Genomic DNA, 230,686 nt, shown 5'->3' with positions numbered 1-230,686 from the left:
CCAACTAAAAGTGGTTTTTTTGTTGAATTCTAATTTGACACACTCTTTAATGCTCGATGAGTGATGACAATCCCTGTTTTTCCAATAACGAATTCAAATGCTCCCAGCTATGAAAATCAATCATGAGCTGACCTTTGTTTTTTGCACCGACCTTGAGAACAACTTTGGTACCCAAATGATCAGACAATGCCTCTTCAAGCCGAACCAGATCCCGATCAGGAGCGGATTTGACAACACCGGCTGATTTTTTATTTTCACCTTCAATGGTTTGCTTGACCAGTTTTTCTGTTTCACGAACCGATAAACTTCTTGCAATCACCTGGTTTGCCAGCAGAATCTGTGTCGCCGCATCAACCGCCAGCAAAGCCCGGGCATGTCCCATATCAATGTCTCCGGCCAGCAACATGGTTTGCACCGGTTCAGCCAGATTCAGCAGTCGCAATAAATTGCTGGTCAGGGAACGGGAACGCCCAATTGCCTGTGCGGCCTGTTCATGCGTAAAGCTGAATTCATCAATAAGACGCTTCACACCCTGGGCCTCTTCGAGTGGATTAAGGTCTTCGCGCTGGATGTTTTCAATAAGCGCCATGATGGCCGCATTTTCATCGGCAACTTCACGAACCAGGACAGGAACTTCTTTAAGGCCCGCTAGGATTGCGGCCCGATAACGCCGCTCACCCGCAATAATTTCAAATTTGCCTTCTGGATCATCTTTTAAGGGACGAACCAAAATCGGCTGCATGATTCCCTGGGTTTTGATTGAATCGGCCAACTCCGTCAAGGCACCTTCATCCATCCGGGTTCGTGGTTGATATTTGCCGGCCTGCAATTTGCCTATCTGAATGACTGTAGGCTGCTGGACTGATTTGCCCGGCTCCTCATTTCTGATATCTTCCAGGACATTAATATCATTTCCCAACAATGCAGCAAGGCCACGCCCCAGACCCTTGGTTTTTTTTACCGCTGTCTTGCTGGCTGTTTTACCTGCTGCCTTGGTTGCTGTTTTACTTGCCGTTGGTTTAATTGCCATTTCTATTTCCGTTTTCCTTATCCATCATTTTCACGCGTTTAATGACTTCAGCGCCAAATTGCATATAAGCCTTGGCACCACGTGAAGACTTATCATAAACAATCCCTGGCAAACCATGACTTGGCGCTTCTGCCAGCCTTACATTGCGAGGAACAACTGTTTTGAAAACACGATCACCAAAGTGTGATTCCAGTTGTTCCGAAACCTGTTGCTGCAAAGTCACCCGTGCATCGAACATTACGCGCAACAATCCTATCATCTTCAATTCGGGATTGATGTTTTTATGTACCCGTTTTATGGTATTGACCAGATCCGATAATCCTTCAAGTGCAAAATATTCACATTGCATTGGAATAATTACGCCATTTGCACATGAAAGACCATTTAACGTCAACAGCGACAAGGTGGGTGGACAGTCAATCAGCACATAATCATATTCTTGCGCTACTTTATCAATGGCCTGCTTTAACTGATGTTCACGGTTCTCCATTTGCACCAGATCAATTTCGGCTCCCGATAGTTCACGGTTTCCTGGCAATACATCATAGCCACCACTTTCTGAACGTATCCTGGCCTCATCGATACCCGCTTCTCCAATGAGAACCTGATATATGTTTAAGCTTAAATTATTCTTATCTATACCGCTTCCCATGGTGGCATTACCCTGTGGATCCAAATCTATCAAAAGGACCCTTTTCTTGTGTGATGCCAGACTGGCGGCAAGATTGATTGCCGTGGTTGTTTTACCTACCCCGCCTTTTTGATTGGCGATACAAAAAATCTTAATTGAATTTACAACTTTCCCCATGACCTACCCTTTACGCTGCAGCCAGATTAAACACCGCTTTGCATCCAGTTCCGGAACTTCAAGCGTTTCATGTGACGCCTCTTCCCATTCGGTTCTGGATACCAATTCATTTACTTCATCCTGAATATAATGCCCTTTCATTGCAACCAGATAACCGGATGCATCCACATGCTTGCCAGCCAAAGACGCAAAATCAGCCAAGGATGCAAATGCTCTTGAAATAACCAAGTCCACTTGTGGTTCGGTTCTTTGTTCTATGCGAATATGCTGTGCAGATAGATTGGGTAGTTTCAATACACCCGACATCTGACGCACGAAAGCGGTTTTTTTCTCAACCGCATCTATGCAACAAATGTTCCACGTGGCATTCATTATAGCCAGGACAATGCCAGGCAAACCACCACCCGAACCTACATCCAGTACATTCACTGTTTTTCTGCCTGCCAGTTTTTTTCTTAACGGCATTACCACAGACAGACTGTCAAAAATATGTTGAACAAGCATTTGTTCTTTATTTTTCAATGCCGTCAGATTGTAGGTTTTATTCCAACGCTGCATCTGCTCTATATACATAAGCAATGCTTGCGCCTGTTCCTCACTCATTTCAAGCCCGAGTTGCCTGGCTGCATCAAACAGGCTTTTTTTTGAATCACTCATTACTACGCTTATGCCTTTTTTGAATCGGAATATTGCATTCGTTTTATATGAATCAGCAACAATGCAATGGCTGCCGGTGTGACACCTGAAATCCGCCCTGCCTGGCCAATTGTTTCAGGTCGGCTTTCCCTGAGTTTTTGCCGGACCTCAAAAGACAAATTTCCCACTTCATCATAATTCAAGTCAACGGGAATTTTTTGATCCTCATAAGTGCTTTGACGGCGTACTTCTTCCTGCTGCCTATTTATATAACCGGCATATTTAACCTGGATTTCAATCTGTTCAATTTCCGATTCAGACAGCTCAATATCTGAATGAAGCGTTTCCCCATTGACAGTAATCGCACTGACAAGATCTTTGTAATTAACGTTCGGTCTTTTCAACAAATCGACCAAAGTGTAATCCCGTTCAAGTGACTTACCCAAGAGCGTTTGCGCCTGCTCATCGGTAAACGTTTTAGGATGAACCCTGACGCCACCCAGCCGTTTTATTTCAGCATTCACATTATCTCTTTTTCGGCTAAAGAATTCCCAACGGTCATCTGGTACCACACCCAACTTTCGTCCGATTTCCGTTAACCTGAAATCGGCATTATCTTCACGCAAACTCAAACGGTATTCAGCCCTTGAAGTAAACATTCGATAGGGTTCGGTGACACCTTTGGTAATCAAGTCATCAACAAGAACACCCAAATAAGCTTCATCACGTCGTGGCGTCCAGGGAGCTTCACCTTTCACCTGCAAGGCAGCATTCAGGCCTGCCAGCAAACCTTGCGCTGCGGCTTCTTCATATCCGGTAGTTCCATTAATTTGCCCGGCAAAAAACAAACCATTAATGCTTTTTGTTTCCAGGTTGCTTTTTAATCCACGTGGATCAAAATAATCATACTCAATGGCATAACCAGGGCGAAGAATATGGGCATTTTCAAGACCTGGCAAAGAATGTACCAATTCAAGTTGTACATCATAAGGCAAACTGGTTGAGATTCCATTCGGATAGATTTCATTGGTTGTCAAACCTTCAGGCTCCAGAAACACCTGGTGTGAATTCTTGTCCGCAAAACGATGTACCTTGTCTTCAATTGAAGGACAATAGCGTGGTCCAATACCATCAATCACTCCCGTATACATGGGAGATCTGTCCAGCCCACCCCTGATAATTTCATGGGTTCTCTCATTAGTATAAGTAATCCAGCAAGGCAACTGCCGGGGGTGCATTTGCGCATTCCCCATATATGAAAAAACAGGTATTGGATCCAGATCTCCAGGCTGCTCAATCAAATTGGAAAAATCAATTGTTCTGGCATCTATACGTGGAGGCGTTCCGGTTTTAAGTCGTCCCTGAGGAAGCTTCAACTCTTTTAATCTATGGGCAAGACTGATGGCCGGAGGATCACCGGCACGACCTGCAGAATAATTCTTCAACCCAACATGAACAAGCCCATTCAAAAATGTGCCCGTTGTTAACACCACAGCACGTGATCTGAATTTAAGACCAATTTGCGTTACCGCGCCAACTACCCGATCACCCTCAACAATCAGATCATCAACAGCCTGTTGGAACAACCAGAGGTTCTCCTGATTTTCAAGCCGGGTACGTATGGCTTGTCGATACAGCACCCTGTCTGCCTGCACCCTTGTTGCACGTACGGCAGGTCCTTTTGAGCTGTTTAATATTCTGAATTGAATTCCAGCCTCATCTGCTGCCAGTGCCATTGCACCACCAAGCGCATCAATTTCTTTTACCAGGTGCCCCTTACCAATCCCTCCAATTGAAGGATTGCAAGACATTTGACCTAAGGTTTCAATATTATGTGTCAGTAATAATGTTTTGGCACCAGTGCGGGCAGAAGCTAAAGCAGCCTCTGTTCCAGCATGACCACCACCCACTACTATCACATCAAACTCGTTTGGGTAATCCATTTTATTTCTAATAAAAAAATAGCAATAGTTGATTATAAATCCAGAACAAATGTTCCACGTGGAACATTTGCAAAAATTTCAGTTATTTTGGTTTTTATCTGTTGGAAAGCGAAAAATCTTTAGGCAAGATTGTTTTGAGGCTGTTCCACGTGGAACAAAACAAAGCTCTGTGGATAACTTTGTTAATAATATAATGAAAAAGCATGTACAAGTCTGTATGAAATGTTAATAACATTCTCTACAATAAGGCATAATAAGGATTATAGCCTTGTTGATAAAATTTATATAGCTTCAAATTGTTATACAAAAACTGTGAATAAAATGATTAAATTAAAATTACCTGACGTTGGAACAACCATTTTTACTATCATGAGCCAGTTGGCCAATGAGCATAATGCAATTAATCTGGGACAAGGATTTCCGGATTTCAATCCTGATGAAAAATTGGTTTCATTGGTGAATGAGGCAATGATAAATGGACATAACCAGTATCCACATATGCCTGGCATACCAGCGTTACGAATTGCCATTGCAGATAAAATAAATCAACTTTATTCACATAACTACAATCCCGATACAGAAATAACCGTAACCAATGGAGCCACTGAGGCTTTGATGTCTTCGATACTGAGCATTGTTCATGCTGGTGATGAAGTGATTGTGATCGAACCATGTTACGACTCTTATGTGCCATGCATAAAATTAGCCGGTGGCATCCCGGTATTTGTTTCCCTGACTCCTCCTTCCCAGGATAATCCTGCTTACTCGATTGATTGGCAAAAAGTGAAGGATGCCATTACTGAAAAAACCCGGTTGATTATTCTGAATTTTCCTCACAACCCAACCGGGCTTACATTGAAATCTTCTGATCTGGATGCTATTGAGGATTTAATCAAAGATAAAGAAATATTTTTGATCGGAGATGAGGTTTATGAACATATTGTATTTGGTCATAGACCATTTTTAAGTTTATCTACTCGAGAATTTTTAGCCAGCCGTTCATTTGTGATCTCATCTTTTGGCAAAACTTACCATACCACTGGTTGGAAAGTAGGATATTGCAGCGCACCTAAAGCCTTGACTGCAGAATTCAGGAAAATTCATCAGTTCGTGGTTTTTACTGTCAGCTCACCCATGCAGCATGCTTTTGCCGAATTTATGAAAGATCCCGGCACTTATTTAAATTTGTCCGATTTTTATCAGAAAAAACATGATTACCTTTATAACGGGTTATTAAATACCCGTTTCAAACCGATCAAGAGTGAAGGTACTTTTTTCATGCTGGCTGATTATAGTGAGATCTCATTGATCAATGAATTGGATTTTGCTACAGAATTGACAAAAAAACATGGTGTTACGCTGATTCCGGTTTCTGCATTTTATAAAGATTCTTCAGCTTTGACTTCTAACAATAATTTGGTTCGATTTTGTTTTGCAAAGAAAAATGAAACTTTGGAAAAAGCGTTGCAAGTGCTAAGTACTATTTAGTTATTATTTTTCTTTATATATAACTGATTAAGAACTAGATGCTCTGTGGATAAGTATTGAAACCCTGTTTTTTTCATTGAAAACAGGGTTTTATGCTGTTTTTTGCTTGTTGAGTTCAGCTATTTTTAGCATTGGATAAAGTTGAACAAGATTTAGCGTCAAAATTTGAGATCTTGTTCTTCACTTTTCATACAAAAGTTATTCACATTTCATGCTCATAGTAGTTATCCACAGCTGTTTTTTTGCAAAAACAGGATAAAACCCTGTTTTTTATGATTTCTGAAGGGAAGGGTTGTAAAACGATTCCAAGCCGTTTTTTATTGTCTTAGGAATGAATGCATTTAATCGATTTATCGATGTCGTTTGGCTTAAGATGTTGAAATTACCTTTTGGGATTTATGTTAAAGTAATTATCAAATTGCTTCGGTTTTCAGTGAATTAACTACTTTTATGGATAATTGGAATGGTTTACGATACAAATAATATCTTCGCTAAAATTTTACGGGGTGAGGCACCTTCATTTAAAGTGTATGAAGATGATAAAACTTATGTCATGATGGATATCATGCCGCAAACAGTTGGACATACATTGGTTTTAACCAAAGAACCCGCTGCGAATTTGTTCGATTTGTCGTATGAGGCTGCCCAAGCCTGTGTTTCTACAGCAAAAAAAATTGCGCCTGCGATTATGAAAGCAACCAACGCCGATGGAATTGTTCTTAGCCAGTTTAATGGTGCCGCAGCAGGACAAACTGTCGACCATGTTCATTTTCATTTGGTGCCACGCTATGAAGGACAGAATATTCATGCTCATGCACATGTAAAAGGGGATATGGAAGAAATAAAAGCGTTGGCAGAAAAAATTGTTGCAGCCATTAATGAGTTGAATTAATACTTATACAGGCTGGTTTTACATGACTGAAAAACCGAACCCGGTATTGTACCGGGTTCGGTTTTTTTTATTATGGATTCAAATTTATTAGCATAGAAACCTGTAATACAACGAAAATTGGGACAGATATCAAGGGTCAATTCTGAGTCAGAATGGGTTAATACATGCCTGACCCGGCTGATTTTTCCAGTCGGTAAAACCACAAGGCGGAAAGAATTGAGGCAGCGCCAATAACAATAAAACCTGACTTGATATCCTGGATTGAAGGCGTAGGGGAACCATTCAGGCGCATGCTTAAGTCAATGCTAAGGGTCGCTATCCCCATACCCATACTGATGCCAACTTGTTGTGCAGTTGCTGAAAAACTGCTGGCCTGACTCATTTTTTCAGGTTTGATATTGGCAAAACTCAAGGTATTGACGGATGTAAATTCGAGAGAACGAAAAAAACCGCCAAAGAGCAGGGTCATTGTCATGAGCCAGACGGGGGTTTCAAGGGTAAACAAGGCGCACGCCATAATAAATAAGCCGGTAATAACGGCATTGACGGTTAGCACGCGGCGAAACCCAAATTTTTTCAGGATGGGAATGGCAACAAACTTCATGGCAAGCGCTCCCAGTGCACCGGCAAAAGTAATAAGGCCTGCCGATAAGGGCGAGTAATTAAAGCCAATCTGTAGCAATAAGGCCAGTAAAAATGGTGTTGAACCAATGGCAAAGCGGCATAAATTGCCCGCAATAATGGAAATGGCAAAGCTTTGTATTTTTAAAAGGGACAAATCAATAATGGGATTGGCAACCCGTTTTGCATGAAACCAGTACAGGATCCCACTGACAAAAGAAATGGCCAAAAGAAAATAGGCATTGATAAATCCCTGGTTTTTGGCCAGGGATTCAAAACCATATACACAAGAAGCCATGGCAATGCCACTTAAGATGAAACCGGGCCAGTCCAGACGAGGCGGATTTTCTGTCCTGTATTCCTGAATATATTTAAGTACCATAAAAATACCCAGCATACCCATGGGAATGTTGATCAGGAAAATCCAGTGCCAGGAAGTGACGGTCACAATAAATCCACCCAGCGGTGGACCAAGCATGGGTCCTAATAAGGCAGGAATGGATAAAAAGGCTGTTGCCTTGAGTAATTGCTCACGGGGAACGGTTTTTAACATGATAATGCGTCCTACGGGCACCATCATGGCACCAGCAATGCCTTGCATAAACCTGAAAAAGATAAAAGTCTCAAATGTTGGCGCCATTGAGCAGCCCAGTGAGGTCAGGCAAAATAACAGGATGGCGAGCAAGAATATCCGTTTTGCCCCAAAGTGGTCTGCGGCCCAACCACAAACGGGAACAAAAATGGCAACCGCTATAAGATATGCGGTTATGGCAATATTCATGCGAACTGCCGTGGTGTTGAACGTATCGGCCATCATGGGTAAGGCCATTGCCACGACAGACGAGTCGAGCATTTGCATGAAAAGGGCGCATCCGACGATAAAAGGAATCAGCCTAATGGCAGTGGCGTGTTGTGTTTTGTCCGGTTTCACGTGATGATTCGATTCAGTTGACATGGTAACGTTGGTGTATGAAGTTCTTAACCACCTCAGTTTAAAGGAGATCTCAGTCAGTACGGTGCGTGATGTAAGCGTTGGACTTCAGTTTTTTTTCAAATAAATGATAGAGCGGACTTGTTAAGAGCAATACAAATACCATGCGTGACACGTGAAACGCAGTGACGATCGGTGCGCCAAGTGATAGTACTTTAGCCGTAATCGCCATTTCTGCAATGCCGCCAGGACTATTGCTGAGTACCAGGGTCGGAAAGGGGATATCTGAAACCAGAAATAACAGGTAGCTGAATCCAAATGCCAGTACTATGTTAAGCGTATTGCTGATGGCGACTACGGATAAATAGCGAGGGGCCTTTTTGAAAAAATCAGGGCCGAATTTATCTCCCAGAGACCAGCCAATAAACAATTGGCCAATTTTTGAGAGTTCACTTGGCAGATAGGTGAGGATGGTATCGTTGCCGGTTAATAGAACGCTAACCAGTAAAGGACCCAGGACCCAGGCGTTGGGCAGTGACAGTTTCTTGAAAACCCAACCGGCGATGCTGGTCAGGACGATGAGCTTGATAAAGCCGCTGGTATTAAAAAAATACAGGGTTTCCGTTCCTGGAAAATTACCGGAAATATTCAGGAATTTGAAGGCAAAGGGAACGGAAACCACGACCATGATCATTCGAAGGCTGTGTGCCGAAGCAACCAGATCTGTTCTGGCATGGTTTTTTTCCGCCAGATTGGCCATTTCACTGGCCCCGCCAATCGCACTGGCAAACCAGGCAGTTTTAAAATCCACATCACCCCATTTTCTTAAAATAAGAGATCCATTGATTCCCAATAAAAGGGCAAATATCACTCCGATAAGAATAAAAGGAGAGTAGCCGCCGATGATATCCAAAACTTCGGGTGTGAAATACAAACCCAGGGAGGTGCCAATTACCCATTGACCAATATTCCGGAAAGCCGTGTGGGAAGTGCTGTTGACGCCGGCTGTTTTAGTGATGGCTGTTAATAACAGTGAACCAATCAGCCATGGTAGCGGTATGCTTAACCATACCGCTACCAAAGCGCCAGACAGCGCGACAAGGAATCCGGTTAAATATTTTACAAACATGTCATATCAATTGGCAGGGACATGGATTTCATTTTTCTTGGAAAATTTCCTGAACAATGGCGGTACCACGCCAACCAGAACGGCGGCAATCCACAAGCCGATGGAAATCGGGCTTTCAAACAAGATGGAAATCTCACCATTGGTAATAGAGAGGGCACGACGCAGGTTTTGTTCCATCATATCACCCAATACCACACCCAGGACAAGCGGTGCCATAGGTACATTCATTTTCCGCAGGAAATAACCAATCACGCCAATTCCAACCACCAGCATCAGGTCAAATGTCGTGGCATTAATGGCATATACACCGATAAAACTGATGGATAAAATACCAGGAACCAGTAACCAGGAGGGGATGGATAACATGGCTGCAAATACCCGTACCATGGGAATGTTCATTAAAAGCAGCATGAGGTTGGCAATGAACAGGGAGGCGATCAGCCCCCATACCAGCTGGGGTTGGGTATCAAACAGGACCGGTCCGGGTGTAATATTGTAAAGGGTCAGTGCACCCATCATGACCGCGGTTGTACCGGAACCGGGTACACCCAATGCCAGCATGGGAATAAATGAACCGGTTGCTGCGCTATTGTTGGCGGATTCGGGGGCTGCAAGGCCACGCATGTCTCCTTTGCCGAATTTGGCATCGGGATCTTTGCTTTCAATCAGTTTTTTTTCATTGGCATAGGCAACGGCAGAGGCGACACTGGCACCGGCGCCCGGCAAAATTCCAATGAAGAATCCTAAAAATCCGGCACGAACCGTACTCCACCAGGTAAGTGCCATTTCTTTTAAATTGAATAGCTTGCGTTCGCTTTTGGGAACATCAATGGATACACCGCTAAGCAGGTTTTCAAGCATTTGCAGCATTTCAGAAACTGCAAAAAGGCCTATCACCACCACCACGAAATCAATACCATCGGCCAGATTGGGCAAATCAAAGGTATAACGGTAGACGCCAGAGTTGGCATCCACGCCGACCGTGGCAATCGCCAGGCCAATCATGGCTGCCAGAATTCCTTTGACCGGTTGCTCACCCAATAGGCTGGTAAGTGCACAAAAGGCAAATACCATCAAAACAAAATATTCGGCAGGACCGAAAGCAATGGCCCATTTGGCCAGTAACGGTGCCAACAGCAATATGCCAAAAATGGCAATGGTGGAACCAATGAATGAAGACCAGGCAGACAGCGACAGAGCCACGCTGGCCAGGCCCTGGCGTGCCAGCGGATAGCCATCAAGTGTGGTCATCACGGCTGCGGCCTCACCCGGCACGTTAATCAGGATAGAGGTAATCCGGCCGCCATATTCGGCACCGACATATACGGCCGCCAGCAGGATCAGGGCTGTCTCTGGTGGCAATTGCATGGCAAAGGCAATAGGAACCAGCATGGCAACGCCATTAATGGGGCCCAGTCCGGGCAGTACGCCAACAATGGTGCCAATAAATGAGCCAAGGGCTGCCACAAGCAGGTTGATACCTGAAAAGGCAACCCCGAACCCGATTGATAAATGTTCCATTAATCCGCTCATAGGAGGTCTCCGAGAATGCCGGTGGGCAGTACAACATCAAGGCCTTTGTCAAAAAGGAAAAAGAACAGAAGGCCCATTGCAACACCACCAATAATGCATTTGATCCATGCACCATTGAACAGCCTGCCGACAAAAATGGTCATCAGTGCCGTAGATAGCACAAAGCCGACCCATTGGAATAAAAATGCATAGGCGGCAACATAGGCGACCATGGACATAATCCGGAAATTGGCGCCTTCCGGATTCGCTTCAACCGTATTGCCACCTTTGTAAGCAAGCCGAACACCGCAAATGGCGATGATGAGTGCAAGCATAAGCGGAAATGCTTTGGGCCCAACGGGCTCATAGGTAAACGGTGCTTCAAGATCGTAGCCAAACCAGGTAAGAAATGCGGCAAAGAATAGGGCGGCAATACCCAATACCCTGTCATTGAGTGCCATAAGAGGTACCTTTTAATAAACGTTGAAGTTCCCCTGCCAGACAGGGGAACTGACGGTTTTTTTATTGAATTATTTTTTGATCAGGCCAAAAGAATCGGCCAGTTCGGTATAAAACTGAACGCGCTCTTTTACATAGCTATCCAGTTCAGCACCGGCTTTGTCAAATGGAAACAAACCTTGCTGCTCTTGCATTTGGGCAAACTCAGGGGTTTTCATCAGTTTGTTAAACGCGTCAACCCACCAGTTGTATTCGCCATCTGATACTTTGGGACCCATGTAAAAACCGCGAATGATGGGCCAATTGATATCAAAACCCTGTTCTGCAGCGGTAGGAATATCCGACATTTTTCCAGGCAAACGTTTATCATTGAAAACAGCCAGAATCCGGATGGGGGCACCGCCATCAAGCATGGTACGGGCTTCTGCGGCATCTCCCATATAAGCCTGGATATGCCCGCCTCGCAGGGCAGTTACCGCTTCACCGCCACCTTCAAAGGCAACGAAACGCATTTTTTTGTAATCAACACCGGCCGCTTTGGCAGTCAGGGCCGCTTTCATCCAATCCTGGCTACCCACAGAACCGCCTGCACCCAGGACAATTTTGCTGGGATCCGCCTTGAAAGCTTCCATCAAGGATTTGAGATCGGTATAAGGGGAGTCATTACGGACAATGGCAACGCCATAATCGCTGCCAACCGCTGCCAGCCATTTCACGTCATTAACGTTGTATTTGCCAAACTTGCCCTGAGCCAGATTGAGCAATGAACCGCCTGAAAAGGCAACAATGGCATTGCCATCGGCAGGGCGTTGGGCCACGATATTGTTATACGCCACGGCTCCAATGCCGCCTGGCATGTAAACGGTTCGCATGGGTGCTTCAAGGATTTTGGTTTGGGCAAAACCATTCTGGGCCAGTCGACAGGTCAGGTCAAAACCGCCACCGGGTTGTGCCGGTGCAATACACTCGGGTTTTTTGGGCTGTTCTTGTGCCTGGACAGTGCCCAGGCAAGCAAGGCCAAGCAGGCTTGCGGTCAGGAAAGATAAGGTCTTTTTATACAGTATCATTACAGTCTCCATTGATAGGTAAGGACCTAACGATACAAAACTGAAGCTTTCGATTAGCTTTCAATTTGATGAAAACCGGCTTTTATCAGGGTAATCCATAGGAATTTTATGGAACACCAGCCGGACAATAAGGCCTGTTTCATTGGTTTTGGAAACAATTTCAAGCCTGGCCCGGTTGATTTCGGCAATTGTGCTCACAATGGCCAGTCCTAATCCCGATCCGTATTTTTCCTTGCCCGATGTGCCCCTGCGAAAGCGTTTGCCTGCCAGGGCAATATCTTCCGGACTCATGCCGGGGCCGTTATCTTCAACCTGTAAAATAATATGCTCTTTTTCCTCCAGGACAGAAACGGTAATCTGGGCGCGGACAGGACAATATTTAATGGCATTGCTAATAAGATTGCTTAAGGCCTCCTTAAGCAGCCATTCAATGCCATTAATCATGACGGGATGTTCGGGCAGTTCCTGTCCATAATCCATTCTTTTCTTGCGTGCCGTCGGTAATAAGTTGCTTACCACTTCGGCAGCCAGCTGGCAAATATCAATTGTTTCACGTGAAACATTGGCCGTCAGTTTATCTGCGGCATCACGAACCTTTGCCAATGCCAGTAATTGATTGGTGAGCTGAATCGTATTACCCAGTCTTTGCTGTATGGCGCTTAACACTTCTTCCATTTCGGTGGTTTTGGCCAGTTTCTTTGCATAATCCACCTGCATGGTCAATACGGAAAGTGGTGTGCGCAATTGGTGGGAGGCGTCATCAAGAAACTGTTGCTGGGTAATATTCCGCTTGATGTAACGCGCCAGGTGAAGATTAATGGCCTGGACCAAAGGTTTGATTTCTTTGGGCAACTCTTTTTCATCAATGGGCAGCAAATTGTCAACGGAGCGATTCTTGATTTCTTTGCTGAGTGCTTTTAAGGGACGAAGCGCAATGATAATGCCGCCGGAAAGCAAAAGAATAAAAATGGCAAGTACTACAAAGTCTTTACGGATCGATTGCCAGATGAGCTGGTTGATGAAGGCTTCCCGGCTGGACATGCTTTCGGCAACCTGGATGATGATACGGCTATCAGGGTCATAAAGCAGGCCTTTTTTAGGGTGAATGGCAATGGCGGCAATCCGCATGGGCTGGTCAAGATAATTCCGGTTGTAAAAAACGGCTTTACCGGTTTCCAGCGGGGTCGTTGGCAAGGGCAGGTCAACATAGCCGATTTCTGTCAGCTTGTCTTCGGTGGCGACTCTGAAATAGGCGGTACTGCGCGTGGTCAGTTCAAAGAACTCAAGCATGTAAAAGGGTTGTTCCATGGCCAGGCCACCATCTTCGGTCTTGATGTTGACTTCAATGGAACGGATGGCACCCGCCAGGGAACGGTCGAATGCCGTGTTGACTTGTCCTCTTAATTCAAGGTTTGAGGCCCAGAGCGAAATCAGCATGGTGATGACCAATGCCGGTATCAATAGCCAGAGCAATGTTGATTTCAGGCTTTTAAATTTCATCATCGGGAATGGGTTCAAGGCAATAGCCAATACCCCGCAAAGTGGTGATTTGTACCGTGGAAGGTTGAAGTTTTTTGCGTAACCGGTGAATGATGACCTCAATGGATTCTATGCCGATTTCCTCATCATTATCATGAGCCAATAAGCGTTCAAGTATGAATTTCTTGTTAACGGGCTCTTCACTTTTCCGGATAAGGATGGCCAGGACTTCACTTTCACGGGGGGTAACCTGCAGCATTTGCTGCTTAACCAGGAATTGGTGTTTTCCCACATCGTAGCTCAGGTCACCACAGCTTAAGCGTGGTTTGTCCCTGCCACGGCTTCTGCGTATAAGGGCATTAAGCCTGGCAACCAGTTCTTCAATCATGAAAGGTTTTGGCAGGAAGTCATCCGCTCCTGATTCCAGGGTCTCCACACGATCGGCAAGGGAATCCCGGGCGGTCAGTATAAGGATGGGCGTACGGTCATCTTCGGCTCGCAGCCGGCTTAGAAGGGTATTGCCATCCATGCCAGGGATGCCCAAGTCAAGGATAATGGCATCAAACTCTTCTACCTGCAATCGCTTGTAGGCGACCAAACCGTCATTGGACCATTCAATGGTGAAGCCGGCCTGGTTGCGCAGGCTACGCATTAACCATTGGGCCAGATCGGGTTCGTCTTCGATTAATAAAATACGCATTGGGCAAATGGTGTGTTAATGAAGAAGGATTACTTCCGCTATATTATGCCCTAAAAGGTTCTTGTGTATCGTACCCCTTATAATTCAGGTATCTGGTTATTCGGCATAAAAAAATGATGACTTCAAATAATGTACCCATTGTTGCCATTGCAACAGCACCCGGCCGGGGCGGTATTGGTGTTGTCAGGGTTTCAGCCCCTGATTTAAGCGTGTTTATACGGCAATTTTTCAATCGGGAATTGCAGGTTCGCCACGCCCATTACCTGCCTTTCCCGGACTCGGGCGGACAGGCGATTGATGAAGGGATTGCCCTGTTTTTCAAGGCCCCGCATTCTTATACCGGTGAAGATGTGCTTGAATTGCAAGGGCATGGCGGGCCGGCCGTGCTTAAACGGATCATGCAGCGTTGCCTTGAGGTTGGTCGGGAAATTGGTATTGACCTGCGTCATGCCGAGCCCGGTGAATTTACCCAACGGGCATTTTTGAATAACCGTCTTGATCTGGCCCAGGCCGAAGCCGTGGCCGATTTGATTGATGCCTCTTCAGAGGCGGCTGCACGCAGCGCGATGGCTTCTTTAAGCGGTTCTTTTTCCAACCTGGTTAATGCCTTGGCCGACCGGGTGGTGCATTTGCGCATGCTGGTGGAGGCCACACTGGATTTTCCGGAAGAGGAAATTGAATTCCTTGAAAAATACCAGGCCAGGGAAGAACTGCAAAGCATTCAGGATGATTTGTACCATTTGATCAGGCAGGCCAAACAAGGCATGATTTTGCGTGAAGGCATGCACGTGGTGCTGGCGGGTCAGCCCAATGTGGGCAAGTCCAGTTTGCTCAATGCACTGGCAGGCGATGAAGTGGCGATTGTGACCCCGATTGCCGGTACCACACGCGACAAGGTCAGCCAGCAGATTCATATTCAGGGCGTACCCATTCATATTGTTGACACGGCGGGCTTGCGGGAAACCGACGATACGGTTGAAAGCATTGGTATAGCACGGACCTGGGCCGAGATTGAAAAGGCCAACGTGATTGTGCATTTGCAGGATGCCCGTTCGCCCAATGATGAGCTGGATATTGAGATTACCCGTCGTTTGCCTGCCCGTACCCCCGTGTTGAAAGTGTTCAACAAGATGGATTTATTGGATGAGGCTGCCCTGAAGCGGATGCAGGAACAGGTTGAACAGACAAGCGAAGAGAACGGGCATGAAGCCCTGGCCATCCTGGTTTCAGCTAAACAGGAAACGGGCCTGGATACCTTGCGTCATAAACTGCTGGAGATTGCCGGCTGGAACCCCAGTGCCGAATCTCCCTGGCTGGCCCGTGAACGGCATTTGCACGCCCTGAACAGTGCCAATGAGCATTTGCAGATGGCCCAGGAGCATGCCAGCCATGATGACCGGGTGCTTGACCTGTTTGCCGAGGAACTCAGGCTGGCGCATGATGAGTTGTGCAAGATTACTGGGCAATTCAGCAGTGATGATTTGCTGGGTGAGATCTTTTCTTCGTTTTGTATCGGGAAGTGAGGCGGCGCTGTGGCTTTAGGGGTAGTTTGCGGAGGTAGCAACTACTAAGGATTTCTTAATAGTTCGTCAAGAAGGTTCGAGCCAGGTGCGCAGACGTATCAAGCACTACAACCTGGATGCCATTATTTCCGTAGGCTATCGGGTCAGTTCAAGGAGAGCAACCCAATTTCGTATTTGGGCGACCAACATATTACGTCAATATCTTGTAGATGGTTACACCCTTAACCAGCGTCGCTTACAGGAACGGGGTATTGAGTTTGAACAGGCCGTGAATCTGCTATCCAGAACCCTGGCAAATCAGCAGCTTTTTTCCAATGAAGGACATGCTGTATTTCGTCTTCAAGAACCATCCCTTGGCCGATGGCAATAAACGTACCGGTTCTTTCCTGTTTCTTTGGTATTTACGGCTGAATCAGCATTTTCTGGCAAAGCCGGTAAAACAGTTGATTAATGACAATACATTAGTGGCACTGGCCTTATTGGTGGCGGAAAGTTTGCCGGAACAGAAAGAACTCATGCTGCGGCTGGTTGAACATTTTGTTTTACTTAGAACGGGAGAAGCAGAGCAGGTTTAAGTATTGCCTAGTTACGATTAAAAAACTTTGCTGGGTGAAATGGCAGGTAGCGAATGGACGACCATATCGAGGATATCCGCGATATGGTCAAAATCGGCTCAGGTGTCCATCGTCTACCTGTCCACGCAGGCATAGACGCTGTTCAAGGAACTGAAGCTGCTGGCCAGCAGCAGCGTATGGGTGCTGCCGGGGCGTGGCACCCTGGCTAAGCCCTTCGCCAACAATGCGCTGAACCAAGCGTTGAAGGTTTTATTGCAAGGGCAGGAGATTCCTGCCTTCACCATTCACGACCTGCGGCGCACTGCATCGACTCTGCTGCACAAGCAGGGATGGCCCTCGGATGTGGTGGAGAAGGCGCTGAACCACACTATTGGCGGGGTGCGCTGTGTCTACAACCGGGCCGAGTACGCCGAGCAGCGGCGGGATATGTTGCAGGCGTGGTCGAATTACATCGACGGGTTGGCACCGTCGGCCAGTCTGGTGGTGTAAGTCCGTCTGAGGCGCTGGTGGCCTTTTCCCTTTTTGGGTAGGACCGTTGACCTGTGATTGCCATTCCCTTGCCTCTACCTTTTCCTTTATAGCAGGCATTTATGATCGACGATGATGATCAGATACTGATATAATAGTCGACTTGTCATTGGATTAGCGATCATGAAGCGCTGCATTGTGGGTATCCGACAGCCAGAAGGTTCGCCCCCGAAGGGAAGCGAAACGCCCAGCATTTGGTTTCCGTCTCTGACATCACTGGCAGCGGCGCTGTCGGACGACAATCGTCGCTTGCTGCGCCTGATTCATGACAAACAACCTAAGTCTCTGACCGAACTGGCCGAACTCAGCGGCCGCAATGTGCCAAACCTGTCGCGCACCCTGCGGATGATGTCGGATTACGGCCTGGTTTCGCTGTAACGCAATGTTCGGGATGTTCAGCCAACCGCGCTGGCGACCGAATTTCTTATCGTGCTGGATTGAGTGTCATGGATACATGGTGGATAAGATCGCTGCGAGAGTCGCGAGGTCAAGGATCTAACGACAAGCAAGCGCAAGGGGAAGCCAGCATGGAAGGGGTTATATCCTATGAATAAGCAGACGCTTAGCGAACGCGACATCTGCACCAAGTTCATCACACCGGCTCTGGAAAAGGCCGGATGGGACGTTCTAACGCAGGTGCGAGAAGAGTTCCTGCTGACCAATGGGCGCATCATCGTGCGCGGCAAACTGCACACACGTGGTCAGCACAAGCGCGCCGACTATGTGCTGTTCCACAAGCCCAACCTGCCCATTGCCGTCATCGAAGCTAAGGACAACAAGCATGCCATCGGCTCGGGCATGCAACAGGCCCTCGGCTATGCCGAAATGCTGCAAGTGCCTTTCGTATTCAGTAGCAATGGAGATGGCTTCCTGTTCCACAACAAGATCACCAAGGACGGTGTGATCGAGCGCGAACTGAGCCTGGATGAGTTCCCCAGTGCCGATACGCTGTGGCAATGGTGGGTAGAGCATCAGGGGCTGAGCACGCAGCAACAGGCCTTGGTAGCCCAGGACTACTACAGCGATGGCAGCAACAAGACGCCCCGTTACTACCAATTGCTCGCCATCAACAAGACCATCGAGGCGATAGCCAAAGAGCAGAAGCGCATTCTGCTGGTGATGGCCACGGGTACAGGCAAGACTTATACCGCCTTTCAGATCATCTGGCGGTTGTGGAAGTCGCGTGCCAAGAAACGCATCCTGTTCCTGGCGGACCGCAACATCCTGGTCGATCAGACCATGACCAACGACTTCAAGCCGTTCGGCGCTGCGATGACCAAGATCCAGAAGCGGCAGGTCAACAAGTCCTATGAAATCTACCTGTCGCTTTACCAGGCCGTCACCGGTAACGAAGAAGAACGGAACATCTACAAGCAGTTCAGCCCGGAATTCTTCGATCTGATCGTGATCGACGAATGCCACCGAGGCAGCGCCGCCGAAGATTCAGCCTGGCGCGAGATCCTGACGTATTTCCATTCCGCCACACAGATCGGCCTGACCGCTACGCCCAAGGAAACCAAGGACGTATCCAACATCGACTACTTCGGCGAGCCCATTTACACCTACTCGCTACGCCAGGGCATCGACGATGGCTTTCTCGCACCCTACAAGGTAGTGCGCATTGACCTGGACAAAGACCTGACCGGCTGGCGTCCCGACAAGGGCATGCTCGACAAGCACGGCAACGAGATCGAAGACCGTATCTATAACCAGCGTGATTTTGATAAGACCCTGGTACTGGAACAGCGCACACAGGTGGTGGCGCGCAAGATCAGCGAATACCTGAAAGCCAGCAACCGCTTTGACAAGACCATCGTCTTCTGCGACAACATCGACCATGCCGAACGCATGCGCCAAGCGCTGGTCAACGAAAACGCCGACCTGGTGGCGCAGAACCACCGCTATGTCGTGCGCATCACCGGCGACAATGAAGAAGGCAAGATGGAGTTGGACAACTTTATCTTCCCGGAAAGCAAATACCCCGTCATTGCAACCACCTCCAAGCTGATGACCACGGGCGTCGATGCCCAAACCTGCAAGCTCATCGTGCTGGATCAGCGCATCCAGTCCATGACTGAATTCAAGCAGATCATCGGTCGCGGAACGCGCATCAACGAGGACTTTGACAAGTACTGGTTCACCATCCTCGATTTCAAGAAAGCGACCGAGCTGTTCGCCGATCCGGCTTTCGACGGCGATCCCGTGCAGATCTATGAGCCAGGCCCCGGCGAGCCACCGCTTCCTCCAGATGAAGAGGATGGGGAGGCGTCGCCTGACGATGAATTCACCTATCCCACGCCGGACGACAACCCCACGTCTCCTGGCGGCGTAGCCGAACCGCTGCCAGGCGAGGAAGGCAGCAACGTGCGCCGTTATGTTGTCGCCAATGTCGAGGTCAAGGTGGTGGCCGAACGGGTGCAGTACTTCGACGCCAATGGCAAATTGATCACCGAGTCCCTGAAGGACTACACTCGCAATACCTTGGCCAAGGAGTTCGCATCGCTCGACGATTTCCTGCACCATTGGAGCAAGGCCGAGAAGAAGCAGGCCATCATCGACGAGCTGGCTCATCAAGGCATCTTCTTCGAGGCTTTGGCCGACGAGGTGGACAAGCAAGCCGGCAAGGATTTTGACCCCTTCGATCTGCTATGCCACGTGGCCTGGGACCAACCCCCACTCACGCGCAAGGAGCGGGCCGAGCAGGTCAAAAAGCGCCATTACTTCGCCAAGTACGGCGAGCAGGCGCAGAAGGTGCTCGAAGCCCTGCTCGACAAGTATGCCGACGAAGGCGTGGCCGCCATTGAGGAAACACAAATCCTCGCCATCGCCCCCTTCAACCGCCTGGGCACACCGATCGAACTGGTGCGAGCCTTTGGCGGCAAGACCCAATACCAACAGGCCGTGGGCGAGCTCGAACGAGAGCTCTACCGTGCCTGACCAGAATTAGACCCAGGAAGTATTCATGTCACTTGCAACACTCATTAAAGCCATCCAGGATATCATGCGCAAGGATGTCGGCGTCGATGGCGACGCCCAGCGCATCAGCCAGATTTGCTGGCTGTTGTTCCTGAAGATCTTCGACGACAAGGAACAGGAGTGGGAACTGACCCAGTCCAGCTACCGTTCGCCGCTGCAAAGCCGTTTTCGCTGGAGCAACTGGGCCAAGGATCCGGAAGGCATGACCGGCGAAGAGCTGATCGACTTCGTCAACAACGACCTCTTTCCTTCCTTGAAACAGCTTGCCACCAAGGCGGGTGTGTCCGCGCAAGGCCGGGTGATCGGCTCGGTGTTCGAGGATGCCTACAACTACATGAAGTCCGGCACGCTGCTGCGCCAGGTGATCAATACCATTGAAGAGGACGTGGATTTCAACTCGTCCAGCGACCGGCACCTGTTCAACGATATCTATGAGAAAATCCTCGCCGACCTGCAGTCGGCTGGCAACGCGGGCGAGTACTACACCCCGCGTGCGGTCACGCAGTTCATGGTTGATATCCTCGACCCGAAACTCGGCGAAAGCATCCTCGACCCGGCCTGCGGCACGGGCGGCTTCCTGACCTGCGCCATCGAGCACCTCAGAAAGCAGGTCAAGACGCCAGATGACAACCGGCTGCTGCAAGAAAACATCCACGGCGTCGAGAAGAAGCCCCTGCCGCACATGCTGGCCATGACCAACATGATGCTGCACGGCATCGACGTGCCTACCCGTATCCGCCACGACAATACGCTTTCCCGCCCCTTCAAGGACTATGGCCCACGCGACCGGGTGGACATCATCATCACCAACCCACCATTCGGTGGCATGGAAGAGGATGGTATTGAGAAGAACTTCCTCGCCAAGCATCAGACCCGCGAGACCGCCGATCTGTTCATGGCGCTGATCATGCACCTGCTCAGGCACGACACGGGCCGCGCTGCGGTGGTGTTGCCGGATGGCTTCCTGTTCGGCGAGGGGGTGAAGACTACGCTCAAGCGCGAACTGCTGGAAGAGTTCAACCTGCACACCGTCGTGCGCTTGCCCAAGGGCGTGTTCGCCCCTTACACCAGCATCGCCACCAACATCCTGTTCTTCGAGAAGGGCGGCCCCACAAAGGACGTATGGTTCTTCGAGCATCCCTACCCGGCAGGTTACAAGAGCTATTCGCGTTCCAAGCCGTTGACCATTGAGGAATTCGATCTTGAAAAAACCTGGTGGGGTGGCCCGCAACGCACGGGGCGCAAGACCACCGAGCATGCCTGGAAGGTCTCTGCCAAGGATCTGGCTGCTCGCAACTACAACCTGGACAGCAAGAACCCGCACGAAGTGGCCGTCGAATTCGGTGACCCGGACGAACTGATGGCCGAATACCAGGCCATCACCCGCCAGTTGCAAGCCGCCCAGCAAGCGCTGAAAACCGAACTGCTGGCCGCGCTCAATGCGACCAGCGGGGAGGCGGAATGAGCGACAAGCCCGTTTCCCTCCTTCCAGCGCCGGAAGGCTACGCCAATTGGTTGGGCGAGCTGAAGAACCGCATCCACAGTGCCCAACAGCGGGCCGCGCTGGCCGTCAACCGCGAGCTGGTACTGCTCTACTGGCAGATCGGCCGTGACATCCTGCAACGGCAGGCCGAGCAGGGCTGGGGAGCCAAGGTCATTGAGCGGCTGGCGCACGATCTCAGGACGGCCTTTCCCGAGATGAAGGGCTTTTCCCGCGCCAACCTGATGTACATGCGCTCCTTCGCCGACGCCTGGCCGGACGCGGCAATTGTCCAACAGATTGTTGGACAATTGCCCTGGGGCCACAACCTGGTGTTGCTGGCCAAGCTGAAGCAACCCGAACAACGCCTGGCCTATGCCCAGCGTGCCGTGGAACACGGTTGGTCTCGCGCCACACTGGAAATCCATATCGAATCCCGCTTGCTGGAGCGGGAAGGCCAGGCGATCACCAACTTCGCCGACCGTCTCCCCGCGCCGGGAACTGACCTGGCCCGGCAAGCCCTCAAGGATCCTTACCTGTTCGACTTCCTGGATGTTGGCAAGGAAGCCAACGAGCGGGAAATCGAGTCAGCGCTGGTCAAGCACATCACCCAGTTCCTGCTGGAACTGGGTGCGGGCTTCGCCTTCGTCGGTCGCCAGGTTCATCTGGAAGTGGGCGGTGACGACTTCTACATCGACCTGTTGTTCTACCACCTCAAGCTGCGCTGCTACGTGGTCATCGAGCTGAAAGCCGAGAAATTCAAACCGGAGCACCTCGGCCAGTTGAGCTTCTACCTCACCGCCGTGGATATGCAGGTCAAGGCCGAACAGGACAACCCCACCATCGGCCTGTTGCTCTGCAAGAGCAAGAACACCGTGGTGGCCGAGTACGCATTGCGCGACAAGACCCAGCCCATCGGTGTGGCGGAATACCAATTGATCGAATCCCTGCCTGAAGAACTGCAAACCAGCCTGCCCAGCATCGAACAGATCGAGCGCGAACTGGGAGGCGAGCATGAATAAGCACACCGCCGAACTGCTGGAAAAGCATTTCGATACCGCCTTTGCCGCACCCGATGGCATCAAGAAACTCCGCGAGCTGATCCTGACGCTGGCCATGCAGGGCAAGCTGGTTCCGCAGGATCCGAATGAGCAGCCTGCAAAGGAATTGCTGCAAGAGATCGAAGCCGAGAAACAGCGGCTGGTGAAGGAGGGCAAGATCAAGAATCCCAAGCCCCTACTGCCGGTGATGGAAGAGGAAAAGCCGTATGTATTACCGCAAGGGTGGGAGTGGGTGCGATTGCGTGATATTTGTCATGACTGGGGTCAAAGAGTTCCTAACAGTCGTTTCACATATATAGATGTTAGCGCTATTGATAACAAGTCAGGCAGAATCGCTGAAGCACAAATAATTGGCGCCTCTGATGCACCTTCCCGAGCAAGGAAGATAGTTCATCCAGGGGATGTTGTTTATTCGACAGTACGTCCCTACTTGTTGAACGTTGCCATTATTGAGCGTGAATATGAGCCTGAGCCCATTGCAAGTACTGCATTTGCAGTTCTGCATTCTTATAATGGAGTGCTCAATAGGTTTGTCTTCCGTTACCTGCGTTCGCCAGTTTTTATCGGCTATGTTGAGCGAACTCAAAAGGGTGTTGCATATCCAGCAATAAATGATGGTGACTTCTTCTCGGGACTATTCCCTCTGCCGCCGTCAGACGAGCAACATCGGATCATCGCCAAAATCGACGAACTGATGGCGCGTTGCGATGAACTTGAAAAACTGCGCACTGCACAGCAGGGAGCGCGCCTGACCGTTCATGCCGCAGCCATCAAGCAACTGCTGAACATCGTCGAACCGGATCAGCACCAACGCGCCCAGGCTTTCCTCGCCGAACACTTCGGCGAGCTCTACACCGTCAAGGAAAACGTCACCGAACTGCGCAAGGCCATCCTGCAACTGGCGGTGATGGGCAAGCTCGTCCCGCAAGACCCGGACGACCAGCCTGCCAGCGAACTGTTGAAAGAGATCGAAGCTGAGAAACAACGGCTGGTAAAGGAAGGCAAGATCAAGAAGCCCAAGCCTTTGCCGCCGATCAAACTGGAAGAAGTGCCGTATGCGCTGCCACAGGGGTGGGATTGGGTAAGGTTAGGCAGTGTTGGTTCATTCGAACGTGGGAAATCCAAGCATCGGCCTAGGAATGACAAACGTCTATTTGACGGTGGAACCTATCCATTTGTCCAAACAGGTGATGTCTCGCGTGCGAAGAAAACAAAATACCAGATACTGACTTGCGGAAATTTTTATAACGATTTCGGACTACAGCAAAGTCGGCTGTGGGAAAAGAAAACGCTATGCATAACGATTGCAGCAAATATTGCCGAGACCGGATTCTTGGGAATGGATGCGTGCATACCTGATAGCGTGGTTGCATTTCTTTCTGTAGATCCTGCCCTGTCTAAGCTCGTGAAGGTATTTATTGATGTTGCCAAAGATGATCTGGAGCGCTTTGCGCCATCGACTGCACAGAAAAATATTAACCTTGAAATTATCAATGAACTGGTATTCCCGCTTCCCCCATCTTCCGAGCAGCACCGCATCGTCGCCAAAGTCGATCAACTGATGGATTTATGCGATTCGCTGGATCAACAGATCGACGCCGTAACTAGCAAGCAAGCCGAATTACTGAATGCTCTGATTAATACACAATCGCAAAGCAACACTGCGGAACAGCTACAGTCAGCATCGCGTTCAACAGCCCAAGTCATTGACCTCGCCACCTACCGCGCGAGCATCGGCTGCTATACGTTCAGCAAACTCGCCACTGCCCAATACTTCGGTCGAACTGCCGCCGCCAAGGTGTTGTACCTGGCGCAAGCACACGTCGGCTTGGAATTGGATCTGAAACCCGAGCGTGAAGCTGCCGGGCCACTGGATACCTGGATTTATGATTTCGAGCGGCAAGGTCAAGACAAGCACTGGTTCGAGGTCAATGAAAAGACCTTGGCCAACGGCAGGAAAAAGACGGAGTACCGCTGCTTGCCGGCGTTGTCGGAGCCTGCGGCCAAAGCCGAAGCCCTGATGACACTCGGCCAGAAGGCTGAATTTGATCGCTTAATCCACACCCTGGCAGACAAGAAGACCGAAGAGGTCGAGATCATCGCCACACTTTTTGCGGTATGGAATGATTTCCTGATCGATGGTGTTCAACCGACGGATGCGCAGATCATCTCCGATGTTCGCGAAAACTGGCACGAACGCAAAGCACGCTTCACCCCGGCAGAGCTTGGTCGATGGCTTGATTGGCTACGCAGAGAGAACATGATTCCTCAAGGACTGCCACCGAGAACCGTGCAGCAATCAAGATTAAACCTTGATGGATGATTTCTTTTAAACGGTTGCGAAAATTAGGCAAAGAGTCGAGTAGATAAGGCACCTACAAATACTCAATAAATTGGTAAGGGAGGGACGCGATGATTCTGACGGACAACGAAACCAAAGTCGATCTGCTCAATAACGAGGCTATTGCCTCGACGATCATTGAGTTGCTTCGCGCCAGACCTGACCACCCAGTCACGATTGGCGTTCATGGTGATTGGGGCGCAGGCAAATCCAGTGTGCTCGAAATGATCGAGTCCGGGCTGGACGGCAAGGATGATGTGCTATGCCTCAAATTCAACGGTTGGCGATTCCAGGGCTTCGAGGATGCCAAGATCGCCCTGATCGAAGGAATCGTGACCGCGCTGATCGAGAAGCGCCCTGCGCTGACGAAGGCCGCAGGTGCGGTAAAGAACGTGTTTCGCCGCATCGATTGGTTGAAGGTCGCCAAACGAGCCGGTGGTTTGGCTGTCACCGCTTTCACTGGGATTCCAACACCTGACCAGGTGCGGTCCATTGTCGGTTCTCTTGAAGCCGTATTGGCTGACCCTGCCAAGCTCGCCACGAAAGAGAATCTCTCGGCAGCAGTGGAGGAATTGAAAGGGATATTGAAGCCGAGCGAAGCAACGAATGTCCCCGAGGAGGTAGAGGCATTTCGCAAGGCCTTCGACAAACTGCTCGAAGAGGCTGGCGTCAAGCAGCTTATCGTATTGATCGACGACCTTGATCGCTGCTTGCCGGATACTGCCATCGAGACACTTGAGGCGATTCGGTTGTTCGTCTTCACCGCGCGTACTGCTTTTGTGGTGGCGGCTGACGAGGCCATGATCGAGTATGCGGTGCGCAAGCATTTCCCCGATCTGCCAGATAGTACCGGCCCGAGAGACTATGCACGCAACTACTTGGAAAAGCTTATCCAGGTGCCGTTCCGCATTCCGGCGCTAGGTGAAGCCGAAACGCGAATTTACGTGACCTTGCTGCTGGCAGGGGTCGAATTCGACGAGACGGATGCAGGATATGCAAGGCTCATCCAAGCCGCACGCGAGAAACTCAAACGCCCTTGGATGAGTGGTGGCTTGGACGCGGCGACCTTCAAAGCCGCACTGGGTCAACAGGCTGAAAAAGCCAATAACGCACTCGTATTGAGCGACCAGATTGGTCCTATTCTTGCCAGTGGAACGAAAGGAAACCCAAGGCAGATCAAACGCTTCCTCAATACCCTGTTGCTACGCGAGCGCACAGCAACAGCTCGAGGCTTCGGTGAGGACATCCAACTGCCGACGCTCGCAAAGCTCATGCTCGCAGAACGCTTCCTCCCGAAGCTGTTCGAGCAGATTGCCTATGTGGCCGCAGTTCATCCGCAAGGGCAGTGCGAAGATCTTCGGCTCCTGGAAGAGAACCTGAATACCGCTTTGCCCAGCGATTCGCCTGATGATGAGGAAGGCAAGAAACAGGCGAAAGAATCATCGCCGGCATCAGAAACCGCCATGCTCACAGAATGGAAGGCATCGGATGTGGTGTGCGACTGGGCTCGGCTGACACCTGCGCTCGCGGGTGTCGATTTGAGACCCTACCTATTCGTCACCAAGGATAAGAAGGACTACTTCGGGCCGGTCTCTGTCTTGGGACATTTGGCGGGTGTGGTGGATAAGCTGTTCGGCGGCAAGATGACCGTACAAGGCTATGAGACAGAGTTGAAGCAATTGGCTCAGCCTGAAGCTGACAAGGTATTTGAGGCCGTGCGTAGTCGAATCATGAGCACTGGCGCTTTTGATACCAAGCCGGACGGTATCGACGGGCTTATCGTGCTCGTGAAGGCTCAACCGAGCCTGCAAGGGCCTTTGCTGGATTTTCTGGAAGCACTGCCTCGGGAAAAATGCGGAGCCTGGGTAGTCGGGGGCTGGCAAGGAGTCGTCAAGGATACAGAGTGCAGTGCTCGTTTGCTCAAGCTATTGGGTGAATGGAGCAAGGTGACGAAGAATCCTTTCTTGAAGGCCGCAGCAGAGAACGCACTGAAACCACCGAAGGGAGTCCGATAATGGGGACCTCAACAGCATATGGTGGCCCGGGTGGAGACACGCCATTGGTTCCCTCGTGGTTGGGGGACCCACCAGCATCACCGCCAGCGAATCCCGATGGAGCCCCAGACGGAACGCCACCACCAGATGCAGCCAACCCACCCTCGCCCCCGGAAAAGCCCCCAATACCAAAGGTCGCGGATCCGCAGCGCTTTTCAGGCGCACGCAATAACCTTACGAGATTCGCAGGATCTGGCGGTAGTGATCGAACCAATCTTGGCCGAGCCATCTCGCGGTATGTCTCCACATCCTCTGGCGGCGCTCGCCAAGCAGCACAACGGATGGGCGCATCACGCAGTGCCGGCGCAAGACTGCTTGGATTCCTTACCGATGCGAATGCGCGAGGGATGCGTGAAGCGCTGCGTGAGTTCAATCTCGACTCCATGGCGGGACGACCCGTCTCGGAAGTGTTCATTGCGCTGGCTGATCACATCTGTCCGGGAGCGGGTACCGTCGATGAAGGCATTGCGCGCGAAGCGTATATCGAAACAATCATCGATCTGGCGAACGAAGGATTGGCCAATCTGACGGCCTTCACGCCGGAGCAGATGGATACGGTTTTTGAGTTGTACGCCACCCATGCGATCGAGGCGCGTATTTGCAATGACATTGGCACGAAGGTGGTCACGATGCCATCGGATGCACAGGCTGCACATCGAGTTGAAAAGCAATTGAGGGACTTCATACGTGGAGGCGTGAGCGATGCTTTGGCGCGGGCGCGGGAGAACTCGCCAAATCTTTCTCATGATCGTATTCAGTCATTCGTAGACAGCGTTTACGAGTCCGCATTTGCCATTCTCCAGTCTCTGGGAGAAGTGGAGGCCGACCAATGAAGCGACAACTGTTGGCTGGCCGCTTCGGCCCAGATGACCAATTGGATATTCCAGCAGGCAGGGATGAACAGCGCACCTATCTGCAGCTCGTGGCTGGAGAGAAATCGCTGGATCATGGTATTGCTGGCGCGTTGATCAGTCTGAAAAATCTTGGCATTACGCCATCCGAAATCGGTGTGGATTTGCTGGTGTTGGCAGCCCATGTACATGCCGCAGATACCCGTATTTCTCGTGCCGAACAGTCTCAAGACTCTTGGACACGAGAGATCCGCCTGGTCGTGCCTGTCAGCGATGCGCCTCGATGGATGGCCGCGGCCCCCATACTGGAAAGCCTGCTGAATTTCTTAACGGGAGATCGTTGGGAACTAGGCTTCAGGGCTCGCCCTTCTCGGTTTGAATCAGTCGTCGAGCCAGCAGCTCCCAGCCTGATTGCCCATCCCTTCGACACCCTCAGCCTATTCTCAGGTGGTTTGGATAGTCTTATTGGCGCAATAGATCTCCTGCATAGCGGGAAGACTCCTTTGCTGATCAGCCATTCAGGAGATGGTGCAGCCAGTGATGCCCAGAACAAACTGTTCTCTGGCTTGAAAGCACACTATAAGCAGTCGTCGTTTGAACGGCTGCGTGTGGGGATGACCTTTAAGCAGGATTTGATAAAAGGCGTCGGCCCAGAAGACAGCACGCGGGGAAGATCCTTTCTCTTCTTCGCAATCGGGGTCTTTGCCGGAACCGGGTTGGGACGAAGCTTTACCCTACGCGTACCAGAAAATGGATTGATTGCCTTAAATGTACCGTTGGATCCGTTGCGCCTCGGATCCAACAGCACACGGACAACTCATCCCTACTACATGGCACGTTGGAATGACTTGCTGAGCGCGCTTGGCATAGACGGAAAAGTGTGGAATCCGTTCTGGGACAAGACGAAAGGAGAGATGGCGTCCGGCTGTCTTAATCCCGGCTTGCTGAAGCAATTGGCCGGGGACTCGTTATCTTGTTCATCACCCACCAAAGGTCGCTGGCAAGGCTTGGGTATTGAGCATTGCGGCTACTGCCTACCCTGTCTCATCCGGCGTGCAGCGTTGGAAGCCGCATGGGGAGCAGGGAACGACGACACTCGGTATACGGTTTCCGATCTGCACGCACAGATTCTGGATACTCGCAAAGCGGAAGGCGTTCAGATCAGGTCGTTCCAATATGCAATTGAGCGACTCAAGAAGCAGCCCCAGCTTGCAGCCCTGTTGATCCATAAACCTGGTTCTCTCGCCGATGAGACTGCACATCTCGATCAGCTCGCCGATGTCTATAAACGTGGGCTTGCGGAGGTCGGAAAGTTAGTCGCAGGCGTGCAAACCAAACCGAGTTGATGTGGAGAGATGTGAGCGTGACGGCAGGATTGGTGGACTTCCATTGCCATCTGGATCTTTATCCAGACCACGAAACGGCTGTCCGTGAGGCCGACGAGGCAGGCGTTTTCACACTTGCGGTAACTACAACCCCAAGGGCATGGCCTCGCAATCATGAGTTGGCACAACGCACGAAACATGTGCGCGCGGCACTAGGGCTGCATCCGCAACTGGTGGCAGAGCGTGAGGCAGAAATCGCGCTGTGGGATGACTACCTATCCGAAACCCGCTATGTGGGCGAGGTTGGCCTGGATGCAGGGCCGCGTTATTACAAGTCAATGGAGGCCCAACAGCGCGTTTTTCAGCATGTCCTCCGACGCTGTGCGGGAGCAGGCGACAAGATCATTACGGTTCACAGCGTGAGAGCTGTAAGAGCCGTTCTGGAGCATGTCGAAGCGTTCCTGCCTCGTAGCAGGGGTAAAGTAGTCATGCACTGGTTCACAGGTACAAAAAGCGAAGCTAGGCGAGCCATGGAGTTAGGATGCTACTTTTCCATCAACGCAGCTATGCTGGCCAGTGAGCGGCATCTGACCATGGTTCAGGCGATTCCGTTGGATAGGCTACTGACAGAGACAGACGGGCCATTCACTCGAACAGGGGACAGGCCATCCAAGCCGTCCGATGTAGCGTGGGTCGTGGAGGAACTTGGCCGGCTGCATCGGCTACCTGCAGCACATGTTGCTAAGATCGTTCGCGACAACCTGCGGAACCTTGTCAGCTGAAACGCTGTTCTCAAAATCCCAGGTAAATCGACGTTACCGCCATGCATGTCCAGTAAGAGAGACGCATCGGCGTTGGGTCCAAGAATAGGTCCAAATAAGCCTAGCACACCCAAAAATAATTTTTATAATCAATAAGATACAACTCAATCAATCCTTTTGCATCGGGAAGTGAGACTGCGAATCGTTAGTAAACCATTTTGCGAATAAGCACAAAGAACAGATGGACATTTACAGTCGTACCGGACATGGTGAAAAGTGTCTGGAACAAGTAAACGCAGGATTGGATAATGGATAAACAACAGGTACAGATTTTTATTAAGCGCTGATGGACAGGCACAGTTACATGTTGCTTTGCAGCAGGACACGGTGTGGTTAAGTCAGGCACAGATGGCGGAGTTGTTTGAGACTTCATCTGACAATATAAGTTTACATTTGAAAAATATTTATAAAGAGCAAGAATTGAATGAGTCTTCAACTGCTGAGGATTTCTCGGTAGTTCGTCAGGAAGGTGCTCGTCAGGTTCGAAGAAAACTCAAACACTATAATCTCGATGCCATTATTTCAGTAGGTTATCGTGTCAGTTCGGCACGGCCATCTTTGCCAGCCAGGAACTGACTGCGGAAACAGTTATCCGGAAATTCCGGATAACTGCCAGTGATGGCAAGAACTACCAGACCCAGTTCTACAACCTCGATGCCATCATTTCCGTCGGCTACCGGGTCAACTCCCTACGCGCAACGCAGTTCCGCCAGTGGGCAACTGGCGTCCTGCGTGAATTCGCCATCAAGGGCTACGTGCTGGATCGTCAGCGCATGGAAAACGGCAACTTCCTGGGCGAGCGCGCCCGAAGGCAAGATCCTGAAAACCGACGTGGCCGTGGCCAAGAACTACTTGACCAAGGACGAGTTGGATTCATTGGGTCGTATCGTCAACGCCTATCTGGAGTTGGCCGAGGATCGTGCTCGCCGCAAGATTCCCATGAGCATGGAAGACTGGTCCAAGCGGCTGGACGCCTTCCTCGAATTTGATGAACGGGAAGTGCTACAGAACAGCGGCAAGATTTCTGCAAAACTTGCTCAGACGCATGCGGAAAGTGAATTTGAGAAGTACAGAATTGTGCAGGATCGCCTGTTTGAAAGCGATTTCGACAAAGCAGTGAAAAAACTGGCGGCCAGTGAGCCAAACACCAGAGATGACGGATAAGCCTCAGGTTCCCAGATAGATCGACGTCACTTTCAGCCTTTCATGCCCGAGTTCATGACTGATCTGCTGTCCGGCGTGTTGGTCACTCAATCGCTGGCTGGTATTGAGCTGAACTTTATCAGGGCCACCGACCGCCGACGCCTTACATCCTATCAGCACCTTGTTTCCAATGAACGGTTTGGGTGGGTGTTGTGATGCGCGATGTATTCGTCGATGTTTAACAACTCATTCAAATTTCGTTGTACAAATGAAATAAGTCCAGTTCATTCATACTGAATTTTTCAATACGTCAGATTTTGTCACAAAGCTTTCATTTTAGCCTTTTAGAGTGTTGCTAATTCTAATTTCACACAAAGGCTATTGTTTTGAATTTCAATAATAATTTCAAGTTGCTAACATTAGTGGCAGCCTTGCAGGTCTCATTTATTTCAAGTTCTTACGCAGCCAGTTTTACAGTGGCCAGCGGGGCAACAGAGACAAACAAACAAACTTTATCCAATCTTGACCTTGGTACTGTCGAGGCAGGTGGCACATTGACTACGTCAGGATCCAATGATGCGGTAGAAGTCGGTAATGGAGTATCAACCCTTGTTAATGACGGTATTATCAGCCAGACAGGGACGGGTAATGCCATTGATACTAAATCGGCCACCCCTGTTTTCATATTGGAAAACAGGGGGCTTATTGGTGCCGTGGGTGGGTCAACGATTAAGCTTGATGTTAACGGCTCCTATATCTTGAATAATAGCGGCCACATTACCCAAACGGGTACTTCAGGTTTTGGTATTGATGTTGAGGACAAAGCCCCCCATGTCATTATTAATAATGCCGTAAGCGGCTTGATTGACACCCAAGGAGGAGGGGATTCAGCGGTTATTCGATTTGACCGGAAAGCCGGTAGTTTCACGTTGAACAACCAAGGTACGATTTGGCAAAGAAATGCAGGCGGTGGCACCAGCGATACGACCAGTCGTGCGGTGATTGCCGATAAAAATTATGATACTACAGGTAATACCGTTATTAACGGTTCTGAAACGAATAGATTGGCAGTAATCCGTGCCGATTCCAATGATGCCATTCGCCTGGGTACGAACGTGACGCTAACGAATTACGGTAGCATTTTCTCTACCGGTATGGTCAATACCAGCAGTGCGGGCGATTCCGATCAGTATTTACATGGCATTTCCACGGTTGATTTCAGCGCATCTGATGGTGTAGCGATTCAGGATGAGCGCAGCAATGTAGCGATTCTCAATTATGGAAACATAACCGGTCCTCGCCATGGGATTGACGGAGGAGCACCGGTTGCCGTTTCATCCCATTTGACGGATTTGGCCAACGCCAGTTTGTCGGGCAACCATGAGCAATTGATGACAGCTCCTTTGCTTTCAATAACAGCAACGGGTCCAAACGGTGTGGTTTTTGATAAACACCTTGATGGAGTGAGCACCTCAGACGTTACCATCGCCAATCCCGTCATGATCAACTACGCGGGCAGTACGATTACCGGTAAGAATGGTTCAGGTATCGGTTTGGATGGTTACGGCGTTGTTATTAACCATGGAGACATTAGCGGCAACTATGCCGGTGAAGGGAATGTTTATTCGCATGAGGTTAACAGTCCAACCGTGACGATTAACGGGCAAACCATCACTACAAATACGAATAGCAATGGTGATGGTGACGGCGTGGATATTGACGGTGTTGCCTATATTTATAACGCCGGTAGCATTCGTGGTACGGGTGCAGGTGGGTATGACTCGGGTGGCCGTCCAAATGGTGCGGATGGTATCGCTGCCGGTGGCGGTGTCATTATCAATAAGGCAGGAGCGGAAATTTATGGTCAATCAACGGGTATCTTGCTTGATGACGGCGCGAACGGCACCATAAGTAATAATCCTGCAACCGCGCGTGATACAGGCTCTACAACAGGTGCAACGGCCCGTATCTATAACGAAGGCAGCATTATTGGCGAGCGTAAAACAGCGATTGGTTTGGTGGGTGATTACGCCGACTTGTTGGTTAATTATGCAACTGGTGTCATCGAAGGCGGTCCTGATGCAATGCGTGTGGACGAATTAGGCAGCACAACCCCTGCTGCTGCCGTACAAATGGGTGGCGGAAACGATATTTTAATTAACTATGGGTTCATTACCGGTCACAATGGTAAAGCCATTGATTTGGGTGCAGGTGATGACCTTCTGCGGCTGTTTGGGGGTAAAGTCAATGGTACCATTGACGGAGGTACAGGTAACAATACCCTTGAAACTGCGGGTACACAGTTTTTTGCCCGTGGCGATCTGCAGAATATCCAGAATATCCACATTACCGGCGGTAACACCACGTTTGGTGGAAATCTGGATGTAGAGGGTAACTTAAGCGTGAACGGAACGCTTAAGACATCTGGTGAGCAAGCTGATCGCATTATTAATGTTGGTGGTAACTATACACAAACTGCCAATGGGGTGCTAGAAGTGGGTGTAGCGGGTAAAGACCGTTCAGACCGGATCAATGTCCTGGGTATCGCAACGCTGGCAGATGGTGCAACTATTCAACCTGTCTCACGGGGCTACATTGCAAACGGTGCCAGTTACCGTATTGTTTCCAGCCTGGGTTTGGATGCGAATCCGGAAAATCTGGCCATCTGGAATCCTTCTTCATTAATGTCATATAGCCTGAACCGTTCAGGCAATGATTTGGTGTTGAATGCGATCCGGCCAATCGCGGTAACTAATGCTCTGTCTGGCAACCAGAATACAACGCTTTCAGCTTTAGATCAATTGGCTCTACAAGGAAGCCAGACAGCCGAGCCACTGCTACAGGCTGTTTCTGATTTAAACACAACAGATCAGTTATCGGACGCCTTGCGTCAACTTGCGCCTCAAACCAATGGGGCTGCCGCTAAAGTAACTCAATTAGCCACAAATTCAGTCATGTCCTCATTTTTTGATCGTATGGATGCGGTTAGAGGTAATGACTTGTCAACGGCACCTCGTGGTTTGACAACAGGAGGTAATGACAGTTATCGCTTGTGGGCCATGGGTTTAGGCGCTTGGGGAAAGCAAAAAGAGCATGACCGGCAAGATGGATTTAAATTAAATAGTGGTGGTTTGGCAGCAGGTCTTGAATTTGATCAATCCGCTAATGCAATCTTGGGTGTTTCACTGTCTGCCAATAAAGCCAAGGCCAAAGGAATCTCAAGTGCCACTGGCGATGAAGTTAAACTGGATAACTATAATCTGGGTACTTACTATAGTTACAATACTGACGCCTGGACCTTTGATGCTGCCTTGGCGGTGGGTTATAACGATTATAAAAGCGAGCGGCGAGTACGGTTTAACGGATTCGACAGCACTGTGAAGGGTGATTATTCTGGCTGGAATGTTAGTGGACGTGTAGAGTTTGGGCTTCCCTTTCAAATTGCGCCTAGTTGGAATGGACGCTGGCTGGCAGGCGTTCGTGCTAACCGACTCAGGACAGATAGTTATACGGAAGAGGGTAACAGCGCAATTGCACAGCATATCGACAAATTGACGACGACTTCTGTTCAATCGGTATTGGGTGCAGAACTAAATCATCAGTTTGAGGATCAAGGTAGTTTGCGCTTCCGTGCCCGTTACCTGCATGAGTTCCGTGATTTGCCTGATGTGAGTGCCCGTTTTGTATCGGGTGGAAACACGTTTAACCTGTCGGGTGATGACCTTTCCCGTAACAGTTTTGAGTTAGGGCTTGCTTACCGCGCTTTGGTACGTGAAGGGATGTCTGTAATGGTAGGTTATGATGCCGAGTTAAGTAAACGGACGACGGTGCATAAAATTACTGCCCGTGCAGTCTGGGAATTTTAAGGTTAACTGCCAAGCAATAATGCATGCGTCCATGAGCACTTGGTTTATGAACGCATGCATATGATTGCATCAATCTTTAATATAGCCCAATGAAGTACTCAGCTGCCGTGCTTCTTCCTGCACCTGACGGCATATTATTCCGTTCACGCTGGCATCAAACCCGCCCGTAGCGCCCAGGGCCGTGATAACGGCGCATAACTGGCCGGCATAATTATAAACTGGGGCTGCGACTGCACTGATACCCCTTAAATTGGTGTCTTTCACAATCGCACAGTTGCGTTTTTGTACTTCTTCACGCAGTTGATTGATAAATATTTCGGGGTCATTGATTTTTTCAGTATTTAATGAAGTGGTCGTTTTACTTATCTCTTCCTGTGCCAGTTGCCGAACCAGCCTGTCATTTTGCAGGCCCAGAAACACCCGTCCGGTTGCCGAGGTTAATAAAGGCAGGACAGAACCCACTCGCACGTTCACGGTAACTGGCAGACTGGGTTCTTCAAAGCGCACAATAACCGGCCCTTTATTGCCCATCACGGCAATAAAACTGGTGACTTCAAGTTCTTCCCGCAGACGGATCAGGGCCGGTTCGGCCAGGCGAATAGGGTCTGACTGGCGCATGGCCGAAAGACCGATGAACATGGCTTCAAGGCCAAGACGATATTGCTGGGTTTCGGGATCCTGAATCACCAGTTCCTCTTCGATCAGACTGGCCAGGTAACGGTGCACCTTGGCCGGGTTCTCATTCAGATAGGTGGACAGTGCAGTTAGGCTGGCACTGCCACCTATTCTGGCTAATCCTTTCAAGACGGCAAATCCCGTTTCTGCCGCCTGTACCCGCTGCCTGCGGTCAGGGATGTGTGGTTTTTCGGTTGTTTTCATGGTCAGATTCTGGTCATTATTGATGATCGAGGCCTATAGGCTATAAGGCATTTTACAAAAAAAGTCCTTGATACAGGTTATCCCGAATACAAAAATTACGCAATGCGTATATGATTTACGCAGGAAGGATATTGAACACTAAGGAGACTTTTCATGAATTTCTTAAAAAAGGCCTGTCTGGCCGGACTTTTATCTGTCACGACATTGGGATTAACGGCAGCCAATGCCAGTGCATCCAATTACCCCGAGAAGCAGGTTCGCTGGCTGGTGCCTTATCCGGCCGGTGGTGGTTCGGATTTTTTGGCACGTACCATTGCCCAGCCTTTAGCTGAAAAAACAGGTCAAACCGTATTGGTTGATAACAAGCCGGGGGGCAATACGTCTATTGCAGCCGTGGAAACCGCTCGCTCAACGCCCGATGGCTATACCGTTCTGTCAGCGGATAACGGCACGATGGTTTTTAATTCTGCACTTTATAAAAACTTAAGCTATGACCCGGTCAAAGATCTGGAGCCCGTTACCCTAATGGGCAAGTTTCCCATGATCCTGATCGTTTCTCCAAATTCCGGCATTAACTCGGTTGAGGAATTCGTTCAGAAAACCAGGGAAAATCCCGGTAAATTGAATTACGGCTCAGCCGGTGCTGGCAGTCCGCATCATTTGGCCATGGAACTGCTCAAAGAAGAAGCGGATATTGATATTGTGCATGTTCCTTATCGGGGTGCCGCGCCTTCCCTGTCAGATGTGGCCGGCGGTCAGGTACAGGCAATGATGGTGGATTTGGCCGCAGGTGCCGGCTTTATCAAAAGTGGCAAGGTCAAGGCACTGGCCGTGGCAAATGGATCACGGCTTTCACAATTGCCAGAAGTTCCCACTTTTGCAGAAGCGGGATACAAGGAAGTAGAAGCGGCAGCCTTGGTGGGTATGGTGGCAACAGCAGGAACACCAAAAGATACTATTGCAAGCTTAAATAAAAAAGTGGTTGAAGTTATCAACGAGCCCGTTGTGAATAAAAAGATGATTGATTTCGGGATTGAGCCTGTGGGCAATACACCGGAAGAATATGAAGAACTGTTGAACAATGAACGGGAACGTTGGCATAAGTTGATCAGTGATCTGAAAATCACACTGGATTAATCTGCGTTCATAATTGGTATAAATTTAAAATTTATACCAATTATTCAATATTGAAATAATTAAAGAGGCAAATGAAATGAATCAATTAGCTACTACCGGTATTTCCCGCTGTCCGATTGACCACGGTGCATTCGGTCATGCACAAAGTAATGGCAAGCCCGCATCGGCAAATGGATGTCCGGTTAGTGGCCGGGCAGCGGAATTTGACCCATTCAGTAATGATTATCTGCAAAATCCACCTGAATACGTACGTTGGGCACGCGAAGAAGAACCCGTTTTCTATAGCCCCAAACTGGGTTACTGGATTGTGACCCGTTATGAAGATGTGAAAGCCGTTTTCCGTGACAATAAAACTTTCAGCCCCTCTATTGCCCTGGAAAAAATCACGCCAAACAGCGATGAGGCCAATGCCATTTTGGCTTCTTACGATTATGGCATGGGCCGTACGCTGGTTAACGAGGACGAGCCTGCGCATATGGCGCGCAGACGCCTGCTGATTGAGCCATTCACGCCTGAAGCATTAAAACACCATGAGCCGCTAGTCAGGAAACTGGCCCGGGAATACGTAGACCGTTTCATCAATGATGGCAGGGCCGATCTGGTTAACCAGATGCTTTGGGAAGTGCCATTAACCGTTGCCCTGCATTTTCTGGGCGTTCCGGAAGAGGATATGGATATGCTGCGCAAATATTCCATTGCGCACACGGTCAATACGTGGGGACGGCCAAGTCCTGAGGAACAATTGAAAGTGGCACATGCAGTGGGTAATTTTTGGCAACTGGCGGGGAAAATTCTTGAAAAAATGCGTCAGGATCCTGATGGACCGGGCTGGATGCGTTATGGCATTCGTTTGCAGAAAGACCATCCTGATGTCATAACCGATTCTTACCTGCATTCCATGATGATGGCCGGTATTGTGGCTGCGCATGAAACCACGGCCAATGGTACGGCCAATGCCTTGAAAGTATTGCTGGAGCACCCCGATGCCTGGCAGGAAATTTGTGAAGATCCATCGCTCATTCCCAATGCGGTGGAAGAGTGCTTGCGTTATAACGGTTCTATTGCCGCCTGGCGTCGATTGGTTACCTGTGATACCAGAATAGGTGATGTGGATATCCCTGCCGGCTCAAAATTATTGATGGTTTCTTCATCGGCCAATCATGATGAACGCAAGTTTGAAGATGCGGGTCATTTTGATATCAGACGTGAGAATGCCAGTGAACAGTTAACCTTTGGTTATGGATCACATCAATGCATGGGTAAAAACCTGGCTCGCATGGAGTTGCAGATTTTCCTTGAAGAGTTCACACGTCGTTTGCCACATATGAAACTGGCGGAACAAACTTTTCATTATCTGCCAAATACATCATTCCGCGGTCCCGAGCATTTATGGGTGGAGTGGGATCCGGCCCAAAACCCGGAAAGAAAAAATCCCGGGATACTGGATTTGCAGGCCCCCTTGCGTTTGGGTGAGCCTTCCGCCAGTGCGATCAGCCGTCCGGTAGTTGTACAGGAAGTACAGTGGGTAGCCGAAGATATTTTAAAATTGAAATTAATTTCACCGGATGGAAAACCGTTACCACGCTGGACGCCCGGAGCACATATTGATATTGAATGTGGCGATACCGGTATTTCCAGGCAATATTCATTATGTAGTGATCCGGCAGATACCAGTTGCCTGGAAATCGCCATCCTGAAAGATCCGGAAAGCCGTGGCGGTTCGGCATGGCTGCATGAAAATATAAAACCGGGTGATCGTGTCCGTATTCGTGGTCCGCGCAATCATTTTCGCATGGATTCCAGTGCTGAAAAAATCATATTTATTGCCGGTGGCATTGGTATTACTCCCATCAGTGCGATGGCCCGGGAGGCCAAGCAGCGCGGCATCGATTATGAAATCCATTACAGTGGCCGCTCAAGGTCATCCATGTCTTTTCTGAATGAGCTTGAGGCCCTGCACGGTAACCGCTTGCATGTTTATGCCAAAGATGAAGGAAATCGTAATGATTTTGCCAGGTTGCTGGCTACACCGGATGCAAAAACGCAAATCTATGCCTGTGGTCCTGAAAGAATGTTGGAAGGCCTGGCACAATGTTGTGAAAACTGGCCTGAAGACGCCTTGCATGTTGAACACTTCCATTCTGTGCTGGGTGAACTGGATCCTTCCAAAGAACAGGCTTTTGAGGTTGAATTGAAAGACTCGGGTATTAGCTTGACGGTGGCTGCCGATCAGACGCTCCTGCAGGCTTTGCAAGGTGCCAACATAGACGTGCAGAGCGATTGTGGCGAGGGTTTATGCGGTTCTTGTGAGGTTCGTGTTTTACAGGGAGACATTGACCATCGGGATGTTGTATTGACCCGTTCCGAGAAGGAAGAAAGCAGAAAAATGATGGCTTGCTGTTCACGTTCAGCAAAAGGAGAAAAACTGGTTCTTGAACTTTGAGGCTAGTTTAACAACAAGCTTTTCATTGCCTGCATTACACTATTTTTTGCCCAAGACAAACAGTGTAATGCAGGCATATACCCGACTGATTTAGTCTACTATTGATGCACATCAAGGGAATTCAAAGCGGTTTATGCAAGAATGCTCAGCATATATGCAAGGATATCTCTCAATGAATGACACGCCCACACTTTCAAATGCTGTTCAGCAAGCATCAGTTTCAAAAGATCCCATCACCGCCTATGACCAGATTCGGCAACGTTGCCCTGTTGTGCACGATGAACGCTTGCACTGGACACTTTTCAAACATGAAGATGTGATGAACGTCTTGAATGATCCCCAAACATTCAGCAATGCCGTTTCCCGGCATGTCTCGGTGCCTAATGGACTGGATCAGCCTGAACATACTATTTACAGGGCACTTATTGAGCCGTTTTTCAATGAATCACGTATGGCAGCTTTTGAACCGGTATGTCAGGAAATTGCTGCTGAGCTGGTGCGGCAATCGCATCAAAACCAGGAATTTGAATTTATTTCGGGATTTGCACAAATTTATGCAGTGCGGGCGCAATGCGCCTTTTTAGGCTGGCCGGAATCATTGCATGAACCTCTGAATCAATGGGTTCGTAAAAATCATCAGGCCACCCTGGCCCAGGATCGCCAGGCTTTGTCAGAAATTGCTGTTGAATTTGATGGTTATATCCGCACTTTGCTTGAAGAACGCCGCAAGGCAGGCATTCATGCCCCTGATGACTTAACAACGGCGTTAATGCGTGAAACGGTTAATGGCCAGCCCATCAGCGATGAAGCTATTGTAAGCATTTTGCGTAACTGGACCGTAGGTGAATTGGGCAGTATTGCCGCCTGTCTGGGAATACTGGTTAATTACCTTGCCAAAAACCTGAAGTTGCAGCATCAACTGCGTTACAAGCCCAAATTACTTCCTGCTGCCATTGATGAAATCCTGCGTATTCACCCCCCTTTGATTGCCAGCCGTCGTGTAACCACCCAAGCGGTAACGGTTGCAGGCCATCACATTGAAGCGGGTGAGCGTCTAACCCTGCTGTGGGCATCCGCCAATCGCGATGAAGCGGTATTTGGCAAGCCCGATGAGTTTCGTAACGACCGTGAGCCATCACAAAACCTGCTGTATGGGGCCGGTATTCATGCCTGTCCGGGTGCTCCGTTGGCCAGGCTGGAATTGCGCCTGATTATGCAAGAACTGTTAAAAGGCACCAGCCGCTTTGCCTTGGGAGAAAATACAGAACCGGTGCATGCCATATATCCGGCTGGTGGTTTTGATTCCCTGCCCATCAAGCTGGTAATGGAAACCTGTTGCGGTGCCTGTAGTTAATCGACTTCAGGCTACGCGATATCATGGCCTGTTAAAAATGGCCCAGGAAAACAGGAGCAATATTTTTCTTAATCCACAAGAAAAATATTGCCCTGGATTCAATTTTGATGAATACGCCCTTAAATTTATAAATATTCTAAAAATCAGGGCTTTGGACTACATTAAGTCAAGCAGCTGGAACTATTTCCGGGCATGTATTGAATAAATAATATTAATGGAGATCCAAGTGGGTAAAGCCGAAGTCACAACAAACTTGCAGGTACAAAACAATAAAAAAATGTGGGAAGCCGATTCAATTGCCATCATTGGTGCTTCCAATGATCCTTTGCGCATTGGCGGTCGTCCCATTTCTTATATGCTGCAGCGTAATTATGCTGGCCGGATTTATCCCGTCAATCCCAAACAGGAAACCGTACAGGGCCTGAAAGCCTATCCTGATGTGGACAGCCTGCCTGAAACCCCCGAAATTGCCATTATTGCCGTATCAAGCCGTATGGTCATCAAGGCGGTAGAGGACCTGGGTAAACGTGGTACACGTCTGGCCGTGATTTTGTCTGCCGGTTTTTCCGAAGTGGGTGAAGAAGGCAGGCTCATGCAGGAAGAGCTGATTGCCACAGCAAAAAAACACGGTATTCGCGTGTTGGGACCCAATACCCTGGGTTTTTATGATGACCGTCAGGGCCTGTTCTCAACTTTTTCCTCCGCCTTTGAACTGTACTGGCCTTTACCCGGCTCCATTGCAATCGCCAGCCAGTCGGGAGCTTTCGCGCTGCATATTTTCTGCTCTGCCCGAAACCGCGGCATCGGTATTCCGCTTTGTGTCACCACCGGCAATGAAGCCGATATCAATGTGGCCGATGCGATGATTGATATGGTGCTTGATCCCCAGATTCAGGTCATTGGTGTGTACCTGGAAGGCTTGTCGAATGCGGATAAATTCATTGAAGCATTACGGTTGGCCAAGCAGCATCGCAAGCCGGTGGTGGTCATGAAAGCCGGTCGCAGTGAAATTGGTCAAATGGCGGCACAATCCCATACCGCCTCGATTGCCGGTGATGACGCTGTCTTCAATGCTGTTCTTGAAGAATATGCGGCCGTTAGGGCATACAGTCCCGATGAGTTTCTGGATATTGCCTATATGGCCACAAAAAAGATTTATCCGGAAAACAATGCAATGGGCGTGATCACAGTTAGCGGTGGCGCTGGCATCCTGATCAGTGATGCCGCCGAAGATCTTAATTTGCCCATGCCTGAACTGGAAGAAAGCGCCCAGGCATCACTTAAAGAAGCCTTGTCCTTTGCCGCCGTCAAGAATCCGGTGGATTGCACCGCCCAGGTCATTAATCAGCCTGAACTGGCTGACCAGTTCCTTTCAACCATGCTGGATACCCAACAGTATTCCTCCATTCTGGCTTTTTTTGCCCATGCAGCGGGAACCGCTTCCATCGAGGCCAAACTGCGTCCGGAACTTAAAAAGGCGGTTGATAAACATCCCGATCATTTGTTTGTCCTGTCTATTATTGCCGAGAAAGATACGATTGCCCGTTATGAAGCGGATGGGTTTGCGGTGTTTGAAGACCCAATCCGTGCCACCAAGGCCATTCATCATATGGGCGTTTTGGGTACGGCCTTTGCCAGGCCAGATGCCCTCATTCCCTTTGAAAAGAAAACCGTTGCCGCGCTTGCCAGCACACCTGACGAAGCCCAGGCCAAGCTTATCCTGGAAGAGGCGGGTTTGCAGGTCATTCCGGAAGGAATTGCCCATGATGCGGCAGAAGCGGCACACCTGGCGGATAAATTCGGCTTTCCCGTTGTCATGAAAATCCTGTCACCCGATATCAAGCATAAATCTGAAATAGGTGGCGTTATTCTTAATGTGTCCAGTATTGCCGAGGTGCATGAAAGTTATGCCTTGCTCTTGCAAAGAGCCGCTGAAAAAGCGCCTTCCGCCAATATTACCGGTGTCCTGGTTGCCAAGCAGGTAAACAATGCCGTTGAATGCATTATGGGTGTCAAAAACGATCCGGTATTTGGTCCCGTGGCCATGTTCGGTCTGGGTGGCATTCATGTGGAAGTATTAAAAGATGTGGTTTTGCATCGCTGTCCATTCAGCCCTGAAACAGCCCGGAACCTGATTCTCAGTATCCGCAGTGCGGCCATTTTGCAAGGCGTGCGTGGCAAGCCGGCGGTTGATATTGACGGGCTTGCCGGGCAGCTGTCACGCCTGTCTGTTTTTGCCGCCCAGGCACAGGACCAGATCAAATCGGTGGAAGTCAATCCGATTCTGGCGGTTCCTGGTGAAAAGGGCTGCTACGTTGCCGATGCACTCATAGAGGTTTAATAAAAGTACTGGTTCCCACGCAGGAGCGTGGGAACCAGGTAAGCTCGTAATATGCAACTATCAGGCGATCTTCAGCGCTTTCAGAATGGCAAGACGCTTTGTCATGAATTCACTGGCCTGGATCTTCAATTCGGCGATGTTGGCATCGACCGTTTCCAGTGTTTTTCCATCTTTAATCAGACGTTGGCCTTGCATCGCTAATAAATCCCAAACAAACCGGGCCTGTTCGTGTGGCTGTTTATGATTGTTTTGCAGGGCCAGCAAGAACAGTTGTTGAAAGCGGGATACGCCAATGCCACCGCCTGTGACCGGACTGGCCAGATAATTCAAGTCGTTGCTGCCACGCGCCTTGGTCATTAAATAGTTATTCAGGCGCTTGGTCCTTTCATGAGCAATGTTTATGGTCGCTTCATCCTGGACAGCCATCAGGGTATTGTTACTGGCAAGAACCATCACGGCTTGTATGATCTGGGCGAAGGTGATACTGCTTGACTTAAGAGCTTGCTCCAGCTGACCCAGTGATTGGGGTTGGTGGTTTGCCAGCTGATCCAGGATGGGGTTATAGATGGCTTCTTGCAGTGTGGCCTCACCCAGGTTACTGTTAATCTTGAGACTGACCTCATTTCTTGGCAATACCAGGATAATCTGTTGCGAACGCAATGCCTCAATTTGTTCCAGTGGGCTGAGACGGCGTGCCCCCTTGACCCAATAGTCTTTGCGGAATTGTTGATTGACACAAAAATCACGTGTGGTTTGGCGAAACATGGGGTCGGGGATGCTGGCCAGCAGTTGTTGTTGTTCGGTAGTCAGGTTGACCGCATCAATCGCATCCAGGTAGTTGGCTGAACAGGCCCATTGCAGTTTTGCCGGTTCCAGCCATTGCGCCATTTTGGCAAAAGCCATGGGTTCCCAGTCACGGTTGAAATACTCGTGGGCCACATAATGACGATCCTGTTCTTTGATTCTTTTTATGCGTTCGGCGATTTGCGGATTGGCGCGAGCATAAGAAGGGTTGGCTGCCAGTAATTGTTCGGCAAAAGTCAGGGCACTATCAATACGGCTGATGATACCCGCACCGTCGGAACCCAATACCTCGGCGTGCTCGGTGAGCAGATCCCGCATGGGTACCATGGCGGCCCAGCCAGGTTGCGTGTTGTAGCTAATGTAAAGTACGCCGCCCACTTTCAGCTTACGGCGCACAAAATCAACGATGACATTACGGTTTTCATCACTAATCCAGCTCCAGATTCCATGAAGACCAATGTAATCAAACTCTGGCAAGTCGGATCGGTTGCAAAACCGGGTAAATGACTCATCAAAAAGCTGTGCCTTTGACTGGGCGATGCCTGCCAGTTCCTGGGCAAAACTGGCTTGTGCCGGGTTGAAGTCGGTACCTGCCCACTGAACGACACTGGCCGAGGCATGCATATTTGTGCTCATGCCTTGGCCAAAACCAAGCTCGCACGCGGTTCCCACTTGTGGTGGCACCAGGCCTGCATTTAAAAAAGCCAAACGTACACGCAGTGGGTTGAGTTCGCTGTAATAGCCATAGGTATAGCCAATGTCGGCAACATAACCAGCAGTCCAGTCAGACATAAAAAAGAGCCTCTCGAATGTAATTATTGATAATAGAGATTTCATTTTTACATACTTTTCATTTGGCTGAAAGCATTAAAATGACAACTATTCTTAGGATGGATAGCCACTTGGAACAAGTCATAAAAAAACCGCATCCGAAGATGCGGTTTCCTGTTTTCATTCCGGTTTGTCAGCGAAAGACAAACCGGAAAATGACTGCACTGGGATTACTTGTGCGTCAGAATGGCGTCATTGGCCGCTTTGTTCATGTTGCGGGTAATGTACCATTGCTGGGCAATCGACAGGATGTTGTTCACAACCCAGTAAAGCACCAGACCGGCCGGGAACATGAACATCATGGCACCAAATACCAGCGGCATGAGCATCATGATTCTGGCTTGCATTGGATCAGGCGGTGTTGGGTTCAGCTTGATCTGCAGGAACATGGTGGCCATCATGATGGCTGGCAGGATGAAATACGGGTCACGTGCCGACAGGTCGGTAATCCAGCCGATCCAGCCGGCATCACGCATTTCCACACTGGACAGCAAAACACGATACAGGGTCAGGAAGACCGGGATTTGGATCAGGATCGGGAAGCAGCCGCCCAAGGGGTTGATTTTCTCGGTACGGTACATTTCCATCATGGCTGTGTTCAGCTTCTGGCGATCATCTCCGTATTTTTCCTTCAGGGCCTGCATGCGCGGGGCCACATTTTTCATTTTGGCCATGGAGCGGTAGCTGGAGGCCGACAATGGGTAAAGGATCAATTTGATAATGACGGTCAGCAAAACGATCGTCCAGCCCCAGTTGCCCACCAGTGAATGCAACCAGGTCATGAAGGTGAACATGGGCTTGGCAAGAATGGTTAGCCAGCCATAATCAACCACCAGATCCAGGGAAGGAGAAATGGCCGCCAGGGCCTTCTGGTCTTGCGGGCCTATCCACAGGGTGGATTGGGTGGCAACCGTACTGTTGGGTGCAATGTTACCCAATGGCTCTACCGCACTGATGGCATACAGGGAATTGGAAACCTTGCGCATGTCGATATAACGCTCTTTGCCTTCCTCGGGTACCCAGGCAGTCACAAAGAAGTGTTGAATGACACTGATCCAGCCATCATCTGCCGATTTGACGTAATCGGCATTTTTCTTGTCGATTTCAGAAAAGGACACTTTCTGGAAGCGTTCTTCATCGGAATACACGGCCATACCCGTAAAGGTGGGGTAGAAGCTGGAGCTGCCGGCCGGATCCTGGCTGTCACGGGCAATTTGCAGGTACAGAGAAGGTGACTGAGACTCGGTGGCAGTGTTGGTGACTTCGTCCTTGACGTCGATCCGGTAGGAATTGCGATGGAACGTATAGGTACGGGTAACCTTGATGCCGTCGGACTCGGACTCAAACACCACGGGCAGGGTATCACCGGTCATGGTGGTTTCAGTGGAAACCATTCTGAAGGGGGTATTCTGGTCGGGGTAACGCTTGTTAATTCCCTGTGGTGCAACCAGACCGCTTTGTACAATATATTCTGCGGTTGGAGAGTTATCCAGCAATACGATTGGCTGGTCACGGTTTTCTGTGGAAGGATACTTCAACAATTCCGCATACACAATCTGTGCACCAATTGAATCAAAATTCAATTTGAAAACATCGGTGGTGATGGTGATTTTTTCCGAGGCAACGGCAGGGGCTGCGGTTGATGGAGTGCTTGCAGTACCGGCAGGCGTGGCCGCATTGGGAACGCCAGGGGTACCTGAGGCCGGATTGGAAGTGGTTTCGGATTGGGGAGCCTGGCCAAACAGGGATGGCTGACCATTATAGGTTTGCCAATTATTCCAGATGGCGAAGACCGAAAATACAAAAATCATCCAGAGGATGGTGCGTCTAATATCCATTTAACCTGATCATTATTAAGCGGTTAGTAAAGCTCGTCAGTTTAACCCAGCTAGGGGTATAACACCTGAATTTAAAACAAATCTTTGGGAAAAAGACTCTTCTCAGGCGAGGAGCGGCCAGAAACAGGAGGAACAGGATCATGCCCACCCCGGCACCATGGGTTACAGCGACAGATCCGGTGCGTACCCAGATACAGCCCTTTGGCGGCACCGTGGGTTTCAATGGCTTCAATCATGTATTCGGAGCAGGTGGGCGTGAAACGGCAGGAACGTCCGATCCAGGGACTTAAAAAATATCGGTAGAACCGGATAGGTGCTATGAGTATTTTCTTGATCATGCCGATTTGGCCTTTGCAAAATGAGTGTCGATTTCTTTCCGTATGGTTATCTTGAGTTCGGTAAGGGTACAGGGAGTAACCTTGCCATGCAGGCGAATAACGTAATCGCAGGCAGGTAACTCATGGCGGCAGTGCCTGAAAGATTCACGGGCAACCCTTTTAATGGCATTGCGGGTAGTGGCTTTGGCGGCAAACCGTTTGGCGATAACAAGCCCCAATCGGGCGATTGGTTCGGGAAGGGGAGAGACGGGTTTGGCTTTGCTAAGCGTAAACAAAGCCCCTCGAGATACACGTTTGCCTTTCAGGGCATTGGTGAACTCTAAGGGGCGGTGCAGTCGCGCCGCTTTGGGATAGGTGGCGCTTGGCATGCTTAGGAACCGGGACGATCAGAAAATACAACCATGTGTTTAACGAGTAAACACACTTTCTGTTCAACCTGATTATTAAATTGTAATCAGCTGGGATTAAACAGCTAAACGCTTGCGGCCTTTTGCACGACGTGCGTTAATAACTGCGCGGCCGCCACGTGTTTTCATGCGAACGCGAAAGCCGTGTGTGCGTTTACGGCGTGTGACTGATGGTTGGTATGTACGTTTCATGGAAATTCCAAATATAAAGAGCTAAGAGCTTGTTCAGGACCCTTTTCAGTATTTGAAACTATCAAAGATACCCAAAAATGACCCAAACGGTGTAAAGAATTTTGTAAAGCCTTTTATTTCATCAAATAATTGGTGATTAGTCAATGATTTAGGCTGAATTCCCGTAATTAAAACATAAAATCTGTTCTTTTTCTGAAAAGAATGCACTTTGTGGAAAATTTCCCGTGAATTAATCAAGTTGTGGATAACTTTTTGCTTGTCAGGGTAAAATAGAATGTTTTTATCGTAGATCGTATATGAAAGAGTTTTGGCAATCCTGTATCCAGGCATTGGCGCAGGAACTTCCTCCCGAGCAAATGAAAGCGTGGGTGCTTCCGCTGGCTCCTCTTGGTTTTGATGAAGAACTGGGAGAGCTGCGTATTTCTGCGCCTACGCCAATCAAGCAGAACTGGGCCAAAACCAATTACACGGCGCGAATTCAGGAATTGGCATCCCAGTGGTTCAACCGCCCTGATGTCAGGGTCATGTTCCAGCTGGTGCGTGCCAACCAGGTGCCACCTGTCATGTCTGCCGCAGCACCTGCGGTAACACTGGCACCCGCACCGGCTACACCAGTCCCGGCAGCGCCCGTTACGGGTACCCAACCGTTTGGTACAAGCCCCGAAGTCATTATAGAGTCCGCTTCGCCCAATACGCCGACCCCGGCTTCATTTGGCAATACTGAAACCGAAGACTTCATTTACAAGCGTTCGCATATCAACCCCAACCTGACTTTCGAAAGTTTGGTGGTGGGCCGCTCGAACCAGCTGGCCAATGCCGCGTCGGCACAAATTGTCGATAAACCGGGCGTCTCAGCCTATAACCCGTTTTTTATTTACGGCAGTACAGGTTTGGGTAAAACCCACCTGATGCATGCCATTGGCAATGCCCTGATCAAGGCGGGCAAGGTCAACCGGGTAAGGTATATCCACGCCGATCAATATTACTCGGATCTGGTCAAGTCATTCCGCACCAGTACCTTTGATGAGTTCAAGCGCTATTACCATTCGCTCGACCTGTTGCTGATTGACGATATCCAGTTTTTCCGCAAGAAAGACCGTACCCAGGAAGAGTTTTTCTACCTGTACGAAACCATGGTGGCGCAAAACAAGCAAATTATCATCACATCCGATACCTATCCGCGTGAATTACAGGATATCAGCAACCGCCTGACATCGCGTTTTGATTCGGGCTTAACCGTTCATATCGAACCCCCCGAGCTGGAAATGCGGGTGGCCATTTTACTTCGCAAGGCCGAAGAAAAGCCGGGCATTATCCTGAAAGAGGAAGCCGCGTTCTTTATTGCCAAGCATTTGCGCAGCAACGTTCGTGAACTGGAAGGAGCACTCAGTAAAGTGTCTGCCTATGCCGGTTTTCATGGGCTGAAAACCTTTACGGTTGAAGTTTGCAAGGAAGCGCTTAAAGATCTTTTATCTGTCTCCAATGGTCAGATTACGGTTGAGAATATCCAGAAAACCGTGGCGGATTTTTATAAAATCAAAGTTCAGGAAATGTATTCAAAACGGCGTCCTGCCAATATCGCAATGCCAAGGCAAATTGCCATGTATCTGGCCAAAGAGCTGACCCAGAAAAGCCTGCCTGAAATTGGCGATCTGTTTGGTGGACGGGATCACACAACTGTTTTGCATGCCGTACGTAAAATAACCGAAGCACGTGTGAAAAATGCAGAGTTGAATCACCAATTACACGTGTTAGAACAAACCTTAAAAGGATAATCATGCAATTGCTACAAGCTACCCGAGATGCTGTACTCAAGCCGCTGTCGACAGTGGCCGGTATTGTTGAACGCAGGCATACCATGCCCATTCTGGCAAATATCCTGTTGCGAAAAGAAGGTAACCGTGTTGCATTCATTGCAACCGATCTTGAGGTCCAAATCACTACACATGCCGACTTTGGCGTAGGTGATGATGTGGAATCCACGACGGTTGCCGCACGTAAATTGCTGGATATCTTGCGGGCTCTGCCCAACACCGGAGAAGTCAAGCTGGGCCTGAACGATGGAAAAATGACCGTCAATGCCGGCAAAAGCCGCTTTGCCCTGCAAACACTGGACGGTGCCGAATACCCAACGGTTGCACAGCCCGAAAGCTGGAACCTGAGCCTGTCCATGCCACAAAGAACCTTGCGCAAGCTGTTTAATATGGTGCACTTTGCCATGGCCCAGCAGGACATCCGCTATTATCTGAATGGCATGCTCATGGTGTTTGAGGAGGGTATGGTTCGCACCGTCGCCACCGATGGTCACCGCCTGGCCCATGCGGCCGAAGCGGTTGAAAGCATTGGCGAGCGTCACGAGGTTATTGTCCCACGTAAAACCGTTCTTGAAATGCAGCGTCTGCTGGATGAAAGCGATGAGCCCGTTACCATAGACCTGGCGGCTGGCCAGATCCGTTTCACTTTTGGTGATGTGGAACTCATTTCCAAGCTGGTGGAGGGTAAATTTCCCGATTTCAAACGGGTCATTCCAACCGACTATACCCGTAGTTTCAATATCAATCGTGAAGCCTTGCAAAGCAGTCTGCAACGTGCAGCCATTCTAACGACTGACAAGCTCAAGGGTGTCAAGCTGCATCTTGAAAACAATCTGCTGCAAATCTCATCCTCCAATGCCGAGCAGGAAGAGGCAAGGGAAGAAATTGAAGTAAATTATGAATTTGAACCCATTGATGTTGGTTTCAACGTGAGCTATTTGCTGGATGTCCTGGCCATGGCAAAAACCGAAGAAATCACCTGGTCTGTCAAGCCGGATGTCAATGCATCCGCACTTATCAGCCTGCCCGAGGAAACAGAGTTCAAATACGTTGTTATGCCAATGCGCATTTAATCAGGCCATTATCAAAGTTCCGGCCTTGTCATGGCCGGATATTTTCCTGTTCCCAGCAGTCGATCAAGATTTTTAAAAGCGTTATTCCATTATGTCTGAAAATACTCCGAACACCCCGAATCAAGGTTACGGTGCCGAATCCATCAAAATGCTCAAGGGCCTTGAGGCTGTCCGCAAACGTCCCGGCATGTATATTGGAGACACATCCGATGGCACAGGTCTTCACCACATGGTGTTCGAAGTTGTCGATAATGCCATTGACGAAGCCCTGGCTGGCTATTGTGATGATATCGTTGTCACCATTCATACCGACAACTCGATTTCCGTTACCGATAATGGTCGCGGCATTCCCACCGACATTCACAAAGAAGACGAGTTCCATCGCAGTGCCGCTGAAATCGTGATGACCGAATTGCATGCCGGTGGTAAATTTGACCAGAACTCCTACAAGGTGTCCGGTGGTTTGCATGGTGTGGGGGTCTCATGCGTGAACGCCCTGTCAGAATGGTTGCGCCTGACCATTCGTCGTAATGGCCAGGTTCACCAGATTGAATTCAATCGTGGTGAACGGGTTGAGCCCCTGAAAGTGGTTGGTACCACCGACAAAACCGGTACCAAAGTACACTATCTGGCAGACAGCACCATTTTTGACAATGTCGAATACCACTACGAAATCCTCTCCAAGCGCCTGCGTGAACTGTCGTTCCTGAATAATGGCGTCAAGATTCGTCTGGTTGACGAGCGCCAGGGCAAAGAAGAGGATTTTGCGTTTTCAGGTGGGGTAAAGGGTTTTGTTGAATACATCAACCGTACAAAAACCGTCTTGCACAGCAATGTCTTCAATGTATCTACCGAATCAGATGCCGGTGGCACCCCCATTACGGTTGACGTTGCCATGCAATGGAACGACAGCTACGGTGAAAGCGTCCTTTGCTTTACCAACAACATCCCCCAACGTGATGGCGGTACCCATTTAACCGGTTTGCGCGCTGCCATGACCCGCAGCCTGAACAAATACATTGCCGATAATGAAATGGCCAAAAAAGCCAAGGTTGACACCACCGGTGATGACATGCGTGAAGGCCTGACCTGTGTGTTATCGGTCAAGGTGCCCGAACCCAAGTTCAGCAGCCAGACCAAAGACAAGCTGGTCTCCAGTGAAGTGCGTCCGGCCGTCGAAGAAGCGGTTTCACGTACGCTTGAAACCTGGCTGCTGGAAAATCCCAATGATGCCAAGGCCATTTGCGCCAAGATTGTGGAAGCGGCCCGCGCCCGGGAAGCGGCCCGTAAAGCACGTGAAATGACACGCCGTAAAAGTGTGCTGGAAGGTGCCGGCCTGCCCGGTAAGCTGGCCGACTGCCAGGAAAAAGACCCGGCAAAATCTGAACTGTATATTGTCGAGGGTGATTCTGCGGGCGGTTCAGCCAAACAGGGTCGTGACCGTAAGTTCCAGGCCATTCTTCCCCTACGCGGTAAGGTGCTGAACGTGGAAAAGGCCCGTTTCGACAAATTAATCGCCAGCGAGGCCATTACCACCCTCATTACGGCACTGGGTACCAGCATTGGCCCCGATTTCAATATCGACAAACTGCGTTATCACCGCATCATCATCATGACCGACGCGGACGTTGACGGCGCGCACATCCGTACCTTGCTGTTAACGCTGCTGTATCGTCAAATGCCCGAACTGGTTGAAGGCGGTTATGTATATATTGCCCAGCCACCATTATACAAGGTCAAATTTGGACGCGAAGAACGCTATCTGAAAGATGCAGCCGAAGAAGCCGAATTCATGCAGCGGGTTGCCCTTAAAGATGCCGGCCTGATTCCACATCAAGGCGCAGAGCCCATTACCGGCGAGGATCTTGAAACACAGGTTCAGCTTTATGTCTCGGTCGACCAAGTGATCGAGCGCCTGTCCCGCATCATGGACGCTGCTGCCCTGTCAGCCATTGCTGAAGGGGTCCAGATTAATCTGGATAACGCGGAAAACGCTGCGAAATCGGCCCGTGACCTGCAAGAGGCCCTGTTTGACCCGGCCATGCCACATGCTGTTACCGTAGAAGCGGAATATGATGCTGAGCTGGATAAACACCGTTTGGTTCTCAAACGCATTCATCATGGTAACGTTCGTGTGTGTGTGTTTAACCAGGAATTCATGGGTAGCAAGGATTATGCCGTCTTGTCCCGTTCAGCCGAGACCCTGTCAGGGCTGGTTGGCGAAGGTGCGCTTGTGTATCGTGGAGAAGGTGAGCGCCGCAAAGAGCAGTATGTGAACGATTTCCGTGAGGCCGTTCAATGGCTGCGCAGCGAGGCCGAACGCGTGGTAACCAAACAGCGCTATAAAGGTCTGGGTGAAATGAATCCCGAGCAGTTGTGGGAAACCACCATGGATCCTTCGGCACGTCGTCTGCTGCGCGTCAAGATTGAAGATGCGATTGCGGCTGACAATGTGTTTACAACCCTTATGGGCGACCAGGTGGAACCGCGCAGGGAGTTCATTGAAACCAATGCGCTGATGGCGGCTAACCTGGATATTTAATATTTGTTAGTTTCGGGAATAGTTGGCCAGGTTTTATAAATAAGTTGGCTAACGAGGTTTTGGGACATTAAGCGGCTGCCTGAAAAGGTAGCCGTTTTTTATATGAATACGTGGGTCGACCGTTAATCAACGGTCTTGAATCGTCAATATTTGACATTGCTTTATTAAAAATAATGACTACTGATAGTCATATGGTTTAACCTAACAAATTAATCCAGCAAAAAGGAGTGAAATATGGCTTCCCATCACGTAATTACCAAGGACTACCCTGAGAATCTTAGCGGCGGTATTATGGTTTGTGGCATTAATTTTGGGTATTCGGCTGAAGAAGAGGCTTTGGATGCGCAAGGTAAAACAAAAGCGCCAGAGCCCTTATCTTTTTTTTCTGATGAAACGATCAATAACACCCGCTTTCGCACTCGTGTATTGAATTGGTTGTCCGGTTGGGGAATTCAGCTGGAAACGCAGCCTGGTAAAGAAGGCCCTCGTGAGCGCGCTTTTTGGCAAACCAACTGGTCGGACACACAGACACGAAGTGTTGATAGCCACGAAAAAATCAATTTTGAAACCTTGGTTAACGATGCTGACGGTATTTTGGAGCTCATCGAACAGCGGCGCCCATCGGTGATTATTTTTGTAGGTAGTCAATTAATTGAAGCATTGAACGATATCCGGTTACGTAAGCGTGTTGAGACAATTCTTGGGCCAAGGCCTGGTAATGCCCAAATTGTACGTTCTAAACCAGGTAGTAATGGCAGCACTTTCAAGATGCTTCTCCAGACTTTTGGTGACACATCAATAGTGTCTTTGCCGCACCCGCAGACAATTGGGTTAACAAATGAACAGGTCGCTTCTTTTTCGCTTCCCGAAGAAGTTAGGGCAAAAATATTACGTTGATATCTTGCGATTGATTTTCGGAAAGTATATTTATATTACGCACTAAAATTTGTAAAATTAATATGCGCAATATAATCTGTATTTTTAAATATTTATGGTCGAAAGCCGTTGCCGCAGCTCAGTCTTTAAAACCTTGCCATAACTGTTTTTGGGCAAGGCAGAAATTATATGATAATGTTTGGGCCGTTTAAAACGAGCCAGATTATCCAGGCACAACCGGTCCAGCTCGCTTTCTTCAACGGTGCAGCCTTTGCGTGTCACCACAAAAGCCACAGGCACTTCCCCCCATTCGGCATCTAATTGGCCCACGACCGCAACCTCTGATACATTCGCATGCGTTAGCAACACCTCTTCCACTTCACGAGGGTAAATATTGGAACCACCAGAAATAATCAGGTCTTTGGAGCGGTCGTGCAGGGTAAGGAAACCGTTTCTGTCCAGAAAACCGGTATCACCGGTCAGTAACCAACCATCGCGCAGTGTTTTCTGTGTGGCCGCTTCATTACGCCAGTAACCCTGCATGACTGGTGCTCCCCGTACGGCCACTTCACCAATTTCTCCTGCATCCAAGGGCGCGCCCTTAGCATTGATGACCCGGACGTCCACCATGGATTGTGGCAGACCCACTGAAGCAATGCGTTCTTTCCAGTTGGGATGTGTCGCATCTGCCAGGTGATGACGGGCCAGTGCCGTGATGGCCATGGGACATTCCCCCTGTCCGTAAATCTGTACAAAACGTGGACCAAAAACCGGTAAGGCTTGCTGGATGTCTTCAACATACATGGGGCCACCACCATACACAATGGTTTTGAAACCCGAAACATCAGCACCGCTGTCAATCACATAATCCAGCAAGCGCTTGACCATGGTGGGCGCGGCAAAGAATGTCAGCCGTCCCATTGATGCAGCCAGTTCTGCCAGCTCTGCCGGTTCAAAACCACCGGATAACGGTACCAAATGGCGGGCACCGCTAAGCATATGAACATAGTTGTACAAACCGGCACCATGGGACATGGGTGCGGCATAAACCATGACATCGGCAGGGTCTGAGGTATCCACATCGGTCAGATAGGAGACGGTCATGGCCTGCAGGTTGCCATGGCTTTGCATAACGCCTTTGGGGCGACCGGTTGTGCCCGAGGTGTAGAACAGGGAGGCCAGCTCGTCAGGCCCGCAATCATACATGGGGGCACCGGCATGTTGCAGGGCTTGTCCGTATTCAGGGCTGCCCGGAATCAGAATATGTGCCGGCGGGTTTGCCAGATTGTCAGTGCAGGCAGACAAGGCTTGCGACACGATTAATACCCGCGCTTCACAATCAGCCAGTACATAGTCCAGCTCTTTGTTGTGAAGCTTATAATTGACAGGCACGGATACCGCACCGATCCATAAAATAGCATGCAGGATTTCAAGATACTCAACGCAGTTGGCGGCATAAATGGCAACCCTGTCTCCGGGTTTCACACCAAACGCATGCTTCAAATAACCGGCCAGAGCAGTGGTTCTTTGCAACAGTTCACCATAATTCAATTGCAACTGTGTGCCCGAGTAAACTGCTGGCGCATTGGGATTGGCTGTGGCCGTGCGTTGAAGATACAGTGCAAGATTCATCGTACCCGCTCCAGAATAAGTTTTTCAAGGCCGAGATTGTCAAGACGGCCAAATGGGAGATGGGACCAGCCCACGATAGATACAGTCACGTTATGCCTCCTTATGCTTTTTTATCTTTATCAGGTTATGGTTATAATGCCCGATACTTACTCATACTGATAGTTGCTTGATTACGCAAGGGTTTACCCGATAAAGGATGCTTAATGATGGAGACAAAACCCCTTTTATCTCCCGCTACCCAGGATGATTTGTTACTGGCTTTTGATATGGCGCCGGTTGGTTTGCTGGTATCCCGCAATCGCTATGTGCAGTCATGCAACCGGGCATTTTCCAACATGTTCGGTTATGCATCCGAAGCACTGAAAGGAAAATCTCTGATCACTTTGTATCCCTCTGCCACCGAATTTGAGCATATCGGTGACCGTGCTCTGATGGTTATGCGAAGTGAAGGGCGTTATTCCGATGATCGCATCATGAAACGCAATAACGGACAGTTATTCTGGTGTCATGTAAGCGGGCAGGCCATTAACAGGAACGATCCGTTTTCTGCAGCAGTATGGGTGTTTGAGGATATTTCAGAAAAAAGGCAGATTACGACTGAATTGACAGCCCGTGAACGTGAAATAGCCCAGTTTCTTGTGGCAGGAAAAAGCAGCAAGGAAATTGGCAAGCTGCTTGGTATTGGTTACCGTACCGTTGATGCCCATCGGGCAAGACTTATGCGCAAATTTAAAGTGACTTCTTCGAATGAACTTGTTGCAAAGCTGATCGGTTAAATGCAAAACTGGCTTCAGGCCAATAAGAACTGGTCCCTGATAATTTTTAAATTCAGATTTTAGATGGAGAATAAGAGTGGTAACCTCAAATCTTTCGGCAAATATAGATTTTCCACTGGATGATATACGCGTACTGGACCTTTCCCGGGTTTTTGCAGGGCCACTTTGCGGTCAGGTACTGGCCGATTTTGGCGCCGAAGTAGTCAAGGTGGAACATCCAGCCCGTGGCGATGATACACGCGATTGGGGGATGCGTATTGGTAAAACCGAAACGACCTATTACAACAGCATGAACCGCAACAAGCGTTCAATCACCATAGACCTGCAAAGCCAGGAAGGAATACAACTTATTTACAAGCTGCTGCCTTCGTTTGATGTTGTCATTCATAACTTTAAAACAGGTGGCGCTGAAAAACTGGGACTTGGCTATGAACAGCTTAAAGCCATTAAACCCGACCTGATTTATTGCGCCATTGCCGGTTATGATACCCGCGGTCCAGAGGCAAAAAGACCCGGCTACGATCTTGTGATCCAGGGAGAGAGCGGTTTAATGGCCCTGAACGGAGAAGCCACCCAGCCTCCACTCAAGTTCGGGGTGGCGGTTGTGGACATGATGACTGGCATGTACGCGGCCCAGGCCGTGTTAGCCGCCCTGTATAAGCGTGGCAAAACCGGCCTGGGCCGGCTTATTGAACTTGCTTTATATGATTGCGGCATCATGGTTACCGGTTATTACGGATTGGATGCCCTGTTGATGGAGAAAGATCCGCCACGCTATGGTAATGAGCACCCCTCCATCATGCCTTATGGCATGTTTGAAGCCGCTGACGGTCCCTTGATCATTGCGGTCGGTAACAATGCACAATTTTTCAAATTCTGTAACCAGGTTATTGAATGCCCGGCACTGGCTGAAGACCCCCGCTTTATTTCCAATGTGGAACGGGCCAAGTACAGAGAGGAGCTGCAACCGCTTTTGGTTGAAGCCATCAAGAAATACCCGCGTAAACAGTTACTGGACCGCATGACCGACTGTGGTATTCCATGCGGCGAAGTGGCCGGTTTGTATGAAGCACTAACCAGTGAACGATCCAGACAGGGTGGCCTGATTGAGAAAATGCCTCATCCGGATGCCGGCAGCACTCATGTTTTTGCTCCTCCTTACCGCTTGAACGGACAACGCCTTCCCGTCCGTCATGCACCACCACAATTGGGTGAAGGAACACGTGAAGTTCTTACCCGGCTGCTTGCACTAAGCGATGAAGAACTCGCTGATTTGCACAGTAAGGGAGTACTGACATTGCCATAATAAATGATGCATAAAAAAAGACAATCACAGGCGCACGCCAGCTACTTAAGGCGTGCGCCAAGCGCTGGAATACATTTATTTTTTGATTAATTTGTAATTCAGCTTGGTAGACATGGGCTGGCCGGTTTGCCTGTCTCTTGCTTCAATATAGCCTTCCCCGACAAAATAAACGCTGTTGTCAGCCTTGTCATCCAAACGGATTAACGAAGGGTTGTTTTGGTCGAATTCAAATTTGCCATTGGTTTCAAAAACCCTGTTACCGGGACGATTGGTGACGTATTCCTGCCTTAGTTTATAGGTTTTATTGGGAAGCAATTCCAGTTGTACCTGGATCTGCTCACAGTCGGCACAAGGGAAAACACCGCCATAAGTACCGCTCCAATCCAGCGCGATTTCAGCAGTATGCCTATCAGGAGCCTGGGTGTCCCGGGCAGGGTTACTGGCACAGCCAACAGCAAAAAAAGAAGCAAGCAAAATAGTCAATCCTGTTTTTGTCATTTCAAATTTCCCTTTCAACACAAACGATAAGAATAATGTCCAGTTTAAGCCAGTATGGACGACAAATGTTACAGCGATACCTGTTGAAATAGTTAAGCATGGTAAAAACTGATCTGCTTATGGGTAATGGTGACCGATAGTGCAACCCGCTGATACAATAAAATCAAAATGATATGGAAAACCAAGGATGATGGATGGCGGGTTACATTTAGCTAATTAAGATTCATATACCCGTAAAATAAATTTTTTATATTAAATAAAAGGATAGATATATTATACCTATAATAGCAATAAATTATTGCAACTTCATTTTTGATAAATATGTGCTATATTTGAATCATCAAACGTTTCCGAAACTCCGGAAACCCCCCCTTACCATTGGAGAAATGCAATGAGCCAAGATATCAAAAAATGCCCTGTTACTCACCTGACGACTGATTTTGGTGCACCGGTACCCGATAACCAGAACAGCTTAACCGCCGGCCCACGTGGCCCCCTGTTGTCCCAAGACGTTTGGTTGCATGAAAAACTGGGCAATTTTGTCCGTGAAGTGATTCCTGAGCGTCGCATGCATGCCAAAGGTTCTGGTGCATTTGGTACTTTCACCGTTACCAATGATATTACCAAATATACACGTGCCAAGATTTTCTCTGAAGTCGGTAAAAAAACCGAAATGTTTGCCCGTTTCACAACGGTTGCCGGTGAGCGCGGCGCCGCTGATGCTGAACGCGATATCCGTGGTTTTGCCCTGAAGTTTTATACCGAAGAAGGTAACTGGGATATGGTGGGTAACAACACACCTGTGTTTTTCTTCCGTGATCCTCGTAATTTCCCCGATCTGAACAAAGCCGTAAAACGCGACCCGCGCACCAATTTGCGTAATGCCACCTATAACTGGGACTTCTGGACCCTGCTGCCCGAATCTTTGCACCAGGTAACCATTGTGATGTCTGACCGCGGTATCCCCAAATCTTACCGTCACATGCACGGCTTTGGCAGCCATACCTACAGCTTCATCAATGCGCAAAACGAACGTTTCTGGGTAAAATTCCATTTCCTTACACAACAGGGCATTCAAAACCTGACCGATGCCGAAGCCGAAGCCCTGATTGGCAAAGACCGCGAAAGCAGCCAGCGTGACCTGTTCTACGCCATCGAAAATGGTGATTTTCCGAAATGGAAAATGTGTGTTCAGATCATGCCCGAAACCGATGCCGAGAAAGTACCCTATCATCCGTTTGATCTGACCAAAGTCTGGCCACATGGTGATTACCCGTTGATTGAAGTGGGCGAATTTGAACTTAACCGCAACCCCGACAACTTCTTCATGGATGTTGAACAATCTGCCTTTGCACCTAGCAACCTGGTACCCGGTATTGGTGTTTCACCCGATAAAATGCTGCAGGCACGTCTGTTCAACTATGCCGATGCACAGCGTTACCGTTTGGGCACCAACTATCAGCAAATCCCAGTCAACCAGGCCCGTTGCCCGGTCCACTCCAACCACCGTGACGGTATTGGCCGCGTTGATGGCAACTATGGTGATTTGCCACACTACGAGCCCAACAGCTTCCATCAATGGCAAGCCCAGCCCGAGTACAAAGAACCACCACTGAAAATCAACGGTGATGCCGATTATTGGAATTACCGCGAGGATGATGCTGATTACTTCAGCCAGCCACGTGCCCTGTTCAATTTAATGAACGATACACAAAAACAGGCCCTGTTCAACAACACGGCAGCAGCCATGGGTGATGCGCTTGATTTCATCAAATACCGCCACATCCGTAACTGCTATGCCTGTGACCCGGCGTATGGTGAGGGTGTGGCCAAAGCATTAGGAATGACCGTGGCCGATGCCCAGGCCGCCCGTGAAACAGACCCGGCCAAAGGACAACCCGGTTTTCTGTGATCACACATCTGAATGGTTGGCAATATCCTATAAAATACAGCTCTTGAACTGAATAACTCCCCAAACCTTTTTCAGGTTCGGGGGGTTTCTTTTTTGCGAAAAACATCTTGGGGCATCTATTCACAAAACAACTATTTTCCCAATTGAAACGCAATGAAACCAGTAAATATGGCAATAACATTGACCCTTGATTTCTATCACTCACATTTTAGAAATCAGCGCTAAATTAAAAACAACAATGAATACTGATTCAGTTAGTATTAACATAAAGTTACACTGATGTAATCGAAATATTTTCACTCCTATTTCCTGTGTCGGCAAATGCAAGGGTCAAACCATGAAGAAGATCAAAATTTCATTTTTCGCCATTCTGGTAATACTGACATTACTCTGGCTGATGGCTGACACCATTCTTTCGCAAAGCAAGCAATTTTTTGCCATTCGGTCGTCTTTGTTGAGTCACACCGGCATTATTGGCATAGGTACCATGAGCATTGCCATGATCCTGGCTTTGCGTCCCGTTTTTCTGGAGCCTTTAACCGGCGGTCTGGATAAAACCTATCGCCTGCATAAATGGCTTGGCATTACAGGGCTTGTTATATCCATTATGCACTGGCTTCTGGTGAACGTACCCAAATGGCTGGTAGGTTGGGGCATGCTTGCACGTCCCGTCCGTGGACCAAGAGCCGAACCGGCAAATGCCATTTTCAGCTATTTCCAATCGCAGCGTGGCCTGGCTGAAAGCATTGGGGAATGGGCATTTTATGCCGTTGTCATATTGATTTCTCTGGCTCTGATTAAAAAATTTCCCTATAAGCATTTTTTCAAAACACATCGATTGCTGCCTATTGTTTACCTGTTTCTTGTATTTCACTCTGTGGTGCTGATGCCTTTTTATTACTGGCGGGAACCCATCGGGCCTGTCATGCTGCTTCTCATGCTCGGGGGTACTGGTGCCGCCATCATTTCCCTATCCAGAAAAGTAGGCCATCACCGTAAAGCGGTCGGCGAAATCAGCCACCTGGAATACTTTAAGGATAACCGGGTACTCAAAATAGACATCAACTTATTAAGTTATTGGCCAGGCCACCACACCGGTCAATTTGCTTTTGTCACATTTGATAAAGATGAAGGCGCGCATCCGTTTACATTATCTTCTGCCTGGAACAATGACGGCCGTATCAGCTTTATGGTAAAGGGGTTGGGCGACTACACCAACCTCATGCCAACAACCCTTAAACAAGGAGATTTGGCCAGTGTGGAAGGCCCTTATGGTTTATTCAAGTTCAAAGGTGACAAACCCAACCAGATTTGGGTAGGGGGCGGCATTGGCATTACCCCATTTATTGCCCACATGCAAAAATTGGGCGCTGAAAATCATAGCCGGACGATCCATTTGTTTTACAGTACCAGCGCACCACAGGAAGATTTTATTGAAAGACTAAGGCAACTCGCGGAAAAGGCAAAAGTGACCTTGCATGTCATTGTCTCGGGCAAAGATGCACGACTTAATGCCGACCGGCTTTGCAACATCATACCAAACTGGCAAACCGCCGACATCTGGTTTTGTGGCCCCGCAGGTTTTGGAAAATCGCTAAAAGAAGGTATGCTGGAAAAAGGTCTGTCTGAAGACGATTTCCATCAAGAGCTGTTTGATATGAGGTAAAGTCATTTTATAAAGTGCTTTCAAGGAGAAAACTGTTATGACACTACCTGATACCCTGCCACCAGGGCTGGAATGCTACAGCCAATCACCCGTTTTCACACCGGATACCTTGCCGGAAAAATTAAAAACCAGTCATTCCGTCAAAACGGGTACCTATGGATTATTACGGGTGATTAGCGGAACATTGCGTTTTACCTATGAAACAGAACCGTCCACAGACGTTGTCCTGAATGCCGGTGAGGAAATCGTGATTGCCCCCGACTCTGCCCATCACGTCGGGTTTGAACAACCTGGCAGTTTCCAGATTGATTTTTACCGGTCAAAGGACCATGTCAAAAGACCCGATAACACATAACTCACCAAGGCCATTTTTTTAAACCAGAAGCCACCACATCAAAAAACGGGTACGATGCCAGGCAAAAATCACACCATCTTGCATGCCATAACCAACACTGGCTATAGCATACAAGATTTTTTCATCACGGAATCGTGGGATATTCAGGCATGTGCTCGGGCCATTGGGTCAGTACTTCAAAACCATCTTCAGTCACCACCACCATATGTTCCCACTGGGCCGACAGGGAGCGGTCTTTGGTAATAACCGTCCAGCCATCCGCCAGTTGCTTGCAATGTCTTTTACCGGCATTAATCATGGGTTCGATGGTAAACATCATGCCCGGTTCAAGTTTCAGGCCCTGACCAGGACTGCCATAATGAAGCACCTGTGGTTCATCGTGGTAAATTTTGCCAATACCATGTCCGCAATACTCACGTACCACACTAAAACCTTCCCGGTGGGCAACGGTCTGGATGGCATGGCCAATATCACCAAGGGTAGCACCGGGACGAACCTGCATGATACCGGCGCGCATGGCTTCATACGTTGTGTAAACCAGACGACGGGCCAAGGTACTGGGCGGACCCACAAAATACATGCGACTGGTATCACCATACCAGCCATCTTTAATCACGGCAACGTCAATATTGATGATGTCACCGTTCTTGAGTACCTTGCCTGGTGAGGGAATGCCATGACAAATGACGTGATTGACCGATGCGCAAATGGTTTTGGTAAACCCGCAATACCCCACGTTGGCTGGAATGGCCTTCTGTACATCAACAATATAATCGTGACAAATCCGGTCCAGTTCTTCGGTGGTAATACCTGCCTGAACGTAAGGTGCAATCATGTGCAGGACATCTGCAGCCAACCTTGCGGCTTCTCGGGCTTTGGCGATATCTTCCTGCGTATTGATGGGGACTTTTTTCCTGCTCATTATCGGATACTCTTAATAGTCGAAATTTATTGTTATGAGTATAACATTTCAGTTTTTTTTATTTTGCTGACGTTCCATGCCTGGCTTTCTGCTAGCATATTCCGTAGCATATCTAAAGGTAAAGTCATGAAATTGCACAAGTCATTCGTATTCATTCTGGGTCTATGCTGTTCGGGTATTGCTATTGGGCAAACCCCGACTCCTGTTTCAAACGCCAATGAACTGACTATTCTGCATATCAATGACCACCACTCCAATCTGGATGACTATCCTGGCAGCCTGTTATTAAAGACAGGTAAACAACCTCAACGTGAACCGGTTTCAGTCAGCATGGGTGGATTCGCAAGAGTAACCGCTGCTTTTGAATCACTGGCCCAAAACAAGGAAAATGTTCTGAAGCTGCATGCCGGTGATGCCACAACCGGCACGCTTTACCATAGCCTGTCAGCGGGGCAGGCCGATGCCGACCTGATGAATACCGTCTGTTTTGATGCAATGACCGTTGGTAATCACGAACTGGACCTGGGTGATCTGGCATTATTCAACTTTATCGAAATGCTCGGGAGTCATCCAAACTGCCAGACACCACTGCTTTCCAGCAATCTTAAGCCTGGTCCCAATTCGCCACTGGGCGGCAACGTCATCAAACCATCCATTGTGCTGGAACGTGGCGGCCATAAAATCGGTATCGTGGGTGTAACCACTGCCTATAAAACTCAAAACGCCTCACGTCCTGATGCGGGCACGATCCTGAGTGATGAACTTGAAGCGGTGCAAAATGAAATTAACCGGCTGACTGAGCAAGGCATTAACCGGATTATCGTGCTGGCCCACCTGGGTTATGCTGCCGAACAAAAACTGGCACAGCAATTATCGGGGGTCGATGTGATTATAGGTGGCGATTCCCATACCTTACTGGGCAGCAAAGCATTGGATGATTATGGTCTGGAACCCAAGGGACCTTACCCCACACGACTTGTCAATGCCGATCATCAGCCGGTTTGTCTGGTGCAGGCCTGGCAGTACAGTTCAGTAGTCGGTGAACTCAATGTTCGTTTTGATGCAGATGGTAACGTCAGTGATTGCCAGGGACAAGCACATGTACTCATCGGTACCGATTTCAATCGCAAGGGAAATCCCGTCAACGTCCAGGAACAACAAGCCATTCTGGCCGATTTGGCTGCACAAACAGAAATCATGCCCATTGAACCGGCTGCCAGCGCACAGTCAGTGCTTGAACCGCATCGTGAAAAACTGCTGGCATTTGCCAGCCAACCGGTTGGCACAGCCCCTTACGATATTTGCAGTCGCCGATTCCCTGGCCTGGCCGGGGCTGGCAACTCAAAACTGGCTGGCTGTGATGTCAGGCAACATCCCAATCCTCATGGCGGAGATATGCAGCAATTGGTCGCCCATGCCTTTCTAATGCAGGGGAAACATTTTGGTGGAGCCGATATCGCGATTCAAAATGGCGGTGGCGTCCGCACGGATATTGCGGCAGGACCGATAACGGTTGGAGATATTTACACTGTTCTGCCATTCAGAAACATGCTGGTCAGACTAACCATGAAAGGCCATGATCTCAAAAAAGTGCTGGAAGATGCCATTGACTCGGTGCTTGCCGGCAATACCGGTTCATACCCTTATGCAGCTGGCTTGCGTTGGGATCTTGACCTGATGGCACCAAAGCAGAATCGGCTGACTAATTTGCAAACCCGGCAGGAAGACGGTTCCTGGGTGGCCCTGAATCCGGAAAGCACTTACAAAGTGATAACCATTGATTTTCTGGCAGATGGCAAGGATGGCTATCAGCACTTTGCCACGGCACCAGAGATTGCCCGTGAAGATACTTTTCTGCCCTATGCAGACAGTTTCCTCAAATACGTGCAATCTCACCCGACGCTTGAGCGTTTGCCCGACCCGGAATACAGTACGCAAACCATAAAGGGCATGCCATCCCTGGATAAATGGCTTGGTTTTCTCAAAAAATAAGGGTGGAATCGCAGCAACATTTGATTTCGAACAATATATTGTTTCAGCTCCATTACAAAATTTGATATGGCTCAAAACAAATAGTTACCTTTTGCATCAATCTAGAGCCTAATGTAATTTTTATCTGTTTGTGGAGAAATCTGATGCAGTTCACACCTAAAGTAGTAACCGGTTGTTTAGTGGCCATGGGTATTTTTGCCGCTACACCTGCCCTGGCTCACGAAGCCGGCGACTGGCTTGTCAAGGCAGGCGTTACCGGTGTCATGCCAAAGTCCAATAACGGCACCGTAGGCAAGGCCCTGGTTCCAAATGGTATAGATTTAAACGTTAGCAACAACATGCAACCCAGCATTAGCCTGACTTACATGGCCACGAAAAATGTCGGTATAGAATTACTGGCAGCAACGCCGTTCAGCCACAAAATTTATGGTGATGCCCCAGACCTGGGAGGCGATATCGGAAAAATTGGCAAAACAAAACATCTGCCTCCAACCCTTAGCGTCCAATGGCACTTTCTCCCTGACTCAGATATCCAGCCCTACGTTGGTTTAGGCTTGAATTATACAAAATTCTTCGATACAAAACCCCAGGGTGCACTCAAAGACCTGGGTTTCAAAAAGCTTAAGCTTGAAGATTCATGGGGTCTTGCCGCACAGGTGGGTGTCGATATCCGCTTAAGCGAACGCTGGTTCATGAATGCCGATTTGCGTTATATCGATATAGACTCCAAAGTCAAACTTGACGGACAACGCATTGGAACTGCCAAAATTGATCCATGGGTAGCTACCGTGGGTGTTGGCTACCGATTCTAATCCAACAAAAAAACCCGGACTTGATACCATCCGGGTTTTTTTAAATACTTTAAAACATTTAAGCTTTAACTGGAATTTCCAGTCCGCGCTGTACAGCCGGTCTGGCCAGGCCACGCTCCAACCATTTGGCCACATTGCCAAAACTGTCAAAATCAACCAGTTCCCTGGCTTCATAAAAACCAATCAGGTTACGCACCCAACCCAGCAAGGCAATATCGGCAATCGTATACTCATTGCCCATGACCCAATCCCGGCCTTCAAGGCGCGTATTCAGCACACCCAGCAAACGCTTGGATTCGGCACGATATCGTTCCAAAGGACGTTTGTCTTCATATTCCTTGCCCGCAAATTTGTAAAAGAAGCCCAGTTGCCCAAACATGGGACCTACACCGCCCATCTGCCAATGCACCCACTGGATAGTTTCGTAACGCAGGGCAGGCTCTGTGGGCAGCAATTTACCCGATTTTTCAGCCAGGTATTGCAAAATCGCACCTGACTCAAACAGGGGGAGGGGTTTACCACCAGGACCATTCGGATCCAGAATGGCCGGAATCTTGCCGTTGGGATTCAATGACAAAAATTCAGGTGTATGGCTTTCGTTTTCTCCAAAATCCACGTAATGAGCCTCATAAGGCAAACCGATTTCTTCCAGCATGATTGACACCTTGACCCCGTTGGGAGTGGCCAATGAATACAGTTGCAAACGGTCAGGATGCTGGGCGGGCCAACGTTTGGTAATGGGGAAATCCGATAAATCCGACATGTAAAACTCCTGTGGAAAAAATAAACAGCCATCAATCCGAATACATCCTGGCAAATATACGGGCCCAGTTAAAGAGCCCGCTTGTTATGTGTGCCAGCAAGGAATGATTTGCAACGACCCGATATGAAAATCATATCGGGCATGATTCAAATAATCCGATTATTGCTTGACGGCTTCCAATGCGATATCCAGTGTAACTTCATCACCCACGCCGGGTGCAAACTTACCGGCATTGAATTCGGTCCGCTTGATGACGGCGGTGGCGTTGGCACCAATGGCATCTTTATTCAACATGGGATGAGGCATATTGACAAAAGAAGTGATGGTAAGGGTTACCGGTTTGGTAATGCCCTTGATGGTCAGGTCACCGTCGATGCTGACCGGCTTATCACCTTCAAAGACCACATTGGTGGATTTGAACGTGGCGGTTGGAAATTTACCTGTATCCAGAAAATCTTCACCCTGGATATGTTCATCAAACAGTTCAAAACCGGTATCAATGGATTTCATGTCTACCGTGATATCAACGGCAGCGGTTTTGGCTTCCTTGTCCAGCTGTACAGTGCCTGAGGTTTTGTTAAAACGCAGAATCTGCTTGGACATGCCCATATGGTCATAAGAAAAGCGCGGGAATGTATGGCTTGGGTCAATGTTATAAGTTTCGGTGGCCGCAAAGGCAGGTGAAGCGATAAGCGTTGCAAACGCGGCTGCAATAAGATGTTTTTTCATGATAAATCCTTTCATTTAATAAAAAATAACTCAAATATATTGTTGGGTATAAACCGACAGGATTATTGTCCTGCCACCACACTGAATGTAATCCGGATGTCATTGGCTACAATGCCAAAATCTCCCCACATGCCTTCACCCACTTTAAAATCGGCCCGTTTGAAAGCAAATTCACCTTCAAAAATACCCTGACCGTCTTTTTCAGAAAACGTGAATGGAATGGATACGTCACGGGTATTGCCCTTGATGTCAAGCTTGCCATCCACCTGGAAACGGTTGTCACCCAAGGCCTGGACCTTGACAGACTCAAATTTGGCAACCGGATAAGTGGATATATCCAGCCATTCGGTTTTTTTCAATTCTTCATTGGCTTCACCATAACCGGCATCAATATCCGCAAGCGGTATTTCAATGATCACACGAGCCTGTTCCGGCACGGCAGGATCAAAACTGAATTGTGATGCATTGACTTGCTTGAAGTGCCCATCCATATTGACGTTCATCTGGCTATAGGTAAATGACAATTTGCTGGCCGATGGATCAATGGTTTTATATTCAACCGCACTGACAGTACCCGTCATGGCAAGCAACAAGGCTGTAGCGGTAAAAAAATGACGCAAATGCTGTTTCAACATGTGTTTCTCCTGATAATTCGTTTATTTCTGTTTGTCCAGAACCGGAATCATGCGTGTCAGAATATCGTCCCTGTCCACAATATGATGCTTAAGCGCCGCAACAATGTGTAAGCCCACAAAAACCAGTAAAGCGTAATTCAAGACCCAGTGCACCGTATTCAGCAATTCACCCAGCACCGCATCCTTGCCCACCAAATCAGGTAAAGGCCAAATGCCAAACCAGACCACCTGGAATCCCTGTGCCGAACTCATCAACCAGCCACTTAAAGGAATCGCCATCATCAGTGCATACAGCACCCAATGAGCGGCATGCGCCATAAATCGCATGAATCCGGACATGGTGCCCGGTAATGGAGGAGAAGCATGGGTTATGCGCCAGGCCAGCCGGACAAATACCAGGATCAGCATGGCCATGCCCGCCCATTTATGCCAGGCGTAAAACTGCAGCTTTGACGGAGACAAAGGCAGGTCCTGCATATAAAAACCCAAGGCAAAGGTACCACTTAGGCCCAATGCCATTAACCAATGAATGGCAATTGCGGTAGTGGTATATCGTTGGCTCATGGGACCGCCTCCTTCCATAAAATTAATGAATACATCAATAACAATGAATTTATTTTAAATATTCTATTCAATCCTGCCTGAAAGCAGAAGGTCTTAATTTGGATATACTTGTCCCATCAGTGGAATAATAAGGGATAAAAACCATGACTTTGAATCCAAATGACCTGATTTTGTTTGCCCATATTATGGAATATGGCAGTTTTTCTGCCGCTTCCGATCACACAGGTCTGCCAAAATCCACCCTGTCACGGCGTATCAGTGAACTGGAAACCCTGTTGGGCGAAAAGCTGATTACCCGCAGTACCCGTAAACTGGCAATTACCGATTTTGGCGAAGGAATACTGGAGCATGCCAAACGACTGCTGGAAGAAACCGAGGCAGCCAGCGCATTTGCCCAGAATCGGCAAACCACACCACAAGGAAAATTACGGGTTTCCATGCCCACTGAGTTCAAGGAATTTGCCCTGGTGTCGTTCCTCGAGAAATTTACCCGTCAGTATCCTCAGGTTTGCATTGAGTTGGATTTGTCGGCAAGACGGGTGGACTTGATTGTGGAGCGTTTTGATATTGCCATTCGTATCGCTCCTGCTTTGCCCGATGACAGTACATTGGTTGCTCGCAAAATAGCGGTACTGAATAATGGCCTTTATGCCAACCCGTTTTATCTGAAAAAACACGGCACGCCTTCATCACCCGAAGATTTACTCAAGCACCAGGGAATGGTATTGATTAACAGCCGGGGAGATTTTCTCCCCTGGAAACTGAATAACGGTAAAGAAGAATGGGTGGGCTTGCCCCTGCACAGGATTTCATCGAACTCGCTAGGCCTGCACCAGGATCTGGCCGCTCAGGGCATGGGTATTGTAGGGCTGTCAGAAATGTTTGCACGTACCTATGAAAAAGAAGGCCGTCTGCTGCGCGTCTTGCCAGAGTGGTCGATGCCTGCCGATACGGTCTGGTGCGTCACCCCCGGAAGACGGCTGTTACCTACCCGAACACAGGCATTTATTGATTTGTTCAAGCAGGAAATGCAAGACTCATAATTGAAATCATCCCCTGACTTGAATTCACGCACATAACCGGGCAGCAGAAAACCACCACCTGAACGCATAGCGTTTAGTGGCGGTCGTTCATTTTTATTTAAACGCATTCACCGGTAATTTTAAATAAACAAGCCCGTTGTCTTCGGGTTCTGGCATATTGCCCGCCCTTATGTTTACTTGCAGGGAGGGCAAAATAAGGCGTGGCATGCCAAGGGTTTTGTCACGAGCCCGGCGCATTGACACAAACTCTTCCAGACTGATGCCTTCCTTCACATGAATATTATGCTTTAACTGGTCTGCCACCGTGGTTTCACACGCATACTCCCGATCGTTAGGGGCGTAATCGTGACATACAAAGATACGGTAATTACCTGGCAGACTTAATATTTTATGAATGGAACGATAGAGTTCGGCAGCATCACCACCCGGAAAATCGGCACGGGCAGTACCACCATCGGGCATGAAAATAGTATCACCAACAAAAATGGCATCACCAATAATATGACTCATGCAGGCAGGCGTATGACCAGGCGTATATAAGGCGGTAGCTGTCAGATGACCAATTTTATAGGTCTCGTTTTCTTTGAACAAATAATCGAACTGACTTCCATCACGCGCAAAACCCGGACCGTCATTAAACAATTTTCCAAAGGTTTTCTGAACCGTGGTTATTTTTTCACCAATGGCGATTTTCCCACCCAGGGCCTGTTTGATATAGGGAGCGGCGGACAAGTGATCGGCATGGGCATGCGTTTCAATAATCCACTCGGTTTGCAAACCCTGTTGCTTAACCGCCGCAATAATGGCGTCTGCCCCCTCATAACTGGTTGTTCCCGATGGATAATCAAAATTCAAAACAGGATCCACAATGGCACAGGCCTTGGACAACGGGTCTTGCACAATATAGGAATAAGTATTGGTTTGTTCATCAAAAAAAGCAGTCACCAGCGGTTTGATTAATTGATCGGTTTGCGGGATGTTTGAATCATTCATGGACGGAGCACTCCTGTTATAGGGAAATAATAGTCTTGTCGCTATTATATCAATAAATCATGAAATTTAAATATATTGATATTTATTGATTGTTACTATCGCAATGCCTATAATTACAGCATTCTTCAATTATACGGATCCATTATGCAAGACATGGCTGCCAGTGCCGAGAAAGCGGCCCGCTTTTTAAAACTTATCGCACATCCTCACCGTTTGCTGATTTTATGCGCGCTTCTTGAAAGCGAGCGTAACGTTACCGAATTGACCAAAATCGTTGGCATCAGCCAAACGTCCATGTCCAATCACCTGGCCAAATTGCGTAGCGAAAATGTGGTTGATTTCACGCGCGATCAGCGTACTTTGACCTATCGTTTAAGTACGGCAAACGCCGAGCCCATTATTGCCGCCCTGTACAAAATTTACTGTTCCGGCTCTGGGGCTGAAACAAACCAATAAATAGCCTTATAACGCCAGTGGCAATATATTTAAACCCTCCAAAAAAACCGGATCCGATAAAATCAGCAGACCCGTTTTTTTATTTTCAAAATGACAAGTTGATCGAACAGGCGGAAATAATCATCCTTCAGAAAGATCAACAGGCCATATTTGTCATGTTACGCTCTGGCTTTTCGTATGATGCCAAACAAAGGCCACACCAGCAAGGCTCCATAAACACCAATGCCAATGGCCATTGATATATTCAACAACCAGTCGGGAAGATAGTTTAGTTCAGTTACCGAAGAATCCACCCACCATGGGACGCCAAAAAACGCGGCAACTGCCACCAATAACCCCACCTTCCAGCTAAGTGGCCAGCTGCCTTTCCAGTTAAGCGGTTTCCTGGCCATCGCCCACACATAAGCGGCTATTAACAACACCGCCATTACTGTTGGCAAAACAGGACTTAACAAAAACCATTCATACAAAATATTCAGGCCCAGTAACAATTCAGTCATTATGTTCTCCTAAACTAAGCCTTGCCTTTAAGGACAGCCATATAAGCAGGTTTTAACAATTCGTCTTCCAGGAACCAGGCCAGGTAACTGTCCTTTAAAGGATCGATAAGCGGCATGGTGGGAGTCAGCTCCCCGGCATAGTTGAATTCAACCAACCAGGCCGAGCCACGGCGAATGAGCATGGGGCACGAAGTATAACCATCAAATATCTGGTCTGCCGGCTTGCCTTGCATTTGTTGCAGCAGGTTATGCACCATAATAGGTGCACTTTTCTTGACGGTGGCCGCTGTTTTACCGCGTGGCGTACCATTTACATCACCCAATCCGAACACATTCGGGTAACGGGTATGCTGCAGGGTTCCCTTATCCACATCAAGCCAGCCTTTTTGTACGCCATCTGCAACCACCAGACTGCTTTGCCTTACCGCATCAGGGGCATACATGGGAGGTACCACATGCAGAAAATCATAATCTTCTTTATGGACAGCACCATCCTGATCGGTAAAGTAAGCGGTTTTCGCTGAAGGATCAACCCCGGTCAGTTGCCGGTGAAAATGAACTTTGGTGCTAACCGGCAAGGCTTCCCAGCGCTTTAACACCAGATCATTAACTGTTTTCACACTGAAAATAGAGGTGGATGGCGCAAAAAAATCAACCTGTGAATTGTTTTTAACGCCTGACTCATTAAGCCAATCTGCCACCATAAAGGTCATTTTCAGAGGCGCACCGGCACACTTCATGAAGGTGGGTGCCAGTGTCATGACGGCACGGCCACCTTTCTGACGAAATGCATCAATGGCTCTCCAGGTATTGGCGGCGGCATCGGGACTATGGTAGACACTGCCCACACCATTTTGGCCAATAAGAGAAGGGTCCATACCCTCGATTTCATCATATTTTAAAATCAGCCCCGTGGCGACAATCAGGTAATCATAATCAAATTTTTTGCCAGAAACGGTTTGCACCTGGTTCAGTTCCGGCTCAAAACTGGCAACCGCTTCTTGCACCCAATCAACCCCGGGTGGCATTAAGCGTTCATTGCGATCACGGACACTTTGGGTGGAATGCCAAATACCGGTTGCCAACAAGGTATATCCCGGCTGGTAATTATGTTCTTTCTTGGCATCAATAATGGTAATTTTGGCGTTCGGAAGCTGCTTGCGCAAACGATGAGCAGCCGCTAAACCGGCCAGGCCACTACCTGCGATCACAATACTGACATTTGCATCCAATACTGTTTGAGCAGAAGCAGTTTGAGTGACAGGAATCAGGCCAGACATGCCAAGACCTGAAGCCCCCATGATTTTGATAAGTTTTCTTCTGGCTGTAGATAACTCCGGCTTGGTATTAACCATATTCTCTCCTTGGTGAGATTTATGTAAAAACATAAAGTTCTTATATCACAACCATTATAGTTTGTAACAAAAAATATATCAATATATTTAAATGTATAGATATAAATTATCGCGCTACCAAATCTTCATCTTCAGATACAGAACCTATTTTATAGATGAATTCATTGGTTTGATCAAAAAATGCTCAAAAAAACGGGGTAAAATAAAATTCCAGCCTGTGGATAACTGCTAAGAAAATGATTTGTGGATAACTTTTGTATGAAAAGTTCATAAGCAGATCTTCAAATTTTTGTGGATAACTTGTTCAACTTTATCCAATTTCAAAAAGAGCATGAGTAAACAGCAGAATTTTGCTGTAATTTATTGAAAATAAAGAAAATTATAGGGTAAACAGACTTATCCACAGAGCATCTGTCTATTCATCATTTATATATGAATAAGTTTAACAACATAAAAGAAAACCCAAAAACAGCATAAACACCTGTTTTTGGTAATTTTCAAAATTGTCCTGAAAATATAAATTTTGGCCAATAAAAAACTGCATTTATCAGAGGATTCAATATCCAGTAATAAATGCAGTATTAAAAAATCTTGCCGTAAAACCGGCTTTAATAACTGAAAAACCGGTTTTTACAATTTTGCCGGTTCAACACCTGCTGCTTTGGCCGCTTTCCCCCAATTTTCAATTTCTTTTTCAATAAATGCCTGGCTTTCTTGCGGACTGGCAATAAAAACTTCATTGCCAATCGTCGCCAGTTTTGCTTTAAGCTCAGGATCCTGCAAAATTTTGTTCATGGTTTTATTTAATGTCTGGATGGCTTCATCAGGGGTGCCGGTAGGGGCAATCAATGCAATCCAGGCAGTGGCATCAAAATCGGGGACACCCAGTTTATCCAGTGGCTGTACGCCTTCAAAAGCCTGGGCACCACTTTTATTGGCAACGGCAAATACTTTCAGGCGCCCGTCCTGGACCAATGGTTTGATCGCTGGAGCCGCTTCAAACATAACACTGGTATCACCACCCACCAAACCTGCTACCGCGGCAGTGGCACCCCGGTAGGGAACGTGCAGCAAGCTAAGGTCGGTAGCCTGTTTGAACATTTCCATGGTTAAGTGATTGGTTAAGCCAATGCCACCTGAACCATAATTGATTTTGCCCGGATTCTTTTTAATATGGTCAATCAGTTCCGGGACTGTGTTTGCCGGGAAATCGTTGCGGGTCACCAGAAACAGGGGCACCATGGAAACCATGCCAACGGCCGTGAAGTCTTTGGCTGGATCATAAGGCAGGTTGGTATAAAGTGATGGGTTAATGCCCAGTGGACCCGATGCGGCAATAAGCAAATTATAACCATCGGGTTTGTCCCTTTTGGCGGCTTCCACGCCAATAATGCCACCCGCACCACCTTTGTTTTCAACCACAAAAGGCTGCCCCAGTTCTTTCGAAAACTGTTCTGCCAGCAAACGGGCAATCACATCGGTGGTTTGACCGCTGGGATAGGGTACGGTAATACGAACGCTTTTTTCAGGATAAGCGGCCAAGGCTGCAGTAGTAACAAGTGTGCAACCCAGTAAAACTGAAGCGATAAATTTCTTCATATATTGTCTCCATAAGGAAGGATGAATGAGTTCTTTATTGAATAACATTACTTAATTAAACTTTTGGTTTGCTCATTGTCTTTCTGCCATGTGGTAATCAGGCGGAAGTTGTTTTCAATATAGAAGTTGTCTGAAGCCGCCAGCAAGCGGTTTGATTTGTCAAAATAAACTCGGGTAATGCGTAAAGCCAGGCAATCTGGTTTAAGTTGCAGCGCCTGTATGCCTTGATGGGGCATAAGGCATGCACCTACTTCCTGATGAACTTTTTCGATTTCCTGATTGAATTCCGTTTTTAAAAGCTCGAAAACACTGGGGTGGTTACCTTTAAGGTGGTTTTTAATGTTTTTGAAAGCAGGATTCAGATAAATGTGTGAATAGGAAATCAGCAAATCATTCTTGACCAGTTTGCGATAAGCATGTAAACGAACCAGTTTTTCGTTAAGCGGTACAAGCAGTTGCTGCGCTATGTCCTGATCGGCATGAATGGTTTCATGGGCAAATGGCTCAATGCGGGTTTGTGCGGTATACAGCATTAAGTCATCCATGGAACCAAAGGTGGACACATAGACCGATTGGTTTTGTATGGGGGTTGCCGAATTGACAACCGTTCCGGTACTGGGAGAGCGGGTAATCATTCCTTTTTCAGCCAAACGACGGGTTGCTTCACGAACCGTATGCCGGCTGACGCCATAAATAGTGCTCAATTGTTCTTCGGTTGGCAAATGGCTGCCAACCGGATATTTGCCTGATTCAATATCCGTGAGCAAGGTTTGATGCAACCATGCATAACGGGGTATCCGCTTGTTACCGGATTCCCTGGGTAGGGATTTTTTCAGGGGAACAGATTTTTGTTGCATGGCCGGGTTTGTGAATGTCTGGATGGAAGATCATAATTCATATTTAATATACGTACAATTATAAATTATAAAAGTATTTGATTTAATTGAATTTAATAGATTAATATTTATAATGTACGTACAAAAGAAAGTAAATATATTAATACTTGTGCAAGTAAATTTATATAGGGACAAACATGGTTTTTGAATTAACCGGATATGAAACAATAACAACCGAATTGCGTCATGAGCATATCCTGGTCGTTACGCTTAACAGGCCTTCTGCTGGCAACTCGCTAAATACGCAAATGGGTCATGATTTACTGGATTTATGGAATCGTCTGACGGCCGATGCCGGTCCGGTTCGCTGCGTTATTCTGACGGGGGCACAAGATAAAATATTCTGTGCCGGAGGTGATCTGAAAGAACGCAATGGCATGACCCGGGAACAATGGCAAAAGCAGCATGAACTGTTTGAGCGCATGTACTGGACGCTAGTTGATTTGCCCGTTCCCGTGATTGCGGCCGTTAACGGGCATGCTTACGGGGGCGGTTTTGAAATGGCGTTAAGTTGCGATTTTATTTATGTTGGCAGCCATGTCCGGTTTGCCTTGCCCGAAGTTGGCCTGGGTATCATGCCAGGTGCCGGTGGAACACAAAACCTGCCACGCGCGATTGGAGAGCGGCGGGCCAAGGAAATTCTCATGACGGGTAAACCGTTTACGGCAGAGCAGGCCCTGGAATGGGGCCTGGTGAATAAAGTTTGCGAACCCGCTGCTGTTCTTGACGCCGCATTGGAAACGGCAACGGTGATTGCCGGTAATGCCCCGCTTTCGGTCAAACAAATCAAGAAATCCGTGCGTTATGGCAGCCAAATGGAATTGCGTACCGCTTACCGTTTTGAAGTGGAAGCCTATAATCATTTGGTTGAAACCGAGGATCGCTATGAGGGTGTGCTTGCCTTCAATGAAAAGCGCAAACCGGTCTTCAAAGGCAAATAAGCAAAATTTAATTCAGGATAAGAAAAATGAATAGTCTGACGCAGGATATTGTCCATTTTATTAGCCAGTTTGATCAATATCCGGTTGATCCGGAGGCATATCGCCTGGCCAAAATTGGCATGATGGACAGCATGGCTTGCATGTTTGCCGGCAGTGAAGAGCCGGTGGTGCAAATTCTGGCCGGGCATTTTGGCCAGCGGGCAGGAAATGGCCAAACTGACGTGGCAGTGCCTTTTCTGGCACAAAAACACCTGCCGCTGGAACAGGCGGCTTGCCTGTGGGCAACCGCAGCGCATGCCCTTGATTATGACGATGTGGCCATGTCGGCGCATCCCAGCACGGTACTGATGCCGGTTGTGATGACGGGAGGTATTCATTTGTCGGCATCTGGGCAAGCGGTGTTAAATGCCTATATTTTGGGGTATGAGGTGTGGGCCGAGCTGTTTGCCCGTGAAAAAGACCCCTACCATATCAAGGGATGGCACCCGACTGCCATTTTCGGCACCGTGGCAGGGGCCGCCGCCTATGCGTATTTAAGCCGATTGCCCCAGGCCTTGATTGCCAATGCACTGGGAATTGCTGCCAGCATGGCCAGTGGGCTGGTGGCCAATTTCGGTACGATGACCAAACCCCTACATGCAGGACGGGCAGCCAGTATGGCCATAGAGGCCGTGGAACTGGCCCGTGCAGGCATTACCGCCTGTCCGGATATTTTCGAGCATCGGGCCGGTTTCCTGAAAGCCACTTCGCCGGCAGGCAATGTGGATACCCAGACACCCGCCACATTGGGTCAAACCTGGCGGCTGGTGCAGCAGGGATTGAATATCAAGCAATATCCGGTTTGTTATTCCGGTCACCGGGTGATAGATGGCACCTTGGCCATTATCAATAAAGAAAATTTTAATCTTGAAGATATTGAATCTATTGTCGCCACTATTGGCCAGCCGCAGGCATCCATGCTAAGGAACCCATGCCCTGCAACGGGCCTTGAAGCCAAGTTCAGTCTTGAGTTTGATATTGGCTGTGCATTGCTGGTTCGCAAAGTGGGGTTGGCGGAGTTGAGTGATGATTTTGTCAAAAGGACTGATTTGCAAGCGATATATCCGAAGATACGCATCACGATTACCGATGAGCTTGATCCGGCAGATACCGCTTTCGCCTTGCATGACCGGGTTGTTATTGCATTGAAGGATGGCCGTGTATTTGATTCGGGTAATATCCGTTACCCGATCGGGCATGCCAATTTGCCACTGGATGCCGAAACACTGAAAGCCAAATTCATGGATTGCCTGCAGATCTGGCACAACCATACGGGTATCACCGGCAAGGCCCAGCCATTGTTTGACGCATTGTCCGGGCTGGCGCAACAGGATAATATCCGCGTTACCCTGGACGGGATTTTTGCCTGAATATGACACGACCTTCTGTCCGTTATGTCCGGATAGTTTGTTAATGATGAAGAGAATATGACTATGCTTGCTTCAGAACCCTGCGGTCCGCTTAAAGGTATCCGTATTATTGATTTGACATCGGTGGTGATGGGGCCATTTGCCACGCAGATTCTGGCTGATCTGGGGGCCGATGTGATCAAGGTTGAGTCACCCGCCGGGGATACCACCCGGAATATGGGCTATCGGCAGCATAAAGGTATGGGAGCCAATTTTCTGCATTTGAATCGTAACAAGCGTTCGGTTGTACTGGATCTTAAAACGACGGAAGGTCGTGAAGCCTGTCTGGCCCTGGCTAAAACCGCGGATGTTTTTTTATACAATGTGCGCCCGCAGGCAATGGCGCGTCTGGGACTGTCTTATGAGGCGGTAAAGGCTGTCAATCCGCAGATTGTATATGCGGGTGCCTACGGATTCAGTGATAACGGTCCTTATGCCGGCAGACCGGCCTACGATGATCTTATCCAGGGCATGACGGGCATTCCGGCCCTGTACAGCCAGCATACGGGCTTGCCACCCCGTTATGTACCCCTGACTATGGCAGACCGCATTGTGGGCCTGCAGGCGGGTATTGCCTGCCTGGCAGGCGTACTGGAAAGCCGGCAATCCGGGCAGGGGCAATCGATTGAAATTCCCATGTTCGAAACCATGGCGCAGTTTGTCCTGAATGACCATCTTGGCGGTGCCACGTTTGAACCCCCCAAAGGCGAAATGGGTTATTCCCGTCTGTTGGTGGAACCACGTAAACCGTATCAGGCGGCAGATGGTTATGTTTGCGTGATTGTGCACACCGATGGGCATTGGCAGCGCTTTCTGGATCTGGTGGGACGATCCGATTTGCTGGAGCCCGGTTCGGTGTTCGAATCAGTTGAATCCCGGGGTCGTCATGTGAACCAGGTATATGGTTTTCTGGCTGACATGATTTTGGGCAATACCGTTGCCTATTGGGTTGAAACCCTGTCGGCGGCAGATATTCCGGTTGCCCCCTTGAATCAGGTGGAAGATTTGCTGGAAGATCCTCATTTGCAGGCGATGGGACAGATTGTGAAAATGGTGCATCCCACCGAGGGTCATTTACGTACGGTGGCACCAGTGGGTAATTATTCACGCACCCCGCCCGGTATTTACCGGCATGCCCCCAATTTGGGCGAACATACTGAAGAAATTTTGCGTGAAGCGGGTTTTTTGCCTGAATCCGGCCTGCCTTGCGAAAAGTGAAATCCAGTGGTGGTGACCTGAATGTGCATGTGGAGGAGCCATTAACATGGCTGGTGATCTGTCATGCCTGAAATTCGGGTGCAATTGCGGTTAAAATCGTTGTCTTTAAACGGAGAACGATTGCATGAGTCAGAAAATCAGAGTGGGTATTGCCGGTTACGGCAATTTAGGTCGTGGTACGGAACTTGCCATTGCAAAAACACCCGATATGGAATTGGTAGCGGTATTTACACGTCGTGATCCAGCCGATGTTGCACTGGTCAATAAAAACGTACCTGTGTACAAGCTGGACGATATTGCCCAATTTCAGGACAAAATAGATGTACTGGTATTGTGTGGTGGTTCGAAAAGCGATTTGCCCGAGCAGGGACCGGCTCTTTCTGCCTTGTTCAACACGGTTGACAGTTTTGACACGCATGCCAAAATTCCCGAGTATTTTGAAGCAGTGAACAATTCGGCCGAACTGGCTGGCAAGACATCCCTGATCGCCATTGGCTGGGATCCGGGTCTGTTTTCAATTAACCGTCTGTTTGGCGAAGCCATTTTGCCAGAAGGCGCTACTTATACGTTCTGGGGCAAGGGCTTAAGCCAGGGGCACTCTGATGCGATTCGCCGCCTGCCGGGCGTTAAGGCCGGTGTGCAATACACCATTCCGGTGGAAGAAGCCATGAACAAGGTACGCAGTGGTACCATGCCTGTACTAAGTACCCGTGAAAAACACAAGCGTGATTGCTATGTGGTGTTGGCCGAAGGCGCCAGTGCCAGTGAAGTGGAACGGTCGATCGTGACCATGCCCGATTATTTTGCCGATTACGACACCACGGTTACTTTTATTACCGAAGAAGAACTCAAACGTGATCACACTGCCATGCCGCATGGTGGCTTTGTGATTCGCAGTGGCAAAACCGGTGCGGGCACCAACCAGGTTATGGAATATTCACTGGCCCTGGACAGCAATCCTGAGTTTACCTCCAGCGTGCTGGTTGCCTATGCCCGTGCCGCTTACAGATTGAACCAGATGGGTCAAACCGGCGCGAAAACAGCGTTTGATGTGCCACCAGGCCTGTTGTCGCCCAAGAGCGCGGCTGAATTGCGTAAAGAGTTGCTGTGATTTCTTCCCACGCAGGAGCGTGGGAACCAGTTAAGGCCTGTTGCAACGCCTGGCCGGGGGTGTTATTCAACCAATCGGTTTCCGCTTGTTTTTTCCATGCAGTCAGTACCTTGCACAGCCCGGCATAACCCAGTTTCTTTTCTCCCGCTTTATACCGTTCCTGCTGCAAGTGCAATGCCTGGTTATACACATACCGACAGGAACCGGCAAAGCTGCGCATGGCGCGCTGCTGTTGGTCATTGGGCATCAGTTCGAATCGGTAGGCTTGAAGGCGTTGCATAGGGTTAGTATAACCCCGTGCTATCCATCCCCACCATGAATGATGGGGCTTTCCGCACTTAGTGGTAAATATTCGTTACCACGCAGGAGCGTGGGGACCACTAAGTTCTAAAAAAACAGGCTGTATATACTGCATCCTGTTTAAAGCCGCTGTCGCAAACCGTATGTGACAGCGGCTTTTTTATGCGTGTTCTATCAATACAGATTGGCCCTTGGAACAATCACCATTGAGCCATTGCCAGCTTTCAATGAGTTTTAGTTTGCCATTCTGTTCTGTGAGTATAGTGCTATGGCATTGGCCTGCACGTATGTCATCATTCAGGTTTACATGATGATAGAACATGGTAAATGTATTGTCGCCCGTCATTACGCCAATCAGGTGTCCTTTTTTAATGGCACCTCCTGAATAAACGGCTTCTATTTGCTTGCCATCCTGTTTATAGTTAAAAACGGTTTCGCCAGATACCTCTCCATTTGCTGTATTTTCTGCATTTATAAATTTTTTATTATTTAAAATATTTGCCATTATCTATTCTGATTTAATTTGAAATTAATTTCAGTTTATACGATTTTTTTTGAATTAAGCCTGGACGGTAATCAGGTTGCGCACCTGACGCGCGGCTTCAAGCACTTCACCGGCCGTCATGCCGACAGGGCCAATGCCCTGTGATACCAGATAATCGGCTGCGGCGCCATGCAACCATACCGCTCCGGCAATGGCCTGTTCAGGCGTGATACCCTGTGCCAGACAGGCGCCAATCATGCCTGCCAGCACGTCACCGGTGCCTGCTGTGGACAGGCCCGGGTTGCCGGTGTGATTAACCGTGATCTCACTTTTTGGGCTGCAGATAACGGTTTGATAGCCTTTCAGGACCGTCCAGGCGGTATATTTTCCTGAAATTTGTCGTGCTGCCTGATTCCGGTCTTTCTGGATATCGGCAGTGGTGCAACCCAGCAGCCGGGCCGCTTCACTGGGGTGAGGTGTCAAGACCAGTGAACCCTTTTCATGGGAAAGCGCAAAGGCGTGTTCAGACAAGAGGGTCAGGGCATCGGCATCCAGCACAATGGCGGTATGCGGATAACGGTTGAAGAGGGTTGCCAGGCAATTTTGCGCCAGTGGTGTCAGGCCCATGCCGCAACCGGCCACCCATGCGCCAATATCTTCTTTGCCCAGCAGTTTGCCTGCCGTATTGAGCATGAGTTCGGGCTGCACGGTATCGACTTCCAGTGGTTGGCTGTCCTGGGTAAAACCGACATGAACCCGTCCTGTACCCTGTTTCAGGGCCGCGCGCGCTGCCAGCAGGGCCGCACCCACCATGTTTTTGCCACCGGCCAGAATGCCCAGGGTACCAAAAGTACCCTTGTGGCTGTCCAGGGGGCGGGGCTGGCACAGTTCCGGAAAATGCTGTCGGGCGAAGCGGGTATATTCAATAATCATTTAAAGTTTCAACTTTTTATGATGGTGTGTTTATACGGAAGGCGCGGCAGAAAAAACCACATGGCTCCAGTGAACCTCATTGCGACCCAGCGTGTCACCCTTGTGAACACTGTGATGCAGCAGGTGCAGGCCATGTGCCTTGCCCAGTTCAATTACTTCCTCATCGGGAATATCAAACATATGGCGGTCGACAGGTACCGGACCATGACGCAGGGACAGGGACATGACGCCATTGGGCAGGAGCAGGCCTTTGCAAACGTGCATGGCGGTTTCCCTTTCTTTTGGTGTCAGGTGCATCCATACCGCGGTTAACAGTAGCAGGTCATACTTTTTTTTGCTGGCGGTAATGGTGTGCAAATGGGGCAGGTTATCGTCAATCCAGTTGATTTGTTCCTGGGCATGCAGTTGCTGGCCATGTTCACGCATACCGGCAGTGGGTTCAACGGCATCCACAAAGTGGCCAGCCCGAGCCAATGCGGCGGCATCGCGACCGGTACCGGCACCAATATCCAGAATGCTGGCCAGTTTGTCGTGAATGGGGTAATAGTGCATGACGGCCTTGTGGACTTTTTCAAACGTGACGCTTTCATAGTCTTTGGCGAATTTTTCGGGCTTTTGAGCGTAACCTCGTGTTCCTGGAACAGATGACATCATGATTATGTAATATGAAGAATGTTAAAAAGATGGAATAATCATAGCGCAATCAGGGACTGCTGGAAACGTTGGTATTTATTCCGCAGTCAGGCAAGCAAGTCAATCATCAGGAAACAGGCATGGAGAATGCAGACACGATTGTGTCCATCAGGGAACTGGACAAAACATATAAAAACGGTTTTAGTGCGCTTAAAAAGGTCAGTCTTGATATTCGGCGCGGGGAAATCCTGGCCTTGCTGGGGCCCAATGGTGCCGGTAAAACCACCTTGATTGGCATCGTGACCGGTTTGCTGAATGCGACCGGTGGCAGCGTAACTGTTGATGGCATGGATATTGTCCGGGATGCCAGGAAAATACGCCCCAAGATTGGTCTGGTGCCCCAGGAGCTGTATACCGATGCTTTTGAAACCGTCTGGGCCACTGTCAGCTTCAGTCGGGGACTGTTTGGCAAGCCGTCCAATCCGGCTTATATCGAAAAGGTATTGCGTGATCTGTCATTATGGGACAAACGCAAGAACAGGCTTTTGAGCCTTTCCGGAGGTATGAAGCGGCGAGTGTTAATTGCCAAGGCCCTGGCCCACGAACCGGACATTTTGTTTCTGGATGAGCCCACTGCAGGGGTGGATGTGGAACTTCGTCATGATATGTGGCGTATGGTGCGTCGTTTACGGGAAAACGGGGTAACCATTATTTTGACCACCCATTACATTGAGGAAGCTGAAGATATGGCAGACCGGATTGCGGTGATCAATCATGGTGAAATTGTGCTGGTGGAAGAAAAAGCAACTCTGATGCGTCAGTTGGGCAAAAAAGAGCTGCATGTGCAGCTCAATACTCCGCTGATGTTTATTCCGCCCGAGTTGGCAGCATTTCGGTTGAGTCTTGCCGATGGGGGTAAAACACTGGTTTATAGCTATGATACCCAGCAGGAGCAGGGCGGTTCCGGTAATATCGCTTTATTTCTGAAACGGCTGGGCCAATCGCAGATTGAATTCTCCGATCTGAAATCAAAGGAAAGTTCACTGGAGGAAATTTTTGTCAATCTGGTCAAGGAGCGGTCATGAATTGGTATGCCATTAAAGCCATTTACCTGTTTGAAATGAACCGGGCTTTCCGGACCCTGACGCAAAGCATTGCTTCGCCGGTATTGTCCACTTCCCTGTACTTTGTGGTGTTTGGTGCGGCCATCGGTTCGCGCATGGGGCAGGTGGACGGGGTCAGTTACGGGGCGTTCATCATACCTGGCCTGATCATGCTTTCCCTGCTTAGCGAGAGTATTTCCAATGCCTCGTTTGGCATTTACATGCCACGCTGGTCGGGAACCATTTACGAAATACTGTCGGCGCCGGTCTCTTTTGTGGAAGTGGTTGTTGGTTATGTGGGGGCGGCAACCACCAAATCGGTTATGGTGGGTGCGTTGATATTATTAACAGCACGGCTGTTTGTGGATTATGAAATACAGCACCCGGTCTGGATGCTGCTGTTCCTGTTTCTGACAGCGGTCACGTTCAGCATGTTCGGTTTTATTATTGGCTTGTGGGCGGAAGGCTTTGAAAAACTGCAAATCATTCCGTTAATGGTGATCACACCGCTTACTTTTCTGGGTGGCGCGTTTTATTCCATCAATATGTTGCCCGAGTTCTGGCAGAAAATTGCTTTGCTGAACCCGGTGGTCTATTTGATTAGCGGTTTTCGCTGGAGTTTTTACGGTGTATCCGATGTTAATCACCATATCAGCCTGGGCATGATCGTGGTGTTCCTGTTTGTTTGCCTTGGCTTTATTGCCTGGCTGTTCAGGACCGGTTACAAGCTTAAGCAATAACTGTGATTGTCGGTCACAAAAAAACAGCCCCTTGAGCATTACATTCAAGGGGCTGTTTGCCATTATGTGCCATATAGGGACCGTATCAGGCGCTTTTATCCTGATCGTCCGCATGACTGTTGGTATCTGAAGTGCCGTCAGTGTCGCTGTTGCTGTCTGGATTTTCAGGGGTGCTGCCAGCATCATTGCCGTTCTCGGTATTGGCGTTGTCCGTAGTGACCAGTTCCACGACCTTGGTGCGTGACATCATGCCTATGAATTCATCATTTTCATCGGTAACGGCCAGCGGCTGATCAGACTGCAGCATATGGGTCAGGACGGCATCCAGGCCGGTGCTGGCCGGCACACTGATAATATCCTTGACCAGACTGGAAATATCACGCAGCCCGCTTCTGACCGCCTGTTCGGCATCGCTAAAATGCAGGATGCCGGCAATCAGATTACCATCAAGCACGGGGGCAAATTGGTAATCGTACTGTTTCATTCTTTCCAGTGCCAGTGTTGGACGGGTCCGCATGGACAGGGTCAAACGGGTTTGGTTGACGGCATGGCCCGCATTCAGGATCTTGCTGCGGTTGACATCCTGCAGGAATGCCTCGACATACTCATTGTTGGGTGAGAGCAGGATATCTTCGGGTGTGCCCTCCTGGATCAGTTCTCCGTCCTTTAGGATGGCAATCCGGTTGCCCAGCCGCAGCGCCTCATCCAGGTCGTGGGTAATGAACACGATGGTTTTGTTCAGGCGCGATTGCAGCTCCAGCAGCTGGTTTTGCATTTCCCGGCGAATGAGAGGGTCAAGCGCTGAAAAAGCTTCATCCATGAGCAATATTTCAGCATCGGTGGCCAAGGCCCGTGCCAGGCCAACCCGCTGTTGCATGCCGCCGGACAGCTGGCTGGGGTATTGGTTTTCAAAACCGGCCAGGCCAACCTGTTCAAGCCAGTAACGGGCGGTTTCCTGTGCCTTGTCTTTGTCAACTCCCTGGATAATCAGTCCGTAGGCGGCGTTTTCCAGGGTGGTTTTATGGGGCAGCAGGCCAAAGCGCTGGAACACCATACTCATGGTTTTCTGGCGGAATTTTTCCAGTTCTTTTTTGCCCAGTTTCATCACATCGGTGCCATCAACCAGGATCTGGCCGGCGGTGGGTTCGATAAGCCGGTTGAAGTGGCGGATTAACGTGGATTTTCCCGAACCGGACAGGCCCATAATGACATAAATGCTGCCTTCTTCAATATTCAGGGAAATATCTTTCAGGCCCAGGGTATGCTGGCTTTGGGTTAGCAACTCTTCTTTGCTCATGCCCCGTTTGACGGCATCCAGCCATTTTTCCGGCTGTTTGCCGAATATTTTGTAGATATTCCTGACTTCTATTTTGCTCATTGTGTACCCCTGATCTGTTTGCGTTTTCCATAAGACTGGGTAATGCGGTCAAATAGCACGGCAAGAATGACAATCCCCAATCCTGCCAGCAGGCCGCGGCCCACTTCCAGGCGGTTAATGCCCAGCAAGACCTCATAACCCAGCCCGCGGGCACCAATCATGGAGGCAATCACCACCATGGAAAGCGCCATCATGGTGGTTTGGTTAATACCGGCCATGATGTTGGGCAGGGCCAGGGGAATTTGCACACCAAACAACTGTTGTGTGCCAGAGGCACCAAAGGCCTTGGAGGCTTCCAGCACTTCGGCGTCAACCAGACGGATGCCAAGGTCGGTTAAGCGGATAACCGGTGGTACGGCATAAATGACGGTGGCGATAATAGCCGGAATTTTACCCAAGCCGAACAGCATCACGACAGGGATCAGGTAAACAAAGCTGGGCATGGTTTGCATGATGTCCAGCACGGGGAGCATGATGGCGCGGAACCGGTCGAATTTAGCCATGAGAATGCCCAAGGGAATACCGATAAGGATGGAAAGTCCGGTGGCCATGATCATGAGCGAGAGCGTTTGCATGCCGGCGTCCCACAGGCCAAGTGCACCCAGCAGGAATAGCAGCACACCCATACCCAGGCTGAAACTGAGGCGGCGGCTCATGCCATAGGCAATTAGCATGGTGGCAATAATGACGCTCCACCAGGGCGCATTCCGTAATAATTGTTCAAGCCAGACCAGGGCGGTCAGGAAGGGTTCTGCCAGGCTGTTAAGGGTATCGGCATAGTTCATGACCAGGGTATCGACAAAGTTGTCAATACCGTCACGTATGCCACGAGGGGAAATGAGTTCTGGAAACATAAGTTATCCGTTTTTTAGATGGAAGAGCAACCGCGACCAGCCCGGTTCCCGTGGAAGGGAAACGGGCCGGAAGCCGTTGTTTTTTATTGTGACGGTAATTCTTACAGGGAGGATTGGACGCGTTGTGCCACGTCTTCGGGAACCCATTGTGTCCATGTGTCGGCATGGTTTTTCAGGAACCACAGCGCAATATCGCGTGGATCATCCCCGGTTTCTTCCATGCGTGCCATGGCGGCATCCAGGACGGGAAGAGGGAGTTTTACTTTAGAGAAAAATTCGGCCAGTTTGGGCGCCTGATTGGCAAACTCCACGTTAATGCCGGTGAAGACCGGGTTTTCAGGATAGGCTGCCGGTTGTGGATTTTCACAGTTCAGGGAAGTCAGGCAGCGGTTTTTTTCTTCATCGTATGGCGGCATTTCAAGCTGAACCAGTTCCAGGGAACTGACCAGCGGTGTCGGGAACCAGTAGTAGAAAACAAAGTCCTGTTTGCGTTTGTAGGCAGAGGTCAGGGCCGCTTTTTGTGCCGCACCGGTGCCGGGTGAGTACATATTGAAGCTGTCTTCAAGATTGAAGGCTTTATGCAGGTTGTTGGTAACGACTTCACAGCCCCAACCGGCCGGGCAACCGTAAATGCGGCCTTTGGAGGGGTCTTCGGGATCTTTGAATTTGTCTTTGTATTTGACCAGATCGGCAGCGGTTTTCAGGTCGGGGTATTTTTCCGCCGTGTATTTGGGAATGAACCAGGCTTCACCACCGGTGAAAATATCGCCGGTTTTTTTGACTTTGCCTGACTGGACGGCCTTTTCCCATGGGTCACGCACACTATTGAGCCAGACTTCGGGCTTGACATCCAGGTTGCCGCGCTCAAGGGCGGCAATGGCGGGCAGGGTTTCGGTGGGCAGGATATCGGTTTTGCAGCCATAGCCTTTTTGCAGGATATAGCTTTCGATATCCGCCAGGATAAGATTGGATTCCCAATTCATGCCACCAATATTGATGGGGCGGTTAACTTCACATTGAGGGGTGTCAGCAGCCTGGGCAGATTGGGCCAGGCCCAGGATAGCCATTGAAAAAATGGTTGCTGAGAGGAGTTTATTAGGTTTAAGCATGGCGCTAAGCCTCCTTAAGTTTCGCAGGTTACTGAAGAATAACTGTGCTTGCCAAAGAGGGTGTGCGGAAAACGGCGCTGCCGTCGATACATACCAACATTAATTGAAGGGTGAAATAAATTTACCCATTGACAGGTTAAATCATGTGAGTGACATGATGAACACAATTTGAATATATAAATTTTATAGACCGTCAGTTTAACAAAAATAATCATATTTATCAAATATTTCCATTTAATTTATTTTGTTTAATATGTAATTAAATAATTATTTAATATTTAAAGTTATTTGTTTTTGAAATTTTGACAGGTAAAAAATAGAATTATTTTTTTTCCGTGAATATTTATTTTCTGGTTTTTTCATCATGCTTTTTTGGGTGGCCCGTGTGGGTTGCACTGTGATTTCAGCCAAAGGAAATGACTGCCTGGAACACGTCTGGCAATTTGTGGCGGGATTGCCCTTAATGAAAGGCCAAATTAAGCTATGATTAGGGGCAGGAGGATGGGAGCGGTCAGATTCATGGTCTTCTCAACGAAACAGACGCCAAATGAATGTTTATGGATACAAACAATAAAATTCTTTTCTTTGGAGATACGCATGGCGGATTTGATCATTGCACTGAGATTGTCAGGCAAATCAAACCCCAGGCCATTGTGTTTCTGGGAGATATACAAACACCGTATCCGTTTCATGAACAACTGGCCGATATCATCAATCTGACTGAGGTCTGGTGGATTCACGGCAATCACGATACCGACACCGAACAGCAATACGACAATCTGTTCCTTTCCGAATTGAAACACCGTAATTTAAGCGGCCGGGTGTGTGAGGTGGCGGGAGTGCGGATTGCCGGCCTGGGAGGGGTCTTTCGCGGAAAAATCTGGGATCCGGCCAAGCCTGGCTGGAATTTTTATTCTCCTGAGGCGTTTATTGCCGGGGGCGGTTTCCGTGCCAGCTGGCGCAATGGCGTGAATCTGCGGCATCGCAGCACGATTTTTCCTTCCGAGTACGAGGCCCTGTTAAAAGAGAAAGCCGATGTACTGGTGACGCATGAGGCGCCCTCGTGTAACCGTTTCGGCTTTCAGGTGCTCGATGAGCTGGCCCGTCATTTGGGCGTGCATACGCATTTTCATGGCCATCATCATGATAATTACGATTACAGCGCTCATTATGCACGTATGGGCTTTCGTACCTTTGCGGTGGGTTATCGGGGGGTTACGGCCCTGGATGGCCGCATCATCTTGCCCGGTGAAATGGATGGCCAGCATGAAAACCGGGTGGCCAGGATATTGCACGGCGGTTAATGGCAGATAACGGCGTTGATGCCTTGTAAATGGGCGGCAGACGGGAAGGGGTCTGTCTTGACATTACCCTTGTGGGAAGGTTTAAGATAGGCGTGTATTTTCAATCTTGTTTAAGCAATAGGAAACCATCATGGAAAAGGAATTGGAATTTAAGGTGGATGGCATGAGCTGCGGCAATTGTGTTGCCCATGTCAAGAAAGCCCTGGAGGAAATAAAGGGTGTAGAAGCTGCCCAGGTCAGTCTTGAAGAAAAAACGGTGAAAGTCAGCACCAATGGCCAGGTCAGCATGGCACAAATCCGGCAAGCCATCGAAGACGCCGGCTATGATGTGATTTGAATGCCATTGACCTATCAGCATGATATGAAAACGCCCTGGTACCTGGAATGTCTTCCTGCCAGGGCGTTTTCAGCCAATAACAGGCTGGCTGGCCTTAGTGTGGAACGGGAAAATCATTCCCAATATCGGCGGTCCCGGTATTGACGATTGTTCTGGTAGCGGCGGTTGTTATCGTACGTGCGTCGGTAGTACCGGTTATCACGATCGCGGCTACGGCGGTATGAACGGTCATCATCCCGGTAAAGCTGATTGCCGATCAGGCCTCCAAGGGCTGCACCACCTACAGTCACCAAAGGGTCACCTTCGGAAACCACGGCACCCGCCAAACCACCCAGTGCGGCACCACCTACGGTGGCGGTTGTACGTTGGTTGCTGTTGTAGCCATACCGGTCATATCCGGCACATCCGGTAATAGCCAGGCTGAACAGCCCAATCAGAATAATGCGACTTTGGCTTTTGAGGTTCATCATCAACTCCTTGCAATGTCAAACGCTGTCAAGCTCATCATCTCAAATGTAAGGAGAACGGATTGTTATTGTCCGCAACAGATGTTTCCAGATTTGGCTATGACGCTTTTTGGAAACCTATTGAAAAAAACAGTAGAATCAGTCAGTTGTCGCTCGTTCTGTTTCCATGGGAAATTGCATGAACAGTGCTTTTCCCAGGGCAGGGTTGATGTGGCTGTCCAGGAATCCCTCTTCTTCGTAGAGCTGACGTGCCGCCGTATTGCCTTCAAGGACTTTAAGGGTGATTTTGCAGCAACCCAGGTTTTTGGCCAGTTGTTTGACCCGGCCAAGCATGAGCTTGCCAATACCCTGGCCACGATAGGGCCTTAACACCGCAAAGTCCTGGATATTAAGCAGGGGTTTGCAGGTAAAAGTGGAGAAGCCTTCCATGCATAAGGCTATTCCAGCAGGCTGTTGTTGGCGGAAAGCGAGAATCGTGTAGATATTGCTGCGTTTTTTCAGGGAGGAAATCAGGTTTTTCTGTACATGGGCTGATAACTCCTGCCCACCGCCGGAGGGGTCGGAAGCGTAATCATTCAAGACAGTTAATATTGCCGCAGCGTGAGCCGGGTTTTCCAAATCGGCAATAATGAGGTCAATCATGAGTATTCCTTACTTTTATTTAATTTGGGTGTATTTCAAGTCGATATAGCCAACGGGATGACGCAGTATTCCACTGATATTTTCTTTTTGCAGATAAATTTGATTATAGAAAAAAAGCGGAAAAATGGGCATTTCGTCAAACAGGATCTTTTCAGCCTGTAAAAGCAGATCCCAGCGTTTTTGGGCATCCGGCTCGGTGTTCGCCTGGTTAACCAGACTGTCGTATTCAGGGTTGACCCAACCGGTGCGGTTCATGGACGAGTTGCCCAGGAAACTTTCCAGTGAGTTGTAAGGGTCGGCATAATCATTGACGAAAGAACTGCGTGAGAATTGCAGTTCAAGCCCGCGTTGCTTGGCATAAAAAACCTTGCTTTCAATGCTTTGCAGCTGGATATCCACACCCAGGGTTTCCCGGTACATGTTTTGTATGGCCTCGGCAATTTTCCGGTCGCTGGGGTTGTTGATATAGCTAAGGGTGACAGGGGGCAGGGTTTGGTAATTTTCATCGGCCATACCCTTGGCAAGGTGTTGTTTGGCGGCTTCCGGGTTGGTGCTTAGCAGATGGCCGCTTTCTTCACGGAAATCTTTGCCATTGGGGCCGGTAAAACCCGGTGCCACAAAACCGTAGGCGGCCTGGCGTCCCTGTTTGGTGACATATTTCACAATGTCTTCCTGGTTGACGGCCAAGGCAAATGCCTTGCGGATATCCGCATTCTGGAAAGGGGGCATTTGGGTATTGAAGCGGAAGAAATAACCGCCGGCCTGCGGTACATTCCTGAAGTCTTTATGGTCTTTGACTTTATCATACAGGGCGGATGGCAGGGGCGAGGGTGTCATGTCCAGTTCGCCGGTGCGATACATCTGATACGAGGTGTTCGGGTCATTGACCATGGCAAAATCCACGGCATCAATTTGTACACTGGCGGCATCCCAGTAATGCGGGTTTTTTTCAAAGCGCATGTTTTGCGCATGTTTCCAGTCTTTTAGCAAAAAAGGCCCGTTACTTACATAGGTCTTGGCTTCGGTATGCCATGTTGGGTTGGCCTGGGCCACTTTCCGGTTAAGGGGTGCGAAGTTCGGATTGGTTATGACATTAAGGAAAGAGACATTGGGTGCTTCCAGTGTGATTTCCAGGGTGTGATCATCCAGTGCCCTGATGCCCGGATCCTGGCCTTTGCCCTCGTTGAAGGCTTTGGCACCGGCAATGGGGTAAGCCAGAAAAGCGGCTGGTGAAGCGGTTTCAGGAGCCAGCATGTGGGTCCAGCCGTAAACGAAATCATGGGCTGTTACCGGGTCGCCATTGGACCACCTGGCGTTGGCACGCAACTTGAAGGTATAGGTTTTTCCATCATCGGAAACCTGCCAGCTTTCGGCGGTGGCCGGGGCTGCCAGATGCTGCTCATCGAGCCTGACCAGGCCCTCAACCAGGTTGTTGAGCGGTTCCCAGGAAATCAGGTTGAAACCGGCGGCCGGATGCAATGAGGTCGGTTCCTCGGTGTTGTTCAGGCGCAGCACCTTTTCAGCTAAAGCGGGACCAGACAGGGTGGTCGTCAAAACGCTTACAAGACAGGCAGCCAACAGTTTTTGTTTCATGGGGAATATCCTTCGTTAAGCAGTTGCGTGATTGCCTGTTTTGTTTTACAGGCAGGCGGATAAATTACTACGGGTGCGTAAGTCTTGCAACCAGCACAGGCTTTGTTGAGTGTGACTGATTGTAGTGAGTTTGGGCGGGACTTTGTCGCAAATAACCAGGGCCTTGGGACATCGCTGGTAAAAACTGCAGGCCGGTGGCGGTGAAAACAGGTCAGGCGGCTGACCGGGAATGGGCTGCAGGCTTTCGCGCGCCATATCCAGTCTCGGGACAGATTGCAGCAAACCCTGGGTGTAAGGGTGTTGCGGATGATAGAAAATATCCCGTTGGGAGCCCGATTCCACACACTGCCCGGCATACATGACGGCTACCTGGCTGGCAATTTGTGCCACCACCCCCAGATCATGGGTGATCAGGATGATGGAAATGCCGGTGGCGGCCTGGATATGGCTGAACAGGTCCAGGATTTGTGCCTGTATGGTTACATCCAGGGCCGTGGTAGGTTCATCGGCAATCAGCAGTTCCGGTTCACACATCAGGGCAATGGCAATGACCACGCGCTGGCGCATGCCTCCCGACAATTGGTGCGGATACTGGCCCAACCTTTCCTGTGGATTGGCAATACCGACCAGGGAAAGCATTTTTTCGGCTTTTTGTCTGGCAATATCAGGCGTCAGGTTTTGATGCCTGATAACGCCTTCGGTTAATTGTTCCCCAATGGTCAGGGTGGGGTTCAGTGCTGTCATCGGGTCCTGGAAAATCATGGCAATCCGGTTGCCCTGCAGCTGGCGCATGGCCTTTGCATCCAGATCCAGCAGGTTTTGTCCCTTAAACAGGATTTCACCCTGGGTAATCCTGGCGGAGTGCTTTGGCAACAGCCCCATGATGGCATTGCAGGTAACCGATTTGCCGCAGCCCGACTCACCTACAATGGCCAGGGTTTCACCGGGTCGCACGGTGAGCGACAGGTCACGTACGGCATGAATCTGTCCGCCATGGGTGCGGAACTGGATTGAAAGATGTCGAATTTCAAGCAAGGCAGGTGTATTCATCGCTATTTCTTCAGTTTTGGGTCCAGGGCATCCTGCAGGCCATCTCCCAGCACATTGAAGGCAAACATGGTCAGGGAAATGAACAGGGCCGGGAAAAACAATTGCCACCAGTCACCGGACAAGATAACGGGTAAGGCATCATTGGTCATGACACCCCAGCTGGCATGGGGGGCCTGTATGCCCAATCCCAGGAAGCTCAGGAAAGCTTCCGCAAAAATCGCGCTGGGTACGGTCAGTGTCATTTGTACAATAATGGGGCCCATGGTGTTGGGCAGCAGGTTTTTACGGATAATGCGGCCGGTGCTGGCACCGAAGGTTTGTGAGGCCGTGACAAACTCGAGGTTTTTGAGTTGCAGGACCTGGCCGCGCACGATCCTTGCCATGCTGATCCAGCCGGTGATGGTCAGGGCAATGATAATGGTTAACAGGCTGGGTTTCATGACTACCATTAGCAGGATCACCATGAGCAAATAGGGCAGGCCATACAGGATTTCGACAATACGCATCATGACGGTATCGGTTTTGCCGCCTTTCAGGCCGCTGTATCCACCGTATGCCACTCCAATCACAAAATCAATCAGGGCCGCCATGAATCCGACAAACAGTGAGATCCGGGCACCTTGCCAGGTCCGGGTGAAGACGTCTCGACCCAGGTCATCGGTGCCAAACCAATGCAGGGCTGAAGGTGGCAGGTTTTGGTTTCTGAGGTCCTGGGCGGTGGCGGAATAAGGGGAGAACAGGGGGGCAAACAGGGCCATACCGATCAGCGCCAGCAAAAATACCAGCCCGAGCATGGCCAGTTTATTGCGGCGCAGTCGTTGCCAGGCATCCTGCCAGTAGGAAACATAAGGCCTTTGCATGGCCTGATGGCTATCTTCCGGGTTTTTAACGGCCGGTTGCAGCCATTCGGGCGGAAAATGCTCTTGCTCGTGTCCGCTCATGCCTGCGCCTCTTTATGGTGAAGTCGTATGCGGGGATCCAGCAGGCAATATGCCATATCGACCAGAAACAGCATGAAAACCAGAATGGTACTGTAGAAAACGGTGGTGCCCATGATAACGGGATAGTCGCGGGTGCTGATGGAGTCGATGAAATAGCGACCCATACCTGGAATGGCAAAAATCTTTTCGATCACGAAAGTACCGGTCAGGATGGAGGCCATCAGGGTGCCCAGCAGGGTCACGACCGGCATGAGCGCATTGCGCAGGGCATGCCGGATAACCACCCGCATGGGTGACAGGCCTTTGGCACGGGCCATTTTGATGTAGTCCTGCGTGAGGGTTTCAAGCATGCTGGCGCGAATCAGTCGGGCAATGATGGCCATGGGGGCGGTCGCCAGGGCGGTTACCGGCAACACCATATGCATGGGCGTACGCCATGTGGCGGCCGGAAACCAGCCCAGATTGACGGCAAATTCCTGGATCAGCAGGGTGGACAGCACGAAATTGGGGATGGAAATGCCCAGTACGGCAATGCCCATGCACAGGTGGTCAATCAAGCCATTATGGTGTAGGGCGGCCATGACGCCCAGCACCAGGCCCGAAACCAGGGCAATGCCAATGGCCCACATGCCCAGTTCGAATGAAACCGGAAAACCGCGGCCAATCAATTCATTGACGGTGGTATCGGGACTGGCAATGGACGGTCCGAAGTTGAAGGTGGCAATGGATTTCAGGTAGCTGAAGTACTGGATGTACAGGGGTTGGTCAAGTTGGTGGAAGGCGCGCAGGTTCTCTTGCACGGCAACACTGGTTTGCCGGTCCTGTTCAAAAGGAGAGCCCGGAATCAGGTGCATCAGGATAAAAGTGAGCGAGGCGATCGTGAGGATCGTGCCGATCATGAGCAGGAATCGTTTGATGAGGTAGTTTTTCAAGTTAGCGGTTTCCTTCGGCAATGAGGTGGCAGGCGGCAAAATGGCCCGGTGCATGCTCTTTCCAGACAGGAGCCTGTTGCCGGCAAATGGCCTGTGCCTGCGGACAGCGGGTATGAAATACACATCCGGCCGGTGGATTGATGGCACTGGGCAGTTCGCCCTTGAGCAAAATACGTTGCCGCTGTTTTTCCAGATCGGGGTCGGGCACCGGGATTGCGGAAAGCAATGCCTGGGTATAAGGGTGCAGGGGATTGGCATATAACTCATCGCTGGCAGCCACTTCGGCCATCTGGCCCAGATACATGACACCCACCCGGTCTGACAAGTATTTCACCATGGCCAGATCATGGGCAATAAACAGGTAAGTGAGGCCTTTTTCTTGCTGCAGGCGTTGCAAAAGCAGCACAATCTGGGCCTGGATGGAGACGTCAAGGGCCGAAATCGGTTCATCGGCAATGATGATATCCGGCTCGAGAGCCAGTGCACGGGCAATGCCTACGCGCTGGCGCTGGCCACCCGAGAATTCATGCGGGTAGCGGTGTGCCTGGGTGGGACTTAACCCCACTTCTTCAAGGAGTCTGTAAACATGTTGGCGCAGGGCGTTTTTGTCTTTATGAACCTGATGGATTTCCAGCGGTTCGGCAATAATTTCAAAAATGGTGGCGCGTGGGTTAAGCGAGGCGTAAGGGTCCTGGAAGATCATCTGGACCTGGCGGCACCTTGTTCTGTTGTCTTGTTCGCTTGCCTGGTGGATATCTTTGCCATGAATGTATACCTGGCCTGCCGTGGGCGGGTACAGGCCCATAATGGTGCGTCCCACCGTGGACTTGCCGCAGCCGGATTCTCCCACCAGGCCGAATGTTTCACCTTGATGGATATCGAATGAAATACCGTTCAGGGCCTTGACGGTCTGGTGTTTGTCGATGGAGAAATGTTTTTTCAGTGCCCGGACGGATACCAGCGGCAGGTTATTGTTCTTATGGATGGCCATGACAATGGAATGTAAAAAAGTCTTGTTGGGACGATTTTAACAGCAATGATGGTGTAAACCCATGGTCTGGCGCAGGGATAAGGGTTAGGCCGGATCGTTTTTTTGCATGGCCAGGCGCATGACCGGAAAGGTCAGCCAGGCATAGATGCCAGCCAGAGCCGCGCAGGCGATGCAGAGCCAGGGCAAATGGGTGCTGACATAAAGCCATTTGAAGGTTTCAATACTGAGGGCGGACATGAACATCATGATCAGGCTCATGGCACCGGCCACCACGCCTTTGGGAGCCGTTGAGGAAAGCAGGGTCAGGCGGTACAGGACGGCAAAACTCAAGCCTTGGGCAAAGGACAGCAGGCTCATGCCCACAATCAGCCCGGCCAGGGTAAAGGCGGGCAGCAGACCGGCCAGCAACAGGCTGAGTCCACCCAGAAAAACCAGTGGCAGTGCATAGTAGACGGTTTGGCCAAGCGGCACTTTGCCTGAGATGCGGGCCAGGGTCAGGTTGCCCAGGATCAGGCAGGCAAAAATGGGAATCTGGGATTTGGCATAGCCCAGATTGTCCAGGCCAAGGTCTTTGACCAGAAAAACCGGAGACAGTCCGATCCAGACCAGCATGGGTAGTCCGATAATCGGACTGAACAGGGCCAACTGCATGAACGTCCGGTTGCGCAGAATGGTTTTGTAGTGGGCCAGGACGCTGCGGATGGGCTCTTTGGGGGCATGCAGGTCAACGGTTTCGGGCATGTGGCGAAACAGGCCAATCAGGCTCAGGCAGCAAATGCCGGCAATCAGGATGAACCCCCAGTGCCAGGACGCATAACTGATGAGGGCGGCACCGGCCAGCGGGCCCAGCAGGGGAGCAATAAGCGCAATATTGGCCATCAAAGCCATGACTTTAATGGCGGTGCTTTCCCGAAAGGCTTCCTGAATACTGACATAACCTACCGCGCCGATAAAGCAGTGTGAAACACCCTGCAGCAGACGCATCAGCATGAAGCTTTCAATATTGACCGTGAACAGGATCAGGATATTGGTAATGGCGTAATACAGTGTGCCAGCCAGCATGACCCGGCGCCGGCCGTAGCGGTCTGACAGGGGGCCGATCAGCCACATGAGGAGGGCACCACCCAGAATGTACAGCGACATTGAAGAGGCAACCCAGCTGTCATCCACCTTGAATTCATGCGTAATGGTGAGCATGGCCGGCTGCACCAGGTCGTTGCCAATATAAACCGCAAATTCAAACAGAACCAGTGCCACTGGAAACCAGATGAGGTCACGTTGATGTTTTTTAGTGTGGGTGGGTGTCATGAATTGGAAAACAGCTAAGATATTGGTACAACGATAGTGAGTCTGGCTGAAAGATGGAAAGTGGTGATTTTTGTACCGGGCATTTGCGTTGGTATTGCGTATTTCGGTAAGGAGTATAGCAGCTTGAATAAAGTGAGCTGTATTTTTTTGTCTATATTAATGCATGAGCAGATTATTAAACAGTCAGGTTGGAAAATCTATATATGATTAAACGTTAGTATGTTACGTTAGAAAAAAATCAATAACAAAAATAAACATAAATTATTGATTGAGACCGTTTTTTTATTTAAAAGCTATAGGGAGGTAAGTTGTGCGTATAGGTATACCCAAAGAAAGTTTGCAGGCAGAGACCAGGGTGGCGGCAACGCCAGCAACGGTTGAACAGCTGCAAAAACTGGGCTTTGATATCATGATTGAACATTCGGCAGGCCAGTTGGCCAGTTTTGATGATCAGGCTTATATCAATGCAGGAGCACAAACAGGCACACGACAGGAAGTATGGCAATCAGACCTGGTTTACAAGGTTAATGCTCCTACTGATGAAGAAATTGCCTTGCTCAGGGAAGGCAGTACGCTAGTGAGTTTTATCTGGCCGGCCCAGAATCCCGAGCTGGTGCAAAAGCTGGCTGGCAAGCAGATCAACGTGCTGGCCATGGACATGGTACCGCGCATTTCGCGGGCCCAGTCGCTGGATGCGCTGTCGTCCATGGCCAATATTGGCGGTTATCGTGCCGTTATTGAAGCGGCTCACGAGTTCGGCCGTTTCTTTACCGGCCAGATCACGGCCGCCGGCAAGGTGCCGCCTGCCAAGGTGCTGGTGATAGGTGCCGGTGTAGCTGGCCTGGCAGCCATTGGCACGGCAGGTTCTTTAGGGGCCATTGTACGGGCTTTTGATACCCGTCTTGAAGTGGCCGAGCAGATTGAATCCATGGGTGGCCAATTCCTGAAACTGGATTTTGGTGATGAAAACGGTTCGTCGTCAGACGGTTATGCCAAGACCATGTCCGAAGAGTTCATCCGTGCCGAAATGGCCCTGTTTGCCGAACAGGCCAAGGAAGTGGATATCATTATTACCACTGCCCTTATTCCGGGTAAACCGGCCCCCAAGCTGATTACCCGTGATATGGTGGACAGCATGAAACCGGGCTCGGTTATTGTGGATATGGCCGCTGCCGCCGGTGGCAACTGCGAATATACCCGTGCCGGTGAAGTCTTCATGACCGATAATGGCGTCAAAATCGTGGGGTACACCGATTTGCCCGGTCGTTTGCCGGCCCAGTCTTCGCAGCTGTATGCCACCAATCTGGTGAATTTAAGCAAATTGCTGTGCAAGGATAAAGACGGCCAGATTGATATCAATCAGGAAGATGTGGTGTTGCGCAATATGAGCGTGATTACCCAGGGTGCCGTTACTTTCCCGCCCCCGCCCATCAGTGTGTCGGCAGCGCCTGCCGCCGCTGCCAAGCCGGTTGCCGCGGTTAAAAAAACCGAGCCGAAATCGGTCCGCTTCAAGTTGGGGGTATTGGCCGTACTGCTCGTGCTGTTTGGCATGGCCGGTGCCTGGTCGCCCCCCGAGTTCCTGTCTCACTTTACGGTTTTTGTGCTGGCTTGCGTAGTGGGTTACTACGTGGTCTGGAACGTGACCCATTCCCTGCATACCCCGCTTATGTCGGTCACCAATGCGATTTCCGGCATTATTGTGGTGGGTGCCTTGCTGCAAATCGGGCATGGCAACGGGTTGGTCAGTGTGCTGGCATTTATTGCCATTCTGATTGCCAGCATCAATATTGCAGGGGGCTTCCTGGTTACGCAGCGCATGCTGAAAATGTTCAGAAAAGACAAGGGTGAATAATATGTCTCAAGGTTTGGTTATGGCGGCATATATTATTGCCGCATTGTTGTTCATTGCCAGTCTGGCGGGCTTGTCAAAACAGGAAACCGCCCGCAATGGCAATACATTCGGGATTGCCGGCATGGCGATTGCCCTGCTGGCCACCATTTTCAGCCAGAATGTGGAAGGCCTGGTCTGGATTATCATTGCCATGATCATTGGTGGTGCCATCGGCATGCGTCTGGCACAAAAAGTGGAAATGACGCAAATGCCCGAGCTGATTGCCATGTTGCACTGCTTTGTGGGTCTGGCGGCGGTTTTTGTAGGCTACAACAGCTATATCACGGCCGACAGCCATGGCACTTTGTCAGGCGCCATGCAGAACATTCACCTGGGTGAAGTTTTCCTGGGCGTGTTCATTGGTGCGGTAACCTTTACAGGCTCCATCGTCGCTTTTGGCAAACTGCGCGGTTCCATCAGTTCCAAGGCCTTAATGCTGCCACATCGTCACAAGCTTAATGCGCTGGCATTGCTGGTGTCATTCCTGCTGATGTGGCAATTTATTGCTTCTGGCGGTTCAACCTTTGCGCTCATTCTCATGACCCTCATTGCCCTGGCATTTGGCTGGCATTTGGTGGCTTCCATCGGGGGCGCCGATATGCCGGTCGTGGTGTCCATGCTCAACTCCTATTCGGGCTGGGCGGCGGCCGCGGCGGGTTTCATGCTGTCCAATGACCTGTTGATCGTGACGGGGGCCCTGGTGGGTTCATCGGGGGCGATTCTTTCTTACATCATGTGCAAGGCCATGAACCGGTCTTTCATTTCGGTGATTGCCGGGGGTTTTGGCAATGATGCCGTTGCCAGTGGCAGTGATGAGGAAATGGGTGAATATCGTGAAATGGTACCCGAGGAAGTGGCCGAAATCCTGAAGAATGCCAGTTCGGTCATTATTACTCCCGGCTATGGCATGGCCGTGGCCCAGGCCCAGTATCCGGTGGCTGAAATTACCCAGCACTTGCGCAATAAAGGGATTAACGTGCGCTTTGGCATCCATCCGGTGGCGGGCCGCTTGCCCGGTCATATGAACGTGCTCTTGGCCGAAGCCAAGGTGCCTTACGATATCGTGCTTGAAATGGATGAAATCAACGAGGACTTTGCCGATACCGATGTGGTGTTGGTCATTGGTGCCAACGATACCGTGAATCCGGCCGCCAGCGAAGACCCGACCAGCCCGATTGCCGGCATGCCGGTTCTTGAGGTCTGGAAGGCGCAGCAGGTGATTGTATTTAAACGCTCCATGAGCACGGGTTATGCCGGTGTGCAAAATCCGCTGTTCTTCAAAGACAACAGCTTTATGTGTTTTGGTGATGCGAAAGGAACAGTAGAGTCCATATTACGCGCTTTGTAATGTAGGCATCCACAGGGCTATAATCGTTTTTTTACGGTTTAGCCCTGTTTCTGTTTTCATGTCTCAATCTTTTCCCTTGCCCGTTCGCGATGGTATTGTACCTAGCCGCCTGTATTTGCCACGGGAGCAGCAATGGCCCGATTTGTTCAGTTTTCTGCTGGTGAAATTTCCGCATATGTCTCCGGACATACTGCGTGAGCGGCTGGCTCGTGGAGATATGGTGGATGCCACCGGTGTACCCATGCGGCTGGACAGTCCTTTTATCGCGGACAGCTGGTTGTGGTATTACCGCGAGGTACCGGCCGAAGTGAATGTCCCTTTTGAGATAGCGGTGCTGTACCAGGATGAATGTCTGGTGGTGGCTGACAAACCCCATTTTCTGGCCAGTATCCCGGGGGGGCGTTATTTGCAGGAAACCGCCCTGATCCGTTTACGCAAACAGCTCAATAACTTTGAGTTGAGCCCGATTCACCGTCTTGACCGGGATACGGCGGGTTTGCTGCTTTTCTGTGCCAATAAACGCCATCGGGGTGCCTACCAGACCTTGTTCCAGACACGTGATGTGTACAAAACCTATGAGGCCATCGCTCCCTTCAAGACCAGTCTGGAATTCCCCCTGATACGCGAGAGCCATATCCGTAAAAGTGCGCAGTATTTCACCATGGAAGAAGTGGCCGAGGCGCCCAACAGTCGTACCCGCATCAGCCTGTTGGCGCATAACGGGAAATGGGGCCATTATTTGCTGGAACCGCTGACCGGTAAAAAGCACCAGCTGCGGGTGCATATGAATGGTCTGGGCATACCGATTTGCAATGATGAGTTCTATCCGGCTTTATTGCCTGCCCGTGAAGAGGACCACTTTGACAGACCTCTGCAACTATTGGCCCGTTCAATTGGTTTTACCGATCCGGTGACCGGTCAGGCGCGGTTTTTTGAAAGCCGCAGAACGTTGGAAATGCTGTCTGATATGACCGAAACCTTGTCGCGTTAATCCGTTGCAGCTTGGTGCATGACACGTGATGTTAATGCGGCGTGGTATCGATAATGCCAAGGTGATTGGCGACATTGCGTTCCAGAAAGAACTGGCGCGAGGGCAGTTCATTGACGCGGGTGCGATTGATAATCATGGTGCTGCTGCCGCCGCCATCCAGGTTCAGGGCATTGTTCACATTCATTTTTTTAAACAGGCGTGCCAGCTGGTTCAGGGTATATCCCTTGAAATTGGCCTGGCGGCCTTCCACCACGACCAGGTATAGGTAGCGCTTATTGTTGCTAAGGCCCAGGGCTGTGCGGGGATGTTGGCCACGGGCGTTTGAATGACATATTTTCGAGCTGCCATTCGGGCAGATATAACGGCCATTTTTAAGGGTTTGCCAGCCTGAGATAACCGTATGCCAGGCGGGGTTATAAGCCGTTTTTCGGTTGGGGGCCTCGATGAAACAGCGATTGTTAATGGTACAGGCCAGAAAAGCGTGGTGGGGGGTATCGTAGCTGCCCGGCCAGAGGATGCCATTGCTGACATTCAAACCTTGTGGCTTGTTGTTTTCATCAAAGAAAGCACCGTTGATGGCGACGGTTGTTTGATTGGGGAAAGCAAAGTTGGATGTGGTTTGATAGGCTTGTTTGATGGGGGTGCCAATGATTTGAATGCCGGGGCAGTGAAGGTCGATTTTGGCAATATGAACCCGGTTCTGATCTGTTGTTTCATATTGTATGCATGGACTGACCTGTTCTTGGGCATGTACCAGGGGGGACAGCAGAAGACCCAGTACCGGCAAGAGACGAAGCAGGAGAAAATGAAGCATGCTCAGGAGGATCGGTGACGTTCAATCCTGAGCGCGCACCATAATGCCAGCCAGCATGTCAGTAACAGGACCAGCCAGTAAGCAACGGTGCCCACCCAGAACCGGGTATTGGCGTGCTGGCCATCGAGGACGCCCAGTACCTCACCGGTATAAGGGTTCAGGAAAATGCTCTGGTTATATAGTCCGTTTACCTTGAACTTGAACTGGGCACTGCTATCGGGGGACTGATCAATTTTTGCGCTAACCAGAATGGCATTGGCAGGAAGGTATTTACGGGCTTCCTCGTAAAGGATTTGTGACGGTATGGGGTCCTGGTTTTGTTCTTGAACATAAAACCGGTCATGGTAGGCCCAGGAGTCGATATGAGTATTGTAGAAATTGGTAATCGCGTTGCAAGCCAGAATGGTGATGACCGGAATGAGGAGCAGGGCCAGATAAAAATACCAGCGATAGCGCATGCCGTGAGCAGCGTATTCCTTCTGCCCTGAATAGGAGGTGTTCGGGGTTTGCATGTCAGTTTCTGAATTGACTTTTTCCATCGTCCTGATCTTGGGTGACGTGGTGTGTCTGGTAGGGAATCCCATGCGGAAAAAACGGCAGATGGGGCCCTGCAACCTTTCAGCCTTGTGTGATTTTGATGATCCTATGTGCTTGAGTTTACTACCATTTAAAAAGGTAAGGCAAGCAATAGCTTTTATTTTAAGGGTTTTTCGCTTAAATTCTGTTAATTCCGTTGAAAATGAAATTGACTTTACTGCTTAATCATGGTTAAACCCCATGCCTTGGGGGAAGGTGCATGGGGTTTATGAATAAGCGGCTTATGAACGATATTGTGCCTTGGCAACCTGACGCCAGTGATGCAATAGCGGCTCGGTATAGCCATTAGGCTGAGTCAGGCCCTTGAAGATCAGGTCACTGGCGGCCTGGAAGGCGGGAGAGGTATCAAAATTGCCAACCATGGGGCGGTAAGCCGGATCGCCTTCATTTTGCTTGTCAACTACGGCAGCCATGCGTTCCAGGGTTTTGCGAACCTGCTCTTCACTGACAATGCCATGGCGCAGCCAGTTGGCAATGTGCTGGCTGGAAATGCGCAGGGTGGCCCGGTCTTCCATTAGACCGATGTCGTGGATATCGGGCACTTTGGAGCAGCCAATACCCTGATCCACCCAGCGCACCACATAACCCAGGATACCCTGGGCATTGTTGTCCAGCTCCTGCTGTTTCTCTTCTTCGCTCCAGTTGGTGTTTTCTGCCACGGGGATGGTCAGGATGCGGTCAAGGTAATCGCTGGTGTCACCTTCCAGGCTTTTCTGGACTTCCTTCACATTAACCTGATGGTAATGCAGGGCATGCAGGGTTGCCGCGGTAGGTGAAGGCACCCAGGCGGTATTGGCACCGGCTTTCAAATGGCCGATTTTCTGCTCAATCATGGCAGCCATCAGGTCTGGCATGGCCCACATGCCCTTACCGATTTGTGCCTTGCCCACCAGGCCGCAGGCCAGGCCGGTTTGTACGTTATTGCGTTCGTAGGCATCAATCCAGGCGGTTTGCTTGATATCGGCCTTGCGGATGACCGGGCCGGCTTCCATGGACGTGTGGATTTCGTCACCGGTGCGGTCAAGAAAACCGGTGTTAATGAAGGCGATGCGCTCTTTGGCTTCAAATACGCAGGCTTTCAGGTTGACGCTGGTACGACGCTCTTCATCCATGACGCCCATTTTCAGGGTATTGGGGGCCAGGCCCAGCAGTTGTTCGGTGCGACTGAACAGTTGGGTGGCAAAGGCAACTTCGTCGGGGCCATGCATTTTGGGTTTGACAATATAGATGGAGCCGGTATGTGAGTTGCGTTCGCTGCCTTCACGTTTCAGGTCATGAATGGCGATCAGGCTGGTAATGACGGCGTCCATGATGCCTTCAGGGACCTCATTGCCGTTTTCGTCAAGGATGGCCGGATTGCTCATTAAGTGACCGACGTTACGGATAAACATGAGCGAGCGGCCCTGCAGGGTTGCTGTTTCACCGGTTTTGGTGGTGTACTGGCGATCGGGGTTCAGGGTACGGGTCATGGTCTTGCCGTTTTTGACGAAGGTATCACTCAGGGTACCGTTCATCAGGCCCAGCCAGTTACTGTAGGCCAGGACTTTGTCTTCGGCATCGACAGCGGCGATCGAGTCTTCACAGTCCATGATCGTACTGAGAGCGGATTCGAGTAACAGGTCTTTGACACCGGCCAGGTCCTGTTTGCCAATGGGGTGGTTGCGGTCGATCTGGATTTCAAAATGCAGGCCATTGTGGCGAATCACAAGTGCTTCAGGGGTGTTGGGATTGCCACGGTAACCCAGGAAGCAGGCGGGATCGGCCAGCGTGGTTTGGCTGCCGTCTGTGAGGGTGGCACAAAACCCGCCCTGATTGACGCTGTATTGGCTGACATCTTTGTGTGAGCCCTGGGCCAGCGGAATGCTTTGGTCAAGGAATTCGCGGCCATAGGCAATGACTTTTTCACCGCGCACAGGGTTATAGCCTCCGGTGCTGGTTGCGCCATCGTCTTCGCTGATGGCATCGGTACCATACAGGGCATCGTACAGGCTGCCCCAGCGCGCATTGGCGGCATTCAGGGCATAACGCGCATTGGTAATGGGTACTACCAGTTGCGGGCCACCCTGGTCGGAAATGGCGTAATCAATGTTGGCGGTACTGACCTTGAAGTCGGTCGGTACGTCTTTCAGGTAGCCGATTTTTTTCAGGAAATCCTTATAGGCAGGCATGTTTTGGATGGGGCCCGGGTTGGCGCGGTACCAGTTGTCCATTTCGGCCTGGATGCGGTCACGCTCGGCCAGCAATGCCTTGTTTTCAGGGGCCAGGTCATGGATAAGCTGGTCGAACCCTTGCCAGAAAGCGGCAGGATCGACACCGGTACCCGGCAGGGCGCGGGTATCGATGAAGTCTTTCAGTACGGTGGCTACCTGCAAACGGTGGCATTGGGTTCTTTCAGTCATGTCGTGCTCCTGTCATGGAAATTTTTTTTGCGTATATTTGAAGAATGATGATGCTATTATGACGCGATGCACACTAAGCCTCAAGGTGCCTGGGGTAAACACAGTTTTTACTTTTAGTAAAAAGCGATATTTATTTTGAGTTTATAAATGGAAGCATTGGTTCATGCAAAACCTGTTCAATCATTATCCTGAAAAGGCCTTGCTGGTCGAGGGCGTGGCCGGTAGCGGGAAATCCACCCTGATTGCGGAAGAGGCCCGGCATTGCGTGCCTGGTGCACCGACTTTGCTAATGACATTCAGCCGTGCCGGGCGTGATGTATTAAGTGGCTATATGCAAAAACGGGGGCTGGTTTCGGCCGAGCAACCGAATCTGACCATCAGTACGATTGACGGTCTGGCGCATCAGCTGTTGCGTCGCCTGGGGGATGAACGTTATGTGCTGGAACGTACCGCTGTCGTGCGGGAATTGTTGCCACAACTGGTGGAAGAAGCCTGTGAAGAAGGTTTTGACTGGGAATTCACGGCACCGCAGATTAATGAAGAACACATGAATGCGCTGATGGCCGACATGGATTTTTTTCGTGCCTCCAGGGCCTGGGAGGCCGAGTCGGCTGAAGATTGTGAGTTCATCTGCGAAGGCAAGCTAAATTTTGATTACCGTTTTGTGCGCCGCGTTTTTTATGCGTATGACTCGTACCGTGCCCATTGGCCCGGGCCCGAGGCAGGTACGGAAAGCCTTTTGCTGGATCCTTATGTGGCGCCTGCCCAAAGAGCCGGGTTGTTTGGGTTCCGGCTGATATCCGAGGCGGTGTTTGACCTGCTGGAGCGGCTCGAGTCAGAAACCCTGGATGAGCGCTTTATGGGCGGGTACCGTTTTGTGTTTATTGATGAGTTTCATGACACGACCCCTTTGCAGCTGGCCTTCCTGTTTAAGGTATTAAGTCCGCAGGCACGTATTATGGCGGTTGGTGACCGGATGCAGAATATTTTTGCCTGGCGGGGTACCGATACCGATGCGGTGTTTGATACCTATGTGCAGCACTATTCGGCCCGTACCATCCATTCCTTGCACACTTACCGTTTTGGCAATGCCCTGGCTGAATTGGCTGGCAAGCTGACGGGCCGGCAATTGCAGTCAATGGCCAAACATAAAACCGGCATTACGGCCGTAAAGGGTACGATGGCCGATTTGCTGCCCCATCTCAAACCGGCCCGTTTGCCGCATTTGGCGGTGGTTTGCCGCAATGGGGCAGATAAGGTTCGTGCGGCTTTTGATCTGTTCAATAGTGGCGATAGCGGCCCGGCCCTGGCTTATCCGTTGGTGAATACGTTTGCCGTCAGCATGCTGCTTTACTTGTATTCGGTACGCTTTCCCCGGTTTGCCCCCATGGTAAAAAAAATGGACGAGGCCGTGCTGCAGTTTTTAAGCTTGCCGCATTGCCTGCTGGACGAACAGGCCAAGCATGAAATTGCCCATAAGGCAACACCAGGCAGTTTGCGCATGTATCTGGATCTGCATTTGCGGGGTGGCTCGGTCAAAGGAGAAGCCTTTACCGATGAGATGAAAGGCGCCCTGCAATGGTGGCTTGATCATAAAAGCACAAAAGCCGGACTGGTGGCAGAACTGGAAACCTTTGCACGCATGTCAGGGGTGTTCAGTCTGGGGACTGCTCAGCATCGGGTGCTGGAACAGACCGCCTGGTCTTCGTGGCTGGGTCTGTTGCAATTTTTGGCTGACCGGCAGGCAAGTCTTGAGCAATGGCCTGCCCTGTATGATCGGCTTTTGGCCAGCTGGAAAACCCGGGGCGGGATCCGCTTTTATACCGTGAGTGAAGCCAAGGGACGTGAATTTGATGAAGTGCTGGTGTATAACGCAAGCCTGGCAGGATTCAGTACCCGGGGCAGTGATGATGCGATAGAACGCAACCGTTTTTACGTGGCCATTACCCGGACAAAAAAATCGCTGTTTCTGTTAGCGGGTTAGCTAAGTTCAACAGCGATTGATGGGGCAATATGTGCTTGATAAGGGTGTTTATTGGTCAACGAAAGCGCGTTCAACCACATAAGCGCCCGGTTTGGAGGTGCTGCCCTCGTTAAAACCGCGTTTTTCCAGAATGGGTTTCAGGTCGCGCAGCAGGCCAGGGCTGCCACAGATCATGACGCGATCTTCTTCGGGGTTGAGTTCAGGGACATTCAGGTCGGTGAACAGTTTGCCGTTTTCGATAAGATCGGTAATGCGACCCTGGTTTTCAAAGGGTTCGCGGGTAACCGTGGGGTAATATTTGAGTTGATTGGTGACCATTTCACCCAGGAATTCATTTTTGGGCAATTCATTGATGAAATAATCGCGATAACACAATTCGTTAACGAAACGTACGCCATGCACCAGAATGACCTCTTCAAAACGCTCATAGGTCTCGGGGTCGCGCATGATGCTCAGGAACGGTGCCAGACCCGTACCCGTTGACAGCATATAGAGCCGTTTGCCGGGCAAGAGATAATCGATGAGCAGGGTTCCGGTAGGCTTGCGGCCAATAATGATATTGTCGCCAACCTTGATATGTTGCAGGCGCGAGGTAAGCGGGCCGTCGGGAACCTTGATGCTAAGGAATTCGAGATGCTCTTCGTAATTGGGGCTGGCAATACTGTAGGCGCGTAGCAATGGTTTGCCATTAACCGGCAAGCCGATCATGGTGAAATGGCCGTTACTGAAACGAAGGGCCTGGTCGCGGGTAGTAGTAAAACTGAAAAGGCGATCTGTCCAGTGGTGGACACTTAATACTTTGCCTTCAAGAAAAGCTGCAGCCATAAACGATTGACCTGTTGGAGTTATTAAAAATAAAAAAGAATTTGTTATTCTACAAAAGAAAGCAAAATATTTTCTTGAATATAATCAAACTATCTTCTTTTAATTAATCAAAAAGCAGTAAATTACTATTAATTTCCTTTTTTTCGGGTTAATTCCCGCGTTTTCCAATTATTCAGTAATAAGTTTATAAACAGCTTGTCTATGGCTTGTGGCAGGGAGTCTACAAATATGGTTATGAAAGCATTTTCCAGAACAATCTGGCAATGGGGTGTTGCTCCGCTGCTTGCCGTGTCGGTGTCCGTAACGGCATACGCACAAGACGTGATCCGCATTGGTGAAATCAACAGTTATAAAACCATTCCGGCTTTTTTGGAGCCGTATAAAAAAGGGATTGATCTGGCGGTTGAGCAAATCAACCAGGCGGGTGGCCTGAATGGCAAAAAAGTGGAAGTCCTGATTCGTGATGATGCGGGCAACCAGGGCAATGCCATCCGTGAAGCCCAGCAACTTATTACCCGTGACAAGGTTGATGTATTAACAGGCAGTTTCCTGTCGAATATCGGTCTGGCACTGGCCGACTTCGCCAAACAGAAAAAAGTATTCTTCCTGGCCGGTGAACCCCTGACTGACAAAATCGTTTGGGAAAACGGTAACCGGTATACCTATCGCCTGCGCGATTCCACTTATATGAAAGTGGCCATGCTGATTCCCGAAGCGGTCAAAATGAACAAAAAGCGCTGGGCCCTGGTGTATCCCAATTATGAATACGGGCAATCGGCTATTGAGTCATTCAAGAAACTGCTGAAAGCGCAACAGCCCGATGTGGAGTTCGTGGCCGAGCAGGCCGTTACCCTGAACAAGATTGACGCGGGTAACGTGGTGCAGGCCCTGGCCGATGCCAAACCCGATGCGCTGTTTAACGTATTGTTCAGCACCGATCTGACCAAATTCGTGCGGGCTGGCAAAACCCGCCAGTTTTTTGACGACCTGCCGGTGGTTAGCCTGTTAACGGGTGAACCCGAGTATCTGGACCCTTTGGGTGAAGACACCCCCAAAGGCTGGTTTGTGACCGGTTACCCCTGGTATGCGATTGACACGCCCGAACATAATGCCTTCCTGAAGGCTTACCAGGACAAGTTCAACGACTATCCGCGTGCCGGTTCGATTGTGGGTTATGCCATGATCATGTCACTGGCCGAAGGAATCAAAGCGGCAGGCTCCACCGATACCGAAGCCCTGATTGAAGCCTTCAAGGGACTGAAAGTGCCCACTCCGTTTGGTGAAATTGAATACCGTGACATTGACAACCAGTCCACCATGGGCGCTTATGTGGGCAGGCTGGATGTCAAGGACGGCAAGGGTATCATGACTGATATCCGCTATGTGGACGGTAAAGATGTACAGCCTTCCGATGAGGAAGTGAAAAAACTGCGTCCTGCCGAATAAGTCACAATGGAAGTCTCGGGTTTAATTGTTCAGCTGCTGAACGGTCTGGCGGGAACCTCATCCCTGTTTATGGTGGCTGCCGGGCTGTCATTGATTTTCGGGGTCACCCGGATTATCAATTTCGCCCATGGTTCCCTGTATATGCTGGGCATTTATATTGCCTATTCGCTCACCTCATGGCTGGGTGGCACAGCACTGGGATTCTGGGGGGGGCTGCTGGCGGCCGGCCTGCTGGTGGCCGTACTGGGTGTACTCATTGAAGTTTTTCTGCTCAGGTGCATCTACCGTGCCCCCGAACTGTTCCAGTTGCTGGCCACTTTTGCGCTGGTGCTGATTGCCAGCGATGCGGCCCATTGGTTATGGGGGCCTGAAGACTTGCTGGGCATGCAGGCCCCGGGGCTGGAAGGCGCCATACCGGTGTTGGGACGCATGTTTCCCACCTATAACATTTTCCTGATGATTATCGGCCCCCTGGTATTGCTGCTATTGTGGTGGCTGCTGAACCGTACCCGCTGGGGCACGTTTGTGCGTGCGGCAACCCAGGACAAGGAAATGCTGGGGGCCCTGGGCGTTAACCAGGCATGGCTGTTTACCAGTGTGTTTGCACTGGGTTCTTTTCTGGCGGGTCTGGGTGGCGCGCTGGAGCTGCCCAATGAGCCTGCCAGCCTGGGGCTGGACATGCGTATTATTGGCGATGCCTTTGCTGTGGTGGTTGTGGGGGGCATGGGTTCCATTACCGGTGCTTTTCTGGCGGCGCTGTTGATTACCGAAATGAAGGCTATTTGTATCTGGCTGGGAACAGTACAGCTGGCGGGCCTGCAGATTGAGTTTTCCCAACTGACCATGGTGGTTGAGTTCCTGATTATGGCACTGGTGCTGGTGTTCAGGCCATGGGGTTTGCTGGGCAGGGAGCAGGCCGCTTCACGCAATTCGGCACCGGTTGAGGCACCCATTCGCCCGGCTGGCCGCTTCCTTCAAATAGCCGCGTGCCTGACCTTGCTGTTACTGGCGGGGGTGCCGCTGCTGGAAGACAGGTTTCCCTATCTGATGATCCTGACGCAGGATGCCCTGATTGCCGTGTTGTTTGCCACCAGCCTGCATTTTATTGCCGGGCCGGCGGGCATGCATACCTTTGGCCATGCCGCTTATTTTGGTCTGGGGGCCTATGCCGCCGCTTTGCTGATGCAAAAAGCGGGTTTGCCTCTGGTGGCGACCCTGTTTATCGCCCCCCTGTTTGCGGCCCTGGGTGCCTTGGTATATGGCTGGTTCTGTGTGCGGCTTAGCGGTATTTACCTGGCCATGCTGACCCTGGCGTTTGCCCAGATTACATGGTCGGTCGTGTTTCAGTGGGACAGTTTTACGGGTGGCTCCAATGGCCTGATCGGGATCTGGCCGCCTGATTGGTTAAACAGTCCACAAGCCTATTACTACTTTACGCTTATCATTGTGGCAGGCAGTGTGCTGGCGTTGCGTCGCCTGCTGTTTTCGCCGTTTGGTTATGCCATGCGGGCCGGGCGTGACTCGGTATTGCGCAGTGATGCGATTGGCATTAACGTGAAACATACCCAATGGCTGGCCTTTGTAATCGCCGGTCTGTTTGCCGGTCTGGCAGGGGTGCTGTATGTGTATTCCAAAGGCAGTGTTTCTCCTGAAGAATTGCATATCAGCAAGTCTGTTGACGGTTTGGTCATGGTGTTGCTGGGGGGCGTGCAGTCTTTGCTGGGGCCCATTGTTGGTGCATTTTCCTATACCGTGCTGCATGATTACGTAGTGGGTATGACCGATTATTGGAAAGCCCTGTTTGGTCTGGTTATTCTGGTACTGGTTTTATTGTTTCCTCAGGGTATTGCCGGATTCTTTGCCCAGCTGGGCAGGCGTTTTCAGGCCCGTCAGGCCATGACTTCCAAAGGACAGCCATGAGTTTGTTGCAGGTGAATGATCTTCATAAGTCCTATGGCGATTTCATGGCGGTCCGGGGGGTGAGTTTCAGCCTGGAGCCCGGTGAAATGCTGGCCCTGATCGGCCCCAACGGGGCAGGCAAGTCAACCACTTTCAACATGATTGGTGGTCAGGCCAGGGCCAATCAGGGAACGGTTCTGCTGAACGGTCAACCCATCCTGGGTCTGCACGCACGTGATATCTGGCAGCTGGGCGTGGGTCGCACTTTCCAGATTGCCGCCACTTTTGCCTCGCTCACCGTGGTTGAAAACGTGCAAATGACCCTGCTGTCTTTTCACCGGAAAATGTTTTCGTTTTTCAGGTCGGCCGCTGCACAATACCGGGAACAGGCCTTGGCTTTGTTGGCACAGGTGGGTATGGAAGACCAGGCCGACCGGCCCTGCAGCGAACTGGCCTATGGTGATGTGAAACGGGTGGAGCTGGCCATGGCCCTTGCCAATGATCCGGTTTTATTACTCATGGATGAGCCCACGGCAGGCATGGCCCCCCAGGAACGCAATGCATTGATGGCCCTGACGCATAAACTGGCCAGGCAGCGCAATATGGGTGTCCTGTTTACCGAACATAGTATGGATGTGGTGTTTGCCTATGCCGACCGTATTATTGTGCTGGCCGCCGGCTGGCTGATTGCCGAAGGCTCTCCCGATGAAATCCGCAACCATCCGCAGGTCAGGGAAGTGTACCTGGGCTCGGGAATCGGATTGGAAAAACTGAAAGAAGGGTTGACAACATGAGTGCCATCTTGCCGGAAAAATCAATGCCGGGGGCGGGTGAAACAGATTTGTTAACGGTTGCAGGCCTGAATGCCTGGTATGGCGGGGCACATATCCTGTTTGATGTGAATCTGACGGTGGGCCGCGGTGAAGTGGTGGCGTTAATGGGCCGTAATGGCGCGGGAAAATCAACCACCCTCAAATCCATCATGGGCCTGCTGGATCGCACCAGTGGCAAGGTGATTTTCATGGGCCAGGATATTTCACGCTGGCCACCCTACCGGATTGCCAGGTTGGGTCTGGGTTATGTGCCTGAAGACCGGCGGGTGTTTTCCGACCTGAGCGTGACCGAGAATCTGGATGTGGGACGCCAGCCCGTGCGACATTGGCCTGATGGCCGTGAGGCTGTTGTCTGGACCCGTGAGTCCCTGTTTTCCCTGTTTCCCAATTTGGGCAAAATGCTGGACCGGCCCGGTGGCAAGATGAGCGGGGGCGAGCAGCAAATGCTGAGCGTGGCCCGGACCTTAATGGGTAACCCTTTCATGGTGCTGCTCGATGAGCCCTCGGAAGGGGTGGCACCGGTGGTGGTGGAGCAAATGGCCCGCATGATACTGGCCCTTAAAGAAAAAGGGCTTGGTATTTTGTTGTCAGAACAGAACCTGCCCTTTGCTGAGTTGGTGTCGGACCGGGCTTATGTGCTCGAAAAGGGACAAATCAAATATAGTGGTTCCATCCAGTCACTGATGGAAAATGAAGCGGTCAAACGGGCTTACCTGACGGTTTGAGTTTGAAGCGTGGATGGTATGTAACCAAAGGGATAAACATTAATGCCAAATAACCATGCAACACAAGCGCTTGCCGAACCCGCCCCTGTCACTGCGGCCCTGGTCTGGTTTCGCCGTGACTTGCGCTGTGAGGATCATGCCGCGCTTTATCATGCTTTGCGGGTCGCACAAAAAGTGTATTGTGTGTTTGTTTTTGATACCGATATTCTAAATGCCCTGCCCAGCCGTAAAGACCGCCGGGTTGAATTTATTCATCAAAGCGTTCTGGCCCTGGATGCCGGCTTGCATGCCCTGTCATTGCGTGCGGGCGGGCAGGGCAGTGGCCTGATTGTCAGGTATGGGGCGGCCCGGGATTGTATTCCCGAATTGGCCCGGCAGCTGGGCGTGCAGAAAGTATTCACCAATCGCGATTATGAACCGTTGGCCATCGCGCGTGACCAAAGGGTGGCGGCCAGCCTTGATGTCATGGGTATCGGGTTTGCCGATTTCAAGGATCAGGTGGTTTTTGAAACCCATGAGGTTCTGACGCAGGCGGGCAAGCCATATAGTGTTTTCACCCCCTACAAGAATGCCTGGCTGAAGAAAGTCGATGATTTCCAGCTTAAAGCCTATCCGGTTGAAAAATATGCCGCCCGGCTGGCCAGCAAACCACGGGGGGAAAGTATTCCTTCATTGGAACAGATGGGTTTTGAGTCCGGTACCTGGGCATCATTGTCCATGCCAGCCGGCAGCAGTGGTGCGCAAACCCTGTTTGAAGACTTCAGCACCCGGATGGCGCGCTATAAAGAGGCGCGTGACTTTCCGGCGGTCAAGGGGGTGTCGTACCTGTCGGTACATATCCGTTTTGGTACGGTGTCTGTGCGCAAGCTGGCCCGTTTTGCCCTGCAACACAACAATGACGGCGCGGCAACCTGGCTGTCCGAGCTGATCTGGCGAGAGTTCTATCAGGCCATTCTGTATCATTTTCCACATGTCGTGAACCGGTCTTTCCAGCGCGCCTGCGACCGCATCGTGTGGGATAGCAATCCCGGGTATTTTGCGGCCTGGTGTGAAGGCAGAACAGGTTATCCGATTGTGGATGCCGCCATGCGCCAGCTGAACCAGACCGGTTACATGCATAACCGGCTGCGCATGATCACCGCTTCATTTTTGTGCAAGGATCTGGGTATTGACTGGCGTGAAGGTGAAAAATATTTTGCCGATAAACTGAATGATTATGACCTGGCCTCGAATAATGGCGGCTGGCAATGGGCCGCTTCTACCGGGTGTGATGCCCAGCCCTGGTTTCGCATCTTTAATCCGGTGACTCAGTCAAGAAAATTTGATCCTGAAGGTAAATTCATCCGGCGTTATGTGCCCGAGCTGAAGCAGGTGCCTGATAAGGCCATTCATGAGCCCTGGCTGATGGCAGGCGTGTACTTGCCACCTATTGTGGATCATGCCCGGGCACGAGAACGCACCCTGTTGCGATACGGGGTGCTGAAAGCGGGCGATTAAGCCCAGGAAGCGGGTTGCCACGCCGGCAGGCAGCATGCTTGCCGGCACATGACACCGCTGGTCAGGTGTTGGTGTTGTCGATAACTGTGGCGCTTGCCGCGGTTTTGCATTCGGCGATGGCATAGTGCCGCGTTGCTTCATCGGCAAACATGGGGCTGGTACCAATAATTTGACCATTACCGGCTTTCAGGTTGAAGAAAAATTTGCCATTTGAGGACGTCCCGGCCACATAATGGTCGTCTTCGGTACAGTTTTTTTGTACGGAAGCCAGGCCATTTTTGGCGGCGGCAACGGTGGTGTATTGTTCGCTGCTCAGGATGGTGGAACCATTTTCAGCTTTCAGTGAAAAATGAAACTGGCCATTGCTTGATTTTTTTAGCTCGAAAGACGCAGACATGTTGGACTCCTTGAAAGAGGGACAAATCGGTGTTGGGAACAGAAAAATCCTATACAAGCTATCATAATGACCTTCAGGATAAAAAGAAATCTTTTCAGAATGTATTCTTAAGATTTTAATTTTCCGGTTGGTGATGGTTACTCTCTTGCCGTTGGAAAAGGTGGTTTAAATGAAGAAGATTTATCTGGCCGGGCCCGATGTATTCCGGCACGATGCCGTTGAATATGGCCAGCAGCTTAAGGCCCTTTGTGAGTCATTCGGTTTTGCGGGCTTGTATCCGCTGGATAATCATGCCCCGGCGGGGCTGGATAAGCCGTTGCTGGCGCACTGGATTTACCAGTCCAATATCGGGCTGATCCGCCAGGCAGATGCCGTCATGGCCAATGTCAATGCTTTTCGGGGGCATGAGCCCGATTCGGGCACGGTGTTTGAAGTGGGGTTCGCCATTGCCTTGGGCAAGCCGGTTTGGGTGTATACCCATGATGGCCGGTCGCTGGTGGAGCAGGTTTCGCTTGGCCATGAACAGGGGCGTGATATTGATGCACACGGTTTTACGGTTGAGGATTTTGGCCTGAACCTGAATCTGATGATTGCCTGCAGCACCAGGGTGGTGGTGGGCGATGCCCGGGATTGCCTTGAAAAAATGGTGGCCGAACTGACCTGATGCTGTTGATGTTAATGGGGTCCCCGGTGCATAAGGCCGGGTTTTGGGCAATGACTGGCGTTAAGCCGGATCAGCCGGTTTCTTTTTTGCAGTCGCCTTTTTGGCGGCTTTTTTCTTTTCAGGCAGGGCCAGCATGGTGCCGCGGCAGTTTTCCGCACCACACAGGCATTGGTATTGCTTTTTCAGTTTGGCGGTCAGTTTATCGTCAATCACCAGGCCATAATCGTAAAACAGTTCTTCGCCGGCTTTGATATCCCTTTTGGCAAATACATACACCCGTTTTCCGTGGCGTCCTTCCTGGGTTTCACAGTTGGGGTCGCAGCTGTGGTTGATCCAGCGTGCATCGTTGCCACGCTGGCCGCCATCAATGATTTTTCCCGAGCTTAATGAAAAGAAAAAGGTATGAAACGGATCGTCGGGGTTGACCGGAAACATGGCATCAGCCTGTTCGGGCGTAATGCGTTTGCCGGTGTATTCAATGATTTTGGTACCTGCGGGAATATCCCGCAGGGCAAATACCCCGTTGCCATGCAGTGTGGACTGGCGTACTTCATGCCACGGGGCACCACTAACCCGTTTTTCCGGTTTAGCCATTTTTGGCCACACCGAAACAGTGGTTCAGGGTGGGGAATGAGCCATCACGGACCTGGCTGGAATAGGCTTCGACACCCTGGCGAATGGCGGCCTGTACGTCAGAAAACTGCTGGGCAAATTTCGGAATACGTGATCCGCTTAAATTGAAGATGTCTTCAGCCACCAGAACCTGGCCATCACATTCAGGTGAGGCGCCAATGCCAATGGTGGGGATTTTTACGCTTTGTGTAATGCGGCGGGCCAGCGGTTCGGCCGTGCCTTCAATCACAATGCCCCATGCCCCGGCCTGTTCCTGGGCAATCGCGTCATTGAAGATGCGGTTGGCGGCTTCTTCGCTTAAGCCCTGCGCCTTGAAGCCGCCCATGGTGTTGACATATTGGGGCATCAAGCCGATATGGGCCAGCACCGGAATGCCACGGTCCACCAGAAAACGGGTGGTCTCGGCCAGGTATTCACCGCCTTCAAATTTCACGGCATCGGCGCCACTGGCCGACAGCATTTTGGCGGCATTGCGAAATGCCTGTTCGGGGGATTCCTGGTAACTGCCAAACGGCATGTCCACCACGATGCAGGCCCGTTGTGTGGAACTGACCACGGCCTTGGCGTGGGCAGCAAGCTGGTCCACCGTAATGGACAGCGTGTCATCCATGTTGTAGCCCACCATGGCGGTTGAGTCGCCAATCAGGATCATGTCTACGTATTCATCAATAATACGGGCAAAGGGTGCAATATAAGAGGTTAGGGATACAATTTTTTTCTGGCCCTTGTAGGCCATCAGCTGAGGAACTGTGATGCGTTTGATGTCAGCGTGAACACTCATTTCAAGATTCCTTGAAGGTAAAAACAGCAGGAAGAATGCGGATAGTTTAACGTGTATTGCGAGTGAGTTCAGACAGGAAAGAAGAAAATATTGATATTATCGAAGAATCATTAATCTGTTTATAAATCACCATGACTTCCCTGCCTACACAGAATACCGCCATGAATGGCGCCCAGGTTCTTCTGGAAACGTTGATTGCCAACGGCGTTGATACGATTTTTGGCTATCCGGGCGGTGCCGTGCTGCCGCTTTATGATGCCCTCTATGCCGAACCGCGCATCCGTCACATTCTGGTTCGCCACGAACAGGCGGCCATGCATGCGGCCGAAGGTTATGCCCGCTCCACCGGTCGAACCGGTGTGGTGCTGGTAACCTCCGGGCCCGGCATGGCCAATACCACTTCCGGCCTGCTCGATGCCATGTGTGATTCGATTCCGGTGCTGTGCATCAGTGGCCAGGTAGCGACCGGTGCGATTGGTACTGATGCGTTCCAGGAATGCGATGCCGTGGGGATTTCCCGTCCGGTCACCAAATGGAATGCGCAAATCAGGCGTGTTGAGGATGTGACCGCTTTGGTGGCCAAAGCGTATAACCTGACGGCCTCCGGTCGTCCCGGTCCTGTATTGATTGATTTTCCCAAGGATATTCAGATGGCCACGGTACCGGCATCTGATGCCGATGTGAATGGTGAGGTACCGCTCAACGCGGTGTCACAGGTCGCCCCATCTGTATTGCAGGCGGCCACCAAGCGGGCGGCGGCCTTAATCGTGAATGCCCGGCGGCCGGTATTTTATGGCGGTGGCGGCCTGATCAACTCCGGTCCCGATGCCTGTGAAGTGTTCAGCAATATGGTGAATTATCTGGGGGCCCCCTGCACCCTGACCCTGATGGGATTGGGCGCTTTTCCGGGTACCGACAAACAGTTCCTGGGCATGCTGGGCATGCATGGCACGCTTGAGGCCAACCTGGCCATGCACCATGCCGACCTGATTGTTTGCGTGGGTGCGCGTTTTGATGACCGGATTACCGGGCGTCTGTCTGATTTTTGTCCGCATGCCACCAAGATTCACCTGGATATCGACCCGGCTTCCATCGACAAGGTGGTGCGTGCCGATGTGGCGCTGGTGGGCGATTGTTATCCTTTGCTGAAAGGGCTGTTTACTGAAATCAAGGCACTGGAACGCGATAATACCCTGCTGGATGACTGGTGGGCACGTATTGGCAAATGGCGTGAAAAAGACTGTCTTGGCTTCACGCCGTCCGAGACCTGTATTTTGCCGCAATACTTGCTCAGTACGGTGAATGCCTTAATTGAAAACCGTGATGCCATTGTCAGTACCGACGTGGGGCAGCACCAGATGTGGGCGGCCCAATACCTGAAATTCAACCAGCCCAACCGCTGGCTGACTTCGGGTGGTGCCGGTACCATGGGTTATGGCGTGCCGGCCGCCATTGGTGCGCAAATCGGCAATCCCGATTCACTGGTGGTCTGTATCAGTGGGGATGCCTCGGTCCTGATGAATATCCAGGAGCTGGCCACGGCCACCCAGCACCGGGCTCCGGTCAAGGTTATTTTGTGCAATAACCAGCACATGGGCATGGTACGACAGTGGCAGGAACTGATTCATGACGGGCGATACAGCCATAGTTACAATGATTCCATCCCCGACTTTGTGGCGCTGGCCCGGGCATTTGGCTGGGAGGCAGCCACAGTGTCAGACCCCAATGAGCTGGAAGCTGTGCTGCAAGAGTGCCTGGATTCCGAAGGCCCGTATTTCCTGGATGTGCGGGTTCAGGCACTGGAAAACTGTTTCCCCATGATGCCAGCCGGTTACGGTCACCAGCAGGTTATGCTGTCTGAAGATAACTGGTATGTGGAGGAATAATCAATCAACAGTAATAGATTGCTCATTAAAATGGCCAGGATTAAAGGTCTTGTATCGCGCCACAAGCTGAACAAGACGGATTGTGATAGGCTTGAATGGTTCTTTTAACCTATCGGGAGTTCTTATGAAAACCAAAGCAGCGGTTACTTTTGGTCTTGGTCAACCTTTTGAAATTCACGAAATTGATGTAGCCCCCGTTAAAGCTGACGAAATTCGTTTGAAAATGGTTGCTTCGGGGGTGTGCCACACAGACGCCGTAGCGCGTGACCTGGAAGGTGTTTTCCCATTACCGGGTATTTTGGGGCACGAAGGGTCTGGCATTGTCGAAGAGGTGGGGGCGGATGTCAGCACTGTGCAGGTGGGTGATCATGTGGTACTTAGCTTTGCCAGTTGCCGTCGTTGTAATCACTGCCTAAGCGGTCATCCAACCGTATGTAGTGAATTCAATCCATTGAATTTTGGTGGTGTGCTGGCTGGCGGGCAGACACCTTATTCTTTAAATGATCAGCCGCTTTCCATTTTTTTTGGCCAGTCATCATTTAGTCAAACCGTGGTTACCAAAGCAGATAATGCGGTGGTGGTTGATAAAGACGTGGATTTGGCACTTTTAGGACCTTTGGGTTGTGGCCTTCAAACGGGTGCCGGTACAGTTTTGAACCGTTTGCGTCCCAAAGCCAGTGAAGGCATTGTGGTGTTTGGTACAGGGGCTGTGGGCCTTAGCGCCATTATGGCGGCCCGTGTCATTGGTTGCTACCCTATTATTGCAGTAGATGTTCATGAGCATCGTCTTGAACTGGCCAAAGAACTGGGCGCTACCCATGTGATTAATGGCAGCACCACAGATACGGTGGCAGCGGTACACCGTATTTCAGGTATTGGTGTGCCTTATGCCGTTGAAACCACGGGTGTGGCTGCGGTGGTCAAGCAGTCTCTGGCGGCGCTTAAACCGTTGGGCGTAGTGGCGATTGTTGGTTTTACCGGCGAGGTCAGTTTAAACATTCAAAATGAGCTCATGGCCGAGGGAAAATCCATGATTGGCGTGATTGAGGGCGACAGCATTCCCAAGATTTTTATTCCGCAATTGATTGCTTTGTATAAGCAGGGCAAATTTCCTTTTGACCGTTTGGTACAGTTTTATGAGCTGGATCAAATTAATCAGGCGTTCGCGGATTCGGCCAGTGGGGCTGTGATCAAGCCCGTTTTGCGTCTGAATGGTTAATTGACCAAGAGCTGGGGATTAATATTACCTGGCTTTTTTATAAGGTCCGCGTTTGACATCTTCCCCGTCCTAACCCTGTAACGGACTCAGGGTACTAAAAATTGTGCTTGCTGAAAAATATTATGACATGCACAGCGCAGTTTCTGCCTCGGGGTTCTTGAACCTGGATGGCTTCTTGGTTGATGCAGGGTGTGAACCCCGCTGCCTTGGAGTTCATCGTGCTGGGGGCTATGCCGACTATATCATCGTACCGGATGCCCGGTATCTTATTGATATTGGCGATCTTGATCCTGCACAAATTGCCCCTTATGCCTGCTCTGGCCTGACAACCTATTCTGCCCTGCAAAAAATAGGGGCCTCCGTGTATACCAAACATCCGATTTTGATTATGGGGGCGGGGGGCTTGGGCCTGATGTGCATTCAGCTATTGCATGCCTTGGGTGGGGTCGGTGCCATTGTGATTGATCTTGATCCGACCAAGCGACAGGCTGCCCTGAATTCCGGTGCGCTGGCCGCTATTGATGGTGCCGCTCCCGATGCAGTACAGCAAATCCTGGCCGCAGCAGGTGGCAAGCCTGTTCAGGCAGCGATTGACCTAGTGGGTGCGCCTTCCACTACTTCTATTGCATTTGATAGTTTGGTTAAAGGTGGCAAGCTGATTATGATCGGTCTGTTTGGAGGTAGCTCTACCTGGTCATTGGCAATGATCCCAATGAAAGCCGTCAGTATTATCGGCAGTTATGTGGGTAATCTTCAGGAACTTCGAGAGCTGATTGAGCTGGTAAAAACCGGGCGGGTAGAACCCATCCCGATTCAGCGGTTTGGGCTTGACCAGGCAGACGCCACGCTTGCTGCCTTGCGTAACGGTAAAGTTACTGGCAGGGCTGTATTAACTGCCTGATTAACAGTCCACTCAAGGACTGGACCTGATATTGAAACGGATTCAGTCTTTTTGCCTTGGGTTTTTTCGATTATGCTTTTTGGCCTGGACTGGTTTTTTTCGTAGCAGGATAGCATGCGCCTGGTTAACCTGTTGCTGAAAACAGGGCATCTCCACCTTGATGATTTGCCAAAGATCCATAGAGTTTAGGGTTTCCTGACTTGCCAGCAACTGACTAAACCCGGCCATTGCCTGGAAAGGGATTTGCGGGTTGGCCTTGGCATACAGTTCGTAAAACTGACAAAGTTCACGGCACGACTGGCTGATGTTGGCCAGTTCGTGCAGGCTTAAATCCTGGGCTGGTATATTGGACAGGAAGTTGATTTCACTGATATCGCCGGTGTGGGCTTGAAGGCGTTTGATGGCTTCCAGGATTTGAGCTAAATAGTGTTGCAAGGGCTGCCGGTTGGGATTCATTGTGGGGATCTTGTTTTCATACACGTATGAATTCTAAGCCGTGATTAAAAAAATCAATTTGATCCAGATTAACAAGTCCTTGGATTCTGCGTTCAATTTCCAGCGACAACAGGTAATAACCGTCTGGTTCCCACGCAGGAGCATGGGAACCAGAAAACAGTTGACATCTCCCCCCGTCTGGTTCCCACGCTCCCGCGTGGTAACCAGACCAGAAGCCGTTCAGGAGCATGGGAATCTCTCGTCCCCACGCTCCTGCGTGGGGATGCAGATGGATGAAACAATAGGCAGATGCCGAGGCTTGTACACGTTACCACGCGGGAGCGTGGGAACGAGAAACAGGCAATAACTCTCTAGTTACCACGCGGGAGCGTGGGAACTAGAACGCCTTGCCCAAGGCAACATCAGCTAGTACGCAAACCGGTCGGCCAGTCCCTCAAGGTGGCATTCTTTCAGGATTTGCAACTGGCGCTCACGAGCGCTTTTTTTGAAGCCGCCAATTTTCTTGGCGATGATCAGCTCGTTTTTCATGGAATGTTCCCAACCCACCAGTTCGGTGACGGTTAGCTGGTAGCCACGGGCCTCCAGCTGCAGGCAGCGCAGGACATTGGTGAGCTGGCTGCCAAATTCACGGGTATGAATCGGGTGACGCCACAGTTCCGACAAGGGGGTTTTGCCCAGCGTGCTGCCTTTGTTGGCACGCAGGGTAGCCGCCACTTCGGCCTGGCAACAGGGCACCAGCACAATGTATTGGGCATCCCGGTTCAGGGCAAAGCGGATGGCGTCATCAGTGGCGGTGTTGCAGGCATGCAGTGCCGTCACGATATCGATTTTTTCGGGCAGCTGCGTTGAGGTCTACGGTCATGGCCAGAAATGACATGCCTTCAAACCCCAGTCGCTGCGCCAGCGCTTCCGATTTGGTCACCAGCTCGGCACGGGTTTCGATGCCGTACACATGGGCACCGGGTTTGTCTTTCAGGAACAGGTCATACAAAATGAAGCCCAGGTAAGACTTGCCTGCCCCATGATCCACCAGGCTCAGACTGTCTTTTTGCTTAAGTACATCCGCCATTAATGGTTCAATGAACTGGTACAGGTGATACACCTGTTTAAGCTTGCGACGCGTGTCCTGGTTGATTTTTCCGTCTCGGGTCAGGATATGGAGCTCTTTGAGCAATTCAATGGATTGCTGGGGCTTTATTTCGGGTATCAGGCTCATTCGCTTATACGGTCATTGAAAAAATACGGGTGCCGGGCTGCTCGCGCAGCATGCGCAGGTCAAAGGCCATGCAAATATTGCGTGAAAACGTGCGGCCTGCCTCGGTAATATCAATCCCGTTGGGCAAAATTTTGATCAGGCCGTCGGTTTCCATTTCACGCAGGCGTTCAACCACCTGGGGCAGTTCTGGAAATTGCTGTTCGGGCTGGTCCCAGCGGGTGGATTGCAGGCACATCAGGTTTAGGATATGCTGGCGGATAATCAGGTCTTCCTGATCCAGGATATGACCACGGTAAAGGGGCAGCTCGTTCTTTTCAAGACGGGCATAATAATCTTCAATCACTTTTTCGTTCTGGGCAAAGGCATACCAGGAATCGCTAATGGCCGAAACGCCCAGGCCAATCATGAGCTGGGTGGACGAAGAGGTATAGCCCATGAAGTTGCGATGCAGTTTTTTATTCAGCATGGACTGGTAAAGCTCGTCGGTCGGCAGGGCAAAGTGGTCCATGCCAATCTCGACATAACCCAGTTCTTCCAGCAGCTTTTTGCCGTTTTCATACAGGGCGCGTTTTTCTTCTCCGCTGGGTAAATCATTTTCATCAAAACCGCGCTGACCAACCCCCTTGAGCCAGGGGACATGGGCATAAGAATAAAACGCCAGGCGATCGGGTTTCAGGGAGATGGTGCGCTTGATGGTGGCTTCCATGGATTTCCAGGTCTGGAACGGCAGGCCGAAAATCAGGTCATGGCTAATGCTGTGGTAGCCGATTTTGCGTGAGGCATCGGTCACATTGAAGACGTTTTCGTAGGGCTGGATCCGGTGGATGGCTTTTTGCACGACCGGATCGTAATCCTGGACCCCGAAACTGACACGCCTGAAACCCAGTTCATACAGGGTTTCCAGGTGTTCACGACGGGTATTGTTGGGATGGCCCTCAAAACTGAATTCGTGATCGGGCGCAATCTCGGAGGTATCAAAAATCGCCCGCAGCAAACGGGTCAGGTTTTCGGTGCTGAAAAAAGTGGGCGTGCCGCCACCCAGGTGGATTTCCCGGATCCGGGGCTTGCTGCCCAACAGTTCCAGGTACATGTTCCATTCCTTGATCACGGCATCAATGTAGGGGCCTTCAACGGCATGCTTTTTGGTAATGCGTTTATGGCAGGCGCAAAAAGTACACAGGCTTTCACAGAAAGGCAGGTGAATGTACAGGCTGATACCCTCGGAAGCATTGGATTCATTGAAACTGCGAATCAGGGTTTCTTTATATGAATCCACCGTAAAACAGGCCTCGTCCCAGTAAGGAACGGTTGGGTAGCTGGTATAGCGGGGGCCTGGGATATTGTACTTTTGGATAAAATTGCTCATGCGCTTCAATGCCGGTTACGCCCTGCAGTAGAGGTCTGCAGGGCTTGGTCTGGAACGGGATCAGAAAGCCGGATCGTCATCGTCCGGGATATCTGAAGCCAGCTTCTTTGTTGTTGATTTTACCGCTGTTTTGGTGACGGTCTTTTTGGCAGCTGTCTTTGTTGCCTTTTTGGCAGCGCTCTTGGTTGCTGTTTTCGTGGCGGTTTTCGTGGCTTTTTTGGCCGCGGTTTTTTTGGCTGCCGGCTTGTCATCGGTATCAGCCGTTGCTTTCAGCGTTTTTTTAGCCGCTGTTTTTGACGCTGCCTTGGCCGGACGAGGCTCAAATTCGAAGCCGATTTTACCGTTTTCCTGCAAGGTCAAAAAGGCCTTGAATTTACGATTGGTACGATTGGAAACAAATCCGTCTAATAAATCGGTTTTGCCCGATGCCAGCAGCTTGGTCATTTGTTCATTGGAAATTTCCTGCTGCAAAATCACTTTGCCCGATTTGAAATCGCAGGTTTTTTCCTGTGCCACGGCTTTTTCACAGACATAGTTCATGCCATTGTCAAAAACACTGGCACCGCATTTGGGGCACTTGCCCAGCGCTGTTTGGCCCGAGAAATCAACGGGTTCGGCATCGTCCTCATCATTCTGGCCAAAATCAAATTCCAGCTTGTTTTCATCGGTAATGCGCAAAATGGCGGAAAACGGCCGGCCCATTTTGCTGATGAAGCCACTAAGCGGGCCCAAGGTTCTTTTCTCAAGCAGTTCTTCAACCTCGGGAATTTCAAACGTGCGTCCGCCCGGATGCTTGGTAATGGAAAAATCACAGTTGGTGCAGGCGTAGCGGCGGTAGTTTTCCTTGACCACCGAACCACATTGCGGGCAGGGGGTTTGCAAGGTAGCGTAATCACCGGGAATGGTGGCCTGTTCATATTCTTTGGCGCGTTTGACAATGACCTGGGTGGTCTGCGCAATCTCGCGCATGAAGGACTCGCGGTCAAGCTTGCCCTGTTCCATTTGCTTGAGCTTGTGTTCCCATTCTCCGGTCAGCTCAGGGGAAGTCAACTCTTTGACATTCAGGCCGGTCAGCAGTGTCATCAGCTGGCGTGCCTTGGCAGAAGGCACCAGCTCGCGTCCCTCACGGCGCAGGTAATGCTCATTGAGCAAACCTTCAATAATGGTTGCCCGCGTGGCTGGCGTGCCCAGGCCACGTTCAGACATGGCTTCGCGCAGTTCATCGTCATCCACCAGTTTGCCGGCCCCTTCCATGGCACTTAGCAAGGTTGCCTCGGTAAAGCGTGCAGGTGGTTTGGTTTGCAGTGCCTTGGGGGCAATATCTTCGGTGCGTACCGATTCGTTATCGGCCACCGGAACCAGGTTGGCATCGTCACCCTGGCCTTCCTTGCCGTAAATTTCCAGCCAGCCCGGCTTGACCAGTACCTTGCCCTCGGTTTTGAAGCGATATTGCGATACTTCAGTAATCCGGGTGGTAATGCGGTACTCGGCGGGCGGAAAGAAAACCGCCATGAAACGTTTGGTCACCAGGTCGTAAATTTTGGCTTCGGCTTCGCTTAACTCTTTGGGTACCTGTTGGGTCGGGATAATCGCAAAGTGATCGGATACCTTTTTGTTGTCGAAGATACGACGGTTGGGTTTGACCCAACCATTGGCCAGAATTTTTCCGGCAAACGCTTTGTGACCCCGGTTCAGGTGGGATTCACTGCCTGAAATGGCGTCAAAGGTTTGCTGGACGGTACCCAGATAATCTTCGGGCAGGTAACGAGAGTCGGTACGCGGATAGGTCAGGGCTTTATGACGTTCGTACAGGGTTTGTGCCAGGGCCAGAGTGGTTTTGGCGGTAAAACCGAATTTGGAGTTGGCCTCGCGCTGCAACGAGGTCAAATCAAACAGGGCGGGCGACATCTGGGTGGATGGTTTGGACTCTTCGGTTACCGTACCGGTTTTGTCACGACAGGCCGCCACGATGGATTGCGCACTGGCCAAAGACCAGAGGCGGCTGTCTTTTTTCTCGGGGTCGTGTTCGTCTTTTTTGAAGTTGGGGTCAAACCAGCGGCCTTCATACAGCCCGGCTGCCGCCACAAACGTGGCATGCACTTCCCAGTAGTCGCGTGACTGGAAGGCGCGGATTTTTTCTTCGCGCTCGCACACAATGGCCAGCGTGGGGGTTTGCACCCGTCCGATCGGGGTCTTGAAAAAACCGCCTTCCTTGCTGTTGAACGCGGTCATGGCGCGGGTGCCGTTAATGCCAATCAGCCAGTCAGCTTCGGCACGGGAACGTGCAGCCGCTTCAAGTGGCTTCATGGTTTCATCATCGCGCAGGTTGTTAAACGCTTCAACAATGGCGGTTTTGGTCATGGATTGCAGCCACAGGCGCTTGATGGGTTTTTTAACCCCTGAATATTGCACAATGTAGCGGAAAATCAATTCACCTTCACGGCCTGCGTCACAGGCATTGATAATGGCAGTGATATCTTTGCGCTTCAGTAGTTTTACCAATAATTTGAGGCGCTCGGTTGATTTTTTATCGGCTGGTTTAAGATCAAACTCTTTGGCCGGAATGGCGGGTAAATGGGCGAATGACCACTTGCCCCGGACGACATCGTCGGGATTGGTCAGCGTCAATAAATGGCCCACGCTGGAGGAAAGGACGTATTCGTCGCTTTCAAAATAATCACCTTCACGGGAGAATCCTCCCAAGGCCCTTGAAATGTCGAGGGCGACTGATGGTTTTTCGGCAATAATCAGTGTTTTAGTCATATGCTTCCGAGTATCCAAACCGTGGACTTTAGGAGTATCTTATAAAATATCGCGTTACGATACTGCCTGTTTGACCAAAATGGTGAAACCCGATCCGGTTTTAATAAGTGTATGGCGTGGATAATACGAGAGGAAAATCAGTTCATGCAAGTGCAAGATGACAATTTGAAATATTTATTTTTAAATAAATGGCAGGGATTCCTGGTTTTTTTGTCTCTCGTGGCAGGTGTTTCGTTTGCTTCAAGTGGCGTCATTACATGGGTTGCGGCAAATTGGGACTACTTTTCAAGCTTGCAGAAACTGTATGGAATCCAGTTGCTGTTTATACTTGCCTGCCTGATCGCGTTTTGGGCTTATTGGCGCCATACCCGAAAAAACGGTGCGCTAAAAACGGGGCTGGGCAGCCAGGGGGCCCTGTTTCTGGCTGCGGTCATTACCGGTGCCCTGCTGGCACTGATTGGCCAGGTTTATCAAACCGGGGCCGACCCCTGGACTTTGTTTGCCATTTGGAGCGCCTTGATTCCATTTTTTCTGCTGGCTGCACCCAATGCTGCCATTGCCCTGCTGTGGTGTGTGGTTATGAATCTGGCCTGGCAGTTATATCGGGAAGACTTTTGGGGCATGCTAAGCCGTGAGTATTATTACCAGGCATTGATGTATGCCGGGTTTAACCTGCTTTTGCTGGTGCTGGCCGAATGCAATATTGTGCGTTTGGGTGATCGCTTCAGACTGGTGCCGCGTTTTCTGGGCTTTTTTTGTCTTTGGCCTTTGTTGGGCATGGATGATGGCAATATATATGACACGGCTACAAGCGGTTTGACAGGCTTGTTGGTATGGGTCATTCCGGTATTGGTGTTTGCGGCCGGTTTCAGGTATTACAGCCGCAAACGGGTGGATTATTTCATGCTGGCCAACCTGGTCGGGTTTTTGTCTGCCGTGGTATTGGTCCGTTCCATCAGTTTTTTAGGTTTATGGCGTATGCTGGACGGGTCTCTCTTCATGATTGCCAGCCTGGTACTGTTAACGGCGGGGATGGGGGTCGCTGCCATTAATCGTCTTTATCGTAAAAATAATCCCGACCGCGGTCACAAGAGCCTTTGGCCTGTTCACTTGTTAATGGTGTGTGTGGTCATGGTGGTGTCCCTGTTGTTTGTTCTGTTTCTGGCTATCATGAACGTATCGTTCCTGGGCAGCGGTATTTCGCTGCTGGTGATCGCCAGCGTGATCTGCTTTTCAGGTAAAGATCCCGGTCAGGAGGGCGTGGTATCCGGCTCACTGGCGCTGATCGGCCTTGGCATGATGGCGGTCTCGTTGCTGGAAATTCATAATGATTTCTTCAGGCCTGACAAAGTGGCCGTGTTACGCCTGCAAGCCAGTGCCATTGCCGCGGTCAGTATGGCGGTTTACGTTATGTTCAGACAGGTGTGGGTGCGCTTTTTGTCTGCCACGCAGACGATTGGGCTGATATTGCTGGTGCTGTATACCTTTATGGGGGGGGATGACAGTTATGGGGCGGCTGAAGCGGCATTTTTCACGTTGTCTTTGCACGCGGTTCCCTGGCTGGCGCTGGCTTCGGTGGTGATGTTTGTGGGTGCGCATCAGTATGAACATAATGCGTTGCGACCGCTGGCATGGGCGCTTGCCGTGAATGCTCTGGTGCTGACGGTGTTGAATACCCTGGAATTGAGCGGGCAGTCAGGCGTTGAGCAAGCGTTTGGTCCGGTTGACATGTTCAGGGCTGTTTTGGCCGGTCTCAATCCTTTGAAGGCAGGAAACTGGGGTAATCTTGTTTTTCAGTGCTTGCCTGCCGTATTGGTGTTTTGGGGCATGCGCAAGCAGGAAGGTGTAGGCCGGTGGTTTACATGGCTGGTGGCAGCACTGGTGTTTGTGTTGTGCCTGTATTGGGGTAATGACAATGGGGTGGTGTATGGCCTGATACTGGTGCTGCTGGCTTACCAATGCCGTGACTGGGTCCTTGGGGGTACCGGTGCGATTGCCATGATCGGCTTTCTTTGGATGTTTTATTACCAAATGGTGTTAAGCCTGCTGCAAAAATCTTTCCTGCTTTTGGGTACCGGACTGGTCTTATTGACGGTAACCGTTACCTGTCGCCATTGGCTGCGCAAGGGTCGGGAAGAGCATGACATGGAAACTGCCCAGGCGACAGAGACCCCGCCCCAGCCCGCTTCTGTGGCGGCTGCCAAAGCACGAGGCTTGCTGCCGCTCATGACGGTTTTGGGTATGGTGTCGGTATTAACGGTGGCCAACTGGGGTATCTGGACCCATGAAGCCATTTTGCGAACCGGCCAGCGTGTGGTGCTGGCGCTGGCTCCGGTTGATCCGCGCTCGCTGATGCAAGGTGATTATATGTCGTTGAATTTTGAACTGGTGAATCATTTGCGCACGGCAGCACAGGCGACACAATCCGCCAATAAAGATAAAGATGCAAACAGGCAAAAACCACGGCAAGGTTTCGCTATTTTGTCGATTGATGACAAAGGGGTGGCATCCCTGGCCGGTGTCTCCCAAACTTATCCCAGCATGATTCTGGCTGATGGCAAAACCGTCATCATGCGTTATAAAACAGGTCCTTTCGGAACCGTATCTCTGGCCTCACATGAGTATTTCTTCCCAGAGGGGCAGGGATCGCATTTTGCACAGGCCAAATATGGCGAGTTCCGGGTTCGCAAAGATGGCAAGGCCCTGCTTAGTGGTTTGCTGGATGAAAACCTGAATCGCCTGTAAGCGGATTGGGCAAGGCCCTGCACTAGCCAAAGCGCCGGTGCCACACCGGCACGGCCTGTTGCCAGAATTGCGTTACGTTGCCCGCTGGCAAGGGGTCAAACCCCAGAGCCAGCCAGGCTTTACCCAGGCTGGTCAGCGGGTTTTGTATATCAATCGCGGTGGCATGGTTCTGTTTGGACAGTTTGCGTCCGTTTTCATCCAGAACCAGGGGAACATGCATCATGCGGGGAGTGGGATAACCCAGCATGCGGGCAATGCAATGCTGGCGGGCGGTTGAGCTTAGCAGGTCATTGCCCCGCACAATGTCGGTCACACCCTGGTCATGATCATCAATGACCACCACCAGCTGGTAGGCAAACAGGCCATCGGCACGTTTAACAATAATGTCCCCCACCTCATTGGCAACATCCTGGCTTTGTTCTCCCTGCCAGCGGTCAACAAAACGGACGATGCCTTCGGGCATGACAAGGCGCCAGGCCCGGGCAGGGCGGTTGCCGGCAATACCATGGCGACAGGTGCCGGCATAAGGGCGTTCGCCATGCAGACCGAGCCTGTCGTTTTCAATGGCGTTACTGACAATTTCCTTGCGGGTGCAGGCGCAGCCGTAGATAAGCCCGCGCTCTTTCAGTTGATTGAATACTTCCTGATAACGGTTCAGGCGTGATGACTGCCAGATGACCGGGCCGTCCCAGTGCATGCCAAGGGCCTGCAATTGTTGCATGATGGTGTGATCGGCCCCGGCCACCACACGCGGGGTATCAATGTCTTCGATGCGCAGCAGCCACTGGCCGTGGTGGGCACGGGCATCAAGATAGCTGGCCATAGCCGCCACCAGCGAGCCGTTGTGTAACGGCCCGCTGGGGCTGGGTGCAAAACGGCCAATGTAATTAGTGCAGGAGTTTGGCTCCATCATCGGTGAGCAGTTCTTCCAGGACCAGGTGATCCACGTCGGCTTCCTGGCTCCAGAGTACCATTAGGGTAATGATTTTAAAATGCTCAAGAGATACCGGAGCCTCAGCGTCAGGGGTGGCCATGGCGCGGTCGATCACGATTTCACGCAGTGCAGGTGTGATGGCGCCGGAGTTTTCAAGAAAGCAGAGAAAACCAATGGCTTCAGGACCCAGATGCCGTTGTTCAAAGTTTGCATAAACACGTGTGCTGGTGGCAGACATGTCCGACAACTCACCGCTTTGTTCGGTGGTTTCGGCAAGACCATACAGCCAGCCAATGGCATCGCTAATGTCTTCATGTTCGAAGCCAGCGGCCACTAAACGCTTGGTCAGCACGTCGGTAGACGGGCAAGCATCGGGTGTATAGTAGTTTTCAAAGAGATAAACCAGGACATCGAACATAGTGGTAACTTCCGAAAAAGGTTTATTCAAAGGCAGGCTTCATGATAACTGAAAAAGGCAAAAAGGATCATTAAATATAAGGGTAAGTGCGCTTTTGGGAAGCGATCGTTGTTTCAGCAAGATACGGGTGTGTAACTTTGCCTACAGAATCGGTTTTTAATCGCACAGGCACGGGTATTTTGACTAAAATGCGGTGTCTGTTTTGTTTAGTTCATTGCCCCTGAAAGGAATTGTCATGGCATTTAATCCTGCTGACGTAAAGTCGTTAATGGAAATCACCTCCCGCCCCGAACTGATTTTTGTCAAAGGGGAAGGTTCCTGGCTGGAAGACCAGGAGGGCCGACGATACCTGGATATCATGCAGGGTTGGGCCGTTAACTGTCTGGGGCATTGTCCGCCAGAAGTGGTGCAGGCCATCGAAAACCAGGCCAAGGTGCTGATCAATCCGTCGCCCGGGTTTTACAACCAGCCATCCATTGACCTGGCCAATCGCCTTACCACCGCCTCTTGCTTTGATCGCGTGTTTTTTGCCAACAGTGGTGCCGAAGCCAACGAGGGTGCCATCAAGCTGGCCCGTAAATGGGGGCAAATCCACCGCAATGGTGCTTACAAAATCATTACTTTCGACCACAGTTTTCATGGTCGTACCCTGGCCACCATGTCGGCCTCGGGCAAGGCCGGCTGGGACAGAAAATTTGCGCCCCAGGTTGACGGCTTTCCAAAAGCCATCATGAACTATCTGGATTCGGTACGTGAACTTATTGATGACCAGACCGTTGCCGTCATGCTGGAGCCGGTGCAGGGTGAAGGCGGGGTGATTCCTGCCGATATGCAGTTCATGCAGGAGCTGCGTGCCTTAACCCGTGAAAAAGGCATTTTGCTGATTGTGGACGAAGTGCAAACCGGCATGGGCCGTTGCGGTACCATGTTTGCCTATCAGCACTATGGCATTGAGCCCGATATCATGACGCTGGGCAAGGGTATTGGTGGTGGCGTGCCATTATCTGCACTGTTGTGCCGTGAGGAAGTGGCCTGCTTTGAGCATGGCGACCAGGGAGGTACTTACAACGGCAACCCGCTGATGACCGCTGCAGGCGTAGCCGTGTTTGATGTGCTGAATGCACCGGGCTTTATGGACAGTGTGAATGAGCGTGCCCAATACCTGTCTGATGGCTTGAACAAGCTGTCTGCCAAATGGGGCATGAAAGGCGAGCGCGGCCTGGGCCTGTTGCGTGCCCTGATGCTAGACCGTGAAGAAGGCAATGCCATTGTTGAAGCCGCCCGTAACCGTGCACCGGAAGGCCTGTTATTGAATGCACCACGAACCAATTTGTTGCGCTTCATGCCCGCGCTGAACATTAGCAAGGAAGAAATCGATTTGATGTTAAGCTGGCTGGATGAATTAATTGCGCAAGTGCGCCAATAAGCCAATGGGAAGGCACTGTTTATGAGTAATGAAATTGATGAGTTGAAGGCACTGGTGGTAGAGCTTTCCGATAATCTGAACCATTGCATGGCCCAGCAGGCCGCTTTGCAGCATGGCCTGTATGCGCTCATGGTAAACGTGACTGACAGGCAGGCTGTTGCCAATGCGCTTACGATTTGTGCCGAAAACTTTATGACGCATAGCCTGGAGGCCGACCTGCCGGTAGAAATGATGGAAACTTACCAGGATGAAATAGCCGAGTTGATGGACAGCCTGGAAGACCTGGAAGAGTAATAGGGTGTCTTAATGCAGCAGGCCAATAAAGTGTTCTTTGGCCTGCAAGGTCAGTTTTTTCAGCAGGCGTTCGGCCTGTTCCTGGCTAACGCCTTCATTCTTAACGTTTTCAATGAAAACCAGTAATGAAGATTGAACCAGTTTCATGCCACCAGCCTGGTCGGGTTCAAACTGGAGGCCTGAAACATGCTCAAGGATACCGTTGCTGTGACGGCGCCAGCCATTTGGGGCAAATTTGGGCAGTGATGTCATGGGTATGTTTATATAAATACTAAAGTGTCAGTGTAGCGGTTTTTTTAAAAGGTGTCGGGTTCATTTGCACGATTGGTAATTCAAATGATAGAATTACTGGCTTAACTAACAATAATAACAAGCCGCTTTAGCTCAGTCGGTAGAGCAGTTCATTCGTAATGAAAAGGTCGCCAGTTCGATTCCGGCAAGCGGCACCAATAAAATCAAGCACTTACGCCAATCTTAACGGGTTGGCGTTTTTGTTTTGTGATCTGTGTAGCCCCTGTGTAGCCTTTTATCTTTTCAGCATTTTAACCAGTGCCAGGGCCACTTTTTCTGAAGAAGCCGGGTTCTGTCCGGTAATCAGCCTGCCATCAATCACCACGTGCGCTTCCCAATTTCCCGCCTTGCTGAATTGGGCGCCTTTATTAATCAATTCGGTTTCAAGCAAATAGGGAACAATACTCTCACAGGCAACCGCTATTTCCTCTTCATTGCTGAAGCCGGTCAGTTTTTTGTCCTTGACAAGCGCAGTGCCATCCTGGTTGATGACGTCCAGCAAAACGCATCCGGCATGACAAACGGCCGCAACAATTTTGTCGTTATTCCAGAAATCCTGAATGAGTTTTTTTGAGTGCTCATCGTAACGAAGATCCCATAAAGGGCCATGCCCACCAGGATAGAAAATGGCATCGTGGCCGGTCGCGAAGGTTTTTTTCAGCACGACGGTGTTTTGCAGCAACTGCTGCAGCTTGGTGTCATTCTTGTAACGCTTGTACAAAGCGGATTCTTCAAGGGCGGCAACCGAAGCTGGGTCAATCGGCACCGCTCCGCCTTTGGGGCTTGCCAGCTCTACAGAAATTCCCCTGTCGTTAAAAACATAATAGGGGGCCAGGAATTCTTCCAGCCACACCCCGGTTGCTTTACCCGAATCACCCATTTTGTCGTTAGACGTTAGTACGATCAGTATGGACATTATTGTCCCCCATTGGCAAGATTGTTTCTTTGATTGTATATGATCGTGGTGCTGGTAGTCGATGAGCTAGATACTAGTTTGCATCCTGTGCTGGTGCATCATTAGGTCAAAGGAAAAAAATCAGTGGGAGATCAGGTTGTTTCAAAGTTAAAAACCAAACCTGGATTTGCTAAGTATGCAAAAGGTGGAAGAGGTGTTTATAGTCAGCTGAAAAATAAATTGAATACCGCGCTTGAAAATGCAGATAGATTACGTAGACATAATGAAGCAATGAATAGCAGTAATCCTGCAACAGATGTCGATAAATTAATTCTTGCATTAAGAGAGTTGGAAATGAACAAATAAAGATTGAACTGCAGTATGATCCGAAAAGATATTTCCCGTTAACAAACAAAACAGGATGTCCCCCATGCAAATCGTTCAAGATGTTCTTCACTTCTGGTTCGTTGAAAGCACACCACAAATGTGGTTTCAGGGTGGTAAATCATACGACCAGACCATTCGTGAACGCTTTGGCCCTGTTTGCGAAGCGGCGGCGCGTGGCGAGTGTGATGAATGGCGTGCCACCATGCAAGGGCGTCTGGCTGAAATTATTGTGCTGGACCAGTTTTCGCGCAATATATGGCGTGATACCCCGCAGGCCTTCAGCCAGGATGGCATAGCGCTGGTTCTGGCCCAGGAGGCCATCAAACTGCCCGAATACCAAACGCTGTCCACCATGGAAAAAAAATTCGTCATCATGCCGTTCATGCATTCGGAGTCACGGCTTATTCATGAAAAAGCGCTGGTCCTGTTTACCGAGCTGGGTGATGCGGCAACGCTGGAACATGAAATTCAGCATAAAGGCATGATAGATAAATTTGGCCGTTACCCAACCCGCAATAAAATCCTGGGCCGCGCCTCCAGTGAAGAAGAAATTGCCTTTTGTAAAGATTTGCACCAGATGCTGGAAGAGTTTGTTCGCCAGGCGCAGGTATCACCTAACTAAAAGCGACCTTCCAAAGGTGTCCAATAAATTGTTCACCCCTTTATTTGCCTGAAACCGCCGCGCTTACTGTCTGGCGGTTTTTTTTCATTCAAACAAAGCAGCATCACCATTTGTGGCATAAAAAAATCAATTAATAAACTTTTTTTAAAAAATTCAAATATGTACTTGAATCCATATGTGCTTTGAAGCATAATATGGCTTCTGATCCATATCGAGAAAATTTTACATGTCAAAAAAGCGTGATAACTCAACCATTGCCCAGGCGTCTGAAAGCAGCGCTAAAAGCGATGTTTACGCTATGCAGCGCGCCACGCTAAAGCAGCTGCGAAAAATGGCCAAACTAACGCAGGCAGACTTGTCGGAAACCATGGGCGTAGGGCAAGACACCATTTCCCGTCTTGAAAAACGCCATGACATGTTGCTCTCTACCATCAGTCACTATGTAGAACATCTGGGGGGCAAACTTGAAGTGGTGGCCAAGTTTCCCAACCGTGCGGCTATCGTCATTGATTGCCTTGAAGACACACATTCTGCCAGCAAGAAAAACCGTCCACCCGACTAATAAAAGGTAAAAAAAATATCAATGATCCAAACCCCGTATTATCTGATTGACCAATCAGCCCTCTTGAAAAACCTGCAAGTTATCGACTACGTCAGGAAAAATTCCGGCGCCAAATTGCTGCTGGCTTTAAAATGCTTTGCCACCTGGTCGGTATTTGATTTCATGAAACCGTACATGGATGGCACCACCTCTTCCTCATTGTACGAAGTCAAGCTGGGTTACCAGAAATTTGGCGGTGAAACCCACGCTTACAGCGTTGCCTTTGCCGACCACGAAATAGACGAAGTGCTGGCCAACAGCGACAAAATCATTTTCAACTCTATCAGCCAGCTTGAGCGCTTCGAAGCGAAGGCAGGCAACAAACCCAAAGGCCTGCGCCTGAATCCTGGCATCAGCAGCTCCAGCTTTGATCTGGCTGATCCGGCACGCCAGTTCAGCCGTTTGGGCGAAGGCAATCCGGAACGTATTCTGGCCATCATCGACCGCCTTGATGGCGTCATGATTCACAACAACTGCGAAAACGCAGACTTTGCCCGTTTTGACGATCTCCTGACACAGGTTGAAGCGCGTTATGGCGCCATTTTGCATCGGCTGAAGTGGGTCAGTTTAGGGGGCGGTATCAGCTTTACCAAACCCGGTTATGAGCTGGACAAATTCTGTGAACGCCTGCGCCAATTTGCGCAAACCTATGGTGTCCAGGTTTACCTGGAGCCCGGTGAGGCAACCGTGCGTTACACCACTACGCTGGAAGTCAGCGTGCTGGATACGGCCTTTAATGGTAAACATCTGGCTATTGTGGACAGCTCTACCGAAGCCCATATGCTTGACCTGCTGATTTATCGCGAAACAGCACCCATCGGTAATGAAACCGGGGAGCACCGTTACCAGATATGCGGCAAGACCTGTCTGGCCGGAGATATCTTCGGTGAAGGTAATTTTGATGTGCCTTTGCAGGTGGGTGACCGCCTTTCCATTGGAGATGCAGGCGGTTACACCATGGTTAAAAAGAACTGGTTCAACGGCGTTAACATGCCGGCTATTGCCATTAAGGAGCCTGATGGCAGCATTCGTGCCGTGCGTGAGTTTGGTTATGACGACTACGTCAGCAGTCTGTCTTAATAAATTATTTAAATTTAAATAAAAGGGGTACACCAATGAAACGAAATGTACTTATTATCGGTGCAGGTGGCGTTGCTCATGTAACTGCACACAAATGTGCACAAAATAACAAACTGCTGGGTGATATCAATATTGCCTCACGTACATTAAGCAAATGCGAAGCCATTATTGACTCCATCAAGGAAAAGGGCAATCTGCAAAGCCCGGGCGTATTGCGTGCACACCAGCTTGATGCCATGGATATTGAAGCGACCAAAGCGCTGATTCGCGCCACCAACAGCCAGATTGTGATTAACGTGGGCTCACCGTTTTTGAACATGTCCGTGTTGGAAGCCTGTATTGGTACCGGTGCCGCCTATCTGGATACCGCCATTCACGAAGACCCCAGCAAAGTCTGTGAAACGCCACCCTGGTATGCCAACTATGAATGGAAACGCAGCCAGGCCTGTAAAGAGGCGGGCGTGACGGCCGTATTGGGGGTTGGGTTTGATCCGGGCGTGGTAAATGCCTATGCCCGCTTTGCTTACGATAATTATTTCGACAAGGTTGATTCCATTGATATTATTGATATCAATGCGGGCAACCATGGCCGTTACTTTGCCACCAACTTTGATCCGGAAATCAATTTCCGCGAGTTCACCTCTACGGTATGGTCATGGGAAAACGCGCAATGGAAAGCCAACAAAATGTTTGAGCACCGCAAGGAGTGGGATATGCCGGTAACCGGCAAGAGCGTGGCCTATCTGACCGGGCATGATGAACTGCATTCGCTATCCCGTTTCCTGGACGTGCCGAATATCCGTTTCTGGATGGGTTTTGGCGATCATTATATTAATGTGTTTAACGTCCTGAACAACCTGGGCCTGCTTTCAGAAAAACCCGTTCGCACCGCACGCGGTCAGGAAATCGTGCCGCTTGAGGTGGTGAAGGCCGTGTTGCCAGATCCGGCTTCCCTGGCTGGCGGTTACACCGGTAAAACCTGCATTGGTGACCTGGTTAAAGGAACCAAAGACGGTCAGGCCAAAGAAGTCATGATTTACAACACCTGCGACCATGAAGAATGCTATGCCGAGGTAGGCAGCCAGGCCATTTCATATACCGCGGGCGTGCCAGCGGTTGCCGCTGCCATGTTAATTGCCAATGGTACCTGGGACGCCAAACGCATGGTGAACGTGGAGGAGCAGGACCCCGCACCGTTTATCTCGCTCATGAATACGATGGGTCTGGTGACCCGTATTCAGGATGAGCAGGGTGACCGTATTTTGGACCCCGTGCAGGAATTGGCTGGCAGCGAGCCCGAGAAAGTGTTCGCCACTGCATAAAAAGCAGACGGGTGGCATGTGGGCGACAAGCCTTGCCCCTGATGGCCATTTAAGGGCCCTTTCCGTTAATTTGCCACCCTGTTGCGTTTGCCAGGGTGGCAAATTGTTGTGTGCTCATGTATTCTTTCAGAATAAGTGAAGTCAACACTTCCCGGAGCACAGGCCATGCAAAAACAAACGCATTCAGCAATGTCATGGAGCCTTGACCAGGTGCCCTACCATGATATTAATATCCAGGCCGTAAGGCTGCGAGAAGACCTGCTTTATCTGGTGGCTGGCGCTTCGTTTATAGAAATTGCCGCCGACCTGTATACCGATAACCTGATTGAATACTTCAATGATCAGGCTGTGATCATGCAGTGGCTGGTGGATCACTGGAAGTTTGAAGAAACCCGTCATGGTTATGTGCTGCGCGATTACGTCAAGCATGTCTGGCCGGAATTTGACTGGGAGCGGGCGTATCAGTCTTTCTTTGCCGACTACTCGGCACAGTGTACCCAGGAAGCCCTTGAACCTACCCGTTGCCTGGAAATGGCCGCCCGTTGTGTGGTGGAAACCGGCACCGCCACCTTCTACCAGGCGTTGTCAGGGCAGGCCAATGAGCCCGTTCTGGCCCGGATGGCCAGTCTGATCCGTGCCGATGAAATCAGCCATTACAAGCATTTTTACCAATATTTCAAACTGTACCGGGAGCTGGATCCCACCAGTCGCCTGAAAATATTCCGTGCCATTGGACGTCGCGTGATGGAAGCCCGTAACAGCGATGCGGAAACTGCTTTGTGGCATGTTTACATGGTGCACCGCAATGCAGGTAATAACAGCGATAAAACCGGGTTTAAAAAAATGTGTGCGCAATTCAGCCGGCAATTCCGCCAACATTACCCCCTGGACATGGCGGCCAAAATGCTGTTGCGTCCATTGGACCTGCCCAAGCCGCTTACCCGGGTTGTGGAAGGCCCGATTGTAAAAATAGCCGGACGGTTTATTTCTGACAGGCGAGGAACAAAATGAAAGTTACCGTTTATTTAAATGAAGCCAATGCACAGGCGGTTGACCGTGCCGATTTTGAGCGTATTTGTGAAAGGGTGGAAAATGTGGTGCGTGAACATGGCTATGACGTGGAAATCATTGAGGCCGATGATCCGCTGATTGCGATAAAACGCAAACAAGGCCTGATGGCCGACTGGCAGCGTTTTGGTATTTATTTTTCTGAAGACCTGGGGCGTGGGCTTGATCAGGGGTTGGTTAATGCCATAGAAGCCATCATTAACCCCGAGTATTGATGGCTATGTAATTGATTTATTTAAGATAAATACGCTATTTTATTTTTTTCCAGTTGTGAACCGGTAGAAATCATCTTATTATTGTCTCGTATGGATAAAAAACAAAACAATCGACTGGCAAACAGCATGAATCGGTTACGACCTGAAAAGTAGTATTGGCTGCTTGCTGTGCATTCTCAAGTTCAAACAAACTGATGAGCGAGCAAGTCATGATGAAAGATTTACAGGGTAATAGCATTTCTGAAGCAAGTGCAGAAGCCGTTGATTACTACAACCAGGCGGTGAGTGCTTTCAATATTTATACGGGCGACCCCTTCAGCCTGGTTAACAATGCCATCGAAGTTTCACCCCACTTTGCCATGGCGCATATTTTCAAGGCTTACTTGTTAGGCTTGGCCACCGAGCCTGTCCTGAACGGCTACGCCAAAGATACGGTGCGGCACCTGAAAACCATGCATTTAAGCGATCGGGAAGCGTCGCACCTGGGGGCGCTGGATCTGATGTTGCACGGAGAGTGGACGGCTGCCGCCCTGGTGCTGGATATCCACAACTGCAATTACCCGATGGATATTGTGGCCCTGCAGGCCGGTCATTTGATGGATTTTTATCGTGCCAATGCGCGTAATTTGCGTGACCGCCTGGCCCGGATATTACCTTACTGGTCGGAGGATGTGCCGGGATATTCCATTTTGCTTGGTATGTATGCCTTTGGCTTGGAAGAAACCGGTGATTACGCCAGGGCCGAAGAAACCGGCCGCCAAGCCACGGAACTGCAACCCTTTGACTGCTGGGCCCATCATGCGGTGGCGCATGTATTGGAAATGCAGGGGCGGGTTACCGAAGGCGTTACATGGATGGCAACGCGTGAACCATACTGGTCTGATGAGGGCAATTTTTTCAAGGTGCATAACTGGTGGCATCGGGCACTGTATTATCAGGAGCTGGGGCAGGAAGACGTGGTGCTGGGCATTTACGATAACCATATCCGCAATGGCGACAGCACTGTGGTACTGGAGCTGGTGGATGCCTCGGCCATGTTGTGGCGCCTGAACCTGGAAGGCGTGGAGGTGGGTGATCGTTGGGATGAGCTGGCCGACTGCTGGCAGGTCCATGCCGATGGGCATTCTTATACCTTTAATGACTGGCATGCCGTTATGGCCTACCTTGGCGCGGGACGGGATATTGATGCCGGGCAAGTCCTGAAAGATTGCAAGAACATCAAACCGGGCATTGAATCGGAAATGCAGCAATGGACCCGGCAAACCACCTTGCCCCTGATTGAAGGATTTATTGCATTCTGGCGCAAGGATTATCAAACCGCCATTGAACGACTGTACGGGGCCAGGTTTATAGCCAACAGCTTTGGGGGCAGCCATGCCCAGCGCGATATTATTGACCTGACCCTGATAGAAGCGGCCATTCGTGCCGGACAGCCCGAACTGGCTCGGGCCCTGGCCAACGAGCGCCTGGCCCTGAAGCCAAACAGCCGGCTTAACCAGGGATTTCTGGCACGAAGCAAAGGCCGGGCGGTTTCGGGCTGATGGGGGCTTTCCGCACTTAATGGTAAAAAACTACCTCATTCCCACGCTCCGCGTGGGAATGCATAGAGACAATGCCCGGTATTTATTGCAGCAGTCTGCCTCCATCCACCACAATACCGGTGCCATTAATCATTCTGGCATCTTCGGAGGCCAGGAATGCTACGGTAGCCGCTACATCTTCAACGCTCACGATCTGGTTCATCGGGTTCATGGCACGCACCGCTTCCAGTGCCTTTTCTTCTGAACCAAACTGTTTGCTGAGTGTGGCATCAACCAGTTGCGTCCAGACATAGCCTGGATGCACGGCATTGATACGCACTTTCTGGCCCGAGCGGGCGGCACTGAGTGCTGCCTGCTGTGTCATATTGATAATGGTACTTTTGCTGGAACCGTAAGAGCCGCCTCCTACCGAACCCACGAACCCGGCAATGGAGCCCATGTTGACAATGGCACCGCCATTTTCATTGTTTTTCATGGCCTGGATACCGGCCTGAATACCCAGAAACGTGCCATCGACGTTAATGGAAAACAGGCGTTTCCATTCCTGAAAATCAATATCGCTGAATGGTACGCTTTGGTTGGAAATAACCCCGGCATTATTGACCAGGATATCGCAGCGACCATGGCGCGCCACGACCTGTTCAAAGGCGTTTTTCCAGCTGTCCGCCAGTGTGACGTTCAGTTGTACGCAGTCGGGAACCGTCATGCCCTGAAAGCGGGAGGCCAGCAGGGCGTCATCCTTTTCTTTCAGATCGCCCAGCACAACCGTGGCACCTTCCTGGATTAAACGGGTGGCAATGGCCATGCCAATATCACCCATACCGCCAGAAATTAACGCGACTTTATTTTCAAGACCTCTCATTATTTATTACCTGTATGATTAATTCACTTGCATGTTTGCATCGGCCATCACTTTACTCCACTTCTCAATTTCTTCATTGATATAAGTGGTAAATGCTTCTGGCGAGGTAGTGTTGATCAGCACACCCTGGTTGGTAAATTTTTTGGAAATTTCCGGATCCTGCATGGCTTCAGTCATTGATTGGTTCAGCAACGCAACGATCTCGGCCGGTGTACCCTTCTTGACAGCAGCGCCCCACCAGAAAGTGGGCACAATGTCACCGTAGCCCAGTTCTTCCAGAGTAGGGACATTTGGCAGCAGAGGCGAACGTTCTTTGGAGCCGATCGCCAGGGCACGCAGCTTGTCACCCAGCACAAAAGGACCACTGGTGGGAATGGCGTCATACATGAAATCAACCTGGCCGCTGATGGTGTCTTGCAAACCTGGAATAGAACCCTTATAGGCTACATGGGTCATTTCCTTGTTCAGCTTGTTTTGCAGCAAGGTACCAAACAGGTGGGCACCTGTACCAACGCCCTGGGAAGCGTAAGTCAGGCCCTGGGGTTTTTCTGAGGCACCTTTAACCAGATCTTCAAAAGTCTGGTAGGGGCTGTTCATGGGAACCACGACCAAAGCCGGTGACACAATCAACTCGCCAACAGGTTGCAGGTCTGTGCGCGGATCATAAGAAAGATTCTTGAACAGACCCACATTGGTGGCCAAAGAGGGCACATCGCCAATAAACACGGTGTATCCATCGGCAGGGGCTTTTTTCAGCACATTCATGCCAACCTGTGCGGCACCGCCCGGTTTATTGTCCACCACCACGGGCTGCCCCAGTTTTTTGGACATATGGGCACCCACTTCACGGGCCAACACGTCGGTCAAACCGCCGGCAGCGTAAGGCACCAGGAAGGTAATGGGTTTTTCGGGGTAATTTTGGGCCTGTGCAACACCGGCTGTCAGACTCATGGCCAGGCAAACGGGGGCGAAAGATTTCAACCATTTTTTCATTTATGTCTCCAGATACGAATGTTTATGCTTCGGCGGCAATGGTATTTCTCAGAATACCGACTGCATCCACTTCAATTTCAACAATATCACCTTCTTTCATGAATACGGGTGGATTACGTTTGGCACCCACGCCACCCGGTGTTCCGGTCACGATCACATCACCTGGATTCAGGGGCAGGAAAGAGGAAATATAGGCAATTTGCCGTGGAATGCTGTGAATCAGCATATCGGTGGTGGCACGTTGCATTTCTTCCCCGTTCAGGCGGGTAACCAGCGTTAATTTCTGGTTGGGCTCAATTTCATCAGCGGTGACCATCCAGGGTCCGAAACCACCGGTTTTCCAGAAGTTTTTACCGGGAATCCACTGCGAAGTGGCGGTTTGCCAATCGCGGATACTGCCGTCGTTGTAGCAGGCATAACCGGCAATGTGATCCCAGGAATCTTCTTCTGAAATACGGCGGCCGCCTTTACCAATCACAATCGCAATCTCACCTTCGTAATCCAGTTTGACAGACTCGGGGGGCAGCACAATACTGTCGTTGTGGGCAACCTGGGACTCGGCCACGCGCAGGAAAATTACCGGTGACTCGGTTTTTTCCTTGTTGGTTTCTTTCACGTGCTCATCATAATTCAGGCCGATACAGAAAATCTTGCCGGGTTCGGGAATTACGGGCAGCAATTCAAGATCGGCAAACTTCAGGGTCGCCGTGGCATTGGCAGCCAGTTGCCCGGCCTTGGCCAGCAGGTCTTTTTCAAGCACCTCTTTCAGCGTGTTGGCTTCGCCTTTAAACAAAGGCTTCAGGTTGACCACTTCGTCGCCTTTTACCGCGCCGAATGTTTCTTCATTGTTCAAGTTAAAACTGATTAATTTCATTTGTTTTCCTGCTTACTTTATTTATTTAATATCAAAAATTCAATAGGGGTATTTGTTGGGTTCAGGCTTGGGCATTCATGAGGTCATGCATTTGCTTTACCCATTCGGAGCGGGGCATGAACTTGGGGGATGCCTGGGCAATTTCCTTGACCCGGGCCATGATTTCGTCATCGTTCAGGCTAAAGTCGATGGTTTCCTTAAGCGGTTGGTCGCAATACCATTCGGTATCCATAAAGACTTCTATGCGGTTGCCTTCAGGATCAAAGCTATAGATGGAAAGGGCATTGCCATGGGTGCTGGGGTCGATCCGTTCGGCACCGGCGGCTTTCAGGCTGGTGTGATAATGGCGCAGGGTGGGTAAATCCTTCACGCGCAGTGAAATCTGGTTGATCACGCTAAACGTCACGTCTTCGGGGCGGCCGCTTACCAGTGCCAGTTGATGATGCTCTTCCGGATTCTGGCTAAGAAACACGATGTCTTTGCCGCCAATCACGCCCTTGTCGGTAATGAACAGTTGCAGTGCCTGCTGGTAAAACTGCGTCATGCGTGCAATGTCTTTGACAAAAATTCCTACATGGCTAAAAGAAAACGAAGAATCTTGCCCGTTTTTATGGTTAAAGCTCATTATTTATCACTATTTAATAAAATCAATGAAAATAATTATATGTAATTATTTAATATAAATCAATTATCAAATAAATAAAAAATTCAATAAATTTGTAAATTGATATAATATGAGGTTTTTTCCACCCCAAAAACCGGTTTGCCCATGTCTAGTCTTACCAAAATGCTGAATGTGCTGGATCTTTTCACGCCAGAACACCCCTCCTGGACGATAGAAGAAATGGCAGAGCATTTGGGCTATGCCGTGCCCACCATGTATCGCTATGCCCGGGAACTAAGTAATGCCGGTTTGCTGCGTCACAGTTCGGGGGCCCGCTATGTACTGGGCTCTCGCATTATTGAACTGGATTACCAGATCAGGAATATCGACCCTTTAATCCAGGCCTCCTCGCAAGCCATGCGCAGTCTGGCCGAAAAATCGGGCTCCGATGTCGTGCTGGGCACCATTTATGCCGACCGCATCATTACCATCAGTCATTTTTTTGGGGAAGAAAACCTGAAAATCAGCTATGTGCGTGGCAAACGCATGCCTTTGTACAGGGGGGCGCTGTCCAAATCGGTACTGGCCACCCTGTCCAGGCCCCAGTTACGCAAAGTGGTCACAGACAATGCCGAAGCATTTGCAGGGCAAGTACCGGAAACCGTTCAGGAGGAGCTGAGGGAAATACGGAAAAAAGGTTATTGCATCACATTCAGCGAGCTGAATCAGGGCGTGGTGGGCATTGCCATCCCATACCAGAACAAAGCGCACCAGATTAATGCTGCACTGGGGTTTATTGTGTCTGACAAGCGCTATAGTTTGATGGAAGCGGGGAAGGCGGTGGCTGAACTGCAGAATTGTGCCGAGGAAATTGATTTTGCCTTGCGGCATTATGGGTAGGAGGTTAGGAGTGGTTGGATTGGGCACCCATGTTCTTGTTCCCATGCTCAGCGTGGGAATGCATACATTTTTATTTCTTTTCCAGAACCAGTAACCATTTCCAAAAAAACATGATTAAAACGAGAGAAATCAAGCCATCAACAAAATAATGCCATCCTAGATATACAGAGCCAAGCCATATAAAAAGCGCATAAAGACTCATTGCATAGCCAAGCCATTTGTTAATTGAAAAGCTGCCAAGTGCAAAAAGTGTGGCAAGAGCTACATGAACACTGGGCATGGCAGAAATACCGCCACCGATAGCTAAACTTTCTGTGTTAAAGGCTTCAGACAGATATTGTTGGTAAATTAAAGCACTAATAGGCGTTTGTTGATGATGATTGTAGAGTTGACTCATTAACTTTGTGTAGTTTTCATAATTTGGGTTAACAAAGTCTATATAAAAACAAGGTCCGGCAGAAGGAAATAACCAGGCCAGAATTGAACCAATCACAATCCAACTGAATATATAACAGCTCATGTAACGAATCCGGAGTGTTGTTGATGAGCAGATTGAGACCAGAATAACACCCAGGATCATGGGTAAAAACCAGGCATGGTATAAATTATCAATGATCAACGTGGTTGTCAGGCTACCTATTAATGAATGTAAAAGAAGGCCTGGATCATTTTGAAAAATATAAAAATCCAACTTTGCCAAGAACGGATCAGTGGTAAATCCTCGTTCAGACAAGATGGTTTGCTTGAAAACATTAAAACTTGGGATAAGAATAATCAGCGTGGAAATTGGCCAAATAAAGCTGAAAAATCGGTCTTGCTGCCATTTTTCTTTTAATTTGTTAAAGCAGAATGCAAAAGGTGACGCCTTGAATTTGGTTTTTATTCCAAGCGTAACAATACCTGCTATTTGTGTAATAAGGAAAATGGCGATAAAGGCAACAGGTAGTGTTTTGCCATAAGCTCCTATCAAGGCTAAATACTCAGGAAAAGTAACTGGACTAATGAAAAAAACAATAGTGGCATACAGCAAAACCAAGCTAAAAAGAAAGCTTCCCGCTTTGAAATCAAGGGAGCTGGATTGAAAACGGTTAATCATGATTTTATGGTTGTGTAGTTTGGAACAGCAACCAATTGCTCTTGGTTGTTGAGTTTAATTCAATCGGTTCTATACCTGATATGGGTTTGGAATTGGCCAGCCAATTATAAAAAACAGTTGGATGTGATTCATCTGCTTCAACATCTTTTGCTGATTGGCACACAAGAATATATTCAACATTCCGTTTTTCAATAATTTCTTTACTTTTATTCCATGGATCAGTATCCAGCAAAGCCCTATGCACATCCAGCAACCCACCCACATTATGGTGGTAATTACCGGCAATCACCTTGTGATGAGTACGATACAGCAATTCAGAAGCCGCGCTGCTGGTGGTTAGAATAACCGAAGGGGGTAAGGCGTTGAGTTGCGAGGCAATATCCTGCATGGCACACTGATTTTTTTTGTCTTGATTTGCATGAAGAATAGCGCTGTCATTATCCAGCAGGGCAACGCCAATAATGGCCAATAGTTGCAACGGTCCCAATAGAACCAGCAATACTCCGCCCGTCTGGGCCTTGATGGAATGTCGCTTTTCTTCGTTGGCAAAAACAGGCATATAGCTTACCGACAAGCCAAAAGCCAATGCAGACACCAAAGCCCCTGCCGCACCCATGCGTACATGTAGTCCCCCTAACAAAGCATAAAGCAGGGCACCCATACCCAAAACACCCGGCCAAAGCAGGCGTTTATGCCATGTCCAATAAAGCGCCAGCAACCCGGCCACCATTGGGGTCGTGAGCCATGCAATCATTTTTTCAGGGGAACTGGTAGCGGGCTTCAGTTCCTGAATTTGCGCCCACCAAACCGTTTTTAATTCATCGGGTAACAAGCCACTGGCGCCGGCAGTGGCACCAGGTGTAAGTAACAACCAAATGCTGCCAACAGTAATACCAGTCATGGCGACCCAGGCAAAAGATTTTGGCACACCTATATCATGGGTAGTTACATAATCAGCAACCAGCATGACAAGGGCGGTAAGGCAAACAAACAGCAGCCAGGCCAGGCTGACATGGTCCAAAGACCAGGCAGAAAAAGTGGGTGGGGGTGGATCTATCAGCCATGCCAGCAATATCATGCCGGTAAGCCCGGCAGCCATGGGCCAGATTTTGCCACTCTCAGGAAACTGCATGCGAATTGCCATACGCAATACCACCATAATAACCACCAGTGGCATGGTTTCTGGCGATATCCACAAAGCCAGCCCAGCCAGCATTCCACCAAGGGTATCCCTGGTAACACTGGAGGTATTAAGGGAGCGTATGATACAAAGGGCAGCCCCCGCAATGGGCACCAGCATGAAAATGTGATGGGTAATTTGTTGCAGCTGGCCATAACCTGCCAACGGTAAGCTGCTGGCCATTAAAAGGGCGGTTGCCAACGTGGCTTTGTAGGTGCCCATGCTTAAAACAGTAGCCGCCATCAGTGCCGTTAACAGCAACATGCTTAACAGGGTCAGGCTGGCCCCGGCCCAGATTAAGGCATTTGGGGTATCCAGGCCAAACAGGGTGAAAACCTTGTGCATTTGCCATACTGTCCAGCTATGGGGTAAGGACCAATGAATCCAGTTTCCATCGGGCGCATTGTCACGGGGGTTGAAATTAATGGGGTGGCCTTGGGCATAGCCTTCCAGCAGCACCAGTTTGTAATAACTGTCGGGGTTGGGAAATTGCCCTGCAGCCACATCGCCAAACTGGGTATAGGTGGACCTTAACAGGGCAATAACCATGAATAAAATGGCTAAAACAAAAACCCCGTTTCGGGAGCGTAATAAAGATAATCTCATTCTTTGTATCCCGATGCCAGGAAAAACAGCTTTCTTTGCTCTATGCGGTTTCTGGCCAGGGCTTCCAGAATAATACCGGTGGTAAAAATAACAAAAGCAATCATGCCCAGGCTGCTGGCCAGTATGGCGGTGGGAATACGGGGCACAAGGCCGGTTTGCATGAATTCAATCACAATCGGTAAGCCTAGACATAAACTGAGCAAGGCGGTTAGGCCTGCTACTGCCCCGTAAAAATGGGCAGGGTAAAAATGGCGGAATAACCTGAAAAAGGATTTCAGTATTTTGAAGCCGTCAGACCAGGTGCGGAGTTTGCTGGTGCTGCCAGCCGGGCGGGGCGCGTAGTGTACCGGAAGTTCACCGGTGGAAATTTTAAGGATACTGGCAATTGCCGTCATCTCTGTTTCAATCTCAAAGCCGGAAGACTGAATGGGAAGGATGCTGGCAAAGCGGCGGGTAAAAACCCGGTAACCTGAAAAAACATCCTGGGTGGGTGTTTTAAACAGTTTGCCAAAAAGACGGTTGAACAGGGCATTCCCCCATAGATGGCCAGTACGGTAGGATTGGCTTTCTGTATGCTGGCGAATGCCTGTCACCATATCCAGATGGTTTTGCTCCAGCAATTCAATCATGGCGGGTGCGCTTTGGGCATCATAAGTTTGGTCTGCATCAGCCAGAATATAAATATCGGCGTTAACGGTAGCCAGCAAACGCCTGACGGCATTGCCTTTGCCTTTAAGAGGTTCATGAATAACACGGGCCCCTGCCTTGCGGGCGATGCGGGCGGTTTGGTCTGTAGAGGCATTGTCACAAACAACCACTTCACAACCTGGCAGTACTTGCTGGAAAGCCTGAACTGTAGCCGCCACGGTTTTTTCTTCATTATGGGCCGGCAAAATAACGGCTATTTTTTGGCAAGAGGGTGTGGTTGCGGACAAAATATGATTAACAGACATGGAAAGAGTAACAGTTGTGGCGTGGGTGTAATTTGAATGTATCGTATTGAAAATAAATAGTGTGATTTTGTGTATTTTAAACGACACCGCAGGTTAAGATTTTGCTAAAAAACAACAATATATGTTTGCTAATCTCAAATTAACAGGAACTTACTTTGTAAAATAGGTTCGAACAAACAAGGAATTATGTTACATTAAGTTATTGGTTGTAGATTTTAAGAAACATCAGCATTTATACCTATTTACAGGGTTTCTTTATGTTTTGTTTCTAAGATTTTTGTTTTGATTGAGCGCTTTGCCGTTCCTTCAATATGTAATCCACGGAGGATTTGAAAATGAAAGATCAATTGGTTAAGTTTTGGAAAGATGAGGAAGGCGCGACTGCAATTGAGTATGCCTTGATTGCGGGTTTGATTGCGGTGACGATTATTGCAGCTCTTAGTGTTATGGGTGATGAAATAAGGGGTTTGTTTGAAAAAATTGGTGAGGCACTGAAAGTGGCTAATCAAAAAGCAACTGAAGCTACTCCTACTACTCCTTAATTAATCCAACCCTTTAAGGAAAGGGGGTATAACAACTCCCTTTCTTTGAAACAAACAATGTTCACCAGCATCTGGCTTGCCCTTTTTGGTATTTTCACCCTGCTGGTTATCGCAGGTGATTTCAAAAAACGAAGAATAAGCAATCAGCTTTTGCTGGTTGCTTTTGCCGTGCAGGTGGGTTTTTTGCTGGTGAGCGGATTTATGCCTGATTTCCCGATTTTGCCTGCATACATAAACTGGCGTCAGTGCGTTACCGGCTTTTTAATGGGGCTGCTGGTCTTCTTCCCCTTATGGGGCCTGAAACTGCTTGGCGCGGGTGACGTAAAACTCATTGCCATCCTGGGCTTATTACTGGGCTTTTCCGGCTTATGGCAAGTCGTGCTGGTGGCGACGGTATTAACCGGTTTGCATGCCGTGGTAACAGTGCTGGCAAAAGGTTGGTTACCGGCAAGGGCAAACTGGTGGCGGGAAAGCAAGGACAAAAGACGAGGGGTTCCTTATGGGGCCTGGCTGGGCATAACGGCATTGGCATGGGCGGTATCGTATCACTGGAGTGGGCATGCGTGGTTTTGAGAGCAGCACATTGATAAAGACGCGTAAAGCGTCTTTTGTCGCTTCTGCCGCCAGCCGCCAGAAGGGTGCCTATGCCGTTGAATTTGCCTTTGTTTTTGTTATTTTCTTTCTGGTGCTGTATGGCATGATTACCTACGGGTTGATTTTTGCCGCCCAGCAATCCATGAATTTTGCCGCTGAAAGTGGGGCTCGTGCAGGGTTGCAGTGGCAGGCGGGAGCTTCTGCCCCAGCGCTTGTTGCGCGTGCGGGCAAGGCCTTGGAAGTTGCAAAGGATCATACAGCCTGGGTTGATAATATGGCGGGTGGTAATAAACTGAAAATTGCCGTATGTGGCGGAGAGCCCATTCAGCTTTTGGATTCTTTAAATGGGGCAGATGCAACATTGTGCTCTATTACTGACACCAATAAACTGGAAGTGGTTATTCGTTACCCCTATGCCCTGCATCCCATGATTCCTTATTTGGGACCGTCTGCAGTCATGAGTGTGGCAGTTCCCGATACGTTGGAAAGCCGAACTTCGGTTGATCTTGGTATTGCACTGGATCATTCATCATGAAATATAATGCCATGCAACAAACAAGAAAGGGCCAGCAAGGGGTGGCCGCCATCGAGTTTGCGCTTGTTTTTACGGTTTTATTAACGATTTGTTTGGCTATTGTAAGTTTTGGCATGCTGATGTGGACGCAGCAAAAGGTATCCCATATTGCCGGAGACAGTACAAGGGTTGCACTACAGTACAGTATTAACGGTGAAGCGGATTATGCCGAAAAGGCCTGTCTCCATGCCAAAACCATGGTGGCCGCTGATTTTATTCTTGAGGGGTTGCTTGATCCAGAAAATCCTGATGCGGATAAGGTGTTTTGTGATGCCTCTGCCGTTGCATGTGCCTGGGCCCTGAATGATCCAACGCAAAAATGCCTGCAGCTCATCATGACGGTGACGGTCGATGGGTTGCCGCTGGTGAATATGGTGCAGGCAGTAGGAAAGATGTTTAGCAATAAAACAGGTGGCTGGATACCAACAGAACTATCCGCCACTTCGGTTATAAAAATTACTGATTTATCCGGAGCTTGATTTTTTATGAATAACTTTACCAAAATCGTTGCAATAGGGCTGGTATTGCTTGCGGCTGTTTTGGGCTTTTTTGCCTATAAAATGTCAACAGCGCCCAAGCCGGAGCCTGTTGTGGTGGTTCAACAGGTAGAGCGGCCTGTCGTGGCCAGCAAACCCACTCACGCAGTCATTCTGGCAGCCAAAAATATCCTGGCAGGCCAGGTTATTCAGGCCGACATGTTGAAGGAAGATCAGTGGCCCAGCGTGCCCGGTAATGGTTTTACCAAAAAAGAGGACCTTGTGGGCAAGGTGGTGCGTTTTGATATTGCTGCTGAAGAGCCCATTACCAAAGGCCTGCTGGCCATGGGTATCGCTTCTTATCTGAGTGACGGGCAGCGTGCCATCACCATTCCGGTTGATGAAATCGTGGGGGCCGGTAACCTGGTGGCACCGGGCGATATTGTGGATGTGTTCTTTACGCTTAACAGTAAAGGTGATGTTGGGGCACAGTCTCGTTTGCTGCTGCCCCAGGTAAGGGTGCTGGCTTATGGCGACAACACCGTAGATGGTCCGGCAACGCCGCCTGGCAACGATGAGCGTCAGCGTACCCGCGCCACACCGGCACGTATTGCCATGCTGGCCATATCTCTTGAAGATGTGAATAAATTGTTGCTGGCTACCCGTAATGGCAAACTGCAATTGGCCCTGCGTGCACCGCACGATGAAAATCTGCCTGATATGACCCTGTTCCCTGAACCGGAGCCCGTTCTGAAGGGCAGGCCCGATTTAACACCAGAACAGTTGGCTGCGCTGGAGGATGCCGGTAATATGGCCTATGCGGGCATGAGCCTGCCCGATCTTTCGGGTGAGTTGCAGGACGATGACGATACGCCGGATGCACCGGTGGTGAAACAGGGCAATTCAGGCAAGACCGTGCAGATTATTCGTGGTACGCAAATTGAAAACGTCAAGTACTAGGGTTGAATGGGTTTAATAATGAAATTTTCAGTGAATCAGATTTTTTCCGCCTTTAACAGGAACGCAACGCAGGTACTGACAGCTGCCGCCATGGGACTGGCATTTGTTTCGGCGCAGCCGGTCATGGCGCAATCAACCGGTTTTACCCGTCCTGGTGGCTTGGGCATGGTGGTGGACACGCAGCGCATGATCAAGGTTGATGGCGCTCCGGAACGAATTGCCGTGGGTAATCCAGCTGTGGTTGACGTGCAGATTTTACCGCTTGAAGAGGGAGTGGGTGATATTTTGCTGGCTGCCAAAAAGCCGGGTGTGACTGATATACAAGTTTGGGTCGAGGGTGACCCAAATCCCAAACGCTGGCAGGTCAGTGTCGTGTCTGGTGAGCAAAGTGCGCTGGAGTCGGCTAAACGGCTGGAGGCACCTGTTCGTGCCACTGGTGGGCAGGCTGTGGTAACGGGTCGCTCTTCCAATATGATTGAACACCAGCGTTCAACTGCTGCTGCCCGTGCGACCGGAGAGTCCGACAGGATTATTGATACTTCTATTGTTAACCATAGTGGCATGGTGCAGGTAGAGGTTAAAATTGTTGAACTGTCCCGTACGGTGATGAAAGAGGTGGGCATTGACTGGAATACAGGAACCGCTCGTGTCGGTGGCTCAGGAACCTGGGGATTGGTTAGTAATTTTGCCCCTTCCATCAGCAATGGGTTTTCCATGATGTTTGATTCACGCAATTTTGGGGCCAAGCTGAAGCTGCTTGAAAACAATGGCATGGCCCGCACCCTGGCCGAGCCAACCCTGGTATCACTGTCCGGTCAAAGTGCCAGTTTTCGTGCCGGCGGGGAAATTCCCGTACCGGAATCGGGTGGATTGGGTACGCAAACCGTTTCTTACAAGCCATTTGGTATTGCGCTTACCGTAACGCCAACCGTGCTTTCTCCCAACCGTATTGCCTTGAAGGTGGCGCCAGAATCCAGTGAACTGGATTATGCCAATGCGATTCCTGTTGTCAGTGGAGACCAAACCACCTTGATGCCAGCCTTGAGCGTGCGTAAGGCCGATACCACGGTTGAAATGGGTGAGGGTGAAAGTTATATCATTAGTGGGCTGGTTTCCCGCCAAACCATGGCCAATGTCAGTAAAATGCCATTTCTAAGCAATTTGCCTATTATTGGTGCTTTCTTCCGCAGCGTGTCATACTCACAGGACGAACGTGAATTGGTAATCGTGGTTACTCCACGCTTGGTCAAACCCATTGCCAAAGGCACGGAGTTACCTCTGCCTGGTCAGGGCAAGGAAAACCTCAACGAGGAGGGGACCGCCTGGGGCTATTATTTGGTTGGGCCTGCTTCGGGTGAACAAATGCCCGGATTTTCCCGCTAAAACAATTGTTATTTACCCCCTTCCGGAGCAGTAGATTTTGTCCAAGCATAATCGGTTTGTATTTTTTTCTTCAGACCCCGAGATCGCCGGAAAACTGGCGGATTCACTGGAAGGTCTGGGAACGCTCGTTCATGAGCAGCCTGCCCCTGATGCATTGACTCGCCACTTGGATGACAGTCTGGTTAATATGGTGTTTCTGGACTTTGTGCCTGATGATGCCGACAATGAAAAACTGGCCCGCTCGATTGACATGGCCCGTTTGTTAAATCGTCATAAACCCGATATGCCCAGTGTTGCCGTGGGATGCATGAATTCACCGGGTGCTGCCGTGGCCGCCCTGCGTGCCGGGATGAATGATTTTGTTGATGTGGATAACCCGGAAGAAGTGCGTGATACGGTCAAGCGTCTGGCAAGGCGCTGGAACAATGGTCGCGAAGATGAAGCCCGTTATCGTAATGTGTTGATTTTAGGGGTGCGGACCGGAATGGGGGCCACCCTGCTTTCCGTGCATTTGGCCAGCCTGTTGCAGGAAATGCAAACCTCTGATCGTAATGCCCGTTTGCAGACGGAGGGCAAGTCTGACGCCAGCGAGCAGGATGCCGGCATGGTTTCCCTGCATGATCGCACCTGCCTGCTGGATTTGGGTTTGCCGGTGGCGGATGGCATGCTGTACCTGAACCTGAATGGCAATTTTGATTTTGTGGAAGGGGTGCGAAATTTGCGCCGCCTGGACAGAACCATGCTGATGTCGGCGATGGCGCATGACAGTACCGGCTTGAGTGTCATGTCCTTGCCACGGGATCTGGATCAGCTGAATAGTATTTCTCATGCTGACTCCCTGTTTTTGGCTGAACGGCTGCGTGATCATTTTGGTGTCATGGTGGTCGATGTGGGTGGTATGCCTAATCCGGCCTTTATTGCCGGTCTGGTTCGTCTTGCGGATGAAACCTGGCTGGTGACCGACCAAAGTATTGCAGCATTGGTCTCTCTGGCGGATATTATCAAAGAGTTCGAGGAAGATGGCATTGCTTCCGATGAACTGTCGCTGGTGGTTAACCGCTACGATATTCAATACGGCATGAGTGCCGAACAGATTGCGCAGCGTTTTGGTTTGCCACTGAAAGGCACCTTGCCCGACCGAACACTGGCCATCATGAAAAGTACCAGTCAGGGTCATCTGTTACATCATGACGCCCCTAAAGATCCATATATCAAGGCTGTGCGAGCCCTGGCCAATACATTGGTTGTTCCTGCCGCTGGTAAAGAGCGGATGCAGGAACAGAAATCAGGATGGCTGGCCTCATTGTTTGGACGGGACTCCCGTTCTGGATCGGTGCGGTAGGAGATCTGGATAAATGATAAGGACACCCATTAAATTTGGCGAAGACGGATTCATTGACAGTAGCCGTTTTCAGGAAGTGAAGAATCATGCGTTCGAGCATTTGCTGACACGCATTGAAGAAATGGGGACTGAGTTTGCCCGCTGGAACCCCGATACGATCAGGACGTTTGTTGATAGCGAAGTCAATTCGTTTGTGCGAACTCGGCGGTTTGCCGTCAATGAAAGCGAAATCCGTGAAATTGCTGATGCATTAACCAAAGAATTGGTGGGTCTGGGACCGCTGGAAGATTTATTAAGCGACCCGGCTGTTGAGGATATCCTGATTAACGGGTTCGACAATGTGTTTGTGTCGCGTCGAGGAGTGCTTGAGCGCGAACCGGCTCTGTTTACCGACAACCAGCATGTGATGCGGATTGTGCGCCGCATTCTGGCACCGCTGGGCCGCCGGCTTGATGAGTCAACGCCCATGGTGGATGCCCGCTTGCCCGATGGCGCCCGTCTGAACGTGGTGATTGGCCCTCTGTCGCTGGATGGCCCGCTGGTTTCCATCCGTAAATTCCGCAAGGATCCGCTCAAGCCCGAAGATCTCATGCATTTCGGGACCTTCAACGAAGAAATTTATCAATTGCTGGAGGCAGCGGTCGCATCGCGCTGCAATATCCTGATTTCCGGTGGTACGAGCTCGGGTAAAACGTCCATGCTGAATGCGCTGGCATTTTTTATCGGTCCTCGTGAGCGGATCATCACGATTGAGGATACGGCCGAGATGTCGCTGAACCATGAACATGTGGTGCGGTTGGAGTCGCGCCAGGCCGGTTATGACGGCAGTGGCGAAGTCAGTATCCGCGACTTGATCCGCAACAGTTTACGGATGCGACCCGACCGGATTATTGTGGGCGAGGTGCGTGGTTCTGAAGTGATTGATATGTTGCAGGCCATGAACACCGGACACGAAGGTTCCATGGCAACCATTCACGCCAGTTCACCACGCGAGTGCCTGTACCGGATGGAAATGCTGGCCGGGTTTGCCGGTTTTCATGGTAGTGAAGAAAGTTTGCGCCGCCAGATTTCCGGTGCTTTGGACTTCATCATCCAGATTGGTCGTCTGCCCAATGGCAAACGGCGGATTCTTTCAATTACTGAAGTGATTGGCATGAGTGACGGTATTATCACTACTCAGGAGCTGTATCGCTATGAGTCGGTGATTGGTGCTGATGGTGAAGAAAAAGATCAATGGGTGAGCATGGGTATTTTGCCACACTGCAGTAAACTGGAGGCTCATAAAGGCAAGATGCGTGAGACGGTTGTGAAGTCGGCGCCTGTATCCGCCCAGGCTGTAACGCGTGATACCAGTCCGGGTTTCTGGAGCAGGAGGCGTTAATGAACAGTGTGGTTTTACTGGCGCTAATGGCGCTGGTTCTGGTTATTCTGGCGTTTGTTTTGTGGCATGGTGCCAATCAGCAACGCAAGCATAAGGCCAAGAACCAGTTTGTGCTGGAACAGCTTGAGCGGCGTTTGGGGCAAGACGATCCTGCTGAGGATGAAGTGGTACGCCAGCGCAAGGTCTGGAAAACCGGCCCACGGAACTGGAATGAGTTTTTATTGCGTGCCGGTAAGTTGCCAACGACCCGGTTTTACGTGTTGTTCTGGTTGACGACTCTGATTCCCAGCCTGCTGGCTTTGATTTTTGGTGGGGTGATTGCCGCAGGTGCCGCATTTGTCCTGATGCTTGCCATTTCTTTATTCCATTTATGGCTCAAGGGTGAACGGCTTCGCAAGGAGATTGTGCGTCAGCTGCCCGATTTTCTTGATCGGGTGGTTCGCATGATGACAATCGGTAACAGTATGGGGGCAGCATTCCACAATGCGGCGACAGGTACCGAACTGCCCCTGCGGGATGTGATAGACCGCACGGTCAGCCTGAACCGCTCGGGCAAGGACATTGATATTGCCTTGCATTATGTGTCGCGCCAGTATGGCCTGCATGAACTGTATCTGCTGGCTTCCGTTATGGGTGTGGCGTTGAAATATGGTGGCCGCAGTGATCAGGTGCTGGAAAGGATGTCATCGTTCATGCGCGATCTTGAACAGGCCCGTGCGGAAATGAAAGCCATGTCGGCCGAGCTGCGTTTGTCTGCCTGGGTTTTGGCCCTGTTGCCGGTAGGGCTGGCCTGTTTTATTCTGGTTTTCAACAATGCCCTGTTTATGGGCATGTGGGAAGATCCGGCAGGCAAGATCATGTTGATAGGGGCTGTGGTTTTGCAGATATCCGGTTCTTATTGGTTGTATCGTTTGGCCAAATCCGTTTAGCATGAGGAAAATAGAATGCCGGATTTAACAAGTTATCTCAGTCCAGCAAGTTTGCAGGCCGGCGCCCTGGTATTGCTGGCGATTGCTGCCCTGGTGGTGGCCGTATACCTGATTGAAACCATGGTACGGCAAGAAAAGAGTAAAGGCCAGATAGAGGAAGTCCTGCACAAGCGGGAACAGGCCAATGCAATGGTTTTTCCGGGTGTGCAAGATCAGGTAGAAGAAGACAACGCGCGTCTGGAATCGGCCGTGGTCAAAGCGGCGGAGCTGGGCTCACGATTGGGTCAGGGCCGATTTGGCGATATTTTGCTGGCTGAAGAAGACAAAGCCTATCTGGAGTTGGGCGGCTTTGAGGATTATGGCAAGGCAAAAGCCTTGTTTTCATTTGCCCGCGCTGTTTTATGCATTGGTTTGCCGGTCGTTTTGTTGTTTGTGACAGGGCCCGTGAAGATTATGGGCGGTCATTTAATGACCTATGCGCTTTCCATTTTCTTCGGCTTTGCGCTGGGATGGATGCTGCCTAAATGGGTATTGATGAATCGGGTCAACAAACGCAAGAAAGCGGTTGATGATGAGCTGCCGCTGCTCGTTGACTTATTACGCCTGTTGCAGGGGGTGGGTATGTCAATGGACCAAAGCCTTTATATTGTTGTTAAAGATTTCAAGGCGGTTTTTCCTGTCCTCAGTCTGGAGCTGGAGGTGGCGGTAGAGCAGTATAATCGTGGCATGTCGCGCGAGCAGTCCATGGATCGCATGATTAATGGCATGGACAATGAAGATCTGAGCGCCATTTGCCATTTGATTGCGCAGGTGGACAGGCATGGTGGTGCCGTTCAGGAACCCCTGCAGCGTTTTAGTGAACGCCTGCGTGAGCAGCGTCGTGCTGGATTGAAAGAAAAAATTGGCAAGCTGACGGTCAAGATGACCGGGGTCATGGTATTGACTCTGCTGCCCGCGTTAATGATTGTGACCGCAGGCTCTGGCTTTATTGCCGTGTTCCGTGGATTGTCTCGAATGGGAGGTGGTTAAAGATTATGAAATTGGTGAAGAAAGCAACCGCAGTTGCATGTGCAGGTGTATTGGCAGGATGTGTGAACGCTTCTTCGGATTCGGCCTGGCGGTTGATGGAAGACCAGCAGCAGGAACAGGCCATGATCCAGCGTAAGGAAATGGATGACGCGCGCAAGAAAGCGCCCGAAAAAGAACAATTGTTAATCATGACGATCAAAGAAGCCCAGGATCAGGGACGTTATTTCGCTTCTTTGGCGTTTATTGATGAATATGATGTCAAATACGGTAAATCTCCGGATGTGGAAATTTTGCGGGCCGAAGCCCTTAGAAAAACAGACCAGCATGCGCAAAGTGAGGAAATTTACCGCCGTCTGACCAAAACCCGTCAAAAAGCCCAGGCCTGGCACGGTCTTGGTCTCATGGCCGGCCAGCGCGGTGACTTTGTCGAAGCATCCAAAAATCTGGAAAATGCATCGTCAGCTGCGCCTTCTGATGCCGTTATTCTTAGCGACCTTGCTTATGCCAGGATGCGTATGGGTGATATTGAAGGCGCCCGTATTCCTATCGGCAAGGCTGCCGAGTTAATGCCACAAAATCCCAAGGTGTTAAGTAACATGGCACTTTACCTGCTGGTACGAGGTGTTACGCCCGCTGCCGAGCAGGTCATGCAAAGCGCCAATCTTAGTCCGCAGGCGCGTCAGCAAATTTATGCCCTTGCTGATCAGGTACGCCGCTTGCCACCTGCCCCTGTGCAGGCATCTGCCAGTGCTTCATCGCGTGAAGAAGACAACCAGGTCAGGGGCGTAGACAATCTTAGGGCATCCAGTGCCGAGATTAAAAAAAAACAGGATAAAGTAGTATCCGCTTCAAGTTACAGGCAGGCACAAAACAGCCAACAACAGTCATTTGATTTGCAGTTGCCAGCCAGTGCACCGCTGCCGGCAGATATCCAGCCCCGGCCAGATGCCCAGTCACAGGCCCAAATTCAACCCGAACCAGAACCACAACTGGTTAATGTGGGCCAACAGCCAGCCCAGGCGGCTGAACCTGCCCGTACAGCACCACAGGCAGAACCACAGCCGCAGCCCAAACAGCAACTGGTTAGGGGTAACGAAGCGCCCATGCAAATGGCGCCACCTAGCAATGACCCGATTGCCATGATGCAACCGGCGTTTGTCTGGCCCCCTGTGTCACAACAGCAGGCCGAGGAAAAACGTCTGGCTGAGCTGGCAAAGCAGCAGGCTGAAGAAAAACGTTTGGCTGAAGTAGCCCAGCAGGCCGAGGAAAAACGTTTGGCAGAGTTGGCAAAGCAACAGGCCGAAGAAAAGCGCCAGGCCGAAGTGGCCCAAGCCAAACAGAAAGAACAGCAGCTGGTTAGAGGCAATGAAGCTCCCCCGCCAATGGCTGCTCCCAGCAATGACCCGATTGCCATGATGCAACCGGCGTTTGTCTGGCCACCTGTATCGCAACAGCAGGCCGAAGAAAAACGTTTGGCTGAATTGGCACAGCAGCAGGCTGAAGAGAAACGTCTGGCTGAAGTAGCCCAACAGCAAGCTGAGGAAAAACGCTTGGCTGAAGTCGCCCAACAACAGGCTGAAGAGAAACGCTTGGCTGAAGTCGCCCAACAGCAAGCCGAGGAAAAACGCCTGGCTGAATTGGCACAGCAGCAGGCTGAAGAGAAACGTTTGGCTGAAGTCGCCCAACAGCAAGCTGAGGAAAAACGCTTGGCTGAAGTCGCCCAACAGCAAGCCGAGGAAAAACGCCTGGCTGAATTGGCACAGCAACAGGCCGAAGAAAAACGCCTGGCTGCCAAGGCACAGGCAGCTTCGGACAAAGCGCCATCGAAAGCACTTTCACAAGCCATTCCCACTTCAAAATCAAAGGCGCAATCTAGTGCTATTGACCGTTCCATTCTTGATGAAGTCTCTATTGTTGGTGGTGACTTCATTCTTAAACGGAAGTAATCAAGCTATTTTTAAAGGTTTATAACCATGAAGTCATTGAATTTTCGTGCGGTTTTATTTACCGCTTTGTGCATGCCGGGATTGGTAATGGCCCAGGGGGCTGTTACTGCGCCACTGGAAGTTCCCGGTACGGGCGTGTATCCACAGCAGGATCGCAAGAAAACCCATGCATTTCCCGAGTCCAAAACCTATGCCGAAGACACATCACTATATGTATATGTGCCGCCCGAGCCTTTGGGTAAAACCACCCGCTCATTAATGGCTATGCAGGCTGACACTAACCGCCCAGGTACACCACACACCATGCTGGGTGCCACTGCCACCATCGCCTGGGATCGCTACCTGAACAGTTTTAATCATGCCATTCCAGAATGGTTTGAAGAGAAGATTGACGATCCAGGCAATTAAGCAGGTGGTAGTGGTTAGAGTTGGTGTATATGTTTGAAAATGTTCCTCTAGCTGAAAATATTTGAAGTTGAGATAGTGTTTTGTAGAAGGTTCGTCATGAAAAAATCCGCCATTAACCGTCAGCGGGGTTCCATTATCCTGCCCGTTGCCGTTTCTATACTGGTGGGGTTGATACTGCTGGGCGGTGTTCAGCTGGGATATTACTTTTATATGAAGCGGGAGCTGCAGAATACGGCTGATGTGGCGGTGTTAAGCGGTGTGCAGATGTTAAGTGACAGTTGCCAGCAAGCGAAAAACGCGGCTAAAGCCAGCATCACACAGAATTTTAATCATGATACCCTGGCGGATGACATGATTGAAATGGAGTGTGGCACATGGCGCACTGATTTGCCAGCGCCAAGACACTTTGTGAATACGGCAAATGCGGAAGGTCATTATAATGCCCTTCGTGTAAGCATTATTTATAACGCATTGCCGTTTATGCCATTTTCTTCAAAATCCACTATTGCGGTAGAGGCAATTGCCAAAAGTAATATACCGGTAGCGGCATTTCAGGTTGGGTCGCAGTTGTTGCGGTTTGACAATAGTGCATTGTTGGGTAGTTTGCTGGGAATTGTGGGGCTGGATGTTAATAATTTGACCTTGCTGGATTCCGAGGGGTTGGCAAATACTAAAATAACGCCGGCTGGTTTGCTGGATTTATTGGGTGTGGATTTGGGTATTGGTGGTTTGGGCGTTTTGACGCCGGATGGGCTTGCTGATATCGATAATATTACCCTCTTGAACCTGCTGGATGCTTCGATTAATGCAGTAACAGACTCAACGTTGGGCGCCCAGCTTAATGTCCTTAGAACAAAACTGTTGGACCTTACCGTGGGAGCAATCAAATTGGGTGACGCTGTCATTCCCATAGGGGGAGCAGCGGGGCAGCCAGGTTTGTTTGCATTTCTGGGTATAGGAAAAGATGATCCGTTGGGTGCCGCCCTTGATGTAAAGCTGGGCTTGGGAGATATTTTGAAAACAGCGATAGCCCTGGGTGCGAACGGACATGCGCTTGAAATACCAGACTTGAGTTTATTGGGTGGGGTAAAGGCAAAGTTATCCATTGTAGAGCCGCCCGTGATTGCGATTGGTCCGGTAGGGACAACCGGGCATAGTGCGCAGATTCGTTTATGGCTGGATATTGATACCGATAACCTGCTGGGTGGTTTGCTTAAACCACTGGTAAGTGGTCTTTTGGGGACCCGTGTTCATTTGCCTGTTGCCATTGATGTTGTTTCCGGAACGGGTACGCTGGAAAAGTTGGAATGCTCCAGAACGCCAAAAACCATGGATATTTCGGTGAGCTCAAGGGTGCTTAACGTTTGTGTTGGGGGCATGGATGTCGCCTCCATTATGTCAGACAAGCGTACATGTGAAGTGGGTTTACAGGAAACGGAATTGGTCAGGTTATTACATTTGCCTGTGCTGTCGGGTAAATTGCACATTGAACCTTTAGAATACACGGAGTTGGTTGAAAAGCTGGAGGTGAGCCAGACAGTTTCAACCAGACCTAATCCTTTGCAATTGGGAGAAACCGTAGATAATTTGGTAACCGGTTTGCTTAATCTGTTAAGTGGCTTGCTCCGGCCACCGGTATCAATGGACGGGTGGGAGGGCAATTACCAAACCAATCCGGAACTGATTCCTGATTTACTGGAGTCGTATTTGGAGGCTAGTAAAGTCAATGGTTTTTATAATGTTGATAAGGTTACCGATCTGGTGTTGAGCGGCAGCAAAAACTCTGGTGATGAGGGTTATATGCCGCCTTTGTTGGTAAATGATTTTACTTTTGATAGAGCAATTCCAGATACCTGTCTTGTGAAAGCGTGCCCCTCATCTACTTGGAAAAGAGGAACGTTTTCCGACGCATTTTATGCTTATACAAGCATACCTTATGGTTTACTTGAGTTGGTCGGTATACCATGGATGGGTAATAATTTTCAGAACTGTGCGGGTTTGTTAAGCAGTTTGCTGGGTTGGAATACGTGTGTTAAACATAACTTGACGGAACTGTTCAAGCAGCATCAGAACAAAATTTCAACAGTGAATCCGGACAGCACCGAAATCCAGTCAATTTTTGACAAAAGGGCAAAGGAAGTGACTTGTAACGGTGCTTTATGTGTTTTATTAAAACCGGTCCTGAACCTGTTAAAACCCATTCTGAACGGTGTGGGTTTGTTGCTAACCGCTTTACTTGATGATGTACTGGGCCTGGAACTGGGCCGTACTGATGTAACCGCTCTGGCTATTGATTGCGATCCCGCCCAGCTGGTTTATTAATCGCTAGGCTCGTTCTTACCAAGAAATAAAAAATGCCTGCATGTGACTCCTGCAGGCATTTTTATTGTTTTTCTTTCGGAAATTAAGGAAATTAGGGCCAATTACTCTAGAGGAAGAGATACGTGATGTGGCATACTTAACAGTATGATACATTTTTCCTTATTTCACGAACCGTATTCAATAGGCCAAGTGCAGGCCAGCTTTCCTGAAAAAGCAGGTAAAAAAAGAGTTATGTTTTAAAAGGTTTCCCCATGCAAACGTCCTCTATTAACCGCCAGCGTGGTTCAATCATCATACCGGTTGCGGTTTCCCTGGTGGTGGGGTTGATACTGCTGGGTGGTGTCCAGCTGGCTTATTACTTTTTTATGAAGCGGGAGCTTCAGAATGCCGCAGATATGGCTGCCCTAAGTGCGGTTCAGCTTATTGAGAAAACAGGGGAATTAACCTGTAATAATGTAGAGCATCCGGCACAGAAGGCGGCAGAAGCCATCATCAAAGAAAATTTCCAGTACGGTGTCTTATCAAACATGACTGTGTCGTGCGGGGTTTGGGACCCTGTTAAATATGCGGAAAAAGAAGGTCATTTTACAAAAATTGAAGATGAAGAAGATAATGTTGAATATAACGCCATACTGGTTGACTTAACTTATGAGGCACCTGTTTTTTTGCCTTTTTCCGTGGATGCAACGATTACTGCAAACTCTATAGCTAAAAAAGGAACCATGCCGATCGCGGTTTTTTCTGTGGCACCGGCTTTGTTGTCGTTGAATGAGGGTGAGTTAACGACTTTGTTAACCAATATTGGGCTAGATGTATTAGGTAGCAATATCGGGAGTTTTCAGGGGTTGGCGAATGTCAAAATTAAAACATCCGGATTGTTGCAAGAGTTATTGGGTGAATCCGCGCTTAATTCTGTTGCTACAGTGGGTGATCTGAATACCTTATTGAATACTAATGTGGGTTTGGGTACGCTTGTGGTTGCAGCAGTAGAGGCTGCCGGCACCAACCTGATTGATGCCACGGTGTTAAGTAATATAAAAGCCGAGTTGAATGATTTAGATGTGGGGATACCTCTTGGTTCAGGTTCTAATGGCCGTGGGCTGTTTGCCGAAATCATGACGCCTTCCCTGCAGTCTGCGTTGAATGCGGAAATAGGCGTAGGCGATATTCTGGATGTGGTGCTGGATGTGGCCACAAAAAAGCATGCACTTAACGTGCCTTTGGAGCTTGGTATAGGGGGTATTCTGAAAGCCTCTGTGGAAGCGAAGGTGATTGAACCGGCTTCTATTGGGATTGGCGGGAAGGGGACATCGGCATACAGCGCATCGGTGCGTGCATTCGTGGATTTGTGTGTTGATTCAGCAGGAACTTGTGATACAGAAGGCTATAGCAGTGGTTTGTTAAGGCTGAAGGTGGATATTCCCGTGGGTGTGGAGGCGGTCACGGGTAAGGCCACACTTAATTCTCTGTGTGAACGCAACGATGAGACTGAAGAGAAAAAGCCAATTGCGGACATAACAACCACTTCTTCTGTGTTGGGCCTTTGTACGGGTGATCTTACCAAAGATGATGTTTTTTCTTCTGCGTTCAGTTGCAGGGATACGGCTTTGGGGAATAAAGAACTGGCATCGCTGGGTTTGTTGGGTAAGGAGTTGATAAGTCTGAATTCAAAAGCGGCTCTTGATGTGTTGTCTGCAAACGATGGCGGTAAGGATTACATTGAAGGGGACAGTAAGGTTTTTGTGAATACGTTGCCAGTCGGCAAGACACTGGATGGTTTAATCAAAGAGGCAACCGTTAATCTTTTGCAAGGAGGCGAGGGCGTGCTGGGAGATGACCAGGCAACAGGCAGTTCCCTTTGGAATGCGATGCAGGCAAAAGAAGGGTGCAATCCGGTGCCGCAAGATTTTGCTGGTTCCGGCTGGAGTTGTCGCAAAAAAGTCAGGGATGAAATAGTAACAGGTTTGAAAACCGGTCTGGAAGGGCTGATTGGCAACTTGGTTGACAATGTTTTGAAAGGTAAATTGTTGACCGGGGTTGTTAAGTTACTTGGTGATGTGTTAGAGCTCGTGTTAGGTAACCCTTTTGATCCATGCACGCCGACTGCATTGCTGGGTGCCCCTGTTACAATGGAAGGTACGGTTACCGGCTGTATTGGTCAAATTGACGAAGTGCTTGATGACTTGAGAGAGGCTGAAGTTGAGCAGGGTAATCAGGATGTGTTAGCGCTACTGGCCTTGATCACCGGATTGTTAAACCCATCCTTGGACGGGCTGGGAGACGTGCTGAGTAAGTTGTTGGATAATCTGGGTGTGGAAACAAATCCAGTGAAAACCAAGCTGATTTCAGTCAGCTGCGATGGTGGGGCACAGTTGGTTTATTAAGGATTGGCATCACCCCGGGCCCAGAACTACCCTGGCGCTACGCGCCACCCCTCCACAGAGGGGGATTTTCCTGCTTCGTGGCAACGTCTGTGCTGTACATTCCCCTCTGTGTGAACTGACCCCAAAAAGTTGAATGGGTATCCAACTTTTTGGGGTCAGTTCAAGCCTGACGGGGTGGCCCCAGGCAAACCCCGCCGTCCAAATCGATCTCTTCTGGCTTCGCTGAGGGGTCTACCCCACCGTAATCAATTCCACCCCCTCCGTCACCTGATCACCCACGTTATAAAACACCTCCTCCACCTTGCCGTCATCGGGGGCGGTGATGGTGTGTTCCATTTTCATGGCTTCCATTACCAGCAGGGCCTGGCCTTTGGTCACGGTATCGCCCGCCTGCACCAGCAATGAAATAATCTTGCCGGGCATGGGGGCGGTCAGGCCGCCACCGTGGGCGTCGCTGTCGTCGGCGGCGTGTTGAAGTTCATCGGGTTTGCCAATAATGGTCACGGTACCATTTTCAAAAACATGGGCCTGTTCACCTTGCATGACAACGGTCGCCTGGTGGTTGGAGCCGTTCAGGCTTAAACGACAGTGGCAGGTTTGGTCGGGGGTGATTTGCACCTGCCATTCAAAATCATAGCCAATGTCGTTATCCAGTAATTGCCATCCACTGGCGGTTTTTTCCAGGGTAACAAGGCGGGCTTCATCGTTGTCAATGACCCGGATATGCTGGGTGTAGTGGCCACTTAAACGCCAGCCATCGGTGGCTGACCAGGGATCGGCTTTGTTGGCATAGCGGTTGGTGGTGCTGCCGGTTTGTCCTTGTCGGGCCATGATGGCAGCGGTCAGGCTGGCCAGGGTAAATATACTGGCCTGCTTGGGGGCGGGCAGCAGCTGTTCGCTGTGCTTTTCAATTAAACCGGTATCCAGGTCGGCGGATGCAAAGGCACTGTTTTGCATCAGGCGGCCCAAAAAGGCCACGTTGGTATTCACCCCCACCACCCGGGTTTGTGCCAGCGCCTGTTGCAGGCGGGCAATGGCCTGTTCGCGGCTGTCGGCCCATACAATCAGCTTGGCAATCATGGGGTCGTAGAAGGGGGAAATGGTATCGCCCTGGCGTACGCCACCATCCACCCGCACCTCGCCCAGTTCAAATTTGACATGCTCGGGCAGGGTCAGGTGGCTTAATGTGCCAATTGAAGGCAGGAAGCCTTTTTCCGGGTTTTCTGCATAGATGCGGGCTTCAATGGCGTGGCCTTCTATGAACAGCTCGTCCTGTTCGGCCGGCAGGGGTTCACCGGCAGCCACGCGCAGTTGCCATTCCACCAGGTCGGTGCCGGTAATCATTTCAGTCACGGGGTGCTCCACCTGCAGGCGGGTGTTCATTTCCATGAAGTAGAAACGGCCATCGGGTTCGGCAATGAATTCCACCGTGCCGGCACCTACGTAGCCCACGGCTTTGGCGGCGGCCACGGCGGCTTCGCCCATTTCACGGCGACGTTCTTCGGTCATGCCGGGGGCCGGGGCTTCTTCAATGACTTTCTGGTGGCGGCGCTGCACCGAGCAATCGCGTTCGAATAGATGAAGTGTATTGCCATGGCTGTCGGCAAAAACCTGGATTTCAATATGGCGCGGTTTGGTCAGGTAGCGTTCCACCAGGACTTTATCATCACCAAAACTGCTAATGGCTTCGCGTTTGCAAGAGCTTAGGGCTTCGGGAAATTCCTGCGAAGATTTAACAATCCGCATGCCCTTGCCACCCCCGCCGGCACTGGCTTTAATGAGCACCGGGTAGCCAATCTGGTCGGCCTGCAGGTGCAGGAACTCCATGTCCTGGTTGTCGCCATGGTAACCGGGTACCAGTGGTACACCGGCCGTTTCCATTAAGGCTTTAGCAGCGGATTTACTGCCCATGGCGGCAATGGCGCTGGCGGGGGGACCAATAAAGACGACGCCGGCATCGGCGCAGGCCTGGGCAAAGGTTTCGTTTTCAGATAAAAAACCGTAGCCGGGGTGGATGGCCTGGGCACCGGTTTGCCGGGCGGCCTGCAAGATGATATCGGCTCGCAGGTAGCTGTCACGGGGCTCGGATCCGCCAATGTAAACCGATTCATCGCAGGCGGCCACATGGGCGGCATTGGCATCGGCATCGGAATAAACGGCAACGGTCTGGATGCCCATGCGACGGGCGGTGGCGGCAACGCGGCAGGCAATTTCACCACGGTTGGCAATGAGTATTTTTTTAAACATGTGACGGGCTCCTGTTAAATGCGGAACACGCCAAATCGCGTGTCTTCAATGGGGGCGTTCAGGGCGGCGGACAGGCTTAATGCCAGTACACGACGGGTGTCTTCGGGTTTGATGATGCCGTCGTCCCACAGGCGGGCGGTGGCATAGTAAGGGTGGCCTTCTTTTTCGTATTGGTCGCGAATGGGGGCCTTGAAGGCTTCTTCCTCTTCGGCAGACCAGGTGCCGCCTTTGGCTTCGATGCCATCACGTTTAACGGTAGACAGCACGCTGGCGGCCTGTTCGCCACCCATGACCGAAATGCGCGCATTGGGCCACATGTACAGCATACGGGGGCCAAAGGCGCGACCGCACATGCCGTAGTTGCCAGCACCAAAGGAACCGCCAATAATCACGGTGACCTTGGGGACAGCCGCGGTTGACACAGCGGTTACCATTTTGGCGCCATGGCGGGCAATGCCTTCGTTTTCGTATTTGCGGCCTACCATGAAGCCGGTAATGTTCTGCAGGAAAACCAGCGGGATTTTGCGCTGGCAGCACAGTTCAATAAAGTGGGTGCCTTTTTGGGCGGCTTCGGAAAACAGGATGCCATTGTTGGCAATGATGCCCACCGGCATGCCATGGATATGGGCAAAGCCGGTAACCAGTGTGGTGCCGAAGCGGGCCTTGAATTCGTCAAATTCAGAGCCATCGGTAATACGGGCAATGACTTCACGCACGTCGTAAGGCTTGCGGGTATCGGCCGGAATAATGCCGTTGAGCTCTTGCGGGTCGTAAACGGGCGGACGGCTGGGAATGATATGCAGCTGCTGCGGTTTCTTGCGGTTCAGGCGTGCCACGGCCTGGCGTGCCAGTTGCAGGGCATGCATGTCATTGTTGGCCAGGTGGTCGGCCACGCCCGAAAGGCGGGTGTGTACATCGCCACCGCCCAGGTCTTCGGCCGTGACCACTTCACCGGTGGCGGCCTTGACCAGTGGCGGGCCGGCCAGGAAAATGGTGCCCTGGTTCTTGACGATGATGGACTCATCGCTCATGGCGGGGACATAGGCACCGCCCGCGGTACATGAGCCCATGACCACGGCAATTTGCGCAATGCCCAGTGATGACATGACAGCCTGGTTGTAGAAGATTCGCCCAAAGTGGTCGCGGTCGGGGAAGACCTCGTCCTGGCGGGGCAGGTTGGCGCCGCCAGAGTCAACCAGATAAATGCAGGGCAGGTGGTTTTGCAGGGCAATTTCCTGTGCCCGCAGGTGCTTCTTGACCGTGATGGGGTAGTAGGTGCCGCCTTTCACGGTAGCATCGTTGCAAACAATCATGCATTCAATGCCATTGACACGTCCAACGCCTGTAATAATGCCGCCACCGGGGGCTTCGTTGTTGTACAGGTTGTGTCCGGCCAGTGGTGACAGTTCCAGAAAAGGGGTCCCGGGGTCGAGCAGGCGCTCCACCCGTTCGCGAGGCAGCAGTTTGCCACGCGCAACATGTTTGGCACGCGCCGCTTCACTGCCGCCCAGTGCCGTGTTTTCCAGCAGTTGTTTCAGGTCATCAACCTGTTGCTGCATGAATTGTGCATTGTCAATGAATGATTGTGCACGGGTATTGATTTTTGATGTGATGACTGGCATGTGGGTATGTCTCCTGTCCCTGCCTTTAAATCCTTCCCCGTCAAAACGGGGAAGGGTGAAGGTTTTGCAAAATAAAAATTGTTTTTTTATTAAAATTTTATTTTTTATTAATGCTTAAAGCATTTCAATGGCGACGGCAACGGCTTCGCCACCACCAATACACAGTGTGGCAATACCACGCTTGCCGCCTGTTTTACGCAGTGCACCGATCAGGGTGGTAATAATACGGGCACCTGATGCGCCAATGGGGTGACCCAGGGCGGTTGCGCCACCGTGAATGTTGACTTTGGCGTGATCCAGATTGAGCTCTTTCATGGCAGCCATGGTAACAACCGCAAAGGCTTCGTTAATTTCATACAGATCCACGTCGTCTTTGGTCCAGCCGACTTTTTTCAGCAATTTCTCAATGGCACCAACGGGGGCGGTGGTAAACCATTCCGGTTCTTGGGAGTGCTGGGCCTGACCGACAATTTTTGCCAGGGGTTTTACATCCAGCTCCTCAGCGGTAGAGGTGCGCATCAGCACCATGGCTGCTGCACCGTCAGAGATGGAAGATGAGTTGGCGGCGGTGACGCTACCGTCTTTCTTGAAGGCGGGGCGCAGTGTCGGGATTTTTTCCGGCTTGGCTTTACCGGGCGCTTCGTCAATGCTGACAACCGTGTTACCACGACGGTCTTCAATGGTGACCGGGGCAATTTCCCATTCGAAGCTGCCATCTTCAACGGCCTGCTTGGCGCGACGCAGGGATTCAATCGAAAATGCATCCTGTTCTTCACGGCTGAAGCTGTATTTGTCGGCACATAGCTCGGCAAACACGCCCATGGCGGTACCGCGCTGGTAAGCGTCTTCCAGGCCGTCCATGGCCATGTGGTCGTAAACGGTAGAGTGACCGTAGCGGTAACCCTGGCGCCCCTTGAGCAACAGGTAAGGTGCATTACTCATGCTTTCCTGGCCACCGGCAACGGCAACGTCAATAGAGCCGGCTGCCAGCATGTCGTGGGCAAACATGGCGGCTTTCATGCCTGATCCGCATACTTTATGAATGGTGGTGCAGGAAACGCTTTTGGGCAGACCGGCACCCAAAGCGGCCTGGCGTGCGGGCGCCTGGCCCTGGCCCGCCTGCAGCACGTTACCCATAATGACTTCCTGAACAGCCTCGGGCTTGATGCCGGCGCGCTCAACCGCGCTTTTAATGGCAACAGCACCCAGCTGGTTGGCGGCCAAGGGTGACAGGCTACCCATCATGCCGCCCATGGGGGTACGGGCAACGGAAACGATTACGATAGGATCAGACATTACAATTCCTTTTGGTTGGTAAGTTCAGGCCGACTGACATGCAGGCGACGCGAGAACGGATAAGGGAAAATATCCTCGATCTTGCCGGCAGCGACACGATCTTTGCGTGTTTGCCACCATTTATAATCGAGCAAATGCGGGTGGTGCTTCATGAAGGCGGCACGTACGCGTGGATTGCCCAGCAGGAAGCGTTCGAATTCTTCGGGAAAGACATCGTTGGGATGTATTGGATACCAGGGCTCACCTGACATCTCGGCCTCTTCGTTGGGGGCCGGCGGAATGGCACGGAAGTTCATTTCGCGCATGGGCTGGATTTCATCATAGTCATAGAAGACGATCCGGCCCAGGCGGGTTACACCAAAGTTCTTGAACAGCATATCGCCAGCAAAAATATTGGCCGCCGCCAGCTCGGCAATGGCGTCACCATAGCCTTTGATGGCATTGTCCAGGGCTTCATCATTGGCCTGACTCAGGAAGATGTTCAGTGGCGTCATGCGTCGTTCGATGTAGACGTGGCGAATCACGATACTGTCTTCGGTCTCTTCTATCAGACTGGGTACCTGGCTGCGCAATTCTTCGAGCAGTGCGGGTGAGCAGCGCTTGCGCGGCAGGGCTACCAGCGAGTATTCCCAGGTATCGGCCATGCGGCCAACCCGGTCATGCATCTTGACCATGTGATATTTTTTTCTCACGATTTCATGGGTCATGCCGTCTTTATTGATGCGGTCGCGGATGAGCTTGAAGACATACGGGTAAGAAGGCAGCGTGAACACCGTCATGACCATGCCCTTAATCCCGGGCGCGATGTCAAACTGGTCGTGCGAGTTGTTCAGGTGATACAGGAAGTCACGGTAAAAAAGGGTTTTGCCCTGTTTTTGCAGACCGATGGCGGTGTACAGTTCGGCTTTGGGTTTGCTGGGCAGCAGAGACGACAAAAACGCCACATAGGCCGAAGGCACTTCCATGTCGACCAGAAAGTAGGCGCGGGTAAAGCTGAACAGGGTACTGATGTCATCGGTGGTGCTTAAGAAAGCATCCAGTTCAATTTCGTTGGCGGGCGTGTGCAGTAGCGGGATGCCAAACGGGTAGACAATATTGTTATTAATGAAGCGCCCCACAATATAAGCACCCTTGTTGCGAAAGAACAGGGTGTTCAGGACGTGGATCTGGCAATCGGGGGCAATACGCTTGCCACCGCTTTTGATTAATTTCTGGCGCAAAAGACCAATGGCTCTGCGGGCCACTTTTCGGGCATCGTAAGGCAGGTTCTTGAAGGGGGATGCCAGGCCGTAATCGGCCACCATTTTGATGATGGATTTTTCAATGCCGTCAATGTGTGGGTAATACACGCGGTAAGACTGATGTTCTGAGTCCAGGTATTCGGTGGCAATGGCCGGGCGCACGAACAGAAAAGCATTGTGAAAGTAATCACGGTGCAGGATCCGGCAGGTGACCGAGTTGAAAAACGTTTCAGCGCATTCGGGCTGCTGGTGGTTGGTCAGCAGGCGGACATATTCCTGTTTGATCGACTGCCAGTAGTTGATTTGTTCCGGCGTCAGGTCTCCGTGCTTTTCTTGTGGCATGCCCTGGGTCTTGTTGAGCATGTTATTGATCTGGTAGGTGCATTCGCGCACCCGGGTGTCATAGTATTCGATCCGCTCTTTGGAGACCCGCTGTATGCCGTGCCAGTCGTGTGATTCAAACAGGGACTTGGCACGCTGGGCCACATAGCGGAACAGGGAGTAATGCCGATCAAACCCTGCCAGGATTTTTTGCGCCACTTCTCCCGGAGGTGGAAGGGTTTTGTCCAGTTGTTGGATGAGTTGATGATCGGCGTTATAAGTCATGACATTATGTGACAAGTATTTAAAACCCTATTATTGCTTTATTTTGTTTCATTGAACAGTTCCCGACCAATGAGCATGCGACGGATTTCACTGGTGCCGGCACCAATTTCATAAAGCTTGGCATCCCGCCACATGCGGCCGGTGGGATATTCGTTAATGTAACCGTTACCGCCCAGGATTTGAATGCCTTCACCGGCCATCCAGGTGGCTTTTTCAGCGCAGTACAAAATAACGGCCGCGCAATCTTTGCGCACTTCGCGGACATGGCTGCTGCCCAGGCGATCCAGGTTTTTACCAACGGTGTAGCAAAAGGCGCGGCTGGCCTGCAGGGTAGTGTACATATCGGCCACTTTGCCCTGGATCAGCTGGAACTCACCAATAGACTGGCCAAACTGTTTGCGGTCATGCGTGTAAGGCACTACTATGTCCATGACACCCTGCATGATGCCCAGCGGGCCGCCGGCCAGCACGGCGCGTTCATAGTCCAGTCCGCTCATGAGGACCCTGACCCCGCCGTTCAGTTCACCCAGGATGTTTTCTTCGGGTACTTCACAGTTGTCAAACACCAGCTCACCGGTGTGGCTGCCCCGCATGCCCATTTTGTCCAGTTTTTGCGCCACTGAAAAACCCTTGAAGCCCTTTTCGATAATGAAAGCGGTAATGCCGCGCTGGTGGGCTTCCGGATCTGTTTTGGCATAGACAACCAGGGTATCGGCATCAGGGCCGTTGGTAATCCACATTTTGCTGCCGTTCAGGATGTATTTGTCGCCTTTTTTCTCGGCGCGCAGTTTCATGCTGACGACGTCGGAACCGGCGCCCGGCTCGCTCATGGCCAGGGCACCAATATGTTCTCCGCTAATGAGTTTGGGCAGGTATTTTTGTTTTTGCGCCTCGGTACCGTTGCGGTTAAGCTGGTTGACGCACAGGTTTGAATGGGCCCCATAGGAAAGGGCAATGGCGGCACTGGCACGGGACAGTTCTTCCATGGCAATCATGTGTGCCAGGTAACCCAGATTGGTGCCACCGTATTCTTCGCCAACAGTGAGGCCCAGCAGGCCCAGGTCGCCGAATTTTTTCCATAGGTCCATGGGAAACTGGTCGCTGCGGTCAACTTCCTGGGCACGGGGTGCAATTTCTGCCTGGGCAAAAGTACGCACGGCATCGCGCAGCATGTCCAGGTCTTCGCCCAAGTCGAAATTCAGTCCGGGTAAATTCATGATGTTTGTCTCCTGTGAGTTTTTTCTTTACATTATATCTATGAAATATAACAGAAATAAGATATTCCGTTTACGTTAACGTCAAGATTGGTTTTGCTCGTGTTTTTTTAGCAACCCAATGCAGTGTTCCTCCTGGTTGTGGATTTCCTGCAGGATGGCTTCAAGATCGCGTTTTTGGCTTTCAAGCTGCTCTTTGTGCCGGTTAAGCATGGCAATGTATTGTTTGAGCTGGGGGGCGGTGCTGCCGGGGCCATCATACATGTCAATCAGGCTGCTGATGTCGGCCAGCTGGAAACCCAGCCGCTTGCCACGCAGGGCCAGCTTCAGGCGCGTTTTGTCTTTTTGCGTATAAATGCGTTTTTGGCCTTCGCGCCTGGGGTTGATAATACCGTGGTCTTCATAAAATCGTAAAGTGCGCGGCGTTATATTGAATTCCTGCGCCAATTCCGATATGGACCATGTTCTTTGTGTCATAATTGATTCTAATACTTACAGTTTACGTAAACGTAAAGTATGATCCATGAATTAAATATAAAAGTCAATAAGGAGAAATAATGAATGTGAACGAAGCAAAGCTGATTTACCCCTTGGGTAACACACAGCCAGAGCCGGGGTTTGCAATCGAGGTGGCACCGGGAGTCAAATGGATACGCATGCCTTTGCCGTTTGCGCTGGACCATATCAATTTATGGTTGCTGGCCGATGAAGTCAACGGGCAAAAGGGCTGGACGATTGTGGATTGCGGCATTGCCAAAGACCCGGTCAAGGATTTGTGGGAAGAGGTATTCAGGAATGAACTGGATGGCCTGCCCGTGCTGAGGGTGGTGGTCACCCATATGCATCCCGACCACGTTGGCCTGGCGGGCTGGTTGTGCGAGAAGTTTGATGTGCCTCTGTATATGAGCATGACCGATTATTACGTTTCACGCATGTGGTCATCGCAACCGGTGGGTGGCGCGGGAACGGGGGGCGATGTGGCGGTACGGCATTTTTCACGCCATGGCCTGACAGACCCCGATTCCCAGGAAAAAATCCGTGCCCGGGCCACCTATTACCCAGGCCTGGTTTGTACCCCTCCCAACCGTTTTTGCCGCCTGATGGATGGCGATACCCTGCGGATTGGCAACAACGACTGGCAACTCATTTCAGGTTATGGGCATGCACCCGAGCATATGGCTTTGTACAGTCCTGTGCTGAAGGTTCTGATTTCGGGCGATATGGTCTTGCCACGCATTTCAACCAATGTGAGTGTGTTTGATCATGAGCCCGATGGCAATCCCCTGCCTTTGTATTTGAAATCATTGGATAAGTATCTGGCGCTTGATGAAGATACCCTGGTGTTGCCTTCGCATGGTCGCCCGTTCAAGGGCCTGCATGAGCGGATTCGCCAGCAGCACGAGCATCATGCCGAGCGTCTGGCCGAAGTGCTGGAATTATGCCAGCAGCCCATGAGTACCAAGGATGTGGTGCCGCATATGTTCAGGCGTGAGCTGGATTTGCACCAGCTAACCTTTGCCATGGGCGAGGCGCTGGCACATTTGCACGCCTTGTATTTTGACGGCAAGCTAAAGCGGGAAACCGGTAGCGATGGTGTTGTACGGTTTGTCGTTATTTAGTACTGAATGCCAGCCTGAGGGCCAGCCCTGCAAAGACCAGCGCGGTAAAACGGTTCAATACGATCTGTGCCCGGGCCGATCTTTTCAGGAGCTGGCCAAAATAACCTGAAAATATCACGATACTGCAGAACACCAGGAATGCGGACAAGATGAAAATTAAGCTCAGTAAAATCAGTTGAAATTTTACCGAGCCAATCGCAGGATTGGTGAACTGGGGCAGGAAGGCCAGAAAGAACAGACTGACCTTGGGGTTACTCATACTCATTAAAATGCCGCGTCGGTAAAACTGGCGGCCACTTAGGGCAGGTGCGCCAGGGGGATCTTCAGTGGAAGACACTGCCCCTACCGGTCCCGCCTTGAGGGCACCCCAGGCCAAATACAATAAATATGCGGCACCCAGCAGTTTGAGGATGGTAAATGCCGTGTCTGAGGCGGCAATTAACCCGGCAATGCCCACTGTCACAATAAAGGTATGAAACAGCAGGCCGGTACACAAGCCCAATACAATCAGGAATCCGGTGCGGTAACCGTGCAGGGCGCTTTGCAGCAGGACAAAAATATTGTCGGGGCCAGGGGAAATAGCCAACAGGACACACAGGCCAAAGTATACAAAGAGGGTTTCGGGTGTCATAAAATCGGGTAGGGCCGGTTAAACTAAATGGCATATTTTAACGGGACAGCCCCTATAATGGGGGGTAATATTTCACCCAAAATAAAGAATCTTTCCATGAACAAAAAACTTTCCCTGCTTACTCAGTTACAGCATCTTGGCACCGCGCCCTGTGATGAAACCACCCCGGTTGCGCCGGTAGGCCTGCCTTCCATCAGAACCAGCACGGTCCGGTTCAATACCATTGAAGACCTTGAGGCCACTTACCGCCGTAAAAGCAAGGGCGAGCGGCTGGTGACTTATGGTCGTATGGGGATGGAAACGCATGCCGCCCTGGAAGACATTTTTTGCCAGCTGGAAGGGGGTAAGCGCTGTTTCCTGGCATCGTCCGGCCTGGGGGCCATTACCATGTCGCTGCTGTCCCTGTTAAGTGCCGGCGACCATATGCTGGTGGCCGATTGCGTGTATGGGCCGGTGCGTCATCTGGCCAATACGGTGTTAAGCCGCATGAATATTGAATTTACTTATGTGTCTGCGCAATCCACGGATACCCTGCAGGCGCAGCTCAAGACCAATACCAGGGTTCTGTATGTTGAGTCGCCCGGTTCCTTGCTATTTGAAATGCTGGACATTCCTGCCCTGGCTGCATTTGCCAGACAGCATGGGCTTATTCTGGTTGTGGACAACACCTGGGGCTCGGGTTATGCCTGTCAACCGCTGGAACTGGGGGCCGATGTCAGCGTGATTGCCGGCACCAAGTATGTGGGAGGACATTCCGATTTAATGCTGGGCGCGGTAGTGGCCAAAGACAAGGCGCTTATCGAGCGGATAGACCTGAACCAATATGCCATGGGGTATTCAGTCAGTGCCGATGATGCCTGGCTGGCGATTCGGGGTGTGCGCACCTTGCCCATCCGTATGGACCAGCATGCCCGTAACGCTTTGCAGGTATGCCGCTATTTTGATGACCTGCCAGAAACACGACGCATTTTTCATCCTGCTTTTGAAAAAGACCCCGGCCATGCCTTGTGGAAGCGTGATTGCACGGGTTCCAACGGTATGTTGTCCATTGAACTGGCACTTTCCGATCGCCAGATCCGCACTTTCGTGAATGCGCTGGAACTGTTCAGCATTGGTTATTCATGGGGTGGCTTTGAAAGCCTGATTCAGTGGGTGGATCGTCCGACACTGGAAAACCATGCGTACTGGAGTCGGGAAGATAACCAGATCATCCGCTTGCATATCGGGTTGGAAAGCGTCATAGACCTGGTTGATGACCTGGATCAGGCCTTGCAAAAAGCCAGGGCGGTTTGATGTAATGAAAACAGCACACCGTTTCTTGGGTGTGCTGTTTGCGCCCTGTCAAGGGTAATGCCCGGTTTTTGTCGGGTCATGGCACTGACTGATGCATGCTTATTGGTTGCCGGCCAGTACCTGGTCGAGTAGCGCCTGGGCTTCCAGCAGGCTGGATGCGTAGGTGCCGGTCATGCCGGGTGAAGTCAGATATTTGCCGCCAACGGCAATTGAAGGGGTGGCCTGTACCTGATACAGGTCGGACAGTTCTGTTGCACGCTTGGCTTTGGCGCCTACACCAAACGAATCGTAGGCGGCAATAAACTCGTCTTTATCGATACCCTGTTCGACAGCCCAACTAATGATCGCATCACGGTTGAACAGTTTTTTGCCTTCTTTGTGGATGGCATTAAATACTTTGGGGTGCAGGTCTGTTTTGTCCAGTGCCACCAATGAGTAATACAGGTGCTGCATGGGTTGCATGGAGGCGTTGAAGGCAACCGGCACGGGTATGAACGCTACGTTGTCTGGCAGTTTCTCTTTCCAGTCCTGGAACAGGGGTTCCATTTCAGCGCAGTGCGAGCAGCTGTATGAAAAGAACTCAAGCACTTCGGTTTTATCGGGGGTATCGGAAGGCTGTGCAGTTTCAAGCGTGATGTATTTAATGCCGGATTGGGCCATGGCTGGAACAAAAGCGGCGGCACCCATAATGGCCAGGGCGGAAAACGTGTGTTTGAAAATTGTTTTAATCATCATTGTTTATTCGCATTAAAAAGTATTGATCAGGGGCTTGTTGCACTTATTGTTCTTGCTGAAGAACAATAAGCCGGATGTAGCGCAAAATACAGTAAAAACCGTAATAAGACCAGTTATAAAACAAAAAGTTCAGCTTGTGTGAGAATGGAAATGCGACGCAACAGATAATTGGCGCATAGTTTAGCGAACAATGGTTGAACTGATTTTTGCTTTGCTTAATTCGGTGCGCGAGCGGTTCAGCTCATCATCATTTTTGAATGGGCCAATCCGCACCCGGTTGATTTCCACATTGTTAACGGTAATTTTGGTAATTTCCGCGTTGTAGCCCATCAGGATCATGCGGGCCCTGATAGAGTCGGCCTCTTTGGCATTGCGAAAAGCACCTACCTGAAGATAGCGGCTGCCGGTAGCGGTGGGTTGGGCGGTATTAAGCGGAATGTCTTTGCCTTTGGAGGTCAGGGCAAGTTTTTGTTCAATGGCAGGGCTGGCAGGCGCTGCCGTTTTGGTTTCGGTATTTGCCTTGACGGGTGCGCTGCCTGCCGGCAACTGATTGATTAATGAGCCAATCTGGTCTTGTGACACGCCCGATGGCGGTGTTTTCACGGGATCTGCCGAGGTTAACGGACGAAGAGGTGGCAGATTGCCCGTGCCCGAGGGGGCGTTTTGCGTGCTGGTGATGCGGCCATCATTGCTGAGCCAGGCGTTAGGGTCTGGCAAAGGCTGGTTGCCGGGCGATGTGCTGCCCACCGTTGACGATGAGGTGCCCGGCATTTTGATGCCCGATGAAGACGTATTGCCCGAATTGTCCCTGAAGGGTAGCGGTGTGCGGGTTAGCATGAAAGCGGCAATCGCGGCAATGGTAAGGCCAATAATAAGCCCGGTCAGGATTGACGAGAACGAACTGCTGCTGCTGTTGCTGCTGCTTCTGGACCTTGAGGATGAGGATCGGGTAGTACGTCTTTTGGCCATATTACATTTTTTCTGGAGCACTAACTCCAAGCAGGTTAAGGGCGTTTGCAATAACCTGACGGGTGCTGTCGGCCAGGCGCAAACGAGCCAGTTTAAGGGCCTGGTCTTCTACCATAATGCGTTCGGCGTTATACCATGAATGGAAATCGGCGGCACAGTCCAGTAACCAGAAAGCAATGTGGTGGGGCGCAAGCTCTTTTGCGGCCAACTGAATGACGTTGGGCAGCTCGGCCAGTCGACGCAGCAGGGTGATTTCACTGGGCGCTGTCAGCAGAGAAACATCCGCATCTTTAAGATACGCCAGCAGATCGGCCGAGTCACGTAAAATCTTGCAAATTCGTGCATGTGCGTATTGTACGTAATACACCGGGTTTTCTTCGCCCTTGGCCAGTGCCAGGTCAATGTCAAAAACGAACTCGGTATCGGCACGGCGCTGGATCAGGAAAAATCTCACAGCGTCCTGGCCCACCCATTCGATCAGGTCGCGCATGGTGACGTAACTGCCTGCCCGTTTGGAAATCTTGACTTCCTGACCGCCACGCATGACTTTGACCATTTTATGCAGGATATAGGCGGGGTAGTCTTTGGGGATACCCATGTTCAGGGCCTGCAGGCCGGCTCGCACGCGGGCTACCGTACCATGGTGATCGCTGCCCTGGATATTGACGGCATGGTTGAATCCACGCTGCCATTTGGTGACATGGTAGGCCACATCGGGTACAAAATAAGTATAGCCGCCATCGGACTTGCGCATGACGCGGTCCTTGTCATCGCCGGTACCCAGTTCAGTGGTTTTCAGCCACAGCGCGTTTTCATGCTCGTAGGTATAGCCGCTTTCAATCAGCTTTTGTACCGTTTCAGCTACTTTGCCATCGCTGTACAAAGAGCTTTCCAGATAATAGTTGTCGAACTGCAGGTTGAATGCCTGCAAGTCCAGATCCTGTTCATGACGCAGGTAGGCCACGGCAAAGCGACGGATATCATCCATATTGTTGATATCGCCGGAAGCGGTAATGGTTTGCCCATCGGCTGTTACCGATTTTTTATCAAGGAAGTCGCGGGCAATATCGGCAATGTAATCGCCACGGTAGCCATCGGCAGGGTATGCTTCTGAGTCGGGGGTAATACCTTTGGCGTGGGCCTGCACACTGATGGTCAGGTTGTTGATTTGATTGCCGGCATCATTGTAGTAGAACTCGCGGTGTACTTTATAGCCACTGGCGGAATACAGGCGACAAATGCAGTCACCCAGCGCAGCCTGGCGGGCATGCCCGACGTGCAGCGGACCGGTGGGGTTGGCGGAAACAAATTCAACAATAACGCTTTCCCCATTGCCGGGGGCATTGCCATATGCGCTGCCTTGTTCCGCAATGACGTTGGCCACGGCCTGATGGGTAGCCTGGGTAAGACGCAGGTTGATAAAACCCGGCCCGGCAATTTCGGCAGCGGCCAGAAAAGATTTCGTGTCTTCATTACCCAACAGGGCATTGACGATTTCCTGTGCCAGTTCACGCGGATTGCGTTTGTTGGGCTTGGCCAGTTGCATGGCAACGTTGGTGGCAATATCGCCATGTTCGGGCTGTTTGGGGCGTTCCAGTTTGATAACCGGGTTGCTGCCGGGCAGAATGCCTTCAACAGCGGTGGCCAGCGCGGCCTGGATTTGTTGTTGTAGCTCTGGGAGCATAGGAATTGACTGTATAAAAAAGTGGTAAAAAAGCCGCTTGCCCCCGCAACTTGGTGAATGTGTCACGCTTGAAGCGTATGGGGTGCAAATGTTATTAAACCGGCCTGTTCAATGAATCTGGGAAATTGCCATAATCATAGCATATTGGCCGTTTTTAACGGTCCGTTTTGCCAGAAAGGGGTGTCTTGGATGGATCGTTTATTTGGTTTGGAATGGTCAGTCCAGGAAAAGAGAACCATGGAATATTGGCGGGGATACGGGCAATGAGTTGGTCTGCTGTTTCGCGGCTGGCTTTGCTTAAGTCGGGGTGATGATAGTAGTGTTTGCTTTCTGGATTACTGGCCAGCTTTTGCTCTCTGGCAGCGGCATCGTTACTGACAGGATCACAGTTTTGTGGGGCATTTTCTTTACGCCAGTCTACCCACGTCAGGGGAAGGGTGGAAAAATCGCTGTACATGCCTGGCTGTGATGTGGGGGACGCTTGGCGTGATCCACTTTTAATGGCCCCGCTAATAGCGGCATGCGGGCCTAAAAACGTTTGTTGCTTCTGGTTTTCAGGCTGTGGCGGTAGGTTGATTGGCTTATTGTTGTCAGTGGGTGTCGTAAGCGGAAATGGTGCGCCGGTGTTGTTGTGTGCCTGGATTATATTCAGGGCAGCTGCTTTGGCAGCTCTGTCAAAGAGTATTTGTGGCTCTGCGTAATAATCGGACCCTTTTGTATAAAGTGCCTTGATTTGATCAAGGCTGGTGCTTTCGTACGCTTTTTTGCCTGCATCATCAAAAGCAATCGGAAATAAACCCAAGGGGTTAATAAATCTGCGTGGCTGATGGTTGGCATAAGCAAAAGGCGGAAGGCCAGTTTTTACGCCTGGCACTTCAGGCTCAAGATAGTGACCGGCAGCCGGGTCGTAGTAGCGATTTCCGTTGTAATGCCAGCCGGTTTCCTGGTCGTAATACTGGCCAGGCAGGCGCAGGTTGAATTCAATGTCGGCATGAAGGACATGGCTTTCTCCTGTTGGACTGTTTTGGGCCAGCCAGCGGATATTACGGTTTTCATCTGTCACCATGAAGGGTTGTCCGATATGGTCGGCATGGATGAAGAAAAGCTTTGCGGTACGCTGGTTAAGGGGTATGGCCATCCGGACAAGATAAGGCTTTATCCAGGCGGGAATGTCATCACCAAAAGTGTTAGAGCCGGGATTCAGGAATAATCTGGCATCATCATGTCCGTAAAAATACCCACCGCTATACTCTATAAATGCAACGGGCAGTTGTCCGGCATAAATATAGCGGCGACTAATGGCACCGTTATTGGCATAAATCGAGTCATCGTGATGGGCATGAATACCCCATTCACCTATTAAGCGGTTGTTTTCATAATAGAAAAAGGTGGCGCGGTCAGCGAGATATTTCATAACTCTTTGGCCCTGGAAGTTATAGCTGTATTCAGCCACAACATTTTCATCCAGGGTGATTTTCGCGGGTTTTCGGTCATTGTCGAATTCAATGCTTTTATTGCCGACCTTTGTTGGCAGGCCGCTGGCGTCCCGAGATATTTGTGGTGTGGCGGTGCTTGCGTCTTTGGTGTAAGAGGCATTGGAACCATCGGGGTTCCAGCTATATTGGTAGCGGCTGGTGGTGTTTTGCTGATAATGCTGTGTATTGACGGTTGCGTTTATTAGCCGTTTTTGTGAATCGTATGAATACCGGCTTGTGCTGTGCAGTTGCCTGGCAGGCAGACTGGTTCGTTCTTCAGTCAAAGTACCATCGGTGGAAAAGTTCAGCTCCTGGGTCCAAACCGGTTGTTTCCGGTAGGCATTCCATAAGCTTAGCTGGGTTTTTGCTGGTGTTTTGGATTGCGCACGAAATACCAGCTGGTTGCCAAAGATATAGCCGGGAGCATGGATGCTGGTGTTCAGAATGGATCGGGTTTTTTGGCCATACCGTGGGGTCCAAAGGATTTCTTTGATTTTATTGTCGCTGTCATGGCGGTAGGTCAGCATGCCGCCTTCAGGCAGGATATGTTCGATGGTTTGTGTGTCTTTGACTATGCGGTAATAGTCGTGATAGCTGATTTGTATGATTGAGTTCAGCGGAATTGAATGTCTGAGTGATTTTATCGCAACGACATCCTCATTGAGTCTATTAAAGGCAAGAATTTTCTTATTATCCTGTAAAGTTGCCTTGCTTCGGTCGTTATATTCCAGCTTGACCGTATCAGCCCATTGGCTGCCGTTCTTTAGTTTGTTTATATAGTTTAATTTTCCTTTTTCATCATAGGCAAATTGTATTTTGTCACCATTGGAAAACGCTTGCAGGATAAGCTGGTTTTTTTCATTGGTGCCGTAGGTTTCGGTGCTGCTGATGTTGCTTGGACGGATAACGGCATCAACAGAAGTTGTGTTGGCATGGCAGGCAAACGGAAATAGCAGGAGGAGGATTTTTTTCATTTTACCAAATTATTTTAAGCTTATGTTTTTTGTTGGGTAGGCAAGCTGTTTGTGAGAACAGCGTTGGATATTCTTTGTCCTTATCATATTCACGTGGCTTATTAATGTTTTAAAATGGGGAGTCCCAGCCGAGTTCGTTTTCCAGCCACGTTACATAATGCGTTGCATCTACGGTTCCAATAATTTTTTGTGAAAGTAGGCTATCTTCTGAGGTGTCTACGGGGAAGCGGGTAATGAATTTTTCCACTTCCTGACGGGCTGCTTGGCCAAGCGTGGCATGTTCCCGTTGATATTTGTCGGTAGCATTACTCCCGGGCTCTTGTATGTACCGGTCCAGGTCAGGATTTGGCGAGCTTCTGGCAGGTGTACCATGCAGTACAGGGTTGTCAATACCACTGAATGGTTGGGTCTGTGTTGATGGGTTGCTTAAGGATTCCATGGAAACACCCGCCTGTTCTGCTTGCCATACCATCCATGCCAGAGGTATATCACCAAGATCTCCGTATTGGCCTTTTTTCGGGTTGAGTCGGTCTTTGAGGTCTGATTGCCAGGTGAAACCGCCAACATCGGAATGGGCTCCTATGAAGCCTTGCTCTATCCAGTTATTTCCTTCTCCCACTAATGGGGTAAGGGGAAATAATTTACGGTGTTCGTTCAGGGAAGCAGCATGGGCAATCCAGTCCCATGAGTCAGGAACGGTATATGTGTAAAGGTCGTTTAAATTTCCCCGGTAACCTATTTGCGGTACATTGTCGAATAAACCGATAAAGCGCAGGTCAAGGCAGGCATTGATTGTGTCTTTTCTTTTTCCATGAAGAAGAGAGGTCCATTCCATCGAGAAAAAACCATGTTCGTCAGTATGATCGGCCAGCATATTGGCAAAGATCAGGGCGATGGCCGAACCACGTGAAAAAGCAATAATATCAATTGGCAAGAGGGGATTATTAGTGTTATTAATGTTAAAAGTATTAGGTATGGTATTAACCAATTCATTGATTTGATGGTTAATAATGTTCATGATGTTATAACCTAATGCGGCATCAAGCATTCCAGCAGTATGGGTTGTGGGAAGGAACTTGCCTGTTCCTGAGGTATAGCTTTTGTCTCCAATATAAAGCCTCGTAAACTTCAATACATTGGTATTTGAATATTTGTTATTTTCTGTGCCATCAAATGCAAACAGCAGCAATCCCAAGGGGTCAATAAACAGACGTGGTTGCTGGGCAGCATACCCAAAAGGGTCGTTATTGGGCACAGGTCCAATCGGGTCAGGCTCCAAGTAATGCCCTGCTCCCGGGTCATAGTAACGATTCATGTTGTAATGCCAGCCGGTTTCCTGGTCGTAATATTGCCCGGGCAGGCGCAGGTTGAATTCAATATCGGCATGCAGAATATGGCTTTGTCCAGTAGGGCTGTTATGGGCTAGCCAGTGAATTTTCTGCTCTTGGTCAGTCACCATGAAAGGTTGGCCGATGTGGTCTGTATGAATGAAATACAATTTTGACTGATGAGGTTGTTGGGGAGGTAGTGCTTTTTGGGCTGATGCGTCATGTGGTAAAGCGTATTCATAGGGAAACATTGCTTTTTCATACTCAATGAAAGCCACAGGCAGATTGCCAGCATAAATATAGCGGCGGTCAATATTGCCATTCAGTCCGCGCCGTGAGTGCTTGTCTTTATAAGTGGTCCATTCACCGGATAACTTATTGTTTTCATAGTAATAATAGGTGTGGCTGTTTGGCGTTTTTTTGAGGATTCGTTGACCGAGTGCGTTATAAAGATAGGTGGCAATCGGTTTTTTGTCTTTGCTTATGAAACGAAGTCTACGACTGGCATCGTAAATAAGATCAAACTCATTTATCTTGAGTGGCAAACCGCTGGCATCACGTTCAATAGCGGGTTTAATGGTATCGCTGCCATTATAATAAGCGGCACTGGAGCCATCCTTGTTCCAGGCATAATGGTGCAGGCCAGACAAATCCTGTTCTTTATATTGGGCGCTGGTTTTGGTGCTGATCATTCTTTGGGATGGGTCATAGGCATAATTGCGGCCTGCTTCGTATTTTGCGTCTGGCACAATGACGGTTTCGCTGCGCAGGGTGTTGTCTTCAGAGAAATCCAGTGTCTGGGTCCAGAACCGTTTGTCTTTATTCCATAAGCTAAGCTGGGTTTGTCCTGCATCGGTCTTAAGGGCATGAAAGGCCAACTGGTTGCCCAGCACATAGCCTTTTTCGGGAATGCTGGAATCCATGATTAAATGGTGTTTTTTGCCGGATTGTTCGGTCCAAATGATAGTTTCAGGTTTGTTTTCCTGATTGTAAAAATAGCTTATATGTCCTCCTTCGGGTAAGTGGTGAATCCGGGTTTTTCCATCGTTCTCAAATGTATATTTGTCCTCAAAGCTGATTTGGGCTGCCTGTATTGGATTGCGTTCCGTACTGGCGATTAAAGTATTTTTCTGTCGTGTGTCATATCGTATTGTTTCCAAGTCATGCTGAAGAATGATGTAGTTTTTTTCAGGGCTTGTAAGAATTTTTATGGTGCTTGAAAGGTCTTTATCTTTTGAGGTTTCCGTCACCTTTGCAAGTTGCCCGTCTTTATCATATTCAAACAGAGCCCGGTCTCCATTGGCAAATTTCTGTTCAACCGGCTGGTTTCTGTCGTTATAGCGGGTGTGTTCGGCGCCTGTAATCTTGCTGAACCATGTTATCGGACGGTCTTTGGCATCGTAATGCAGTTGCAGCCCGGTCCAGGGTGAACGGTTTATGTCCAGTTGTCTGATATTGTCGTTTTCATCGTAATGAATCCGGGTGCCATTCAGGCTGGTCATTCTTCCCTTGCTGTCATACTCGGCTTGGGTGCCGGGTATGGCGCAACCATAACAGCCTGCTCCTTTGACTGCTTCCTGTACATATTTTCCACCCTTGATGGAAGTATGAAAATCGGTGTGCTTGCCATCGGTATTTTTAACACGCGTGAGGCCTGGGGCATTTTCAGTTTTGGGGCGACTGATATATTCAATCTCAATATGGTTGTTGGTATCTTCTTGGCCACCCGTTATGGAACGAATAGCCAGGCCTTTTTCGTCATAAGCCCATGAATTGGTTCTGACCGCTTTTTGACCGGTATGGTCATGCATGCTAATGCCGGTTAGCAAAAACGGGTTGCCATGCTGGTATTGGGCTTCATAGGCATAGACTTTGCCCATTTTGTCGGGTCTTTGCATGCCAACAAGGCGTAGACCTGTGTGGTTTTCAGGCTGTTCGTGCTGGTAATGAAAAGTCCCAACATGGGTATCAATACGGCTTAAACGGGCCGCACCCTTGAAAATTTCATAATTAAAAACCAGCTTGTGTTGGAGGCCTGCCTGTACTTCCAGAATGGCATGCTGGGTGGGGCCTGGCTTTGCATCGCGGCTGATGCGGATGGGCTCCAGCCCAGGTAGATTAACCTGTATCAGGCGTCCATGCTGATTAAAAATCTTGCTGAAACCAGAGCCCAGTTCCCAGTGCCAGACATTGTCTTTGGCCAGCAATTTGCCTTGACTGGCCTGTACTGCATGGGCGGTATCATCCTGACGGGCCTGAAATAGGGTGCGGGTGCCATCGGCATGGATAATTTGCAGTTTGTTACCTGCAAAATACAGACGGGTATCATAAGAATGCGACCAGCCTTCACCCAGCAGGCTATTACCTTTGGAGAGCGAATTGTAATATCGTGTTAATTCCAGTCCTGATGGCAGAAAGGGCAGATCGGTTTCTTCTTGGTATTTATTGCCACTAATTAAATGGATAGGGTTGCCCACACCCAAATTAAGTGAGGGCTCCTTGCTTCGATCCTTGCATGGATGTCCGGTAAAAGCAGGCTTGCAAACGGGATTTCCATCGTTTATTTCGCTGGTTTGCGACCAGGCTGCAGGCATTATGACTATTGCCAGCAGTAGCAGGGTTGTGATTCTTTTCATGACCGTGAGTGCTCGTTTTGAACGAAAAATGAAATCATCGGCCTGAAATGCTTCTTGTAGTAAACTGGGCGTATTACTTTATCTATTGTGGGAAACCGAAGATGCTGATTACTTTCCGCTCAAATGCAAGTGCTGATGTTGTGATGCTGGACAAGCATGCCCTGTCTGTCCTGAAGGCTGCAGGGCGTGATTATGAGACACTGCCTGAAAATGGTGTGTTTACGGTAGAACAATTGGATGAAGCTATTGATAACATTGTGTCACACCGTGGCTGAAAACCCCGAGTCCAATCCTTATCAAACTTATGCCGAAAAGATCGGGAAGGATATGACGAGTATCTGGAAGAAAAACCTCATCCGGTAAGAGGGCTCAAAAAATCCCCGTATTTTTTCGTGTTTTGGAATCCTGCAGATAAATGGAACTACAGTTTCCCGTGCCTAGCGGGTTGGTAAGCAGGCGTGGCTGTCGGTCACCATGAATGGTTGGCCGATATGGTCGGAATGAATAAAATACAGCTTTGCCTTATAGGGTCGAAGTTGCGGCTTTTTGATTGGGTTGAAGGTATCGGCGTCATAATCCATGAAGGAGTCATTCAATGGATCGTCAATATTGAAAGAGGCACGCTCGTACTCAATGAAAGCAACAGGTAACTGGCCTGCATAAATGTAGCGGCGGTCAATACCCCCGTTTGGTCCATGCTCGGCGCGTTTTCCCTTACGTGTTGTCCATTCTCCAGCCAGCAGGTTGTTTTCGTAGTAGTAATGGGTATGTGTGTCTTTGGTTTTTTTTATAATTCTTTGCCCTATACCGTTATAAATATATTCAGCAAGTAGTTCCTTATCAAGTTCAACGTATTTCAACCGCTGGTTGGCGCCATATTTAAGTACAAAGTCGTTAATCTTGAGCGGCAGACCACTGGCATCGCGTTCTATGTTCGAAATAATACTTTCGGATCCATTGGAATATGCGGCATTTGAACCATTGTCATTCCAGGCATAATGATATTGAGTGGAAAGGTCCTGTTTCTTTTGATGAGCCTGTATCGTGGCGTTCACCATTCTTTTGCGCGGGTCATACACATAGGATTGCGTGGATTGATAGTCGACCTGCGGTACCATTACGGTTTCATTGATTAGGGTGTTGTTTTCTGAAAAATTAAGCAGTTGGCTCCATATTCGTTTCTGCTTTTCATCCCATAAACTGAGCTGTGTTTGCCCCTGTTCGGTTTTTAAAGCATGAAATTGAAGTTTGTTACCCAGCAAATAGCCTTTGCCAAATGTATGAGAGTCAAGAATCAGGTGAGATTGCTTACCCGACTGCTCGGTCCAGATGATGGTTTCGGGTTTGTTGTTTTTGTCATGCAAATAAGTAATAGAGCCGCCTTCAGGCAGATGATGAATACGTGCTCGATTGGGTTTTTCAAATGTATATTTATCTGTCAGAATTGCTTTGACATCAGAATGTTCGTTTCTGTTTCGATAAGACTCTACATATAGCGTATTTTCTTGTCGTGAATCAAAAGTAAGGCTCTCTTTTGGAGACTTTATCAAGACCCATCCGAAATCTGCGGTGCCCCCTAATTTTGTAATGATTGGGGGTTCTTTTCGTTTTGACGTTTCGGTTACCGTTCTCAGGTAACCTGTTTCGTCATACTCCAGAAGGGCATGATTGCCGTTGGCGAATGTTTGTTCAACGACCTGATTGCGTAAGCCGTCTGCATGTACAATTTGCAACTTGCTTCCGGTAAGCCACGATCGGATATCACAAAAGCGGGACCTGCTACCTGTGATTAGGTAAGCGGGATTGCCGGTACCCGGGGTTAATGAGGGTTTTTCCAAGGTGTCCGGGCATGGGTTAGCTATGACAGCGGATTTGCAGGAAACAAAATTGTAAGTTTGCGAGATGGTTTGAGACCATGCGTGCTGTAATAGCGTCGCTGCCAGTAAAATAAGTGCTGAAATTTTTTTCATGGTTTAGGTAGCGAAATTTTACCGGCAGGCCGCTGGCATCCCGGGTGATTTGTGGTGTGGCGGTGGTGCCGTCCTTGTCGTAAGAGGCGTTGGAGCCATCGGGGTTCCAGGCGTATTGGTGGCGGGTGTTGGTGTCTTGTTAGTAGTATCGTGTATTGATAACTGCGTCAGTGAGCCGGTTTTGCGAATCGTACGAATACCCGCTTGTGCTATGCAGTTGCCTGGCTGGCTGGCAGGCTGGTGTGTTCGTTGGCCAGGGTGCCGCCTTCAGGCAAAATGTGTTCAACGGTTTGCGTGTCTTTGACAATGCGATAATAGTCGCGATAGTAGATTTGCTGGAATATTGCTGGAGAAAATACACGATTGAATGTTGTAAAACTAAATGCATCTTCACTGAATCGATCAAAAGCTTGTTTTCTTTTAAAACCCTGTAAAGCGGCTCTGTCTCCGTTCGTTATGTTCCAGCGTAGCCGGATCAGCCCATTGGCTACCGTTCTTGAGCTTGTGTATATAGTTTAATTTTCCATTTCCGTCATAGGAAAATTGCATTTTGTCGCCATTGGCAAATGATTGCAGGATGAGCTGGTTTTTTTCATTGGATTAACATTGTTGTCTGGCAAGGTCTTTGGTTCAGCTTTTAAGAAAAAGGCCGAACCGTTATATATTTAAGGGAGCGTTTAGGCTAGAAGGGAGCGTCCCAGTCCAGATTTTTTTTAAGCCATTGTTTATAGGCAGGGACATCTATTTCTCCTACGATGCGATGTTCCAGACCAAAAAAATCAAATTGTTGGGTCGCATTTGGGTCTTCGGGAATTCTGCGAATGAAATGTTCCATTTCGATTCTTGCTTCCTCGCCTAAGTAAGGGTGAGATGCTTGACGCCAGTTTCTTTCGTTGTGGCCAGCCGTTTGTATATGCCTGTCTCTATTCGGAACAATATCGCCATTATCAGGAGCCCCATGCATGAAAGGGGTGTCTATGCTTTGGAAATTTTGACTGAGGATTTTATCGCTTTTGAAGGTGTCAAGTGGTTTTAAGGGAACACCTGCCTGTGTGGCTTGCCAATGTATCCAGGCCAAGGCAATATCACCCAAGTCACTGTACCGACCGGGGGCCGGGTTGTGAGTGTCAGTCAGGTCACTGTCCCATCTAATGCCACCAATGTCGGAATGGGCACCAATAAAACCTTGCTCTATGTAGTTGCGTCCATTCCCGGTTAACAGGGTAACAGGAAACAATTCCCGGAATTCATGCAGTGCCACGGCATGCGCTACCCATGTCCATTTTTCGGGCACGCTATATTTTTCTTTATGGTTGCGGCTGCCACGATTGCCCAATTGGGGGACGTTATCAAAAAGCCCGATAAAGCGTAAATCCAGGCAGGCCTGTATGAGTTTGAATGAAACACGATTATCACGGAATGGGTAGGAGAACAAGCCGTGTTTATCGGTATTGTCGGCTATCTTGTTGGCAAATATGAGCGCAAAGGTGGCACCTCGTGAAAAACCAACCACATCTATACTAAAAAAAGGTAAAGGTTGTGTGTTTGCCTCCTCATTTATGGGTGTTGCATCCCCTCGCACGTAGAAGTACGGGGCAATATGGTTGAGCAGTGCATAGAATTGCTGATTGACAATCTCTTGCGTTTTAGTGGCAGCCAGCAGATCCATTGTATTGCTAAAATTAGTCTCTTCAGTCAGGGCTCCCGAGCCTTCAATATAGCTGCCAAGCTGTCCATCATACAAACGTTCGAATTTACGGACATTGGTGTTGGTGTATTTATCATTATTGGTACCATCAAAGGAAAAAAGCAGTAAACCCAGCGGGTCAGTAAACCGGCGAGGCTGCTGGGCGGCATAACCAAACGGATCGTTATTAGCTGCAGGCCCAATCGGGTCGGGTTCCAGATAATGCCCCGCTGCTGGGTCATAATAACGGTGCAAGTTGTAATGCCAACCGGTTTCCTGGTCGTAATATTGCCCGGGCAGGCGCAGGTTGAATTCAATATCGGCATGTAAAATATGGCTTTCCCCGGTTGGGCTGTTATGTGCCAGCCAGTGGATTTTCTGCTCTTGGTCGGTCACCATGAAAGGCTGGCCGATGTGGTCTGTATGAATGAAATACAGCTTTGACTGATGAGGATGCCGCCTGGGGTCATCAATGGGCACTTCTTCGGTGGGTACCATTTTTATGGGGAAAGTCGCCTGTTCATAATCAATAAAAGCAACGGGCAGCTTGCCGGCATAAATATAACGGCGGCTGATATTGTCATTGACACCCTGCGTGGTGAGCTTGTCCCGGTGGATAGTCCACTCTCCAACCAGTAAATTGTTTTCATCATAGTAATAATGGGTATGCGCGTCAGGGGTGGTTTTGATGGTTCGCTGTCCATGCACACCATAAAAGTAGGCGGCTAAGAAGGCTTTATTTTTAGTGATGTAATGCAGTTTGCGATTGGGGCCATACTCAAGTTCAAGTTCTCCCGTTTTGATTGGCAAGCCGCTGACATCACGTTCAATAGCGGGCTTAATTGTATTGCTACCATTAAAATAAGCGGCACTGGATCCATCCTTGTTCCAGGCATAATGGTGCAGGCCAGACAAATCCTGTTCTTTATATTGGGCGCTGGTTTTGGTGCTGATCATTCTTTGGGATGGGTCATAGGCATAATTGCGGCCTGCTTCGTATTTTGCGTCTGGCACAATGACGGTTTCGCTGCGCAGGGTGTTGTCTTCAGAGAAATCCAGTGTCTGGGTCCAGAACCGTTTGTCTTTATTCCATAAGCTAAGCTGGGTTTGTCCTGCATCGGTCTTAAGGGCATGAAAGGCCAACTGGTTGCCCAGCACATAGCCTTTTTCGGGAATGCTGGAATCCATGATTAAATGGTGTTTTTTGCCGGATTGTTCGGTCCAGATAATGGTTTCGGGTTTGTTGTTTTCATTATAAAAATAACTAATGTATCCCCCTTCGGGTAAATGGTGGATTTTGGTTTTACCCTCATTTTCAAAGATGTATTCATCATCGTATCTTATTGAGGGCATCCAGTCCTCAATGCCTTTTCTATTTGCTGATACCCATATTGGACGACGGCTGGTATTGATGTTTAGCGTGTTTTTTTGCAGCGTAAAGAACACTTTTTTTTCGACGTTATTTTCGTCACTATATTCAACGGCAAAAAAATTGTTTTTCGGTTGTGAGACTATTTTTGTGGTTACAGACCTAGCCTTGTTTTTGGTTGATTCCATCACCTTTACCAGGTGCCCGTCTTTATCATATTCAAACAAAGCCTGGTCTCCATTGGCAAACTTCTGTTCTACCGGCAGGTTTCTGTCGTTATAACGGGTATGTTCGGCACCTGTAATTTTGCTGGACCATGTTACCGGACGGTCTTTTTCATCGTAGTGCAGTTGCAGCCCGGCCCAGGGTGAGCGGCTGATGTCCAGTTGTCTGATATTATCGTTTTCATCGTAATGAATCTGGGTGCCATTCAGGCTGGTCATTCTTCCCTTGCTGTCATATTCGGCTTTGGTGCCGGGTATGGCGCAACCATGACAGCCAGCTCCTTCAATTGCTTCCAGTACATATTTTCCACCCTTGATGGAAGTATGAAAATCGGTGTGCTGGCCATCGGTATTTTTAACACGTGTGAGACCTGGGACATTTTCAGTTTTGGGGCGACTGATATATTCAATCTCAATACGGTTGTTGGTGTCGTCTTGGCGACCCGTGATGGAACGAATGGCCAGGCCTTTTTCGTTATAAGCCCATGAATTGGTTCTGACCGATTTTTTACTGGTATGGTCATGCATGCTGATGCCGGTTAGCAAAAACGGGTTGCCATGCTGGTATTGGGCTTCATAGGCATAGGCTTTGCCCATTTTGTCGGGTCTTTGCATGCCAACAAGGCGTAGGCCTGTGTGTTTTTCAGGCTGTTCGTGCTGGTAATGAAAAGTGCCAATATGGGTATCAATACGGCTTAAACGGGCCGTGCCCTTGAAAATTTCATAATTAAAAACCAGCTTGTGTTGTTGGCCTGCCTGCACTTTCAGAATGGCATGCCTGGTGGGGCCAGGCCTTTCATCGCGACTGATGCGGATGGGTTCCAGCCCTGGTAGATTAACCTGTATCAGACGCCCATGCTGATTAAAAATCTTGCTGAAACCGGAGCCCAGTTCCCAGTGCCAGACATTGTCTTTGGCCAGCAATTTGCCCTGACTGGCCTGTACTGCATGGGCGGTGTCACCCTGGCGTGCCTGAAATAGGGTGCGGGCGCCATCGGCATGGATAATTTGCAGTTTGTTACCTGCAAAATACAGGCGGGTATCATAAGAATGCGACCAGCCTTCACCCAGCAGGCTATTACCTTTGGAGAGCGAATTGTAATATCGTGTTAATTCCAGTCCTGATGGCAGAAAGGGCAGATCGGTTTCTTCTTGGTATTTATTGCCACTAATTAAATGTATGGGGTTGCCAACACCTAAATTAAGTGATGGCTCCTTGCTTCGATCCTTGCATGGATGTCCAGTAAAGGCAGGCTTGCAAACAGGATTTCCATTGTTTATTTCGCTGGTTTGTGACCAGGCTGCAGGCATTATGACTATTGCCAGCAGGAGCAGGGTTGTGATTCTTTTCATGAATATAAGTGCACGTCTTGAATAAAAAATGAAATCATCGGCTTGAAATGCTTCTTGTAGTAAACTGGACGTATTACTTTATCTATTGTGGGAAACCGACGATGCTGATTACTTTCCGCTCAAATGCAAGTGCTGATGTTGTGATGCTGGACAAGCATGCCCTGTCTGTCCTGAAGGCTGCAGGGCGTGATTATGAGACCTTGCCTGAAAGTGGCGTGTTTACGGTAGAGCAACTGGATGAGGCCATTCAGAACATTTTGCGTGCCGTGGCCGAAGACCCCGATTCCAATCCTGACCTGGTTTATGCCGATAAAGACAGGGAAGAAGAAGATGACGAGTATCCGGAAGAAAAGCCGCACCCGGTGCTGGAAAAGGTGACCTTGCGTCGCCGTACTTTTCCTTTGCTGGACATGCTAAGGGCCGCCAGGGCTCAAGGCAAGGAAGTGGTGTGGGAAGTGGGAAGTGCCTGGTAAACGATTAATCCTTAAACGATTAATCTCGCTAAACGGTTAACATTTACCCATTAAAAAAACCCAAACAACCGGGGGTATCCGGTTGGTTTGGGTTTTTTAATGTTTGCCGTTTTGTCTGGTCTTGAGCCTGTTTGGTTCAAAAAGCTGGTTTGCCCCCAGTGTATGGGATCAATCAGGACAATTGCCTGCCCGTATGTTTAATACGGGCCTGGCAAGACGGGCTTATCAATTTCAGGCAGTCGCAGCCTCAACGTTTTCTTCTTTGGCGCAGTTGGCACCTTGCTGAATATGACGGTTGACGGCACTTAACACGGCCTGGAAGGAAGCAGTCACGATGTCTTTGTGAACACCAACCCCGAAACCGGTGGCAGAGTCGCCCAGACGCAGTTCAACATAGCAGGCGGCCAGTGTTTTCTCACCAGAACCAATGGCGTGTTCATGGTAGTCCATGAAGCGGATAGGCAGATTCAAGGCATTGATAAATGCAGAAATGGCACCATCACCCTTGCCACTTGCCTTGACGACAGTGCCGTTGTTTTCCAGTTCCACTTCGATGCTGAACGTTTCATCATCAGCGCCTTCCGGATGGCTGTTGATCTGGTGCTTGAGCAATTTCCAGGGTGAAGTCTGTTTCAGGTATTCTTTCTCGAAGATCTCGTAAACGGCATTGCCATTGACTTCGGTGCCCGTTTCATCGGTCACGCGCTGGATGGCGCGGCTGAATTCAATTTGCAGGCGACGGGGCAGGTTCAAGCCCTTTTCCTGTTCAAGCAGGTAAGACACACCACCTTTACCAGACTGGCTGTTGACACGGATCACAGCATCGTAACTGCGGCCCAGGTCGGCAGGGTCAATAGGCAGGTAAGGTACTTCCCAAATGCCGTCAGGGTCTTGCTGCGCAAAGCCTTTTTTGATGGCATCCTGGTGAGAGCCTGAAAAGGCGGTAAAGACCAGGTCACCGGCATAGGGGTGACGTGGATGGACAGGCAATTGGTTGCAGTATTCGGCGGTACGGCGGACTTCATCAATATCGGAAAAGTCCAGGCCGGGATGGATACCCTGGGTGTACAGGTTAAGTGCCAAGGTAACCAAGTCTACGTTACCGGTACGCTCACCGCTGCCAAACAAACAGCCTTCAACACGGTCGGCACCGGCCATGACCGACAACTCAGCGGCGGCAACGGCAGTACCGCGGTCGTTGTGGGGGTGTACGCTAACGATAATGCTGTCGCGGTTGTTGACGTTTTTGCAGAACCATTCAATCTGGTCGGCGTACATGTTGGGGGTGGTGGATTCGATGGTCGCAGGCAGGTTGAAGACAATTTTGTCTTCAGGGGTGGGTTGCCAAACTGCTGAAACTGCGTTACATACTTCCACGGCAAATTCGGGTTCGGTGGTGCTGAAAACTTCGGGTGAGTATTCATAGCGCCATTTGGTTTGCGGATATTTAGCCATGGCTTCCTGTACCCAACGTGTACCCTGAATGGCCACTTCTTTCACTTCGTCTTTGCTCATGTTGAAAACGATTTTGCGGAAAGCGGGCGCACAGGCGTTGTACAGGTGAATCATGGCGGTTTTTGCACCAGCGGCTGCCTCGGCAGTCCGTTCGATCAGGTCTTGACGGGCCTGGGTCAGGACAATAATGGTGACGTCATCGGGAATCAGGTTTTTCTCAATCAGAGTGCGCACAAAGTCGAAATCGGTTTGTGATGCGGAAGGAAACCCAACCTCAATTTCTTTGAAGCCAATGGCCACCAACTGTTTGAAAAAGCGCAATTTACGCTCAACGCTCATGGGCTCGATAAGAGACTGGTTGCCATCACGCAGGTCGGTGCTCATCCAGATTGGAGGAGCGGTAATGGTTTTGCTGGGCCATGTACGTTCGGAAAAATCCTTGACGAACGGTTTGAAGGGAACGTATTTTTTTGCTGGGTTGGAAAGCATCATAATGCACCTGTTTGATATGAATCCCGGTGCTGGAACTGGCGTTTGCCTGTTTGTTGGCCCGGGATATTACAATTTAATAAAAATCCGGGTGGCTAATACAGGGCTGCCGAACTGCCACGAATGCTCTAGGCTCGGCAACCGAGCGCTAGTAGTAGAAGAGAAGAGAGTGCGCAAACCAACAAGCCGCCGTTGCAACTTGTAGTAATTTGAGAGGGATTGAAAGTTTGCGTTTTCATAATGACTTTATTATGAGCATGAAAGGGGGGTAAAGTCAAGAGATTTTTTCGTTTTGGCCAAGCTCAGGAATAAAATTGTGTTGCAGGAGTATTTGTTGTTCTTTGACTTGAGCCAGTTTGTAAACACGTCCGCTGCGTAATTCACTGAGGGTTTCTTTTAAAGTGATGAATTTGATGGGTTCTGTGCGATCACTCCAGGCCCAGGCCAGCACTTCCTTGCCTTCCGGAGAAAGCTGATTGATAAGCGGGTTGATTTTTCGTGGGGGAGGACAGTGTTCACCGGCACGTCTGATGCTTCCACTTAGCCAGCTGCTTAAGATTATATAAAGGATAAGGCTGCCTAGCAGAACCAGGCCCCACCAAATATAATTGTTTATACTGTTCAGGTAGGTAACCAGTTGATCGCTGAAGGCTTCCAGTCCGGCGTAATCCTGTTTTTTGCCAAAATCAATGATTTTGCGGGCAAGGAAAATCCAGACAAGTACCGAAAAGGCAATGACCGTGCTACGTAAAATAATTTGTGGCATAGCCAACGTCAGGAGGGTTTTGCTGAGTACTGCGGTATCATTTTTATAAGCCGCTGGTTTTTTTTGTTTCATAAAGAATTTTTAATATGCGTCAGGCGTTAGAGTTAAAAACGGGCCAGCAATTGGTCATGACCCCTCAGTTGCAACAGTCATTGCGATTGTTGCAGTTTTCCGGTCTGGATTTCCAGGTTGAGCTGATGCGCGCCATTCAGGACAATCCGATGCTGGAGTTAGTAGATGATAACCAGATATCGTCTGAAACACCAAATTCCGAGCTGTCTTATGCTGAGGTTTTACAACAGGATTGGGATCAGCGTAAACCTGCCGCTGCCAATTCCGAGGATGATGATTTCTATCCTGAAACCGCAACCAGTGTGAGCCTGGAAGCGTATTTGCGCAGTCAGTTGGGGACAACCCATGCCATGGAGCGTGATATGCTTCTGGTTGATGTCCTGATTGATGAACTGGACGAAAATGGCTATCTGCATACACCGCTGGAAGAGGTGGCCGGATTTTTTGAGGCTGAGCATGAGGTAACCGTAGAGGAGCTGACGGTGGCGTTGCGTTTGTTGCAGTCGTTCGATCCTCCGGGTATTGCGGCCCGCAGCCTGTCAGAATGCCTGTTATTGCAGCTTTCTCGTGAGTTAAGTCCTGAACCTGATGGCAAAGTATTGGCCTGCGCCAAAAAAATTTGCGCCAATGCCCTGGATGCGCTGGCAGCGGCCGATATGGCTGCCTTGCAAGCGGTCACCGGTGCCGATATTACCCTGATTCGCCAGGCCCATGGTTTGATTCAGGGGCTTGATCCACGGCCAGGTAAAGCCTGGAGCACGCCTGCAGCCGATTATGCGGTACCTGATGTGTTGGTGAGAAAAATCAATCATGAATGGGTTTTATCCCTTAATCAGGGGATTTTGCCAAAGGTTCGGATTAATGCCGAATATGAAAGCATGATCAGGACCCTGGGTAAAAAGCAGGAAAGCAGTCTGAGTGAACAGCTAAGTCATGCAAAGGGTTTTTTAAAACAGGTCAATCACCGTTTCAGCACCATTCTGGATGTTTCCCGAGTCATCATGAAATATCAAACAGCCTTTCTTGAAGAAGGTGTGTCTGCCATACAACCTCTTACCTTAAAAGAAGTGGCACAGGAGCTGGAGATTCATGAGTCAACCGTATCCCGGGCCACCACGCAAAAATTCATCGCCACTCCGCATGGGGTATTTGAACTGAAATATTTTTTTGGATCGGGTGTAGCCACCGAGTCTGGTGAGCATACCTCGGCCAAGTCGATTCAGTTGAAAATCAAGGCGCTGGTCGAGGCTGAAGATGCCAAAAAACCTTTGTCCGACAGTAAGTTGTGTGATTTGTTGATGGCGGATGGTTTGTTAATCGCCCGCAGAACAGTGGCTAAATATCGTGAAGCCATTGGTATTGCACCGGCTTCCAGAAGAAAAGCTCAGGCTCTTCTGAAAGGCTGACTGTTTTTTTTAAGAAAAACAGGGAAAAAATATTGCGAAAAAAATAAAAATAGATGATAATGATTCGCATGTATATTTGTATTTGTAATGCCATCACAGAAAAAACCGTTATTGAGGCAGTCAATAACGGAGCGTCAACCCTTGGTGATTTACAGACCGAGTTAGGTGTTGCATCGTGCTGTGGTTGCTGTGCCCAGACTGCCAGCGAATATCTTCCGAAAGATTCAGCCTCTAATGCAGCAAATCAAGAGTATGTGAGCGAGTCACGCAGCCGCAAGGCACTTGTGTCCACGGCACTCTGGTAGGCAACGTATTGGAAAAATCCGGTGTTTTCGCATAAGCTTCCTTTTGCTCAGGAAAAGGAAGCTTATGTCGTATTCATTTTGGTAAATCTGTTTCGTAACCGCTTCCAATATATAATGGAAGCCTGGGGGGCGGTGTTGTTTTTGCATACCGGAATCCCATTGAGCAAACTTGAAAAAGGAAGGGTTATGAAAGGCGATAAAGAGGTTCTTAAATACCTGAACAAGCAATTGACCAATGAGTTAACGGCGATTAATCAGTATTTCCTGCATGCCCGCATGTTGAAAAACTGGGGCTTTAATGTGTTGGGCAAGCATGAATATGAAGAGTCCATCGAAGAGATGAAGCATGCCGATGCCCTGATAGAACGTATTTTTTTGCTGGAGGGATTACCCAACCTGCAAGATTTGCATAAGTTGCGCATTGGTGAGGATGTACCCGAAATCCTGGCTTGTGATTTGCACCTTGAGGTAAGTGCTCATGGAACGCTTACCGAAGCGATTGCCCATTGCGAAAAAGTGCGCGACTACGTTTCTCGTGATTTGTTCCGCCGCATTCTTGATGATACCGAAGAACATATCGACTGGTTGGAAACCCAAATTGAACTGGTGGACAAAGTAGGTCTGCAAAATTACCTGCAAAGCCAGATGGGTGAAGAATAATGTTTCTTTGAGTGTGGGTGTTTTTCACGCTAACCGCTGATTAGAGCAAGCAAAACCAAAGAAGCAGGGATCAACCCCAAAAAGCATGGATAAACATCCAGCTTTTTGGGGTTTTTTTATGCTGGGTGCTGTCTATCAACCAGGTGCGTATAGTGCACCTTAATCCTAAATTGTTGTGAAAAGATAAGTTTTATTTCTAAAATGTAACAAATTAAATTGATAACAAAAGGAGAAATGGTAATGACAATATCTAGTCTGAACGCAGAAGAAGCGGTAACGGCAACATCTATTCCAAGCGAAGAAGAAATAATTGCACGTGCTACTGCATTAATTCCGGTGTTGCGTGAGCGTGCTGCAGATGTAGAAAAAAACCGGATGGTTTCTACAGAGACGATCAGGGATTTTACCGAAGCCGGTTTCTTTAAGATTCTGCAACCCAAGCGGTGGGGTGGCTATGAAATGAACCCTAATGTCTTAAATAAGGTATTGATGGAGTTGGGTCGTGGTTGTCCGTCAAGCGCCTGGAACGTGATGGTTTTGGGGGTACATCCTTTTGAGGTGGGATTGCTTGATTCGCGTGTGGGCGAAGAGCTGTGGTCCGAGGATTCCCATGTGCTGGTGTCTTCTTCCTATGCTCCTTTTGGCAAGGTAACCGCTGTAGAAGGCGGGTATGAGCTGGAAGGAGAGTGGTTGACCTCCAGCGGGTGCGATCACGCTGCCGGCGGGGCGTTTTTAGGAGGGCGGGTACAGGAAAATGGCGGTATGGTATTTCGTTCCTTTTGGGTGCCGGCCCGGCATTTAGACATTGTAGATGATTGGCATGTGGTAGGTTTGGCAGGAACGGGTAGTAAAAAACTGGTGGTAAAAAAAGTCTTTGTCCCTGCCTACCGTAGTCATGTGATTGGTGATTATGATGAATCCACTCATGGTCATGTTAATAATTTGTATAAGATGCCTTTCTTTTATGTGTTTTACGCAGCGGTTTCGTCAGTCATCGTTGGAATGGCGCGTGGAATGGAGGATATGTATGTAGAGCATATGAAACCAAGGCAAAACCTGAATCAGGCTGTTGGGGCAGCGGTAAATGATCCGTTTATCAAACAGCGTTTAGGCGCGGCAAGCGCTAAAATTTTAGGTGCAGCATCCCGGGTTCTTCATAATACCGATGAAGCATGGGGTTATGCATCCAGGGGTGAACTGGTGCCATTGGACGTGCGTATCCGGCATTTTGCGACTAATCAGTTTACCGGGGGCGAATGTTTTGATGCCGCGCATATGATATTTAAAAAGACCTCAACCCGTGGTGTCTGGTTAAGCAGTCCCATGCAGCGCCAAATGCGTGATATTTTAGTTGCAGCCAACCATATTACTCAAAATGAGGACAATATTGGTGAATTGTTGGGCGGCAATCTGCTGGGCGCACAGCTGCCTGTTCCTAATCCTTTTGGCGTGAAATAGGTAATGCAGGACGTATAACATGCAATTACGAGATATTAATCAGGTTTTGGATTGGCAGCCCAATGCCCTTTTGGCTGATCTGCCGTTGGTTGGAGAGGAGGAACACCGTGCCGGGATGCGCCATTTTGCCGCGGCAACCTCTATTATCACGACAGTTCATGAGCAGGAGTGTGTTGGTTTGACGGCAACGGCAATTTGCTCGGTAACGGCAGATCCCCCACGTCTGGTTGCCTTTGTCAATAAAAATGTATATGCCGCTGAATACATTATGGCAACCGGCTTGTTATGTGTGAATACATTGGCCGGGCATCAATCTGAATTGGCGTGTATTTTTGCCGGCATGCGCAAAGAAATTCCGGGGCCAGAACGTTTTAAACATGCTGAATGGGAAACCCTGGTAACGGGTGCTCCGGTCTTAAAGGGGGCAAAGTCCAATTTTGATTGTCGGGTTATTAAGGTTTTTGATGAAAGCACACATTTTGCATTTTTATGCGAGGTGTTGGCAACCCGTAGCAACGAGACCGGTGGTGCATTGTTGTATATGGGGGGTAAGTTTTATACCTTGCAGGAAACCTGAATCAGTCATTAATGAGCTAATTAAAACACTCGCTTCGGCGAGTGTTTTTTATTTGTAGAAAATGAAAGTGCTGTTTAACCTGTGAACAACCTTGACAAAGCTGTCTTGCATGTCATTAAAGCCATGCTAGCCTACTGGTGGTAGGAAAAAGGGACAGGGAGTCGACCTATTCGCTTATAAGTTGCTCGTATTGGGCTAGCTGGTTTTCTATTTTGGTCACGGTTTCTTTAAGGTAATGTAAGTAACGCGCGGCCGCCGCTTCTGGCCTAAGGATTTTCTTTAAAAAAACCAGGTTGACCGTCGAAATTACCCGGCGTTTATAAGTAATGGGAAGGGCAATGGCAGCGGTATTGCTTTCATTGACCCAGTCTCCTTCATTGGAAGCGTAGCCCCTAAGCTGTGTTTTTTCAACAAGCTGACGTAAAAAAGCGGGGTTATGCGCTAATTGGGCCTGTGGAGAAGGATCTGTTTGAATGATAGGAATTAATTGTTGGCGTTCTTGTTCGGGGCAAAAGCAAAAATAAGCCCGGCCTGCAGCGGTCGTAAGCAAAGGAAGCCGCCGCCGGATCATTGCCCGATGAAACGAGAGTGAACTAAAGCGATGTGAGGTTTCACGAATAATTACAGAGGCCCCGGACAGGGTGCACAGGTCGGAAGGCCATAAGGTCAGTTTGACCAGTTCATTAATGGCGGGGGCGGCAATTTGCGTGACCCAATCGTCGTCACGGAAGCCTTCACTAAGCTGGCGGACTTGGTAACTTAAACGGTAGCTGTGGTCTGACGGGCTTTGGCTGACATAGCCTTCCTCAATGAGGGTTTGTAGAAGGCGTTTAATGGTGGTGCGATGAATGCCCGTAGCCTGGCTAAGCTCATTGATGCGCGCTGAACCATCAGGACAGATGCTAAGGGCCTGCAAAATAGCTAAACCGCGAACCAGGCTTTGTGACTTTTTATAAGGTGACGTTGAGCGCGGATTTGACATGACAATTAATGAGTGGCAGTTAACGGTAATTTTATAAAAAAAGATAAAGACTTTTTTTGACATAGTGAAATAAAAAGTGCAATTTGAGGAGCTTTTACATGACGATATTACTAAAGTGTTTGTCTCATACACCTTTGCGTGGCTTGTATGATCCGAATCCCGAAACGGCAGCAGAGGTTAATGCTGTTTTAGACGCTACAAAAAAAGAAGTAGAGGAGTTTGATCCGGAGTTAATTGTTTTATTTGCGCCAGACCATTATAACGGCTTATTTTATGATTTGATGCCGCCGTTTGTGGTTGCCACAGGGGCAAATTCTGTGGGTGATTATTTAACACCCGAAGGAAAACTATCGGTTCCCGAAGACCTGGCTTTGGATTTGGTACGTTTTGTGCATGATAAAGATATTGATGTGGCCCTGTCGCATCGGTTGGATGTTGATCATGGTTGTACCCAAATCCTGATGGAAACAACAGGAAGTTTAACCCGTTACCCTGTTATTCCAATCATTATTAATTCTGTTGCACCCCCTTTTACGCCTTATCGCCGTATTCGTAAATTAGGTGAGGCGGTTGGGCAGTTTATTGCAACGTTAAATAAACGAGTTCTTATTTTGGGTTCAGGTGGGCTTTCTCATGAGCCACCAGTGCCCTTGCTAAGTGGCGCCGCCTCAGAAGTGGCTGAATTTTTAATTTGTGGACGCCGGCCAACGCCCGAAGCACGGGCTGCCCGTGAGGCACGCACGGTAGCGACCGCAAAAATTTTCGGCACATCGACCTGCAACCTGACCCCTTTGAACGAGGAATGGGACAAGGCATTTATGGATTTGCTCGCAAGCAATGAGTTGCAAAAAGTTGATGACTTTGAGGTGGATGTCATCTCTAAAGAGGCGGGGCGTTCTACCCATGAAGTAAGAACGTGGGTTGCTGCTTTTGCCGCTTTGGCTGCAGCAGGCGAGTACAAGGCACGTCAAGACTACTACAAACCTATCAATGAATGGATTGCCGGGTATGGTGTCATGAGTGCCGAATTGGTTTAGGTTTAAATTAAAAATGTATTTTTAAGGTTTAATATGACAGTCATCAGTGAAGAAACAAGTAGCCGTTTTGTTGATATTAATGAAAACGGTTTGGCATTAAAAATCCACTATAACGATTTCGGGCAAGGTGATGAAACCGTTATTATGTTGCATGGATCAGGGCCGGGCGCAACCAGTTGGGCCAACTTTTCTCAAAATGTGGAGCCTTTGGTTAAGGCGGGTTATCGCGTTATTTTGTTAGACAGCCCTGGCTGGGGCAAGAGCGATCCGATTGTGGTGACCGAATCCCGCTCTCATGTTAATGCGGCAGCAGTTAAAGGTCTGGTTGATGCGTTGGGAATCCAGAAAGCCCATTTGATTGGTAACTCAATGGGCGGGCATAGTGCCACGGCGTTCACTTTGGACAATCCTGATCGTGTTGGAAAGCTTATCCTGATGGGAGGCGGCACCGGTGGTTTGAGTACGTTCACACCTATGCCTACCGAGGGTATCAAGCGTTTGCAGGGTTTATATCGTCATCCAACCCTGGAAAACCTGCGCGCCATGATGGATATTTTTGTTTATGATGCCAGTAGCCTGACTGATGAGCTTTTGCAGCAACGCTTAACAAATATCCTGGACCGTCAGGATCATCTGGATAATTTTGTAAAAAGCCTTGAGCTTAATCCCCGCCAGTTTCCTGATTTCGGTGCACGTCTTGGCACAATTACCGCACCTACATTGATAATGTGGGGCCGGGATGATCGTTTTGTGCCTATGGATGCGGCGTTGCGTTTGGTGACCCATATTCCCCAGGCGGAACTGCATTTATTCAATCGTTGCGGTCACTGGGTGCAGTGGGAGCATAAAGATCGTTTTAATGCCTTGGTGCTTGATTTTTTAGCGGCTGAATAATGGGATCGACAAAGGAAATTAAAGATGAGTGTTGATAAGAAAATAAAAGTGGCCATTATCGGTTCCGGTAATATTGGCACCGATTTAATGATCAAAATTTTGCGTCATGGTCGGCATCTGGAAATGGGGGCTATGGTGGGCATTGATCCTCAATCGGACGGGCTTGCCAGGGCACAGCGTTTGGGGGTGGCCACCACGCATGAAGGGGTGGAGGGTCTGAGCCGGTTGCCGGTATTTGATGAAATTGATTTGGTTTTTGATGCTACGGCAGCCAGTGCTCATATTCACAATGATGCTTTTTTGCGTCAGTTGAAACCCCAGATGCGTTTGGTGGATTTGACCCCGGCCGCCATTGGGCCGTATTGTGTGCCAGTCGTCAATCTGGATGCGCATGTAAACGCGTTTAATGTCAATATGGTAACTTGTGGCGGTCAGGCGACTATTCCCATAGTGGCTGCCGTTTCTCGGGTAGCTAAAGTGCATTATGCTGAAATTGTGGCATCTATTTCCAGTAAATCGGCCGGGCCGGGTACGCGTGCCAATATTGATGAGTTTACGGAAACCACCTCTAAAGCTATTGAAGTGATTGGCGGGGCAACCAGGGGCAAGGCTATTATTATTTTGAATCCGGCAGAGCCGCCCGTTATTATGCGCGATACTGTTTATACCCTGTCTGACGGGGCTGATGAAGATGCGATTGAACAAAGTATTGCAGAGACTGTTGCGGCAGTACAGCAGTATGTGCCAGGTTATAAGCTTAAACAAAAGGTGCAGTTTGAACGGATAAGCGCGGACCGTCCGTTAAAGATCCCCGGTTTGGGTGAATGTAGCGGTTTGAAAACCTCGGTGTTTCTAGAGGTGGAAGGAGCGGCGCATTATTTGCCCGCTTATGCCGGAAATCTGGATATTATGACTTCGGCTGCTATGGCGACTGCCGAACGTATGGCGCAATCCATTCTTGAGCGTTAATGGAGATAATCATGAACACAGGAAAAAAACTGTATATATCAGATGTTACTTTACGTGATGGTAGCCATGCCGTGCGCCATCAGTATAGCGTCAAGGATGTGCGTCGTATTGCACGGGCACTGGACCAGGCCAAGGTAGACAGTATTGAAGTGGCACATGGAGACGGGTTGCAGGGTTCAAGCTTTAATTATGGGTTTGGGGCACACACGGATCTGGAGTGGATCGAAGCGGTGGCCGATGAAGTCCAGCATGCCAAAGTGGCCACATTGCTGTTGCCTGGCATTGGTACTATTCATGACTTGAAAGATGCCTATCAGGCAGGTGCGCGCGTGGTAAGGGTAGCCACGCATTGCACCGAGGCGGACGTATCGGCACAACACATCGCATATGCCCGCGAGTTGGGTATGGATACGGTCGGTTTTTTAATGATGAGTCATTTAACCACGCCCGAAAACCTGTCCCGTGAAGCGCAAAAAATGGAAAGTTATGGCGCAACCTGCATTTATGTCGTGGATTCGGGCGGTGCTATGAACATGAACGATGTGCGTGACCGTTTCCGTGCGGTTAAGGCAGTGTTAAAGCCAGAGACGGAAACAGGTATACATGCGCACCATAACTTGTCTTTGGGTGTGGCCAACTCGATTGTGGCTGTTGAAGAAGGGTGTGATCGTATTGATGCGAGCCTGGCCGGAATGGGTGCGGGTGCCGGTAATGCGCCTCTTGAGGTGTTTATTGCCGCCGCAGAACGGATGGGCTGGAATCATGGTACTGATTTATATGCCCTGATGGATGCCGCCGATGATATTGTCCGTCCGTTACAAGATCGTCCGGTACGTGTAGATCGTGAAACCTTGGCTTTAGGATACGCTGGGGTATACTCCAGCTTCTTGCGTCATGCAGAAGTGGCTGCGCAACGTTACGGCTTGAAACCGGTGGATATTTTGGTTGAGCTGGGTCGCCGCCGTATGGTAGGCGGGCAAGAGGACATGATTGTCGACGTTGCACTTGATTTGGTAAATAGCCAGAATTAATAATAAAAAATCTCCCTCGTCCTGAGGGAGTTTTTTTTTATTCGATGCTTGCTTGCATACCCCGTTTTTCGGGGTGGGGCAAGCAGAGCAGGCAGACGCTGAATTAACGCGATAAAATTTGTTGAAAGGTTCTTTCCAGGTGCGTTTTTGCCTGTTCTACGGAAAGTTGCCCGGCATCCATTTGACGCCATGCCACAAAACCGTCAGGACGTATTAACAGTACCCCATTTTCATTAATTTCGCGTCGCTGCTGCCATTCACAATAAGGGTCCTGGTAATCTAAAGATCCTATGGTAATAATACGCAAGAATGGTAACTCTAGTTGTTGGGCCGCTTCTGTCCAGACATGGCCCGATAAGCCGGTTAGTAAGGTGAAATAACCTTTGCCAACGATATCCAGGGTGGATTTTTTGTATCCTTTGCGGTCAATAAGCCAGGCATGAGGTATTTTGGCACCTGGGCGGGTTGTGGCTTGTAAATACAACTCTTTGTCCCGAGCCCAGGTTTCGGGGTCTGGCTCATTAATAACCGCCTGTGATTCATAGCGTTGGTTCATTTCAACGCCTTGGGCATTAAATTCTGTTTGTTTCAGCTGTAATGCCTGTTGGGCGGCCAATCGGGCTTTTGCGCCTTTTTGGGATGGGCTTCTGAAGTTGGCAATACCGGCTTCAATGGGGTTTTCCTCGCCTTCTATACGGAATATTTTTTGCAATGCGGCATAGTCCAGGCGAGATTGGTTGGCACGTGCCACAATTTGTTTTCCTACCGGTGCCCGTTCCAAACTAAAGCTGTCCAAAAGCTCATGGCCAGCGTGGCCTTTTAATACGTAGGCAAATTTCCAAGCCAGGTTAAAGGCGTCTTGGACGCATGTGTTCAAGCCTAATCCGCTGGAAGGCGGGTGACGGTGGACGGCGTCTCCGGCACAAAATACACGGCCTTTATCGTAATGGGGAGCGTAGGCCTGGTTGACATACCAGGTGGATTTATTAAGGATTTTAATTTTCAGTTCAGGGTCACCGACCAGGATACGGATTTTTTCCGTTACCTCTTCGTCACTGAGCTCTGGTTCGCCCTGGTTAATATCAAATCCCCAACCGGCTATCCATTGATTCCATGGTTTAATGGCGCGTAACAAACCAAAACCAATTTCGCCAAATGCCGCTTGGGGAGAACAAATCCAGTACAAAATACTGGGGCGGTGTGCTGTATATTGACTTAAGTCGGCTTCAAACAGGGTGTAAGCGGTGCCTGCGCGAGCCAGTTGGCCTTCCAGGGCAAGCCCTGCGTCTTTCATGACTTTTGAGTTGGCACCATCAGCGCCAACCAAAAATTTTGCCCGTAGCTGATATTCATGTTGCGTGAAACGATCCTTTAGCTGGACGGTAATACCGGCGTCATCTTGCTGGTGACTCAGGTATTCGGTATTAAATGAATAACTTGCCCCGCGATTGCGTGCCTGGTTAACCAGAATTGGCTCAATCAGGGGTTGGGGAATATCCAGTAATTCGCAGGGGCTGCCGCTTAAGTAGTCACCCTTGCGAGCCAAATCCGTGCCCCAGGAACGAATGCGTAACAGTTCATCTCCGGCCAGGCTGGTTGTAATCAAGCTATCGCCCATCAGGTCCCAAGGGGTCGCGTATTTGTAGCATTCTTCTTCAATGCCCAGTTCCCTGAAAACTTCCATGGTGCGTTGATTTGTAATATGGGCGCGGGGCGTATTGGCAACCCAGTTCCAGCGAGAAACCACATGGACTTTAATGCCGTATGAGGCCAGCGCCAGCGCCAATGTGGAACCGGTTGGTCCGGAACCAATCACCAATACATCACAATCCAGTTTTTCTTGACTCATTGTCTCTCCTATATACGATTTCATCTACGATAACTAACATGTTAGTATGTTAGCATTCTAGTTTAGAGTTGATAAAATAGTATATTTACTAATGTTCAAGGCATGGTAGTTGTGCTAAACATTCAATTTTTTAAATTTTGGTTGGGACTATGTCTTCTAAAAACATGCAGGCGTATGCGTTAATTCGTGACAGGCTCTTTACGGGGCGCTATGCCTTTGGTGACTCCATTTCAGTTAAAGAGTTAAGTGAAGAAACAAAGATTAGCCGCCAGCCTATTATGACTGCCTTGTATCGTTTGCAAGAGCAAGGATTTATAGAGATTACGGCACAGGTAGGCTCCAGGGTCGTGCAACCTGCTTTGCAGGAAGTTTTGGATTTTTATCAGATGTTCGCTGCGATAGAAGGGGTTTTAGCGGGTTTGGCTGCCAATCGGGTACAGCCGGGCCAGATAGAAAAATTACAGGATATTAATCATCGCATCGATGCCCTGGATCCAGATGACCCTAATATTGAACAGGCGTATAGATCATTAAACATCGCGTTTCACACCGAATTGCATGCTTTGGCGCAATCGCCTCAAGTAAGTTTGCGCCAGCAGGCCAATTTTGACTTGTCAGATTTTTATATGCTTCAAACAACCGGTTTTAAACAGAATTTGCATGTGGCCAGTCAGGCGCACCAGGATTTGATTGTTGCCATAAGGGAAAAAAATGTCGCGTTAGCTATCAACATAGCAAGCCACCATATTTTGGATGTGGGTGAATATTTAAAAAGAAATTGGCAGGAATAACAGCTTTATGTTTGGCCTGAAAACATTAAAAAAATTTGTTTTGTGCGTTAACAGGCATCTAGTGGTTTTCACTAGGTTTTTGTTGTTTCCAGAGTGAGCATTTTTGGGGGGTGTTTACTGTGTGAACAAATCTTTATTTTTCTTTTGATTGAAGCATTAGTTGTCTTATCTTTTTACGAGTTTAAATAATTTTAAAAATTGTATATATTGTTAGTAAATATAAAAATGCCTTTTATGATGGAAGGCAGTCATATCACTCATGGAGATAACAATGAAACGCTTCTTAACGGTTTGCGCCGGTGCTTTGGCTATTGTTTTCAGTGCTTCTGCTTTTGCAAATAAGCCTGTAAGCATGCGATTTTCCAATTTTGCAGGACCAACTTCCTTTTTGACCAAAGGTATTTTTGAGCCGCTTTTGCAAGATATTGAAGCGGATTCAGCAGGTACATTAAAAATTAAAATGTTTTCAGGCGGCACTTTGGTTAAACCTGAAGATGCCTTTGATGCCGTACGTCGTGGCCTGGTTGATATGGCCTGGAGTTTAAGCGGTTACAATCCGGGCCGTTTTAAAGCGGCAGGTGTAACAGAAGTGCCTTTTCAGGCAAATGATGTCCAGGAGGGGTCCGCGGGTGTTTGGGCCTTGTATGAAAATGATTTGATGGACGGTTTTGACGATGTGTACGTGTTTGGTTTGTCATCGTCTGCTGTTGCCTTATTGCACTCTGGTAAAGAATCAAATAGTCTGGACGACTTTAAAGGTGAGCGCGTACGTGCCGCTGGTCCTCTGGCATCGGCATCTATCGAAGCGATTGGTTTGACCCCCATTGGCCTGCCAGCCTCACAAGTGGCAGAGAATCTGTCTAAACGTGTTTTGGCAGGTAGCGTGAATGATTGGGTTGCTTTGCAAACTTGGCAGATTGCCGATTTTGTGAAATATCATATTGATGCGCCTTTGGGTGCAGCGACGGTTTATGTCATTATTAACAAGCGCAAGTATGATAGTTTGCCTGAACCGGCTAAAGCCGCTTTGGCCAAACATGGTGGTGCGGCCTTTGTAAAACGTTGGTCTGACAGCCTTGAGGCTGAAAATCAGCGGATTAAGGCTGAGCTGTTGCAAGACAAGTCGCATGTGGTGGTTACGCCTACGGCCGAGGAACTTGAAGGTTATCAGGCTAAAGTTCAGAAAGTTGTCGATGAGTGGATAGCCGCAACTCCCAATGGCAAAGAGATTTGGGATGTCTATACCAGTACTATTGAAGACGTTCGGGCTAAGTGATGGAATTAAAGTTATATGCCAGCCAAGAGCGTAAACGCTTGGTTTTAAATGGTTCAGGTCAATGGGTGGACCGGTTTAGCGTGACAGGTGTTATTGTTTCGCTGGTTGCCTTGGTGTTTTTGTCTGTGGTGACCTTGACGGATATTTCTTTAAGGTCTTTAAGCTCCCATGGGGTCCGTGGTTTATTTGAACTTAACGGGCTTATTATGGCTGTTATTATATCTGGCTTCTTAAGCCTGGTTTTTATCCAGCGGCGCAATATCCAGGTTGATGTAATGGGTAAAATGGCAGGCTCTAATCAGCTGGGTGTGGCGTTGGTGTCTGCACTGGCAGAAGCGGTCATGATGATTGGCTTGAGCTGGGTGGTATGCCTTAGAGCCTGGGATGCATATCAGTACAATGAAACAACCGTGGTAACGGGTATGGGGACCACCGGTTTTTGGATTGTCACCAGTGTCGTGATGATCTTTGGAACCCTGTTGGTTGTTGGGCGTAACCTGGCCCAATGGGGGCGTCTGATTTTAACCAAGGCTTATCTGGAAGAGGGTTTTTTACGAGGTTTAGGGGTGGTAGTGGCTGCTTTTGCAATTAGTGCGGTACTACTGTTTGTTTTTTTAACCCCTGAATACGGTATGGGCTTGCAGGCCAGTATCGTTTTTATTGCCTTGTATATCTTAATTGCGGCACAAATACCCGTAGGCGTGGCCCTGGCATTGTTAGGGGTTACCAGTCTTGGTTTGTTGTTAAATGTCGAGTCCGCTTTTGTTATTACCCAAAATGAGGTGGCGCGCGCATTAACCAGCATGGATCTGGCGGCTATTCCCCTGTTTTTGCTGATGGGCAACTTTGCTACATGGGCAGGTTTATCAGGTGATATTTTTAAAGTCGGTACGTCCTTGGTCGGATCTCGGCGTGGCGGGCTTGCCATGGCTTCAGTGATGGGCTGTGGTGGTTTTGGGGCAATTTGTGGCTCATCAATTGCGACAACGGCAACCTTTGGAAAAGTTGCGTTTACCGAAATGGAAAAACGCAACTATGCCCATAGTCTGACTGCTGGATGTATTGCAGCAGGTGGAACCTTAGGAGCATTACTTCCACCATCGGTGGTATTGATTGTTTATTGTGTGGTGGTAGAGGTATCCATCCGCGATGCTTTTCAGGCAGCCTTGTTGCCAGGTCTTTTGGCTTTGGGCATGTATATCATTGCTATTATGGTAGCAGTGCGGGTTAAGCCCGATTTGGCACCCACGATAGAAAAGTTTGATTGGGCGACTGCTCGCAAGGCGTTAATTCAGGCTTGGCGGCCAACTATTCTTTTTCTCCTGGTATTGGGTGGCCTGTATGGCGGTTTTTTCACTACCCAGGAAGCTGCTTCAGTAGGGGCGGTACTGGCACTTGCCTTTGCGTTTATGTCAAAAGATTTTGGCTGGAAGGAGTTCAGGTCTTCTTTGCTGGATACTGCCATCAATTCTGGTGCGATTTACATTATTTTTATTGGAGCCAATATTTTTGCAGGGTTCATGAGCTTTAGCGATGTGGCCAGCTTGATTTTGAATCTTGTTAACGTTGATGTTACGCCTCATTGGGTTATTTTGTTGGCATTAGTTGTGTTTTACCTTCTGTTAGGGACGATATTTGATACCATGGCTGCGGTTTTGGTCACTGCGCCATTGGTAGTGCCGTTAATTTTAGGTATGGACTATAGCCTGGTCTGGTGGGGGGTAGTGACATTATCCTTGGTTGAGATCGGTATGATTACACCGCCACTGGGTATGAATGTATTTGTGATGCGCAGTGTGGTTGGAGATCGGCTGCAATTGACCAGTATTTTTAAAGGGGTAACTCCTTTCTTGCTGGCTGATTTGGTAAGAATCGCTCTTTTAGTCGCTTTTCCGGCCATTAGCATGTGGTTACCAAGTGTTTTGAATTAACTGTAATGTCAGAAATACAAGTGTATCCACGGGTACGTGCATTAGAACGTGGTCTGGAACTGGTTAGTGTATTAAGTGAGTTCGGTTGGGCCACGCCTAAAGAGTTGGCTAAAAAGACAGGCATTCACCGAACCACTATATACAGGCTTTTGCATACCCTTGAGGTCAATGATTATGTGCATTGCCGGCCGGGCGATGGTTGCTATTCCTTGACACGTCGCTTTAGGCTTATAGCCGATGGCATAAAAGACGAAGATTGGGTGGCGCAAATAGTCAGTTTTCATTTGGGTAATTTATTATCGCAAATTCAATGGCCCAGTGATTTTGTGACTTTTAGTTCGGGACGCTTAATAATTCGGGAATCAACCCATCGCTTTAGCCCAATGTCAGTGAACAGGGGAATGGTGGGAAAGTCCAGACCGCTTTTAAATTCGGCCTTGGGTATTGTTTTTTTAAGCGCAGTGTCAGACGAGAGCCGTGAAAGAATCCTGACACTGGCAGGGTTGGCCGGAGATGAGTCAGTCAAACCCGAGAATCTGGAAAATGTCATGAGGCGGATTCAAGTCGCGCGTGCACGCGGCTATGCCGAGTCTTCAGGGGAAACGCAACATAATATCAGCGCCATTGCTGTGCCTATTTGTTGGAGGAACCGTGTTTTGGGCGCAATTAATATTATGTTTTTCAGGCGTGCGCTTACGCCTGTTAAAGCGGCAGAGTTGTATTTGGATCAATTAAAGCGTTGCGCGAAGGGTATAGAAAAAGAATTGGAAAGTTTGCCTTTGGCAGAACAAACTGGCTGGATACGGCGACGTAATTAAAAAGTTCATTTTGATTGAGTGGTGAGGAATAAAAATGGTAGATGGAAATAAAACCAAACAGGTAGCGGAGTTTTTGCTGAAGGCGCGGCAACAAGTCCAGGCATGCCCACCTGTTTCCGCAGAGTTTGGGATTACAGACATTCAAGAGGCGTATGCCATTCAGGAATACAATACACAGCAGGCTTTAAAGCAGGGACGCCGTTTGTCTGGCCGAAAAATAGGGCTTACTTCGGTGGCAGTTCAAAAACAGTTGGGCGTTGACCAGCCGGATTTTGGCATGCTTTTTACCGATATGGAATATATGGATGGGGCAAATATTCAGGCCTCGGGCTTGATTGCGCCTAAGGTTGAGGGAGAAATCGCTTTTGTATTAGGTCGTGATATTGAGCGGGCAGATATCAGCTTGGCCGAATTAATCCGTTCTGTAGATTATGTATTACCCGCTTTGGAAATTGTGGATTCGGCCATAGAGAATTGGAATATTACAATTACCGATACTATTGCTGATAATGCTTCAGCGGCAGCTTATGTTTTAGGCAAAACCCCGGTCAGCCTGGATGCTCTGGATTTAGCCCTGGAAGGAATGGTGTTACGTAAAAATCATCAGATTGCCTCAATCGGCGTTGGAGCAGCATGTTTGGATCATCCTTTGTATGCGTGTATGTGGCTGGCCCGTACTATGATCGAAGTAGGGCGCCCCTTGCAGGCAGGAGATGTTTTGTTATCGGGGGCTTTAGGTCCTATGGTGGCTGTTGCCCAAGGAGATTCGATTCAGCTGGACTTGACCCATTTGGGTCAGGTAAGTTGCCAGTTTGTTTAAGCTATTATTTGTGTGGTATAAACCAATTTTAAAAAATCGGGCATAAACCCTGTTTTGCAGGTTAGCCGCTTAAATCAAGTAACAAAAAAGCCCGGAAAATATATTTCGGGCTTTTTTTTGGGGGGTTAGCGTGGGGGGCAGTCCTTGACTTTGCCCCAGGCATTGTTGGCACCACAGTATTGCTCACGCACCTTGCCCAGGCAAGTGGGACGATCAAAAAAGCCCAGGGTGCGGCAATGGGCGACTTCCCGGTGAAAGGCGGGCTCCCAGGCATAACCGCCGCCTGATGAGCCGGATGCTTGCGTTGGACGGTTAATGGGGGCGCCCTGAATGGGGGCGGCGTCTATGCGGCCGATTGCCGTGCCAATGGTGACATTTGGATTGTACTGGCTGCTGGATGCTGTCAGGATGTCGGATTTTTGTGAGGGTTCGATCGCCCAGTCTATGCCAACGGGCATTTCAGGGATGCCCTGTGCGCCACTCATGAGGGGTTGCTGGGGCTGGCGCAGTACGGGACGGCCGAATTGGTCAACTTGTGGCGGCGGATCAAACTCGCTAACGTTGGGTATATTGGCAGTGGTGGGCGTATGTGCAATAAGCCATTCGCCAGCCTGGATTCCGCCCCATGTGGCCAGCCCGGCAAATATCAGTAAAGAAATGAATAAAAAACGCCAAGACATTAATAAATTACCCTTCATTGATGTGTAGTTCATTTTAGCTTTATTCCTGGAACACCTGCCCGGCATGTTCACGCATTGCGTGAAAATTAATTTCAGGATTCAGTTCCTGGGCAACACGAAGCTGGGCAGGAGAAGTAATCAGAAAAGCCAGCGCATCAACCACATCGTAAGCGATATGGGCAGCATTGCTGTCCATGAATTTGCGCAGTGCTTTCGGGTTGTCACTGGTTACCCAGCGTGCCATGGTATATCTGGATGGCATTAAACGCGCTTCCACCCCATATTCGGTTTTCAGGCGGTGAGCAACCACTTCAAATTGTAATTGACCAACGGCACCCAGCAACAGGGCACCACCGGCGGCTTCCGGACGAAATACCTGAATGGCGCCTTCCTCTCCCAATTGGGTCAGGCCGGTGCGAAGTTGCTTGGTACGCAATGGATCTTTGACTTCGACGCCCTGGAATAGCTCAGGAGCAAAGAATGGCAATCCGGTAAATTGCAGGGTTTCGCCTTCGGTCAGGACATCGCCCAGGTGCAGGACACCGTGGTTGGGAATACCAATGACATCACCTGCGTAGGCCTCATCAAGCAGATCACGGCGTTGCGACAGGAAAGAAACCACGTTGTTGGGACGGATTTCCTTGCCGGTACGGCTGACTTTCAGGCGCATGCCACGTTCAAACTTGCCCGAACTGACCCGCACAAAGGCCACGCGGTCGCGGTGGGCCGGGTCCATATTGGCCTGTACCTTGAAGACGACCCCGGAAAATTTGGGCTCATCGGGTTGCACGATGCGTTCCAGCGCCTGGCGGGGCCCCGGTTTGGGCGCCCATTTAACGAGGGCGTCAAGCACCTCTTGCACACCAAAGTTGTTAACGGCCGAGCCGAAAAAGACCGGTGTTTGTTTGCCAGCCAGAAAGGCGTCGTGGTCAAAATCGGGGGTGGCTTCCTTGATGAGGGAAATTTCTTCGTGGGCCTTGTCGAAGGCGGAGCCGAATTTTTCCTGGATCAGTGGGTTGTCCAGGCCTTCGATAAACTCATCGGTGCCGCGTTTTTCCTGGCCGGGACGGAACAGACGCATACGGTCCAGCTGCAGGTCATAAACACCACCGAATGATTTACCCATGCCAATCGGCCAGGTAAACGGGATGGTGTCCATACCCAGATGGGATTCAATTTCACCCAGCAGGTCCAGGGGTTCACGGACTTCGCGGTCTAGTTTGTTGATGAAGGTGAGAATGGGAGTGTTGCGCGCCCGGCAAACCTGCAGCAGGCGAATGGTTTGCGGTTCAATCCCGTTTGCGGCATCAACCACCATGATGGCAGCGTCCACTGCGGTCAGTACCCGATAGGTGTCTTCAGAGAAGTCCTGGTGTCCGGGGGTATCCAGCAGATTGATGACACAATTCTTGTATTCCATTTGCATGACGGATGACGCAACTGAAATTCCCCGTTGCTTTTCGATTTCCATCCAGTCGGAAGAGGCGTGGCGGCTTGCTTTTCTTGCTTTTACGCTACCGGCGATCTGAATTGCACCTGCGAACAGGAGCAGTTTCTCGGTAAGGGTGGTTTTACCGGCATCGGGGTGGGAAATAATGGCAAAGGTGCGGCGGCGGGCCACTTCCTGCTTGATTGATAAGTGTGACATTAATTAAAAACGGTATATAAGTCACCCGGGATGGGATGATAAGGCAACAGATTGATGGATGATTCGGGGATTCGTGCAAAAAACATTGGTAGAATGCCAGAAAATGTTGTTTATTATAATCTTTATCGGTATTTTTTGTGAAAGAAAAGGATTGCAAAGGCTAAGTCATTATGGCAAACAGGAAAATTAAAATACAGGACTTTCTTTCCAATGTTCCCCTATTTAGCGAACTGGAACCGGCCGAGCTGGATGCCATCGCGTTGGGAACCACCGAAATGCAGGTCAGGCGCGGCGAAATTGTGTTTCAGCGTGGTGAGCCTTGTCTGGGCCTGCATGTGCTTATCTATGGCCAGATCAAACTGTCAGTGGTTTCATCACCCGGCAATGAAAAGGTGGTCAAGATCATTCGTGCCGGTGACAGCTTTGGTGAGGCGCTCATGTTTATGGGCAAGAACTATATCGTGACGGCACAGGCGCTGGAGGATTGCCTGGTGCTGCATGTCAGTCGCAATGTGATTAATGCCGAATTGGCCAAAAGCCAGAATCTCACCTTCAATATGCTCAAGGGGCTGAGCCAGCGCTTATATGGCCTGATGGAAGACGTCGAGTCCTATTCCCTGCGTTCAGGCGCACAGCGGGTGATTGGTTATTTGCTTAAGCACGATCATTGTGAAAACGGGGAAACCATTACATTAAGCACCAGCAAAGCTATTATTGCTTCGCGCCTTAACATTACCCCGGAACACTTTTCGCGTATTTTGCTCGATTTAAGCACGCATGGCCTGATCAAGGTAAAAGGAAAGGAAATTACCATTCTGGACATGCAGGGGCTTATTGATTTTTAAGCGGTTTTTTTATATTGTTTGGCAAGCCGGCGGTAGATGCTGACGGCCCCCAGCAAATTGAAAAACAGCATGCCTGCCGAGATCAGCAGTAACAATGCCGCCAGGGTGACAAAGCCGGGTATTTGCCAGGCTGCGGCGAGCATGGCCGGCACGGTCAACAACTGCACCCAAAACTGGCGCATGGCCCTGGCTTCGGGCAAAATATCTTTTATTTTGGGCACGGCGCCCGAACGGAACGGGACGATTTCCTGGCTGTGCAACAGGACCAGGAAGGGCACAATTTTGTATAACATGCCATTAATGGCGGAATAGGCGCAGCCCAGAATAAATAATATGCCCAGTGACAGCTCCAGTTGCGGCAGGCTAAACTGTTGCAGTAGCGCTAACAGGATGCAGCTGCCAAACAGGCTGGCCAGTGACAGCCGCCAGAACAGGGTGGTGACATCGGGTTCGGGCCGTTTGCGGCCTTTAAGTAAAATGCAGGTCTGGATGGTGAAAATAATGGCCAGCAGGGCCAGCATAAAAACCAGTATGGTTTGAAGCATATCCGCATGCAGGCCAAACCACTCAGAAAAAACAGTCCAGAGCAGCAACACGACAAAAAGCACCGGCAACAGGCGTTGCGTCATGCGGGCGGGATAAATTTCCGTGACCTGAAACAGGGGTATGACCTGAAAGCTGATGCCCATCAGCAAAATGGCGACCCAGCCGGCCAGGCCCCACAAGGCATGCAGGTTGGTCAGGGCCACCAAAGACAGGTTCAAGGGGTTGATAAAGGCATAGACCAGGGTGAAACCAAGCATAACCGTGATGGTCAGGCTGGCGACGCTATATCGTATTGCCAGAATGGACGCCCTGGCTTTTTCCGCCTGCTGTTTGCGTGACAGCCAGAACCCAAGATTAAGTGTAAAAATGAAAATGGCCAGACCACTTCCCAGCAGGGTGGCCGCCATGATGAAAAGCGGGTTGGAAAGGGTAAGGAAGGCACCTGCCAGGATTAAAGTTCCGGGTCCCAGCAGCAGGAAGACAATCAGACCCAGTAGATCTGGCCATGGAATCTGGATGCGGAAGGCCACCGGCAAGAGCTGGATTAATGAGCCAGCCATGCTCATGGTCAGAATGCCCAGCGTGAAAAGATGGGTAACACTTAACATGACCGGTGACCAGCGACTTGACCAGGCATCGGGGCCGGAAAACAGCAATACCAGGGCCGCTAGCATGGCAAACAGCGGGGCAGCCAGAAAAAAACGCATGGGTGCCATCAGACCTGGCATGCGCTCGAACGTTAAGGCACGTTGCATTAGGCCTTTTTCCAGATGATTACTTCATAAGAGTAATCAGGCTGCTTGCGGATGCTGTATTCGAATTGTTCGCTTTCAAGAATGCGAAACAGGGGAATGGGTTCACGGTCTATCAGGATGCACAGGCGTTTTTCACCGTTGTCGATTTGGGGCAATAACTCCAGGACCCGCTCCATGGGTTCAGGAGGGGGTAAGCCCCGTACGTCCAGCTGAATATCATTATTCATGTTTAATCCATCAATTAAAACGGGTTGTGAGTCTGGTAAAGAAATCGCCAGCAGACATTATGTAGATACATATCAATATATTATCAAATTAATATTGATGCCTTGCTTTTTCTTGATTTTGCTCAAGGTTATGCAAGGATCGTGGTTGTTATATTCAACCATTATTCTTTGCTTGATTTCAAGCCTCAATAAAATTCAAGATTAAACCAATATGTCAAGTTTTATGTCAATTAACGGTCATGGCCAGCCAGAATCCGCGCAGCCTGTCATAGAGTTGGTGTGTCCGGCCGGCAGCCTGCCCGCCCTGAAAAATGCCGTGGATAACGGTGCAGACTGTGTCTATCTGGGGTTCCGGGATGCCACCAATGCCCGCAATTTTGCCGGGCTTAATTTTGATGATGCCGCCATACGCGAAGGGATCAGCTACGCTCATGCACGCGGTTGCCGGGTGTTTGTCGCCCTTAATACGTATCCCCAGCCCGGCAGCGCCGGCTTATGGACACAAGCCATCGACCATGCTGCCGGCATGGGGGCAGATGCCCTTATTATGGGCGATCTGGGTTTAATGGCTTACGCGGCTGATAAATATCCTGATCTGCACCGGCATTTGTCGGTACAGGGCTCGGCCACCAATTACGAGGCGATTGCTTATTACCAGCAGCAGTTTGGCATTACGCGGGTTATTTTGCCACGGGTGCTTTCGCTGGCCCAGGTAGAGAGGGTGGCAGAAAGCACCACGGTGGAAATAGAAGTCTTCGGTTTTGGCAGCCTGTGCGTCATGGTGGAAGGGCGTTGTGCCCTTTCTTCTTATGTCACGGGCGAATCACCCAATACGCATGGCGTGTGTTCGCCGGCCAAGGCGGTGCGCTGGCAACAAACCCCCAAGGGGCTTGAGTCACGTCTTAACGGTGTGCTGATTGACCGCTATGGCGATAATGAAAATGCCGGTTACCCCACCTTGTGCAAAGGCCGGTTTGATGTTGAAGATGAAAATTATTATGCCATTGAAGAACCCACCAGCCTGAATACGCTGGAAATTTTGCCCCGACTGGTGCAGCTGGGCGTGCGTGGCATCAAAATTGAAGGTCGCCAGCGCAGTCCGGCCTATGTGGGCCAGGTCACCAAGGTATGGCGCCAGGCAATTGACAACTGCCTGTCCCAGGCGCAACGCTATTCAGTCAGGCCCGAATGGATGGCCAGCCTGAATAAAGTGGCTGAAGGGCAGCAGCATACCTTGGGTGCCTATAGTCGTCCCTGGAAATAGTTCAATTATCAAATATATTTGCATAAAGGTATTCTTGTGAAAATCGCACTGGGACCCATACAGTATTACTGGTCACGCAATGAAGTCGTGTCTTTTTACGGAAAAATGGCCGAAAGCGCCGCACAAATCGTGTATCTTGGGGAAACGGTCTGTTCGCGCCGCCATGAACTGCGCCTGCCCGACTGGCTGGATATTGCGAAAGACCTGAAAGCGTGTGGAAAAGAAGTGGTTTTGTCCACGCAAACCTTGCTGGAAGGCGAAAGCGACCTTAAAACCCTAAGAAAAATTGCCACCAATGACATGTTCATGGTGGAAGCCAATGACATGGGCGCAGTGCATTGCCTGCAAGGGCAAGGTTTTGTGGCGGGTCCTTTTTTAAACCTGTTCAGTACGCCATCCCTTGAGTTGCTGGTCAAACAGGGGGCCAGGCGCTGGGTGATGCCGCTGGAAATGGGGCAGGCCGGCCTGGCCAGCATTCTGGCCGAAAAACAGTTTCCGGTAGAAACCGAAGTGTTTGCCTACGGCCGTTTGCCACTGGCCTTTTCAGCCCGCTGTTTTACCGCCCGCAACCGCAATCTGCCCAAAGACAATTGCCAGTACGTGTGTATGGAACACCCCGATGGCCTCATGATGAAAACCCGTGAAAGCCAGCCTTTCCTGGTGCTTAACGGTATACAAACCCAGTCGGCGCTGGTGTATAACCTGTTGGCGGACATTGACAGCATGCGTGAAACGGGCGTGGATATTGTCCGGATCAGCCCGCAATGGCGCGATACCGACAGAATTGTTGAGCTGTATGATGCCGTTATTAATCACCGCATGAGTGTGGCCGATGCCATGGCACAAATTGAACCTTTAATGCCTGAAAAAGGCTGCAATGGCTACTGGCATGGCAAGCCGGGGCTTGAACAGGTGGCGGCGTAAGCCATTATTGACCCTTGTTCCCACGCTCCTGCGTGGGAATATACACCACCATATGCATTCCCACGCAGGAGCGTGGGAACGAGAAAAGAAACAAATACCACCAGATGCATTCCCATGCAAGCGCGTGGGAACGAGAAACAGTCGCCTTGATGTGGCCAGTGCCATGGCACAGATTGAACCCTTGATGCCTGAAAAAGGCTGCAATGGCTATTGGCATGGCAAGCCGGGCCTTGAACAGGTGGCAGCTTAAGCCATTTTTGGAGAAATAGTATGGACAAGCCTTTTTTGCTTCCACCGTTTGTAAAAACGGTTTTTTCAAAACTGCCGTCTTATCCCGGCACGTTTTTCTTTGTCAACGGGCTTAACCTGTTATTGAAAAAGCATTTGCCCGAAGATGTACTGGCCCGTCTTGAAGAGAAAAAATTGCGCCTGGTGGTAAAAGATGCCGGCATTGCTTTTGACTATAGCTGGCGCAACCGTGCGTTTGTGGCCTGTGGCAGGCATCCTGATGAGCCCGACCTGATCATTTCTTCAAGCTTATATGATTATTGGCAGATGATACAGCGCAAGGAAGATCCTGATACTCTTTTTTTCAGCCGTCGCATGATGATAGAAGGCGATACCGAGCTGGGCCTGATGGTTAAAAACACGCTGGATGGCATTGATTTATCGGTGCTGTCGCCCGAGCAGGTATTAAAAAAACTGCCCGGCATGCAAATCATTGGCCGGCTGGTCAAGCCTGCCAATGATAATGATGCTAGGCATTCTTCTTTAACGTAAAGCGCGTAAACATGGCCGATACCTGCTCAACCAGTGATTCAGACGGGTATCCTGCCAGACTGGCATTGTTCAGGACGGCATCGTTGCAACCCTGGTCACGAAACAGTTGCCAGACATAATTATTCACCTTCATTTTGGCCAGGCTTCTGGCCAGTTCCAATAAGTCTTCTTCGGGTAGCAGCAGGGGGTGCAGGGTGGTGCGCAGTTCGTAGTCGACCCCGCTGGCCAGCACTGCCTGTAAACAGGCCAGGGCCTGGTCACCACTGCCGGCAAATTGCGTGATATGGGCGTACTTGTTGAATGTGGCCTTGATATCCAGACCCACCCAGTCCACCAGTGGCAGCACTTCTTTGAGCCGTCGAGGGTAAATGCCCGCGCAGTGCAGGCCGATTTTATAACCAAGTGTCTTTACCTGTTGCATGGCATTTTCCAGGGCCGGGTCGATGGTGGGTTCACCACCACTGAATACCACGGCATCAATCAGGCCGGCACGCCGCTGCAGGAATGTCATGATGTCGCCCCAGTCCAGGGGGGTGTCGGTTCCCCGTTCCTGCAAATGCGGGTTATGGCAGTAACCGCAACGCCAGGGGCAGCCTTGCACAAAAAGCACGGCGGCCATCTGGCCAGGGTAGTCCGAGGTGCTGAAGGGGGTCATGCCCCCAACCCTGAGTGAAGAAACGGGTGCTGCGTCAGGAATCAAAGGCGGGCCTCTTTTTCGCTGAAGTATTTTCTTTCATGAAATTCGCCTTTTTTGCCAATATTGAATGAAGAAACCGGGCGGTGGTAGCCCATGACCCGGGTCCAGATTTCGCATGGCTGGCGCTCGTCGTCGCTCAGTGTGATATTTGCAGGTTTGTTCATGAGGGTATTTTTCATTTCTATTCCTTTAAGATTAAATTTGTTTGGATTGGGCTGGTTTGGGTTAAATGGATCTATGCGGCTTCTTTCAGTTTTTTCTGAATCAGTTCATCGTCGCATTTCGGGCAGAATTTATGGCTTCCGCCCAGGTAGCCGTGCTTGGGGCAAATGGAAAACGTGGGCGTCACGGTGATGTAAGGCAAATGAAAGCGGCTTAGGGCGCGCCTGACCAGGTTGCGGCAGGCATCCGCCGTGGAAAGCGGGTCGGTCATGTACAGGTGCAAAACGGTGCCGCCAGTGTATTTGCGTTGCAGGTCGTCTTGCCTTTCCAGTGCCTCGAAGGGGTCGTCGGTGAAACCCACCGGCAGCTGGGATGAGTTGGTGTAATAGGGCATGTCGGTCGTGCCCGCCTGTAAAATGCCGGGAAAGCGCTTGCGGTCTTCTTTGGCAAAACGGTAGGTGGTGCCTTCGGCAGGGGTGGCTTCCAGGTTGTACATATGGCCGGTTTCTTCCTGGAAAACCAGCATTTTGGCGCGGATATGATCCAGCAGGCGGATGGCGAAGTCATGCCCCCATTCAGACGTAATATCATGTTCGTCATGAGTGAAGTTGCGGATCATTTCATTAATGCCATTCACCCCCAGGGTTGAAAAGTGGTTGCGCAGGGTGCCCAGGTAACGTTTGGTGTAGGGAAACAGGCCGTTATCCATGTGTTTCTGGATTTCCGTGCGCTTCAGTTCCAGGCTGGTTTTGCCCAGTTCCATTAGTTCGTCCAGCCGCTTAAACAGGGCGGCTTCATTGCCGGCATATTGGTAGCCAAGGCGGGCGCAGTTAATGGTAACCACACCCAGGGAACCGGTTTGTTCCGCCGAACCGAACAGGCCATTGCCCCGCTTGAGCAGTTCGCGCAGGTCCAGCTGCAGGCGGCAGCACATGGAGCGGATCATATTGGGCTTGAGTTCGGAATTAATGAAATTCTGGAAATACGGCAGGCCATATTTGGCGGTCATTTCAAACATCAGTTCGGCGTTGGGGCTGTGCCAGTCGAAGTCTTCGGTAATGTTATAGGTGGGAATCGGAAAGGTGAAGACCCGGCCTTTTTCATCGCCCTGCATCATGATTTCAATGTAGGCGCGGTTAATCATGTCCATTTCGGTTTGCAGGTCGCCATAGTAAAACGGCATTTCCTTACCGGCGATAACCGGCGTTTGTTCGCGCAGGTCTTCGGGGCAGACCCAGTCAAAAGTCAGGTTGGTAAAAGGGGTTTGCGTACCCCAGCGTGAAGGCACGTTCAGGTTATAGATGAGTTCCTGCATGTATTGCCTGACGGTGGGGTAGTCAAGTTTGTCGACCCGGACATAGGGTGCCATGTAGGTGTCGAAAGAGCTGAAAGCCTGGGCGCCGGCCCATTCATTTTGCAGGGTACCCAAAAAATTCACAATTTGCCCGATCGCGCTGGACATGTGTTTGGGCGGGGAAGACTCCACTTTGCCGGGAACGCCATTCAGCCCTTCGTTCAGCAGGGTACGCAGTGACCAGCCGGCACAGTAGCCGGAAAGCATGTCCAGGTCATGGATGTGCAAGTCAGCATCACGGTGGGCCTGGCCGACTTCAGGTGGATAAATGTGGTTAAGCCAGTAGGTGGCAATCATTTTGCCCGAAATGTTCAGAATCAGGCCGCCCAACGAGTAACCCTGGTTGGCATTGGCGTTAACACGCCAGTCGGCTTGGCTGAGATATTCATCAATGCTGGTCTGGGCATTGATCAGGCTTTCCTGTGACATGCGTTCATCCTTGAAAAACTATATGTGGTGTTTTTTGTGATATTAAACACAAGATATAGTTGTTTCAAGAGCGGCTTTGTAATAAAAGCGGATAGCTTGATCTGGATTAATCTTCTGCCGGATTCTTATTATATTTATTTGGCAGCGCGTTCTGACACTGCCGATTTGCTCCGACGCCGCTTCGCGCCGAAGTCGCTGCATCGGCAGTGTCAGAACGCTTTACTTTACTCGCTACGAATCCTCATTCTCACGCAGGAGCATCGGAAGAAGAAACAGACCGCTTCCCGCACTCAACTCGTCCTCGTTCCCACGCTCCTGCGTGGGAATGCATACAGTCAGCTTCCTGTACAGAAACACGCCTCAAGCCAGTTTTTGCCCCATGCCTGCCATAAACAGGGCAGCCAGAATAAATAAAATCCCAAAAAATTTATTCATTCTGGCCGCATGATGCGGGTTGCGCATGAGGTGCATGACCTTGGCAGCCAGCCCGGTATAAACGGCCATCACGGCCAGGTCCACAGCGCACAGGGTAGAGGCAATTAAGGCATACTGGATAAGCAGCGGTTTGGACAGGTCCAGGAACTGCGGAATGACTGCCAGCAGGAAGATGGCCCCTTTGGGGTTCATGATATTCACCAGGATGCCCTGCATAACCAGTTTTTGAGCCGGTGTGTTGGGTACGGAATCCTGTTCAAGCCGGATCATGGCCACCGGCGAACGGTACTGTTTATAGCCCAGGTAAACAAGATAAAGCACGCCCGCCCACTTGACGATATTAAATGCCGTTTCAGAGGTGGCGAGCAGGGCACCAACACCAATCACGCTAATCACAAACTGGATGGCCAGGCCAATAGCCAGGCCAATGGCATTCCAGTACCCGCGTTTGAATCCAAAGCGCAAACCCGATGACATGGACGCCACGGCACCCGGCCCGGGTGAGATTGAAATAGCCCAGGAAGCGGCAAAAAGGGTAAGCCAGACGGAAAGAGACATGATTAACGCATGAGCCAGAAATAGTGAGGTATTTTATTAGCAGCACCGAACAGTGTTCAGATTTTGGTCAAAATCTGAAGTGCCGGTAATGTAAATTTGCATCCAGACGAAAAGCTGATGGACGGATATAAAGACAAAATTGTAGCGCAGTTACCACTTAAAATCCGGGTGGATTGACGTTTGGGTTGTGTGGCTTATAGTGGCTGTCCGGCAGGAGGAAATATGGGCCGCTTAAACTCAGGCTGGGCTGGTTTGCCTTGGTTTTTGCGTTAATTAACCCGATTACCCTGCTTACGCCGTTTTTTTACAACGACTTGCATGCATTGGCAGGATATAATTCCCCTGAACAGGCCTGTTTTGCCTTGGCCTTGCTTATTCAAGTCTTAAAGAGAAGCCATGAAACGAATTTTTTCCCTCATTAGTGTTTTTTTTCTGTCAACGGTTTTGGCTGGCTGTGGCTATAACGAGATCCAGACGCTGGATGAAGGTGTCAAGGCTTCCTGGTCCGAGACCCTTAACCAGTACCAGCGCCGTGCCGACCTGGTGCCCCAGCTGGTGTCCAGTGTTAATGCTTATATGGTTAATGAGCGCGAGGTGCTGACCGAAGTGACCAATGCCCGTTCACGGGTGGGCTCGGTGCAGGTGTCGGCAGACAAACTGCCTACCGGTGAAGAACTGGCTCAGTTCCAGGCCGCCCAAGGGCAGCTTACTTCTGCATTGTCCCGTTTGATCGCGGTGTCAGAAAACTACCCACAACTGAAGGCGGATGCCTTGTTCCGCGATCTTAACGTGCAGCTCGAAGGCACAGAAAACCGGATTGCCACTGCCCGCGGTCGTTATATTAAAGAAGTGCAAAATTACAATACGCTGATCCGTACGTTCCCCACCTTGATTACCGCCAAAATCTTTGGCTACGATGTCAAACCCAATTTCGGGGTGGAAAACCAGGCGGAAATCATGCGCGTTCCCGAAGTGAAATTTGATACTTCGCCACGGGCCAATCAACCCGCAACGGTACAGTAATGTCTGCCTCAGCTTTCCGTTGCCCCGCTATGACACGCTATGTCCTGTCATTGCTTTTCATGCTGCTGGCATTGGCCGGGTGGCAGGCCAGCGCCCAGGAACGGGTGCCCGTGCCCAACCTGCAGGCGCGGGTAAGCGATCTGACTGGTACGCTTTCTGTTACGCAGCAGGCTGACATCGAACAAAAACTGGAGGCCCTTGAAAAAAGCAAGGGTGCCCAGGTGTTTGTGCTAATGGTGCCCACAGTGGGGCCTGACACGGTTGAAACCTATTCGCGCCGGGTATTTGATGAATGGAAAGTGGGCCGGGCCAAGGTGGATGATGGCATTCTTTTCTTGATTGCCAAGGATGACCGTCGCATGCGGCTGGAAGTGGGCTATGGCCTGGAAGGCGCCGTACCCGATGTGCTTGCCTCGCGGATTATCAATGATCATGTGGCGCCGCATTTCAAGATGGACGACTATGCTGGTGGGGTACAGGCCGGCGTTGATGCGCTGGTGGGCCTGATTGAAACCGAAGAACTGCCCCCACCCGTTAATGATTGGCAGCAGTCATCCGATTTTGATGAAGGTGACTGGCCGTTTTTCATTTTCCTGGTGTTTTTTATTTCCATGTGGCCGGCCATTCTGGCAGCGGTCATTGCCGGGGTGGTTATTTTTGGTGTCACCGGCAGCTTCGGTTTTGCCCTGCTGGGTGCCGTGGGCGGGTTTTTAATCAGTTTTATTGCCCATAAATTCATGCCTGCACGCAAGATCAGCAGTGCCAGCCGTGGCCGTGGCAGACGTGACGGTTTTGGTGGTGGTTTTGGGAGCGGCGGCTTTGGTGGCGGTGGCGGCGGTTTTGGTGGGGGCGGTGGCTTCGGCGGCGGTGGTGGCGGAAGCAGTGGCGGAGGAGGAGCATCCGGTGGCTGGTAAATGGTTAAAATGGCTCGATCTGGATTCGATGCATGGCTGGTGGCTGAGACGCAAGCATTTTCACGCCGGTTTCATGAAGGACATTACCGAGCAGATCCGCTTAAGTGAAGAAACCCATCATCATGGCGAGCTGGTTGTCGCCATAGAAGCGGCCATGCCTTCGCATGTAAAAAGCAGTGCCGAACGGGCCCTGGAAGTATTTGGCCGCCTGCGGGTATGGGATACGCCCCATAATACGGGGGTGTTGCTGTATATCGCGCTAGACCGGCACAAGATTGAAATTGTTGCCGATAAGGGTCTGAAAGCGGCAGAGCATGAATGGAAGGCGATTTGCACCGGGCTGGAACTGCGTTTTGCCGAAGACCAATACCAGGAAGGCCTGACCGAAGCGGTGATGGGGCTAGAGGCCATTCTGGCCCAATATTGCGCTCAGGAAGCGGGTGAAAATGGCCCCAATTTCCTGCCTGATGCGCCGGTGATGCTTTAAGGGCAGGCGTTTCCGTACGACGCGGAGCGTTCCCACGCGGAGAACGGAAGCCAGACATATCATGTAGCGGTTCCCACGCAGGAGCATGGGAACCAGGAAATAACCCCGCCCTTCAGCACCTGTTAACGAAGTTTACGTGCCAGCGACTTGATGGCCGCATTACGGCGGGCGCCGGTTTCAAAATGCTCGCTCATTTTGGACCATTGCGGCAGGCTGCGGGCTTCCAGGATCTCCTCCGGCAGGTCACCGTCCTTGAATTGGCCGGTAACGGTTTCCGTGTTCAGCATAATGGGGCGCTGGTCTGCGTGGCCACGCATTTCCAGGGCATTAAGCAATTGCAGGCTGCGGATGCCCAGCAGGCGGATAATCGCGTCATCAAGGGTAATTTCGCGGTAGCCCTGCAGCTTGCCCAGAATGCGCTTGCCAAACTTGTCCACACCTTGCCATACGCTGCCAATCACGCCACCAATCAGGGTGGCGGTGCCCAGACTCAGGCCGGCTGACATGACATCGACCGCTGCGCCGGCCATGGCCCCGGCCACAAACCCTTTACTCACCTGGATGCCCATTTCCATCAATGCTTGCGGTTGGAACAGGTCCATGCCCCAGCGCCCACCTTCAATGGGCAGGGTCTGGTCGGGATAGTCTTCCTGCCTGAAACGGTAATGCGTTAGCAGGGCCTGGATGCTTTCCTGCTCCCGCTGGCGGATCACGTCCTGTAACAGGGCCGTGGCGCTTTTGATGCTTTCTTCATCACCCGCGCAGGTATAGCGAAAAGCGGCCACATCAATCAGGAGCTCGGCAATCATGTTGTAGGCAATGTCCCGTCGCAGTTTGCGCTGCCGGTGGATGTCCTCAGACAGTGCTTTCAGGATGGCGGCATGGCCGTCCAGGACCAGGGCCAGCTTCTGGTAAAGCTGTTCTTCACCATCCAGGGCCGGGGCAACCGAGTCAAACTCAATGCTTAAATGCAGGCCCAGGCGACCCAGGGATTCTTTCCACTCGGGCAGGTAATTGGGGCTGCTGTGCATGAAATTCAGAATGGGTACCAGCGGGCGTCCGCACCGGCTTAAAATGGCCAGTTCATCCCGGTGCTTGGCCAGTACGGGGTCGCGAATATCAATGACATACAAACCGGCATCACATTCCAGCAGTTTGCGTAAAACCCGGGCTTCCTGTTCAAAACGCTGCCTGCTTTCCGGCGTGTCAAGGAAGCGCTGAATGCTTTCCGGACCATCAAAGCGGGAGGAGCCTTGACGGGTCTGCGCTTTAAGCTGGTCCAGGTAATCCAGCAGGGCAATGCCGTCTTCCAGCCCCGGGGTGTCAAACAGTTCAACCGCGGCCTGCCCGTTCAGGAACAGGCGGGCACCTTCCACATGGCGGGTGGTGCCGGGAAAGTCGGCAACCTCTCCAAACCCGGTATCATGGGTAAGGGTTCTTAATAATGAGGTTTTGCCGGTGTTGGTGTGGCCAACAACCGCCAGATGCAATATTTTATTTGGTTCCATATTCATCAATTTGCCTGTATCCAGGATGGCAGTGTTTTTTGTGTGTCATGCAACTGTTCAAGGCCAAAGCCTGCCTGCTGCAGGCGCTCTTTCCATAATTCCAGGCGGTTTTCCGCTGTGTCGTGACCGGTTTGCAGGTAGATATCGGTACGCGAAGCCAGATTGGACAGGTCGGTAATGAGATGCAGGGTGCCGCGATCGGGGGTTTGCGCGGCATCACACACAATCAGCAGGGCGGGTACGGTTTGGCGACTCATATGTGCCAGCAGCTGATGGCGCTGTTCCCGGCTTTCGAGCTTGCCCTGGTCATGCACGGTGGCGGGCAGGGTAAAGGGCGGCCATGGCGCGCGTGGGCTTAACTCCAGCCCCACCACCAGCGGGCTGCCTGCCGGTGCCAGTGCAGGATGGGTGTTGCGCCGGGCGGTTTGCAAGGCCGGGGCGGGGGCATCCACCCCGATATGCTCACTGTGCGCGGACAGGCGGTCGACCAGGCCGGCATAGGCGGGCAGGGTTTCATCAATCTGTATTTGGTGGATGGCTTGCCGGGTTTTCCAAAGGCACAGCAGCAGGCTGGCCAGGCGCAGCAGCAAACCGTACACCATGACTGCACCAATCAGCCAGGAAGACCAGATGGCCTGTGATGCGGGACCGGCGGTTTGCAGGCCACTGCTTTGCTGGATGATATCAGCCGAAGGAATGGAAAAACCCAGTAAATGCGGCAAAAAACCAATACCCTGGGTGATGGACACAAAGGAAGAGGCGGGCAGGATGGTGGTTTCCCAGCCGAAGGTATATTGCCGGGCCGCCAGCAGAGCCAGCAGAGTGATAATGCCAGTCGCCATGATCACAACCCAGATTCCATGGCTGATGGCCGACAACAGCCAGCGCAGGCCGTTGTTCTGGTTAAGGATATTAATAAATGCCTGTGGGGCCAGGGTGGCATCGGGCCCACGGGCCAGCTTTTTACCCAGCCAAAGCCAGGCCTGGCCCAGCAAGGTGCCGCCATGGTAAGGGGCTAGAAAAGACAGCAGCCAGAATAAGTAGGTAATGGCGTGCAGGCCCAGCAAGGCAACCAGTGCCAGTAGCAGGTTGACATGCGCTGTTCCCAGGGCGCTGGCCGCCATGCCGATACCTGTAAGCATGGCCAGCAATGCCATGGCCCAAAAAGCCAGGCGTGCGTTGCCACGCCATTTGTCGATGGTGGCCGCCAGCCCGTCCCGCTTGGCGATCAGGGTGGCGCGCTGGATGATTTTTTGGCTGACAGGTTCCTGGCTGTGGCGGATCTGGTGGAGCAGGGTGGTATCTTCAATGGGCCCCCAGTGTTCTTCCCTAAGCCTTAGGGTTTCGGTAATCCAGTAATCCTTGAGTGAGTGCTGCGGCATAAATAATCGTGAGTAATGCAAATAAACGATTATTGCCTTTATTCAAACCACTTGTCTAATGTTTGTCGTGCCTGTTGTTTAACATCGGCGGTAATATATAAAGAGACCGTTGCCAGGGCCGCGGTAATAATACCCAGGTCATCGGTAAAACCGGCAATCGGCATCAGGTCGGGAATGGCATCAAGCGGCAAGACAAGATAGGCCAGTGCACCGTAAATAACGCGTTTTGCCCAAGCCGGTGTTTTAGGGTTGTGTACGGCAAAAAACAGGAAAAGGGCTTTTTCAATGACAGGCCGGCCGGCCTTTTTTGCCAGGCGTGCCATTTTGCTGATGACGCCTGAAGGATTGCGAGAGCTTGATTGGTCACCGAAACGGGACTGAATCATTATTTTTCCTTAAAAAATTGTGGGTGTTGGAATGCGCTATTGATCAGGCGTGCCACTATCTCTTTTTGGCGATTACACCATAAACAAACAGGACAATCATGGCACCAACAACCGAACCAATAAAGCGCGCGCTGCTGCCGGCTTCGTAAATACCTACAGCAACACCTAAATGGGTGGCAACGACTGAGCCAACAATACCCAGCAGGGTCGTCATGATTAATCCCAATGATTGGGAGCCGGGCATTAGGGCACGAGCCACCAGACCAACCAGAAAACCAATGACAATTTCCCAGATAATATCCATTTATGACGCTCCAAGTGGATGAGGCCTTAATGTTTACAATGTAAGGCTTGTTTACCTGTAATCAAGGCCGTAAATGTTTCAGGATGTGGACTTGAAAGTTTAAGGGTAA

202 protein-coding genes, 1 tRNA gene and 5 pseudogenes are annotated in these 230,686 nt (G+C 50.0%); 111 read left to right on the top strand and 97 right to left on the bottom strand.

What is annotated here, in order from left to right; translation table 11 throughout:
• Positions 1-46 precede the first annotated feature (46 nt).
• Genes KU392_RS05780 through mnmG form a run of 4 tightly spaced genes read right to left on the bottom strand, consistent with a single transcriptional unit; the run spans position 47 to position 4,417 of the window.
• Complete coding sequence (locus tag KU392_RS05780) at positions 47-1,030, bottom strand: ParB/RepB/Spo0J family partition protein (protein ID WP_217734834.1); 984 nt, start codon at positions 1,028-1,030, stop codon at positions 47-49.
• Positions 1,020-1,838, bottom strand: a complete 819-nt coding sequence (locus KU392_RS05775; protein ID WP_217734833.1) for a ParA family protein — start codon at positions 1,836-1,838, stop codon at positions 1,020-1,022. The genes KU392_RS05780 and KU392_RS05775 overlap by 11 nt, the downstream gene beginning before the upstream one ends.
• 3 nt (positions 1,839-1,841) lie before the next feature.
• Positions 1,842-2,495 carry a 16S rRNA (guanine(527)-N(7))-methyltransferase RsmG gene (gene rsmG / locus KU392_RS05770; RefSeq protein ID WP_169292877.1) on the bottom strand — a complete coding sequence of 218 codons (654 nt, stop codon included), beginning with the start codon at positions 2,493-2,495 and terminating at the stop codon, positions 1,842-1,844.
• A gap of 8 nt (positions 2,496-2,503) precedes the next feature.
• Complete coding sequence (gene mnmG / locus KU392_RS05765) at positions 2,504-4,417, bottom strand: tRNA uridine-5-carboxymethylaminomethyl(34) synthesis enzyme MnmG (protein ID WP_169292878.1); 1,914 nt, start codon at positions 4,415-4,417, stop codon at positions 2,504-2,506.
• Positions 4,418-4,738: 321 nt separating this feature from the next.
• Between mnmG and KU392_RS05760 the strand changes: the two genes are divergently transcribed.
• Both KU392_RS05760 and KU392_RS05755 read left to right on the top strand, forming a co-directional pair.
• Positions 4,739-5,905, top strand: coding sequence for a methionine aminotransferase (locus KU392_RS05760; RefSeq protein ID WP_217734832.1), 1,167 nt, complete (start codon positions 4,739-4,741; stop codon positions 5,903-5,905).
• A gap of 463 nt (positions 5,906-6,368) precedes the next feature.
• Complete coding sequence (locus tag KU392_RS05755) at positions 6,369-6,797, top strand: HIT family protein (protein WP_169292880.1); 429 nt, start codon at positions 6,369-6,371, stop codon at positions 6,795-6,797.
• A gap of 157 nt (positions 6,798-6,954) precedes the next feature.
• On the opposite strand, the gene KU392_RS05750 is transcribed toward KU392_RS05755, so the two are convergent.
• The 7 genes from KU392_RS05750 to KU392_RS05720 form a co-directional block, all read right to left on the bottom strand.
• Positions 6,955-8,373, bottom strand: coding sequence for a DHA2 family efflux MFS transporter permease subunit (locus KU392_RS05750; RefSeq protein ID WP_217734831.1), 1,419 nt, complete (start codon positions 8,371-8,373; stop codon positions 6,955-6,957).
• 49 nt (positions 8,374-8,422) lie between these two features.
• Positions 8,423-9,478 (bottom strand): AbrB family transcriptional regulator, encoded by a 1,056-nt coding sequence (locus KU392_RS05745; protein WP_169292882.1) that lies wholly within the window; start codon positions 9,476-9,478, stop codon positions 8,423-8,425.
• Positions 9,479-9,484: 6 nt separating this feature from the next.
• Positions 9,485-11,011: a tripartite tricarboxylate transporter permease gene (locus tag KU392_RS05740; protein ID WP_217734830.1), complete on the bottom strand. Its 1,527-nt coding sequence runs from the start codon at positions 11,009-11,011 to the stop codon at positions 9,485-9,487.
• Complete coding sequence (locus KU392_RS05735; protein ID WP_217734829.1) at positions 11,008-11,451, bottom strand: tripartite tricarboxylate transporter TctB family protein; 444 nt, start codon at positions 11,449-11,451, stop codon at positions 11,008-11,010. Before KU392_RS05735 ends, KU392_RS05740 begins: the two co-directional genes overlap by 4 nt.
• Before the next feature lie 69 nt (positions 11,452-11,520).
• Positions 11,521-12,516, bottom strand: a complete 996-nt coding sequence (locus tag KU392_RS05730) for a Bug family tripartite tricarboxylate transporter substrate binding protein (RefSeq protein ID WP_217734828.1) — start codon at positions 12,514-12,516, stop codon at positions 11,521-11,523.
• 60 nt (positions 12,517-12,576) lie between these two features.
• On the bottom strand, positions 12,577-14,019 hold the full coding sequence (locus tag KU392_RS05725; protein WP_246587335.1) for a sensor histidine kinase: 1,443 nt from the start codon (positions 14,017-14,019) through the stop codon (positions 12,577-12,579).
• Positions 14,006-14,695: a response regulator gene (locus KU392_RS05720; RefSeq protein ID WP_169292886.1), complete on the bottom strand. Its 690-nt coding sequence runs from the start codon at positions 14,693-14,695 to the stop codon at positions 14,006-14,008. The genes KU392_RS05725 and KU392_RS05720 overlap by 14 nt, the downstream gene beginning before the upstream one ends.
• Before the next feature lie 113 nt (positions 14,696-14,808).
• Here KU392_RS05720 and mnmE point away from each other — a divergent pair, with 113 nt between their 5' ends.
• The 17 genes and pseudogenes from mnmE to KU392_RS05640 all read left to right on the top strand — a co-directional run bounded on the left by mnmE (position 14,809) and on the right by KU392_RS05640 (position 35,239).
• Entirely contained in the window at positions 14,809-16,218 is a 1,410-nt protein-coding gene (mnmE, locus tag KU392_RS05715) for a tRNA uridine-5-carboxymethylaminomethyl(34) synthesis GTPase MnmE (RefSeq protein ID WP_217734827.1), read from the top strand.
• An 85-nt stretch (positions 16,219-16,303) separates the two neighbouring features.
• On the top strand, positions 16,304-16,588 hold the full coding sequence (gene rhuM / locus KU392_RS05710; RefSeq protein ID WP_343212407.1) for a RhuM family protein: 285 nt from the start codon (positions 16,304-16,306) through the stop codon (positions 16,586-16,588).
• The gene (locus tag KU392_RS05705) at positions 16,533-16,793 is read left to right on the top strand and encodes a Fic family protein (RefSeq protein WP_217734826.1); all 261 of its coding nucleotides are present in this window, start codon (positions 16,533-16,535) and stop codon (positions 16,791-16,793) included. The genes rhuM (KU392_RS05710) and KU392_RS05705 overlap by 56 nt, the downstream gene beginning before the upstream one ends.
• A gap of 138 nt (positions 16,794-16,931) precedes the next feature.
• Complete coding sequence (locus tag KU392_RS05700) at positions 16,932-17,282, top strand: tyrosine-type recombinase/integrase (protein WP_343212413.1); 351 nt, start codon at positions 16,932-16,934, stop codon at positions 17,280-17,282.
• Between the two features lie 162 nt (positions 17,283-17,444).
• Positions 17,445-17,699: an HVO_A0114 family putative DNA-binding protein gene (locus KU392_RS05695; protein WP_246587334.1), complete on the top strand. Its 255-nt coding sequence runs from the start codon at positions 17,445-17,447 to the stop codon at positions 17,697-17,699.
• Positions 17,700-17,867: 168 nt separating this feature from the next.
• Complete coding sequence (hsdR, locus tag KU392_RS05690; RefSeq protein ID WP_217734825.1) at positions 17,868-20,258, top strand: EcoAI/FtnUII family type I restriction enzme subunit R; 2,391 nt, start codon at positions 17,868-17,870, stop codon at positions 20,256-20,258.
• 25 nt (positions 20,259-20,283) lie between these two features.
• Positions 20,284-21,762, top strand: coding sequence for a type I restriction-modification system subunit M (locus tag KU392_RS05685; protein ID WP_217734824.1), 1,479 nt, complete (start codon positions 20,284-20,286; stop codon positions 21,760-21,762).
• A complete protein-coding gene (locus tag KU392_RS05680) occupies positions 21,759-22,799 on the top strand; it encodes a PDDEXK nuclease domain-containing protein (RefSeq protein ID WP_217734823.1) in 1,041 nt (346 codons plus the stop codon). The genes KU392_RS05685 and KU392_RS05680 overlap by 4 nt, the downstream gene beginning before the upstream one ends.
• Entirely contained in the window at positions 22,792-25,161 is a 2,370-nt protein-coding gene (locus KU392_RS05675; RefSeq protein WP_217734822.1) for a restriction endonuclease subunit S, read from the top strand. The genes KU392_RS05680 and KU392_RS05675 overlap by 8 nt, the downstream gene beginning before the upstream one ends.
• 89 nt (positions 25,162-25,250) lie before the next feature.
• Positions 25,251-27,194 carry a Qat anti-phage system ATPase QatA gene (qatA, locus tag KU392_RS05670; protein WP_217734821.1) on the top strand — a complete coding sequence of 648 codons (1,944 nt, stop codon included), beginning with the start codon at positions 25,251-25,253 and terminating at the stop codon, positions 27,192-27,194.
• Positions 27,116-28,066, top strand: a complete 951-nt coding sequence (qatB, locus tag KU392_RS14425; protein ID WP_343212406.1) for a Qat anti-phage system associated protein QatB — start codon at positions 27,116-27,118, stop codon at positions 28,064-28,066. The genes qatA and qatB overlap by 79 nt, the downstream gene beginning before the upstream one ends.
• Entirely contained in the window at positions 28,063-29,430 is a 1,368-nt protein-coding gene (gene qatC / locus KU392_RS05660) for a Qat anti-phage system QueC-like protein QatC (protein ID WP_217734819.1), read from the top strand. Before qatB ends, qatC begins: the two co-directional genes overlap by 4 nt.
• A 17-nt stretch (positions 29,431-29,447) precedes the next feature.
• The gene (qatD, locus tag KU392_RS05655) at positions 29,448-30,191 is read left to right on the top strand and encodes a Qat anti-phage system TatD family nuclease QatD (RefSeq protein ID WP_343212405.1); all 744 of its coding nucleotides are present in this window, start codon (positions 29,448-29,450) and stop codon (positions 30,189-30,191) included.
• Positions 30,192-30,650: 459 nt separating this feature from the next.
• On the top strand, positions 30,651-30,806 hold the full coding sequence (gene rhuM / locus KU392_RS14295; protein WP_229793889.1) for a RhuM family protein: 156 nt from the start codon (positions 30,651-30,653) through the stop codon (positions 30,804-30,806).
• Positions 30,785-30,982: pseudogene (gene rhuM / locus KU392_RS14290) on the top strand (RhuM family protein); the annotation flags it as partial. The gene rhuM (KU392_RS14295) and the pseudogene rhuM (KU392_RS14290), both read left to right, overlap by 22 nt.
• Positions 30,885-31,394, top strand: coding sequence for a RhuM family protein (gene rhuM / locus KU392_RS05645; protein ID WP_246587348.1), 510 nt, complete (start codon positions 30,885-30,887; stop codon positions 31,392-31,394). The pseudogene rhuM (KU392_RS14290) and the gene rhuM (KU392_RS05645), both read left to right, overlap by 98 nt.
• 365 nt (positions 31,395-31,759) lie before the next feature.
• Complete coding sequence (locus tag KU392_RS05640) at positions 31,760-35,239, top strand: autotransporter family protein (protein ID WP_217734817.1); 3,480 nt, start codon at positions 31,760-31,762, stop codon at positions 35,237-35,239.
• 69 nt (positions 35,240-35,308) lie between these two features.
• Here KU392_RS05640 and KU392_RS05635 read toward each other — a convergent pair whose 3' ends face one another.
• Positions 35,309-36,118 (bottom strand): IclR family transcriptional regulator, encoded by an 810-nt coding sequence (locus KU392_RS05635; protein ID WP_217734816.1) that lies wholly within the window; start codon positions 36,116-36,118, stop codon positions 35,309-35,311.
• 153 nt (positions 36,119-36,271) lie between these two features.
• Between KU392_RS05635 and KU392_RS05630 the strand changes: the two genes are divergently transcribed.
• The 4 genes from KU392_RS05630 to KU392_RS05615 all read left to right on the top strand — a co-directional run bounded on the left by KU392_RS05630 (position 36,272) and on the right by KU392_RS05615 (position 43,393).
• On the top strand, positions 36,272-37,255 hold the full coding sequence (locus tag KU392_RS05630; protein ID WP_217734815.1) for a Bug family tripartite tricarboxylate transporter substrate binding protein: 984 nt from the start codon (positions 36,272-36,274) through the stop codon (positions 37,253-37,255).
• A gap of 76 nt (positions 37,256-37,331) precedes the next feature.
• Positions 37,332-39,698, top strand: a complete 2,367-nt coding sequence (locus KU392_RS05625) for a cytochrome P450/oxidoreductase (RefSeq protein WP_217734814.1) — start codon at positions 37,332-37,334, stop codon at positions 39,696-39,698.
• 172 nt (positions 39,699-39,870) lie between these two features.
• Positions 39,871-41,052: a cytochrome P450 gene (locus tag KU392_RS05620; protein WP_217734813.1), complete on the top strand. Its 1,182-nt coding sequence runs from the start codon at positions 39,871-39,873 to the stop codon at positions 41,050-41,052.
• Positions 41,053-41,278: 226 nt separating this feature from the next.
• Positions 41,279-43,393 (top strand): acetate--CoA ligase family protein, encoded by a 2,115-nt coding sequence (locus tag KU392_RS05615; protein WP_343212404.1) that lies wholly within the window; start codon positions 41,279-41,281, stop codon positions 43,391-43,393.
• A 60-nt stretch (positions 43,394-43,453) separates the two neighbouring features.
• Here KU392_RS05615 and KU392_RS05610 read toward each other — a convergent pair whose 3' ends face one another.
• The 5 genes from KU392_RS05610 to rpmH all read right to left on the bottom strand — a co-directional run bounded on the left by KU392_RS05610 (position 43,454) and on the right by rpmH (position 47,803).
• Complete coding sequence (locus KU392_RS05610; protein WP_217734812.1) at positions 43,454-44,989, bottom strand: class I SAM-dependent methyltransferase; 1,536 nt, start codon at positions 44,987-44,989, stop codon at positions 43,454-43,456.
• Positions 44,990-45,198: 209 nt separating this feature from the next.
• Positions 45,199-46,866, bottom strand: coding sequence for a membrane protein insertase YidC (yidC, locus tag KU392_RS05605; RefSeq protein ID WP_217734811.1), 1,668 nt, complete (start codon positions 46,864-46,866; stop codon positions 45,199-45,201).
• Positions 46,867-46,937: 71 nt separating this feature from the next.
• Positions 46,938-47,204, bottom strand: coding sequence for a membrane protein insertion efficiency factor YidD (gene yidD / locus KU392_RS05600; RefSeq protein WP_169292895.1), 267 nt, complete (start codon positions 47,202-47,204; stop codon positions 46,938-46,940).
• Positions 47,201-47,572 carry a ribonuclease P protein component gene (gene rnpA, locus KU392_RS05595; protein WP_169292896.1) on the bottom strand — a complete coding sequence of 124 codons (372 nt, stop codon included), beginning with the start codon at positions 47,570-47,572 and terminating at the stop codon, positions 47,201-47,203. Before rnpA ends, yidD begins: the two co-directional genes overlap by 4 nt.
• Positions 47,573-47,668: 96 nt before the next feature.
• Entirely contained in the window at positions 47,669-47,803 is a 135-nt protein-coding gene (gene rpmH, locus KU392_RS05590; RefSeq protein ID WP_006578231.1) for a 50S ribosomal protein L34, read from the bottom strand.
• A gap of 296 nt (positions 47,804-48,099) precedes the next feature.
• On the opposite strand from rpmH, the gene dnaA reads away from it, so the two are divergent.
• The 4 genes from dnaA to KU392_RS05570 all read left to right on the top strand — a co-directional run bounded on the left by dnaA (position 48,100) and on the right by KU392_RS05570 (position 54,129).
• Positions 48,100-49,578 (top strand): chromosomal replication initiator protein DnaA, encoded by a 1,479-nt coding sequence (gene dnaA / locus KU392_RS05585; RefSeq protein ID WP_169292897.1) that lies wholly within the window; start codon positions 48,100-48,102, stop codon positions 49,576-49,578.
• A gap of 2 nt (positions 49,579-49,580) precedes the next feature.
• Positions 49,581-50,690: a DNA polymerase III subunit beta gene (dnaN, locus tag KU392_RS05580; protein WP_169292898.1), complete on the top strand. Its 1,110-nt coding sequence runs from the start codon at positions 49,581-49,583 to the stop codon at positions 50,688-50,690.
• 91 nt (positions 50,691-50,781) lie between these two features.
• On the top strand, positions 50,782-53,232 hold the full coding sequence (gyrB, locus tag KU392_RS05575) for a DNA topoisomerase (ATP-hydrolyzing) subunit B (RefSeq protein ID WP_217734810.1): 2,451 nt from the start codon (positions 50,782-50,784) through the stop codon (positions 53,230-53,232).
• A 234-nt stretch (positions 53,233-53,466) separates the two neighbouring features.
• The gene (locus KU392_RS05570) at positions 53,467-54,129 is read left to right on the top strand and encodes a hypothetical protein (protein ID WP_217734809.1); all 663 of its coding nucleotides are present in this window, start codon (positions 53,467-53,469) and stop codon (positions 54,127-54,129) included.
• A gap of 84 nt (positions 54,130-54,213) precedes the next feature.
• On the opposite strand, the gene KU392_RS05565 is transcribed toward KU392_RS05570, so the two are convergent.
• Positions 54,214-55,740, bottom strand: a complete 1,527-nt coding sequence (locus KU392_RS05565) for a class I adenylate-forming enzyme family protein (protein ID WP_217734889.1) — start codon at positions 55,738-55,740, stop codon at positions 54,214-54,216.
• A 203-nt stretch (positions 55,741-55,943) separates the two neighbouring features.
• Here KU392_RS05565 and KU392_RS05560 point away from each other — a divergent pair, with 203 nt between their 5' ends.
• Together KU392_RS05560 and KU392_RS05555 are read left to right on the top strand one after the other, a co-directional pair.
• A complete protein-coding gene (locus KU392_RS05560; protein WP_343212403.1) occupies positions 55,944-56,516 on the top strand; it encodes a LuxR C-terminal-related transcriptional regulator in 573 nt (190 codons plus the stop codon).
• Between the two features lie 76 nt (positions 56,517-56,592).
• On the top strand, positions 56,593-57,822 hold the full coding sequence (locus KU392_RS05555) for a CaiB/BaiF CoA transferase family protein (protein WP_371808373.1): 1,230 nt from the start codon (positions 56,593-56,595) through the stop codon (positions 57,820-57,822).
• Between the two features lie 75 nt (positions 57,823-57,897).
• On the opposite strand, the gene KU392_RS05550 is transcribed toward KU392_RS05555, so the two are convergent.
• A complete protein-coding gene (locus tag KU392_RS05550; protein WP_169292905.1) occupies positions 57,898-58,320 on the bottom strand; it encodes a copper resistance protein NlpE in 423 nt (140 codons plus the stop codon).
• A 391-nt stretch (positions 58,321-58,711) separates the two neighbouring features.
• On the opposite strand from KU392_RS05550, the gene KU392_RS05545 reads away from it, so the two are divergent.
• The 3 genes from KU392_RS05545 (at position 58,712) to KU392_RS05535 (ending at position 62,253) form a co-directional block, all read left to right on the top strand.
• A complete protein-coding gene (locus KU392_RS05545) occupies positions 58,712-60,232 on the top strand; it encodes a catalase (protein ID WP_217734808.1) in 1,521 nt (506 codons plus the stop codon).
• 337 nt (positions 60,233-60,569) lie between these two features.
• On the top strand, positions 60,570-61,898 hold the full coding sequence (locus tag KU392_RS05540; protein ID WP_169292907.1) for a ferredoxin reductase family protein: 1,329 nt from the start codon (positions 60,570-60,572) through the stop codon (positions 61,896-61,898).
• Between the two features lie 37 nt (positions 61,899-61,935).
• On the top strand, positions 61,936-62,253 hold the full coding sequence (locus KU392_RS05535) for a TehB family protein (protein ID WP_217734807.1): 318 nt from the start codon (positions 61,936-61,938) through the stop codon (positions 62,251-62,253).
• Between the two features lie 124 nt (positions 62,254-62,377).
• Here the strand turns inward: KU392_RS05535 and map are convergent, their stop codons facing one another.
• A complete protein-coding gene (map, locus tag KU392_RS05530) occupies positions 62,378-63,175 on the bottom strand; it encodes a type I methionyl aminopeptidase (RefSeq protein ID WP_169292909.1) in 798 nt (265 codons plus the stop codon).
• 126 nt (positions 63,176-63,301) lie between these two features.
• On the opposite strand from map, the gene KU392_RS05525 reads away from it, so the two are divergent.
• Both KU392_RS05525 and KU392_RS05520 read left to right on the top strand, forming a co-directional pair.
• A complete protein-coding gene (locus KU392_RS05525; RefSeq protein ID WP_169292910.1) occupies positions 63,302-65,167 on the top strand; it encodes a bifunctional metallophosphatase/5'-nucleotidase in 1,866 nt (621 codons plus the stop codon).
• A 143-nt stretch (positions 65,168-65,310) separates the two neighbouring features.
• Entirely contained in the window at positions 65,311-65,979 is a 669-nt protein-coding gene (locus KU392_RS05520) for an OmpW/AlkL family protein (protein WP_169292911.1), read from the top strand.
• A gap of 58 nt (positions 65,980-66,037) precedes the next feature.
• On the opposite strand, the gene KU392_RS05515 is transcribed toward KU392_RS05520, so the two are convergent.
• The 4 genes from KU392_RS05515 to KU392_RS05500 all read right to left on the bottom strand — a co-directional run bounded on the left by KU392_RS05515 (position 66,038) and on the right by KU392_RS05500 (position 68,670).
• Complete coding sequence (locus KU392_RS05515) at positions 66,038-66,742, bottom strand: glutathione S-transferase N-terminal domain-containing protein (RefSeq protein WP_169292912.1); 705 nt, start codon at positions 66,740-66,742, stop codon at positions 66,038-66,040.
• A 159-nt stretch (positions 66,743-66,901) separates the two neighbouring features.
• Positions 66,902-67,471, bottom strand: a complete 570-nt coding sequence (locus KU392_RS05510; protein ID WP_169292913.1) for a YceI family protein — start codon at positions 67,469-67,471, stop codon at positions 66,902-66,904.
• A 62-nt stretch (positions 67,472-67,533) separates the two neighbouring features.
• Positions 67,534-68,106 (bottom strand): YceI family protein, encoded by a 573-nt coding sequence (locus tag KU392_RS05505; RefSeq protein ID WP_169292914.1) that lies wholly within the window; start codon positions 68,104-68,106, stop codon positions 67,534-67,536.
• 21 nt (positions 68,107-68,127) lie between these two features.
• A complete protein-coding gene (locus tag KU392_RS05500; RefSeq protein WP_169292915.1) occupies positions 68,128-68,670 on the bottom strand; it encodes a cytochrome b in 543 nt (180 codons plus the stop codon).
• Positions 68,671-68,813: 143 nt separating this feature from the next.
• Here KU392_RS05500 and KU392_RS05495 point away from each other — a divergent pair, with 143 nt between their 5' ends.
• Positions 68,814-69,713, top strand: coding sequence for a LysR family transcriptional regulator (locus KU392_RS05495; protein ID WP_169292916.1), 900 nt, complete (start codon positions 68,814-68,816; stop codon positions 69,711-69,713).
• A 93-nt stretch (positions 69,714-69,806) separates the two neighbouring features.
• Here KU392_RS05495 and KU392_RS05490 read toward each other — a convergent pair whose 3' ends face one another.
• The gene (locus tag KU392_RS05490; RefSeq protein ID WP_217734806.1) at positions 69,807-70,706 is read right to left on the bottom strand and encodes an MBL fold metallo-hydrolase; all 900 of its coding nucleotides are present in this window, start codon (positions 70,704-70,706) and stop codon (positions 69,807-69,809) included.
• A gap of 144 nt (positions 70,707-70,850) precedes the next feature.
• On the opposite strand from KU392_RS05490, the gene KU392_RS05485 reads away from it, so the two are divergent.
• Positions 70,851-71,162, top strand: a complete 312-nt coding sequence (locus KU392_RS05485; RefSeq protein ID WP_169292918.1) for an ArsR/SmtB family transcription factor — start codon at positions 70,851-70,853, stop codon at positions 71,160-71,162.
• 158 nt (positions 71,163-71,320) lie between these two features.
• Here the strand turns inward: KU392_RS05485 and KU392_RS05480 are convergent, their stop codons facing one another.
• The 4 genes from KU392_RS05480 to KU392_RS05465 all read right to left on the bottom strand — a co-directional run bounded on the left by KU392_RS05480 (position 71,321) and on the right by KU392_RS05465 (position 75,473).
• A complete protein-coding gene (locus KU392_RS05480) occupies positions 71,321-71,662 on the bottom strand; it encodes a hypothetical protein (protein WP_169292919.1) in 342 nt (113 codons plus the stop codon).
• A gap of 14 nt (positions 71,663-71,676) precedes the next feature.
• Positions 71,677-73,017 carry an NAD(P)/FAD-dependent oxidoreductase gene (locus KU392_RS05475; protein WP_217734805.1) on the bottom strand — a complete coding sequence of 447 codons (1,341 nt, stop codon included), beginning with the start codon at positions 73,015-73,017 and terminating at the stop codon, positions 71,677-71,679.
• 630 nt (positions 73,018-73,647) lie between these two features.
• Positions 73,648-74,616 (bottom strand): Bug family tripartite tricarboxylate transporter substrate binding protein, encoded by a 969-nt coding sequence (locus tag KU392_RS05470; protein WP_217734804.1) that lies wholly within the window; start codon positions 74,614-74,616, stop codon positions 73,648-73,650.
• Between the two features lie 47 nt (positions 74,617-74,663).
• Complete coding sequence (locus tag KU392_RS05465; RefSeq protein WP_217734803.1) at positions 74,664-75,473, bottom strand: GntR family transcriptional regulator; 810 nt, start codon at positions 75,471-75,473, stop codon at positions 74,664-74,666.
• A gap of 176 nt (positions 75,474-75,649) precedes the next feature.
• Here KU392_RS05465 and KU392_RS05460 point away from each other — a divergent pair, with 176 nt between their 5' ends.
• The 4 genes from KU392_RS05460 to KU392_RS05445 all read left to right on the top strand — a co-directional run bounded on the left by KU392_RS05460 (position 75,650) and on the right by KU392_RS05445 (position 80,230).
• Positions 75,650-76,453: an enoyl-CoA hydratase/isomerase family protein gene (locus KU392_RS05460; protein WP_217734802.1), complete on the top strand. Its 804-nt coding sequence runs from the start codon at positions 75,650-75,652 to the stop codon at positions 76,451-76,453.
• Between the two features lie 26 nt (positions 76,454-76,479).
• Entirely contained in the window at positions 76,480-77,862 is a 1,383-nt protein-coding gene (locus KU392_RS05455) for an MmgE/PrpD family protein (RefSeq protein WP_217734801.1), read from the top strand.
• Between the two features lie 57 nt (positions 77,863-77,919).
• Entirely contained in the window at positions 77,920-79,119 is a 1,200-nt protein-coding gene (locus tag KU392_RS05450) for a CaiB/BaiF CoA transferase family protein (protein ID WP_217734800.1), read from the top strand.
• A gap of 124 nt (positions 79,120-79,243) precedes the next feature.
• On the top strand, positions 79,244-80,230 hold the full coding sequence (locus tag KU392_RS05445) for a diaminopimelate dehydrogenase (RefSeq protein ID WP_217734799.1): 987 nt from the start codon (positions 79,244-79,246) through the stop codon (positions 80,228-80,230).
• 148 nt (positions 80,231-80,378) lie between these two features.
• Here KU392_RS05445 and KU392_RS14375 read toward each other — a convergent pair.
• The 4 genes and pseudogenes from KU392_RS14375 to KU392_RS05425 all read right to left on the bottom strand — a co-directional run.
• Positions 80,379-80,510: pseudogene (locus KU392_RS14375) on the bottom strand (helix-turn-helix domain-containing protein); the annotation flags it as partial.
• A gap of 180 nt (positions 80,511-80,690) precedes the next feature.
• Positions 80,691-81,035: an avidin-fold protein gene (locus KU392_RS05435; protein ID WP_169292927.1), complete on the bottom strand. Its 345-nt coding sequence runs from the start codon at positions 81,033-81,035 to the stop codon at positions 80,691-80,693.
• A gap of 54 nt (positions 81,036-81,089) precedes the next feature.
• The gene (locus KU392_RS05430) at positions 81,090-81,947 is read right to left on the bottom strand and encodes an NAD(P)H-hydrate dehydratase (RefSeq protein ID WP_217734798.1); all 858 of its coding nucleotides are present in this window, start codon (positions 81,945-81,947) and stop codon (positions 81,090-81,092) included.
• Positions 81,948-81,977: 30 nt separating this feature from the next.
• On the bottom strand, positions 81,978-82,601 hold the full coding sequence (locus tag KU392_RS05425; protein WP_246587331.1) for a class I SAM-dependent methyltransferase: 624 nt from the start codon (positions 82,599-82,601) through the stop codon (positions 81,978-81,980).
• A 119-nt stretch (positions 82,602-82,720) separates the two neighbouring features.
• Here KU392_RS05425 and KU392_RS05420 point away from each other — a divergent pair, with 119 nt between their 5' ends.
• Both KU392_RS05420 and KU392_RS05415 read left to right on the top strand, forming a co-directional pair.
• A complete protein-coding gene (locus tag KU392_RS05420) occupies positions 82,721-83,665 on the top strand; it encodes an ABC transporter ATP-binding protein (protein ID WP_169292929.1) in 945 nt (314 codons plus the stop codon).
• Positions 83,662-84,423, top strand: coding sequence for an ABC transporter permease (locus KU392_RS05415; RefSeq protein ID WP_169292930.1), 762 nt, complete (start codon positions 83,662-83,664; stop codon positions 84,421-84,423). The genes KU392_RS05420 and KU392_RS05415 overlap by 4 nt, the downstream gene beginning before the upstream one ends.
• Before the next feature lie 85 nt (positions 84,424-84,508).
• On the opposite strand, the gene KU392_RS05410 is transcribed toward KU392_RS05415, so the two are convergent.
• The 3 genes from KU392_RS05410 to KU392_RS05400 all read right to left on the bottom strand — a co-directional run bounded on the left by KU392_RS05410 (position 84,509) and on the right by KU392_RS05400 (position 87,764).
• On the bottom strand, positions 84,509-85,801 hold the full coding sequence (locus KU392_RS05410) for a quaternary amine ABC transporter ATP-binding protein (RefSeq protein ID WP_217734797.1): 1,293 nt from the start codon (positions 85,799-85,801) through the stop codon (positions 84,509-84,511).
• Entirely contained in the window at positions 85,798-86,655 is an 858-nt protein-coding gene (locus KU392_RS05405) for an ABC transporter permease (protein WP_217734796.1), read from the bottom strand. The genes KU392_RS05410 and KU392_RS05405 overlap by 4 nt, the downstream gene beginning before the upstream one ends.
• 101 nt (positions 86,656-86,756) lie before the next feature.
• Complete coding sequence (locus KU392_RS05400) at positions 86,757-87,764, bottom strand: ABC transporter substrate-binding protein (RefSeq protein WP_169292933.1); 1,008 nt, start codon at positions 87,762-87,764, stop codon at positions 86,757-86,759.
• Between the two features lie 557 nt (positions 87,765-88,321).
• Here KU392_RS05400 and KU392_RS05395 point away from each other — a divergent pair.
• Both KU392_RS05395 and KU392_RS05390 read left to right on the top strand, forming a co-directional pair.
• On the top strand, positions 88,322-89,068 hold the full coding sequence (locus KU392_RS05395) for a metallophosphoesterase family protein (protein WP_217734795.1): 747 nt from the start codon (positions 88,322-88,324) through the stop codon (positions 89,066-89,068).
• Between the two features lie 130 nt (positions 89,069-89,198).
• Complete coding sequence (locus tag KU392_RS05390; protein WP_169292935.1) at positions 89,199-89,405, top strand: heavy-metal-associated domain-containing protein; 207 nt, start codon at positions 89,199-89,201, stop codon at positions 89,403-89,405.
• Between the two features lie 242 nt (positions 89,406-89,647).
• On the opposite strand, the pseudogene KU392_RS14450 reads toward KU392_RS05390, so the two are convergent.
• From KU392_RS14450 to KU392_RS05350, 8 genes and pseudogenes are all read right to left on the bottom strand, one after another.
• Positions 89,648-89,872 (bottom strand): annotated as a pseudogene (locus tag KU392_RS14450) (glycine zipper 2TM domain-containing protein); the annotation flags it as partial.
• 138 nt (positions 89,873-90,010) lie between these two features.
• Positions 90,011-90,514, bottom strand: a complete 504-nt coding sequence (locus tag KU392_RS05380; protein WP_169292936.1) for a GNAT family N-acetyltransferase — start codon at positions 90,512-90,514, stop codon at positions 90,011-90,013.
• Between the two features lie 15 nt (positions 90,515-90,529).
• A complete protein-coding gene (locus KU392_RS05375) occupies positions 90,530-92,107 on the bottom strand; it encodes a peptide ABC transporter substrate-binding protein (protein WP_169292937.1) in 1,578 nt (525 codons plus the stop codon).
• A gap of 45 nt (positions 92,108-92,152) precedes the next feature.
• Positions 92,153-93,157, bottom strand: a complete 1,005-nt coding sequence (locus KU392_RS05370; protein ID WP_169292938.1) for an ABC transporter ATP-binding protein — start codon at positions 93,155-93,157, stop codon at positions 92,153-92,155.
• Between the two features lie 2 nt (positions 93,158-93,159).
• The gene (locus KU392_RS05365; RefSeq protein ID WP_217734794.1) at positions 93,160-94,098 is read right to left on the bottom strand and encodes an ABC transporter permease; all 939 of its coding nucleotides are present in this window, start codon (positions 94,096-94,098) and stop codon (positions 93,160-93,162) included.
• A complete protein-coding gene (locus tag KU392_RS05360) occupies positions 94,095-95,030 on the bottom strand; it encodes an ABC transporter permease (RefSeq protein WP_217734793.1) in 936 nt (311 codons plus the stop codon). The genes KU392_RS05365 and KU392_RS05360 overlap by 4 nt, the downstream gene beginning before the upstream one ends.
• 1 nt (position 95,031) lies before the next feature.
• Positions 95,032-96,021, bottom strand: a complete 990-nt coding sequence (locus KU392_RS05355; protein WP_169292941.1) for an ABC transporter ATP-binding protein — start codon at positions 96,019-96,021, stop codon at positions 95,032-95,034.
• Between the two features lie 84 nt (positions 96,022-96,105).
• Complete coding sequence (locus tag KU392_RS05350; protein WP_217734792.1) at positions 96,106-97,329, bottom strand: MFS transporter; 1,224 nt, start codon at positions 97,327-97,329, stop codon at positions 96,106-96,108.
• 310 nt (positions 97,330-97,639) lie between these two features.
• Between KU392_RS05350 and KU392_RS05345 the strand changes: the two genes are divergently transcribed.
• The 3 genes from KU392_RS05345 to KU392_RS05335 are packed head-to-tail and all read left to right on the top strand — an operon-like array spanning position 97,640 to position 101,559.
• Positions 97,640-99,181, top strand: coding sequence for a Re/Si-specific NAD(P)(+) transhydrogenase subunit alpha (locus tag KU392_RS05345; protein ID WP_169292943.1), 1,542 nt, complete (start codon positions 97,640-97,642; stop codon positions 99,179-99,181).
• A gap of 1 nt (position 99,182) precedes the next feature.
• On the top strand, positions 99,183-100,568 hold the full coding sequence (pntB, locus tag KU392_RS05340; RefSeq protein ID WP_169292944.1) for a Re/Si-specific NAD(P)(+) transhydrogenase subunit beta: 1,386 nt from the start codon (positions 99,183-99,185) through the stop codon (positions 100,566-100,568).
• A 58-nt stretch (positions 100,569-100,626) separates the two neighbouring features.
• Positions 100,627-101,559, top strand: a complete 933-nt coding sequence (locus KU392_RS05335) for a pseudouridine synthase (protein WP_217734791.1) — start codon at positions 100,627-100,629, stop codon at positions 101,557-101,559.
• A 31-nt stretch (positions 101,560-101,590) separates the two neighbouring features.
• Here KU392_RS05335 and KU392_RS05330 read toward each other — a convergent pair whose 3' ends face one another.
• Together KU392_RS05330 and KU392_RS05325 are read right to left on the bottom strand one after the other, a co-directional pair.
• Entirely contained in the window at positions 101,591-102,373 is a 783-nt protein-coding gene (locus tag KU392_RS05330) for a phosphodiester glycosidase family protein (RefSeq protein ID WP_169292946.1), read from the bottom strand.
• A 2-nt stretch (positions 102,374-102,375) separates the two neighbouring features.
• Positions 102,376-102,885, bottom strand: a complete 510-nt coding sequence (locus tag KU392_RS05325) for a PepSY-associated TM helix domain-containing protein (RefSeq protein ID WP_169292947.1) — start codon at positions 102,883-102,885, stop codon at positions 102,376-102,378.
• On the opposite strand from KU392_RS05325, the gene KU392_RS05320 reads away from it, so the two are divergent.
• The gene (locus KU392_RS05320) at positions 102,884-103,135 is read left to right on the top strand and encodes a hypothetical protein (RefSeq protein ID WP_169292948.1); all 252 of its coding nucleotides are present in this window, start codon (positions 102,884-102,886) and stop codon (positions 103,133-103,135) included. The two genes, KU392_RS05325 and KU392_RS05320, sit on opposite strands and share 2 nt — an antisense overlap.
• Before the next feature lie 56 nt (positions 103,136-103,191).
• Here KU392_RS05320 and KU392_RS05315 read toward each other — a convergent pair whose 3' ends face one another.
• Positions 103,192-105,369, bottom strand: coding sequence for a malate synthase G (locus KU392_RS05315; RefSeq protein ID WP_169292949.1), 2,178 nt, complete (start codon positions 105,367-105,369; stop codon positions 103,192-103,194).
• Between the two features lie 163 nt (positions 105,370-105,532).
• Here KU392_RS05315 and KU392_RS05310 point away from each other — a divergent pair, with 163 nt between their 5' ends.
• Positions 105,533-107,353, top strand: a complete 1,821-nt coding sequence (locus KU392_RS05310) for a UvrD-helicase domain-containing protein (RefSeq protein ID WP_217734790.1) — start codon at positions 105,533-105,535, stop codon at positions 107,351-107,353.
• Between the two features lie 48 nt (positions 107,354-107,401).
• On the opposite strand, the gene KU392_RS05305 is transcribed toward KU392_RS05310, so the two are convergent.
• Positions 107,402-108,178, bottom strand: coding sequence for a ferredoxin--NADP reductase (locus KU392_RS05305; RefSeq protein ID WP_169292951.1), 777 nt, complete (start codon positions 108,176-108,178; stop codon positions 107,402-107,404).
• A gap of 234 nt (positions 108,179-108,412) precedes the next feature.
• On the opposite strand from KU392_RS05305, the gene KU392_RS05300 reads away from it, so the two are divergent.
• The 5 genes from KU392_RS05300 to KU392_RS05280 are packed head-to-tail and all read left to right on the top strand — an operon-like array spanning position 108,413 to position 114,578.
• Positions 108,413-109,624: an ABC transporter substrate-binding protein gene (locus KU392_RS05300; protein ID WP_217734887.1), complete on the top strand. Its 1,212-nt coding sequence runs from the start codon at positions 108,413-108,415 to the stop codon at positions 109,622-109,624.
• Positions 109,625-109,630: 6 nt separating this feature from the next.
• Positions 109,631-111,544, top strand: a complete 1,914-nt coding sequence (locus KU392_RS05295; RefSeq protein WP_217734789.1) for an ABC transporter permease — start codon at positions 109,631-109,633, stop codon at positions 111,542-111,544.
• Entirely contained in the window at positions 111,541-112,317 is a 777-nt protein-coding gene (locus tag KU392_RS05290; protein ID WP_169292953.1) for an ABC transporter ATP-binding protein, read from the top strand. The genes KU392_RS05295 and KU392_RS05290 overlap by 4 nt, the downstream gene beginning before the upstream one ends.
• Positions 112,314-113,081, top strand: coding sequence for an ABC transporter ATP-binding protein (locus KU392_RS05285; protein ID WP_217734788.1), 768 nt, complete (start codon positions 112,314-112,316; stop codon positions 113,079-113,081). The genes KU392_RS05290 and KU392_RS05285 overlap by 4 nt, the downstream gene beginning before the upstream one ends.
• A 42-nt stretch (positions 113,082-113,123) precedes the next feature.
• Entirely contained in the window at positions 113,124-114,578 is a 1,455-nt protein-coding gene (locus KU392_RS05280; RefSeq protein ID WP_217734787.1) for a cryptochrome/photolyase family protein, read from the top strand.
• Positions 114,579-114,639: 61 nt separating this feature from the next.
• Here KU392_RS05280 and KU392_RS05275 read toward each other — a convergent pair whose 3' ends face one another.
• Entirely contained in the window at positions 114,640-114,975 is a 336-nt protein-coding gene (locus tag KU392_RS05275) for a YegP family protein (RefSeq protein ID WP_217734786.1), read from the bottom strand.
• A 169-nt stretch (positions 114,976-115,144) separates the two neighbouring features.
• Between KU392_RS05275 and KU392_RS05270 the strand changes: the two genes are divergently transcribed.
• Positions 115,145-115,639, top strand: coding sequence for a nucleoside 2-deoxyribosyltransferase (locus tag KU392_RS05270; RefSeq protein ID WP_189384227.1), 495 nt, complete (start codon positions 115,145-115,147; stop codon positions 115,637-115,639).
• 60 nt (positions 115,640-115,699) lie between these two features.
• Here KU392_RS05270 and KU392_RS05265 read toward each other — a convergent pair whose 3' ends face one another.
• Both KU392_RS05265 and panB read right to left on the bottom strand, forming a co-directional pair.
• Positions 115,700-116,233, bottom strand: coding sequence for an SET domain-containing protein (locus tag KU392_RS05265; protein ID WP_217734785.1), 534 nt, complete (start codon positions 116,231-116,233; stop codon positions 115,700-115,702).
• Positions 116,226-117,053: a 3-methyl-2-oxobutanoate hydroxymethyltransferase gene (panB, locus tag KU392_RS05260; protein ID WP_217734784.1), complete on the bottom strand. Its 828-nt coding sequence runs from the start codon at positions 117,051-117,053 to the stop codon at positions 116,226-116,228. Before panB ends, KU392_RS05265 begins: the two co-directional genes overlap by 8 nt.
• Before the next feature lie 131 nt (positions 117,054-117,184).
• Here panB and ilvB point away from each other — a divergent pair, with 131 nt between their 5' ends.
• The 3 genes from ilvB (at position 117,185) to KU392_RS14420 (ending at position 121,059) form a co-directional block, all read left to right on the top strand.
• Positions 117,185-118,939 (top strand): biosynthetic-type acetolactate synthase large subunit, encoded by a 1,755-nt coding sequence (gene ilvB / locus KU392_RS05255; protein ID WP_217734783.1) that lies wholly within the window; start codon positions 117,185-117,187, stop codon positions 118,937-118,939.
• Between the two features lie 124 nt (positions 118,940-119,063).
• Positions 119,064-120,158 carry an NAD(P)-dependent alcohol dehydrogenase gene (locus KU392_RS05250; protein WP_217734782.1) on the top strand — a complete coding sequence of 365 codons (1,095 nt, stop codon included), beginning with the start codon at positions 119,064-119,066 and terminating at the stop codon, positions 120,156-120,158.
• Between the two features lie 103 nt (positions 120,159-120,261).
• A complete protein-coding gene (locus KU392_RS14420; RefSeq protein ID WP_343212402.1) occupies positions 120,262-121,059 on the top strand; it encodes a zinc-binding dehydrogenase in 798 nt (265 codons plus the stop codon).
• 42 nt (positions 121,060-121,101) lie between these two features.
• Here KU392_RS14420 and KU392_RS05240 read toward each other — a convergent pair whose 3' ends face one another.
• The 4 genes and pseudogenes from KU392_RS05240 to KU392_RS05225 form a co-directional block, all read right to left on the bottom strand.
• Positions 121,102-121,515 carry a HepT-like ribonuclease domain-containing protein gene (locus KU392_RS05240; RefSeq protein ID WP_217734781.1) on the bottom strand — a complete coding sequence of 138 codons (414 nt, stop codon included), beginning with the start codon at positions 121,513-121,515 and terminating at the stop codon, positions 121,102-121,104.
• 405 nt (positions 121,516-121,920) lie between these two features.
• Positions 121,921-122,731, bottom strand: a pseudogene (locus KU392_RS05235) (class I SAM-dependent methyltransferase).
• Between the two features lie 4 nt (positions 122,732-122,735).
• Entirely contained in the window at positions 122,736-124,097 is a 1,362-nt protein-coding gene (gene hemN, locus KU392_RS05230; protein ID WP_217734780.1) for an oxygen-independent coproporphyrinogen III oxidase, read from the bottom strand.
• Between the two features lie 60 nt (positions 124,098-124,157).
• Positions 124,158-126,860 (bottom strand): DNA topoisomerase III, encoded by a 2,703-nt coding sequence (locus KU392_RS05225; RefSeq protein ID WP_217734779.1) that lies wholly within the window; start codon positions 126,858-126,860, stop codon positions 124,158-124,160.
• A gap of 144 nt (positions 126,861-127,004) precedes the next feature.
• On the opposite strand from KU392_RS05225, the gene KU392_RS05220 reads away from it, so the two are divergent.
• Entirely contained in the window at positions 127,005-129,605 is a 2,601-nt protein-coding gene (locus KU392_RS05220; protein ID WP_217734778.1) for a GDYXXLXY domain-containing protein, read from the top strand.
• Between the two features lie 22 nt (positions 129,606-129,627).
• Here the strand turns inward: KU392_RS05220 and gluQRS are convergent, their stop codons facing one another.
• Both gluQRS and KU392_RS05210 read right to left on the bottom strand, forming a co-directional pair.
• Positions 129,628-130,515, bottom strand: a complete 888-nt coding sequence (gene gluQRS / locus KU392_RS05215) for a tRNA glutamyl-Q(34) synthetase GluQRS (protein WP_217734885.1) — start codon at positions 130,513-130,515, stop codon at positions 129,628-129,630.
• Positions 130,493-130,957, bottom strand: coding sequence for a Smg family protein (locus KU392_RS05210; RefSeq protein ID WP_217734884.1), 465 nt, complete (start codon positions 130,955-130,957; stop codon positions 130,493-130,495). Before KU392_RS05210 ends, gluQRS begins: the two co-directional genes overlap by 23 nt.
• 235 nt (positions 130,958-131,192) lie before the next feature.
• Here KU392_RS05210 and KU392_RS05205 point away from each other — a divergent pair, with 235 nt between their 5' ends.
• Positions 131,193-132,383, top strand: coding sequence for an acetylornithine transaminase (locus KU392_RS05205; protein WP_169292976.1), 1,191 nt, complete (start codon positions 131,193-131,195; stop codon positions 132,381-132,383).
• A 21-nt stretch (positions 132,384-132,404) separates the two neighbouring features.
• On the top strand, positions 132,405-132,677 hold the full coding sequence (locus KU392_RS05200; RefSeq protein WP_217734777.1) for a hypothetical protein: 273 nt from the start codon (positions 132,405-132,407) through the stop codon (positions 132,675-132,677).
• 9 nt (positions 132,678-132,686) lie between these two features.
• Here the strand turns inward: KU392_RS05200 and KU392_RS05195 are convergent, their stop codons facing one another.
• The gene (locus KU392_RS05195) at positions 132,687-132,929 is read right to left on the bottom strand and encodes a hypothetical protein (protein WP_217734776.1); all 243 of its coding nucleotides are present in this window, start codon (positions 132,927-132,929) and stop codon (positions 132,687-132,689) included.
• A 121-nt stretch (positions 132,930-133,050) separates the two neighbouring features.
• On the opposite strand from KU392_RS05195, the gene KU392_RS05190 reads away from it, so the two are divergent.
• Positions 133,051-133,126: transfer RNA gene (locus KU392_RS05190), tRNA-Thr, on the top strand.
• Positions 133,127-133,203: 77 nt separating this feature from the next.
• Here KU392_RS05190 and KU392_RS05185 read toward each other — a convergent pair.
• On the bottom strand, positions 133,204-133,884 hold the full coding sequence (locus tag KU392_RS05185) for a type 1 glutamine amidotransferase domain-containing protein (RefSeq protein ID WP_200233293.1): 681 nt from the start codon (positions 133,882-133,884) through the stop codon (positions 133,204-133,206).
• Between the two features lie 123 nt (positions 133,885-134,007).
• Here KU392_RS05185 and KU392_RS05180 point away from each other — a divergent pair, with 123 nt between their 5' ends.
• From KU392_RS05180 to KU392_RS05145, 8 genes are all read left to right on the top strand, one after another.
• Entirely contained in the window at positions 134,008-134,229 is a 222-nt protein-coding gene (locus KU392_RS05180) for a hypothetical protein (RefSeq protein ID WP_169292979.1), read from the top strand.
• A 64-nt stretch (positions 134,230-134,293) separates the two neighbouring features.
• A complete protein-coding gene (locus KU392_RS05175; protein ID WP_169292980.1) occupies positions 134,294-134,872 on the top strand; it encodes a DUF924 family protein in 579 nt (192 codons plus the stop codon).
• A 226-nt stretch (positions 134,873-135,098) separates the two neighbouring features.
• Positions 135,099-135,434: a helix-turn-helix domain-containing protein gene (locus KU392_RS05170; RefSeq protein ID WP_169292981.1), complete on the top strand. Its 336-nt coding sequence runs from the start codon at positions 135,099-135,101 to the stop codon at positions 135,432-135,434.
• A 21-nt stretch (positions 135,435-135,455) separates the two neighbouring features.
• Positions 135,456-136,553 (top strand): carboxynorspermidine decarboxylase, encoded by a 1,098-nt coding sequence (locus KU392_RS05165; RefSeq protein ID WP_217734775.1) that lies wholly within the window; start codon positions 135,456-135,458, stop codon positions 136,551-136,553.
• A gap of 35 nt (positions 136,554-136,588) precedes the next feature.
• A complete protein-coding gene (locus KU392_RS05160) occupies positions 136,589-137,875 on the top strand; it encodes a saccharopine dehydrogenase family protein (RefSeq protein ID WP_169292983.1) in 1,287 nt (428 codons plus the stop codon).
• A gap of 165 nt (positions 137,876-138,040) precedes the next feature.
• Positions 138,041-138,886: a ferritin-like domain-containing protein gene (locus KU392_RS05155; RefSeq protein ID WP_246587328.1), complete on the top strand. Its 846-nt coding sequence runs from the start codon at positions 138,041-138,043 to the stop codon at positions 138,884-138,886.
• Positions 138,883-139,158, top strand: a complete 276-nt coding sequence (locus KU392_RS05150; protein ID WP_217734774.1) for a hypothetical protein — start codon at positions 138,883-138,885, stop codon at positions 139,156-139,158. Before KU392_RS05155 ends, KU392_RS05150 begins: the two co-directional genes overlap by 4 nt.
• A gap of 209 nt (positions 139,159-139,367) precedes the next feature.
• The gene (locus tag KU392_RS05145; protein WP_217734773.1) at positions 139,368-140,699 is read left to right on the top strand and encodes a tetratricopeptide repeat protein; all 1,332 of its coding nucleotides are present in this window, start codon (positions 139,368-139,370) and stop codon (positions 140,697-140,699) included.
• A gap of 82 nt (positions 140,700-140,781) precedes the next feature.
• On the opposite strand, the gene KU392_RS05140 is transcribed toward KU392_RS05145, so the two are convergent.
• The 4 genes from KU392_RS05140 to KU392_RS05125 all read right to left on the bottom strand — a co-directional run bounded on the left by KU392_RS05140 (position 140,782) and on the right by KU392_RS05125 (position 144,053).
• Complete coding sequence (locus KU392_RS05140; protein ID WP_217734772.1) at positions 140,782-141,561, bottom strand: SDR family NAD(P)-dependent oxidoreductase; 780 nt, start codon at positions 141,559-141,561, stop codon at positions 140,782-140,784.
• An 18-nt stretch (positions 141,562-141,579) separates the two neighbouring features.
• Positions 141,580-142,554 (bottom strand): Bug family tripartite tricarboxylate transporter substrate binding protein, encoded by a 975-nt coding sequence (locus KU392_RS05135; RefSeq protein ID WP_246587327.1) that lies wholly within the window; start codon positions 142,552-142,554, stop codon positions 141,580-141,582.
• A gap of 22 nt (positions 142,555-142,576) precedes the next feature.
• On the bottom strand, positions 142,577-143,428 hold the full coding sequence (locus tag KU392_RS05130) for a fumarylacetoacetate hydrolase family protein (RefSeq protein ID WP_169292987.1): 852 nt from the start codon (positions 143,426-143,428) through the stop codon (positions 142,577-142,579).
• Positions 143,429-143,489: 61 nt separating this feature from the next.
• Positions 143,490-144,053, bottom strand: a complete 564-nt coding sequence (locus KU392_RS05125) for a VOC family protein (protein ID WP_217734771.1) — start codon at positions 144,051-144,053, stop codon at positions 143,490-143,492.
• 144 nt (positions 144,054-144,197) lie between these two features.
• On the opposite strand from KU392_RS05125, the gene KU392_RS05120 reads away from it, so the two are divergent.
• Positions 144,198-144,932, top strand: coding sequence for an IclR family transcriptional regulator (locus KU392_RS05120; RefSeq protein WP_217734770.1), 735 nt, complete (start codon positions 144,198-144,200; stop codon positions 144,930-144,932).
• 70 nt (positions 144,933-145,002) lie between these two features.
• On the opposite strand, the gene KU392_RS05115 is transcribed toward KU392_RS05120, so the two are convergent.
• The 3 genes from KU392_RS05115 to KU392_RS05105 are packed head-to-tail and all read right to left on the bottom strand — an operon-like array spanning position 145,003 to position 148,767.
• Positions 145,003-146,028, bottom strand: coding sequence for a phosphatase PAP2 family protein (locus tag KU392_RS05115; protein ID WP_217734769.1), 1,026 nt, complete (start codon positions 146,026-146,028; stop codon positions 145,003-145,005).
• A 4-nt stretch (positions 146,029-146,032) separates the two neighbouring features.
• The gene (locus KU392_RS05110) at positions 146,033-147,814 is read right to left on the bottom strand and encodes a hypothetical protein (protein ID WP_217734768.1); all 1,782 of its coding nucleotides are present in this window, start codon (positions 147,812-147,814) and stop codon (positions 146,033-146,035) included.
• Positions 147,811-148,767 (bottom strand): glycosyltransferase family 2 protein, encoded by a 957-nt coding sequence (locus KU392_RS05105; protein WP_217734767.1) that lies wholly within the window; start codon positions 148,765-148,767, stop codon positions 147,811-147,813. Before KU392_RS05105 ends, KU392_RS05110 begins: the two co-directional genes overlap by 4 nt.
• A gap of 335 nt (positions 148,768-149,102) precedes the next feature.
• On the opposite strand from KU392_RS05105, the gene KU392_RS05100 reads away from it, so the two are divergent.
• From KU392_RS05100 to KU392_RS05035, 14 genes are all read left to right on the top strand, one after another.
• Entirely contained in the window at positions 149,103-149,309 is a 207-nt protein-coding gene (locus KU392_RS05100; RefSeq protein WP_217734766.1) for a Flp family type IVb pilin, read from the top strand.
• Between the two features lie 57 nt (positions 149,310-149,366).
• Complete coding sequence (locus KU392_RS05095) at positions 149,367-149,882, top strand: A24 family peptidase (protein WP_217734765.1); 516 nt, start codon at positions 149,367-149,369, stop codon at positions 149,880-149,882.
• Entirely contained in the window at positions 149,869-150,438 is a 570-nt protein-coding gene (locus KU392_RS05090; RefSeq protein WP_217734764.1) for a TadE/TadG family type IV pilus assembly protein, read from the top strand. The genes KU392_RS05095 and KU392_RS05090 overlap by 14 nt, the downstream gene beginning before the upstream one ends.
• 11 nt (positions 150,439-150,449) lie before the next feature.
• Positions 150,450-150,956: a TadE/TadG family type IV pilus assembly protein gene (locus KU392_RS05085; protein ID WP_217734763.1), complete on the top strand. Its 507-nt coding sequence runs from the start codon at positions 150,450-150,452 to the stop codon at positions 150,954-150,956.
• Between the two features lie 6 nt (positions 150,957-150,962).
• Positions 150,963-151,913, top strand: coding sequence for a Flp pilus assembly protein CpaB (cpaB, locus tag KU392_RS05080; protein WP_169293001.1), 951 nt, complete (start codon positions 150,963-150,965; stop codon positions 151,911-151,913).
• Positions 151,914-152,003: 90 nt separating this feature from the next.
• Entirely contained in the window at positions 152,004-153,296 is a 1,293-nt protein-coding gene (locus tag KU392_RS05075) for a type II and III secretion system protein family protein (RefSeq protein ID WP_246587344.1), read from the top strand.
• Positions 153,297-153,333: 37 nt separating this feature from the next.
• Positions 153,334-154,638, top strand: a complete 1,305-nt coding sequence (locus KU392_RS05070; RefSeq protein WP_217734761.1) for a pilus assembly protein CpaE — start codon at positions 153,334-153,336, stop codon at positions 154,636-154,638.
• Between the two features lie 13 nt (positions 154,639-154,651).
• A complete protein-coding gene (locus KU392_RS05065; protein WP_169293003.1) occupies positions 154,652-156,019 on the top strand; it encodes a TadA family conjugal transfer-associated ATPase in 1,368 nt (455 codons plus the stop codon).
• Positions 156,019-156,948: a type II secretion system F family protein gene (locus tag KU392_RS05060; RefSeq protein ID WP_169293004.1), complete on the top strand. Its 930-nt coding sequence runs from the start codon at positions 156,019-156,021 to the stop codon at positions 156,946-156,948. Before KU392_RS05065 ends, KU392_RS05060 begins: the two co-directional genes overlap by 1 nt.
• Before the next feature lie 15 nt (positions 156,949-156,963).
• Positions 156,964-157,977 carry a type II secretion system F family protein gene (locus KU392_RS05055; protein ID WP_217734760.1) on the top strand — a complete coding sequence of 338 codons (1,014 nt, stop codon included), beginning with the start codon at positions 156,964-156,966 and terminating at the stop codon, positions 157,975-157,977.
• Positions 157,978-157,982: 5 nt separating this feature from the next.
• Entirely contained in the window at positions 157,983-159,923 is a 1,941-nt protein-coding gene (locus KU392_RS05050) for a tetratricopeptide repeat protein (RefSeq protein ID WP_217734759.1), read from the top strand.
• Between the two features lie 27 nt (positions 159,924-159,950).
• Positions 159,951-160,331, top strand: coding sequence for a DUF3613 domain-containing protein (locus KU392_RS05045; protein ID WP_217734758.1), 381 nt, complete (start codon positions 159,951-159,953; stop codon positions 160,329-160,331).
• Between the two features lie 96 nt (positions 160,332-160,427).
• Complete coding sequence (locus tag KU392_RS05040) at positions 160,428-162,653, top strand: pilus assembly protein TadG-related protein (protein ID WP_217734757.1); 2,226 nt, start codon at positions 160,428-160,430, stop codon at positions 162,651-162,653.
• Between the two features lie 251 nt (positions 162,654-162,904).
• Entirely contained in the window at positions 162,905-165,037 is a 2,133-nt protein-coding gene (locus KU392_RS05035) for a TadG family pilus assembly protein (RefSeq protein WP_217734756.1), read from the top strand.
• A 231-nt stretch (positions 165,038-165,268) separates the two neighbouring features.
• On the opposite strand, the gene KU392_RS05030 is transcribed toward KU392_RS05035, so the two are convergent.
• The 6 genes from KU392_RS05030 to KU392_RS05005 form a co-directional block, all read right to left on the bottom strand.
• Positions 165,269-167,284: an acetyl/propionyl/methylcrotonyl-CoA carboxylase subunit alpha gene (locus tag KU392_RS05030; RefSeq protein ID WP_217734755.1), complete on the bottom strand. Its 2,016-nt coding sequence runs from the start codon at positions 167,282-167,284 to the stop codon at positions 165,269-165,271.
• Positions 167,285-167,298: 14 nt separating this feature from the next.
• A complete protein-coding gene (locus tag KU392_RS05025) occupies positions 167,299-168,906 on the bottom strand; it encodes a carboxyl transferase domain-containing protein (protein WP_169293030.1) in 1,608 nt (535 codons plus the stop codon).
• Between the two features lie 114 nt (positions 168,907-169,020).
• Positions 169,021-170,202, bottom strand: coding sequence for an acetyl-CoA C-acyltransferase (locus KU392_RS05020; protein WP_217734754.1), 1,182 nt, complete (start codon positions 170,200-170,202; stop codon positions 169,021-169,023).
• Complete coding sequence (gene aceK / locus KU392_RS05015) at positions 170,202-172,049, bottom strand: bifunctional isocitrate dehydrogenase kinase/phosphatase (RefSeq protein WP_217734753.1); 1,848 nt, start codon at positions 172,047-172,049, stop codon at positions 170,202-170,204. Before aceK ends, KU392_RS05020 begins: the two co-directional genes overlap by 1 nt.
• 38 nt (positions 172,050-172,087) lie before the next feature.
• Positions 172,088-173,266, bottom strand: coding sequence for an isovaleryl-CoA dehydrogenase (locus KU392_RS05010; RefSeq protein WP_169293033.1), 1,179 nt, complete (start codon positions 173,264-173,266; stop codon positions 172,088-172,090).
• Between the two features lie 81 nt (positions 173,267-173,347).
• The gene (locus tag KU392_RS05005) at positions 173,348-173,740 is read right to left on the bottom strand and encodes a MerR family transcriptional regulator (RefSeq protein WP_169293034.1); all 393 of its coding nucleotides are present in this window, start codon (positions 173,738-173,740) and stop codon (positions 173,348-173,350) included.
• Between the two features lie 80 nt (positions 173,741-173,820).
• Here KU392_RS05005 and KU392_RS05000 point away from each other — a divergent pair, with 80 nt between their 5' ends.
• Positions 173,821-174,882: an MBL fold metallo-hydrolase gene (locus KU392_RS05000; RefSeq protein ID WP_169293035.1), complete on the top strand. Its 1,062-nt coding sequence runs from the start codon at positions 173,821-173,823 to the stop codon at positions 174,880-174,882.
• On the opposite strand, the gene KU392_RS04995 is transcribed toward KU392_RS05000, so the two are convergent.
• Positions 174,875-175,513, bottom strand: a complete 639-nt coding sequence (locus tag KU392_RS04995; protein ID WP_217734752.1) for a LysE family translocator — start codon at positions 175,511-175,513, stop codon at positions 174,875-174,877. The genes KU392_RS05000 and KU392_RS04995 overlap by 8 nt on opposite strands.
• A 96-nt stretch (positions 175,514-175,609) precedes the next feature.
• Between KU392_RS04995 and metC the strand changes: the two genes are divergently transcribed.
• Entirely contained in the window at positions 175,610-176,806 is a 1,197-nt protein-coding gene (gene metC / locus KU392_RS04990; RefSeq protein WP_217734751.1) for a cystathionine beta-lyase, read from the top strand.
• A gap of 99 nt (positions 176,807-176,905) precedes the next feature.
• Here the strand turns inward: metC and KU392_RS04985 are convergent, their stop codons facing one another.
• The 5 genes from KU392_RS04985 to KU392_RS04965 all read right to left on the bottom strand — a co-directional run bounded on the left by KU392_RS04985 (position 176,906) and on the right by KU392_RS04965 (position 186,607).
• A complete protein-coding gene (locus KU392_RS04985) occupies positions 176,906-177,541 on the bottom strand; it encodes a thiol:disulfide interchange protein DsbA/DsbL (RefSeq protein WP_246587326.1) in 636 nt (211 codons plus the stop codon).
• Positions 177,542-177,721: 180 nt separating this feature from the next.
• The gene (locus KU392_RS04980) at positions 177,722-178,510 is read right to left on the bottom strand and encodes an SPOR domain-containing protein (RefSeq protein WP_217734750.1); all 789 of its coding nucleotides are present in this window, start codon (positions 178,508-178,510) and stop codon (positions 177,722-177,724) included.
• Position 178,511: 1 nt separating this feature from the next.
• Positions 178,512-180,194 (bottom strand): arginine--tRNA ligase, encoded by a 1,683-nt coding sequence (gene argS / locus KU392_RS04975; RefSeq protein WP_217734749.1) that lies wholly within the window; start codon positions 180,192-180,194, stop codon positions 178,512-178,514.
• A gap of 154 nt (positions 180,195-180,348) precedes the next feature.
• Positions 180,349-182,643, bottom strand: coding sequence for an RHS repeat domain-containing protein (locus tag KU392_RS04970; RefSeq protein ID WP_217734748.1), 2,295 nt, complete (start codon positions 182,641-182,643; stop codon positions 180,349-180,351).
• A gap of 109 nt (positions 182,644-182,752) precedes the next feature.
• Positions 182,753-186,607, bottom strand: a complete 3,855-nt coding sequence (locus KU392_RS04965; RefSeq protein WP_217734747.1) for a DUF6531 domain-containing protein — start codon at positions 186,605-186,607, stop codon at positions 182,753-182,755.
• A 101-nt stretch (positions 186,608-186,708) separates the two neighbouring features.
• Here KU392_RS04965 and KU392_RS04960 point away from each other — a divergent pair, with 101 nt between their 5' ends.
• Positions 186,709-186,882 (top strand): DUF1840 family protein, encoded by a 174-nt coding sequence (locus tag KU392_RS04960; protein WP_217734746.1) that lies wholly within the window; start codon positions 186,709-186,711, stop codon positions 186,880-186,882.
• 162 nt (positions 186,883-187,044) lie between these two features.
• Here the strand turns inward: KU392_RS04960 and KU392_RS04955 are convergent, their stop codons facing one another.
• Both KU392_RS04955 and KU392_RS04950 read right to left on the bottom strand, forming a co-directional pair.
• Positions 187,045-188,577 (bottom strand): hypothetical protein, encoded by a 1,533-nt coding sequence (locus KU392_RS04955; protein WP_217734745.1) that lies wholly within the window; start codon positions 188,575-188,577, stop codon positions 187,045-187,047.
• Between the two features lie 682 nt (positions 188,578-189,259).
• On the bottom strand, positions 189,260-193,210 hold the full coding sequence (locus KU392_RS04950; RefSeq protein WP_217734744.1) for a DUF6531 domain-containing protein: 3,951 nt from the start codon (positions 193,208-193,210) through the stop codon (positions 189,260-189,262).
• 101 nt (positions 193,211-193,311) lie between these two features.
• On the opposite strand from KU392_RS04950, the gene KU392_RS04945 reads away from it, so the two are divergent.
• On the top strand, positions 193,312-193,683 hold the full coding sequence (locus KU392_RS04945; protein ID WP_169293046.1) for a DUF1840 domain-containing protein: 372 nt from the start codon (positions 193,312-193,314) through the stop codon (positions 193,681-193,683).
• Between the two features lie 231 nt (positions 193,684-193,914).
• Here KU392_RS04945 and leuA read toward each other — a convergent pair whose 3' ends face one another.
• A complete protein-coding gene (gene leuA, locus KU392_RS04940; protein ID WP_217734743.1) occupies positions 193,915-195,630 on the bottom strand; it encodes a 2-isopropylmalate synthase in 1,716 nt (571 codons plus the stop codon).
• Between the two features lie 271 nt (positions 195,631-195,901).
• On the bottom strand, positions 195,902-196,465 hold the full coding sequence (locus KU392_RS04935; RefSeq protein ID WP_169293047.1) for a hypothetical protein: 564 nt from the start codon (positions 196,463-196,465) through the stop codon (positions 195,902-195,904).
• Positions 196,466-196,479: 14 nt separating this feature from the next.
• Here KU392_RS04935 and rpoN point away from each other — a divergent pair, with 14 nt between their 5' ends.
• From rpoN to KU392_RS04910, 5 genes and pseudogenes are all read left to right on the top strand, one after another.
• Positions 196,480-197,871 carry an RNA polymerase factor sigma-54 gene (gene rpoN / locus KU392_RS04930; protein ID WP_217734742.1) on the top strand — a complete coding sequence of 464 codons (1,392 nt, stop codon included), beginning with the start codon at positions 196,480-196,482 and terminating at the stop codon, positions 197,869-197,871.
• Positions 197,872-197,939: 68 nt separating this feature from the next.
• Positions 197,940-198,131: pseudogene (locus KU392_RS04925) on the top strand ((2Fe-2S)-binding protein); the annotation flags it as partial.
• 231 nt (positions 198,132-198,362) lie between these two features.
• Positions 198,363-198,836, top strand: coding sequence for a bacterioferritin (gene bfr, locus KU392_RS04920; protein WP_169293049.1), 474 nt, complete (start codon positions 198,363-198,365; stop codon positions 198,834-198,836).
• Positions 198,837-199,076: 240 nt separating this feature from the next.
• Positions 199,077-200,294, top strand: a complete 1,218-nt coding sequence (locus KU392_RS04915) for an acyl-CoA dehydrogenase family protein (RefSeq protein WP_217734741.1) — start codon at positions 199,077-199,079, stop codon at positions 200,292-200,294.
• A 19-nt stretch (positions 200,295-200,313) separates the two neighbouring features.
• Entirely contained in the window at positions 200,314-200,871 is a 558-nt protein-coding gene (locus tag KU392_RS04910) for a flavin reductase (RefSeq protein WP_217734740.1), read from the top strand.
• Positions 200,872-201,037: 166 nt separating this feature from the next.
• On the opposite strand, the gene KU392_RS04905 is transcribed toward KU392_RS04910, so the two are convergent.
• Entirely contained in the window at positions 201,038-201,853 is an 816-nt protein-coding gene (locus KU392_RS04905) for a DNA-binding transcriptional regulator (protein WP_217734739.1), read from the bottom strand.
• Between the two features lie 98 nt (positions 201,854-201,951).
• On the opposite strand from KU392_RS04905, the gene KU392_RS04900 reads away from it, so the two are divergent.
• Genes KU392_RS04900 through dmpG form a run of 4 tightly spaced genes read left to right on the top strand, consistent with a single transcriptional unit; the run spans position 201,952 to position 205,784 of the window.
• Positions 201,952-202,890, top strand: coding sequence for a 3-carboxyethylcatechol 2,3-dioxygenase (locus tag KU392_RS04900; RefSeq protein ID WP_217734738.1), 939 nt, complete (start codon positions 201,952-201,954; stop codon positions 202,888-202,890).
• A gap of 33 nt (positions 202,891-202,923) precedes the next feature.
• Positions 202,924-203,784 carry an alpha/beta fold hydrolase gene (locus KU392_RS04895; RefSeq protein ID WP_217734737.1) on the top strand — a complete coding sequence of 287 codons (861 nt, stop codon included), beginning with the start codon at positions 202,924-202,926 and terminating at the stop codon, positions 203,782-203,784.
• 24 nt (positions 203,785-203,808) lie between these two features.
• Positions 203,809-204,753: an acetaldehyde dehydrogenase (acetylating) gene (locus KU392_RS04890; RefSeq protein WP_217734736.1), complete on the top strand. Its 945-nt coding sequence runs from the start codon at positions 203,809-203,811 to the stop codon at positions 204,751-204,753.
• A gap of 11 nt (positions 204,754-204,764) precedes the next feature.
• Positions 204,765-205,784 (top strand): 4-hydroxy-2-oxovalerate aldolase, encoded by a 1,020-nt coding sequence (dmpG, locus tag KU392_RS04885; RefSeq protein WP_217734735.1) that lies wholly within the window; start codon positions 204,765-204,767, stop codon positions 205,782-205,784.
• 103 nt (positions 205,785-205,887) lie between these two features.
• Here the strand turns inward: dmpG and KU392_RS04880 are convergent, their stop codons facing one another.
• On the bottom strand, positions 205,888-207,633 hold the full coding sequence (locus KU392_RS04880) for an FAD-dependent oxidoreductase (protein ID WP_217734734.1): 1,746 nt from the start codon (positions 207,631-207,633) through the stop codon (positions 205,888-205,890).
• A 149-nt stretch (positions 207,634-207,782) separates the two neighbouring features.
• On the opposite strand from KU392_RS04880, the gene KU392_RS04875 reads away from it, so the two are divergent.
• A complete protein-coding gene (locus KU392_RS04875; RefSeq protein WP_217734733.1) occupies positions 207,783-208,424 on the top strand; it encodes a GntR family transcriptional regulator in 642 nt (213 codons plus the stop codon).
• 210 nt (positions 208,425-208,634) lie between these two features.
• Here KU392_RS04875 and KU392_RS14415 read toward each other — a convergent pair whose 3' ends face one another.
• On the bottom strand, positions 208,635-208,901 hold the full coding sequence (locus KU392_RS14415; protein ID WP_343212414.1) for a hypothetical protein: 267 nt from the start codon (positions 208,899-208,901) through the stop codon (positions 208,635-208,637).
• On the opposite strand from KU392_RS14415, the gene dctP reads away from it, so the two are divergent.
• Genes dctP through KU392_RS04855 form a run of 4 tightly spaced genes read left to right on the top strand, consistent with a single transcriptional unit; the run spans position 208,813 to position 213,269 of the window.
• Positions 208,813-209,700 carry a TRAP transporter substrate-binding protein DctP gene (gene dctP / locus KU392_RS04870; RefSeq protein WP_343212412.1) on the top strand — a complete coding sequence of 296 codons (888 nt, stop codon included), beginning with the start codon at positions 208,813-208,815 and terminating at the stop codon, positions 209,698-209,700. The two genes, KU392_RS14415 and dctP, sit on opposite strands and share 89 nt — an antisense overlap.
• Positions 209,700-211,631, top strand: a complete 1,932-nt coding sequence (locus KU392_RS04865; protein ID WP_217734731.1) for a TRAP transporter large permease — start codon at positions 209,700-209,702, stop codon at positions 211,629-211,631. The genes dctP and KU392_RS04865 overlap by 1 nt, the downstream gene beginning before the upstream one ends.
• Positions 211,632-211,636: 5 nt before the next feature.
• Positions 211,637-212,449: an IclR family transcriptional regulator domain-containing protein gene (locus KU392_RS04860; protein WP_217734730.1), complete on the top strand. Its 813-nt coding sequence runs from the start codon at positions 211,637-211,639 to the stop codon at positions 212,447-212,449.
• A 34-nt stretch (positions 212,450-212,483) separates the two neighbouring features.
• Positions 212,484-213,269, top strand: coding sequence for a 2-keto-4-pentenoate hydratase (locus KU392_RS04855; protein ID WP_217734729.1), 786 nt, complete (start codon positions 212,484-212,486; stop codon positions 213,267-213,269).
• Positions 213,270-213,394: 125 nt separating this feature from the next.
• Here the strand turns inward: KU392_RS04855 and KU392_RS04850 are convergent, their stop codons facing one another.
• A complete protein-coding gene (locus KU392_RS04850) occupies positions 213,395-213,982 on the bottom strand; it encodes a hypothetical protein (protein WP_217734728.1) in 588 nt (195 codons plus the stop codon).
• 7 nt (positions 213,983-213,989) lie between these two features.
• On the bottom strand, positions 213,990-215,597 hold the full coding sequence (locus tag KU392_RS04845; RefSeq protein ID WP_217734727.1) for a peptide chain release factor 3: 1,608 nt from the start codon (positions 215,595-215,597) through the stop codon (positions 213,990-213,992).
• 170 nt (positions 215,598-215,767) lie between these two features.
• On the opposite strand from KU392_RS04845, the gene KU392_RS04840 reads away from it, so the two are divergent.
• Complete coding sequence (locus KU392_RS04840; RefSeq protein WP_169293052.1) at positions 215,768-216,442, top strand: Crp/Fnr family transcriptional regulator; 675 nt, start codon at positions 215,768-215,770, stop codon at positions 216,440-216,442.
• Here the strand turns inward: KU392_RS04840 and KU392_RS04835 are convergent.
• On the bottom strand, positions 216,439-217,743 hold the full coding sequence (locus KU392_RS04835; protein WP_217734726.1) for a hypothetical protein: 1,305 nt from the start codon (positions 217,741-217,743) through the stop codon (positions 216,439-216,441). The genes KU392_RS04840 and KU392_RS04835 overlap by 4 nt on opposite strands.
• Positions 217,743-217,970 (bottom strand): DUF2249 domain-containing protein, encoded by a 228-nt coding sequence (locus tag KU392_RS04830; RefSeq protein WP_217734725.1) that lies wholly within the window; start codon positions 217,968-217,970, stop codon positions 217,743-217,745. Before KU392_RS04830 ends, KU392_RS04835 begins: the two co-directional genes overlap by 1 nt.
• A 211-nt stretch (positions 217,971-218,181) precedes the next feature.
• Here KU392_RS04830 and ubiU point away from each other — a divergent pair, with 211 nt between their 5' ends.
• From ubiU to ubiT, 4 genes are all read left to right on the top strand, one after another.
• Positions 218,182-219,234: a ubiquinone anaerobic biosynthesis protein UbiU gene (gene ubiU / locus KU392_RS04825; protein WP_246587325.1), complete on the top strand. Its 1,053-nt coding sequence runs from the start codon at positions 218,182-218,184 to the stop codon at positions 219,232-219,234.
• Between the two features lie 36 nt (positions 219,235-219,270).
• Positions 219,271-220,158, top strand: a complete 888-nt coding sequence (locus KU392_RS04820; protein ID WP_169293055.1) for a U32 family peptidase — start codon at positions 219,271-219,273, stop codon at positions 220,156-220,158.
• A gap of 124 nt (positions 220,159-220,282) precedes the next feature.
• The gene (locus KU392_RS14370) at positions 220,283-220,408 is read left to right on the top strand and encodes a hypothetical protein (RefSeq protein WP_281421599.1); all 126 of its coding nucleotides are present in this window, start codon (positions 220,283-220,285) and stop codon (positions 220,406-220,408) included.
• Positions 220,409-220,428: 20 nt separating this feature from the next.
• Positions 220,429-220,938, top strand: coding sequence for a ubiquinone anaerobic biosynthesis accessory factor UbiT (ubiT, locus tag KU392_RS04815; RefSeq protein WP_217734724.1), 510 nt, complete (start codon positions 220,429-220,431; stop codon positions 220,936-220,938).
• Here ubiT and KU392_RS04810 read toward each other — a convergent pair.
• The 4 genes from KU392_RS04810 to KU392_RS04795 all read right to left on the bottom strand — a co-directional run bounded on the left by KU392_RS04810 (position 220,916) and on the right by KU392_RS04795 (position 224,573).
• Complete coding sequence (locus KU392_RS04810; protein WP_217734881.1) at positions 220,916-221,593, bottom strand: anaerobic ribonucleoside-triphosphate reductase activating protein; 678 nt, start codon at positions 221,591-221,593, stop codon at positions 220,916-220,918. The genes ubiT and KU392_RS04810 overlap by 23 nt on opposite strands.
• Before the next feature lie 41 nt (positions 221,594-221,634).
• The gene (gene nrdD / locus KU392_RS04805; protein ID WP_169293057.1) at positions 221,635-221,814 is read right to left on the bottom strand and encodes an anaerobic ribonucleoside-triphosphate reductase; all 180 of its coding nucleotides are present in this window, start codon (positions 221,812-221,814) and stop codon (positions 221,635-221,637) included.
• A 56-nt stretch (positions 221,815-221,870) separates the two neighbouring features.
• The gene (locus KU392_RS04800) at positions 221,871-223,580 is read right to left on the bottom strand and encodes a ribonucleoside triphosphate reductase (protein WP_217734723.1); all 1,710 of its coding nucleotides are present in this window, start codon (positions 223,578-223,580) and stop codon (positions 221,871-221,873) included.
• A gap of 360 nt (positions 223,581-223,940) precedes the next feature.
• Complete coding sequence (locus KU392_RS04795; RefSeq protein ID WP_217734722.1) at positions 223,941-224,573, bottom strand: LysE family translocator; 633 nt, start codon at positions 224,571-224,573, stop codon at positions 223,941-223,943.
• A gap of 396 nt (positions 224,574-224,969) precedes the next feature.
• Here KU392_RS04795 and KU392_RS04790 point away from each other — a divergent pair, with 396 nt between their 5' ends.
• Genes KU392_RS04790 through KU392_RS04780 form a run of 3 tightly spaced genes read left to right on the top strand, consistent with a single transcriptional unit; the run spans position 224,970 to position 226,997 of the window.
• Positions 224,970-225,596, top strand: a complete 627-nt coding sequence (locus KU392_RS04790) for a LemA family protein (protein WP_217734721.1) — start codon at positions 224,970-224,972, stop codon at positions 225,594-225,596.
• Entirely contained in the window at positions 225,596-226,510 is a 915-nt protein-coding gene (locus KU392_RS04785) for a TPM domain-containing protein (protein ID WP_246587324.1), read from the top strand. Before KU392_RS04790 ends, KU392_RS04785 begins: the two co-directional genes overlap by 1 nt.
• Positions 226,500-226,997, top strand: coding sequence for a TPM domain-containing protein (locus tag KU392_RS04780; RefSeq protein ID WP_343212400.1), 498 nt, complete (start codon positions 226,500-226,502; stop codon positions 226,995-226,997). Before KU392_RS04785 ends, KU392_RS04780 begins: the two co-directional genes overlap by 11 nt.
• A 122-nt stretch (positions 226,998-227,119) precedes the next feature.
• Here the strand turns inward: KU392_RS04780 and KU392_RS04775 are convergent, their stop codons facing one another.
• The 4 genes from KU392_RS04775 to KU392_RS04760 all read right to left on the bottom strand — a co-directional run bounded on the left by KU392_RS04775 (position 227,120) and on the right by KU392_RS04760 (position 230,577).
• Entirely contained in the window at positions 227,120-228,511 is a 1,392-nt protein-coding gene (locus KU392_RS04775; RefSeq protein WP_246587323.1) for a GTPase/DUF3482 domain-containing protein, read from the bottom strand.
• Positions 228,511-229,887 carry a DUF2868 domain-containing protein gene (locus KU392_RS04770; RefSeq protein ID WP_217734720.1) on the bottom strand — a complete coding sequence of 459 codons (1,377 nt, stop codon included), beginning with the start codon at positions 229,885-229,887 and terminating at the stop codon, positions 228,511-228,513. The genes KU392_RS04775 and KU392_RS04770 overlap by 1 nt, the downstream gene beginning before the upstream one ends.
• Positions 229,888-229,925: 38 nt before the next feature.
• On the bottom strand, positions 229,926-230,210 hold the full coding sequence (locus KU392_RS04765) for a YkvA family protein (RefSeq protein WP_217734878.1): 285 nt from the start codon (positions 230,208-230,210) through the stop codon (positions 229,926-229,928).
• Between the two features lie 118 nt (positions 230,211-230,328).
• Positions 230,329-230,577: a GlsB/YeaQ/YmgE family stress response membrane protein gene (locus KU392_RS04760; protein WP_169293067.1), complete on the bottom strand. Its 249-nt coding sequence runs from the start codon at positions 230,575-230,577 to the stop codon at positions 230,329-230,331.
• Between the last annotated feature and the right edge of the window lie 109 nt (positions 230,578-230,686).

Source organism: Advenella alkanexedens (assembly GCF_019132845.1).
In the GTDB taxonomy this organism is placed as follows: Bacteria; Pseudomonadota; Gammaproteobacteria; order Burkholderiales; family Burkholderiaceae_B; genus Advenella; species Advenella alkanexedens.
The sequence above is the reverse complement of the archived record's forward strand: the minus strand, read 5'-3'. Positions and strand labels throughout refer to the sequence as shown.

Bases quoted from the DNA above. Each gene is read 5' to 3' on its own strand.
- KU392_RS05780 (WP_217734834.1), bottom strand. From the start codon at position 1,030: ATGGCAATTAAACCAACGGCAAGTAAAACAGCAACCAAGGCAGCAGGT.
- KU392_RS05775 (WP_217734833.1), bottom strand. From the start codon at position 1,838: ATGGGGAAAGTTGTAAATTCAATTAAGATTTTTTGTATCGCCAATCAA.
- rsmG (WP_169292877.1), bottom strand. From the start codon at position 2,495: ATGAGTGATTCAAAAAAAAGCCTGTTTGATGCAGCCAGGCAACTCGGG.
- mnmG (WP_169292878.1), bottom strand. From the start codon at position 4,417: ATGGATTACCCAAACGAGTTTGATGTGATAGTAGTGGGTGGTGGTCAT.
- KU392_RS05760 (WP_217734832.1), top strand. From the start codon at position 4,739: ATGATTAAATTAAAATTACCTGACGTTGGAACAACCATTTTTACTATC.
- KU392_RS05755 (WP_169292880.1), top strand. From the start codon at position 6,369: ATGGTTTACGATACAAATAATATCTTCGCTAAAATTTTACGGGGTGAG.
- KU392_RS05750 (WP_217734831.1), bottom strand. From the start codon at position 8,373: ATGTCAACTGAATCGAATCATCACGTGAAACCGGACAAAACACAACAC.
- KU392_RS05745 (WP_169292882.1), bottom strand. From the start codon at position 9,478: ATGTTTGTAAAATATTTAACCGGATTCCTTGTCGCGCTGTCTGGCGCT.
- KU392_RS05740 (WP_217734830.1), bottom strand. From the start codon at position 11,011: ATGAGCGGATTAATGGAACATTTATCAATCGGGTTCGGGGTTGCCTTT.
- KU392_RS05735 (WP_217734829.1), bottom strand. From the start codon at position 11,451: ATGGCACTCAATGACAGGGTATTGGGTATTGCCGCCCTATTCTTTGCC.
- KU392_RS05730 (WP_217734828.1), bottom strand. From the start codon at position 12,516: ATGATACTGTATAAAAAGACCTTATCTTTCCTGACCGCAAGCCTGCTT.
- KU392_RS05725 (WP_246587335.1), bottom strand. From the start codon at position 14,019: ATGATGAAATTTAAAAGCCTGAAATCAACATTGCTCTGGCTATTGATA.
- KU392_RS05720 (WP_169292886.1), bottom strand. From the start codon at position 14,695: ATGCGTATTTTATTAATCGAAGACGAACCCGATCTGGCCCAATGGTTA.
- mnmE (WP_217734827.1), top strand. From the start codon at position 14,809: ATGATGACTTCAAATAATGTACCCATTGTTGCCATTGCAACAGCACCC.
- KU392_RS05705 (WP_217734826.1), top strand. From the start codon at position 16,533: ATGAAGGACATGCTGTATTTCGTCTTCAAGAACCATCCCTTGGCCGAT.
- KU392_RS05695 (WP_246587334.1), top strand. From the start codon at position 17,445: ATGAAGCGCTGCATTGTGGGTATCCGACAGCCAGAAGGTTCGCCCCCG.
- hsdR (WP_217734825.1), top strand. From the start codon at position 17,868: ATGAATAAGCAGACGCTTAGCGAACGCGACATCTGCACCAAGTTCATC.
- KU392_RS05685 (WP_217734824.1), top strand. From the start codon at position 20,284: ATGTCACTTGCAACACTCATTAAAGCCATCCAGGATATCATGCGCAAG.
- KU392_RS05680 (WP_217734823.1), top strand. From the start codon at position 21,759: ATGAGCGACAAGCCCGTTTCCCTCCTTCCAGCGCCGGAAGGCTACGCC.
- KU392_RS05675 (WP_217734822.1), top strand. From the start codon at position 22,792: ATGAATAAGCACACCGCCGAACTGCTGGAAAAGCATTTCGATACCGCC.
- qatA (WP_217734821.1), top strand. From the start codon at position 25,251: ATGATTCTGACGGACAACGAAACCAAAGTCGATCTGCTCAATAACGAG.
- qatB (WP_343212406.1), top strand. From the start codon at position 27,116: ATGGAGCAAGGTGACGAAGAATCCTTTCTTGAAGGCCGCAGCAGAGAA.
- qatC (WP_217734819.1), top strand. From the start codon at position 28,063: ATGAAGCGACAACTGTTGGCTGGCCGCTTCGGCCCAGATGACCAATTG.
- rhuM (WP_246587348.1), top strand. From the start codon at position 30,885: ATGCCATCATTTCCGTCGGCTACCGGGTCAACTCCCTACGCGCAACGC.
- KU392_RS05635 (WP_217734816.1), bottom strand. From the start codon at position 36,118: ATGAAAACAACCGAAAAACCACACATCCCTGACCGCAGGCAGCGGGTA.
- KU392_RS05630 (WP_217734815.1), top strand. From the start codon at position 36,272: ATGAATTTCTTAAAAAAGGCCTGTCTGGCCGGACTTTTATCTGTCACG.
- KU392_RS05625 (WP_217734814.1), top strand. From the start codon at position 37,332: ATGAATCAATTAGCTACTACCGGTATTTCCCGCTGTCCGATTGACCAC.
- KU392_RS05620 (WP_217734813.1), top strand. From the start codon at position 39,871: ATGAATGACACGCCCACACTTTCAAATGCTGTTCAGCAAGCATCAGTT.
- KU392_RS05610 (WP_217734812.1), bottom strand. From the start codon at position 44,989: ATGTCTGACTGGACTGCTGGTTATGTTGCCGACATTGGCTATACCTAT.
- yidC (WP_217734811.1), bottom strand. From the start codon at position 46,866: ATGGATATTAGACGCACCATCCTCTGGATGATTTTTGTATTTTCGGTC.
- yidD (WP_169292895.1), bottom strand. From the start codon at position 47,204: ATGATCAAGAAAATACTCATAGCACCTATCCGGTTCTACCGATATTTT.
- rnpA (WP_169292896.1), bottom strand. From the start codon at position 47,572: ATGCCAAGCGCCACCTATCCCAAAGCGGCGCGACTGCACCGCCCCTTA.
- rpmH (WP_006578231.1), bottom strand. From the start codon at position 47,803: ATGAAACGTACATACCAACCATCAGTCACACGCCGTAAACGCACACAC.
- dnaA (WP_169292897.1), top strand. From the start codon at position 48,100: ATGAAAGAGTTTTGGCAATCCTGTATCCAGGCATTGGCGCAGGAACTT.
- dnaN (WP_169292898.1), top strand. From the start codon at position 49,581: ATGCAATTGCTACAAGCTACCCGAGATGCTGTACTCAAGCCGCTGTCG.
- gyrB (WP_217734810.1), top strand. From the start codon at position 50,782: ATGTCTGAAAATACTCCGAACACCCCGAATCAAGGTTACGGTGCCGAA.
- KU392_RS05570 (WP_217734809.1), top strand. From the start codon at position 53,467: ATGGCTTCCCATCACGTAATTACCAAGGACTACCCTGAGAATCTTAGC.
- KU392_RS05565 (WP_217734889.1), bottom strand. From the start codon at position 55,740: ATGAATCTTGCACTGTATCTTCAACGCACGGCCACAGCCAATCCCAAT.
- KU392_RS05560 (WP_343212403.1), top strand. From the start codon at position 55,944: ATGATGGAGACAAAACCCCTTTTATCTCCCGCTACCCAGGATGATTTG.
- KU392_RS05550 (WP_169292905.1), bottom strand. From the start codon at position 58,320: ATGACAAAAACAGGATTGACTATTTTGCTTGCTTCTTTTTTTGCTGTT.
- KU392_RS05545 (WP_217734808.1), top strand. From the start codon at position 58,712: ATGAGCCAAGATATCAAAAAATGCCCTGTTACTCACCTGACGACTGAT.
- KU392_RS05540 (WP_169292907.1), top strand. From the start codon at position 60,570: ATGAAGAAGATCAAAATTTCATTTTTCGCCATTCTGGTAATACTGACA.
- KU392_RS05535 (WP_217734807.1), top strand. From the start codon at position 61,936: ATGACACTACCTGATACCCTGCCACCAGGGCTGGAATGCTACAGCCAA.
- map (WP_169292909.1), bottom strand. From the start codon at position 63,175: ATGAGCAGGAAAAAAGTCCCCATCAATACGCAGGAAGATATCGCCAAA.
- KU392_RS05525 (WP_169292910.1), top strand. From the start codon at position 63,302: ATGAAATTGCACAAGTCATTCGTATTCATTCTGGGTCTATGCTGTTCG.
- KU392_RS05520 (WP_169292911.1), top strand. From the start codon at position 65,311: ATGCAGTTCACACCTAAAGTAGTAACCGGTTGTTTAGTGGCCATGGGT.
- KU392_RS05515 (WP_169292912.1), bottom strand. From the start codon at position 66,742: ATGTCGGATTTATCGGATTTCCCCATTACCAAACGTTGGCCCGCCCAG.
- KU392_RS05510 (WP_169292913.1), bottom strand. From the start codon at position 67,471: ATGAAAAAACATCTTATTGCAGCCGCGTTTGCAACGCTTATCGCTTCA.
- KU392_RS05505 (WP_169292914.1), bottom strand. From the start codon at position 68,106: ATGTTGAAACAGCATTTGCGTCATTTTTTTACCGCTACAGCCTTGTTG.
- KU392_RS05500 (WP_169292915.1), bottom strand. From the start codon at position 68,670: ATGAGCCAACGATATACCACTACCGCAATTGCCATTCATTGGTTAATG.
- KU392_RS05495 (WP_169292916.1), top strand. From the start codon at position 68,814: ATGACTTTGAATCCAAATGACCTGATTTTGTTTGCCCATATTATGGAA.
- KU392_RS05490 (WP_217734806.1), bottom strand. From the start codon at position 70,706: ATGAATGATTCAAACATCCCGCAAACCGATCAATTAATCAAACCGCTG.
- KU392_RS05485 (WP_169292918.1), top strand. From the start codon at position 70,851: ATGCAAGACATGGCTGCCAGTGCCGAGAAAGCGGCCCGCTTTTTAAAA.
- KU392_RS05480 (WP_169292919.1), bottom strand. From the start codon at position 71,662: ATGACTGAATTGTTACTGGGCCTGAATATTTTGTATGAATGGTTTTTG.
- KU392_RS05475 (WP_217734805.1), bottom strand. From the start codon at position 73,017: ATGGTTAATACCAAGCCGGAGTTATCTACAGCCAGAAGAAAACTTATC.
- KU392_RS05470 (WP_217734804.1), bottom strand. From the start codon at position 74,616: ATGAAGAAATTTATCGCTTCAGTTTTACTGGGTTGCACACTTGTTACT.
- KU392_RS05465 (WP_217734803.1), bottom strand. From the start codon at position 75,473: ATGCAACAAAAATCTGTTCCCCTGAAAAAATCCCTACCCAGGGAATCC.
- KU392_RS05460 (WP_217734802.1), top strand. From the start codon at position 75,650: ATGGTTTTTGAATTAACCGGATATGAAACAATAACAACCGAATTGCGT.
- KU392_RS05455 (WP_217734801.1), top strand. From the start codon at position 76,480: ATGAATAGTCTGACGCAGGATATTGTCCATTTTATTAGCCAGTTTGAT.
- KU392_RS05450 (WP_217734800.1), top strand. From the start codon at position 77,920: ATGACTATGCTTGCTTCAGAACCCTGCGGTCCGCTTAAAGGTATCCGT.
- KU392_RS05445 (WP_217734799.1), top strand. From the start codon at position 79,244: ATGAGTCAGAAAATCAGAGTGGGTATTGCCGGTTACGGCAATTTAGGT.
- KU392_RS05435 (WP_169292927.1), bottom strand. From the start codon at position 81,035: ATGGCAAATATTTTAAATAATAAAAAATTTATAAATGCAGAAAATACA.
- KU392_RS05430 (WP_217734798.1), bottom strand. From the start codon at position 81,947: ATGATTATTGAATATACCCGCTTCGCCCGACAGCATTTTCCGGAACTG.
- KU392_RS05425 (WP_246587331.1), bottom strand. From the start codon at position 82,601: ATGATGTCATCTGTTCCAGGAACACGAGGTTACGCTCAAAAGCCCGAA.
- KU392_RS05420 (WP_169292929.1), top strand. From the start codon at position 82,721: ATGGAGAATGCAGACACGATTGTGTCCATCAGGGAACTGGACAAAACA.
- KU392_RS05415 (WP_169292930.1), top strand. From the start codon at position 83,662: ATGAATTGGTATGCCATTAAAGCCATTTACCTGTTTGAAATGAACCGG.
- KU392_RS05410 (WP_217734797.1), bottom strand. From the start codon at position 85,801: ATGAGCAAAATAGAAGTCAGGAATATCTACAAAATATTCGGCAAACAG.
- KU392_RS05405 (WP_217734796.1), bottom strand. From the start codon at position 86,655: ATGTTTCCAGAACTCATTTCCCCTCGTGGCATACGTGACGGTATTGAC.
- KU392_RS05400 (WP_169292933.1), bottom strand. From the start codon at position 87,764: ATGCTTAAACCTAATAAACTCCTCTCAGCAACCATTTTTTCAATGGCT.
- KU392_RS05395 (WP_217734795.1), top strand. From the start codon at position 88,322: ATGGATACAAACAATAAAATTCTTTTCTTTGGAGATACGCATGGCGGA.
- KU392_RS05390 (WP_169292935.1), top strand. From the start codon at position 89,199: ATGGAAAAGGAATTGGAATTTAAGGTGGATGGCATGAGCTGCGGCAAT.
- KU392_RS05380 (WP_169292936.1), bottom strand. From the start codon at position 90,514: ATGATTGACCTCATTATTGCCGATTTGGAAAACCCGGCTCACGCTGCG.
- KU392_RS05375 (WP_169292937.1), bottom strand. From the start codon at position 92,107: ATGAAACAAAAACTGTTGGCTGCCTGTCTTGTAAGCGTTTTGACGACC.
- KU392_RS05370 (WP_169292938.1), bottom strand. From the start codon at position 93,157: ATGAATACACCTGCCTTGCTTGAAATTCGACATCTTTCAATCCAGTTC.
- KU392_RS05365 (WP_217734794.1), bottom strand. From the start codon at position 94,098: ATGAGCGGACACGAGCAAGAGCATTTTCCGCCCGAATGGCTGCAACCG.
- KU392_RS05355 (WP_169292941.1), bottom strand. From the start codon at position 96,021: ATGGCCATCCATAAGAACAATAACCTGCCGCTGGTATCCGTCCGGGCA.
- KU392_RS05350 (WP_217734792.1), bottom strand. From the start codon at position 97,329: ATGACACCCACCCACACTAAAAAACATCAACGTGACCTCATCTGGTTT.
- pntB (WP_169292944.1), top strand. From the start codon at position 99,183: ATGTCTCAAGGTTTGGTTATGGCGGCATATATTATTGCCGCATTGTTG.
- KU392_RS05335 (WP_217734791.1), top strand. From the start codon at position 100,627: ATGTCTCAATCTTTTCCCTTGCCCGTTCGCGATGGTATTGTACCTAGC.
- KU392_RS05330 (WP_169292946.1), bottom strand. From the start codon at position 102,373: ATGCTTCATTTTCTCCTGCTTCGTCTCTTGCCGGTACTGGGTCTTCTG.
- KU392_RS05320 (WP_169292948.1), top strand. From the start codon at position 102,884: ATGTCAGTTTCTGAATTGACTTTTTCCATCGTCCTGATCTTGGGTGAC.
- KU392_RS05325 (WP_169292947.1), bottom strand. From the start codon at position 102,885: ATGCAAACCCCGAACACCTCCTATTCAGGGCAGAAGGAATACGCTGCT.
- KU392_RS05315 (WP_169292949.1), bottom strand. From the start codon at position 105,369: ATGACTGAAAGAACCCAATGCCACCGTTTGCAGGTAGCCACCGTACTG.
- KU392_RS05310 (WP_217734790.1), top strand. From the start codon at position 105,533: ATGCAAAACCTGTTCAATCATTATCCTGAAAAGGCCTTGCTGGTCGAG.
- KU392_RS05305 (WP_169292951.1), bottom strand. From the start codon at position 108,178: ATGGCTGCAGCTTTTCTTGAAGGCAAAGTATTAAGTGTCCACCACTGG.
- KU392_RS05300 (WP_217734887.1), top strand. From the start codon at position 108,413: ATGAAAGCATTTTCCAGAACAATCTGGCAATGGGGTGTTGCTCCGCTG.
- KU392_RS05295 (WP_217734789.1), top strand. From the start codon at position 109,631: ATGGAAGTCTCGGGTTTAATTGTTCAGCTGCTGAACGGTCTGGCGGGA.
- KU392_RS05290 (WP_169292953.1), top strand. From the start codon at position 111,541: ATGAGTTTGTTGCAGGTGAATGATCTTCATAAGTCCTATGGCGATTTC.
- KU392_RS05285 (WP_217734788.1), top strand. From the start codon at position 112,314: ATGAGTGCCATCTTGCCGGAAAAATCAATGCCGGGGGCGGGTGAAACA.
- KU392_RS05280 (WP_217734787.1), top strand. From the start codon at position 113,124: ATGCCAAATAACCATGCAACACAAGCGCTTGCCGAACCCGCCCCTGTC.
- KU392_RS05275 (WP_217734786.1), bottom strand. From the start codon at position 114,975: ATGTCTGCGTCTTTCGAGCTAAAAAAATCAAGCAATGGCCAGTTTCAT.
- KU392_RS05270 (WP_189384227.1), top strand. From the start codon at position 115,145: ATGAAGAAGATTTATCTGGCCGGGCCCGATGTATTCCGGCACGATGCC.
- KU392_RS05265 (WP_217734785.1), bottom strand. From the start codon at position 116,233: ATGGCTAAACCGGAAAAACGGGTTAGTGGTGCCCCGTGGCATGAAGTA.
- panB (WP_217734784.1), bottom strand. From the start codon at position 117,053: ATGAGTGTTCACGCTGACATCAAACGCATCACAGTTCCTCAGCTGATG.
- ilvB (WP_217734783.1), top strand. From the start codon at position 117,185: ATGACTTCCCTGCCTACACAGAATACCGCCATGAATGGCGCCCAGGTT.
- KU392_RS05250 (WP_217734782.1), top strand. From the start codon at position 119,064: ATGAAAACCAAAGCAGCGGTTACTTTTGGTCTTGGTCAACCTTTTGAA.
- KU392_RS05240 (WP_217734781.1), bottom strand. From the start codon at position 121,515: ATGAATCCCAACCGGCAGCCCTTGCAACACTATTTAGCTCAAATCCTG.
- hemN (WP_217734780.1), bottom strand. From the start codon at position 124,097: ATGAGCAATTTTATCCAAAAGTACAATATCCCAGGCCCCCGCTATACC.
- KU392_RS05225 (WP_217734779.1), bottom strand. From the start codon at position 126,860: ATGACTAAAACACTGATTATTGCCGAAAAACCATCAGTCGCCCTCGAC.
- KU392_RS05220 (WP_217734778.1), top strand. From the start codon at position 127,005: ATGCAAGTGCAAGATGACAATTTGAAATATTTATTTTTAAATAAATGG.
- gluQRS (WP_217734885.1), bottom strand. From the start codon at position 130,515: ATGGAGCCAAACTCCTGCACTAATTACATTGGCCGTTTTGCACCCAGC.
- KU392_RS05210 (WP_217734884.1), bottom strand. From the start codon at position 130,957: ATGTTCGATGTCCTGGTTTATCTCTTTGAAAACTACTATACACCCGAT.
- KU392_RS05205 (WP_169292976.1), top strand. From the start codon at position 131,193: ATGGCATTTAATCCTGCTGACGTAAAGTCGTTAATGGAAATCACCTCC.
- KU392_RS05200 (WP_217734777.1), top strand. From the start codon at position 132,405: ATGAGTAATGAAATTGATGAGTTGAAGGCACTGGTGGTAGAGCTTTCC.
- KU392_RS05195 (WP_217734776.1), bottom strand. From the start codon at position 132,929: ATGACATCACTGCCCAAATTTGCCCCAAATGGCTGGCGCCGTCACAGC.
- KU392_RS05185 (WP_200233293.1), bottom strand. From the start codon at position 133,884: ATGTCCATACTGATCGTACTAACGTCTAACGACAAAATGGGTGATTCG.
- KU392_RS05175 (WP_169292980.1), top strand. From the start codon at position 134,294: ATGCAAATCGTTCAAGATGTTCTTCACTTCTGGTTCGTTGAAAGCACA.
- KU392_RS05170 (WP_169292981.1), top strand. From the start codon at position 135,099: ATGTCAAAAAAGCGTGATAACTCAACCATTGCCCAGGCGTCTGAAAGC.
- KU392_RS05165 (WP_217734775.1), top strand. From the start codon at position 135,456: ATGATCCAAACCCCGTATTATCTGATTGACCAATCAGCCCTCTTGAAA.
- KU392_RS05160 (WP_169292983.1), top strand. From the start codon at position 136,589: ATGAAACGAAATGTACTTATTATCGGTGCAGGTGGCGTTGCTCATGTA.
- KU392_RS05155 (WP_246587328.1), top strand. From the start codon at position 138,041: ATGCAAAAACAAACGCATTCAGCAATGTCATGGAGCCTTGACCAGGTG.
- KU392_RS05150 (WP_217734774.1), top strand. From the start codon at position 138,883: ATGAAAGTTACCGTTTATTTAAATGAAGCCAATGCACAGGCGGTTGAC.
- KU392_RS05145 (WP_217734773.1), top strand. From the start codon at position 139,368: ATGATGAAAGATTTACAGGGTAATAGCATTTCTGAAGCAAGTGCAGAA.
- KU392_RS05140 (WP_217734772.1), bottom strand. From the start codon at position 141,561: ATGAGAGGTCTTGAAAATAAAGTCGCGTTAATTTCTGGCGGTATGGGT.
- KU392_RS05135 (WP_246587327.1), bottom strand. From the start codon at position 142,554: ATGAAAAAATGGTTGAAATCTTTCGCCCCCGTTTGCCTGGCCATGAGT.
- KU392_RS05130 (WP_169292987.1), bottom strand. From the start codon at position 143,428: ATGAAATTAATCAGTTTTAACTTGAACAATGAAGAAACATTCGGCGCG.
- KU392_RS05125 (WP_217734771.1), bottom strand. From the start codon at position 144,053: ATGAGCTTTAACCATAAAAACGGGCAAGATTCTTCGTTTTCTTTTAGC.
- KU392_RS05120 (WP_217734770.1), top strand. From the start codon at position 144,198: ATGTCTAGTCTTACCAAAATGCTGAATGTGCTGGATCTTTTCACGCCA.
- KU392_RS05115 (WP_217734769.1), bottom strand. From the start codon at position 146,028: ATGATTAACCGTTTTCAATCCAGCTCCCTTGATTTCAAAGCGGGAAGC.
- KU392_RS05110 (WP_217734768.1), bottom strand. From the start codon at position 147,814: ATGAGATTATCTTTATTACGCTCCCGAAACGGGGTTTTTGTTTTAGCC.
- KU392_RS05105 (WP_217734767.1), bottom strand. From the start codon at position 148,767: ATGTCTGTTAATCATATTTTGTCCGCAACCACACCCTCTTGCCAAAAA.
- KU392_RS05100 (WP_217734766.1), top strand. From the start codon at position 149,103: ATGAAAGATCAATTGGTTAAGTTTTGGAAAGATGAGGAAGGCGCGACT.
- KU392_RS05095 (WP_217734765.1), top strand. From the start codon at position 149,367: ATGTTCACCAGCATCTGGCTTGCCCTTTTTGGTATTTTCACCCTGCTG.
- KU392_RS05090 (WP_217734764.1), top strand. From the start codon at position 149,869: ATGCGTGGTTTTGAGAGCAGCACATTGATAAAGACGCGTAAAGCGTCT.
- KU392_RS05085 (WP_217734763.1), top strand. From the start codon at position 150,450: ATGCAACAAACAAGAAAGGGCCAGCAAGGGGTGGCCGCCATCGAGTTT.
- cpaB (WP_169293001.1), top strand. From the start codon at position 150,963: ATGAATAACTTTACCAAAATCGTTGCAATAGGGCTGGTATTGCTTGCG.
- KU392_RS05075 (WP_246587344.1), top strand. From the start codon at position 152,004: ATGGGACTGGCATTTGTTTCGGCGCAGCCGGTCATGGCGCAATCAACC.
- KU392_RS05065 (WP_169293003.1), top strand. From the start codon at position 154,652: ATGATAAGGACACCCATTAAATTTGGCGAAGACGGATTCATTGACAGT.
- KU392_RS05060 (WP_169293004.1), top strand. From the start codon at position 156,019: ATGAACAGTGTGGTTTTACTGGCGCTAATGGCGCTGGTTCTGGTTATT.
- KU392_RS05055 (WP_217734760.1), top strand. From the start codon at position 156,964: ATGCCGGATTTAACAAGTTATCTCAGTCCAGCAAGTTTGCAGGCCGGC.
- KU392_RS05050 (WP_217734759.1), top strand. From the start codon at position 157,983: ATGAAATTGGTGAAGAAAGCAACCGCAGTTGCATGTGCAGGTGTATTG.
- KU392_RS05045 (WP_217734758.1), top strand. From the start codon at position 159,951: ATGAAGTCATTGAATTTTCGTGCGGTTTTATTTACCGCTTTGTGCATG.
- KU392_RS05040 (WP_217734757.1), top strand. From the start codon at position 160,428: ATGAAAAAATCCGCCATTAACCGTCAGCGGGGTTCCATTATCCTGCCC.
- KU392_RS05035 (WP_217734756.1), top strand. From the start codon at position 162,905: ATGCAAACGTCCTCTATTAACCGCCAGCGTGGTTCAATCATCATACCG.
- KU392_RS05030 (WP_217734755.1), bottom strand. From the start codon at position 167,284: ATGTTTAAAAAAATACTCATTGCCAACCGTGGTGAAATTGCCTGCCGC.
- KU392_RS05025 (WP_169293030.1), bottom strand. From the start codon at position 168,906: ATGCCAGTCATCACATCAAAAATCAATACCCGTGCACAATCATTCATT.
- KU392_RS05020 (WP_217734754.1), bottom strand. From the start codon at position 170,202: ATGTCTGATCCTATCGTAATCGTTTCCGTTGCCCGTACCCCCATGGGC.
- aceK (WP_217734753.1), bottom strand. From the start codon at position 172,049: ATGACTTATAACGCCGATCATCAACTCATCCAACAACTGGACAAAACC.
- KU392_RS05010 (WP_169293033.1), bottom strand. From the start codon at position 173,266: ATGAATTTACCCGGACTGAATTTCGACTTGGGCGAAGACCTGGACATG.
- KU392_RS05005 (WP_169293034.1), bottom strand. From the start codon at position 173,740: ATGACACAAAGAACATGGTCCATATCGGAATTGGCGCAGGAATTCAAT.
- KU392_RS05000 (WP_169293035.1), top strand. From the start codon at position 173,821: ATGAATGTGAACGAAGCAAAGCTGATTTACCCCTTGGGTAACACACAG.
- KU392_RS04995 (WP_217734752.1), bottom strand. From the start codon at position 175,513: ATGACACCCGAAACCCTCTTTGTATACTTTGGCCTGTGTGTCCTGTTG.
- metC (WP_217734751.1), top strand. From the start codon at position 175,610: ATGAACAAAAAACTTTCCCTGCTTACTCAGTTACAGCATCTTGGCACC.
- KU392_RS04985 (WP_246587326.1), bottom strand. From the start codon at position 177,541: ATGATGATTAAAACAATTTTCAAACACACGTTTTCCGCCCTGGCCATT.
- KU392_RS04980 (WP_217734750.1), bottom strand. From the start codon at position 178,510: ATGGCCAAAAGACGTACTACCCGATCCTCATCCTCAAGGTCCAGAAGC.
- argS (WP_217734749.1), bottom strand. From the start codon at position 180,194: ATGCTCCCAGAGCTACAACAACAAATCCAGGCCGCGCTGGCCACCGCT.
- KU392_RS04970 (WP_217734748.1), bottom strand. From the start codon at position 182,643: ATGAAAAAAATCCTCCTCCTGCTATTTCCGTTTGCCTGCCATGCCAAC.
- KU392_RS04965 (WP_217734747.1), bottom strand. From the start codon at position 186,607: ATGAAAAGAATCACAACCCTGCTACTGCTGGCAATAGTCATAATGCCT.
- KU392_RS04960 (WP_217734746.1), top strand. From the start codon at position 186,709: ATGCTGATTACTTTCCGCTCAAATGCAAGTGCTGATGTTGTGATGCTG.
- KU392_RS04955 (WP_217734745.1), bottom strand. From the start codon at position 188,577: ATGAAAAAAATTTCAGCACTTATTTTACTGGCAGCGACGCTATTACAG.
- KU392_RS04950 (WP_217734744.1), bottom strand. From the start codon at position 193,210: ATGAAAAGAATCACAACCCTGCTCCTGCTGGCAATAGTCATAATGCCT.
- KU392_RS04945 (WP_169293046.1), top strand. From the start codon at position 193,312: ATGCTGATTACTTTCCGCTCAAATGCAAGTGCTGATGTTGTGATGCTG.
- leuA (WP_217734743.1), bottom strand. From the start codon at position 195,630: ATGATGCTTTCCAACCCAGCAAAAAAATACGTTCCCTTCAAACCGTTC.
- KU392_RS04935 (WP_169293047.1), bottom strand. From the start codon at position 196,465: ATGAAACAAAAAAAACCAGCGGCTTATAAAAATGATACCGCAGTACTC.
- rpoN (WP_217734742.1), top strand. From the start codon at position 196,480: ATGCGTCAGGCGTTAGAGTTAAAAACGGGCCAGCAATTGGTCATGACC.
- bfr (WP_169293049.1), top strand. From the start codon at position 198,363: ATGAAAGGCGATAAAGAGGTTCTTAAATACCTGAACAAGCAATTGACC.
- KU392_RS04915 (WP_217734741.1), top strand. From the start codon at position 199,077: ATGACAATATCTAGTCTGAACGCAGAAGAAGCGGTAACGGCAACATCT.
- KU392_RS04910 (WP_217734740.1), top strand. From the start codon at position 200,314: ATGCAATTACGAGATATTAATCAGGTTTTGGATTGGCAGCCCAATGCC.
- KU392_RS04905 (WP_217734739.1), bottom strand. From the start codon at position 201,853: ATGTCAAATCCGCGCTCAACGTCACCTTATAAAAAGTCACAAAGCCTG.
- KU392_RS04900 (WP_217734738.1), top strand. From the start codon at position 201,952: ATGACGATATTACTAAAGTGTTTGTCTCATACACCTTTGCGTGGCTTG.
- KU392_RS04895 (WP_217734737.1), top strand. From the start codon at position 202,924: ATGACAGTCATCAGTGAAGAAACAAGTAGCCGTTTTGTTGATATTAAT.
- KU392_RS04890 (WP_217734736.1), top strand. From the start codon at position 203,809: ATGAGTGTTGATAAGAAAATAAAAGTGGCCATTATCGGTTCCGGTAAT.
- dmpG (WP_217734735.1), top strand. From the start codon at position 204,765: ATGAACACAGGAAAAAAACTGTATATATCAGATGTTACTTTACGTGAT.
- KU392_RS04880 (WP_217734734.1), bottom strand. From the start codon at position 207,633: ATGAGTCAAGAAAAACTGGATTGTGATGTATTGGTGATTGGTTCCGGA.
- KU392_RS04875 (WP_217734733.1), top strand. From the start codon at position 207,783: ATGTCTTCTAAAAACATGCAGGCGTATGCGTTAATTCGTGACAGGCTC.
- KU392_RS04865 (WP_217734731.1), top strand. From the start codon at position 209,700: ATGGAATTAAAGTTATATGCCAGCCAAGAGCGTAAACGCTTGGTTTTA.
- KU392_RS04860 (WP_217734730.1), top strand. From the start codon at position 211,637: ATGTCAGAAATACAAGTGTATCCACGGGTACGTGCATTAGAACGTGGT.
- KU392_RS04855 (WP_217734729.1), top strand. From the start codon at position 212,484: ATGGTAGATGGAAATAAAACCAAACAGGTAGCGGAGTTTTTGCTGAAG.
- KU392_RS04850 (WP_217734728.1), bottom strand. From the start codon at position 213,982: ATGAACTACACATCAATGAAGGGTAATTTATTAATGTCTTGGCGTTTT.
- KU392_RS04845 (WP_217734727.1), bottom strand. From the start codon at position 215,597: ATGTCACACTTATCAATCAAGCAGGAAGTGGCCCGCCGCCGCACCTTT.
- KU392_RS04840 (WP_169293052.1), top strand. From the start codon at position 215,768: ATGGCAAACAGGAAAATTAAAATACAGGACTTTCTTTCCAATGTTCCC.
- KU392_RS04835 (WP_217734726.1), bottom strand. From the start codon at position 217,743: ATGCAACGTGCCTTAACGTTCGAGCGCATGCCAGGTCTGATGGCACCC.
- KU392_RS04830 (WP_217734725.1), bottom strand. From the start codon at position 217,970: ATGAATAATGATATTCAGCTGGACGTACGGGGCTTACCCCCTCCTGAA.
- ubiU (WP_246587325.1), top strand. From the start codon at position 218,182: ATGTCAAGTTTTATGTCAATTAACGGTCATGGCCAGCCAGAATCCGCG.
- ubiT (WP_217734724.1), top strand. From the start codon at position 220,429: ATGGACAAGCCTTTTTTGCTTCCACCGTTTGTAAAAACGGTTTTTTCA.
- KU392_RS04810 (WP_217734881.1), bottom strand. From the start codon at position 221,593: ATGACCCCCTTCAGCACCTCGGACTACCCTGGCCAGATGGCCGCCGTG.
- nrdD (WP_169293057.1), bottom strand. From the start codon at position 221,814: ATGAAAAATACCCTCATGAACAAACCTGCAAATATCACACTGAGCGAC.
- KU392_RS04800 (WP_217734723.1), bottom strand. From the start codon at position 223,580: ATGTCACAGGAAAGCCTGATCAATGCCCAGACCAGCATTGATGAATAT.
- KU392_RS04795 (WP_217734722.1), bottom strand. From the start codon at position 224,573: ATGTCTCTTTCCGTCTGGCTTACCCTTTTTGCCGCTTCCTGGGCTATT.
- KU392_RS04790 (WP_217734721.1), top strand. From the start codon at position 224,970: ATGAAACGAATTTTTTCCCTCATTAGTGTTTTTTTTCTGTCAACGGTT.
- KU392_RS04785 (WP_246587324.1), top strand. From the start codon at position 225,596: ATGTCTGCCTCAGCTTTCCGTTGCCCCGCTATGACACGCTATGTCCTG.
- KU392_RS04775 (WP_246587323.1), bottom strand. From the start codon at position 228,511: ATGAATATGGAACCAAATAAAATATTGCATCTGGCGGTTGTTGGCCAC.
- KU392_RS04770 (WP_217734720.1), bottom strand. From the start codon at position 229,887: ATGCCGCAGCACTCACTCAAGGATTACTGGATTACCGAAACCCTAAGG.
- KU392_RS04765 (WP_217734878.1), bottom strand. From the start codon at position 230,210: ATGGCACGCCTGGCAAAAAAGGCCGGCCGGCCTGTCATTGAAAAAGCC.
- KU392_RS04760 (WP_169293067.1), bottom strand. From the start codon at position 230,577: ATGGATATTATCTGGGAAATTGTCATTGGTTTTCTGGTTGGTCTGGTG.